Annotated in this window: 173 protein-coding genes, 1 tRNA gene and 6 pseudogenes; 109 read left to right on the top strand and 71 right to left on the bottom strand. The window is 64.0% G+C overall.

Annotated features, from left to right (window positions below; genetic code table 11):
* The 3 genes from XI05_RS17015 to XI05_RS17005 form a co-directional block, all read right to left on the bottom strand.
* The coding region (locus XI05_RS17015) for a DUF4082 domain-containing protein (protein ID WP_271503631.1) at window positions 1–395 on the bottom strand (395 nt) is incomplete at its 3' end.
* 417 nt (window positions 396–812) lie between these two features.
* Window positions 813–1,055 carry an acyl carrier protein gene (locus XI05_RS17010; protein WP_172789646.1) on the bottom strand — a complete coding sequence of 81 codons (243 nt, stop codon included), beginning with the start codon at window positions 1,053–1,055 and terminating at the stop codon, window positions 813–815.
* On the bottom strand, window positions 1,042–2,916 hold the full coding sequence (locus XI05_RS17005; protein WP_271503628.1) for an HAD-IIIC family phosphatase: 1,875 nt from the start codon (window positions 2,914–2,916) through the stop codon (window positions 1,042–1,044). The genes XI05_RS17010 and XI05_RS17005 overlap by 14 nt, the downstream gene beginning before the upstream one ends.
* Before the next feature lie 133 nt (window positions 2,917–3,049).
* On the opposite strand from XI05_RS17005, the gene XI05_RS17000 reads away from it, so the two are divergent.
* On the top strand, window positions 3,050–3,673 hold the full coding sequence (locus XI05_RS17000; RefSeq protein ID WP_271503625.1) for a GNAT family N-acetyltransferase: 624 nt from the start codon (window positions 3,050–3,052) through the stop codon (window positions 3,671–3,673).
* 75 nt (window positions 3,674–3,748) lie between these two features.
* Complete coding sequence (locus XI05_RS16995; RefSeq protein WP_271503622.1) at window positions 3,749–4,147, top strand: VOC family protein; 399 nt, start codon at window positions 3,749–3,751, stop codon at window positions 4,145–4,147.
* On the opposite strand, the gene XI05_RS16990 is transcribed toward XI05_RS16995, so the two are convergent.
* Window positions 4,144–5,226: a hypothetical protein gene (locus tag XI05_RS16990; protein WP_271503619.1), complete on the bottom strand. Its 1,083-nt coding sequence runs from the start codon at window positions 5,224–5,226 to the stop codon at window positions 4,144–4,146. The two genes, XI05_RS16995 and XI05_RS16990, sit on opposite strands and share 4 nt — an antisense overlap.
* Before the next feature lie 362 nt (window positions 5,227–5,588).
* Between XI05_RS16990 and XI05_RS16985 the strand changes: the two genes are divergently transcribed.
* Window positions 5,589–5,810, top strand: coding sequence for a hypothetical protein (locus XI05_RS16985; protein WP_271503617.1), 222 nt, complete (start codon window positions 5,589–5,591; stop codon window positions 5,808–5,810).
* Window positions 5,811–5,865: 55 nt separating this feature from the next.
* On the opposite strand, the gene XI05_RS16980 is transcribed toward XI05_RS16985, so the two are convergent.
* Entirely contained in the window at window positions 5,866–6,210 is a 345-nt protein-coding gene (locus XI05_RS16980; protein ID WP_172789651.1) for an H-NS histone family protein, read from the bottom strand.
* Between the two features lie 922 nt (window positions 6,211–7,132).
* On the opposite strand from XI05_RS16980, the gene XI05_RS16975 reads away from it, so the two are divergent.
* Together XI05_RS16975 and XI05_RS39795 are read left to right on the top strand one after the other, a co-directional pair.
* On the top strand, window positions 7,133–7,822 hold the full coding sequence (locus XI05_RS16975) for a LuxR C-terminal-related transcriptional regulator (protein WP_271503614.1): 690 nt from the start codon (window positions 7,133–7,135) through the stop codon (window positions 7,820–7,822).
* A 551-nt stretch (window positions 7,823–8,373) separates the two neighbouring features.
* Window positions 8,374–8,670 (top strand): annotated as a pseudogene (locus tag XI05_RS39795) (hypothetical protein); the annotation flags it as partial.
* Between the two features lie 869 nt (window positions 8,671–9,539).
* Here XI05_RS39795 and XI05_RS16965 read toward each other — a convergent pair.
* Window positions 9,540–10,331 (bottom strand): Crp/Fnr family transcriptional regulator, encoded by a 792-nt coding sequence (locus tag XI05_RS16965; protein ID WP_172789655.1) that lies wholly within the window; start codon window positions 10,329–10,331, stop codon window positions 9,540–9,542.
* A 571-nt stretch (window positions 10,332–10,902) separates the two neighbouring features.
* Here XI05_RS16965 and XI05_RS39790 point away from each other — a divergent pair.
* Window positions 10,903–11,595, top strand: a pseudogene (locus tag XI05_RS39790) (LuxR C-terminal-related transcriptional regulator); the annotation flags it as partial.
* Window positions 11,596–12,399: 804 nt separating this feature from the next.
* Here XI05_RS39790 and XI05_RS16960 read toward each other — a convergent pair.
* The 3 genes from XI05_RS16960 to XI05_RS16950 all read right to left on the bottom strand — a co-directional run bounded on the left by XI05_RS16960 (window position 12,400) and on the right by XI05_RS16950 (window position 14,264).
* On the bottom strand, window positions 12,400–12,867 hold the full coding sequence (locus XI05_RS16960; protein WP_271503609.1) for a hypothetical protein: 468 nt from the start codon (window positions 12,865–12,867) through the stop codon (window positions 12,400–12,402).
* A 444-nt stretch (window positions 12,868–13,311) separates the two neighbouring features.
* Complete coding sequence (locus XI05_RS16955) at window positions 13,312–13,926, bottom strand: hypothetical protein (protein WP_271503607.1); 615 nt, start codon at window positions 13,924–13,926, stop codon at window positions 13,312–13,314.
* Complete coding sequence (locus tag XI05_RS16950; RefSeq protein WP_271503605.1) at window positions 13,851–14,264, bottom strand: hypothetical protein; 414 nt, start codon at window positions 14,262–14,264, stop codon at window positions 13,851–13,853. The genes XI05_RS16955 and XI05_RS16950 overlap by 76 nt, the downstream gene beginning before the upstream one ends.
* A gap of 32 nt (window positions 14,265–14,296) precedes the next feature.
* Here XI05_RS16950 and XI05_RS16945 point away from each other — a divergent pair, with 32 nt between their 5' ends.
* Complete coding sequence (locus XI05_RS16945; RefSeq protein WP_271503602.1) at window positions 14,297–15,235, top strand: hypothetical protein; 939 nt, start codon at window positions 14,297–14,299, stop codon at window positions 15,233–15,235.
* A gap of 120 nt (window positions 15,236–15,355) precedes the next feature.
* On the opposite strand, the gene XI05_RS16940 is transcribed toward XI05_RS16945, so the two are convergent.
* Window positions 15,356–15,958: a hypothetical protein gene (locus XI05_RS16940; protein WP_271503600.1), complete on the bottom strand. Its 603-nt coding sequence runs from the start codon at window positions 15,956–15,958 to the stop codon at window positions 15,356–15,358.
* Window positions 15,955–16,881, bottom strand: coding sequence for an alpha/beta fold hydrolase (locus tag XI05_RS16935; RefSeq protein WP_271503598.1), 927 nt, complete (start codon window positions 16,879–16,881; stop codon window positions 15,955–15,957). The genes XI05_RS16940 and XI05_RS16935 overlap by 4 nt, the downstream gene beginning before the upstream one ends.
* A 133-nt stretch (window positions 16,882–17,014) precedes the next feature.
* Here XI05_RS16935 and XI05_RS16930 point away from each other — a divergent pair, with 133 nt between their 5' ends.
* The 3 genes from XI05_RS16930 to dusA all read left to right on the top strand — a co-directional run bounded on the left by XI05_RS16930 (window position 17,015) and on the right by dusA (window position 21,500).
* Complete coding sequence (locus tag XI05_RS16930; RefSeq protein WP_271503597.1) at window positions 17,015–19,522, top strand: alpha/beta hydrolase; 2,508 nt, start codon at window positions 17,015–17,017, stop codon at window positions 19,520–19,522.
* Window positions 19,523–19,531: 9 nt separating this feature from the next.
* Window positions 19,532–20,395, top strand: a complete 864-nt coding sequence (locus XI05_RS16925) for an alpha/beta fold hydrolase (protein ID WP_271503595.1) — start codon at window positions 19,532–19,534, stop codon at window positions 20,393–20,395.
* A 148-nt stretch (window positions 20,396–20,543) separates the two neighbouring features.
* A complete protein-coding gene (gene dusA / locus XI05_RS16920) occupies window positions 20,544–21,500 on the top strand; it encodes a tRNA dihydrouridine(20/20a) synthase DusA (RefSeq protein WP_442869277.1) in 957 nt (318 codons plus the stop codon).
* Window positions 21,501–21,505: 5 nt separating this feature from the next.
* Here the strand turns inward: dusA and XI05_RS16915 are convergent, their stop codons facing one another.
* The 5 genes from XI05_RS16915 to XI05_RS16895 form a co-directional block, all read right to left on the bottom strand.
* Window positions 21,506–22,060, bottom strand: a complete 555-nt coding sequence (locus tag XI05_RS16915) for a TIGR02281 family clan AA aspartic protease (protein WP_271503588.1) — start codon at window positions 22,058–22,060, stop codon at window positions 21,506–21,508.
* Between the two features lie 28 nt (window positions 22,061–22,088).
* The gene (locus XI05_RS16910) at window positions 22,089–22,292 is read right to left on the bottom strand and encodes a DUF1289 domain-containing protein (RefSeq protein ID WP_172788048.1); all 204 of its coding nucleotides are present in this window, start codon (window positions 22,290–22,292) and stop codon (window positions 22,089–22,091) included.
* Between the two features lie 44 nt (window positions 22,293–22,336).
* Window positions 22,337–23,932, bottom strand: a complete 1,596-nt coding sequence (locus tag XI05_RS16905; RefSeq protein ID WP_271503585.1) for a sensor histidine kinase — start codon at window positions 23,930–23,932, stop codon at window positions 22,337–22,339.
* Between the two features lie 138 nt (window positions 23,933–24,070).
* Entirely contained in the window at window positions 24,071–25,348 is a 1,278-nt protein-coding gene (gene nhaD / locus XI05_RS16900) for a sodium:proton antiporter NhaD (protein WP_271503582.1), read from the bottom strand.
* Between the two features lie 22 nt (window positions 25,349–25,370).
* The gene (locus tag XI05_RS16895; protein WP_172788051.1) at window positions 25,371–26,243 is read right to left on the bottom strand and encodes an NAD(P)-dependent oxidoreductase; all 873 of its coding nucleotides are present in this window, start codon (window positions 26,241–26,243) and stop codon (window positions 25,371–25,373) included.
* A 182-nt stretch (window positions 26,244–26,425) separates the two neighbouring features.
* Here XI05_RS16895 and XI05_RS16890 point away from each other — a divergent pair, with 182 nt between their 5' ends.
* From XI05_RS16890 to XI05_RS16875, 4 genes are all read left to right on the top strand, one after another.
* Window positions 26,426–26,863, top strand: coding sequence for a VOC family protein (locus XI05_RS16890; protein WP_271503578.1), 438 nt, complete (start codon window positions 26,426–26,428; stop codon window positions 26,861–26,863).
* A gap of 53 nt (window positions 26,864–26,916) precedes the next feature.
* Window positions 26,917–28,053, top strand: a complete 1,137-nt coding sequence (locus XI05_RS16885) for an Mrp/NBP35 family ATP-binding protein (protein ID WP_271503576.1) — start codon at window positions 26,917–26,919, stop codon at window positions 28,051–28,053.
* A gap of 204 nt (window positions 28,054–28,257) precedes the next feature.
* Window positions 28,258–29,346: a TRAP transporter substrate-binding protein gene (locus tag XI05_RS16880; protein ID WP_172788054.1), complete on the top strand. Its 1,089-nt coding sequence runs from the start codon at window positions 28,258–28,260 to the stop codon at window positions 29,344–29,346.
* A gap of 165 nt (window positions 29,347–29,511) precedes the next feature.
* On the top strand, window positions 29,512–30,600 hold the full coding sequence (locus XI05_RS16875; RefSeq protein ID WP_271503573.1) for a TRAP transporter substrate-binding protein: 1,089 nt from the start codon (window positions 29,512–29,514) through the stop codon (window positions 30,598–30,600).
* Between the two features lie 143 nt (window positions 30,601–30,743).
* Here XI05_RS16875 and XI05_RS16870 read toward each other — a convergent pair whose 3' ends face one another.
* Complete coding sequence (locus tag XI05_RS16870) at window positions 30,744–31,355, bottom strand: hypothetical protein (RefSeq protein ID WP_271503570.1); 612 nt, start codon at window positions 31,353–31,355, stop codon at window positions 30,744–30,746.
* Window positions 31,356–31,384: 29 nt separating this feature from the next.
* On the bottom strand, window positions 31,385–31,603 hold the full coding sequence (locus XI05_RS39785; protein ID WP_442869278.1) for an alpha/beta fold hydrolase: 219 nt from the start codon (window positions 31,601–31,603) through the stop codon (window positions 31,385–31,387).
* Between the two features lie 469 nt (window positions 31,604–32,072).
* Here XI05_RS39785 and XI05_RS16865 point away from each other — a divergent pair, with 469 nt between their 5' ends.
* Window positions 32,073–32,492, top strand: a complete 420-nt coding sequence (locus tag XI05_RS16865) for a CopG family transcriptional regulator (RefSeq protein ID WP_271503567.1) — start codon at window positions 32,073–32,075, stop codon at window positions 32,490–32,492.
* Window positions 32,493–32,497: 5 nt separating this feature from the next.
* Window positions 32,498–33,685 carry an extracellular catalytic domain type 1 short-chain-length polyhydroxyalkanoate depolymerase gene (locus XI05_RS16860; RefSeq protein WP_271503647.1) on the top strand — a complete coding sequence of 396 codons (1,188 nt, stop codon included), beginning with the start codon at window positions 32,498–32,500 and terminating at the stop codon, window positions 33,683–33,685.
* A 152-nt stretch (window positions 33,686–33,837) separates the two neighbouring features.
* Here the strand turns inward: XI05_RS16860 and XI05_RS16855 are convergent, their stop codons facing one another.
* The 3 genes and pseudogenes from XI05_RS16855 to XI05_RS16845 form a co-directional block, all read right to left on the bottom strand.
* The gene (locus XI05_RS16855; protein WP_271503652.1) at window positions 33,838–33,975 is read right to left on the bottom strand and encodes a hypothetical protein; all 138 of its coding nucleotides are present in this window, start codon (window positions 33,973–33,975) and stop codon (window positions 33,838–33,840) included.
* Window positions 33,933–34,246 (bottom strand): annotated as a pseudogene (locus tag XI05_RS39545) (TRAP transporter small permease subunit); the annotation flags it as partial. The pseudogene XI05_RS39545 and the gene XI05_RS16855, both read right to left, overlap by 43 nt.
* A gap of 313 nt (window positions 34,247–34,559) precedes the next feature.
* Complete coding sequence (locus tag XI05_RS16845) at window positions 34,560–34,796, bottom strand: hypothetical protein (protein ID WP_271503560.1); 237 nt, start codon at window positions 34,794–34,796, stop codon at window positions 34,560–34,562.
* 440 nt (window positions 34,797–35,236) lie between these two features.
* Here XI05_RS16845 and XI05_RS16840 point away from each other — a divergent pair, with 440 nt between their 5' ends.
* The 5 genes from XI05_RS16840 (at window position 35,237) to XI05_RS16820 (ending at window position 38,686) form a co-directional block, all read left to right on the top strand.
* On the top strand, window positions 35,237–35,800 hold the full coding sequence (locus XI05_RS16840) for a MarR family winged helix-turn-helix transcriptional regulator (RefSeq protein WP_271503557.1): 564 nt from the start codon (window positions 35,237–35,239) through the stop codon (window positions 35,798–35,800).
* Between the two features lie 178 nt (window positions 35,801–35,978).
* Complete coding sequence (locus XI05_RS16835) at window positions 35,979–36,653, top strand: response regulator (RefSeq protein ID WP_271503555.1); 675 nt, start codon at window positions 35,979–35,981, stop codon at window positions 36,651–36,653.
* Between the two features lies 1 nt (window position 36,654).
* The gene (locus tag XI05_RS16830; RefSeq protein WP_271503552.1) at window positions 36,655–38,076 is read left to right on the top strand and encodes an ATP-binding protein; all 1,422 of its coding nucleotides are present in this window, start codon (window positions 36,655–36,657) and stop codon (window positions 38,074–38,076) included.
* Between the two features lie 48 nt (window positions 38,077–38,124).
* Window positions 38,125–38,400: a type II toxin-antitoxin system ParD family antitoxin gene (locus XI05_RS16825; protein WP_271503549.1), complete on the top strand. Its 276-nt coding sequence runs from the start codon at window positions 38,125–38,127 to the stop codon at window positions 38,398–38,400.
* Window positions 38,390–38,686: a type II toxin-antitoxin system RelE/ParE family toxin gene (locus XI05_RS16820; protein WP_271503545.1), complete on the top strand. Its 297-nt coding sequence runs from the start codon at window positions 38,390–38,392 to the stop codon at window positions 38,684–38,686. The genes XI05_RS16825 and XI05_RS16820 overlap by 11 nt, the downstream gene beginning before the upstream one ends.
* Before the next feature lie 91 nt (window positions 38,687–38,777).
* On the opposite strand, the gene XI05_RS16815 is transcribed toward XI05_RS16820, so the two are convergent.
* The 6 genes and pseudogenes from XI05_RS16815 to XI05_RS16790 all read right to left on the bottom strand — a co-directional run bounded on the left by XI05_RS16815 (window position 38,778) and on the right by XI05_RS16790 (window position 44,774).
* Complete coding sequence (locus XI05_RS16815) at window positions 38,778–40,067, bottom strand: M20/M25/M40 family metallo-hydrolase (protein WP_271503541.1); 1,290 nt, start codon at window positions 40,065–40,067, stop codon at window positions 38,778–38,780.
* Window positions 40,068–40,186: 119 nt separating this feature from the next.
* A complete protein-coding gene (locus XI05_RS16810; protein ID WP_271503538.1) occupies window positions 40,187–41,788 on the bottom strand; it encodes a TRAP transporter large permease in 1,602 nt (533 codons plus the stop codon).
* A complete protein-coding gene (locus tag XI05_RS16805; RefSeq protein ID WP_172788062.1) occupies window positions 41,785–42,324 on the bottom strand; it encodes a TRAP transporter small permease subunit in 540 nt (179 codons plus the stop codon). The genes XI05_RS16810 and XI05_RS16805 overlap by 4 nt, the downstream gene beginning before the upstream one ends.
* Window positions 42,325–42,620: 296 nt before the next feature.
* Window positions 42,621–43,655, bottom strand: a complete 1,035-nt coding sequence (gene moaA / locus XI05_RS16800; RefSeq protein ID WP_271503536.1) for a GTP 3',8-cyclase MoaA — start codon at window positions 43,653–43,655, stop codon at window positions 42,621–42,623.
* Window positions 43,656–43,763: 108 nt separating this feature from the next.
* A pseudogene (locus XI05_RS16795) lies at window positions 43,764–44,042 on the bottom strand (hypothetical protein); the annotation flags it as partial.
* A gap of 42 nt (window positions 44,043–44,084) precedes the next feature.
* Window positions 44,085–44,774: an HAD-IA family hydrolase gene (locus XI05_RS16790; RefSeq protein ID WP_271503533.1), complete on the bottom strand. Its 690-nt coding sequence runs from the start codon at window positions 44,772–44,774 to the stop codon at window positions 44,085–44,087.
* Window positions 44,775–44,945: 171 nt separating this feature from the next.
* Here XI05_RS16790 and rpiA point away from each other — a divergent pair, with 171 nt between their 5' ends.
* From rpiA to XI05_RS16770, 4 genes are all read left to right on the top strand, one after another.
* A complete protein-coding gene (gene rpiA / locus XI05_RS16785) occupies window positions 44,946–45,665 on the top strand; it encodes a ribose-5-phosphate isomerase RpiA (protein WP_271503530.1) in 720 nt (239 codons plus the stop codon).
* Window positions 45,662–46,204 (top strand): DUF2059 domain-containing protein, encoded by a 543-nt coding sequence (locus XI05_RS16780; RefSeq protein WP_271503526.1) that lies wholly within the window; start codon window positions 45,662–45,664, stop codon window positions 46,202–46,204. Before rpiA ends, XI05_RS16780 begins: the two co-directional genes overlap by 4 nt.
* 46 nt (window positions 46,205–46,250) lie before the next feature.
* Window positions 46,251–47,639, top strand: coding sequence for a glutathione-disulfide reductase (gene gor / locus XI05_RS16775; protein WP_271503523.1), 1,389 nt, complete (start codon window positions 46,251–46,253; stop codon window positions 47,637–47,639).
* 268 nt (window positions 47,640–47,907) lie between these two features.
* Complete coding sequence (locus tag XI05_RS16770; protein WP_271503520.1) at window positions 47,908–48,417, top strand: hypothetical protein; 510 nt, start codon at window positions 47,908–47,910, stop codon at window positions 48,415–48,417.
* 252 nt (window positions 48,418–48,669) lie between these two features.
* On the opposite strand, the gene XI05_RS16765 is transcribed toward XI05_RS16770, so the two are convergent.
* Window positions 48,670–49,104: a hypothetical protein gene (locus XI05_RS16765; protein WP_271503517.1), complete on the bottom strand. Its 435-nt coding sequence runs from the start codon at window positions 49,102–49,104 to the stop codon at window positions 48,670–48,672.
* Window positions 49,105–49,252: 148 nt separating this feature from the next.
* On the opposite strand from XI05_RS16765, the gene XI05_RS16760 reads away from it, so the two are divergent.
* On the top strand, window positions 49,253–49,516 hold the full coding sequence (locus tag XI05_RS16760) for a hypothetical protein (RefSeq protein WP_157282337.1): 264 nt from the start codon (window positions 49,253–49,255) through the stop codon (window positions 49,514–49,516).
* 714 nt (window positions 49,517–50,230) lie between these two features.
* Window positions 50,231–50,452 (top strand): LuxR C-terminal-related transcriptional regulator, encoded by a 222-nt coding sequence (locus XI05_RS39780; protein WP_442869276.1) that lies wholly within the window; start codon window positions 50,231–50,233, stop codon window positions 50,450–50,452.
* 97 nt (window positions 50,453–50,549) lie between these two features.
* On the opposite strand, the gene XI05_RS16755 is transcribed toward XI05_RS39780, so the two are convergent.
* From XI05_RS16755 to XI05_RS16740, 4 genes and pseudogenes are all read right to left on the bottom strand, one after another.
* Window positions 50,550–51,689, bottom strand: a complete 1,140-nt coding sequence (locus XI05_RS16755) for a hypothetical protein (RefSeq protein WP_271503514.1) — start codon at window positions 51,687–51,689, stop codon at window positions 50,550–50,552.
* Between the two features lie 335 nt (window positions 51,690–52,024).
* Window positions 52,025–52,210, bottom strand: a complete 186-nt coding sequence (locus tag XI05_RS16750) for a hypothetical protein (protein WP_271503512.1) — start codon at window positions 52,208–52,210, stop codon at window positions 52,025–52,027.
* Between the two features lie 62 nt (window positions 52,211–52,272).
* Complete coding sequence (locus tag XI05_RS16745) at window positions 52,273–53,502, bottom strand: carboxylate-amine ligase (protein WP_271503507.1); 1,230 nt, start codon at window positions 53,500–53,502, stop codon at window positions 52,273–52,275.
* Window positions 53,503–53,521: 19 nt separating this feature from the next.
* Window positions 53,522–54,348 (bottom strand): annotated as a pseudogene (locus XI05_RS16740) (class II glutamine amidotransferase).
* Window positions 54,349–54,705: 357 nt separating this feature from the next.
* Between XI05_RS16740 and XI05_RS16735 the strand changes: the two are divergent.
* The 5 genes from XI05_RS16735 (at window position 54,706) to XI05_RS16715 (ending at window position 57,246) form a co-directional block, all read left to right on the top strand.
* Window positions 54,706–55,173 carry a TerB family tellurite resistance protein gene (locus XI05_RS16735; protein ID WP_212257349.1) on the top strand — a complete coding sequence of 156 codons (468 nt, stop codon included), beginning with the start codon at window positions 54,706–54,708 and terminating at the stop codon, window positions 55,171–55,173.
* Between the two features lie 2 nt (window positions 55,174–55,175).
* Complete coding sequence (locus XI05_RS16730; RefSeq protein ID WP_172788074.1) at window positions 55,176–55,538, top strand: hypothetical protein; 363 nt, start codon at window positions 55,176–55,178, stop codon at window positions 55,536–55,538.
* Window positions 55,535–56,173, top strand: a complete 639-nt coding sequence (locus XI05_RS16725; protein WP_260383252.1) for a TerC family protein — start codon at window positions 55,535–55,537, stop codon at window positions 56,171–56,173. The genes XI05_RS16730 and XI05_RS16725 overlap by 4 nt, the downstream gene beginning before the upstream one ends.
* A 32-nt stretch (window positions 56,174–56,205) precedes the next feature.
* Window positions 56,206–56,781, top strand: a complete 576-nt coding sequence (locus tag XI05_RS16720) for a TIGR00645 family protein (RefSeq protein WP_172788076.1) — start codon at window positions 56,206–56,208, stop codon at window positions 56,779–56,781.
* 201 nt (window positions 56,782–56,982) lie between these two features.
* Window positions 56,983–57,246 carry a hypothetical protein gene (locus XI05_RS16715; protein WP_172788077.1) on the top strand — a complete coding sequence of 88 codons (264 nt, stop codon included), beginning with the start codon at window positions 56,983–56,985 and terminating at the stop codon, window positions 57,244–57,246.
* A 7-nt stretch (window positions 57,247–57,253) separates the two neighbouring features.
* Here XI05_RS16715 and XI05_RS16710 read toward each other — a convergent pair whose 3' ends face one another.
* Window positions 57,254–58,150, bottom strand: a complete 897-nt coding sequence (locus XI05_RS16710) for an alpha/beta hydrolase family protein (RefSeq protein WP_271503505.1) — start codon at window positions 58,148–58,150, stop codon at window positions 57,254–57,256.
* 179 nt (window positions 58,151–58,329) lie between these two features.
* Here XI05_RS16710 and XI05_RS16705 point away from each other — a divergent pair, with 179 nt between their 5' ends.
* The 3 genes from XI05_RS16705 to XI05_RS16695 are packed head-to-tail and all read left to right on the top strand — an operon-like array spanning window position 58,330 to window position 61,856.
* Window positions 58,330–59,718, top strand: coding sequence for a class II 3-deoxy-7-phosphoheptulonate synthase (locus XI05_RS16705; protein WP_271503503.1), 1,389 nt, complete (start codon window positions 58,330–58,332; stop codon window positions 59,716–59,718).
* A gap of 4 nt (window positions 59,719–59,722) precedes the next feature.
* Window positions 59,723–60,076: a diacylglycerol kinase gene (locus XI05_RS16700; protein WP_271503500.1), complete on the top strand. Its 354-nt coding sequence runs from the start codon at window positions 59,723–59,725 to the stop codon at window positions 60,074–60,076.
* A gap of 22 nt (window positions 60,077–60,098) precedes the next feature.
* Window positions 60,099–61,856 (top strand): NAD+ synthase, encoded by a 1,758-nt coding sequence (locus XI05_RS16695; RefSeq protein WP_271503497.1) that lies wholly within the window; start codon window positions 60,099–60,101, stop codon window positions 61,854–61,856.
* A 24-nt stretch (window positions 61,857–61,880) separates the two neighbouring features.
* Here XI05_RS16695 and XI05_RS16690 read toward each other — a convergent pair whose 3' ends face one another.
* The 5 genes from XI05_RS16690 to XI05_RS16670 all read right to left on the bottom strand — a co-directional run bounded on the left by XI05_RS16690 (window position 61,881) and on the right by XI05_RS16670 (window position 66,404).
* Window positions 61,881–62,267 carry a cytochrome C oxidase subunit IV family protein gene (locus XI05_RS16690; RefSeq protein WP_271503494.1) on the bottom strand — a complete coding sequence of 129 codons (387 nt, stop codon included), beginning with the start codon at window positions 62,265–62,267 and terminating at the stop codon, window positions 61,881–61,883.
* A gap of 9 nt (window positions 62,268–62,276) precedes the next feature.
* Window positions 62,277–62,999 carry a heme-copper oxidase subunit III family protein gene (locus XI05_RS16685; protein ID WP_172788082.1) on the bottom strand — a complete coding sequence of 241 codons (723 nt, stop codon included), beginning with the start codon at window positions 62,997–62,999 and terminating at the stop codon, window positions 62,277–62,279.
* Between the two features lie 14 nt (window positions 63,000–63,013).
* Window positions 63,014–63,718: a cytochrome c oxidase subunit 3 gene (locus tag XI05_RS16680; RefSeq protein WP_271503491.1), complete on the bottom strand. Its 705-nt coding sequence runs from the start codon at window positions 63,716–63,718 to the stop codon at window positions 63,014–63,016.
* Window positions 63,715–65,493 (bottom strand): cbb3-type cytochrome c oxidase subunit I, encoded by a 1,779-nt coding sequence (locus XI05_RS16675; RefSeq protein WP_271503488.1) that lies wholly within the window; start codon window positions 65,491–65,493, stop codon window positions 63,715–63,717. Before XI05_RS16675 ends, XI05_RS16680 begins: the two co-directional genes overlap by 4 nt.
* Window positions 65,494–65,570: 77 nt before the next feature.
* Window positions 65,571–66,404, bottom strand: a complete 834-nt coding sequence (locus XI05_RS16670) for a cytochrome c oxidase subunit II (protein ID WP_271503486.1) — start codon at window positions 66,402–66,404, stop codon at window positions 65,571–65,573.
* Between the two features lie 527 nt (window positions 66,405–66,931).
* On the opposite strand from XI05_RS16670, the gene XI05_RS16665 reads away from it, so the two are divergent.
* Window positions 66,932–67,837 (top strand): DUF2189 domain-containing protein, encoded by a 906-nt coding sequence (locus tag XI05_RS16665; RefSeq protein ID WP_271503484.1) that lies wholly within the window; start codon window positions 66,932–66,934, stop codon window positions 67,835–67,837.
* A gap of 53 nt (window positions 67,838–67,890) precedes the next feature.
* On the opposite strand, the gene XI05_RS16660 is transcribed toward XI05_RS16665, so the two are convergent.
* Together XI05_RS16660 and XI05_RS16655 are read right to left on the bottom strand one after the other, a co-directional pair.
* Complete coding sequence (locus XI05_RS16660) at window positions 67,891–69,069, bottom strand: DUF2865 domain-containing protein (protein ID WP_271503480.1); 1,179 nt, start codon at window positions 69,067–69,069, stop codon at window positions 67,891–67,893.
* A gap of 142 nt (window positions 69,070–69,211) precedes the next feature.
* Entirely contained in the window at window positions 69,212–69,505 is a 294-nt protein-coding gene (locus XI05_RS16655; protein ID WP_271503476.1) for a hypothetical protein, read from the bottom strand.
* Between the two features lie 289 nt (window positions 69,506–69,794).
* Here XI05_RS16655 and cysS point away from each other — a divergent pair, with 289 nt between their 5' ends.
* The 4 genes from cysS to XI05_RS16635 all read left to right on the top strand — a co-directional run bounded on the left by cysS (window position 69,795) and on the right by XI05_RS16635 (window position 73,891).
* A complete protein-coding gene (gene cysS, locus XI05_RS16650) occupies window positions 69,795–71,177 on the top strand; it encodes a cysteine--tRNA ligase (protein ID WP_271503474.1) in 1,383 nt (460 codons plus the stop codon).
* Between the two features lie 115 nt (window positions 71,178–71,292).
* A complete protein-coding gene (locus XI05_RS16645) occupies window positions 71,293–71,784 on the top strand; it encodes a GNAT family N-acetyltransferase (protein ID WP_212257360.1) in 492 nt (163 codons plus the stop codon).
* Window positions 71,781–73,379, top strand: a complete 1,599-nt coding sequence (gene cimA, locus XI05_RS16640) for a citramalate synthase (RefSeq protein ID WP_172788091.1) — start codon at window positions 71,781–71,783, stop codon at window positions 73,377–73,379. The genes XI05_RS16645 and cimA overlap by 4 nt, the downstream gene beginning before the upstream one ends.
* 134 nt (window positions 73,380–73,513) lie before the next feature.
* Window positions 73,514–73,891, top strand: coding sequence for a VOC family protein (locus tag XI05_RS16635; protein ID WP_271503471.1), 378 nt, complete (start codon window positions 73,514–73,516; stop codon window positions 73,889–73,891).
* Window positions 73,892–73,894: 3 nt separating this feature from the next.
* Here XI05_RS16635 and XI05_RS16630 read toward each other — a convergent pair whose 3' ends face one another.
* Complete coding sequence (locus tag XI05_RS16630; RefSeq protein WP_271503468.1) at window positions 73,895–74,500, bottom strand: TIGR00730 family Rossman fold protein; 606 nt, start codon at window positions 74,498–74,500, stop codon at window positions 73,895–73,897.
* Window positions 74,501–74,701: 201 nt separating this feature from the next.
* Between XI05_RS16630 and XI05_RS16625 the strand changes: the two genes are divergently transcribed.
* From XI05_RS16625 to XI05_RS16610, 4 genes are all read left to right on the top strand, one after another.
* The gene (locus XI05_RS16625; RefSeq protein ID WP_271503465.1) at window positions 74,702–76,660 is read left to right on the top strand and encodes an ABCB family ABC transporter ATP-binding protein/permease; all 1,959 of its coding nucleotides are present in this window, start codon (window positions 74,702–74,704) and stop codon (window positions 76,658–76,660) included.
* A 68-nt stretch (window positions 76,661–76,728) separates the two neighbouring features.
* Window positions 76,729–77,451: a phosphatidylserine decarboxylase gene (locus XI05_RS16620; protein WP_257187591.1), complete on the top strand. Its 723-nt coding sequence runs from the start codon at window positions 76,729–76,731 to the stop codon at window positions 77,449–77,451.
* Between the two features lie 86 nt (window positions 77,452–77,537).
* Window positions 77,538–78,416 carry a CDP-alcohol phosphatidyltransferase family protein gene (locus XI05_RS16615; protein WP_271503462.1) on the top strand — a complete coding sequence of 293 codons (879 nt, stop codon included), beginning with the start codon at window positions 77,538–77,540 and terminating at the stop codon, window positions 78,414–78,416.
* Between the two features lie 213 nt (window positions 78,417–78,629).
* Complete coding sequence (locus tag XI05_RS16610) at window positions 78,630–79,349, top strand: RraA family protein (RefSeq protein ID WP_271503459.1); 720 nt, start codon at window positions 78,630–78,632, stop codon at window positions 79,347–79,349.
* Between the two features lie 16 nt (window positions 79,350–79,365).
* On the opposite strand, the gene XI05_RS16605 is transcribed toward XI05_RS16610, so the two are convergent.
* Window positions 79,366–79,659, bottom strand: coding sequence for a hypothetical protein (locus XI05_RS16605; RefSeq protein WP_271503456.1), 294 nt, complete (start codon window positions 79,657–79,659; stop codon window positions 79,366–79,368).
* Between the two features lie 292 nt (window positions 79,660–79,951).
* On the opposite strand from XI05_RS16605, the gene XI05_RS16600 reads away from it, so the two are divergent.
* The 7 genes from XI05_RS16600 to XI05_RS16570 all read left to right on the top strand — a co-directional run bounded on the left by XI05_RS16600 (window position 79,952) and on the right by XI05_RS16570 (window position 88,635).
* Window positions 79,952–80,725: a motility protein A gene (locus tag XI05_RS16600; RefSeq protein ID WP_172788099.1), complete on the top strand. Its 774-nt coding sequence runs from the start codon at window positions 79,952–79,954 to the stop codon at window positions 80,723–80,725.
* Window positions 80,726–80,747: 22 nt separating this feature from the next.
* Window positions 80,748–81,578 carry an OmpA/MotB family protein gene (locus XI05_RS16595; RefSeq protein WP_271503453.1) on the top strand — a complete coding sequence of 277 codons (831 nt, stop codon included), beginning with the start codon at window positions 80,748–80,750 and terminating at the stop codon, window positions 81,576–81,578.
* A 172-nt stretch (window positions 81,579–81,750) separates the two neighbouring features.
* Entirely contained in the window at window positions 81,751–83,649 is a 1,899-nt protein-coding gene (locus XI05_RS16590; RefSeq protein WP_271503450.1) for a potassium transporter Kup, read from the top strand.
* A 140-nt stretch (window positions 83,650–83,789) separates the two neighbouring features.
* Window positions 83,790–85,718, top strand: coding sequence for a potassium transporter Kup (locus XI05_RS16585; RefSeq protein ID WP_271503446.1), 1,929 nt, complete (start codon window positions 83,790–83,792; stop codon window positions 85,716–85,718).
* A 288-nt stretch (window positions 85,719–86,006) separates the two neighbouring features.
* On the top strand, window positions 86,007–86,333 hold the full coding sequence (locus XI05_RS16580) for a rhodanese-like domain-containing protein (protein ID WP_197946948.1): 327 nt from the start codon (window positions 86,007–86,009) through the stop codon (window positions 86,331–86,333).
* Window positions 86,334–86,340: 7 nt separating this feature from the next.
* A complete protein-coding gene (locus XI05_RS16575; RefSeq protein WP_271503443.1) occupies window positions 86,341–87,522 on the top strand; it encodes an aminotransferase in 1,182 nt (393 codons plus the stop codon).
* Window positions 87,523–87,528: 6 nt separating this feature from the next.
* A complete protein-coding gene (locus XI05_RS16570; RefSeq protein WP_271503440.1) occupies window positions 87,529–88,635 on the top strand; it encodes a polyamine ABC transporter substrate-binding protein in 1,107 nt (368 codons plus the stop codon).
* 100 nt (window positions 88,636–88,735) lie between these two features.
* On the opposite strand, the gene XI05_RS16565 is transcribed toward XI05_RS16570, so the two are convergent.
* The 6 genes from XI05_RS16565 to XI05_RS16540 all read right to left on the bottom strand — a co-directional run bounded on the left by XI05_RS16565 (window position 88,736) and on the right by XI05_RS16540 (window position 93,519).
* Complete coding sequence (locus tag XI05_RS16565; RefSeq protein WP_212257370.1) at window positions 88,736–89,668, bottom strand: lipid A biosynthesis lauroyl acyltransferase; 933 nt, start codon at window positions 89,666–89,668, stop codon at window positions 88,736–88,738.
* A gap of 8 nt (window positions 89,669–89,676) precedes the next feature.
* On the bottom strand, window positions 89,677–90,954 hold the full coding sequence (locus tag XI05_RS16560) for a beta-ketoacyl-ACP synthase (RefSeq protein WP_271503437.1): 1,278 nt from the start codon (window positions 90,952–90,954) through the stop codon (window positions 89,677–89,679).
* 21 nt (window positions 90,955–90,975) lie between these two features.
* Window positions 90,976–92,178: a beta-ketoacyl-ACP synthase gene (locus tag XI05_RS16555; protein WP_271503435.1), complete on the bottom strand. Its 1,203-nt coding sequence runs from the start codon at window positions 92,176–92,178 to the stop codon at window positions 90,976–90,978.
* Entirely contained in the window at window positions 92,175–92,645 is a 471-nt protein-coding gene (locus tag XI05_RS16550) for a 3-hydroxyacyl-ACP dehydratase FabZ family protein (protein ID WP_172788110.1), read from the bottom strand. The genes XI05_RS16555 and XI05_RS16550 overlap by 4 nt, the downstream gene beginning before the upstream one ends.
* A gap of 10 nt (window positions 92,646–92,655) precedes the next feature.
* A complete protein-coding gene (locus XI05_RS16545) occupies window positions 92,656–92,943 on the bottom strand; it encodes an acyl carrier protein (protein WP_007592476.1) in 288 nt (95 codons plus the stop codon).
* Between the two features lie 234 nt (window positions 92,944–93,177).
* Window positions 93,178–93,519: a hypothetical protein gene (locus XI05_RS16540; protein WP_271503433.1), complete on the bottom strand. Its 342-nt coding sequence runs from the start codon at window positions 93,517–93,519 to the stop codon at window positions 93,178–93,180.
* Window positions 93,520–93,847: 328 nt separating this feature from the next.
* Here XI05_RS16540 and XI05_RS16535 point away from each other — a divergent pair, with 328 nt between their 5' ends.
* On the top strand, window positions 93,848–94,477 hold the full coding sequence (locus tag XI05_RS16535) for a ParB-like protein (RefSeq protein WP_271503430.1): 630 nt from the start codon (window positions 93,848–93,850) through the stop codon (window positions 94,475–94,477).
* Between the two features lie 11 nt (window positions 94,478–94,488).
* Here XI05_RS16535 and XI05_RS16530 read toward each other — a convergent pair whose 3' ends face one another.
* The gene (locus tag XI05_RS16530; RefSeq protein WP_271503427.1) at window positions 94,489–94,644 is read right to left on the bottom strand and encodes a hypothetical protein; all 156 of its coding nucleotides are present in this window, start codon (window positions 94,642–94,644) and stop codon (window positions 94,489–94,491) included.
* A gap of 264 nt (window positions 94,645–94,908) precedes the next feature.
* Between XI05_RS16530 and XI05_RS16525 the strand changes: the two genes are divergently transcribed.
* The 6 genes from XI05_RS16525 to XI05_RS16500 all read left to right on the top strand — a co-directional run bounded on the left by XI05_RS16525 (window position 94,909) and on the right by XI05_RS16500 (window position 101,880).
* On the top strand, window positions 94,909–95,052 hold the full coding sequence (locus tag XI05_RS16525; RefSeq protein ID WP_198399654.1) for a hypothetical protein: 144 nt from the start codon (window positions 94,909–94,911) through the stop codon (window positions 95,050–95,052).
* 215 nt (window positions 95,053–95,267) lie between these two features.
* Window positions 95,268–95,435, top strand: a complete 168-nt coding sequence (locus XI05_RS16520) for a hypothetical protein (protein ID WP_271503424.1) — start codon at window positions 95,268–95,270, stop codon at window positions 95,433–95,435.
* Entirely contained in the window at window positions 95,432–97,984 is a 2,553-nt protein-coding gene (locus tag XI05_RS16515; RefSeq protein WP_271503421.1) for a cation-translocating P-type ATPase, read from the top strand. The genes XI05_RS16520 and XI05_RS16515 overlap by 4 nt, the downstream gene beginning before the upstream one ends.
* A 548-nt stretch (window positions 97,985–98,532) precedes the next feature.
* Window positions 98,533–100,500, top strand: coding sequence for a TonB-dependent siderophore receptor (locus XI05_RS16510; RefSeq protein WP_271503418.1), 1,968 nt, complete (start codon window positions 98,533–98,535; stop codon window positions 100,498–100,500).
* A gap of 8 nt (window positions 100,501–100,508) precedes the next feature.
* The gene (locus tag XI05_RS16505; protein WP_271503415.1) at window positions 100,509–101,651 is read left to right on the top strand and encodes a PepSY-associated TM helix domain-containing protein; all 1,143 of its coding nucleotides are present in this window, start codon (window positions 100,509–100,511) and stop codon (window positions 101,649–101,651) included.
* 4 nt (window positions 101,652–101,655) lie between these two features.
* Entirely contained in the window at window positions 101,656–101,880 is a 225-nt protein-coding gene (locus XI05_RS16500) for a hypothetical protein (RefSeq protein ID WP_271503413.1), read from the top strand.
* 23 nt (window positions 101,881–101,903) lie between these two features.
* Here the strand turns inward: XI05_RS16500 and XI05_RS16495 are convergent, their stop codons facing one another.
* The 3 genes from XI05_RS16495 to XI05_RS16485 form a co-directional block, all read right to left on the bottom strand.
* Window positions 101,904–102,398, bottom strand: coding sequence for an MgtC/SapB family protein (locus XI05_RS16495; RefSeq protein WP_271503409.1), 495 nt, complete (start codon window positions 102,396–102,398; stop codon window positions 101,904–101,906).
* A 10-nt stretch (window positions 102,399–102,408) separates the two neighbouring features.
* Complete coding sequence (locus XI05_RS16490) at window positions 102,409–102,990, bottom strand: peroxidase-related enzyme (protein ID WP_212257377.1); 582 nt, start codon at window positions 102,988–102,990, stop codon at window positions 102,409–102,411.
* A 210-nt stretch (window positions 102,991–103,200) separates the two neighbouring features.
* Window positions 103,201–104,940, bottom strand: a complete 1,740-nt coding sequence (locus XI05_RS16485; protein WP_172786243.1) for an ATP-binding protein — start codon at window positions 104,938–104,940, stop codon at window positions 103,201–103,203.
* Between the two features lie 444 nt (window positions 104,941–105,384).
* Between XI05_RS16485 and XI05_RS16480 the strand changes: the two genes are divergently transcribed.
* Window positions 105,385–106,350, top strand: a complete 966-nt coding sequence (locus tag XI05_RS16480) for a catechol 2,3-dioxygenase (RefSeq protein WP_271503406.1) — start codon at window positions 105,385–105,387, stop codon at window positions 106,348–106,350.
* A gap of 149 nt (window positions 106,351–106,499) precedes the next feature.
* Here the strand turns inward: XI05_RS16480 and XI05_RS16475 are convergent, their stop codons facing one another.
* Both XI05_RS16475 and XI05_RS16470 read right to left on the bottom strand, forming a co-directional pair.
* On the bottom strand, window positions 106,500–110,027 hold the full coding sequence (locus tag XI05_RS16475) for a molybdopterin cofactor-binding domain-containing protein (RefSeq protein WP_271503403.1): 3,528 nt from the start codon (window positions 110,025–110,027) through the stop codon (window positions 106,500–106,502).
* Complete coding sequence (locus XI05_RS16470) at window positions 110,027–110,509, bottom strand: (2Fe-2S)-binding protein (RefSeq protein ID WP_271503398.1); 483 nt, start codon at window positions 110,507–110,509, stop codon at window positions 110,027–110,029. The genes XI05_RS16475 and XI05_RS16470 overlap by 1 nt, the downstream gene beginning before the upstream one ends.
* A 278-nt stretch (window positions 110,510–110,787) precedes the next feature.
* On the opposite strand from XI05_RS16470, the gene XI05_RS16465 reads away from it, so the two are divergent.
* The 9 genes from XI05_RS16465 to XI05_RS16425 all read left to right on the top strand — a co-directional run bounded on the left by XI05_RS16465 (window position 110,788) and on the right by XI05_RS16425 (window position 119,565).
* Window positions 110,788–112,245, top strand: a complete 1,458-nt coding sequence (locus tag XI05_RS16465) for a 6-hydroxynicotinate reductase (RefSeq protein WP_271503644.1) — start codon at window positions 110,788–110,790, stop codon at window positions 112,243–112,245.
* The gene (locus XI05_RS16460; protein WP_271503395.1) at window positions 112,242–113,138 is read left to right on the top strand and encodes a UPF0280 family protein; all 897 of its coding nucleotides are present in this window, start codon (window positions 112,242–112,244) and stop codon (window positions 113,136–113,138) included. Before XI05_RS16465 ends, XI05_RS16460 begins: the two co-directional genes overlap by 4 nt.
* Before the next feature lie 27 nt (window positions 113,139–113,165).
* Window positions 113,166–113,750, top strand: a complete 585-nt coding sequence (locus XI05_RS16455; RefSeq protein ID WP_025035619.1) for an amino acid synthesis family protein — start codon at window positions 113,166–113,168, stop codon at window positions 113,748–113,750.
* A gap of 32 nt (window positions 113,751–113,782) precedes the next feature.
* Window positions 113,783–114,985, top strand: coding sequence for an ABC transporter substrate-binding protein (locus XI05_RS16450; RefSeq protein WP_271503390.1), 1,203 nt, complete (start codon window positions 113,783–113,785; stop codon window positions 114,983–114,985).
* 174 nt (window positions 114,986–115,159) lie between these two features.
* Window positions 115,160–117,049: an ABC transporter permease gene (locus tag XI05_RS16445; RefSeq protein ID WP_271503386.1), complete on the top strand. Its 1,890-nt coding sequence runs from the start codon at window positions 115,160–115,162 to the stop codon at window positions 117,047–117,049.
* Window positions 117,046–117,837, top strand: a complete 792-nt coding sequence (locus XI05_RS16440) for an ABC transporter ATP-binding protein (RefSeq protein ID WP_271503383.1) — start codon at window positions 117,046–117,048, stop codon at window positions 117,835–117,837. Before XI05_RS16445 ends, XI05_RS16440 begins: the two co-directional genes overlap by 4 nt.
* Window positions 117,834–118,538, top strand: a complete 705-nt coding sequence (locus tag XI05_RS16435) for an ABC transporter ATP-binding protein (RefSeq protein ID WP_172786252.1) — start codon at window positions 117,834–117,836, stop codon at window positions 118,536–118,538. Before XI05_RS16440 ends, XI05_RS16435 begins: the two co-directional genes overlap by 4 nt.
* A 19-nt stretch (window positions 118,539–118,557) precedes the next feature.
* Window positions 118,558–119,013: a MarR family winged helix-turn-helix transcriptional regulator gene (locus XI05_RS16430; RefSeq protein WP_271503380.1), complete on the top strand. Its 456-nt coding sequence runs from the start codon at window positions 118,558–118,560 to the stop codon at window positions 119,011–119,013.
* Between the two features lie 162 nt (window positions 119,014–119,175).
* Window positions 119,176–119,565, top strand: a complete 390-nt coding sequence (locus XI05_RS16425) for a hypothetical protein (RefSeq protein WP_333939926.1) — start codon at window positions 119,176–119,178, stop codon at window positions 119,563–119,565.
* Between the two features lie 4 nt (window positions 119,566–119,569).
* Here the strand turns inward: XI05_RS16425 and XI05_RS16420 are convergent, their stop codons facing one another.
* Window positions 119,570–120,268: a hypothetical protein gene (locus XI05_RS16420; RefSeq protein ID WP_271503374.1), complete on the bottom strand. Its 699-nt coding sequence runs from the start codon at window positions 120,266–120,268 to the stop codon at window positions 119,570–119,572.
* A gap of 124 nt (window positions 120,269–120,392) precedes the next feature.
* Window positions 120,393–121,589, bottom strand: a complete 1,197-nt coding sequence (locus XI05_RS16415) for an amidohydrolase family protein (RefSeq protein WP_172786255.1) — start codon at window positions 121,587–121,589, stop codon at window positions 120,393–120,395.
* 157 nt (window positions 121,590–121,746) lie between these two features.
* Between XI05_RS16415 and XI05_RS16410 the strand changes: the two genes are divergently transcribed.
* From XI05_RS16410 to XI05_RS16380, 7 genes are all read left to right on the top strand, one after another.
* Entirely contained in the window at window positions 121,747–122,520 is a 774-nt protein-coding gene (locus XI05_RS16410) for a ferredoxin--NADP reductase (protein WP_271503372.1), read from the top strand.
* Between the two features lie 99 nt (window positions 122,521–122,619).
* A complete protein-coding gene (locus XI05_RS16405) occupies window positions 122,620–122,943 on the top strand; it encodes a hypothetical protein (protein WP_172786257.1) in 324 nt (107 codons plus the stop codon).
* 97 nt (window positions 122,944–123,040) lie between these two features.
* On the top strand, window positions 123,041–124,312 hold the full coding sequence (locus XI05_RS16400; protein ID WP_271503369.1) for a cytochrome P450: 1,272 nt from the start codon (window positions 123,041–123,043) through the stop codon (window positions 124,310–124,312).
* 147 nt (window positions 124,313–124,459) lie between these two features.
* On the top strand, window positions 124,460–124,645 hold the full coding sequence (locus XI05_RS16395; RefSeq protein ID WP_172786502.1) for a hypothetical protein: 186 nt from the start codon (window positions 124,460–124,462) through the stop codon (window positions 124,643–124,645).
* Window positions 124,646–124,655: 10 nt separating this feature from the next.
* Window positions 124,656–124,856 carry a hypothetical protein gene (locus tag XI05_RS16390; protein WP_271503366.1) on the top strand — a complete coding sequence of 67 codons (201 nt, stop codon included), beginning with the start codon at window positions 124,656–124,658 and terminating at the stop codon, window positions 124,854–124,856.
* A gap of 15 nt (window positions 124,857–124,871) precedes the next feature.
* Window positions 124,872–125,135, top strand: coding sequence for a hypothetical protein (locus XI05_RS16385; RefSeq protein WP_271503363.1), 264 nt, complete (start codon window positions 124,872–124,874; stop codon window positions 125,133–125,135).
* 46 nt (window positions 125,136–125,181) lie between these two features.
* On the top strand, window positions 125,182–125,424 hold the full coding sequence (locus XI05_RS16380) for a hypothetical protein (RefSeq protein ID WP_172786261.1): 243 nt from the start codon (window positions 125,182–125,184) through the stop codon (window positions 125,422–125,424).
* Window positions 125,425–125,460: 36 nt separating this feature from the next.
* On the opposite strand, the gene XI05_RS16375 is transcribed toward XI05_RS16380, so the two are convergent.
* Window positions 125,461–126,711, bottom strand: a complete 1,251-nt coding sequence (locus XI05_RS16375; protein ID WP_271503360.1) for a DUF763 domain-containing protein — start codon at window positions 126,709–126,711, stop codon at window positions 125,461–125,463.
* Between the two features lie 126 nt (window positions 126,712–126,837).
* Here XI05_RS16375 and XI05_RS16370 point away from each other — a divergent pair, with 126 nt between their 5' ends.
* On the top strand, window positions 126,838–127,974 hold the full coding sequence (locus tag XI05_RS16370) for a mechanosensitive ion channel family protein (RefSeq protein WP_271503357.1): 1,137 nt from the start codon (window positions 126,838–126,840) through the stop codon (window positions 127,972–127,974).
* A gap of 34 nt (window positions 127,975–128,008) precedes the next feature.
* Here XI05_RS16370 and XI05_RS16365 read toward each other — a convergent pair whose 3' ends face one another.
* Window positions 128,009–128,986, bottom strand: a complete 978-nt coding sequence (locus XI05_RS16365) for a tripartite tricarboxylate transporter substrate binding protein (protein WP_271503354.1) — start codon at window positions 128,984–128,986, stop codon at window positions 128,009–128,011.
* Between the two features lie 111 nt (window positions 128,987–129,097).
* Between XI05_RS16365 and XI05_RS16360 the strand changes: the two genes are divergently transcribed.
* From XI05_RS16360 to XI05_RS16335, 6 genes are all read left to right on the top strand, one after another.
* Window positions 129,098–129,808: a TetR/AcrR family transcriptional regulator gene (locus XI05_RS16360; protein WP_271503351.1), complete on the top strand. Its 711-nt coding sequence runs from the start codon at window positions 129,098–129,100 to the stop codon at window positions 129,806–129,808.
* A 31-nt stretch (window positions 129,809–129,839) separates the two neighbouring features.
* The gene (locus XI05_RS16355) at window positions 129,840–130,724 is read left to right on the top strand and encodes an amidohydrolase family protein (RefSeq protein WP_271503349.1); all 885 of its coding nucleotides are present in this window, start codon (window positions 129,840–129,842) and stop codon (window positions 130,722–130,724) included.
* Between the two features lie 80 nt (window positions 130,725–130,804).
* Window positions 130,805–131,518, top strand: a complete 714-nt coding sequence (locus XI05_RS16350) for a PIG-L deacetylase family protein (protein WP_271503346.1) — start codon at window positions 130,805–130,807, stop codon at window positions 131,516–131,518.
* Window positions 131,515–132,198 (top strand): 4-carboxy-4-hydroxy-2-oxoadipate aldolase/oxaloacetate decarboxylase, encoded by a 684-nt coding sequence (locus tag XI05_RS16345; protein ID WP_271503345.1) that lies wholly within the window; start codon window positions 131,515–131,517, stop codon window positions 132,196–132,198. Before XI05_RS16350 ends, XI05_RS16345 begins: the two co-directional genes overlap by 4 nt.
* A 27-nt stretch (window positions 132,199–132,225) precedes the next feature.
* On the top strand, window positions 132,226–133,095 hold the full coding sequence (locus XI05_RS16340; RefSeq protein WP_271503342.1) for a hypothetical protein: 870 nt from the start codon (window positions 132,226–132,228) through the stop codon (window positions 133,093–133,095).
* Entirely contained in the window at window positions 133,095–134,018 is a 924-nt protein-coding gene (locus tag XI05_RS16335) for a DUF1932 domain-containing protein (RefSeq protein ID WP_271503339.1), read from the top strand. The genes XI05_RS16340 and XI05_RS16335 overlap by 1 nt, the downstream gene beginning before the upstream one ends.
* Here the strand turns inward: XI05_RS16335 and XI05_RS16330 are convergent, their stop codons facing one another.
* Together XI05_RS16330 and XI05_RS16325 are read right to left on the bottom strand one after the other, a co-directional pair.
* Window positions 134,019–134,342, bottom strand: a complete 324-nt coding sequence (locus tag XI05_RS16330; RefSeq protein ID WP_333939921.1) for a hypothetical protein — start codon at window positions 134,340–134,342, stop codon at window positions 134,019–134,021.
* Window positions 134,343–134,723: 381 nt separating this feature from the next.
* Window positions 134,724–135,965 (bottom strand): amidohydrolase family protein, encoded by a 1,242-nt coding sequence (locus XI05_RS16325; RefSeq protein ID WP_271503336.1) that lies wholly within the window; start codon window positions 135,963–135,965, stop codon window positions 134,724–134,726.
* A gap of 148 nt (window positions 135,966–136,113) precedes the next feature.
* Between XI05_RS16325 and XI05_RS16320 the strand changes: the two genes are divergently transcribed.
* A complete protein-coding gene (locus XI05_RS16320) occupies window positions 136,114–136,530 on the top strand; it encodes a nuclear transport factor 2 family protein (protein ID WP_271503333.1) in 417 nt (138 codons plus the stop codon).
* On the opposite strand, the gene XI05_RS16315 is transcribed toward XI05_RS16320, so the two are convergent.
* Window positions 136,527–137,285, bottom strand: a complete 759-nt coding sequence (locus XI05_RS16315; RefSeq protein ID WP_271503330.1) for a GntR family transcriptional regulator — start codon at window positions 137,283–137,285, stop codon at window positions 136,527–136,529. The two genes, XI05_RS16320 and XI05_RS16315, sit on opposite strands and share 4 nt — an antisense overlap.
* Window positions 137,286–137,483: 198 nt before the next feature.
* Here XI05_RS16315 and XI05_RS16310 point away from each other — a divergent pair, with 198 nt between their 5' ends.
* From XI05_RS16310 to XI05_RS16290, 5 genes are all read left to right on the top strand, one after another.
* On the top strand, window positions 137,484–138,341 hold the full coding sequence (locus XI05_RS16310) for an ABC transporter ATP-binding protein (RefSeq protein ID WP_271503327.1): 858 nt from the start codon (window positions 137,484–137,486) through the stop codon (window positions 138,339–138,341).
* On the top strand, window positions 138,341–139,117 hold the full coding sequence (locus tag XI05_RS16305) for an ABC transporter permease (RefSeq protein WP_225171320.1): 777 nt from the start codon (window positions 138,341–138,343) through the stop codon (window positions 139,115–139,117). Before XI05_RS16310 ends, XI05_RS16305 begins: the two co-directional genes overlap by 1 nt.
* 39 nt (window positions 139,118–139,156) lie before the next feature.
* Window positions 139,157–140,182, top strand: coding sequence for an ABC transporter substrate-binding protein (locus tag XI05_RS16300; RefSeq protein WP_271503324.1), 1,026 nt, complete (start codon window positions 139,157–139,159; stop codon window positions 140,180–140,182).
* A 16-nt stretch (window positions 140,183–140,198) separates the two neighbouring features.
* Entirely contained in the window at window positions 140,199–141,632 is a 1,434-nt protein-coding gene (locus XI05_RS16295) for an amidohydrolase family protein (protein ID WP_271503321.1), read from the top strand.
* A gap of 134 nt (window positions 141,633–141,766) precedes the next feature.
* A complete protein-coding gene (locus tag XI05_RS16290; protein WP_271503319.1) occupies window positions 141,767–142,675 on the top strand; it encodes an amino acid ABC transporter substrate-binding protein in 909 nt (302 codons plus the stop codon).
* Window positions 142,676–142,698: 23 nt separating this feature from the next.
* Here XI05_RS16290 and XI05_RS16285 read toward each other — a convergent pair whose 3' ends face one another.
* Complete coding sequence (locus XI05_RS16285) at window positions 142,699–144,324, bottom strand: long-chain fatty acid--CoA ligase (RefSeq protein ID WP_271503316.1); 1,626 nt, start codon at window positions 144,322–144,324, stop codon at window positions 142,699–142,701.
* Window positions 144,325–144,501: 177 nt separating this feature from the next.
* Here XI05_RS16285 and XI05_RS16280 point away from each other — a divergent pair, with 177 nt between their 5' ends.
* The 7 genes and pseudogenes from XI05_RS16280 (at window position 144,502) to XI05_RS16250 (ending at window position 150,294) form a co-directional block, all read left to right on the top strand.
* Window positions 144,502–146,346, top strand: a complete 1,845-nt coding sequence (locus XI05_RS16280) for a flavin-containing monooxygenase (RefSeq protein WP_271503313.1) — start codon at window positions 144,502–144,504, stop codon at window positions 146,344–146,346.
* Window positions 146,347–146,351: 5 nt separating this feature from the next.
* Window positions 146,352–147,156 (top strand): annotated as a pseudogene (locus XI05_RS16275) (shikimate dehydrogenase family protein).
* Between the two features lie 117 nt (window positions 147,157–147,273).
* Entirely contained in the window at window positions 147,274–148,089 is an 816-nt protein-coding gene (locus XI05_RS16270) for a lytic murein transglycosylase (RefSeq protein ID WP_172786282.1), read from the top strand.
* A 113-nt stretch (window positions 148,090–148,202) separates the two neighbouring features.
* Complete coding sequence (locus XI05_RS16265; RefSeq protein ID WP_007592399.1) at window positions 148,203–148,424, top strand: hypothetical protein; 222 nt, start codon at window positions 148,203–148,205, stop codon at window positions 148,422–148,424.
* Window positions 148,425–148,436: 12 nt separating this feature from the next.
* Window positions 148,437–148,859 (top strand): hypothetical protein, encoded by a 423-nt coding sequence (locus tag XI05_RS16260; RefSeq protein ID WP_172786283.1) that lies wholly within the window; start codon window positions 148,437–148,439, stop codon window positions 148,857–148,859.
* Window positions 148,860–149,248: 389 nt separating this feature from the next.
* On the top strand, window positions 149,249–149,695 hold the full coding sequence (locus XI05_RS16255) for a MaoC family dehydratase (protein ID WP_172786284.1): 447 nt from the start codon (window positions 149,249–149,251) through the stop codon (window positions 149,693–149,695).
* Window positions 149,696–149,781: 86 nt separating this feature from the next.
* Window positions 149,782–150,294, top strand: coding sequence for a hypothetical protein (locus XI05_RS16250; protein WP_172786285.1), 513 nt, complete (start codon window positions 149,782–149,784; stop codon window positions 150,292–150,294).
* A 34-nt stretch (window positions 150,295–150,328) separates the two neighbouring features.
* Here XI05_RS16250 and XI05_RS16245 read toward each other — a convergent pair whose 3' ends face one another.
* Both XI05_RS16245 and XI05_RS16240 read right to left on the bottom strand, forming a co-directional pair.
* Entirely contained in the window at window positions 150,329–153,517 is a 3,189-nt protein-coding gene (locus XI05_RS16245) for an efflux RND transporter permease subunit (protein WP_271503310.1), read from the bottom strand.
* Between the two features lie 120 nt (window positions 153,518–153,637).
* On the bottom strand, window positions 153,638–154,882 hold the full coding sequence (locus XI05_RS16240; protein WP_271503307.1) for an efflux RND transporter periplasmic adaptor subunit: 1,245 nt from the start codon (window positions 154,880–154,882) through the stop codon (window positions 153,638–153,640).
* A gap of 197 nt (window positions 154,883–155,079) precedes the next feature.
* On the opposite strand from XI05_RS16240, the gene XI05_RS16235 reads away from it, so the two are divergent.
* The 7 genes from XI05_RS16235 (at window position 155,080) to XI05_RS16205 (ending at window position 161,387) form a co-directional block, all read left to right on the top strand.
* Window positions 155,080–155,685, top strand: a complete 606-nt coding sequence (locus XI05_RS16235; protein WP_260383306.1) for a TetR/AcrR family transcriptional regulator — start codon at window positions 155,080–155,082, stop codon at window positions 155,683–155,685.
* A 382-nt stretch (window positions 155,686–156,067) separates the two neighbouring features.
* Window positions 156,068–157,285 (top strand): multidrug effflux MFS transporter, encoded by a 1,218-nt coding sequence (locus XI05_RS16230; RefSeq protein WP_271503304.1) that lies wholly within the window; start codon window positions 156,068–156,070, stop codon window positions 157,283–157,285.
* Between the two features lie 15 nt (window positions 157,286–157,300).
* Window positions 157,301–158,698, top strand: a complete 1,398-nt coding sequence (guaD, locus tag XI05_RS16225; RefSeq protein WP_271503301.1) for a guanine deaminase — start codon at window positions 157,301–157,303, stop codon at window positions 158,696–158,698.
* Window positions 158,699–158,709: 11 nt separating this feature from the next.
* Window positions 158,710–159,693, top strand: a complete 984-nt coding sequence (locus XI05_RS16220; RefSeq protein ID WP_271503298.1) for an antibiotic biosynthesis monooxygenase — start codon at window positions 158,710–158,712, stop codon at window positions 159,691–159,693.
* Between the two features lie 52 nt (window positions 159,694–159,745).
* Window positions 159,746–160,648, top strand: coding sequence for a ribonuclease Z (gene rnz / locus XI05_RS16215; RefSeq protein ID WP_271503296.1), 903 nt, complete (start codon window positions 159,746–159,748; stop codon window positions 160,646–160,648).
* A 154-nt stretch (window positions 160,649–160,802) separates the two neighbouring features.
* Window positions 160,803–160,876 (top strand) — tRNA-Gln (locus XI05_RS16210).
* Window positions 160,877–161,024: 148 nt separating this feature from the next.
* Complete coding sequence (locus tag XI05_RS16205; protein ID WP_271503294.1) at window positions 161,025–161,387, top strand: DUF1428 domain-containing protein; 363 nt, start codon at window positions 161,025–161,027, stop codon at window positions 161,385–161,387.
* A 10-nt stretch (window positions 161,388–161,397) separates the two neighbouring features.
* Here the strand turns inward: XI05_RS16205 and XI05_RS16200 are convergent, their stop codons facing one another.
* From XI05_RS16200 to XI05_RS16190, 3 genes are read right to left on the bottom strand one after another with little or no spacing between them, the layout of a single operon-like run.
* Window positions 161,398–161,964, bottom strand: a complete 567-nt coding sequence (locus XI05_RS16200; protein WP_271503291.1) for an invasion associated locus B family protein — start codon at window positions 161,962–161,964, stop codon at window positions 161,398–161,400.
* A 60-nt stretch (window positions 161,965–162,024) separates the two neighbouring features.
* Window positions 162,025–165,171, bottom strand: coding sequence for a multidrug efflux RND transporter permease subunit (locus XI05_RS16195; protein WP_271503288.1), 3,147 nt, complete (start codon window positions 165,169–165,171; stop codon window positions 162,025–162,027).
* On the bottom strand, window positions 165,168–166,349 hold the full coding sequence (locus XI05_RS16190; protein ID WP_271503286.1) for an efflux RND transporter periplasmic adaptor subunit: 1,182 nt from the start codon (window positions 166,347–166,349) through the stop codon (window positions 165,168–165,170). Before XI05_RS16190 ends, XI05_RS16195 begins: the two co-directional genes overlap by 4 nt.
* Window positions 166,350–166,723: 374 nt before the next feature.
* Between XI05_RS16190 and XI05_RS16185 the strand changes: the two genes are divergently transcribed.
* From XI05_RS16185 to XI05_RS16160, 6 genes are all read left to right on the top strand, one after another.
* Complete coding sequence (locus XI05_RS16185) at window positions 166,724–166,963, top strand: hypothetical protein (RefSeq protein WP_128916226.1); 240 nt, start codon at window positions 166,724–166,726, stop codon at window positions 166,961–166,963.
* Window positions 166,964–167,167: 204 nt separating this feature from the next.
* The gene (locus XI05_RS16180) at window positions 167,168–169,564 is read left to right on the top strand and encodes a TonB-dependent receptor (protein WP_271503637.1); all 2,397 of its coding nucleotides are present in this window, start codon (window positions 167,168–167,170) and stop codon (window positions 169,562–169,564) included.
* A gap of 2 nt (window positions 169,565–169,566) precedes the next feature.
* Entirely contained in the window at window positions 169,567–170,256 is a 690-nt protein-coding gene (locus tag XI05_RS16175; protein WP_271503284.1) for a Fe2+-dependent dioxygenase, read from the top strand.
* Window positions 170,253–171,206, top strand: coding sequence for a tonB-system energizer ExbB (gene exbB, locus XI05_RS16170; protein ID WP_271503282.1), 954 nt, complete (start codon window positions 170,253–170,255; stop codon window positions 171,204–171,206). Before XI05_RS16175 ends, exbB begins: the two co-directional genes overlap by 4 nt.
* Window positions 171,207–171,209: 3 nt before the next feature.
* Window positions 171,210–171,665: a TonB system transport protein ExbD gene (exbD, locus tag XI05_RS16165; protein ID WP_025035680.1), complete on the top strand. Its 456-nt coding sequence runs from the start codon at window positions 171,210–171,212 to the stop codon at window positions 171,663–171,665.
* 9 nt (window positions 171,666–171,674) lie between these two features.
* Window positions 171,675–172,487, top strand: a complete 813-nt coding sequence (locus XI05_RS16160) for an energy transducer TonB family protein (protein WP_172786314.1) — start codon at window positions 171,675–171,677, stop codon at window positions 172,485–172,487.
* Here XI05_RS16160 and XI05_RS16155 read toward each other — a convergent pair.
* The 3 genes from XI05_RS16155 to XI05_RS16145 all read right to left on the bottom strand — a co-directional run bounded on the left by XI05_RS16155 (window position 172,475) and on the right by XI05_RS16145 (window position 174,573).
* Window positions 172,475–172,897 carry a hypothetical protein gene (locus XI05_RS16155; RefSeq protein ID WP_271503634.1) on the bottom strand — a complete coding sequence of 141 codons (423 nt, stop codon included), beginning with the start codon at window positions 172,895–172,897 and terminating at the stop codon, window positions 172,475–172,477. The genes XI05_RS16160 and XI05_RS16155 overlap by 13 nt on opposite strands.
* A gap of 62 nt (window positions 172,898–172,959) precedes the next feature.
* Window positions 172,960–173,640 carry a site-2 protease family protein gene (locus XI05_RS16150; RefSeq protein WP_271503276.1) on the bottom strand — a complete coding sequence of 227 codons (681 nt, stop codon included), beginning with the start codon at window positions 173,638–173,640 and terminating at the stop codon, window positions 172,960–172,962.
* A gap of 66 nt (window positions 173,641–173,706) precedes the next feature.
* On the bottom strand, window positions 173,707–174,573 hold the full coding sequence (locus XI05_RS16145) for a LysR family transcriptional regulator (protein ID WP_271503273.1): 867 nt from the start codon (window positions 174,571–174,573) through the stop codon (window positions 173,707–173,709).
* Window positions 174,574–174,661: 88 nt separating this feature from the next.
* Here XI05_RS16145 and XI05_RS16140 point away from each other — a divergent pair, with 88 nt between their 5' ends.
* The gene (locus XI05_RS16140; RefSeq protein WP_271503269.1) at window positions 174,662–175,570 is read left to right on the top strand and encodes a DMT family transporter; all 909 of its coding nucleotides are present in this window, start codon (window positions 174,662–174,664) and stop codon (window positions 175,568–175,570) included.
* A gap of 34 nt (window positions 175,571–175,604) precedes the next feature.
* Here XI05_RS16140 and XI05_RS16135 read toward each other — a convergent pair whose 3' ends face one another.
* Window positions 175,605–177,632 carry a hypothetical protein gene (locus tag XI05_RS16135; protein WP_271503266.1) on the bottom strand — a complete coding sequence of 676 codons (2,028 nt, stop codon included), beginning with the start codon at window positions 177,630–177,632 and terminating at the stop codon, window positions 175,605–175,607.
* Between the last annotated feature and the right edge of the window lie 182 nt (window positions 177,633–177,814).

The following is a 177,814-nucleotide window of genomic DNA, read 5'->3' as shown; positions in this document are numbered from 1 at the left end:
TTCTTCGAGCCCGCAGCGTACACGACGTCGCGGAAGTAATTTGCATTCTGATAGACGTTGGTGGGGACGACGCCCGCGCTGTAGTCGAACACGCCGGCGCCGACGGGCGCGTTCAGGCCGCCATTGCTGATGCCCGACGCGAAGCCCTGGGTGGTGGAGACGTAGTAGCTGTTGATGTTGACCGAGACCACGTAGGTCGTGCCGGCCGCGATGGTGAGGGGCGTGGCCAGCGCCTGCTGCTGCCAGCCCGATGTGCTTTCGTTGGTGAACGTGACGGTCGCCAGCTGCTGGCCCGTGGCCGACCAGATGCGGCCGATATGGGTACCGGTCTCGTTCGCAGCCTTGTAGTACCGGATCGCCTCGATCACGCCGGAGGCATCAGCTGTGAAGCGCATCCCCAGCTCATAATCAGCCCCAGTCCCGTCGGTAGCATTGGTGTTAGCCGGCGTTTGGGTGGTGAACAAACTCGCCATTTTTGTTCTCCCGCGCAGTCGAATTCCCGAACTTGGTGATTTACAAACCAAACGGCAGACAGTGCATTTAAATCAAATTAATATTAAATTTGTCTCATTCTTTATTGCACTTGGGAAGCAGCCAGCGTGAGCACGGATGTCAATTTCTCTTGAAGGATGTGGTCGCTGTCGGCCTCTACTCAAGAAAAGCTGGTTGGCGGGCTTCCGCTCGCTCTCAGACGAGCGGTTGCCGGGGCGGCTTTGCGAAGCGGTGCGGAGTACGCCGACAGAGTGGGGTGCGAGACACCAAAAGCGTCGGTGCGCCACGTATTCCCGCGTTTTACCCTCGATGTCCACCTTTTATGGTTCCATCCGCTTCGCGATCAGGTCGGCGAGCTCACCCAGGTTCCGCGCCGCCTCGACCTCGCCAATGCGAAAGCGGACGCGAAACTTCTGCTCGACGGCGATCACGAGCGAGATCTGCATCAGCGAGTCCCACTCATCGACATCCGCCGCCGAGAGCTCGGGCGTGGCCGCGACCTTCTCGAGGAAGATGCCGTCGAATACCTCCTGCAACTTCGCCAATACTTCAGCCTGCATCATAAGCTCTCCGGGCCACATCTATCTTTGTCGAACGCAACTGATACTTCCTCACCTCCAGCTCGAACACTTTTCGGGCCGCCGAGTCTTCCGTACGCGCGAAACCAAAATCCTCGTAAATTTCCGCGACGATACCGTTCTTGGTTGTCGGAAGATAAATGCCGCGTACTGTCGTGCAATCAGCCACCTCTGCGAGCCGAAAAATCTCATTCATGATCTCGTCCTCGACCTGGCGCTTCAGCACGCGGCAGCTCATGAGCCAGGTATCGAGAACGAAGACGCCGCCCTCGATCTTTGCAATCACTACGGAGATGAGCCCGGAATCACCGAACCTATCCTCGAGCCGCATCGTGAAACACCGGTAGTCCAGCCTTCCTAGGAGTGCCTGGATCTCAGTCTCGGACCGACGGATCGTCGTCAGGTTGAACTGGTTGCTGCGCGCGATCAGCTGGGCGATGCGGGGAACGTCGAGCGAGTCGAACTCTTTGATCGTGCCTCGCATCTCAAGCGAGGCGAGGTAGGCAGGCATGTCGGTTACGCTCGCTGCGAGCTCCGTACGTCGCCGTTCTTGCCTGTACTGCGCCGTCCGTTCGAGATCCTCCTCGGTGACGGTCCGTGGCTCGAAATGACGTCCGGCCTGGATGCGAACGATGAATTCGGCGGGGTCCGGTCCGAGGAGAACGCCTTCGACTTGGGGCTGAAACTGGCGCACGATCTCGATCTCCGCCGGGTTGTCGTCGGCGAAGACGAAGCTGTCGAGGCCAAGGCGGAGTTCCTTCGCGATCCTCTGCAGGTTGTCGGACTTCGGGTCCCAATTGGCTTTGAAGGCCGCGAAGTGCTCCAGCCGGAGAACCATCTCGGGATGCTTCTCGAATACCTGGATTGCGCGTGCATGGTCGTTCTTGCTGCATACCGCAAGCAGGACGCCGCGTTGGGAAAGTCCAAGCAGGTATCTCTGGAAAGCCTTGAAAGCTTCACCGCGGGGGGACGAGTCGCCAAGTTCGATTCCCTCGATACCGTCTTCCGCGATCACGCCGCCCCATAGCGTGTGATCGAGGTCGATTGCCAGGACCTTCTTGGGGCCCTGCTTCCGGGAGGCGATCAGATGGCTTAGCTCTTGCGCAATGTCGACGAGAAAGTCAGGTGAGCCGAGCTGCTTCGATTCATACCACGCTCGCGCATCCGCCGCGGCTGAGATCCCCCGGCGCGCCGAGAGGAACTCGACGTCGCAGATCTGCACTTCAGCTGGGGCCCGAAGCCCGAGCTCGAGATTGACCGCCTTTCGGAAACTCCAGTCGGTGCCAAGCGTGCGTGAACGAAACGAGCCGAGATCGAGGTCGCCGGGCAGCGCAAGGTTGGCGAGGATCGCCGCCGCCCCGGAGCGCGCGGCGAAAGTCTGCGCGAGGCTGAGGAGGTGCTCGGCGGCGCGGACTGCGGCTTCGCGCTGACGTTCGACGGCATCGAGGAGCGAGCCGGAAAACCGGGAGTGGCTCGCGTTCGGCAGTATGAAGGCGAGATCCGGCCTGAAGGCGTACAGTGAGCTCGAGCCGTCAAGGATCTCCGAGACGAAATTATCGTACTCGCCGAGGAAACGTTCGCACTCGATCCCACGAATGGCCAGGAGATGTTCAACCAGTTCGTGCAACGGATAAAGGTTGTAGCCGCCTATCAGGGCGAGGCGGAGTCTTGGCTGGACGCTTTCGGGTGCATAAAGCTTCGCCTTTTTTCGAAGCGTCGATAGAAAGAACAGCTCGGAGAAGCTCGTCGCTTGCCGCGAGCGGGCGACAAGATGCCCCCAGAACGTGGCATCGCCCGACAACGCCCGGGACTTGAGTTCGGCATCATTGATGGGCCGGTCCGGCACGGGTACTGCAGCGAGAATGGCGAGCCTCCGTCAGGACAGCGACATCATTTGATTGTCCTCCACATTAAATGATGATAAGGTTCTGGTCAATTAAATGTATTTAAATTACAGATTATTAAGGTGCAATAAATAGATGGTGGCGCATATCAGACCGGAGCCGGTGAGCCCAAGCACGCTTTCCACCAAGGCTGAGAATCTCAAGCAGCTTCCCGGAGGAAATAACCTGCGTCTCCGAGAGGTCCGGCTGGAGGACTCCGCGCAAATCCTCGCTTGGCGGAATGATCCCGTTCTCGGCAAGTTCCTGACCCGCGAGAAGCTGACCTTGGCTCAGCAGGAAGAGTTTTTCCGGAACTATCAGGCGAGAGTGGACGATTACTATTTCATTGCCGAATTCAAGCGCTCGAAGAAGCCGGCTGGCAGCATCGCGCTTGCGAACCTGGATTTCGCGGCGGGACACGGCGAATGTGCGCGGTTGATCGTCGATCCTGGCGCGCGCCTCTTTTTGGCAGAGATGTTCGACCTTTTACTCGAATTCGCGTTCGAGCAGCTGGGGCTTTCGGCCGTCGTGGCCAACGTTCAAAGCAGGAATAAGGCCGCGAAGAACTTTCATATCCGCCTCGGCTTCCAGATTGAAAAGGTTGCGCCGAAAGCTTGGTGGAACGGCGACGACGTGATTACGTTTCGGATGTCGCGCGCAGACTATCCACGGCTAAAACAGGTCTGGTCGGCGCTGCTCCTCGATGCACGAGAAAGTTAACTGTCGGAGCAACCGGCCAGATTCCGTTCGACGCCGCCCGTCTCCTTAGGCTGGCAGGGAAGGGAGGAGCAGCGCATGGATTTGCGCTTTCATCACGTGGGAATGGCGTGTCGAGAGATCGCGGCGGAGCTGCCCGAGCTGGCAGTCGTTGGTTACAGTGCTGAAGGCCCCATGTTCGAGGACCCGATCCAGCAGGTTCGGATTCAATTTGTATCAGGCGGCGGTCCGCGCCTGGAGCTCATTGAGCCGGCCGGCGCACAATCGCCGGTGGCGGGTATCTTGAAGCGCGGCAGCAAATTCTATCATCTTGCTTACGAAGCGGCTCGCTTCGACGACGCGATCGCCAGCTTCAGGGCGCAGCAGTATCTTCCTGTATCGTCACCCGCGCCGGCGGTCGCGTTCGACATGCGCCGCATAGTGTTTCTTGCCTCCGCGACGCTCACGCTCGTTGAGCTCATCGAGGCGAGGACCTAGCGCGAATTTGCGATTGATCCGGATGCTGGGGTAACGATTTGCGCGAATCCGTCAGACGAGACAGCTCCGCTGCGCCGAACCCATTCAGCAGCGCGCAGGCCGCCGGCCTGCAGTCTCACGACCGGCTCGGGGCCAAGCTCCGACAGTAGAATGCCCATGTGCCCCAATCCCGGAGGCGTTGTTGGCCAAACGCCCAACCCGTTTGCTGACAATACGGTTCGATCCATGTCGCCCCAAAACTGCACGACAATGGCGCCAGCGGGCGCGCACGCAGCGAGGTGAGCTGCTTCCGGCGAACCGATGCGAGGCTCAGCCGTCGGTCTCAGCGCGACGATGATTGCGTCCCATTGGTCGCGATAGAGGGTCTGGACGTCCTCGAAGACGTCCACGCTCGCTCCGGAGCTCGCCAGACCGGAGCGAAGCGAGCCAATGAAGTCGTTGTCGCACAGCAGAGCAATGCGATTCTTGTAAACGGATAAACCGCTATCGTGCAGTTGCTTCACGCACAGCGGACCGAGAAACGAGAAGACATCGACTGACGGGTGACGTTCGTTCACGCCGACGATTGGAATTCCCCGCCGCAAGCATGCGTCCATGTCGAGGTCCTCGGAGCGAAATTCCCAGGCCTCGAACATCAAGGCGATGACGGCCTCCCTTGGCAGCTCATCAATAAGCGCGGCGGTAAGAGGCCGAAGGTGGCCGCTGTTGGTTATGATGTCCGTTTGACGGAGGATATCCGGGGTGATCCGCTCCAGGATGTCGATGCGATTGGCCACACCGACCGAATCTGCGAGCTTGAGGGTCTGTTCCCTGGCCTCAGCTGAGGTGCCGTGCCGCGTAGTTTTCGTAAAGGCATAGACGTGCCTGGCTCCGGCCATCGCCGCAAGAACGGCCGTCACGGCATACGCGCCGGTCGCAGCCTCGGTGAGAACCGTTAGTTCCGAAAGGTCTAAGAGAGTTTCGGTGAGGGCGCGGCCCATCAGGGCGCCCAGACGTGGCAATGAGAAGCCTGGTCGGAAGGTGGTGTCGAAGCGAGACCGCAATTGCCCGAATGCTACACCGGCCTCGGCTCCGATCATGAACTGCCCCTCGTTCTCGCCAGTTGGGAAGTGGTCGTTTGGGCGCATGTGCCGGGACTGCTCTAGCCTCGTTTTGTGCCGAAGCGGCGGCTAAAGAGGTGCCGTATCATTTAATGTATTTAAATTATAATAGCTCCAAGCGCGCTCTGTGCATATAAGGCGTTTGGTATAAGCTGCCTCCGGATCTCGCTTTTGCGCAGGAGCTCACCTCAACGCTCTGCGCGCGACGGGAGCGTCGGCACGCGATAGCTCTCAAGATGTCGTTTGCGGGCAGACAAATTAAAAGTCGTTTAACATATTTAACTTGCGACGCATCCAAATCAGCTTATTTTCCATCCTCGACCATCGCAGGGATAGCGCCGATGAACCCGCTCGATTCCAACAGTGAAGACCGTCGTGAGTTCTTGAGAAGCTGCGGAAAATTTGCCGCCGTCACTCCTCCCGTGATGACGCTGCTGCTTTCGACCTCTCTGACCTCGACCGCCATCGCTAGTTCTGGCGGAAAACTTGTGCAGGGCAACAATGGCAAGGGTAACCTTGGTAGCGACGGCACTCCTAACGGGAAAGAGGACGTTACTCGCTAAAGTGGCGCCTGCGGCCCCGGTCCCGCCACCGCCGTCCCGGTGACGGGTTGGAGGTTCAGCCGGCCCGGCGGCGCCTTTGTCCGGACGGGCGGTCGATCAAAAGGTCATTCAGCTTCTTGCCGGCTCGAAGCTGGGCTTTCAGCCATCGGGGTTGCTTACCGCGACCGGACCAAGTTTCGGACGGATTCTTGGGGTTCTGGTATTTCGGCAACACTGGAGGGTAGGGACGCCGAGGACGTTCCCCGTTCTGGGCCGAAGCGGCCGTCCCCTCAATCTTGCGAAGCCGCTCTTCGAGCTTGGCTTTTTCCGCGGTCATCCTGCGACTAAGAACAGCAGTGACCTCATCGTAGAGTCGCCACAGCTCAGCTGTGGTCATGGATGCCCAGTCATCGTTCTCCATGGAAGCCGTCCCCACTACCTCCGAACCGAAACAGGAGGGGGGATTATCAGGTCAAACCGGGGTCCGGCAAGCACGATCCACCCGTGCCGCTGCGCCAGCGTGCGACGTGGTGATCGGAGTTACCGGCTGGGCCCCTGCCTCCGAACCAGCGGTCGCTTTGCCCTCCGCCCCCGGACCCGTCGCCTCGGCGCAAGCAATCGCTGCTCGGCCTTCAACACGCGGCTACGTAAGTTCTGCAATTCAGTGAATTGAACGATGAGAGCCTGATGAGTTTGACGCAAAACTGCTGAAGAATACATGTGACCACCTTACTCATTGCCAACGATGCCCTCCATGACCGCTCGTTGAAGTTGCCGACGAATATGCAGCTCCAATTTGGGTGACCGGTTTTCATCGTTGCTACACACTGGCTGCGCAACGCAGCCATTTTCCTGCTTCATTGCCCGGCTTCGCCTTGATGAATAGTATTACTTTTCCTCCTTTCAGAAGCGCGGCTTTTGAACGGTCTCGCGTTCGTCGAAACTTCGTCGAATGTTAGATTTGAATCGTGAATAGCCCAATATATCGTTGGTAATAACGGTGCCAACGAAGTTAATTGAATGTTGACCATCATAACACCTTAGCTGATCGGTGCGCTGACGACATTCTCTGGGGGAATTTTCTGATTGAATCTATCAGGCGTTGTCGAAAGTGCGTCGCTTTCGTCGAGGAGCTTGCAGCCTTGAATTTTGAGCACCGCATTCTTACGGTGCTGCGCGCAACTGCCGGTCAAGTTACCGTGGCGCAGTCGTCGAATGTTGGGCTGTCCAGGATTTGAGGCGGTGTGACGCTTTGGCCGAGCGGACTGGTCATCTTCGCGTTTCGAAGAAATTGTTGGATTAAACGGCTGCACGGGGGGTTGTTAGCGATAGGCAGGGGAAGCATGCACCGCACCAGAATTGTCATCGCGGATCGACATCCGATCGTTTTGCAAGGGATCAGGAGCGTTCTTGCGACGCAGCGTGATTTTACGATCGTTGCGTCCTGCAGCGATGGTGCAAGCTGCAATGAGGCAATCCGATTCCTTGGGCCGGACGTCGCGCTTGTCGACGCTGCACTGCCCGATGTCAGCCGGCAGCAGATCCTCGCTCGTGCGAACGATTCAGGCCCAGGACCCGCGGTAGTTTTCTTCGCCGGTGTCGCGGCCGATTGTGAGTTGCAAAGGCTGGCCTTGGAGGGCGCCTGCATCGTCCTCTCGAAGGATTCGGATGCCGAAATGCTGGTCTCAACCCTGCGGAAAGCCGCCCAGGGCCAAGCCGCGGTCTCGCCGAGCGCCTGGCCAGCCAACGATGAGGCCCGCCCCGATGAGAAGCTCCTGACACAACTGACGGATCGGGAGCGGCAAATCATGCGGCTCGTGTCGGAGGGTCTGTCGAACAAGGAGATTGGACGTCGGTTGAACCTTGCCGACGGTACGATCAAGGTCCACCTTCATCATATCTTCCAAAAGCTGGACATCAGCAATCGCACGGTTCTCGCGGCATTGGCGATTTCGCGAAACGAGCTGCATGCCGCGTCACGTGAGATGGATCTCCCTGATCTGTTGCGTCAGGATCCGGCGAGCGTGAAATGATGAGGGTGTCTGGCTTCTTCCGGAGCGTGCGCGGGGGGTTATCGTGGCGCCAGATGCCCAGCCATGTCGCTGCAGGCCTCTTCGGCCTCGGCTAACGTTCGAAAGGGCGAGCCGCCAATCTTGATTGCGGCTTGGTTTTTGTGGAGCGGACGCCAACTCGCCAAATAGCCGGCGCGTCCATGAAAGCCGGGGCCTCTCGGGCTTCCGAAGCTGATCACGAACGAGAAGCCCTCGCTGGTCGCGCTCCAGATCTCCATGTCCCGGACGGACCGATGGAATTGCAGTGGCATCGTCATGATCCGTTGCAATCGAGCCCTGCGCTCGACTTCCGTTAAAAACAAATTAATCGCATTAAATGGCGAGCGCAACTCCGAAACGGCGCCTGACAGGCAGGAGCGAGCCAGGAAGTGCAAGAACGAGCACGGAAATTGCCGACGATCAGTCGATGGCGCACGTTAAGTAACGTCAGCGGCATAAAGAAAATTATCGGTTGAAAGTGCATTTAATATATAATACCGTAAATAAAATTTTAAACCAAGGGAGAGCGTGTTGTGACCCGGGACGGTAACGAAGATGACGACCGGCGGGCGTTTTTGAAAACCTGCGGAAGATTTGCGGCCGTGACACCCCCAGTGATGACCCTGCTTCTGTCCACTTCCCTGACATCAAGAGCCATTGCAAGGTCGGGGGGGCTGCATGGAGTGACGCGGAATGACGCGAGGCAGTCGTCGTTCTTTGACAACGACCGGTCGTCCGTATCAGGGCCGGGAAGCTCCAGCGGCGGGTCATCAGGGGGCGGCGGGGGAGCCCCTGCTGGATCATCTCGCGCCGGAGGGGCAGCCGGCGGTGGCGGATTCGGCGGTAGCGGCGGGTCTGGCGGTGGCAGAGGCAGTGCGAAAGGGCCTTTCGCAACCGGCGGCTCTGGAATTCCAAACGCAACTGGAGGGCTCGATTGCGCAGACGAAGAAAACGAGGAAAAGCGCAAGGCCGATTGCCCGGGAGCTAACACGAGGATTTCGAGTGCGACCGAGTCCGGCCGGTAGCAGTCTTCTCAGCCCATTCGTGAGCCTGCGGGCCACCGCATGGTTGGTAGGGCTGGACCCTTTCTCCCTGCCTAAATGCCCGGCCGAATGATCCCTTGTTGCGCCGCAGCAACGCGTTGGCGGATGCAGCATGCCAAATGTTTAGTGCTGTTAGTGCGATTGTGCCGCAATTGCACAGTTTTCCCGACTCGTCAGCGGGGGACTTCTCCTCAAGACGTCGATCAGGAGGCGTGTCATGAATAGCCGCGTTCGAGCGGAGGGACCTGCTGCTATGCTTCGCGAGCGTCTCGAGGCGCTGGTCGCACAGCTCGCGGAACTTGAGAGGCTCAGAGAGCGGGTAGGTCGAGAGGAAAGTCTTCAGCGCAAGCTGCGCAGGGCGGGCGGCGCCTATAACCGAGCTCGGACCGCGAATGGGCGTTCCAGCTTCGCACAGGCAAAGCTCATGCCCGTGCTGCTTAGTCGCGAGAAGTCGGGCTGTTGTGACGAGCATCCCGAGGCGAATGGATGACGGACTTCTCGTCAATCGTTCGCTTCGGCCGGGGAGCCCGGCCGCAAAGCTGCTAAAATCTTGAACTCGCTTCTACGCAGGATTGGGTGTTTGCAGCGGCCGAGCCTCACGCGGTTTTGCCGATTGGCGAGGGTGCATGCGGGTGGTTCGCGAAAACGAACCGGTTCTAAGAGCCTGTCCCGGCTATCCGGCTGCCAGGCGAACGGGAGGCGCTCCGCGCTGAAGGCCTATGAACGAGCCCGACCGTGCTCTGGGAGACTATTCGATCGATTCTGCGGCTCATGACCTTGTAGCATTCGCATGCCATGGCTTCGAGCCGCGGCCGATCGATTTCGAGCTGGCCACGTCGATTGGATCTTAGTGCTCTTGATGCCCGCATTGTGCTCACGACATGCGTGACGGTGGTGCGGCGGACGCCCAGCAATTCCGACAACGTTTCCTGGGTCAGCGGGAGCAGATCGCTGCCATTTGCCCGATCGTGAATGTGAAGCAGCCAGCGCGCCAGGCGGGATTCGACGGAATGTAATGCGTTGCAGGCCGCCACGTGCTGGAGTTGCGTCAGCAACGATCTCGTGAAGACCTGCACCATGGCTCCGACGGGGGCGCTGCAATGTTGCGCCGTGAGGAATTGCGCGGGCGATATTTGCAGCGCGGCCCCCGAGATGCGAACAACGGCCGTCACGGGCGAGTGGGATGCGCCAAGCGCTGTGGTCAGACCCACAGCCCCTTCATGGCCGACTATCGTCGTGGCGACCGTCTGCCCGTTCGGCAGCTCCATGATAGTGGCTATCGCGCCGCTCAGGGGGAAGAGAAGATGTTCGATCCGATCGCCTGATCGGACGAGCACCGAATCGCGCTCGATCACGATCTTCCGCAGATGAGGCGCAAGCAAAGCAAAATCCGCTGGCGGCAACGCTGCTAACAACCGATTACCAACCCTGGTCGCGTGGTCCATCATGGGATCGACCCCCGACGGATGCCCGGCGCGAGAACTCCTGCCGGCTCGTCGAACTGCTCTGCGCCGTGCAGCTCAACAGCAGTTAACTGGCAACCACAGATATGGTTCCCAGTTGAAGGCGGATGCCAATCGCACGGACGGCCTGCGCCCGCGACTCCAGCTTGCGTTAATGCAGACCTGTCGCGCACGCGCAATCAATGCTGTCGACTCGCCGACGGAGGCCGCGCGGCGGCTGAACAGCGTCCCAGCCAACGATCATTCTTCGAACAGCTGATAGGCCGCGAGTTGTGAAGCGCGCCATGTGCGGATCGCGAGCGCGCTCTGAAAGTCTCGTCTCAGGGTCGAACAATTTCTAAGGTGGTGTTCTGGCCCCGGGGACTAACAGTGTTGGAATGACGGCCGTGACGCGTTCGAGGTGCCCACTCGAAGCCAACCAACGGCGTGGCGTCGCTATACCGTTCGGCAAAATGAACACATTCGGCAAATGTGCACATTTCCCGCTCGAAACTAACGATTTTAGGTATGGTTAAACTAATTAAATCTCTTTCTTTATTCGATTAGTTGTATTTTAATGCCCTCACTCGGCCTCGGCTATATGCCGAAGGACATAGACGGCCGGGTCGAGGCAGGGTCCATGTTAGACACGTCTGCGAAAGAGCGGACATCCAAGCGCATCCGGCTTGTGATCGTAGACCGACAGCCGATCGTTCTGCAGGGGCTTAAGTCGGTACTCGGGGCACAGCCGGACTTCGACGTTGTCGCGTCGTGCAGCGACGGGACAAGCTGTATCCAAGCGATCCGGAATTTGACGCCCGACGTTGCACTTCTTGCCGACACCCTGCCAGATCTGACGGCATCGGAGATCCTCGCCATTGCGAAAGCTGAGCGTCTGCCCACGCGCCTGGTGTTCTTTACGGATTCCGACACGGACCACGATCTAACCTCGGCCATCGCTGCTGGCGCGTGTGATGCAATCGCGAAGTATGTCGCACCGGACGCTATGCTGCGATCACTGCGACTGATGACGAAGCGTAGCTTTTTGGAGCAGTCCGATCTCTCGCCAACCGCAGAGGAAACTGACAGCGGCAAAAACGAGAACCTGCTGGAGCTATTGACGCCGCGCGAACGTCAAATTGTACGACTTGTGTCAGAAGGAATGTCGAACAAGGAGATCGCGCACCAGCTAAACGTTTCCGATGGAACCGTTAAAGTACACCTGCACAACATATTTCAGAAGCTTGAAATAACCAACAGGACGGTGCTCGCCACCCTCGCATTGCTACAACGCCCGTCTGGGTTCGGCATGCTCTCGCTGGCTCTCCTGGCGGTCGCCATTGCGGACGAACTCAAGGCGTCGGAGGCGAACGACCTGCTTCCGCATGACGACAGCACCGGCTCCGCAGCGGAGCATGCCGAATATGAGCTCTGGAAGCGAGCTATTCTCCGTCACGTCATCGTCGCGGACTCTGACGAAAAGCCGTCGCTCACTCAGAGAGGTGTTTTTGTCGGGGCGAGCCAAATCTCGACCGCGGCATCGGCAATAGAAGCGCTTCGCACCGCCGAGCAATCCGCAGGCTCGAAATCGTGGAAGGACTACAGTTCTGTTGGATCAAGCACGCCCAGTTCGGCCACACCTTCCCTGCGAGGAATGAACGACGCGCAGATTGGCGGCGAGTCCACCGCGGAACATCTATTCTCGCGGCTTACATCCAATCCGACGTTGATTCACGGAGGGTATGGTACTTTCGCCACTCTCACCGGTGCGTTGATCTACGCACTCAGCGAGCCCCAATTGGCATTGCTGTCGCATGACCCGGCCAAAGCGCCGCTCGACAGCTTCGTGGACGTTACCGGATACAAGGCGGCCACCAAACTGGCTGCGATCAGCAATGCCGACGATAATCATGTAGACGATTCAGTCCCGGGTTTCCGTACGCACGATTCTCGCCTGTCTTCCGCGTTTGTGGCCGCTGAAAACGAAAGCGCCCCCGGAGAAGAAGGCACTCGGGGCCGCATGAGTGATGGTACCGTGGGGGAGACTCTCCAAAAACTTGCTGGCCTCGTGCACTTAGGTCACGATGCCGGGAGTGGCGGATATAGTCGCGATCAGCTGATGGGCGGCAACTTCGCTGAAAACGTCGTTCATCGCGAACCGACCGATTCCAATTTTACCTCTTCCGGCTCTGTCTTCAACTTCGCGTCTGGGCCGAGCAGGATCAATCTTGCGGCCTTCGGAGCCCTTGCCAGGCTTCATATGACAGCAGCAAGCAAGTCCATACCGCCACACACCATCGCTTGGATCTTCGACTCCGCAAGCAATGAAACGATCGTCTATGTGAATGCGACCGATCATGTTCTGAAGATCGGAGATCGCGACCTGTTGGAAATCCATCTGCAGGGGGGTGTATCCATCGCAGAATCGGATTTCGTCGGCCAGCCGACGGCCGCGGCCGCCGCTCTCACCTTGGAGCAGCTCGAAGAAGCGCTGACATCGGTGACTGCAACCGAAACTGTTCTGAGTACGGACAGTGTCCATACAGTTATCGGTACGAGGGAGAGCGCATTCGGGACCGCTGGAGTCTGGGACATTCTGGCTGATGTCGACTCGAGGACCGAATTCGCGCCGGCCCGCACAACGGAAGAGAGAGTCGATCGGGCCGACGGGTCGGATCGAACATCACCGATCGTGCTTGCTCATGCTGCGGCGGTCACGGCAGTTGATAGTCTTACATTGAAGAGTCAGCGGATCGATGCAGATACCGGTCCTAGCATAGCCGGTAGCGCGGGCGGCAGTAACTCACAGCATGTTCTGGAGCCATGGCCTGCAAAGGAAACGGGGGCGGAGCAGATAGAAGCTGGCTTCATACCTGGGAGTGATGTCGGTGATGAGAACGCGCATCAATCCCCGGCGTCGGACCCTTCTGGAAGGTCACCGAAGACGGCAGAAACGGACCGCGTGGAACATGGCAATTCGGTGCATTCAAACTCTACAAACGCACCACAAGCAGCCGAGTTTGGTGAATCGAGCCCCGCGACAGCGCATAGGGACGACCGCGAAGGGGCGCAGCACGCTCCCGAGCAAATGTCTGCAAGGGCGGGCGCCAGAGACGTGGCTGACCCCCCCCCCCCCCCCCCCCCCCCCCCCCCCCCCCCCCCCCCCCCCCCCCCCCCCCCCCCCCCCCCCCCCCCCCCCCCCCCCCCCCCCCCCCCCCCCCCCCCCCCCCCCCCCCCCCCCCCCCCCCCCCCCCCCCCCCCCCCCCCCCCCCCCCCCCCCCCCCCCCCCCCCCCCCCCCCCCCCCCCCCCCCCCCCCCCCCCCCCCCCCCCCCCCCCCCCCCCCCCCCCCCCCCCCCCCCCCCCCCCCCCCCCCCCCCCCCCCCCCCCCCCCCCCCCCCCCCCCCCCCCCCCCCCCCCCCCCCCCCCCCCCCCCCCCCCCCCCCCCCCCCCCCCCCCCCCCCCCCCCCCCCCCCCCCCCCCCCCCCCCCCCCCCCCCCCCCCCCCCCCCGGCTTCGGACGATTCGTCAGGGCCAGCGAAAACGGCCGAACCAGGCGGCCTGGGCCACAGCAACCCGCACGCGCCGGAGCGAGGGGAGGCAAAGGCAGCCACGGAGACGGCCGAAGGCCCCCCCCCCCCCCCCCCCCCCCCCCCCCCCCCCCCCCCCCCCCCCCCCCCCCCCCCCCCCCCCCCCCCCCCCCCCCCCCCCCCCCCCCCCCCCCCCCCCCCCCCCCCCCCCCCCCCCCCCCCCCCCCCCCCCCCCCCCCCCCCCCCCCCCCCCCCCCCCCCCCCCCCCCCCCCCCCCCCCCCCCCCCCCCCCCCCCCCCCCCCCCCCCCCCCCCCCCCCCCCCCCCCCCCCCCCCCCCCCCGCCAGCGAAAACGGCCGAACCAGGCGGCCTGGGCCACAGCAACTCGCACGCGCCGGAGCGAGGGGAGGCAAAGGCAGTCACGGAGACGGCGGAGGTGAAGTCCATGCCGGGCCATCGCGCCGGCAATGACAACGCGCATGATTCACCAGCTTCGGACGATTCGTCAGCGCCAGCGAAAACGGCCGAACCAGGCGGCCTGGACCTCAGCAACCCGCACGCATCGGAGCGAAGGTCGGCAACGGCGGCTACGGAAACGGCCGAAGCCATGGCCATACCGGGCAAGGGCGTTGGCAATGACAATGAGCATCATTCCTGGACTCCGGCGGATACGCCTGGGTCAGCGAAAATGGCAGAGCCCGGCGGCGTGGAGCACAGCAACGAATGGGGGCACTCGGCCTCTGCCCACGGGCCGAAAGATGACGAAAGTGCTGCAGCGGCCGGTAGCGCGGACCGAGGCAGCACGCAAAATGTCGCGGGGCCGGAGCCTGCAAAGGCGGCGGCAACCGCCGAGTTACCTGAAACTCTCTTCATATCCGAGAAGGGTGTCGGCGATGGCGACAATCATCGTGCATCGAACGCAAGCATGTCGGCAACAGCGGCCACGGCTGACCTGCAGCACAGCAATTCGGGATACAATTTACCCTCGACCACTCCAAACGCATCAGCAGCAACCGAGATTGCCGAATCGAGCGCCACAAGGGGCGATGGCGCAGGGAACGGAAATTCGCAGCACGCTACGCAACCTGCTGCAATCGCATTAGCGGCCGCACAGCCGGCTAACGCTGCGTTCGAGACCGGCGGCGCCGATCAAGAACGGGTGTTCCGATTCGATAGCGACGCAACTCCTTTCACTCTCATCGTCAGAGTTGAACCTAGAGAGGTCCACATTCCACTCGATCCACACGCCCACCCCGGTCAGGTGGCCGCCCCCGATATCCTCGTCAAAATCCTCCCCAATGCACTGGACGAACATGCGGCCAACCACGGCAATAACGGTCCGCATCACGCCAGTGTGCCTGCGCATCATGACCTGCTGATTTGAAGTGTTGCATTGTCGTCGACTGAAAACGAGCAGGACGCAGGGCGTCGGCCGAGATGGGCTGAAGGGCGGTAACGTGTGGATGTTGGCGGGGGGCCCTCGATCTGGGTCAAGGCTTCCGGATCATTCCGCTCCGGCTGCGTCGATGCCGATGCTTTCGAGTGTCTCGCGCCAGAGCTTGCGAACGCCGACATGGCGCTGCTCGAGGGCCGCGCTCACCGCATCTCGGTACGGTGCGAGGTCGGAGCCCTTCAGGAACAGGATCTGCGCTTGCAGCAGCCGGCCGCTCTCGAACTCGATGCGGCGCAACGCCATGACGAAAGGATCCTGCGGATTGGCTTCGACCGGGACCAGCGCCGCCGGCCGGATAGCGGCGTGCACGGCATGGGCGAGCGTTGCGAGGTGAACCGCCTGGGCGAGGGGAGGGTCCGTGATCTCTGCGATCGGCGCAGGAAGCCAAGCGGTCTCCCAGGTCATCAGCATGTATCCCAAAGCAATATCGGGGACCCAGGAGGTGGCGCGCATCAGCAGGGAGACGATCTCGGTCTCGCGATAGAACTGCGCGTTCAATTCGGTCTGCCAAGCCGCTTCAAGCCTCGCCGGCAACGCGAGGGCAAATTGCCGCGCGAGGGCACCATGCGCCGAGATCAGGAACGCCGCGACCCGCGTCTGCTGGCGCGGCGGAATGCGGCCGTCAGGATCGAGCGGGCCGAGGAAGTTGCTCATGGCATCGCTCTTCTGACCGGGATGGCACGCAGATGGTCGTAACCCTCGGGAAACGGTGTAAGCTCGCCGCCGGGCTCGTCCGACGCCACCCAGACGGTCTTGTTGCCTTGCCATCGCCCAGCCAGCACGTCATCGGCGAAGCGCGCCAGCAGGCCCGCAGTCAGCGCGCCCTTCTCCAGCGTGAACGCGTGATAGGCCTTGGGAATGATCACCAAAGAGCTGTTGGGAATCTCGACACGCAAGGTTTCGTGGAGACCCCGCGGCGTGAGAAAGTCGAACTCGCCGTTGAGAATCATGGTCGGAACGGCGATCGCCGACAGCCGCGGCGTGAGCGGCTGGAAGTCGAGGAAGGATTCCATCAGGTTCTGCAGCGCGTAGACGTCGTTGACCAGCCAACCTTGCCGCTTCACGCTATCGAGCTTGTCCAGCAGCGGCTTCAGCCATTGGTCCGAGAGGTTCATGGGCAACAGGAGGTCCTGGAGGTAACTTGTGCCGCCGAGGATCAGCGCGGTCCGCAGCGCATTGCCGAGTAGCAAGAGTTGTGGCGACAGCTCCGCAAAGCAGCTCATCGGCACGAGCCCGGCCAGTCGCTCGCCCTGTTCGATCGCATATCGCAGTGCAATCAGGCCGCCAAAGCTGATCCCGCTCAGAAAAACCGGACCGTCCCCCAGCTCGTCGATCAGGAGGCGCAAGGCGGCGACCTGGTCGTCCTGGCTGATGAAGAGTCGCGGCTTGTCGGAGGCGCCCTGGCCCAGCAGATCGAAAGTTGCAACGCGAAAGCCTCGCGCCGACAAGGCCTCGCGATAGGCGCCCCACAGTTCGGAATATTGCGTCAGCCCGTTCACGAGGACATAGGCCGGCGCGCCCACCGGCCCGTCGAGCTCATAGCGGATCCGATATGAGCCGTAGCTCAGGAAAGGCATCGCAGGGTACTTGCCGGTGTTTTTGATGCCCGCGATCTTCGATCCCTGCGAACGGATTCCATTGAGTTAGATCAAACCTCCTCTGGCCGCCCTGCCTAGCGTTTCAGAAAAATCTTCCAGGGAGGACTGCGTCATGGCCGGACAAGACGCGATGAAGCGCTGCTTCATGAGCGTGATCGTGCTGCTGCTCGGAACGGCGATTGCAACCGCGCAGCCTTTCACGCGCCGTTCGTCGCAGGTGCAGCATGATGGGCTGAAGAAGACCTATGAGATCGCCAACTTCCGTCTTGGCGGCAAGTACGACTTGTCCGACCCCTCCAAATGGGAGAACGGCGGCGAGGGCGGCGTCACGCTGGAATCGCTCGGGGCCGGCAAGCTGCGCACGGCCTACATCGCCGTCGGCAACGCAAGGCGCAACGCCGCCGGCGAGATCACCAATGCCATCGTGATCAACTCCTACTATTCCGGGGATTCGACCGACATGTACGAACAGTGGGTCAAGGGTGCGCCATTGTCGGGTGGTGTGCCCATCATCGGTCCGGGCCGGCCGATCGACACGGATCGCTATTATGTCATCATGGTCGATCCGCTCGGCACCTGGGGCGCGAGCAAGCCGTCCGACGGACTCGGCATCAAGTTTCCGCAATACAGCTACTACGACATGGTGCAGGCGAACTACCGCCTGCTGCGCGACGAGCTGAAGGTCGCGCGCGTCGCACTGGTGACCGGCGTCTCGATGGGCGGCACGCAGACTTACGTCTGGGGCGTGATGCATCCGGAATATGTCAGCGCCCTGATGCCGATCGGCGGCACGACGCAATCGGATGGCGACGATCCCGTCGGCAACTGGACCTTCCAGATGATGACGGCCGCGATCCAGGGCGATCCGGTCTGGCAGGCAACCAAAGGCGACTATTACAAGCTCCCGAAGGAAAAGCATCCGGTGCCTGGCGTGGCCTTCGGCTGGTCGATCCTCGGCATGACGGGTTATGACTTCGCCTTCCGTACGACCCAGAATTGGGCGGCGGTACAGCCTGAAATCTTCTATTGGGATCCGCCGAACGAGAAGGCCGGTCTCAACGTGATCAACCGTGCCAAGCTCTACGATGCCGTCGACCTCGTCTGGCGCAACAGGGTCGGCGAGACCCATAACGTCAATCCGTATCTCGGCCGCATTCAGGCCCGCACGCTGGTGATGCACATCACCAACGACCTCTGGCTGAACTTCAAACTGGCGCAGAAGGCTGTCGATCGCGTGCCCGGCGCTGATCTCATCGCGCAGGAGAGCCCGGTCGCGCATTATGGCGTGTTCCCGATCATCAACCAGCGCAAGAACGATCCGAAGTTCGTCGCTTTCATGGATGACGTGGCGGCCCTCGATCGCGCCCAGAAGTTCGTCGACAAGAACTACCGCGTGCCCGACGTCGCCCAGACCATCGATCCCAAGAAGTCGTTCTGGAAGGCCTATGTGACCTATCCCTATCCGGTCAAATTCGGCAGTGCCAAGGACAAGAGCGGCAATTCCTGGGAAATCGGCTACATGGACGAGTATGCCGGCACCGACAAGGATCCGAAGGTGCTCGTCGTCATCCACGGCAAGGGCGCGTTCGGCGGCCATTACGGCAACATCATGCAGTACGCGCTGCGCAGCGGCCTGCGCGTGATCGTGCCCGACCTGCCGCATTACGGCATGTCGGGCCCCGGCAATCTCGACAAGAACCCCGCTCGCACCATGCAGGACATGCGCGAGGTGATCTACGACCTCGTGGTCAACCAGCTCGGTGTCAAGAAGGCGTACTATCTCGGTCACTCGCTCGGCGGCCAGTTCGTCGTGGGCTACGCCCTGACCTGGCCGGATGCGGTGCAGGGCCTCGCCTTGGAAGCGCCGTCCGGCCTCGAGGAATATCCGCGCGAGATCACCATCGCCAAGGACAAGAAGGCGCCTCTCTTCGCCGACGGCCTCGGCCGCGACTTCGACAAGTGGAAGCAGGTCTGGGACCAGACCGGTATTCTCGCTGCGGAAAAAGCGCGCAGCGAACAGAACATCCGCGACTTCTTCTATTTCAAGAAGCGTGATCCCGACACCGGCGTGGTGTCGGCTGCGAAGAGCGGTTACTTCTTCAGCGACAGCGAATATGCCCGCTTCCATACCGAGCAGCGTGTCGGGCTGACCAAGGGCAACCCGAAGGAGCTCGATCAGTGGTGCAACGTCTTCATCTTCGACATCTACACGATCGGTGCCGAGCTGCAGCAGGATGACCCGAAGAACCTCTATGAGCGGGTCACCCAGATCAAAGCGCCGATCTTCCTGGCGTTCGGCGACAAGGAGCCGTTCATTCCGACGCCAGCGTTCAACGGGCTGACGGACCTCGGCCGCGACGTCATCACGCCGTTCATGACTCGTATGACCAATGCCGGCAACCGGCCGATGCTCAAGGTCTATCCGGAGACCGGACACTTCATCCACACCGACAATCCAGTGGAATACGCTGCCGATGTCGTGGATTTCGTGACCAAGGGGGCGATCGACACATCATCGCCGCTCGGTACCGATCGCATGATCAAGGGCGCCGTCGTCTCGGCCCTGCCAGTGGCGCCGACTCCGCCCGGAGCGGCGCCGACGGCGGGCCTCAACAAGTAGGGCCCGGCAATGCCGAGGGTGCAGGCGGGCGAAGTCCAGCTCGGCTGGCGGGAGTGGGGAAGAGGCGACGTCACCGTCGTCTTCATCCACGGAAATCTCGCCAGCAAGGACTGGATCGAGCTCGCCGCGCCGTTGTTCCCGACCGGTCTGCGTGTGGTTGCAATCGATTGGCGCGGCTGCGGCGATAGTGACCGACCGAAGCCGGCGGCCGACTATTCCAACTACTCCATGCTGCAGCACGCCGAGGACATGCTGGCAGCGCTCGATGCGCTCGAGATCGGCTATTGCCATCTCGCGACACATTCCACCGGCGGGATCATCGCGGCCAGGATGCTGCTCAAGCAGCCGCAGCGCTTCGGCCGTGTGTTCGCGCTCGATCCGGTGACGCCGCTCGGCATGGCCTTCAATGCCGACCAGATCGGATTATTCAGGGCCATGATGTCGAGCAAGGAGCTGACGCGGTCTGTGATGGCCACAGCCGCTTCTTCGCTGTTCGTCCCGGAGAGCATGGGGCCGAACATGATCCCGCGCTTTCGCGAGGGGCTAGGAGAGATCCAGGCGCTGTTCGACCGGATCATCGAACAGACCTTCGGCGTATCGGAGGGGATCTGGATAGGCACGCCGGTGAACCTGACGCGGGAGAAGGAGAGCCGTGAGTTGGAGCGCCGTATGCCCGAGATCCGGCACCCGCATCTCGTGCTGTGGGGCGAGTGCGATGGCTGGATTGCACCTGCTGACCTTCGCACCATGGCCGAAGCGATGCCGGTTTGCCGGCTGGTGATCGTGCCCGGCATCGGGCATTCGATGAATCTCGAACGCCCGGCGCTTTATGCCGGCTATTTCGGGGCGTGGTTCGGAGGACTTGCCGCGTAGCAGCCGCGCCGGAAAGGCAGTGGGATCGAGCGATCTTGAGGATGATGTTAGAAAGCGCTAGGAGGTGCAGGTAACATGCTCAAGTCGCACCTTCTTCGTCGCAGGTAAATCTTTGAGATTTCGATATAATCGCTTCTCCGTCGCTCCCATGATGGATTGGACTGACCGGCACTGCCGGGTGTTCCACCGTCACCTGACGCGGCGGGGATTGCTCTACACGGAGATGCTGACGACCGGCGCGATCATTCATGGCGACCGGGAACGGCTGCTTGGGTTTGACGCGGTCGAGCACCCCGTGGCGCTTCAGCTTGGCGGGTCGGATCCGCGCGAGCTCGCGCTGGCGGCACGTATCGGCGAGGACTTCGGTTATGACGAGATCAATCTCAATGTCGGCTGCCCGTCCGATCGTGTGAAGGACGGCCGTTTCGGCGCCTGCCTCATGGCTGAGCCGGAGCTGGTGGCGAGGTGCGTTGATGCCATGAAGCGCGTGGTCGCCGTTCCCGTCACGGTGAAGTGCCGCATCGGCATCGACGATCAGGATCCGGAGGTCGCGCTCGATACGCTCGCGCGTGCGGTGGTCGCCGCAGGCTGCGATGCGCTGATGGTGCACGCCCGCAAGGCCTGGCTCAACGGCCTGTCGCCGAAGGAGAACCGCGATATTCCGCCGCTCGACTATGATCGGGTCTACCGGCTCAAGCGCGCGATGCCCGATGTGCCCGTCATCATCAATGGCGGCGTCCGGAGCATCGACGAGGCAAAGGCGCATCTTGCCCATGTCGACGGCGTGATGCTCGGCCGCGCCGCCTATCAGGAGCCGTGGCGGCTGCTCGCGGTCGATGCCGAGATCTTCGGCGGGCCGGCGCCGCACGCGACCATGCAGGACGCGCTCGAGGCGATGATGCCCTACATAGAGGAGCAACTCGCGCACGGCACCCGGCTGCACGCCATCACGCGACATTTCGTCGGCGCCTTCCACGCGGTGCCCGGAGCGCGCGCCTTCCGCCGGCATCTAGCCGAGCAGGGTGTGAAGCCGGGTGCAGGTCTCGACGTGCTGCGCGAAGCGATCATGCGTGTCGGTGCCCGCGCGCCGGCTGAGGCGGCGTAAGTCAGCTAGTCGACCGCCGCACGCGCGCGACGGTGATTGCCCTGCAGCTCCGGATAGCCGGTCAGCATCAACGTGTCGGCGCGCACGCCCCAGCTTTCCAGGCGATCGAGGAAGCTCATGCCGAGCAGATTGGTCTTCATCTGGCCGCGCTGCACGACGAGGGCCGGCACCGACTTCTCGACCAGCTTGCCGACGGAGAGACGGTCGAGCGTGAGCCGGGCCGCCTTGGTGTGGCCGCCCGCGGTCTCGAGGTCGACGTCATATTCAAGCATCTCGAGCGGCAGCCCGATCGCCTTTGCGGTTTCCCATGTCAGCACCACCGACGTCGCTCCGGTATCGATCACCATCGGCGCAGTGACGCCGTTGATCTTCGCACGCAGCGTGAATTCGCCGCCCTGGCCGCGCGGGATCTGCACGGCTGGGGCCTGGGAGGCGGCTTGTGCGCGAAAAATGTGCGAGACCTTGTGGCCGGCGCGCGCGATCTGGTCGGGATCACCATAGGCGACGACGGCGCCCGCCGTGCCGGCGAGCATGATCAGGACGAGCAGGAAGCGGATCATCGCGCGCCTCCAGGGGCACGCAGGCGGATCAGATGTGTTTTGGAGATCCCGCGACCGGCACCAGTCCAGCTTCCGTCATGCGCTCCGGCAAGAGGGCCATGATCGCGAGCCGGTCTGCGCTTTCCATGGCGTGCCAGCGCGCGATCTCGGGCAAGGTGCGGCCGCAGCCGAAGCACAGCTTGGTCTTGGGATCCATCATGCAGACGGCGACGCACGGCGTTTCTTTGCTCATACGGACATAGTGAGGGATGGTCGGGCATGTCTGCAAGCATCTCGTTAAGAGCCTGTGCCAGCACTCATGATCGGCTTGTGGCGCGGCCGGCGCTTCTCGTCCGGCACAACGGAGCTCTCCGGTTGGAGCGGCGGAGAATCGTCCGAGAGCGGGGCAAGCGCACTCATCACGCGCTCCGGCGGGAACGTGACGATCACCTCGGTGCCGATGCGCAGCTTCGATTTCAGCGTGAACGTGCCGCCGTGCAGGTCGATCAGGTTCTTGGCGATCGGCAGGCCGAGGCCGGCGCCCTGTTCGGCCGACTTGATCGAATTGGAACCCTGGCCGAACGAGGCGAGCACGACCGGGATCTCGTCCTCAGGGATGCCGGAACCGGAATCCCTCACCGAGAGATATTGTCCGCCGGAGGCGGTCCAGCCGGCCTTGAGCCAGATCTCGCCGCCTTGCGGGGTGAACTTGATCGAGTTGGAGAGCAGGTTGAGCACGACCTGGCGGATCGCGCGCTCGTCGGCCCAGAGCCGCGGCATGGCCTGCTCGAACACTTCGTGGATGGTGATGCCGCGGCTCGAGGCACGCAGCTTCATCAGATGATGGCAGTCGGCCACGATGCCGACCAGGGACACCGCTTCCTCGTTGAGCTCGTAGCGGCCGGCCTCGATCCGCGACAGATCGAGGATCTCGTTGATGAGGTTGAGCAGGTGCACGCCGGAATTATGGATGTCGGCGGAATATTCCTTGTAGACCGGCACGGCATGCGCGCCGAAAATCTCGCTCTTCATCACCTCGGAGAAGCCGAGGATGGCGTTCAGCGGCGTCCGCAGCTCGTGGCTCATCTGCGCGAGGAAGCGCGACTTGGCGACGTTGGCGGCTTCGGCGCGGTGGCGCGCTTCGTCCGAGATTGCCTTGGCCTGCTCCAGCTCGCCGATCAGCGCGTCCTTCTCCGCGCGCGCTTCCAGCGTGGCGAAGGTGGAGGAGTGCAGGCGATGCGCCAGCAGGACGAAATAGCCTTCGGCGGCGAGGGCCAGCGCTGCCAGGATGTAATTGTCCAGCGAGCCGGTCGTCACGAAGCTCAGCGCCATCGCCACCGCGACCGGCGCCGTGGCGGCAAGGGCTGCGATCGGCAGATTGGCCGCGAGCATGCTCGATACTGCGATCACCAGCAGCATCAGGAACATCATCAGCGTTTCCGTGACCATGTCGAGCACGGGATGGATCAGGATCGCCATCCAGCACAGACCATAGAGCAGGTCGAGCACGACGAAGCGCGTCCGCCATGCGCGCGTCGCGGCCGGAGAGGCCGGCTCGGTCAGGAAGCGCCGGCAACTGCGGATCATGGCGCTATGGATGCAGAGCATGCCGGCGGTCCAGGCCGCGGCCGGGATCGGTTGCATCCACAGCCCGAATAGCACGCCGGTCGCCACCACCAGCAGCATCACGACATAGGAGGCAGACAGCCGCGTCTGGGCGTATTGCCGCAGCATCTCGGCGTCGAACGCCGGCCGGGTTCCACTGGTCGACGTTAACTTGTCGCGCGCCTCGCGCACCCGCTGCGCCGCAGCCCTTCGGCTGCTCGCCGATGGCGCGCTCACCGGCTCGGCCGGAAGCTCCACGACCTCAGGCTTTTCAGCGGGGTTACTCATCAAGCAACACGGATTCCTGCCCGCGCCGGACGCGGGCTTTCTGCATTGTCTATCTCTGGCAAGAAATCCTTAAGAGCTGACTTAAGGAGCTAAAGAATTACGTTAACCCGGCGTTAATTTGGATCCCGCCGGTGCCGCTCAATGCAGCGCCGTGTACTGCGCGATGTAGACCATCGCTCCCGTCAGATAGCCCACGAGTGCGGGGCCTGCGATGCGGCGGGCGTACCAGAAGAACTCGATCTTCTCGAGTCCCATGGCGGCAACGCCTGCGGCGGAGCCGATGATCAGGATCGAGCCGCCGGTGCCGGCGCAATAGGCGATGAACTCCCAGATGAAGCTGTCGGGGGGATAATGCGCGAGGTCGTACATGCCCATGGTCGCGGCGACCAGCGGCACGTTGTCGATGACGGCGCTGAGCAGGCCGAGCAAGACGACGATCACGTCCTCGCGGCCGATCGCGGTGTCCAGGCAGCGCGCAAGCATCGACAGCAGGCCGGCATGCTCGAGGCAGGCGACCGCGAGCAGGATGCCGACGAAGAACACGACCGAGCTCATATCGATCCGAGTCAGCGCGTGCACCAGCGTAAGAGGCTTGCGCACGTGTTCCTCCTTGTGGCGATGCACGATTTCGCCGACCAGCCAGAGCACGCCGAGTCCAAACAGGATGCCCATGAAGGGCGCCAGATGCGTGACCGCCTTGAACGCCGGCACCGCGATCAGTGTGCCAAGGCCGAGATAGAACATCAGGTTGCGCTCGAACCGGCCGACGGCGAGCAGTCCGTTATCTTTCGGCGGCGATGCGATGCTCTTGCCCCTGAGCGAGAAGCTGATGAAGACGAGCGGCACCAGCAGATTGAGCAGCGAGGGCAGGAACACCGCGCTCATGATCTTGACCGGCGAGATCTGCCCGCCGATCCACAACATGGTCGTGGTGACGTCGCCGATCACGGTCCAGGCGCCGCCGGCATTGGCGGCAATGACGATGAGGGAGGCGAACAGCAGACGGTCGTCGCGGCGGGCGATCAGCTTCTGAATCAGCGAGATCATGACGATCGTGGTCGTCAGATTATCCAGAATCGCGCTGAGGAAGAACGTCACGAAGCCGATCAGCCAGATCAGCGTGACCTGGCTCGTGGTGCGGATCAGAGAGGTGATGACCTCGAAGCCGTCATGGGCGTCGATCACCTCGACGATTGTCATGGCGCAGATCAAGAAGAAGACGATCTGCGCGGTGGAGCCGACGGACTCGTCGAGCTGGCGGCCGACCAGCGCGTGGTCGCCGGTTGCGACCGCGTAGATGGTCCACAGCAGCCCCGCGCCGAGCAGCGCCGTAGCGCTCTTGTTGACGCGAAGCGGGTGCTCGAGCGCGATCGCCGCATAGGCGAGGACGAAGATGGCGGCGATCGCGATCAGCAAGGTCGTTTCAGGTCGTCAGCTATCAGCGATTAAGTCGTGCGAGCAGGCTCGACGTATCCCAGCGCTTGCCGCCCATCTTCTCGACCTCGGCATAGAACTGATCGACCAGCGCCGTGACGGGCAGGCTGGCGCCATTGCGGCGGGCTTCTGCCAGCGAGATCGAAAGGTCCTTGCGCATCCATTCGACGGCGAAGCCGAAATCGTACTTGTCCTCGTTCATCGTCTTGTAGCGATTTTCCATCTGCCAGGACTGGGCAGCCCCTTTCGAGATGGTCTCGATCACGGCGGCGACGTCGAGGCCGCTCTTCTTGGCGAAATGGATGCCCTCGGAGAGACCCTGCACCAGACCGGCGATGCAGATCTGGTTGACCATCTTGGTCAGCTGACCGCTTCCGGCGGGGCCGAGCAGCTTGCACATCCGGGCATAGGCGCCCGTGATGATCGGCTCGGCGCCGGAATAGGCATCCTCCGCGCCGCCGCACATCACCGTCAGAACACCGTTCTCGGCGCCGGCCTGGCCGCCGGAGACGGGGGCGTCGACGAATTTGAAGCCGGCCTTGGTGGCAGCCGCATCCAGCTCACGTGCGACCTCGGCAGAGGCCGTGGTGTGGTCGACGAAGGTCGCACCCTTCCTCATGCCGGCGAACGCGCCGTCGGGGCCGATCGTGACCGCGCGCAGATCGTTGTCGTTGCCAACGCAGCACATCACGAAATCCTGCCCCTCGGCGGCGGCCTTCGGCGTCGGTGCGGTCTTGCCGCCGAACTTGTCCGCCCATTCCTTCGCCTTGGCCGCGGTCCGGTTATAGACGGTGACCTCATGGCCCCCTTTTTTCACGAGGTGTCCGGCCATGGGGAAGCCCATCACGCCAAGACCGAGGAAAGCGACTTTAGCCATTGTGGTACCTTGTCCGTAGTTTGGGTTTACGGTTCTTGCCAGGCGAGGGACGCCTGGGTTCCGCGGCGGGGCGGATCGGAGGCGCACCATAAACCCTTGAGGCCAGAGGGCAACGGCTTCGTTTGGCGGCCTGCTGTGCTAGGCTGGCGGCCCCAAGGACTTCAAAACAAGGGAGCGAGAGCATGGGCGGCGTGAGCGTGGGCGTCCTCGATCATTTCAACATCCGGACCCGGAATCTGGCCGAGACCGTCCGCTTCTACGAAGACGTGCTGGGCCTGGAAAAAGGCGCGCGGCCGAATTTCGCCTTCCCGGGCGCCTGGATGTACAGCGAGGGCAGGCCGGTGGTGCACCTCGTCGACATTTCTCCGACCGCCGAGCCACAAAAGCCGGATTCCGGCGTTGTCCACCATGTCGCCTTCGCCAGCCGCGGCTTTGACGGCATGAAACAGCGGCTGGCGTCAAAGGGGATGAAGTTCGAGTCCCGCCAGGTGCCCGGCGGCGATCTCTGGCAGATCTTCGTCCACGACCCCAACGGGGTCATGATCGAGTTGAACTACGAGGCCGCCCTGGAGCAGGGGGCGGCGCCTGCCGAAAAGGCTGACGACATCGGCAGGCAGTAGCCTTTTGGGCGTTTCCGCTCTAATGGGGCATCCTCAACTCCAGGAGATGCGCTTTGAGCGTGACGCAGCAACAGGTTCTCGACAGCCTCGCCAGGGTCCAGTCGCCCCGCGGGGTCGCGCTTCCCCATGCCAATGTGCTGAGCGCGATCAGCGCCTCCGACGGCAAGGTGTTCTTCTCGATCAATGTCGACGCCGCCGAGGCAAGGGCCTGGGAATCCGTCCGGGCCGAAGCGGAAGCCGCCGTGCGCAGCATTCCCGGCGTCACCACCGTCATGGTGGCACTGACCGCGGAGCGCAAGCCGGGCTCCGCGCCGCCGCCACCCCCGCAGCCGAGCCGCGGCACGCCCGGCGTGCAGCCGGCCCATGCCCACAAGCCGCCACAGGGCGGTGGGTCGCCGATGGCGCGGCAATCGGAAATTCCCGGCGTTGCCGCCGTGATCGCGGTCGCCTCCGGCAAGGGCGGGGTGGGCAAGTCGACCACCGCGCTCAATCTGGCGCTCGGCCTGCGCGACCTCGGCCTCAAGGTCGGGCTGCTCGATGCCGACATCTACGGCCCCTCGGTGCCGCGCCTGACGGGCCTGCGCGACAAGCCGGAGCTGAACGACGCGCGCAAGATGATTCCGCTTCGGCGTTTCGGTCTCGCCATCATGTCGATCGGCTTCCTGGTCGAGGAGGAAACCGCGATGATCTGGCGCGGCCCGATGGTGATGTCGGCGGTGACGCAGATGCTGCGTGACGTCGAATGGGGCAAGCTCGACGTGCTGGTCGTCGACATGCCGCCGGGCACTGGGGATGCCCAGCTCACGCTGGCGCAGAACGTGCCGCTCAAGGGGGCCGTGATCGTCTCGACCCCGCAGGACCTGTCCCTGATCGACGCGCGGCGGGGACTGGCCATGTTCAAGAAGGTCAACGTGCCCGTGCTCGGGATTGTGGAGAACATGAGCTACTTCCAATGTCCGCATTGCGGCACGCGATCGGACATTTTCGGCCATGGCGGCGCCCGACATGAGGCCGAGAAGCTCGCCGTGCCATTCCTGGGCGAGATCCCCCTGCACATGGCGATTCGTGCCACTTCGGACGCCGGCAATCCCGTCGTCGACAGCGAGCCGGACGGCCCTCATGCGGCGATCTACCGCGCCATCGCGGGCCAAGTCCGGGACCAGCTCAAGGGCGTCATTGCCGCGGCCTGACCGGTCGCCGCGGCACGCTCCGGGGGCATGCGACTTTTGTAGAGCCCCGTCATGCCATTGTCGCGTTCCGAAACCGGGCTGGCCGTGTTAAAGGCCCACGGCAGTCAAGCCCCTTCGGTTCGACGCGACCTCAACGCGTCGCCAGAATGCGCGGCGGCATAAGAGAAGCCAAGGGGAAACGCCCCAGCAAGGAGAGACCTGAAGATGAAGCGTCGTGATTTTCTCAAAGTATCGGCAGCAGGCGCGGCGGCGACCGCGGTGGCCTCGCCGGCGATCGCACAGTCCTCACCCGAGGTGAAGTGGCGCCTGACGTCGAGCTTCCCGAAGTCGCTCGACACCATCTATGGCGGCGCCGAGCAGGTGGCGAAGTACGTCGCCGAGATGACCGACAACAAATTCCAGATCCAGGTGTTCGCGGCCGGCGAAATCGTCCCCGGCCTCCAGGCGCTCGATGCGACCTCGAACGGCACGGTCGAGATGTGCCACACCGTCTCGTACTATTACGTCGGCAAGGACCCGACCTTCGCGATCTTCGCCTCGGTGCCGTTCGGCCTCAATGCGCGCCAGCAGAATTCGTGGCTCTACCAGGGCGGCGGCAACGAGCTTGCCAACGAGTTCTTCAAGAAGTCGAACGTGATCGGCTTCCCCTGCGGCAACACCGGCACCCAGATGGGCGGTTGGTTCCGCAAGGAGATCAAGACCGTTGCCGACCTCTCCGGCCTCAAGATGCGCATCGGCGGCATCGCCGGCCAGGTGCTGCAGAAGGTCGGCGTCGTGCCGCAGCAGCTCGCGGGCGGCGACATTTATCCTGCGCTGGAAAAGGGCACCATCGACGCGGCCGAGTGGGTCGGCCCGTACGATGACGAGAAGCTCGGCTTCGCCAAGGTCGCCAAGTACTATTACTATCCGGGCTTCTGGGAAGGCGGTCCGACCGTCCACGCCTTCGCCAACCTGGAAAAGTTCAATGCGCTGCCGAAGAACTACCAGGCGATCCTCACCAACGCGACGGCCAACGCCAACAGCTGGATGGCCGCGCGCTACGACATGCAGAACCCGGCGGCGCTGAAGCGCCTGGTCGCCGGCGGTACCCAGCTTCGTCCGTTCACCAACGAGGTGCTGGAAGCCTGCCTCAAGGCCACCAACGAATTGTGGGCCGAGGTCTCCGGCAAGAACGCCGACTTCAAGAAGTCGATCGACGCCATGCAGGCCTACCGCTCCGACGAATATCTGTGGTGGCAGGTTGCCGAATACACTTACGACAGCTTCATGATCCGCTCGCGCACGCGCGGCTGATCTACGGCTTAGGTCCCAAGACCGGATGGCCCGGCCTCGCTCGCGAGGCCGGGCTTTTTCTTTGCCGCAGTGCGATCGGGATGGCATTCGGTCCCGTGATGTTCCATTCTGTCGGCAAGCCTCGGAAAGAAGGCTCCACGATCAGATCCATCAGGGCAGGAAATCATGAAGAGAAGAGACTTCATCAAGGTCACAGGACTTGGTGCGGCCGGCGCCGCAACGCTCGCGGCTCCCGCGATCGCGCAGTCGATGCCGGAAATCAAATGGCGCATGCCGACGAGCTGGCCGAAATCGCTCGACACCTTGTTTGGCGGCGCCGACATGATGTGCAAGATGGTCGCGGAGGCGACCGACAACAAATTCCAGATCCAGATCTTCGCGGCCGGCGAAATCGTGCCGGGCCTCCAGGTGCTCGATGCCGTGCAGAACGGCACATGCGAGATCGGCCACACCGCCTCGTACTATTACTTCGGCAAGGACCCGACCTTCACCTTCGGCTCGGCCGTGCCGTTCGGTCCCAACATGCGCATCAACCAGGCCTGGTACATGCAGGGCGGCGGCCGCGATGTGCTCAACGAGTTCTACAAGAGCTACAACGTCATCTCGCTGCTCGCGGGCAATACCGGCTGCCAGATGGGCGGGTGGTTCAGGAAGGAGGTCAACACGCCCGAGGATCTCAAGGGCATGAAATTCCGCATCGGCGGCTTCACCGGCCGCGTGCTCCAGAAGCTCGGCGTGGTGCCGCAGCAGCTCGCCGGCGGCGACATCTATCCGGCGCTGGAGAAGGGCACGATCGATGCCGCCGAATGGGTCGGCCCCTATGACGACGAGAAGCTCGGCTTCTACAAGATCGCGCCGCACTATTATTATCCCGGCTGGTGGGAAGGCGGACCGATGCTGATGGCTTTCGTCAACCTCGACAAATGGAACGCGCTGCCGAAATATTATCAGAGCGTGCTGGAGCAGGCCGGCCACTACGCCAACAATTACATGATGGCGCGCTACGACAACGCCAATCCGCTGGCGCTGAGGAAGCTGCTGGCGGGCGGCACCAAGCTGCACGCCTTCTCGCCCGCGATCATGGATGCCTGCTACAAGGCCGCCAAGGAGCTGCACGCGGAGGTCGCTGCGACCAACCCGAACTTCAAGAAGGTGCACGACTCGCTCGCCAAGTTCACGAGCGACGGCTACGCCTGGTTCCAGGTGGCCGAGGTCGGCTACGACATCTTCATGGCGCGGCGGTCGCAGAGCTGATCGCCTCATCTGTCGGATACGAGGCCCCGGACCGAAGGCTCCGGGGCGTTCTCGTTCGGGCATTCCGGGGGGCTTCCAACAAAACATCGAAAACAACCCCATGCACAGTAGACGGGTGCAACGTTATCAATGACTTGGCAGCATCAATGACTTGGCAGCGTCACCTCCACTGCCGAATTGTCGAATCGTTGATCCGTCGGGCAAAACAGTGGTAGACCTGTATCATCGCCAAATCCGAAATAGTCCCATTGGATGCGCGGCCCGGATGCGCTTCGATCCCGATGAAGTCGACAGACCATTGTGTTCGATGCTCGGCTGGACCTTGACTCATTAGCGCCGAGCCATGGCCTGATTGACGCGAGTTGGACGAAAGCGAGGTAATTGTCTTTGAGCAGACGAAAGCCGTTCTCAGGAAAAGAACCGGACCTGGCGACTGAGCGGCCGGACCGCCGCGACGGATCTACATCAAGCGCTGCCTCGGTCCGATCATCACCTGGATGGGACCACCCGGCTTGTATGATCGGCAATCGCCGCGACGGGTATTTTGTCCAGCGAGTCCGATCGGGCACTCGCCCAAGCACATGAAGCTCGTTCCGGGCGAATTGATCTTCGCGATAGAGCAGCTGAATGACATCTCGGATCAGCAGGCCGCTGGGCGCGAACTCGTCCAGACTCCAACGAATAACGGCAAGATGGATTGCTAACGCTTCCGGATCGAGCAAGCTTGCGCAGCTATCGCCATAACGCCCGATCACGAATTCTTCCGGCGCCGCGGCAACGCTAGTTAGGTCGAGCAGGCTTCCCGGAATAGGATCGGGCGGCAGTGTTGGCGCAGACAGAGCGGGCCTAGCGCCCCGGTATGTTCCCCGATGTTCAGGGGAGCCTCAACAAGCACGAGCTTGCTGACCAGGGGCGGCTCAATAGATGCAGCGATCGCGGCGAGGGTCCCACCAAGAGAGTGCCCAACGAGGATGGATTGGCTGCGATGCCGGGTCGCAATCATTTCAGCTGCAAGCCTGAGCGAGCTTATGCTGGATTGGAGGTCCGATCTGCGCTGCTGTTCCTCCGGCCATTCGTACAGGTAGACGGCAAATTCCGCCTCGATGAGACGTCGCACGACGCTCACGCTGCGCAAGAGATCGAATATGTATGGACGCTTGATCGGGGCGGGTACGAGCAATACCGGCAAGGCGTCTGCAGTCGAAGGCGCGTAGCAGCGCAGTCGCAAGTCGGCATGCTCAAGCCGATCCCATGCCGCTTCATGCGGCCCGCAACCAGCGATCTCCAGTAGGCCGCCAACGGACCTTCTATAGGCATCGCTAATTGTGAAAGCCGGAAACATGGCGCCCCCGATGCATGTGAAAGGCGGCAAACGGGACTGACGTTCCCTGGGACTCGTCCGAAAACCCTTGACAAACCCTATTTCCATCCATAGACCATCTGTGTGGATGGTATTTGGATGGATTCAGTTCATGGCAGACAACGTTCGCGAACTCCGGCCGAAGCCTTCGGACAGCGAAAAAATCACCATCAATCTTGGCTATGTCGATCTTGGTCAGGTCGACCTGATGGTGCAGGAGGGTTTCTATTCCAACCGCACCGATTTCATCCGAACGGCAATCCGCAACCAGTTAGAGCGTCATGCCGACGTCCTGAAGAAGTCCGCCACCCGAAAAAGTTTGGATCTGGGTTTGAGGCACTTCAGCCGCGAAGATCTCGAAGCGGCGCGGCAAGCCCGCGAAATGCTCCACATCAACGTCTTGGGCCTTGCCAGCATCGCTCAAGATGTCACGCCCGAGCTTGCTCGCGCCGCGATTGCGTCGGTCTGCGTCCTGGGCGCTTTGCAGGCCAGTCCGGCGGTCAAGGCCGCCCTCGCCGATAGAACGCGGTGAACACGATGCTGAAACAGGACATGATTGGAGAAGCCACGCGCCTGACGCGCGCAGGTCGGCTCATCGAGGCTACCGCGCTGCTGCAACGCATGCTGCGCGGTGGGGGCGCGCAAGGCCCGACCTCGCGCAATGCCGAGCCTGCCCTTGAAGAGCCGACAATCATCGACGTGCAGGCCAATGATATTCAGGAGAACAACGGCGCGGACGTGACGCCGGCGGAAGCCCACATGCTCCGCGAGTTGCTTGACCGCGCAACGCAGCCCGGTCGGTTTGCATTGCGGGGTGTAACTGCGCGCAAGCCGCCTTCGCCGGCAGATATCGTGCCTGACGGCACACGATTCATCGAAGGCAGCTACAGCAATCCGGCGGGAAGCCGTGCCTACAAGCTCTTCATCCCGAGCCGCCATAACGACCAACCCCTTCCCTTGATCGTGATGCTGCACGGCTGCACCCAGTCCCCGGACGATTTCGCCGCTGGTACGAGGATGAACTTCATCGCTGAGGAAAAATCCTGCTTTGTGGTCTATCCGGCGCAGCGCAGCGAGGCAAACCGCGCGAAATGCTGGAACTGGTTTCGCGCAGCCGACCAGCAGCGGGGCAGGGGTGAACCCTCGATCATTGCGGGGATCACTCGTCAGGTCATGCGCGATTTTCCGATTGATAAAGATCGTGTCTATGTCGGTGGACTATCGGCCGGAGCTGCCGCTGCTGCTGTCATGGGTAACACCTATAAAGATCTGTACGCGGCAATTGGCGTACATTCTGGACTTGCTTGCGGCGCCGCCACTGACCTTCCTTCTGCGTTGGTCGCCATGCGACAAGGCGGGGGATCCAATCGCTGGGCTGTTGTTGGTGACGGGCCACCGGTCCCGACCATTGTTTTTCACGGCGATCACGACACAATCGTTCATCCCAACAACGGTGATCAATTTCTTGAGCAGTCTGTGCGAGCCATGCGGCTGCAAAAGAAGATTGACCGCGGCCAGGTACCTGGAGGCCATGCCTACACCTGCACGATCCTCAGCGACGCGAGCGGGCGCGGAATATTGGAGCACTGGAGTATCCACGGCGCAGGACACTCATGGTCCGGAGGCAGCCCTGCTGGCTCCTACACCGATCCGAGAGGACCGGACGCAACGAGGGAAATGGTGCGTTTTTTCCTCGAGCATTTGCTCGCGCAGCGATCAGGGTAGCGTCGGTCCGCTCGCGGCCCTTCAGCGATCTCAGGAGATGTCCGCTTTTTCGCTGCTGTTGTGGGGGGTAGAGCGGACATCGGACGGTCAGTTGCTTAATGAGTGCACGACCTAGTGCCCGTCGCCCGCCGGTGAGGCCTTCGGCTTGCCTGTCAGGAGCAGTCCGATGCCTGCCAGCAGACGATTCCAACCACGGCAAAGGTGTCGCTGAAGCCCATCACCAGCGCCTGCTGCCCGATCGTCTTGCTGAGCGCAGCAGGAAGACCAATGTCCTGATCAGGTCCAGCCACAGCTGGCCGCGTTCGGAGAGCATGAGATGAAGGATCTCGACGCGGACGTGCTCGTTGCGCTTGAAGGTGTAGGACGCGCCAACATCACGACGACGGCGAACATGTATCACTGCGATTCGAGCCAGCTGTTCGAGCTGTAGCTGAAGGCCTAGCGGATCATCGCATTCACAGCGCTGACCAGGCAGGCTGCGAGCACCAGAATATTGCAGACGTTACCGATCTTTTCGTTCAGCCAGTCGATCGCCGTACTTGTCGCCAATAATGGGCGCATTGAAGACTTTTCCCCGCTCGCTGAGTGTTGAGCCCAAACGAGCAGGACAGCGGTGCGGCATCAGCAGCCTTCCACGTCTGGGCGGGAGCTAGTTCACCCTCCTGATGCTTCCGCCCGTTCCTCTTGTCGGTTTTCACCAAGACATGTGGATGTCCCGGCCGCGCGTGAAGCAAGACACCTTTACCGTTGACATTTCTGGTCGACAGAAAAATGGACAATTTGCCGCACGGCTATGGAGAGGTCTGCGGCTGTCTGACGATTGCGACCGGGCGGCGTTCTGAGGTCGCCATGCGCGCAGTTCGTCGACGTCCATCTAACCTTCGACGTCGTACTGCTTGCTGAGGTGATCGCCGATCTGAACCAGCATGGCCACACATTCCGGATAACCCGGCCGATCCGCCGTGGCCCGATCTGCGCTGGCTCGAAACTCCCAGGAGCTGCCGTCGCGAATGATGGAAATCGTCATTGCGTCGGGACAGTCGGCGTGAACTTTTAACTCGGCCCTGGCCATTGCAATCAGCTCGCTCTCCGTTTTCAACGGTTTGCTCATGAAGCTCATCCTTTCGCCCTGAGGCTGAATTCTGCTGGTTTCGCCCAAATCACCAGAACACATCTGATCGACTTACACGAAGCTGACAAGAGGCGGGCGCGTCACAATTGCCCATGAAATTCGTCGCGGAAAGGCCTCTTCAGCCTCGGGTCTTCAGCCCCGACACGGCTACTCATGTTCTCGAACGCTGGAGACTTTGCGCCCAGTATTTCTAGGTAAGCGTGGTAGGTACTTTTTCGGTGTTCCTTTTACGGAACGATCAGGCTATCGGAATCTGGCAATCGGGCTGAAGTCGCTTGCGGTGTGTTTCGAACCTCCGGCTTCACGGTACGGTATACCGGATTCAACCAGTCCCGACGGGAATGCATCTTTCACCGAACACGGCGGCGTTCGATCGTTGATCGAGGTGCCAGGGCGGCCGTTTCCCGTGGGATCTCTCAATGAGACTGGCAATTGAAATCGTACAACTGCTGATACAATCGGCCGAGACCTGGCTTTTTGAAGAGACTTTATCGGGTCTGAGCGATCGGGAATGGATGGCGTTGCGGTTTCTCGCCCGCGCGAACAGGTTTTCGCGGACGCCAACTGCTCTTGCGAGCTTCCTTGGCACGACCCGCAGCGTCGCATCGCAGATCGCCGCCGTGCTGCAGAGCAAGGGATTGATGGTCCGCAAACCATCAGCAGAGGACAAGCGCTCGATTGCGCTGTGCATCACAGGTGAAGGGGAGAGGTTCCTGGAGCGTGACCCCATCAACGCCCTGCGGGATCAACTCGTGTCCCTCGCACTCCCCGATCGATCGCGGTTGCGCGATACGCTTCGCCGCGTTCTGGATGGGCTCGATGCTGGCAAGCGTCGTCACCGTGCCGACGTTTGCAGTCAATGCGTGTTCCTGATCGAGAGCGGAGCGGGGAAGGAGCGTAGCTTCAAGTGCCGGCTCTTTCGAAAACCCATCAGGGAGCAGGAGACGACCTTGCTGTGCACCTATTTCGAGGGGCGGAGCTAGAAAGCTCAGGTGCTCACGGTGCCTGTCAGGCAGGATGGATTGCCCCCGGGTTGATTGTCTTACACGAACCTGACAGGCGGCCAGCCTGGTCGGGCACTTTTCGCTGGCCGAGGTGGCCGGAATGGTGGAAGAGAGCGAAGATGCTGTGCGGTGACCTTGGGTATTCGTCGGGACTAGGATGCGCCTTCTGATCGTCGAGGACAATGCCGAGCTGTCGCGGCTCGTTGCCGGCGGGCTGGCGACGGCCGGCTATGAGAGCGACATCGTGGGCAGCGCGGCCGAGGCGCGCGAGGCGGTGAGCAGCGTGAGCTATGCTGCGATGATCCTCGACCTCGGCCTGCCCGACGGTGACGGCCTGTCGGTGCTGCGCGAGCTGCGCCTCAAGATGGAGCCGCTGCCGGTGCTGGTGCTGACCGCGCGCGGCGGGGTGCAGGACCGCGTCAGCGGCCTGCGCAGCGGTGCCGACGACTATCTCGTAAAACCGTTCGCGATGGAGGAGCTGGTGGCGCGGCTGGAGGCCATCCTGCGCCGACCCGGCCAGTTGCTCGGCCGTTCGCTCAGTCTCGCCAACCTCGTCTACGACACCGAGAGCCGCCAGATCTTCGTCGACGACCAGCCGCGGATCATCTCCGCGCGCGAAACCTCGGTGCTCGAGATCCTGCTGCGCCGGCAGGGGCGGGTGGTGCCGAAGAAGAACGTCGAGGATCACATCTTCGGACTCGAAGGCGAAGTCGCCTCCAACGCGGTCGAGGTCTATGTGTCGCGGCTGCGCAAGCAGCTGGCCGAGCACGGCGCCAAGGTCGTGATCCACACCATCCGTGGCGTCGGCTATCTCATGACCGAGGAGAAATAGCGTGGCCGCCGCGGGCCGTGCCGGATCGCTGACCTTCAAGTCGCTGATCTCGCGCATCGTGTTCCTGCACATCGTCGCGGTCGCGGTGGTCGCGATCTTCCTGCCGCTGGTGTTGTTCTGGCTGCTCAACTCGGAGATCGACCAGCTGCATCGCGATGCCATGCGCGCGCAAGCCGAGGTGCTGGCGGAGCGCATCGTCGCGCAGCCGGACGGCACGTTGACCTTCATTCTGCCCGACAGCCTCAAGGGACTCTATTCGGACGCTTACGGCCGCTACCAGTTCGACATTCGCGATTCCGATGGCCGGCTGCTGTTCTCCTCCCACCGGCGCACCGCCGCGGCGACGGCGCCACGTTTGTCCGAGACCATCTCGGGCGCGGGCGTCAGCCGGGATATTGCCGGCAAGACGGTGCGCATCCAGGTTGCCGAGGACCTCGCGCACCGCGACGTCATCATCGACGACATCGTCTCGAACTTCTTCCGCCGGGTCGGGTGGATCACCATTCCCATCCTCCTGGTCCTGCTTGCCACCGACATCATCATCTTCCGCCGCGCCATCGCGCCGCTGTGGAAGGCATCGCAGGAGGCCAGCAATATCGGCCCCGCGCGCACCGACATCCGGCTGCCGACGGCGCGGATTCCGCGCGAGATCGTGCCGCTCGTCACCGCCGTGAACCAGGCGCTCGACCGCCTCGAGGGCGGCTTTCGCGTGCAGCGGCAGTTCACGGCGGATGCGGCGCATCAATTGCGCACGCCGCTCGCAATCCTGCGCACGCGCATCGAGACCCTTGGCGCCGGCGCCGAACGGCAGGCCCTGCATGCCGACATCGAGGCCATGAGCCGGATCGTCGCCCAGCTGCTGGAGATCGCCGAGCTCGACACCCTGGTGCTCGATCCCGGGGAGACCGCGGATTTGCGCGCCGTCTGTGCCGAGGTGGTCGGCTCGATCGCCCCGTTCGCGATCGCGCAACGCAAGGACATCGCGCTGAAGGGCACTGATGCGCCGGTGCTGATCCACGGCAATTCGGAGATGCTGCAGCGCGCGGTCTTCAACCTCGCCGAAAACGCCATCAAGTTCACGGCGGAGGGCACCACCGTCGACGTCGAGGTGGGTGAGGACGGCTCGGTGCGCGTGCGCGATTGCGGTCCCGGGGTCGCGGAGGCTGAGCGCGATCTGATCTTCCAGCGCTTCTGGCGCGCCGATCGCCGGCGCAGCGACGGCGCGGGACTGGGCCTCTCGATCGTGCGCGCCGTGGCCGATGATCACGCCGCCACGGTCGCGGTGGAGAACCTCCCCGGCGGCGGCGCAGAGTTCACGCTGCGGTTTCGGCTGGCGGGAAAGGTCACTATGGGGGAGGAACTGGCCCGCAATGACAATGCACCTTTTCCCGTGCGGGAGCAGGGGAGGCCGGATGGCGCTTGAGGGATGTATGACACTGTCATACCTTGCAGAGTACTGAAGGGGAACCACATGCGGACCAGCAAGCCGATTACCGTCACTCTTGGCCCGCAGCTCGCGAGCCTGGAAGCCCGCCTGAAGTCAGGCGAGTATGCCTCCGCCAGCGAAGTCATGCGCTCTGCCCTCCGCGCCCTTGATCGGCAGGACGCCGCACTTGACGAATATCTAGCCGCCAAGATCCGAGCTTCGGTCCAGGATCCCCGCCCCAGCGTTCCTGCGAGCGATGTTTTCAAGCGCCTGCGGACTCGTCACGCGAGAAACGTGAAGGCGACGAAGCGTGGCGCTTAAGGTCGTATTCCGACCGGAGGCCGAGGCCGATTTGGTTAGTCTTTACGAGTACATCGCAGAACGTGCCGGTTATCGAATTGCAGGCGGCTATATCGACCGTATCGAGAAGGCATGCATGGCTCTCGCCACCTTTCCCAAACGTGGGACCGGCCGCGACGATCTTCTTCCGGGTCTGCGTACTGTCGGATTCGAGCGGCGCGTGACGATCGCGTTCCGTGTCCTGAAGTCAGAGGTCGAGATTGTCACAATCGCATATGCCGGACGTCATTTCGAAGACGATGTCTGAACGCCTTTTGTTTCTGGCGAAAGAGCTTCGCTTTGTCTCGTTTCGCCACGGAAGACCGCGTGCCTGAAAGTGGAGCGCGGCGGCCTAGCCGCTATTTCAGCTTGCCCGTGGACAGGTCCATGATCATCCGCGTCGCCAGATAGAGCCGCGGCACGATGCTGTTGACCTGCACATATTCGGCATCGTTGGAGTGCGCGCCGAAGCCCGACAGGCCCATGCCTTCCACCACGGCTCCTTTGGACTGCAGCGCGGCAAAAGCCGCGTCGGTGCCGCCGCCGGTCGCCTTCTCGTCGACCTTGAGGGATAGTCCGATCTCCCCATAGATCGTCTTGCCATGGGCCGCCACGCGGCGCGAGGCTTCGCTGGCTTCGAGCGGCGGGCGGCGCACCTCGAATTTCAGGTCGACCCTGGAATCGGGCAGCAGGCGATGCTTGATCTTGTCCTGCAGCGCCTTTTGCAGCTCGTCGAAGTCGGACACCTTGAGCGCGCGTGCGTCGGCCTGGGCGGTGGCCTCGGCAGGGATCACGTTGCGGTTGGTGCCGGACTTGGACACCGTCCAGTTCAGCTTCAGGCCCTGCTCGGGCTTGGACAAGTCTTTCATCTGCAGCACCTGGTGCGAGAGCTCGTACAGCGCATTCACGCCGCCCTCGGGCCGTGCGCCGGCATGTGACGACTTGCCCTGCACGCTGAGATAGGCCGAGCCGATGCCGCTGGTGGCGAGGCGCAGCGTGCCGTCGGTGCCGCCGCCCTCGAACGAGAACACCACGTCCTGGTCCGATGCGAGCTTGGTGATGGTGCTGCGCCAGCCGGGCGAGGAGATCTCCTCGTCGCCGTTCGTGAGCACCGTGAGCGTGCCGTAATCCCTGAAGTTCAGCTTCTGCAGCAACGCCACGGTATGGAGAATGAGCGCGACGCCCTGCTTGTCGTCGGCGATGCCGAGGCCGTAAGCCTTGTCGCCGTCGAGGCGGAACGGCTGGTCCTTCAGCATGCCCTTCAGGTACACCGTGTCCATGTGGGCAATCAGCATGATCTTCCTGGTCCCCGTGCCCTTGAACACGGCGTGGACGGCCGGTCCGATCTTCTCAGGGGTGTCGTCGAGGCGATAGATGTCGGTGGGTTGGAGGATCTCCACCGTGCCGCCGAGCTGCTTGAGCTGACCGGCAATGCGCTCGGCGATCTGGTTCAGGCCTTCGAGGTCCTTGCTGCCGGATTCGATATTGACGAGATCGCGCAGTGTGTCGAGCAGCGGCTGCTGCTCCTTTTGCGCCAGCATCTGGACGTCGGCTACCGGCTCGGCGTGCACCATCGTTGCGGCACATGCCAGCCAGAGTGAGGCGAGCAACGGAGCGAGGAGCGAGGGAACAGGGTGCGATCGGGGCATGCGCGGCCATCCATGGAGGGGGGGGGACGGCCCGGTATGCCTCCGATTCCGGTGCTTGTCACGCGCCGAGGCGTGTCATGCGCCGCTTCAGCGGAGCATGACGGCGAGCCTCGTTCCCGCTACTTCTGCGGCGGGCCGAGATCCAGCGGCGGCAGCTCGATCTGCGGCACCTCGATCTTGACCTTGTCGAGATCGACGTTGAGCGGCTTGTCGAGCAGGCCCGTCACCACGGACGGGAAGATGATCACCAGCAGCACCATGATCATCTGCAAGCCGATCCAGGGCACGGCGCCCCAGTAGATGTCGGAGCTCTTCACTTCCTTCGGCGCGACCCCGCGCAGGTAGAAAAGCGCGAAGCCGAACGGCGGATGCAGGAACGAGGTCTGCATGTTGACGCAGATCATCACGCCGAACCAGATCAGGGCGGCGTCCGGTCCCACCACCGGCGCGAGGATCTTCTGCGCGATCGGCGCGATCATCGGCAGGATGATGAAGGCGATCTCGAAGAAGTCGAGGAAGAACGCCAGGAAGAAGATGAAGAGATTGATGAAGATCAGGAAGCCCCAGACGCCGCCGGGCAGCGAGGTCAGGAGATGCTCGAGCCAGACGCCGCCGGAGACGCCGAGAAATACCACCGAGAAGCAGGTCGACCCGATCAGGATGAAGGTGACCATGCAGGTGAGGCGCATGGTGGACTGGTAGCCCTGCGTGATCAGGTCGCGCAGGTCGGGGATGCGCGCGGCCCGAATGCAGATCCACACGATCGCCAGATAGGTCAGCGCGAAGGCGATCTTGAAGATCAGATTCTCGCTGAACAGGATCGCGACGATGGTGCCGATGCCGGCCGCGATCACGCCGAGGATCAAGATCTTGTTGTCGGTCGAGGAGAAGTCCTTGTGGTGGATCGCGGCGAGCACGATAGCGCCGACGGCGCCCATCGCGCCGGCTTCCGTCGGCGTCGCCAGACCCATCATCATGGTGCCGAGCACGACGAAGATCAGCACGGCCGAGGGGATGATGCCCATCAGGCACTTTTTCCACAGCGCCCAGCCGGTCAGCGTGCGCGCCTCCAGCGGCACCGCCGGCACATGGCTTGGCTTGATCAGGCCGAGGACGAAGGTGTAGCCGGCGAACAGAACGATCTGGAACACCGAGGGGCCCCAGGCACCGAGATACATGTCGCCGACCGACTTGCCGAGCTGGTCGGCGAGCACGATCAGCACCAGCGAGGGCGGCACCAGCTGCGTGATGGTGCCGGAGGCGGCCAACACGCCGGTGATGTAGCGCATGTTATAGCCGTAGCGGATCATCACCGGCATCGAGATCAGCGCCATGGCGATCACCTGCGCCGCCACCGTGCCGGTGATGGCGCCGAGGATGAAGCCGACGATGATCACGGAATAGCCGAGGCCGCCGCGGACCGGGCCGAACAACTGGCCCATCGAATCCAGCATATCCTCGGCGAGGCCGCATCTCTCCAATATGGCGCCCATGAACGTGAAGAACGGGATCGCGAGCAGGAGCTCGTTGGAGAGCACGCTGCCGAACACGCGGCCGGGAATGGCCTGGAGGAAGTTGAGGTCGAAGAAGCCCAGATGGATGGCGAGGAAGCCGAAGGAGAGACCGACCGCAGCGAGCGTGAATGCCACGGGGAAGCCGATCAGCATCGCCAGAACCAGGCCGCCGAACATCAGCGGCGGCATCATTTCCAGCGTAATCATTGGGTCGGCCTCTCGTACTTGGCGTCGATCGTCACATAGCCCTGGAGAGCCGCGATACGCTTGATGACCTCGGAAACACCCTGGATCGCCAGCATCACGAAGCCGGCGGGGATCACGAACTTGATCGGCCAGCGGATGAGGCCGCCGGCATTGGCCGACATCTCGCCGACGCTATAGGCCTGCATGAAGAACGGCCAGGACAGATAGGCAAGCAGGAGACAGGAGGGAATGAGAAAGAACAGGGTGCCAATCATGTCGAGCCAGAGCTGGCCGCGCTCGGACAGGGTCAGATAGAAGATCTCGACCCGCACATGCTCATTGCGCTTGAAGGTGTAGGCCGAGCCGAACATCACGAGAATGGCGAACATGTACCATTGCAGCTCCAGCCAGCCGTTCGAGGAGTCGTTGAAGGCGTAGCGGATCATGGCGTTGGCCGCGCTGACCAGGCATGCCAGGAGCACGAGCAGGTTACAGACGTACCCAATTTTTTCGTTGAGGGTGTCGATGGCGTTACTCAGCGCCAGCAATGGACGCATCTTACTCTCTCTCCGTCGCGGCCTAATACTTCACGGAAGGCTTCAACATCCATCGCTCGGCTCGCATGCAGAAAAAGCACACGACCGCACGGATCATATTCCGAAGCGATTGCAGCGTCAGTCCTCCCCTCGCGCCTTGCCGTCTTGACCGCGACCGCCGACGGGCGGGCCGGCTTATGTTGCCGGGCAAGCAAAGGCGGTCGCACCAAACCAGCGGCTTGGCGTGCCGTCAATCGGAAAATGGACAAATTGACGCGCCGTCAAAAGCTTAGGTTGGCGAGGCGCGGGGCGCGCTTTCAGCCGCCCGTCACGCTCATGTGCCTGGAGACGCTGGGGCGGTCGTGGCGGCGGTCGATGATGAAATCATGACCCTTGGGCTTCAGCCCGATGGCGCGGTCGATCGCATCCGCAAGCAATAGGTCGTCGCCGGATGCACGCAGAGGTTTGCGCAAGTCCGAGGCATCCTCGTGGCCGAGGCAGGTGTGCAGCGTGCCCGTGCAGGTGATGCGCACCCGGTTGCAGGCTTCGCAGAAATTATGGGTCATCGGCGTGATGAAGCCGAGCTTGCCGCCGGTCTCGGCGACGCTGACATAGCGCGCCGGTCCGCCGGTGCTCTCGGCCAGATCCGTCAGCGTGAATTGCTGGGCGAGGCGGGCGCGTACCAGCGACAGCGGCAGGTATTGGTCGATCCGGCCCGAGCCGATCTCGCCCATGGGCATCACCTCGATCAGCGTCAGGCCCATGCCCTTGCCGTGGGCCCAGCGCATCAGTTCGGGCAGTTCGTCCTCGTTGAGGTTCTTCAGCGCGACGGCGTTGATCTTGACGGCAAGCCCTGCGGCGCGCGCGGCCTCGATGCCTTCCAGCACCTTGTCGATCTCGCCCCAGCGGGTGATTTCGCGAAACTTCCGGGGATCGAGCGTGTCGAGCGAGACGTTGATGCGGCGGACGCCGCAATCGGCGAGTTCCTGCGCGTGCTTCGCAAGCTGGGTGCCGTTGGTGGTCAGCGTCAGTTCGTTCAACGCGCCGCTCGACAGATGCCGCGACAGCGAGCGGACCAGCGTCATGACGTTGCGGCGGACCAAGGGCTCGCCGCCGGTGAGGCGCAGCTTCTTCACGCCCTTGGCGATGAAGGCCGTGCAAAGCCGATCGAGTTCCTCGAGCGTCAGGAGATCGGCCTTGGGCAGGAACGTCATGTCTTCCGACATGCAGTAAAAGCAGCGCAGGTCGCAGCGGTCGGTGACGGAGACGCGCAAGTAGGTGATGGTCCGCCCGAACGGATCGGTCATCGCGCTCGACAGCGCGGCGCGGGGGCTCGCGGGAAGTCCGTTCATAGCAAATGCCTTGTCCCTAACGGCGACGGGCGCACCTTTGCTTCAAAGGTGCGGTCGAAGCAATCTAAGCATCGGACGCGGCTAGGACAATCGGGTGGTAGAAGTAACTCAGCGCTTGCCTGCATTCGGATCGGGGAAGGGCGAGCTCGGTGCGGGGGCAGTATTGGCCGGCGCCGCGGCGGGCGCGGCCGGCTTCGGTTTCGGCTTCGGATTCTTGGGCCGGTGCGGCTTGCGGACCGGCTTCGGCGGCACGGCCGGCTGGAGTTCCGCAAGCACCGGGTTCGGATCGGTGGTGATCGAGGCAGGCGTGGTGAAATCGCCGGGATTCTTGATCACGTTCACCGGCAAGCTGGTCGGCTGGTACTTGGGAAGCGCGAAAGCGACGGTGATCCTGTGAATATATCAAATAAATCAGCGGCTTGCGGTGGGTTAAGCGCTCATCAGGCTGATTGCGGCCGCGGGCAGGTCGCGCATGTGATGGATCAGCCGGTCCGGCTTCAGCTCGGCGATCGGCACGTCGGTGTAGCCGAAGCTGACCCCGATCACGGGCACGCCGGCGCGCCGGGCGACGCCGACATCGGTTCCGGCATCGCCGACCATGATGCTGGCCTTCACCTCGCCGCCGGCGCGGGCCACGGTCTCGCGAAAAATGGTCGGATCGGGCTTCTGGACGCCAAACGTATCTGCGCCGCAGATCGCCGCGAAGCGGCGGCTGAGGTCGAGCTGATCGAGCAGGCGCTTCGACAGCCATTCCAGCTTGTTGGTGCAGACCGCGAGGCGGTGGCCTTCTGCCGAAAACTGGTCGAGCGCGGCCTCGAGCCCCTCGAAGGGGCGGGATTCCACCGCGATATGGTCGGCGTAGTAAGCGATGAAATCAGCGGTCATCCGGTCCATGTCCGCGGCCGTGACGGTGCGGCCCTCCGCTTCCAGCCCTCGCTCGATCAGCTTGCGGGCGCCGGCGCCGATCATGTTGCGGGCCGAGGCCATCGGCACCGGCGGCAGGCCTTCGCGGTCTAGCACGTAGTTCAGGGCGGTGATCAGGTCGGGCGCCGTATCCACCAGCGTGCCGTCGAGATCGAAGACGATGGTGTGCGGGGAAGTCGTCTTGAAGGAGGTCATGATTCCCAAGCGCTACCGGCCCGGTCATATCCGCGCAAGGGGCGGGCCCATAAGTTCACCTTATAGGCCTGTTCCCAGACCCTGTTCTCCGGGAAAAAACGAGGCTACATAGGCCGCCGAAAGCGGCCGGAATCGGCCGCACCTTCGAGACTTCACAAGGCAGGCGCACACGTGAACATGGACCAGTTGAAGCGGCAGGCTGCGGCGCGTGCGCTGGAGGAGGTGCGCGACGGCATGCAGCTCGGGCTCGGCACCGGCTCGACCGCCAAGCATTTCGTCGAGCTGCTCGGCGAGCGCGTCGCCGCCGGGCTCAAGGTGATCGGCGTGCCGACCTCCGAGGCGACCCGCGCGGATGCGGAACGCTGCGGCGTGAAGCTGACGACGCTGGATGAGATCGACCATCTCGACCTCACGATCGACGGCGCCGACGAGATCGATGCCGAGCTCAATCTGATCAAGGGCGGCGGCGGTGCGCTCTTGCGCGAGAAGATCGTGGCGGCGGCCTCGGATCGCATGATCGTGATTGCCGACGACAGCAAATGGGTGCCGACGCTCGGCAAGTTTCCGCTGCCGGTCGAAGTCATCCCGTTCGGGCTCGGTGCGACGCGCCGCGCGATCGAAAAGGCATTTGCCGAATGCGGCGTTTCCGGGCAAATGGCGGTCCGCAAGGCCAAGGACGGCCACGTTTTCGTCACCGATGGCGGCCACTGGATCGTCGATGCCCAGCTCGGACGTATTACGGATCCCCCCGGTCTCGCCAAGGCGTTGAGCGCCATTCCCGGCGTGGTCGAGCACGGGCTGTTCATCGGCTTGGCCAGCTCGGCCGTCCTGGCGGGCGGCGACGGAATCCGCGTGATTGAACGGCGCAAGCCGAAAGGAGACCAGGAATGAAGAACGTGTTGAAATTCTTGCCGGCTGCGGCTCTCGCTTCGGGATTGGCCGTTTCGGCCGCCCCGGCCGTGGCGCAGCAGGCAGGCCAGAAGGCTCCCGCGGCGCCGGCCCAGCCAAAGGCCTCGCCCGCGGCGATTGCGGCGGCCAAGGAGATCTTGCAGATCAAGAACGCCGCCGGAATGTATGCGGGCGCCGTGCCGGGCATGGTCGAGAAGACCAAGGGTGCGCTGATCCAGCAGAACCTGAATTACCAGAAGGACCTCAACGAGGTGGCCCCGATCGTGGCCCAGCAGCTCAACGGCCGCCAGAACGAGATCGGCGAAGGCATGGCGCAGATCTATGCCAGCGAGTTCACCGAGCAGGAGCTGAAGGACCTCGTCACTTTCTACAAGTCGCCGTTGGGCAAGAAGCTGATCGATGCCGAGCCGCGCGCGATCGGGCAGAGCATGGCGTTCATGAACAGCTGGGCCCAGAGCTTCTCGGAAACCGTGATGGGTGCCTTCCGTGCCGAGATGCGCAAGCGTGGCAAGGAGATCTGAGCGCACCTATCTGAAGGGCGCTTCTTGAAAGGGGTCGGAGTGGACAATGGCTGAATTCGACGTCGACCTCTTCGTCATCGGTGGCGGCTCGGGCGGCGTCCGTGCCGCCCGCATCGCGGCCGGCTACGGCGCCCGCGTCACGATCGCGGAAGAGTACCGCATGGGCGGCACCTGCGTGATCCGCGGCTGCGTGCCGAAGAAGCTGTTCGTGATCGGCTCGCATGTCCGTCAGGAGCTCGAGGACGCCGCCGGCTTCGGCTGGACCGTTCCGCCCGCGAGCTTCGACTGGCCGACGCTGATCGCCAACAAGGACAAGGAGATCGCGCGACTGGAGGCGGCCTACACCGCCAATGTCGAGAAATCAGGCGCGCAGATCGTCAAGAGCCGCGCGGTGATCGAGGACAGGCACACCGTCCGCCTGCTCGAAAACGACAAGAAGGTCACGGCGAAGTACATCCTGATCGCGACCGGCGGCGCGCCCAATCATGGCGCCGCGATCCCCGGCATCGAGCACGTGATTTCCTCCAACGAGGCGTTTCATCTGAAGAAGCTGCCGAAGCGGATCGTGATCCAGGGCGGCGGCTATATCGCGCTGGAATTCGCCGGCATCTTCGCCGGCTTCGGCTCCGACGTCACGGTGATCTATCGCGGCGACAACATTCTGCGCGGCTTCGACGAGGATGTCCGGACCCATGTCCGCGCCGAGATGGAGAAGCACGGCATCACCATCCTCACCGGCTGCACCGTGACCAAGGTCGACCGTCACGGCGAGGACTTCACCACGCACCTGTCGAACGGCTCGAGCCTCGCCTCCGATCAGGTGATGTTTGCGATCGGCCGCCATCCGAACCTCGCCAATCTCGGCCTGGAGAATGCCGGCGTCGCCATCAATCCGGCGAACGGCGGCATCGCGGTCGACCACTTCTCCAAGAGCTCGGTCGACAGCATCTATGCCATCGGCGACGTCACCCACCGCTTCAACCTGACGCCGGTCGCGATCCGCGAGGGCCATGCCTTCGCCGACACCGTGTTCGGCAAGCGCGAGGTGCAGGTCGATCATGCCAACATTCCGACGGCGGTGTTCTCGCAGCCGGAGGTCGGCACGGTCGGCCTGACGGAAACCGAGGCGCGCGCGCAATTCAGCCACGTCGACATCTACAAGACGACGTTCCGGCCCATCAAGGCGACGATGTCGGGCCGCGACACCCGCGTGCTGATGAAGCTCGTGGTCGACGGCGCGACCGAGCGCGTGCTCGGCTGTCACATCGTCGGCGATGCCGCCGCCGAGATCACGCAAGCCGTCGCGATCGCGGTGAAGATGAAGGCGACCAAAGCCGATTTCGACGCGACCATCGCGCTGCATCCGACCGCCGCCGAAGAGCTCGTCACCATGCGCACCCCGACCGCACGCCATGTGCGGCAGGCGGCGGAGTAGGGCGAGCGGCTCTTGCGTCGCTCCGCGAGGAGAAGCATGCCCATGCTCCGCGATGACGCGGTCCCGGCACCTTCGTCCACCTTCCTGAGCAATGCGAGCGCGGAAGTTCCTGACGGGAACATGCACGCTGATTGCGCGGCCTTGCTCAATTGACTTAAATCAAAGGCGGAAGGTGCGGGAAGAGAACTGATTGCCTCCGGTGCCGCTGGCGTAAGCAATTCAATTCTGAAGACAGCAGTCGTCGGCACCTCACGACCCGGAGGATGCTATGATTCGATACGGTCTGATCGGCTTTGCGGCCGCGATCCTCGTCGCTGCCAGCCTTGTTCCTGATGATGCATTTGCACGCCGCGGTGGAGGTGGCGGCTTTCGCGGTGGGGGAGGATTTCACGGCGGCGGCATGCGCGCTGGGGGCTTTCATGGCGGCGGCATGAGGGCAGCCCACGTTCGAGGCGGCGCCGTTCATGCAGGACGCATCCACGGTGGTCGGGGCTATCGTGTGGCCGGAGGTCCACGGCCTTCGCATCCAATAGCAGGACGTCCAGGTCGACCGGGCTATCCAGGTCGTCCAATCGCCGGCCGGCCGGGACGACCGATCGCGGGTTACCCCGGATACGGTGGCGGCTACTATCGACCGGGTTGGGGCTACGGTGCTGCCGCTGTAGGCGCCGCTGCGGCGGCGGGAGCCTACGGGTACTACAACAACTACAATAGCGGTTGCTACTACGATGCCTACGGCAGCTACGTCTGCCCGGGTCAATATCCTTATCAGTATTGAGCCAAGCGAGGGAGCGGGGGCGGCGGCGCTGCTCGCTCTCTCGGCGACCGCTGGGGAAGGTGCAAACTTCTTCGCGGCGCCATCAAGCTGCTCTTGCGAACGAATTTGCAATCTTTCAATCAGCCGTTGGCGCTGCAGTCCGATTTGATCTTTTCTGCCGCCGATCTCGGTCGCGATTTGCCCGTTAGTCGTGCCCCTGGGCCAGTAAGACGCTTCTCTCTCTCTCTCTCTCTCTCTCTCTCTCTTGCTGGCTCAGACTGGGCACGAGCGATACATGGCCTGCAGCGGGCCTCCACTAAGAAATATCGTTCGCCGCGTTAACCCACCACGTTGGGCGATCCAGCGACGCACCGGCCCCGGATACATCGAATAGATCATCCGCGTCGCGCCGGGGTTTGTCACGGGCCGCCCGCGATGCCCAATGTCCCAAGCGGCGTGAAACGCTAGTTCTGCACGTGAAGTGACGCAAATCCTGTTCGAGGGCAAGCTCGCCAAGACGATCGTGCAGGCAGATGCGCAGAAACCATCGATAATTACGTCCTGGCCTGAAGCGCGCAGCCGCTCATACCGATAGATATATTTTCCGATCCGTCCACCGGGATCGTATGCGATCCGCACGGCCGCCTCGCTTGCGCATGATCCAACCAACATGAGTATGGTGATGAGAATCCCCATCCAGCGTTTCATGCCTATCGCCCCAAACGGTCGACTGTTCCCTGAGCTCCATTTTGACAATCAGAACCGCGGGGAATTGATCTACATCAACTAGCCGCAGGACCTGAGCGGGTCAGTCGAGGGGCCAGCTAGCAGTGCTCATCATGTACGGAGCAAGGGGATGTGGGTCCTGATGTACGTCTTCTCCTACTCAGTCAGCCCGGCCGCCACCAGTGACAAGGCGGAATGGAGGCTCCTCCCAACAGTCGTGTTTCAGGAGTTCACGAGTGAAGAGCGGTGCCGGAAGGCCAAGACCACACTTGAAGGCAGCCTGAGCGAGGCAGGAGCCAAGCTTAGAAGCGGTTTGGAAGACTTGAAGAGCCTGGGGAAAGCCGATCCGACGCAGATCATCATTGCATACAACGTCGAATGCCTTCCGAAGTAAGTTTCGGCCATCGACCCGCCTGCGCAACAGCGGGAGGCGCGAAAGCATTTGGAAAAGAACCGCGTCAGTGTTCGTTGATGCAGCTGAGCGCGGCCACGTGGTCACGTTCGATGAGTGCCGCCTAGTTAGGGATGGCAGAGGCAACCTTGCGCATGCGGCGCCAGGGCATCAGCAGATGGTATCCGGAACCTGTGCGCGAATGCGAGCGGATCGAGGCTCAGCGAGCGCAAGCCACCTCTACCCCGTGAGGCCGAACGTTCACTTTTGAACTGTTGCCCGCTAAGGTTCGATATAAGATTGTCGGGCCGGTGGGAATGTAAACCATGCGAGACCGCGTTTACCTAATGCTCGCCGTGTCAGCCAGCATATTCATAATCGCGGCCGTTTCTCTCCTCGCCCTAAGCTTTTGATTTGCCAGTTAGCGCATCAAAGCCGAACCGGGCCGCCCCTTTTGGACGCGACCCCTATGCTTTCGAGAGCGATCTCGGCCTGCCAAATGGGCTTACATTGGCTCGGGAGAGTGACCCATGCGCATCGCCGAGGAGTGCCGGACCCTCGCGAGCGACCATCGAAGAATGGCCGAGGAAAATGGAGTGTCACCGAGAATGGCGAACCTCCTCAAAAACATCGCAAACAGCCTAAGCGGCCTCGCGAGTCATTCGAACTTTTTACCGCCGTCGCGGCGGAAGAGTCACGAAACATGACAAGAGGAAAATGACCGACATTTTGCTCAGTCCTCACGAGAAACGCTTTCTCAGGCGCCTGGCCGCCGGGAAAACAGACGCGGAGATCGCTCTCCGGCTTGGAGGCAGCCGCAAGCAAATCGCAGAACAGCGAGCGCGATTGTTGGCGAAGCTCGGAATCACGGCTCCAGAGGAGATCGCCGACACAGCGAAGCGACTTGCGAGCTGGAGCACCTACAGAGGCGTTACATAACGACCCGGGCATCGAGTATTTTTGTCAAACGGCCTGCAGTTGGTCTCAAGTACGATTCCTGCGTCAAAAGACCTCGGGCAGCCTAGCTGCGAACCGTCTAGCCGTACAAATACCCGACCGGCTTGCCCTCGGTGCGCAGGGGACGCACGTCCTTTTGCGTGATGATCTGACCGGCAAGGCCGTCGATCTCGTCGCGCTGCGTCGCCGTCCAGCTGCGCAGCTCGTTCATGCCCTTGAGCAGGCCGAGGCGGAGGACCTGGGTGTTTTCGCCGACGCCGATGAGGCTGATGGAATCCTTGCCCGCCGTCACCACGTCGCCGGCGGAGAGTTCAAAGCTCTCCCCGGACTTTTTCTTGAACTCGGCCGTGCCGCGAATGACGCGATAGATCACGACCTCGCCCTTCGCAAAACAGGTCGCGTCCGCCGCGGCCGACGTGCTCTTCGGCAAGAGTGCGTGGCCACGCGGGTCGGTCGCGATGATGTGGCCGGTGACGAGATGCCCGCTCGGACTCTCGATGCCGATATCGCGCACGTAGACCGGCATCGCCGATCCGACAGAACCATCGGTGAGCGGCTTGAACAGCGCGTCGAGCGCCAGGGGATCCTGAAGCCAGAAGCCGGCATCGGCCGGGCGGTCATGCAGCGGATGGCTCCAGGCCACGCGCGGCGTTTCGTCTTCGTTGATCTGATCCGGACCGACAATGGTCGGATTCGGAAAGGTGGTGGGATCGGTGATGAAGGCTTCGAGGAATTTGCCGGAATAGCCCATCGAGATCGGATCGGGCACCACCGTCTGCGGCGTCTTCAAATTCTCTTCGGTCGACAGGCCCGACCAGGTGTAGAACAGCTGGCGATGCACGATCGCGCTTTGCAGCATCACCGCGCCCGGGCCGACATTGTACCAGCGGCCGTCATAGTCGAAGGTGAACGCGCCCGAGGTGACCAGCACGAGCTGAAAGCCGCCCGGCGGCAGATGCAGATGGAAATCGGTGGGGCCGGTGTCGGGCCGATAGATCGGCAGATTGGTCGCGACTTCGTGCAGGAGGAAGGTTTCGTTGTTGGCGTGGAAGCCTTCGTTGGCGCGGTTGTAGAGGGCCTGCGGCCGGTAGGTCGCCTCGAATTTTGCATTCTTATCGCGATCGATCGCCACGAAGTCCTGATCGTTGAGGCGCAGCCGGGCGCCGTTCGGATGAGTGAGACCGGTGAATCTGATATCTCCGGCAGCATGCACGTTCATGGCATTCTCCGATCTGAGGCCATTCATCCCGGAGCCGAGCGCACGTAACTTGCCGCTCCGTCGTGGCGGGGCAGGGACTTGGCTTGATGCTGTCTTGCGAATTTCAGGCCAGTCGGAGCGCAATGCGGCGCGTGGACCCGTCGGCCGCATACGGTGCCCAAATAATCGAGATTGCACCTGAGGTTAGACGATAGGTGCCGCTAACGAGGCTTACCCGTCCGCGCGTGCCCGCAAGGCGGGTGGGGCGGCTTGCCTTGTCTAATTTATCGGCATGTCCCGCAAAAGTGCATGCAGCCGCGACGGGCAAACGCCGGCGGCTCAGCGTCTGGTGCGGTTCACTCGAATGATCGACGGAGCGTCGGCGCGGGCTTGCCAGATGGGCTGTCAGCCCATTTCGCCATGTCCAACGCGCGCGCGTCGAAGCCTTCGCACCAGAGGCAGCTCGGCTCGGCGCGGCCTTTGGCCGTCAGCATCGGGACAAGCGCATGGCCGCAGCCGGTGCAGGATATGATGCGATTCATGTGCTTCTCCACGATCGGCGAATTCAGGAATGGCAGCTTCGTCGCCGAAGCTTGCGCGGGCGCTATGACGACGCAGAAGCGCTGCGTTGAACAGGCGCGCTCGTTCCGGACAGCGTTGAGGTAGCGATCCATTGTGACACGGCTGCGATGTCGTCGCCGCTTTCGCGATAGGCGCGAAGCTGGAATTCCGCCGAGCTGCCGCGCTCCACGATGGTTCGGCAATGCTCGATCTCGGCGGAGCAGTTCAGTGCGGCTGCATCCTCCGCAATATCGTCGATCAGGCGAGTGAGCAGCTCCGAGATCGTCACCGGTCCGTCCTTGGAGGCGAAGATGCAGTCGGTGCCGTAGCGCTGGGCGCGCCATTTGTTCTCGACCGCGATCGCGCGTTCGACCGCGGTGACCTCCCGGGACAGCTGAGGGCGCAGATAGAGATGCCGCGTCAGGCAGCGGTAGAGCGAGGCGATGGCAATCGCGTCGTCGACGAAGGTGCAGGTGTCGGGCGCACGAAGCTCCAGGGTCGGATGCTTCATGGAAGGACGCATCGCCCACCAGATGTGGCTTTCGTCCGGGATCACGCCGGAGCGCTGCAACGCGCCGACATAGGCGTCGAAATCCTGCTTGCCTTCGAACAATTCGGGCAGGCCGGTGCGCGGCAGCTCGGAATAGGCCGCGAGGCGGTAGCCCTTCAATCCGGTCTTGTGCGAATTCCAGAACGGCGAGGACGCCGACAGCGCGATGAACAACGGCAGGTGCGGCAGCATCGAGCGCATCACCGCCATGCGCTTTTCGGGATCCGGCAACTGCACGTGCACATGCATGCCGCACATCATGTTGCGGTGACCGATGCTGCGCAGATCCTCGATCATCTCCTCGTAGCGCGGTTTCGGACTGGGCTGGGACATGCGCCAGACCGCGCTCGGGTGCGTGCCGGAGGCCATGATCACGAAGCCGTATTGCGCAGCGACGTTCGCGACCTCGCGTCGCAGAAAGCGCAGCTCCTCGCGCGCGTCGTTCACGTCGATATGGACGTTGGTTGCGACCTCGAGCTGCGATTGCAGCATCTCGCGCATGGCCTGGCCGCCGGTCGACCAGTTTGCCGATTCGAACAGCTCGTTGGGCGTGTGGATCGCGACCTCGAAGCTGCGGCGATCGGCGAGGAAGTATTCCTCCTCGATGCCGAAGGAATATTCCGCCGGATTGCCGCCGCCGCTGGCCGAACGGATGACGACGTGCTGCCTGTCCTCGGAGGGGGCGAGGCGCAGCAGCTTTGAAACGTCTGAAGCAAATGTCATTGGCCACCGGCGCGGTCACTTACCTGCGGGCGATAATCCGCCTGACTGTGGCCGGTTCCGCACCCGATGTACTGGAAATTGCAGGATCGAACGGAACAATTTTGACGGCTTCGGACGCTCGCGCGATCAGGGCATGATTCGGCGGGACTTCAGCCCAGTTCGTTTCCTTGTCGAACGGCTCGGAGACGACGATGACCTGCCCGCCGTCCTCGCGGAAGTAGAGCGTATTCGCGGCATCGTTGACCGAGACGCGAAATGCGTAGAGGTCGCGGCCGTTGGCGATCGCGCTTGTAAAGCGCAGCCGTTCGCGAAGCCTACCTTCGTTGACCAAGCCGACGAGGGATTGCAGCACGGATTGCGTCGCGCCGAGTGGATCATGCTCGAGACCGGCCCCCATCATCGCCAGGAACACGGCTTCCGAGTCGGTCGTGCCCAGCCGGGACGGGTAATGGGCATCGGGAATCAGCGCCTCGACCTTGCGTCGCAGCCGATTCCAGCTGCCGACGAATCCGTTGTGCATGAACATCCAGTGTCCGCAGGCAAAAGGATGACAATTCTGCCGCGTCACGGCCGTGCCGGTGGCGGCACGCACATGGGCGAAAACAGATGAGAGCGCAGATGCCGGCAGAGATAGCGCAGGTTTTCATCCGACCACGCCGGGCGCGTCTCGCGATAAAGGCCCGGCTCAGGGTGCTCGCCATACCAGCCGAGACCAAAGCCGTCGCCATTCGAGCCCGCCGTGGACTGAAGCGAGCGGATGCTCTGCGCAATCAGCGAATGCTCGGGTTCGGTGACATAAGGCTCGAACGAGGTGGTTTCGCCCCGGTATGCGATCCAGCGGCACATGCGGGTTCCTGCCAGTCGATTGACGTGTCGCGAGGTGCACCAACACTCGGTGCGGCTGCATGGTTCCCGATGCAAGGGACTGCTTAACCAAAAGCCAGCAACGCCAATCCGATGCGGCCGCTGGTCGCAGCGGGATCGCCTTGATTCCGACAGGTCCACCTTTATCTCTGAGGCGAACAAGAATCCGGGCCCCTCTGGCGAGGACGCCGACAGACGTCGGCAAACCTCGCGATGTCGGATGACCTGTCCCGCGCGAATGCGATGGATCGGCCGATTGTCGGGCCCCTGTTCCTTCTCTCCGACCATTCGTCTCCATCGCAGCTCCGTGCGGCCATTTCGCAAGCTAAGGGAGCTACGATGTCTGACACCAAAACCTCAAATCCGATCGAGATCACGGAGCCGTCCAGCCTGAACGAGCAGGCCGCGGCCGCGTTGGTGATCGTGGGCGCCCTGGTTGCGGTTGCCGACCGGCGCGTCTCGCCGGTCGAACGAGACGAGGTGATCCGTTTCATCAGGGATCGCAAGCTGGCGCCGCACATCGCCGACGAACGGCTCTGTGCGATGTTCGACGAGCTGGCCGAGCGGCTCGATGAGCCGGATTTTGCCAATGTCGTGATCGACACGCTGCGGCCGGTTTCGAACCTGCCGCTCTCGTCGCATCTGGTGGAGCTGTCGGAGCGCGTTGCCGCCGCAGACGAGGACGTGCATCCGCACGAAGTCCAGGCGATCAAATTGCTGCGCTTGCTGACGCTGGTGCTGCCGCGCGCCAAGCCTGTCTTGGAAAGTGCAGCGGGCCCCAAGCTGCAGGCCGCCGCCAAGGAGTAAGCATGAGCACGGTTTCGAACGAGCGCGCCAGGCAAACCGAGGGCACCACCGGCCAGATCGCCGGTGGGGACCCGCGCCTGGCCAAGCTCGTCGACCGCCTGCCGCCGCGCATGGCCGACACGGTGACATATCTGCTCAAGCCGTCGAGCCGCTGGGTCAGGATTCCCTCGGGCGCGCTGCTGGTCGTCGGCGGTGTGCTCGCCTTCCTGCCGGTACTCGGCGTCTGGATGCTGCCGCTCGGCCTCGCACTGCTCGCCGAGGATGTGCCTGCGCTGCGCTCCTCCCGTTCAAGGGTCTTCGACTGGATCGAGCGCCGCAAGCCGCATTGGCTCGATCCGTCGGCATCGAAGAATGATCAAACATGACAGAATTAATCACCCCCGAAGCGCTGACCGCGCTGTTCCAAGTCATCCTGATCGACCTCGTGCTCGCCGGCGACAACGCTGTCGTCATCGGTCTCGCCGCGGCGGGCCTGCCGGCCGGGCAGCGCCGCCGGGCCATCATTGTCGGTATTGCCGCCGCCACTGCGCTGCGCATCGTCTTCGCCGGCGTCGCAACCCAACTCCTGCAGGTCATCGGCCTGCTGCTCGCCGGCGGCGTGCTGCTGCTCTGGGTATGCTGGAAGATGTGGCGCGAGCTGCGCGAGCAATCCGCGCATTCGCGGCAACTCGCGTTCAGCCATGGCGGCGGCCCGGATGCTGCGCCCGTGCAGCGAAAGACCTTCGGCCAGGCGGCGGTGCAGATCGTCGCTGCCGACGTCTCGATGTCGCTCGACAACGTGCTCGCAGTCGCAGGTGCCGCGCGCGAGCATCCCTACATTCTGGTGTTCGGCCTGTTGCTGTCGGTCGCGATGATGGGCGTCGCCGCCGATCTGCTCGGCCGCGTGCTCCAGAAGCATCGCTGGGTCGGCTATGTCGGCCTTGCCATCATCATTTACGTCGCCTTCGAGATGATCTATCGGGGCTCCCTCGAGCTCGCGCCCGTTATCGCGAGTCTCTGAGACGCATGCCTGTCTGCCATCCGGAGTGATCAATGACGTCTGAACCCAAAGCACCTTCGGCGCCGCTGCCGCCGGTCGGCCTGCTTCCGAAGCTGATCTTCGGCTCGCGCTGGCTGCAATTGCCGCTCTATGTCGGCCTCATCGTGGCTCAGGCCGTCTATGTCCTGTTGTTCCTCAAGGAGCTCTGGCACCTCGTCCTGCACTCGTTCGACGCCAGCGAGCAGCAGATCATGCTGGTCGTGCTCGGGTTGATCGACGTGGTCATGATCTCGAACCTCCTGATCATGGTGATCGTGGGCGGATACGAGACTTTCGTTTCCCGGCTGAACCTGAGCGGCCATCCCGACGAGCCGGAATGGCTCGGTCACGTCAATGCCAGCGTGCTCAAGATCAAGCTCGCGATGGCGATCATCGGCATCTCCTCGATCTCGCTGCTCAGGACCTTCATCGAGGCCGGCAACCTCGGCACGACGCGGAGCAATTTCACCGAGACCGGGGTGATGTGGCAGGTGCTGATCCACATGACCTTCATCATCTCGGCGATCGGCATCGCCTGGGTCGACCGCCTCAGCGAGAGCGGCCATCGCAAGGAGGCCGAGCACGGCTGATCTGGCCGCACAAAGACCTCCCGAGCGGCCAATCCTGGAGCCCGCCTGATCATCCGCTCGGGCGGGTTCTTCTTTCGAGATCGATAAAATTGTCTGCAATCGGTTCAGCGCCGGCAAACGCTGCGGACAAGAAGCGTGGCGCCTTAAACCAGGCCTTTGGAACCGATCTGCATCCTGCCCGCAAAAGGGCAGGGCTATCGGATGACAATTCTCAGGGAGATCGTCGCAGCGGTCGCGGGAGTCTACGCGCTCCTGCTGGTCTGTGACGCATTGTTCGGCGTCGGCGAGGCGCGCTTCGACGACGCTTATTACCGCGCCAGCTTCTACGCACCGCGGCCGAAGGAGTTTCGGTTCGCGAGCGACACGCCACCGGCGGTCCGCGTCAGCGACGCCTTCGCGCAGTTCGCACCTAGCGAGGCCAAGCCGAACCGGCGCTACTCGTCGCTGACGACGATCATCCGCTGACGCAGCCTCATTCCCCCTGAATCCATTCCGCGACGCCGCGCCAGAGCGTGTCGCGGTGCTCGGGGCGGAAGAAGCCGAAATGGCCTATTCCCTTGGCGCCGACGTCGGACGGTCTGACCGTCAGCACCTCCGGCTTGATCGCAGTGAAGCCGCCCGTGAGCAGCTCGACCGCGGGGCGCGTCGCCCAGGGATCGTCGGAGAAGCACAGCGCCCGCAGCTCGCCCTTGAAATTCGCGAAATTCGCCAGCGCCGGCAGCTTTGAATCGAAGAGATAGCGGGGGCTCGAGACCCATTCGGTCCATTGCAGGAAGACGCCCTTGGGCAGGTCCTCGCCGACACCGGCCCAGCCCGGTGCGTAACCGAGTGCATGGGCCAGCGGCACGCCGACAAAATTCATGAAGGCGTAGACGCGGTATTTTTCCGGCGAGATCATCAACCGCCATGTCGCGGCCTGCGAGGCCACCAAGGCGGCGCGCGAGATCTCGGTGTTGTTCGCGATCAGCCCGAGCGCCTGGCCGCCGAAGGAATGGCCGATGTAGGCGAGCGGCAGGGCATGATAGCGCTCGCGCATCCAGCTGACCGCGGCGGTGACGTCGAGCGCGGCCCAGTCGGACATCGAGGCCTTGAAGCCGACCAGCGATTTCGGCCGGTTGTAGCCGACCATCGCCGGCAGGCGGGAATCGCCGATACCGCGATAATCGTAGGTCAGCACCGCGCAGCCGCGATGGGCGAGGTAGGAGGCAAAGCCTCGATAGATCTTTCGCGGCACGGCGGTCGCCGAATTGATCAGGACGGCATGGCGCTTGGCGCCGCGCGGCAGGAACAGGGTGCCGGCCAGGGCATAGCCGTCGGTTGCCGGGAAGCTGATCTCGTCGATGAAAACGTCGTACAGTGCCGCGTCCATGGCGGTCGGTGTCCCGTCGGATTCTTGGCCTGCCCAAGCAAATGCGAATTCGGCTTTGGCCGCAAGGGTTTGCGCTGCGAAATGGATTTACAACTGGCGGGGCGTGGCCGGCCTGTGTATAAGGCGGCCCTCGCAACCCCTAGATCAGGTTGTGGTTTTTGCTTCACGGAGAGATTGCGATGTCCGAGCGGTGGACGCCCGAGTCCTGGCGCAGCAAGCCGGTGCTACAGGTGCCCGATTATCCCGACGCCAGGGCTTTGGCCGACGTCGAGGCGCAGCTTGCGACCTTTCCGCCGCTGGTGTTCGCAGGCGAGGCGCGCAATCTGAAAAAGGCCTTGGGCCGCGTCGCGGCCGGGGAGGCCTTCCTGCTCCAGGGCGGCGACTGCGCCGAGAGCTTCGCCGAGCATGGCGCCAACAACATCCGCGACTTCTTCCGCGTGCTGCTGCAGATGGCGGTGGTGCTGACCTATGCCGGCGCCGTCCCGGTGGTGAAGGTCGGCCGCATCGCCGGCCAGTTCGCAAAGCCGCGGTCGTCGCCGACCGAGAAGGTGAATGGCGTCGAGCTGCCGAGCTATCGCGGCGACATCGTCAACGACATCGCCTTCACCAAGGAAGCGCGCATTCCCGATCCGCAGCGCCAGCTGATGGCCTATCGCCAGTCGGCGGCGACGCTGAACCTGCTGCGCGCCTTCGCCACCGGCGGCTTCGCCAATCTCGGCAGCGTGCATCAATGGATGCTCGGTTTCCTCAAGGATTCACCGCAGTCCCGCCGCTACAAGGAGCTGGCCGACCGCATTTCGGACGCGCTCAACTTCATGCGTGCCTGCGGCCTCGATCTCGAGAGCCATCCGGAGCTGCGGGCCACCGATTTCTACACCAGCCACGAGGCGCTGCTGCTCGGCTACGAGCAGGCCATGACCCGCGTCGATTCCACCACCGGCGACTGGTACGCCACCTCGGGCCACATGATCTGGATCGGCGACCGCACCCGCCAGCTCGATCACGGCCATGTCGAATATTTCCGCGGCATCAAGAACCCGATCGGGCTGAAGTGCGGCCCCTCGCTCAAGTCCGACGAGCTGTTGAAGCTGATCGACGTGCTCAATCCCGACAACGAGCCGGGCCGGCTGACGCTGATCGGCCGCTTCGGCTCCGACAAGATCGGCGAGCATCTGCCGAACATGATCCGCGCCGTGAAGCGCGAGGGCCGGGTGGTGGTCTGGTCGTGCGATCCCATGCACGGCAACACCATCAGCTCGACGTCCGGCTACAAGACGCGGCCGTTCGACCGCATCCTGTCCGAAGTGAAGTCGTTCTTCGCGATCCATGCCGCCGAGGGCACCCATGCCGGCGGCGTCCATCTGGAGATGACCGGCCAGGACGTGACCGAATGTCTCGGCGGCGCCCGCGCGATCACGGACGAGGATCTCAACGACCGTTACCACACGGTCTGCGATCCCCGCCTCAACGCCGAGCAATCCATCGATATGGCTTTCCTGGTGGCGGAGCTGCTCAAGCAGGAGCGCGCCGGCAAGACCCAGCCGATTCCGGCCGCAGCGGGGCTGTAAGACCTTGCTGCGGATCTGGAAGGCCACGATCAATTCCCGCAACGGTCTGGCCTTTGCGTTCCAGTCGGAGCAGGCCGTCCGCGAGGAGATCTTTGCGCTGCTGCTGTCGGTGCCGCTTGCATGGTTCATCGGCGCGACCGCGATGCGCGCGGTCGAATTGGTGTGCTCTGTCGCGTTCGTGCTGACGGTCGAGCTGCTCAATACCGCGATCGAGAAGCTCGCCGACCGGCTGACCATGGATCACGACAAGCAGATCGGCCGCGTCAAGGACATGGGCTCGGCCGCGGTCGGCGTTGCGCTCTTGATGACCGGTGCGTTCTGGATCATTGCCGTCATCGAGCGATTGGGGTTCCTGTAACTCGGGATCGGATGGGGCGGCCATGACCGAACGTCTCGACACATTCGCAGTCACGCTCGCCCAGCTCAATCCGACCATGGGCGACGTGGAGGGCAATGCGGCCAAGGCGCGCGCGGCACAGGCGAAGGCGAAGTCCGACGGCGCCGATCTCGTGCTGTTTCCGGAATTGTTCATCGCCGGCTATCCGCCGGAAGACCTGGTGCAGAAGCCCGCCTTCCAGGCCGCCTGCCGCGCCGCGATCGAAAGCCTCGCGCGCGAGACCGCCGATGGCGGGCCCGCAATGCTGGTCGGCACGCCCTGGGTCGAGGAGGGCAGGCTGTACAACGCCTGTGCGCTGCTCGATGGCGGACGCATCGCGAGCCTGCGCTTCAAGTGCAACCTGCCGAATTACGGCGTGTTCGACGAGAAGCGGCTGTTTTCGCGCGGCCCTGCCGCCGGCCCCGTCACCGTGCGCGGCGTGCGCATCGGCGTGCCGATCTGCGAGGACATCTGGCTGGAGGAGTCAGAGGACTACGAGAACGTGGTCGAGACGCTGGCCGAGACCGGCGCCGAGATCATCCTGGTGCCGAACGGCTCGCCTTATGCCCGCGACAAGAACGATGTGCGCCTGTCGGTCGCGGTGGCGCGCGTGACCGAGAGCGGGCTGCCGCTGGTCTATCTCAACCAGGTCGGCGGCCAGGACGAGCTGGTGTTCGACGGCGCTTCCTTCGCGCTCAATGGCGATCTCTCGCTCGCAGCCCAGCTGCCGGCCTTCGAAGACAGCATCGTCACGCTGCGCTTCAGCAGAAACGGCGACGACTGGCGCTGCACCGGGCCGATCGCCGAACTGCCCGAGGGCGACAAGGCCGACTACGCGGCCTGCGTGCTGGGCCTGCGCGATTACGTCGCCAAGAACGGCTTTCCCGGCGTGCTGCTCGGCATTTCCGGCGGCATCGATTCCGCCCTGTGTGCAGCCATGGCGGTCGACGCGCTCGGCGCCGACCAGGTGCATGGCGTGATGCTGCCTTACCGCTACACGGCCGCACACTCCATCGCGGATGCCGGCGAGCTCGCCGGCCATCTCGGCGTCCGCTACGAGGTGCTGCCGATCGCGGAGGCCGTGACCGGGTTCGAGACGATCTTGTCCGGCATCTTCAAGAACCTGCCGCCCGACATCACCGAAGAGAATCTCCAGGCCCGCACCCGCGGCACGCTCCTGATGGCGATCTCCAACAAGACCGGGCTGATGGTGGTGACGACCGGCAACAAGTCGGAGATGTCGGTCGGCTACGCCACGCTCTATGGCGACATGAACGGCGGCTTCAACCCGATCAAGGATATCTACAAGACGCAGGTGTTTCGGCTGGCGAGCTTGCGTAACAGCTGGAAGCCCGATGGCGCGCTCGGCCCCGCGGGCGAAGTGATCCCGCCCGACATCATCACGCGCCCGCCGACGGCGGAGTTGCGCGAGAATCAGACCGATCAGGACTCGCTGCCGCCCTATGACGTGCTCGATGCCATCCTGGAGCGCCTGGTCGAGCACGAAGAGCCGCTGGATCAGATCATCGCCGCCGGCTTCGACCGCGAGATCGTCACCCGCATCGACCATCTGCTCAACGTCGCCGAATACAAGCGCCGCCAGGCCGCGCCCGGCGTGAAGGTGACGCGACGGAATTTCGGCCGCGACCGCCGCTATCCCATCACCAACCGCTTTCGTGACAAAGGCGAGCCGTTGCCCGCCGCGGATGAGGCGCTGGTGTCACGTGGCAGCACGGCGTCAATCGACGCGTTCGAGGGCTGACTCCAGCTTGAGCGCCGGCGGGTGCTATGACGGGGTTGCGAAGAACAGCACCCTCAGGAAGTGCGTGTATTCGGATTCGAGCACCATGATCGCCACAAATACCAATACCGCGACCGGCGGCAGCAGGATGGCATAGGTCAAGGCCAGCCGCTCCCAGGCCATGTGCATGAAGACCGCGACGATCAGGCCGGCCTTCAACATCATGAACAGCAGGATCAGCGACCACCGCAGATAGCCGTGCAGGCCAAAGTAGTCGACGAGGTAGGAGCACGTGCTGAGGACGAACAACCAGCCCCAGACCACGAGGTAGAGCTTGATCGGGTGCTGTTGCCCCTTGGCGTGAACGGCTCCCGTTGCGCCATGCGCCGGAGCGTGGAGCTGTCCTTCCATGTGTACCGCCGCGTTTGTCATGCGCCGACCTCACCAAAGATAGAAGAATGCGAAGATGAACACCCACACGAGATCGACGAAGTGCCAGTACAGGCCCGTGATCTCGACGATCTCGTAATACCCCTTGCGGCTCGTGAAGAAGCCGCGCCTCTCGACGTCGAAGTCGCCGCGAAAGACCTTTCGCGCAATGGCGATCAGGAAGATCACACCGATCGTCACATGGGTGCCGTGGAAGCCGGTGATCATGAAGAAGCTCGCACCAAACTGCGGCGCACCCCATGGATTGCCCCAGGGTCGGACGCCCTCCATGATCAGCTTGGTCCATTCGAAGGCCTGCATCCCGACGAAGGTTGCGCCGAAGGCTGCGGTGATCAGCATCAGGATTGCGGTTCTCACGCGGTCGCGGCGGTAGCCGAAATTGACGGCCATCGCCATCGTGCCGCTGCTGCTGATCAGGACAAACGTCATGATGGCGATCAGGATCAGCGGAATGTGCTGTCCGGCGATGTTGAGAGCGAAGACCTCGCTGGGATTGGGCCAGGGTACGGTCGTCGACATCCGCGCCGTCATGTAGGAGAGCAGGAAGCAACTGAAGATGAAGGTGTCGCTGAGGAGGAAGATCCACATCATGGCCTTGCCCCAGGACACGTTCTTGAAGGCGCGCTGATCGGACGCCCAGTCGGCGGCGATGCCGCGCCAGCCTTCAAGCCGCGCAGGCGATTGCCCCGGATTTGTCAGCACGGTCTCAGCCATCTGGTCTCGCCTCCCTAGCTCAGCAATTGGCGGCAGATGTTGACGAAATCGTCGGTCCAGCCGGTGAGAAGACCGAGCAGGACAAGCCAGACCAACAGCAGGAAGTGCCAGTAGATGGCGCACAGCTCGACGCTCAAGCGCATGTCGGCGATCTCGGCGCCGCGCCACACCTTGGCTGAGGTTCGGCCCAAGGCCACCAGACCGCCCGTCAGATGCAGGCCATGCACTGCGGTCAACAGGTAGAAGAAGGAATTCGCCGGGTTGGACGCCACGAAATATCCCGCAGCCCCAAGCCGTTGCCAGGCCAGGAGCTGCCCGGCGAGGAAGATCACGGCAGATGCTCCGCCGGCGAGCAGACCGATCATGACGGTCTCAGTATCGTGGCGCCGCGCGGCCGCGTACGACCATTGCAGTGCGACACTGCTCAGGACAAGGACGCCCGTGTTGACCCACAGCAGCCGCGGTATCGGCAGCGGCCGCCAGTCCACCACGCTCATGCGCATCGAGTAGGCGCTGATGAAGAGGACGAACAATGCGCTCGCGACAGCGAGAAACACGCCAAGTCCGACCTTCGCTGCCGGCCAGGTCATGGCATCGCCGCCGGGGAAGTCGCCGGCCGCGCCTTCCTCCAGCCAGGGCTTGGCCGTCAGTCGCTGCTGCGACAGCCACCATCCGGCGATCACCGCAAGCACAGCCAGGAACAGGATGACGGCGCTCACGAAGCAGCTCCTTGAGCGAGCTGCGTCGCGCGCGGCGGCTGGTTCTGCGGAATGAAATCCTCCGCGGCGCCGGGCACACTGTAGTCATAGGCCCAGCGGTACACGACCGGGAGCTCCTTGCCCCAGTTGCCGTGCCCCGGGGGCGTCTCCGGCGTCTGCCACTCCAGCGTCGTCGCCCGCCACGGGTTGCCGCCTGAGGCCTCACCTTTGAACAAGCTCCAGACGAGGTTGAACAGGAACACCATCTGGCTGAAGCCGACGGTCAAGGCCACCACCGAGATGAAGGCGTTGAGTGAATGGGCCGAGGACGGGATGAACGTCGTATCTCCGAGCTCGAAATACCGGCGCGGGACCCCGAGCAGTCCAAGATAGTGCATGGGGAAGAAGATCAGGTAGGCGCCGAGGAAGGTGACCCAGAAGTGAAACTTGCCCATGGCCTCGTTCAGCATCCGCCCCGTGACCTTTGGGTACCAATGATAGATCGCGCCGAGCACGACCATGATCGGCGCGACGCCCATCACCATGTGGAAATGGGCGACCACGAACATGGTATCCGAGAGGGGCACGTCCACGACGACGTTGCCGAGGAAGAGGCCGGTGAGCCCGCCGTTCACGAAGGTGATGATGAAGCCGAGGGCGAACAGCATCGGCACCGTGAGATGAATGTCGCCGCGCCACAGGGTCAGCACCCAGTTGTAGACCTTGATCGCGGTGGGGATTGCGATGATGAGCGTCGTTGTGGCGAAGAAGTACCCGAATTGCGGGAACATGCCGCTCACATACATGTGGTGTGCCCATACGATGAAGCTGAGCGCGCCGATGGCTACGATCGCCCAGACCATCATGCGATAACCAAAGATGTTCTTGCGCGCATGCGTGCTGATCAGATCGGAGACGATGCCGAAGGCGGGCAGGGCGACGATATAGACTTCGGGATGGCCGAAGAACCAGAACAGGTGCTGGAAGAGCAGCGGGCTGCCGCCGCCATATTTCGAAAGCGTGCCCATCTCGATGAGGGAGGGCATGAAGAAGCTGGTTCCCAAGAGACGGTCGAGCAGCAGCATGACCGAGGCAACGAATAGTGCGGGGAATGCCAAGAGCGCCATGACGGTCGCCGTGAAAATGCCCCACACCGTCAGGGGCAGGCGCATCAAAGTCATGCCGCGCGTGCGCGCCTGCAACACCGTGACCACATAATTCAGCCCGCCCATGGTGAAGCCGATGATGAACAGGATCAGGGACGCCATCATGAGAATGATGCCCCAATCCTGCCCGGGCGTTCCGGAGAGGATTGCTTGCGGCGGGTACAGCGTCCAACCGGCGCCGGTGGGGCCGCCGGGCACGAAGAATGTCGAGGCAAGCACCAGGACCGCGAGCAGGTAGACCCAGTAGCTCAGCATGTTCACATAAGGGAAGACCATGTCCCGGGCGCCGACCATCAGCGGGATCAGGTAGTTGCCGAAGCCGCCCAGGAACAATGCGGTGAGCAGGTAAATCACCATGATCATGCCGTGCATGGTGATGAATTGCAGGTACTGATTGGCATCGATGAAGGAGAAGGTGCCGGGGAATCCCAGTTGCAGCCGCATCAGCCACGACAGCACCAGGGCCACCAGCCCGATGGCCGTGGCCGTCAGCGAATACTGAATGGCGATGACCTTGGCGTCCTGCGAGAAGACGTATCGCGTCCACCAGCTCCGCGGATGATAGAGCTCGACCTCAGGTACTTCGGCAGGCGGGATGCCGCGGATTCCTTCATATGGAATATCGACCATAGAGACCTCCTCGGTCGTTTCCATCGGGGGGTGAGGCGTCGGCCTCTTGCGCCCGATCTATCTCCGACGGCAGCTTGCTACTTGCCGCCGGATTGGTACGTCGCCTTCATGACGGCTTGCGCCGGCGATAACTCTGCGAACGTTTTTTGTTGCTCCAGCCAAGCGTGATATTCACCCTCTTCGTCGACGATGACCTTGGCCCGCATCTGATAATGAGCAGCGCCACAAAGCTCCGCACAGAGAACATCGAACGTTCCGGTGCGGATCGGCGTTATCCAGAAATAGGTCACCATGCCTGGAACCATGTCCATCTTGGCCCGGAATTCGGGCACGTAGAAATCGTGCAGGACATCAACCGAGCGGAGGAGAACCTTGACCGGCTTTCCGACTTGAAGGTGCAGGTCGCCGTTCTCGATCACGACATCGTCCTGCGCGTGCCGGTCGTCACGATTGAGGCCCATCGGATTGTCGGAAGCGATGTTGCGGACATCCGATGTGCCCAACTTCCCATCCTTGCCCGGAAGGCGGAAGCTCCACTGCCATTGCTGGCCCATGACCTCGATCTCGGTGGCATCCGCAGGCACCGTCACGAACTGGTGCCAGACCACGAGGCCAGGCGCCAGCATGGCCGCGACGCCAACGCCGGTCCCGACGCTCAGCCACCATTCGAGCCTTTTGTTTTCCGGATTGTAGTCCGCCCGTCTTCCCTCTTTGTGGTGAAAGCGGAAGACGCAGTAAGCCATGAAGGCGATCACGGCGACGAAAACAAAGCCCGTGATCCAGAACGTGATGTTGATGGTGTGGTCGATATAGGCCCAGTTCGTGGCGATCGGCGTCCACCACCACGGGCTGTAGATGTGAAACAGCACCGAGCCGATCGCGACCAGAAGCAGTATCAGTGCGACAGCCATCCTGATCCATCCTTGCCATCGAAGGCTACGGATACGAATCCAGGGCGGAGCTCATGTCTGTCGCGATGGCTGGCCTTTCTCGGCATATGCCATCGCCGGCCTCTTGCCTCGCCCATTCCACTGATCGCGAAATCAAGAGAACGCTCGCGACCATCAACTCTAAGGGCGTCTGCGTCTAAAATGATACCAGCCCAATCCGGCGTCAATAGAGCAATGTGGGTGCCCGAATTGGTGTGATTGCCGTGCTGGCAAACCAACCAAGAGCATCAAGTGCGCAGGCTTGGGTTTGGGTGATGCAACGCACAAATCCGTGCTGGTGCGCAATTCACCCAACCGTGAGTGCAGCCGTGCTCCGCGCGCGCTAAGCTTGCCAGGCAGGTCGCGACGGGTTCCGTCCGGCCAGGCTCGGTTGCTGAACCTGGGTTGCCGTACCCGACCCCTCGCGTTTCCTGCTCGTCAGGCGGACACGCGTGGCTGAAGAGCGCGTGTTGTCGAAACCGCGATTTTCAGCACGGGAGGGACCGTACATGGCCACTCTGTACTCCCACGACATCAGGCGGCACGCATTCGGCGAAGCGGCCTCCTATCCCATTCGCAAGATCAGCTTGTCCGACTTGACCGAGGCCCTGCGCCTGGGCTGGGAGGATTTCCAGGCGATGCCGAGTCACGCGATCGTCGTGTGCCTGATTTATCCCGTTCTCGGTCTCGTCCTGTTCAGGATGGTGCTGGGCTATTCGGTGCTGCCGCTCCTGTTTCCGCTGGCCGCCGGCTTTGCCTTGATCGGTCCTTTTGCCGCGATCGGTCTCTACGAACTCAGCCGTCGTCGCGAGCGCGGCGAGGAGGTCGAAGCATGGGATGCGATCAAGGTGCTGCGCGCACCGTCGTTCGGCGCCATGATAGAACTCGGCGTGCTCCTGCTGGTGCTGTTCGGGGCCTGGATCGGTGTCGCGAACGCAATCTATGTCGCGATCTTCGGCCACGCTGCGGCCGCAAGCATTCCCGACTTCGCAACGCGCGTGCTGACGACACCGGAAGGCTGGTCGCTCATCATCGTCGGTTGCGGTGTCGGCTTCCTGTTTGCGGTTGTGGCATTGTGCGTCAGCGTCGTGTCATTTCCGTTGATGCTCGACCGCCATGCGACTGCGATCGACGCGATCCGCACGTCGCTCCGAGCGGTCGCGGCGAATCCGGTTGCGATGGCCGGATGGGGTCTCATCGTGGCGGCGCTGCTCGTGATCGGCTCGCTGCCGCTCTTCGTCGGTCTCGCCGTCGTTCTGCCGGTGCTCGGTCATGCCACCTGGCACCTCTATCGGCGGGTGGTCGAGCCCAATCCGAACCCACCGGACGCACCGCTGCCGCCGCCGAAGGGCAGGCGCTACGCAGCAGACTTTCCGGCCAATCTCTTCCCGTGGAGCCGCGAGGGCGAGCCTTAACAGCGGAACGGCTGCGCTGGGACGCCTGCGCGGAGCATGACAGAAGTGACGGCCTACTTCTGCTGCTGCGGCAGGAAGGTCGGGCCGACCGAGCGGATCGGCTTGTTCTCTGAACCCGCCGCGGGCGTGCCGGCGTCCGCCGGCGGTGCCGCCGGTGCCGTGGCCGTCGTCGGAGGGGGCGCCGTGCCCTTCTTGGCATTGGCAGGCTGCGGCGCGCCCTTGTTGAGCCGCTGCTGCTGCATCTTCCTGGCACTTTCCTCGGTGACGATGATGTCGCCCTGCTGCTCGACGCTGGTCTTGTCGTCGGCGGATTTCAGCGCATCCGCCCAGGTCTGGCCTGCCGCCTTGCAGGAGCAGGACGGGTTGAACTCGCTGCGGAATTTGAATGCGGTCGGCAGCGCCGTGTAGGGCTGGCCGCCGATCGAGACCGCCGCGTTCATGTCCTCGCCGGGATTGCGATGGGTGTAGAGCACGGCTTCCGCGGCCGGACACAGCGCCTTGCAGGTCTTCTCGTCGTCGCCGAAGCGCGCCGGCACGGTGGCAAAGGAGATCGGGAAATAGGCGCCGTCGCAGGTGCGCACGCAGACGGTGCGGAAGGTGCCGGACTGCGGGCCGAGATCGGAGGGCGGCATGGCTTGCGGATTGTTCGGGTTGTTGCCGCCGAACAGATTGCTCAGGAAATTGCCGCCGCCTTGCGATTGCGCGGCGTTGGCATATTGCGGCCCGCAATTGTTCTGGGCCAGCGCCATCAGCACCGAGCGGCGCTGGCTGTCGCGCTCCGGGCTGGCGCCGCTACCGCCGCGCAGCCGCTCGAGACTGCCGGTGATCTGGTCCAGATTGGCGCGCATCTGCTGGATCTGGGTGTTGACGGGGCCGCACTGCGCCTGCTGGCCACCGAACAGCGAGAAGAAGCCGGAGGAATCGCAGCCCATGCGCTTGGCCTGCATGGTGACGCGGTCGAGCTCGGCCTGCTGCTTGGCCTGGGAATCCTGATAGCGGCGGATCTGCTCCTCGCGCGCGGCATCACCTCCGCCGCCGCGATCGAGGGCGGCGAGCTGGGCTTCCAGGCGCACGCACATCGGATTGGGTCCGAGCCCGTTCTGGCCCGGCTGGGGCAGCGGGCCGGCCTGCGCGAATGCGCCATTGGCGAGCACGACGGTGCCGAGGAGCACGGTGCAGGCAAGGAGGGAGCGGGCACGGAAGAGAGAGAGGAATTCAGGCATATCCGCCATTCTAGCGAGGTCACGGCCCAGCGTGATCGTCCAAGTGAGTTGGGGGCCGAAGCGCGCCCTCCCAATAGCCGCTTCCTGCGGCATCGTCACGTCGTTTCGGGGGCCGATGACTGGTCCTAAGGTCCGCCAGCTCCGAGCGAATTCAGCGCTGGCAGGTGATTGCGACATATTCGTCGCAATGGCCATGGGAGCAGTTTGTGCCCGTTTTGGGGACGGAGCCGGTAATTTCGTCGGGGTCGACCCGGCGATAGCTTGATGCCTTCGCAAAATCTCGTGACTGGCAATAGGTCCGCGCGGCGGAGGCGCCGCATGTGTCGTCCTTGGTGTCGCTCTTGGCCAGGCACTGGTCGGCGATGATGAAGACGCGGCTCTCGGCGCACGCCTGAGGTGCGGCAAGGAGCGAGGCGCCAAAAATGAGCGCGAGCAGGGATCGCATGAAAATACCGGGGCAAAAAATCGGGGAACCGCGGGTTCCAGAATGGGCTCAAATGGTTAGGGGATCGTGAACCCTTAAGGCCGGCCGCGCCCTTTGCGGAGACAAAAACGGCATTTTCGCGGCCCTTGACGCCGGGGCCCGTGGTGGCCCATATGTGGCCGCATGAACGGTCTCCTCGCCATTTGCGCCATTTGCCGCGAGATTACGAGCTAGCGATTCGCTGGCTGGAGCCGTCTTTTCTCAAACACATTGAGAGCCTTGGACGCCCGGCCGAGAGGGATGGGTTGTCATGGAATTGCGTCTTTACGATACGCTGAGCCGGGAAAAGCGCACCTTCGTGCCGCTCGATCCGAACAACGTCCGCATGTATGTCTGCGGACCGACGGTCTACGACTTCGCCCATATCGGCAATGCCCGGCCGGTGATCGTGTTCGACGTGCTGTTTCGCCTGCTGCGCCACCTCTATGGCGAGGCGCATGTCAAATATGTCCGCAACATCACCGACGTCGACGACAAGATCAACGACCGCGCCGCGCGCGATTTTCCCGGCCTGCCGCTGAACGAGGCGATCCGCAAGGTCACCGAGCAGACCGGCAAGCAGTTTCACGCCGACGTCGACGCGCTGGGCGCACTGCGGCCGAGCGTCGAGCCGCGCGCGACCGAGCATATCGGCGAGATGCGCGAGATCACCGAGCGGCTGGTCGCCGGCGGCTTTGCCTATGTCGCCGAGGACCACGTGCTGTTCTCGCCGCAGGCGATGAACGCGGCCAATTCCGCGCTGCCGCGCTATGGCGCGCTGTCGAAGCGCTCGCTCGACGAGATGATCGCGGGCGCGCGGGTCGATGTTGCGCCCTACAAGCGGGATGCGACCGACTTCGTGCTGTGGAAGCCGTCCAAGCCGGGCGAGCCGTCCTGGCCGTCGCCATCCGGCATCAAGGCGGAGGGGCGTCCGGGCTGGCACATCGAGTGCTCGGCGATGGCCTGGAAGCATCTCGGCGAACACTTCGACATCCATGGCGGCGGCATCGATCTGGTGTTTCCGCACCACGAGAACGAGGTTGCGCAGACCTGCTGCGCGTTCCACCGCGAGCGCATGGCGAATTATTGGATGCACAACGGCTTCCTGCAGGTCGAGAGCGAGAAGATGTCGAAGAGCCTCGGCAACTTCATCACGATCCATGAGCTGCTTGGGGATTGGCCGGGTGAGGTGCTGCGCCTCAACATGCTCAAGACGCACTACCACTCGCCGATCGACTGGACCATGAAGTCGCTGGAGGAGAGCGCCAAGACGCTCGACGACTGGTATCGCGTCGCGGCCGATGTCGCGCCCGGCGAGCCGGCTGCGCCCGTCGTCGAACCGCTGCTCGATGACCTCAACACGCCGCAGGCGATTGCGGCGCTGCACGGCCTGCGCGGCAACGATATCGCCGGTCTTGCGGGCTCGTTGCGGCTGCTCGGATTCCTGTCCGAGAGCGCAGCGCAGTGGGAAGGGCGCAAGCAGCAGGCGAGCGGGGTCGATGCCAAGGAGGTCGAGCGCCTGCTCGCGGAGCGGACAGCCGCCCGTAGCCGGAAAGATTTCAAGGAGTCCGACCGCATCCGCGATCTGCTCGCTGCGATGGGCGTTGCGATCAAGGACTCCAAGGAAGGCACGACCTGGGAGATCGCGCGATGAAGCGGCCCGACACGCCATTTCCGCGGCACTGGCTCTATTACATCGCGCTGAAGATCGCGCTGCTCGCCGGCGCGGTGGCGATCGCGCTCAAGCTCTATGGGATGTGGTGAGGACGATGGGACAGACTTTGCCAAAGCCCGCATTGAGGCCTTTCCTCCCGGCGGATGTGCCGATCCTCGCCGCGATCTTCGCCGCCAGCATCGAGGAATTGACCGGCGACGACTATAGCGAGGCACAGCAGGAAGCCTGGATGGCGGCGGCCGAGGACGAGGAGTTCGGCAAGCGGCTCGCGTCCGACCTGACGCTGATCGCGACGCTGGAAGGCTCGCCCGTCGGCTTCGCCTCACTGCGCGGCAACGATCATATCCGCATGCTCTATGTGCATCCGGCCGTTGCCGGGCAGGGCATCGCGACCATGCTGGTCGACGCGCTGGAGAAGCTCGCCGGCGGCCGCGGCGCCAAGAGTCTCTCGGTCGATGCCAGCGATACCGCGGAGGGCTTCTTCGCCAAGCGCGGCTACACTGCCCAGCAGCGCAACAGCGTCACTGTGAATGACGAGTGGCTCGCCAACACCACCATGAAAAAGACGCTCGGAGCGGGGCAATGAGCAAGGAGCGTCTCTATCTGTTCGACACCACGCTGCGCGATGGGGCGCAGACCAACGGCGTCGACTTCACGCTGGCCGACAAGCAGGTCATCGCGGCGATGCTCGACGATCTCGGCATCGATTATGTCGAGGGCGGCTATCCCGGCGCCAACCCGCTCGACAGCGAATTCTTCGCGACCAAGCCCAAGCTCAATCATGCGCGCTTCACCGCTTTCGGCATGACGCGCCGGGCAGGCCGCTCGGTCTCGAACGATCCGGGCGTCGCGGGCCTTTTGGAAGCCAAGGCGGACGCAATCTGCTTCGTGGCGAAGTCGTCGGCCTATCAGGTGCGCGTCGCGTTGGAGACCACGAAGGAAGAGAACCTCGCCTCGATCCGCGACAGCGTCGCGGCGGCGAAGGCGGCCGGCCGCGAGGTGATGCTCGATTGCGAGCATTTCTTCGACGGCTACAAGGAAGACGCGGCCTTCGCGCTTGCCTGCGCCAAGGCCGCCTATGAGGCCGGCGCGCGCTGGGTGGTGCTGTGCGACACCAATGGCGGCACCATGCCCGATGAGGTCGAGGCCATCGTCAGAGACGTGACCAGGCACATCCCCGGCGATCACGTCGGCATCCACGCCCATAACGACACCGAGCAGGCGGTGGCCAATTCGCTCGCCGCCGTGCGTGCCGGGGCGCGGCAGATCCAGGGTACGCTGAACGGCCTCGGCGAGCGCTGCGGCAACGCCAATCTCTGCTCGCTGATCCCGACGCTGAAGCTGAAAGCGGGGTTTGCCGAGGCTTTCGAGATCGGCGTCACCACGGAGAAGCTGGCAACGCTGGTCAAGGTGTCGCGCACGCTCGACGACATGCTCAACCGTGTGCCGAACCGGCATGCGGCTTATGTCGGCGAGAGCGCCTTCGTCACCAAGACCGGCATCCATGCCTCCGCCGTGCTGAAGGATCCGCAGACCTACGAGCACGTCTTGCCGGAGCTGGTCGGCAACCACCGCAAGGTGCTGGTGTCCGATCAGGCCGGGCGCTCCAATGTCATCGCCGAGCTCGACCGCGCCGGTATCTCTTATGAAAAGAGCGATCCGAAGCTGACGCGTCTCGTCGAAGAACTGAAAGAGCGCGAGGCGGCCGGCTATGCCTATGAATCCGCCAACGCCTCGTTCGAGCTCCTGGCGCGCCGCACGCTCGGCAAGGTGCCGCATTATTTCGAGGTCGAGCAGTTCGACGTCAACGTCGAGCAGCGCTACAACGCGCTCGGCGAGCGCGTCACGGTGGCGCTCGCGGTGGTCAAGGTCGACGTCGCCGGCGAGCATCTGATCTCGGCCGCCGAAGGCAACGGTCCCGTCAACGCGCTCGACGTCGCGCTGCGCAAGGACCTCGGCAAGTACCAGAAATTCATCGAGGGCCTGACGCTGATCGACTATCGCGTCCGTATCCTCAATGGCGGCACCGGCGCGGTCACGCGCGTGCTGATCGAGAGCGAGGACGAGAACGGCGATCGCTGGACCACGGTCGGCGTGTCCCCGAACATCATCGATGCCTCGTTCCAGGCGTTGATGGATTCGGTGATCTACAAGCTGGTGAAGTCGGGGGCGCCGGCTTAGGATGATGATGTAGGGGACAGCGGCGCCACAAACGCCGTCATTGCGAGAGAAGCGAAGCAATCCAGACTGCCTCGGCGGAAAGACTCTGGATTGCTTCGCTTCGCTCGCAATGACGAGGGGAGGGAGCACGGCGCATGATCGATCACATCTCCGTCGGCGTCAGCGATCTCGATCGCGCCGCGAAATTCTACGAGGCAACGCTCGCCGCCCTCGGCCTCACGCGCCTCGTCACGCGGCCGCGGACGGTCGGGTTCGGCAAGGCCTATCCGGAGTTCTGGATCAATCTGCGCGAGGGCATGCCGCCTGTCGCGCCGGAGAGCGGCGTGCATATCTGCCTGCGGGCGAAAACCACGGCCGAGGTCGATGCGTTTCACGCAGCGGCGCTGTCCGCTGGCGGGGCTTCCGATGGCACGCCGGGCATCCGCCCGCACGATCGCGTGCGCTATTACGCCGCCTTCGTCACCGATCCCGACGGCAACCGGATTGAGGCGGTGACGTTCCCGGCAGAGTAGGCGTTACAACTTACGCGCCACTTCCGGCGCGAGATCGCGCTGGCTGTCGGGAATCTGCGCAGCTGCAGAGCGCAGCCGCGGGATGATCTCCTCGACCTTGTCCGCCTTGAGGATGTCGACCGAGAGGCCGGCGCGGATGAACTCGGTCTGGCGCATGTGGTACACCAGCGAGAACAGCGGCTCCCAGAAATTATCGATGTTGGCGAGCAGCACGGGCTTGGCGTGACGGCCGAGTTGCTGCCAGGTCAGCTGCTCCACCAGCTCCTCCAGGGTGCCGAGCCCGCCGGGCAACGCCACGAAGGCGTCGGAGCGCTCGAACATCAGCCGCTTGCGCTCGTGCATGTCGGGCGTGACGACCATCTCCTGCACGCGCGTCAGGGCGTTCTCGCGCATCCGCAGGAAATCAGGGATGATGCCGGTGACCATGCCGCCGTGATCGAGCACGGAGGTTGCGACCGCCCCCATCAGGCCGAGCGAGCCGCCGCCATAGACGAGGCGGATCTTGCTTTCCGCTAGCGCTCTGCCTAGCGCCTTCGCCGCTTCGATGAAGTTGGGATTTGTTCCAGGGCCGGAGCCGCAATAGACACAGACGGTTTTGATCGTGCTCATTGGTGCCATGATGCATTGCAGCGAAGTGGCGTCAAGCCCAAACGGTGATTCGGAGCTTCCGGGAATTTACCGGTAAATCGCGACAAGCAATCCAGGATTCGCCATCTGGCGGGGTGCGCGGGCATCGGGAAGGCTCTATATGACGGGCGAAAATCGTTAATCGCAGTTGGGCCCGCATCCGGCGGGCTTTCAGGTTTCTTGATGGACCAACCTCAATCGCTCGACGGCGCCGACGTTCCTGATCCTCCCGCGGCAGGACCGCAGGCCGGGGCCACGCTGATGGGCACGCTCGCGCATCTGTGGCCCTATATCTGGCCGGGGGACCGCTTCGACCTGAAGATGCGGGTGGTCTGGTCGCTGGTGCTGCTGCTCGCCGCCAAGCTGATCACGCTCGCGGTGCCGTTCAGCTTCAAATGGGCGACGGATGCGCTGACGGGCGCCAACACCGCGCCGGTCGCGGCCGACAATTGGCATCTCTGGGTGATCGCCTCGCCTTTGCTGCTGACCGCGAGCTACGGGGTGATGCGCATCCTGATGGCGGTGCTGACGCAATGGCGCGACGGCATCTTCGCCCGCGTCGCCATGCATGCGGTGCGCAAGCTCGCGACCCTCACCTTCATCCACATGCACGAGCTGTCGCTGCGCTTCCACCTCGAGCGCAAGACCGGCGGCTTGACGCGCGTGCTCGAGCGCGGCCGCGAGGGCATCGAGGTCATCGTGCGCATGGTGATCCTGCAGCTGATCCCGACCATCGTCGAGGTCTCGCTGCTGCTGGCGGTGCTGCTCTGGCAATTCGACTGGCGTTACGTGGTCGCGACCCTGATCACGGTCACGCTCTACATGTACTACACCTATATCGCGACCGAGTGGCGGATCGGCATCCGCCGCAAGATGAACGATTCCGACACCGAGGCGAACACCAAGGCGATCGACTCGCTGCTCAACTACGAGACGGTGAAGTATTTCGGCGCCGAAGCGCGCGAGGCGCAGCGCTACGACAAATCGGTCGAGCGCTACGAGGAGGCGAGCGTCCGCACCTATACGTCTCTCGCCGTGCTCAATACCGGACAAGCCGTGATCTTCACGCTGGGCCTGACCGCAACCATGCTGATGTGCGCGATCGGGGTGCGCAACGGCACCAACACGGTCGGCGATTTCGTGCTGGTCAATGCCATGATGATCCAGCTCTACCAGCCGCTGAACTTCATGGGCATGGTCTATCGCGAGATCAAGCAGGCGATCATCGACATCGAGAAGATGTTCGGCGTGCTGGGCCGCGAGGCCGAGATCAAGGATGCGCCTGGCGCGAAGCCGCTGGTCGTCTCCGCCGGCACGGTGCGCTTCGAGGAGGTGCACTTTGCCTATGAGCCGGCGCGCCCGATCCTGAAGGGCATCAGCTTCGAGGTGCCGGCCGGCAAGACCGTTGCCATCGTCGGCCCCTCCGGCGCCGGCAAGTCGACCATCTCGCGGCTGCTGTTTCGCCTCTATGACATTTCCGGCGGCCGGATCCTGATCGACGGCCAGGACATCCGCGAGGTCACGCAGGCCAGCTTGCGCGCATCGATCGGCATGGTGCCGCAGGATACCGTGCTGTTCAACGACACCATCCGCTACAACATCCGCTATGGCCGCTGGGACGCCAGCAATGCTGAAGTCGAGGAGGCCGCACGGCTGGCGCAGATCGACCACTTCATCCGCATGGCGCCGAAGGGCTACGAGACCCAGGTCGGCGAGCGCGGCCTGAAATTGTCGGGCGGCGAGAAACAGCGCGTGGCGATCGCGCGCACGGTGCTCAAGGCGCCGCCGATCCTGGTGCTGGACGAGGCGACCTCGGCGCTCGACACCCACACCGAGCACGAGATCCAGGGGGCGCTTGACCGCGTGGCCAAGAACCGCACCTCGCTGGTGATCGCGCATCGGCTTTCCACCATCGTCGGCGCCGACGAAATCATCGTGCTGGACCAGGGCCGCATCGCCGAGCGCGGCACTCACGCGAGCCTGCTCGCGCAGGGCGGGCTCTATGCCAGCATGTGGAACAGGCAGCGCGAGGCGGAGGCGGCCCGCGAGAAACTGGCCAAGATGGCCGACACCAATGCCGCGCCCAACCGGGAGCCGCCGCCGGTCGACGACATCCTGACGACGCCCGCGGCGGCGGAGTGACCTTGTCTCCGGTCCCAAGTCTGGCCTAAACAGGCTGGCCTAAACAAGCCCGCGCAACGACCCGTGCCATCAACCCCGAACGGCAGATAGCGATGTCCATTCTCGATTCGATCCAGCGTCAGATCCCGCCGATCCACAAGGAGGGCTATCCCTTCATCGGCGGCTTTGCGGTGGCGAGCCTGATCCTGTTCTGGCTGTGGTCGCCGCTGGGCTGGATCGGCACGGTCCTGACCGTGTGGTGCGCGCTGTTCTTCCGCGATCCCGTCCGTGTGACGCCGGTGCGCGAAGGTCTCGTGGTGTCGCCGGCCGACGGGCGCGTCTCGATGATCACCATGGCACTGCCCCCGGCCGAGCTCGGGCTCGGCGACCGGCCGCTGCCGCGCGTCTCGATCTTCATGAGCGTGTTCAATTGCCATGTGAACCGGGCGCCGGTGGCGGGCAGGGTGGACCGCATCGCCTATCGGCCCGGCCTCTTCATCAACGCCGAGCTCGACAAGGCGAGCGAGGACAACGAGCGCAACTCGCTGGTGATCACGACCCCGACGTCGCGGATCGGCGTGGTCCAGATCGCCGGCCTCGTCGCCAAGCGCATCGTCTGCTTCGTCAGGGAGGGGCAGGCGATCGGCGCCGGCGAGCGCTTCGGCCTGATCCGCTTCGGCTCCCGCCTCGATGTCTACCTGCCCGTGGGCACCAAGGCGCTGGTCTCGGAAGGGCAGACCGCGATCGCCGGAGAGACGATCCTGGCCGACCTTGCCGGCGACGACCCGGGCCGCGCGTTCCGCGCCAATTAACCAATAGTCGGTGCTTGCAGGCCTTCCGCCGCAATGGCGGAGGGCGGCGCGGCTTGCTATATCTCGCCTCGAGATAAGGACGAGCCATGACGCCTTACGACTCTAGGGATCCCGACGTCCGCCGCCGGCGGTTCCGCCCCATTCCGGTGCGGATGCTGGTGCCCAACGTCATCACGCTGCTGGCGATCTGCGCCGGCCTGACCTCGATCCGCCTGTCGATCGAAGGGCGGATGTCGCTCGCCGTCTACGCCATCGTGTTCGCGGCCGCGCTCGACGGCATCGACGGCCGCATCGCGCGCATGATCAAGGGGCAGTCCAAGTTCGGCGCCGAGCTCGACAGCCTCGCCGACTTCGTCAATTTCGGCGTGGCGCCCGGCCTGATGCTGTATTTCTGGCAGCTGCACGAGCTCGGCAATGCCGGCTGGATCGCCGCCATGGTGTTCGCGATCTCCGGCGGCCTGCGGCTCGCCCGCTTCAACGCCACCATGGACGATCCGAACAAGCCGGCCTTCGCCGCCAATTTCTTCACCGGCGTGCCTGCGCCCGCCGGCGCGATCACCGTGCTGCTGCCGATCTATGTCGCGTTCCTCGATCTCGGCCGCACGCCTGCGGCGGTAACCGCGGCCTACACGCTTCTGATCGCGTTCCTGATGGTGTCGCGCCTGCCGGTGTTCTCCGGCAAGACCAAGCGCATGCGCGTGCCGCCGGAGCTGGTGCTGCCGGCCTTCGTCGCCGTGATCGTCTTCATCGCGCTCCTGATCGCCTATCCCTGGCACGTGCTGTCGACCGGCACGGTGCTGTACCTTCTCGCGCTGCCGCTCGGCTACAAATCCTATCGCGACCAGGCGCGCGCGGTGGAAGCCACCGCGCCGGCGGGAGGCGAGGTCCCGTCGCCGCCGTCGGCACCGACGCTGGCGAATTTGTCGGAGCCGCCCCAGGACGACCGGCCCGGGCGGCTGCACTAAAGCGCGATGGGATTCCTCGCGCTTTAGGTTGTTGTTTGAGCATGATCTTTTCGGAAAACCGCTACACACTTTTCCGGATCATGCTCTAACGGCCGCATGCGGATATCTGCCATGAGGCCTGCCTGAGTTGGGTCGAGGCCCGATCTCGGCTATATCGCCCCTTGTGCCGGCGGCATCGCGCAATCAACCGCCGCCAATCTGGGAGAGAACGCCGTGACCAATTCCGCGACCGGGCTGCTGCCCGCTTCCGTCCTCGAAGCGCTGGGCCGCTACGACACGCCGACGATCTGCAATGCCATGGAGATCGTGGCGCCCGAGCGGCGGCTGATCGGCTACACCACCAAGCAACTGGTCTGCCCGTTCCCCGACCTGCCGCCGATCGTCGGCTATGCCCGCACGGTGGCGATCCGCTCGGTGCTGAAATCATCGCTTCCGGCCGAGGAGCAGTCCAGGCGCCGCATCGAATATTACGAATATGTCGGCACCGGCCATGGCCCGCGCATCTCGGTGATCCAGGACATCGACGGACCCGATGTCGGCTATGGCGCGTTCTGGGGCGAGGTGCAGAGCAACGTCCACAAGGCGCTCGGCTGCCTCGGCGTGATCACCGACGGCTCGATCCGCGACATCCCGCAATGGGCGCCCGGCTTCCAGGCGCTGGCCGGCTCGATCGGCCCGTCGCACGCCTGGGTGCACGCGGAAAGCTTCGGCGGCGAGGTGCGCGTCGCCGGCATGACCGTGAAGTCGGACGATCTCATCCACGCCGACCGCCATGGCGCCATCGTGATCCCGCTCGACGTTGCCGCAAAGCTGCCGGAGGCCGCCGAGCTCTGCGGCCGCCGCGAGACGCCGATCCTGGAAATCGCCCGCAGTCCGGATTTCTCGCTCGAGAAGCTGAAGGCGGCGCTGAGGCGCTCGGCGGAGATCCACTGACGGCCGACGGGGCGATCTACGGCCGCGATTCCGGCCGTAGATCGCCTTGCTCGGTCAGAAACAAGGCGGCCTGATCAGGCTCGCCGAGCACGGCGGCGGCGCATCCGATCAGGGTGAAGCCGCCGGCAAAATCCCACAGTGTTAGGTCATCTGCGCTGTCGGGGCTGTGCATCAACCGTGCTGCGATCACGGCGAAGGCGGCCTCGACGAAGAGCAGCACGCTGAACGCCGGAAGCACGAGCTCCGGCTCGAGCAGGTGGAACGCCAGCGCCGCGGGCAGCGCCGTGAGAAGACTGAACAGCGTCAACATTGCGATGGCTCCACGATCGGCCATGTCGCAACGCCAGCAAACACCAGCTGATCCCCGGCCACGATGTGGCGGAGGGCCGCAGCCGATGTGACGTCGTGGCGCGGCTGCTTATGGTTAGCGAAGTGTTGAAATTCCTATCGCTGGACGGCAATTGCGGCGGTGGGCGGCACGCGGTCCAGACTTAACCTTTACGCGGCTTTAAGGGCGGCGCTCTAGGGTTTCCGATGCGGTTCGGGGTTGGGCCGCGCCAGCGGCCAGGACGGCCGTTGTTGCGTACGCGTCGGAGTTTCCCATGGATATCATGACGAGCGTCGGGCTCATTGCGGGCACCATCGTCATCGTGGCGATGATCTTCATGGGCGGCGATCTTCACATGTTCATCTCCGAACATGCGATGATCATCATTTTCGGCGGCTCGATCTCCGCCACCATGATCCGGTTTCCGCTTTCGGCGCTCCTGCACGGCCTTCCGCTCGGCGCCAAGTTCGCCTTCACCATGAGCCGGCTGTCGGCGCACGACCTCGTCGACGAGCTCGCCCGCATCGCCGAGATCGCCCGCAAGCAGGGCCCGGTCGGACTGGAAAAGGTCGAGACCGACGAGCCCTTCCTCGCCAAGGGCATCCGCTACGTCGCCGACGGCTACGACCTCGACTTCATCCGCGACAATCTCGAGCGCGACCGCGACAATTTCCTCATGCACCTCGACGAGGGCAGCAAGATCTACCGCGCCATCGGCGATTGCGCTCCGGCGTTCGGCATGATCGGCACCTTGATCGGCATGGTGCAGATGTTCGCCAACATGACCGATCCTTCCAAGCTCGGCCCGTTCATGGCGACCGCGCTGCTCGCCACCCTTTACGGCGCGCTGGTCGCGAACCTGTTCTGCCTGCCGATCGCCGACAAGCTGCACGGCAAGCTGCTGGACGAGGAGACCAACCGCACTCTGATCATCGACGGCATCCTGATGATCCGCGACTCCAAGAGCCCGACGCTCGTGCGCGAAATGCTGCTGGCCTATCTGCCGGAGAAGCATCGTCACGCCGATGGCGAGCCGGTGCCGGCGTAAGCCGCCCGCCGGGATTTGAGACATGGCCAAGAAGAAACGCGGCGATGCGCATGGAGGCGGTCACGGCTGGTTCGTGACCTTCGCCGATCTGATGGGCCTGATGATGAGCTTCTTCGTGATGCTCGTCGCGTTCTCGACGCAGGACGCCAACAAGCTGAAGATCGTCGCCGGCTCGATGCGCGACGCTTTCGGCGTGCAGAGCGAGGCGCGCTACGCCGGTATCGTCGAGTCCGACGGCCTGCCGACCCGTCCGCGGCTGAAGAACGTCGATCACATCCAGCCCGAGGACGCCTCCAATACGCCGACGCCGGACCAGGAAGACCGCGACAAGACGTCCGGCGCGAAGATCAAGGTTGATCGCAATTTCGCGCTCGCGGCAGCCTCGCTGCGCCAGGCGCTGCAGGACATGCCGGAGCTGACCGAGATGTCCAAGCACATCATGTTCGAGGAGACCAAGCAGGGCCTCAACCTGGAGATCGTCGACCAGGACGGCCGCTCGATGTTCGCCGACGGCTCCAAGGTGCCCTACGACCGCACCCGCCGCCTGATCGAGAAGCTCGCGGTCCCGCTCAAGGCGACGCCGCTCCGCGTCTCCATCGCCGGCCACACCGCGGCGGGGTTCGTGCCGACCCGCAGCGACTACGGCGCCTTCGATCTGTCGGCCGACCGTGCCAATGCGGTGCGTCAGATCCTCGAACGCGAGGGCTTGCCGGCCTCGCACATCTTCGCCGTCTCTGGCAAGGCCGATACCCAGCCGCTGTTTCCGGACGATCCCTCGCTCGCCGCGAACCGGCGGGTGACCATCACCCTGATGCGCGAAGATCCGCCGCTGCCGCCGAATCTGAAGCCGTAACCCCCTTGCGCTACCATCTTACCTGAGGCATGTCGTCGCGCTGGCGATGAACGTTGCAGCCGCGTCACAGCTTCTGTCCCTGCGCCTGCTAAGGTGATGGGCGATTGACAGGCGCGGCGGAAGCGTCAAAAGGCGCCGGATCAAAATCAGGGACGAAGCGTTTTCCATCCTCATGACGGCGAGCATCACATCGACTGAGACCCATGAAGGGCCGGTCAAGTCGGGCTTTTGGTCCCTTACGCTCGGGAGCATCGGCGTCGTCTTCGGCGATATCGGCACTTCGCCGCTCTACGCATTCCACGAGGCGGTCAAGGCCGCGGCCCATGGCGAGCCGGTCTCGCGCGTCATCGTACTGGGCGTCCTGTCGTTGATTCTGTGGGCGCTTCTGATCGTCGTCACCGCCAAATACGTGCTCTTGCTGCTGCGCGCCGACAATAACGGGGAGGGCGGCACGCTGTCGCTGATGGCACTCGGCCAGCGCGCGCTCGGGCGGCGAAGCTGGGTTCTGCTTGCGCTCGGCGTGATCGGCGCCTCGATGTTCATCGGCGATTCCATGATCACGCCGGCGATCTCGGTGCTCTCGGCGGTGGAAGGTCTGAAGCTCGCAACCCCCGCGCTCGAGCACTATGTCGTGCCGGTCACCGTCCTCATTCTGGTGCTGCTGTTTGCGGTCCAGAGCAAGGGGACCGCGCTGGTCGCCTCGGCCTTCGGGCCGGTGATGGTGATCTGGTTCACCGTCATCGCGGTCATGGGGGCGGTCCACATCGCCGACGACCCCTCGGTGCTGGCGGCCATCAATCCCTATTACGCGGTGCAGTTCGTGCTGTCGCACGGCACGATCGGCCTCGTGACTCTCGGTGCCGTGTTCCTGGCGGTGACGGGGGGCGAGGCGCTCTACGCCGATCTCGGCCATTTCGGCCGCAAGCCGATCCAGTCGGCCTGGATGTTCTTCGTGCTGCCCGCGCTCCTGATCAACTATTTCGGGCAGGGTGCGCTGGTGCTGTCCGATCCCAGCGCGATCCAGCATTCCTTCTATCGCATGGTGCCCGACAAGCTGGTGCTGCCGCTGGTCGGGCTCGCGACGGCCGCCACCGTGATCGCGAGCCAGGCGGTGATCACCGGCGCCTATTCGCTGGTCTATCAGGCCGTGCAGCTCGGCCTCCTGCCGCGTTTCGAGGTGCGCTACACCTCCGAATCCCATGCCGGCCAAATCTATCTGCCGCGCGTGAACCGGCTGCTGCTGATCGGCGTGATGCTGCTGGTGCTGCTGTTCCACACCCCCAGCAATCTGGCCTCGGCCTACGGCATTGCGGTTTCGACCACCATGGTGGCCGACGGCATCATGGGCTTCGTCGTGATCTGGAAGCTGTGGAACTGGCGTGCGGCGGCGGCTGCGGCGGTGATCATCCCCTTCGTCGTCGTCGATTTGAGCTTCTTCAGCGCCAATCTGCTCAAGCTGCTCGAAGGCGCCTGGGTGCCGCTGCTGTTCGGCATCGTCATGGCGGGGACGATCTGGACCTGGCGCAAGGGCTCCGCAATCCTGGTGCAGAAGACGCGACGGATCGAGGTGCCGCTGGACGATCTGATCCGCAGCCTGGAGAAGCGGCCGCCGCACATCGTCAAGGGTACCGCGGTGTTCCTGACCAGCGATCCCTCGTTCGTGCCGACCGCGCTCCTGCACAATCTCAAGCACAACAAGGTGCTGCACGAGCACAACGTGATTCTGACCATCGAGACCGCGCAGACGCCCCGGGTCGATCTGTCGGAGCGGTTCAGGATGGAGAAGATCAGCGACAAGTTCTCCAAGGTCCGCCTGCGCTTCGGCTTCATGGAGCAGCCGAACGTGCCCAAGGCGCTCGCGATCGCGCGCAAGCAGGGCTGGCAGTTCGACATCATGTCGACGTCGTTCTTCGTGTCGCGACGATCGCTGAAGGCCTCGGCGCAGTCGGGCATGCCGCTCTGGCAGGATCATCTGTTCATCGCGCTGAGTCGGTCGGCCAACGATGCCACCGACTACTTCCAGATCCCCACCGGCCGGGTGGTGGAAGTCGGAACTCAGGTCACCATCTAGAATGCAACTGGCGCAGCCATGCTTATCTGCATGGCTATGGCCCAGAATCGGGCTAGGCTATGCCGGTGGCGCAGGACTATAAGCCGCGCGCTCTTCCGCCATTGTGCAGTGAAGCATTCTAGAGGCCACTGGGCTCTCCCATGACAAGCGACATAGCAGTTCCCGCCCCGGAAACGGTGGCGGCTAATGGGCATGGCGATGCCCACACCACCGCCCGTTTCGGCGCGCTGACGCTCGGCAGCATCGGCGTTGTCTACGGCGATATCGGCACCAGCCCGCTCTACGCGTTCCGCGAGGCCGTGATGGCCGCCTCGGGCGCGGACGGGTTGCCGACGCCGGCAGCCGTGCTCGGCGTGGTGTCCCTGATCCTGTGGGCCCTCATCGTGGTGGTGACGCTCAAATACGTCGTGATCCTGCTCCGCGCCGACAATAATGGCGAGGGCGGTACTCTGGCGTTGATGGCCTTGGCTCAGCGCGCGGTCGGAACCGGCGGGACGACCATCGTGCTGCTCGGCGTCATTTCCGGAGCTTTGTTCTACGGCGATGCCGTGATCACGCCGGCGCTCTCGGTGCTGTCGGCGATCGAGGGCATGAAGGACGTCACGCTGAGGTTCGAGCCCTACATCGTTCCGCTGACGGTGGTGATCCTGGTCGGCCTGTTTGCCGTGCAGTCTCGCGGCACGGCGCGCGTTGCCGCCTTTTTCGGCCCGATCATGTGCGTCTGGTTCGCAGTCCTCGCGGCCGCAGCGATCCATCCGATCATCCAGCAGCCGCAGGTGCTGTACGCGCTGAACCCGCTCTACGCCGTGAACTTCATGCTGCACCATGGCATCATCGGCTTCGTGACGCTGGGCGCGGTGTTCCTGGCCGTGACCGGCGCCGAGGCGCTCTATGCCGATCTCGGCCATTTCGGCAAGCGGCCGATCCAGACCGCCTGGCTGTTCATCGTGCTGCCCTCGCTGGCGCTGAATTATCTGGGGCAGGGTGCGCTGGTGCTCGGCGATCCCGGCGCGATCGTGAGCCCGTTCTTCCAGCTGTTCCCGCAAGGCTTCTTCCGCGGCTGCATGGTCGTGCTGGCGACCATGGCGACCGTCATCGCGAGCCAGGCCGTCATCACCGGCGCCTATTCGCTGACGCGCCAGGCGATCCAGCTAGGGCTGCTGCCGCGGTTCGAAATTCGCCATACGTCGGAAGCCCATTCCGGCCAGATCTTCATTCCGCGCATCAACCAGCTGCTGCTGGTCGCGGTGGTGCTGCTGGTGCTGCTGTTCCGCTCGTCCAGCGCGCTGGCGTCCGCCTACGGCATCTCCGTCACCGGGACCATGGTGGTCACGGCGATGATGGGCTTCGTCGTGGTCTGGAAGGGCTGGCGCTGGTCAGGGCTCGCCGCCGGCGCGCTGATTGCGCCGTTCCTGTTTCTCGACCTGACCTTCCTGACCGCGAACCTGTTGAAGGTGTTCGAGGGCGGCTGGGTGCCGCTGGCCCTCGGTGCCGTCATGATCATCCTGATGTACACGTGGCGGCGCGGCAGCCGGCTCTTGTTCGAGAAATCGCGCAAGCTCGAGTTCCCGCTCGCAGATCTCGTGGCCATGCTGGAGAAGCGGCCGCCGCAGCGCGTGCCTGGTACCGCGGTGTTCCTGACCTCGGATCCGCTCAGCGCGCCGACCGCGCTGATGCATAGTCTGAAACACTACAAGGTGCTGCACGAGAAGAATGTCATTCTCACCATCGAGACCGCGCAGACCCCGCGGATCGATCCGGCCGAGCGGGTGAAGCTGGAGCAGATCTCACCGACATTCTCCAAGGTGACGCTGAAGTTCGGCTTCATGGAATCGCCCAACGTGCCGAAGGCCCTCGCGATCGCCCGCAAGCTGGGCTGGCAGTTCGACATCATGTCGACCTCGTTCTTCCTGTCGCGCAGGGCGCTCAAGCCCGCCGCCCATTCCGGCATGCCGCGCTGGCAGGACCGGCTGTTCATCTCGCTCAGCCGCTCCGCCAACGATGCCACCGACTATTTCCAGATCCCTTCCGGCCGCGTGGTCGAGGTCGGAACGCAGGTGACGATCTGATTCCACCGCTGTCATCGCCCGGCTTGACCGGGCGATCCAGTATTCCAGAGGCCGGCGTTGAAGAGCTCGCTCTCGCCGCATCCGCCGCGGCGTACTGGATCCCCCGCCTTCGCGGGGGATGACATCGAGTGTGAGCCCCGAAAGCCGGACTTCAAGTCGCTGCGATTTAGCTTTAACTTGCGCTGCGCGGCTCAAGCCTTTGTGGCGCTTGATTTTCGTCTCCCGAGAGGCGAGGTTGCCGCCGGCCGGGATCGCCCCGGCACGCGGCCCGCGACGTTGGAGGATGATGTGGCAAATCAAGTGCAGGATCTGACCCCGGACGAGGTCGCCAAGGGTGTCGCGGAAGGGCGCTATCTCCTGGTCGACGTCCGTGAGCCGAACGAGGTCGAGGCGGAGGCCTATCCTTACGGCGTCGTGGTTCCGCTCTCGACCTTCGATCCCAAGGCGATCCCCGATCCCCAAGGCAAGGAGGTCGTGTTCGCCTGCCGCTCAGGCAAGCGTTCGGTGACGGCCTCGCTGGCGGCACAGGCGGCGGGCCTGCCTTACGACAAGCATCTGGCCGGCGGCATGCTGGGCTGGAAGGCGGCGGGGCTTCCCAGCAAGGTCGGTGGCTAACCGCGCAATGACGACCAAGAGCTCTTCGCTGAACAAGGTCTTCGCCGACCTTCCCGTCACCATCTTCGAGGCGATGTCGCAGGCCGCGCGCGACAACAATGCCATCAATCTCGGCCAGGGATTTCCTGACGATCCCGGCCCCGAGGATATCCGCCGCGCCGCGGCCGACGCCTCGCTGAACGGCTACAACCAGTACCCGTCGATGATGGGCCTGCCGGAGCTGCGCCAGGCGATCGCGACCCATTACGGCCACTGGCATGGCCTCAAGCTCGACCCGATGAGCGAGGTGATGGTCACATCAGGCGGCACCGAGGCGCTGACCTCGGCGATCCTCGCGGTGGTCCAGCCCGGCGACGAGGTGGTCTGCTTCCAGCCGGTCTACGATTCCTATCTGCCCATCATCCGCCAGGCCGGCGGCATTCCGCGCCTGGTCCGGCTGGAGCCGCCGCACTGGCGGCTGAATGAGGACATGCTGAAAAGCGTGTTCAATTCAAAGACCAAGGCGGTGCTGTTCAACAATCCCTTGAATCCTTCGGCGGTGGTCTATCCGCGCGAGGACCTCGAGCTGCTGGCACGCTACTGCCAGGAGTTCGACGTCATCGCGATCTGCGACGAGGTCTGGGAGCACGTCACCTTCGACGAGCACAAGCACATCCCGCTGATCACCATCCCCGGCATGCGCGAGCGCACCATCAAGGTCGGCTCGGCCGGCAAGATCTTCTCGCTGACGGGCTGGAAGATCGGCTTCGTCTGCGCCGCGCCACCGCTCTTGCGCGTCGCCGCCAAGGTGCACCAGTTCCTGACCTTCACCACCGCGCCGAACCTGCAGGCCGCCGTCGCCTACGGCCTTGGCAAGTCCGACGATTACTTCCTGTCGATGCGCAAGGATTTGACGCGGAGCAGGGACCGCCTGACCAAGGGCCTGGAGAGCCTTGGCTTCCCCGTGCTGAAGTCGCAAGGTACCTATTTCCTCACCGTCGACCTGTCGCCGCTCGGGCTCAACGAAAGCGACACCGAGTTCTGCTGGCGCATCGTGAAGGACTACAAGGTCGCCGCCATTCCAGTCTCGGCGTTCTACGAGCAGGACCCGGTGACCTCGGTGGTGCGCTTCTGCTTTGCCAAGAAGGACGAGACGCTGGACACCGCGCTGGAGCGGCTGTCGGACGCGGTGCGTGGACGCAAGAGGTAGATCGAGATGACGAACGTCGGCCGCTCCGGGATTGGTTTCGCGATCGCCGCGGCACTGACGTTGCTCTCCGCTCCCGCCGGGGCCGAGGAGCGGGTCGTCAACTTCTACAACTGGTCCAACTACATGGCGCCTGACGTCCTGGAGGCCTTCACCAAGGAGACCGGCATCAAGGTGGTCTACGACACCTTCGACGCCAACGAGACGCTGGAGACGCGCCTGATGGCCGGAAAGTCCGGCTATGACGTCGTGGTGCCCACCGCCTATTTCCTGCAGCGCCAGATCAAGGCGAACATCTTCCAGAAGCTCGACAAGTCGAAGCTGCCGAACCTGGCCAATGCCTGGCCCGTGGTGACGCAGCGCCTCGCCACCTACGATCCCGGCAACGTCTACGCCGCCAACTACATGTGGGGCACGACGGGCATCGGCTACAACGTCGCCAAGGTGAAGCAGATCCTCGGGACGGACGCCAAGATCGACAGCTGGGACATCGTCTTCAAGCCGGAGAACCTCGCCAAGTTCAAGGATTGCGGCGTGCACATGCTCGACTCCGCCGACGACATCTTCCCGGCGGCGCTGAGCTATATCGGGCTCGATCCGAACTCGACCAAGCAGGCGGACCTGGAGAAGGCCGCCGAAATCGTCGCAAAGGTTCGCCCGTCGGTGCGGAAGTTTCACTCGTCCGAATATCTCAGCGCGCTCGCCACCGGCGAGATCTGCTTCGTGGTCGGCTGGTCCGGCGACATCATGCAGGCCCGCGCCCGCGCGGCGGAGGCCAAGAGCGGCGTCGAGATCGGCTACACAATTCCGAAGGAGGGCGCGCAGATGTTCTTCGACAATCTCGCGATCCCGGCGGATGCGAAGAACGTCAAAGAGGCCTACGAGCTGATCAACTATCTCTACCGCCCCGACGTCGCCGCCAAGAATTCGGACTTCCTGTCCTACGCCAACGGCAACCTTGCCAGCCAGAAGCTGGTCGATCCCAAGATCCTGGGCGACAAGAACATCTATCCGGACGAGGCGACGCTTTCAAAACTGTTCGTCATCACGGCGCGCGAGCCGGCGACCCAGCGGATCATCAACCGTCTGTGGACGAAGGTGAAGACGGGGCGGTAGTAGCGCTTGTCATTGCGAGGAGCGAAGCGACGAAGCAATCCAGACTGGCTTCCGCGGAACGACTCTGGATTGCTTCGCTGCGCTCGCAATGACGGAGTATTTACCGCCACCTTCTATGCAGCCAGAGCCACTGCTCGGGATGCTCGCGCACCCAGCTTTCCACCACGCTGGTGATCGCCTGCGTCGTGCCCTGGATGTCGATCCTGCCGTCGGCATCGCGCACCGGCTGGATCTCTTCGGTGAGCTCGCCGCGGAAGCGGCCGTCGGGCAGGCGGATGATGCGCACGCCGTGGATCGGGCATTCGACCTGGCGCAGGAGGCGCGCCAGCATCGGATTGGCGCGGGTCTTGCGGCCGAAGAACGTGACCTCGACGCCAGCGGTGAGATACTGGTCGATCAGCATGGCGACGTGCTTGCCGTCCTTCAGCGCCTGCGCGAGCCGCAGCGGCGCCTCACGGCCGGCCGGGATCAGCGTGCCCATGTTGACCTGGCGCATCTCCTGGATGATGCGATCGGCCGAGGCGATGTTCGGGCGCCGATAGAGGATTGCGGTGTCCAGTCCATGCGCGACCGCGGCGAGCGCCGGCAATTCCCAATTCGCAAGATGCGCGGCGAAGATCAGCGCCGGCTTGCCGTCGTCGCGGATCTGGTCGAACAGCTCGATGCTGCGCGGGGAAATCTCGATTCGACTCTTCTCCGGGGCATCGCGCTCGTAATTCCAGACCTGGTCGATATGGGCGAACTCGGCGCCGACGCGGCCGAGATTGTCCCAGACGCCCATCAGGATCCGTTCGATCTCCTCCGGTGACTTCTCGGGGAAGGCGGCGGCGAGGTTGGCGCGGCCGATGCGGTGCTCGCGCAGGCGCGGTCCGATCAGCTTCACGGCACGCGCGAAAAAGTCCGAGGTCTTGGCCGGATCGAAATAGCGCGTGGTGCGCAGCATCGCGACCGTCGCGGCGCCGATCAGGCTGCCGCCGAGTGACTTGGCAGCCTCCCGCGCGCGGGCCTTCGTGCTCGCAGGAAGCAGCCTCATGCGTCCGGTCAGGCCGGTTCGCGGGTCAGGATCAGCGAAGCGTTCTGGCCGCCGAAGCCGAACGAGTTCGACATCACCGCGGTGACACGGGCATCGCGCGCCTTGTTGCCGACGACGTTGAACAGGATCGTGGGATCCGGATTGTCGTAGTTGATCGTCGGCGGAATGCGCTGATGCTCGAGCGTGAGCAGCGAGAAGATCGCCTCCACCGCGCCGGCGGCCGAGATGGTGTGGCCGACCATCGACTTGTTGGAGGTGACCGGAATCTTCTGCGCGAGCTCGCCGAACACGGCCGACGTCGTGTTGAACTCCATCTTGTCGTTCTCGGGCGTCGCGGTGCCGTGCGCGTTGATGTGGTCGATCTGGTCCGGCGTCATGCCGGCGTCGGCCAGCGTCTTGTTCATGCAGCCGATGATCGGCTTGCCGTCGGGCGAGGAGCGGGTGCGATGGAACGAATCCGTGAGCTCGCCGCAACCGGCGATCACACCGAGAATCTTTGCGCCGCGCGCGGTGGCGGCTTCATAGCTTTCAAGCACGAGCGCGCCGGCGCCTTCGGCCATGACAAAACCGTCGCGGTTCTTGGAGAAGGGACGGGAGGCCGCCTGCGGCGGGTCGTTCTGGGTCGACAGCGCCGACAGCAGCGAGAAGCGCACCAGCGCTTCCGGGTTGACGGTGCCGTCGGTCGCGACGCACAGCGCCGCATCCGTCTCGCCGCGGCGGATCGCCTCGACCCCGAGCTGGATCGAGGTGGCTCCGGAGGCGCAGGCCGTCGACAGCGAGATCGGCGAGCCCTTGGTGCCGAAGGTCTCGGCGAGATGGGCGGCAACCGAGCCGAACATGAAGCGATGATGATAGGCGCTAAACTTGCCGCCGCCGGAGATGCGGAGCAGATCGTCGTAGCTGATGTCTTGCTGGCCGACGGCGCGACCGAGCTCGCGACGCTGCGGCCATTCGACCTCGACCGGTGCAACCGCGAGGAAAAGCGGACCCGGGAAATCGGCCTTGGCGCCGATGCCGGCCTGCTCCAGCGCTTCCTGCGTCACCAGCTCGGCCATCCGCTCGGACAGGGCGGTGGAGGAGAACGGATCGGCGCTGACGAAATCGACCGTGCCGGCCATCGTGGTCTTGAGGCCGTCGACCGGAAAACGCGTGATGGTGCGGATGCCGGATTCGCCGGCGACGAGCTTTGCCCAATTGTCGGATTTGCCGGCACCGAGCGAGGTCATGATGCCCATGCCGGTGACGACGACGACGGGACGCCCGAGTTTGTCGCGTGGTGCAGTCATGTCGATCCCCGCTTGAGCTGGTTAAACCGCCTCGACCAGCGCCATGCCTTCGCCGCGCCAGTGTCCGGCTCCCACCACCACGATCTGGGTGGGCGCGCCCTGCATTTCAATCTCGGTCCCCGTGGAATCATTCGGCGGGAACAGCGCGCCGCGCGAGATCGACAGTGCGGCGAGGGCAATGCCGAGCGGAAATTGCGTTTCCATGGCGTGGCCGAACACCGTGCCGGTCGAGCGCACCGGAAAGTCGGCATGGCTCTTCAGGAAGTCGCGCTCGTCCGAGGTCGCGGGCTCCGCGCCGGTCGCCCCGGTGATGATCGCGCCCTTGCCCTCGCGCCTGGGCAGCTTGGCCCACAGCTTCTCGAGCGTCGCGGTCATGTCTCCGGGCTGCTTGCGTTTGGCGAGGTCTGCAACGACGCTCGACAGCTTTGCGAACGGCTTGGCGCCGCGCGCTTCCGCATGCGCCTTCGACTCCAGCACCAGGAAGGCGCCGGCCGAGCCGAGCGCGAAGCCGGGATGGTCCTTGCGCGCCCAGACGGGCGCGAACTTGTCCTTCAGGTTGAAGTCGCCGAATTCGTAGAGGACGAGCAAGTCCTTGCGCTCGCCATTGTGCGAGCCGCCGACCAGCGCGATGTCGCTCTCGCCAGAGGCGATGCGCGCGAGCGCGATGCGGGCGGCATCGGCGCCGGCGACCTCTTCGCCCATGAAGGTGCGCGAGGTGCCTCCCAAGCCGTGCACGATGGCGATGTTGCCGGCGAGCAGGTTGGAGAGCTGGGCCAGGAACAGCGTCGGCCTGAGATCGCTCATCAGCCGCTCGTTGAGGAAGCCCGGCGCGTTGGCGCCCTTGGCCTCGGCGGTGAGAATGCCGCTGTCGACGTTGATGTCGCGCTCGCCGCCGCCGGCGGCGACGACCATGTCGATCTTCGACAGGATGTCCTTGTTGCCTTTGATGCCGGCGGAATCGAGCGCAAGACCGGCGGCATAGGTGCCGATGCGCTGCCAGGCTTCCATCTGGCGCTGGTCGCCCTTCTTCGGAATCTGGCTGTCGAAGGATACCGGCATCAAGGGATGCACGATGTAGGGCGCAAAGACCTTCTCGTCGACATTGATGCGCTTCTCAGCAAGCGCGGCCCAGTTGGCGTCGAGGCCCTCGCCGAGCGAGGTGGCGAGCCCAATGCCGGTGATCCAGACCTCGGTCTGGCCGGGCCTCGAAGCGGTGTTAGTCATTGCGATAGGACCTGTTGCGGAAACCCGACGCGCTCGGCGACCTTCGCCATGTATCCGCGCATATCCGCATTGGGGAAGGGGATCAACGTGAAGGTGAGCGCGGAATTGGCGCGCAGCTTGCCGCCGACCCTGATCTTGGCTTCGGTCATGGCATAGCCGGAGCCTTCATGGGTGAGGCTCGCCTCGATGCTCATGAGGTCGCCCGGGAAGACCGAGCCGCGGACCTTGGCCTCCTTCACGGCGGCCAGGATCGGCATGCGTTCGAACCTGAACACGCCGAGTTGAAGCCAGCCCGAGGCCTGCGCCATCGATTCGATCAGGAGCACGCCGGGCATCAGGGGATAACCGGGGAAGTGCCCCTCGAAAATGGTGCTTTCCTGCGGGACCTGCGCTTCGACGACGATCGTCTTCTCGTCGACCTTGAGGTCGACGATGCGATCGATCATGTGGAAGTATTCGAGTTGCATGACTGCGCCCTTAGGCGCTCGCGCCCTTGGCCGCAACCAGTTCGTCGATGCGGGCGCACAGGTTCTTCAGCACGAAATATTGCTCGGTGGTCGCCTTGCCGTCGTTGACCTCCTGAGTCCACTTCTCCAGCGGCAGCTTGATGCCGAACTGCTTGTCGATCGCAAAAGCGATATCGAGGAAATCGAGGCTGTCGATGCCGAGGTCATCGATGGCATGACTATCCGGCGTGATCGTGTCGCGCGGGATGTCGCAGGTTTCAGCGATGATCGTGGCGACCTGATCGAATGTGGAGGACATCACTAAGCCTTTGATATATTGCAGGTATTTGTCAGATTGTCCAGAGTGGCACGGTGGCTGGGCATCGCGCCCCTGATGACGCCCTCAAACCCCCCTCTGGCCGGGTCGAAAGCCCGTATATCGGAGCGCCGCCCTGAGTTCAATGGAGCCGGGCAGGCCCCGGGGGACAGCAACGGACGGGGCTGGGGATGCCGGCTGGGACCCTTCCGCCGCGAGGTCCGCGCCGGGCCGGTCCTAAATGTGCGGTGTCGTGATCTTGGCGCAGTCGCGGCGGCCCATCAGCACGCAATCCTGAGTCCGGCGCAGGTCGGCGATGCTGACCGCGAGCCAGATCCCGATCGCGGTCAGCGCGATGGTGAAGGCGAGCGCCGCGATATTGGCAAGCATGCGCTGGCGGAAATTATCGGGCTCGGCGCGCGGCTGCTCGTAGCGCGACAGGTCCAGCCGTTCGGGCGTGGCGCGCAGCGGCTGCACGCTGGCATCGCCGCGCTGGACCCTTGGGGAAGGCGGGGTGCGCGGCCTGAACTGGAGCACCCGGTGCTCCTCATCAGAGCTTATGGGCCGCTGGTTGTTCATGGGGCGGGGATCACTCCGAAGCAGCAATTTAGATAGCATAGGTGAGGCGCGCGTTGCAGAAAAACTTCTCAATGCCCGCGTGTATTCGTGCGTTCGTACCATTTGTGCACGGGCCGGTGCGCAGCGATCTGGAAACCGGCCGTCGCGCCCGTGATCCGCGCGTTGCGCTGCAATGCGGGCACAGCGACAGCCGTTGAGGTCGTCCTTCGTCCGATCGGTATCGACTTGTGATCTGCGCGGGCTCCGAACGGATTTTGCCGCCGTGGGGCCCATGGCATAGTCGCGGGAACCCGAACCGCTAGTTGCATCCATCCGAGGGACTTCGATCATGACCACGACCAACGCGCGCGAGCCGAGAGTGCATCCGGTTCCGATCCTGTCGCTCCGGCCGACGCAGATGACGGTCGGCATGCGCGAGGTCAAGGAGAAGCGGAAGCGCTGGCGCGAGCATGACAAGAAGAAGCAGGCGGATCTGCTCGGCAAGCACATGATCCCCGTCGTTTACGGCCCCGATGCACGTTACTACGTGATCGACCATCATCACCTCGGCCGCGCGCTGCACGATGAAGGCGTCAAGGAGGTGCTGGTGACCATCGTGGGCGACCTCAGGATGGTGGAGCGCGAGGCCTTCTGGGGCGTCATGGACAACAAGCGCTGGGTCTATCCTTACGACGCCAAGGGCGAGCGGCGGTCGTTCCGCGACCTGCCGAAATCGGTCGCCGACTTGAAGGACGATCCATTCCGCAGCCTTGCCGGCGAATTGCGCCGCATGGGCGGCTTCGCCAAGGACACCACGCCATTCTCCGAATTCCTGTGGGCCGACTTCCTGCGCCGGCAGGTCTCGCGCAAGGCGGTGGAGGCCGATTTCGACAAGGCGATCGAGAAGGCGATGGCCGCGGCCAGAAGCAAGAATGCGATCTATCTGCCCGGCTGGTGCGGCCCGGCGGACGACGATTAGGTGTATCTACGTCAGTCGCGCTGGAAGATCCTGGCGCCGGGGTAGGCGCGGCGGGCGTAAGTGACCACCAGCGCACGGTCCTGGGTGTCCTGGAACGGCGTTCGGATCTGGCTCGATCCAACGATGAGGTGCCACAGGCCATTGAGCTTCTGGATCACGATCTTCATTTGCGTAGTCCTCGATGACTCCCCATTCCAGCGAATGTTGCTTGTCGCCGCAGTGCCTGGAATCGCGGTCGCGGATACGGAATTCCCAACACGGCCGGCGCTCCAAAACACGTCGACCCTTGTTAGATGGTTACGGAATGCCCCCAGATAAGCCGGATCTCATCACAGCCGCTTGAGCGAAATCAATTTCCGCGCCCACGACACCGTCCTGAAACAGAGCCGTCCCATTTCTATGGGGTAGTCGAGCTCACACAGGAGGCGAACATGCGCCGTCTGGCTTTCGTAGTTGCCTTGCTCGCGGTCGCTTCGGCGGGAATCTCTGCATCCTTTGCCGCAGTCCACCACGCCAAGACGTTGACGTTCGCGGAGCGCTTTGCTCCGGCGCTCGAGTTGATGGCGAAGCGCTAGCGGCATAGCGCTGCGCAGCCGTGAGCGCGGCTGCGCGCTGCCAGGTGGACATCGCGTCGCACCTGTTGACCGGCGATTGCGACGGCAGCCTTGACCTGTCGCAAATCTGCGTCGGCCCGACCGGCTAAGGTCTGCCTGCATGGTTGCAGAGACAGCGTTGTGCCCCGATGCCGAGGGCCCGGGCTCCAAGTCATGCAGATTTTGGAGGCACGGCCATGAGCGTCATCTTTCGCATCCTCTTTGTCCTCGCCGGCGCGATCACGGCGCTGTTCGTCGCGCGTGACGCGCTAAATTTCACCATCATCCAGACCTTCGTCGCAGTCCTGCTCGCCACCGCAATCGTCGGTGCCGGCAGCTTCTGGAGCCTGCGGCGGAAATCGTGAGCGAGACGGAACGCCGCAGTTCGGCCGGCCTGAGCGAGACCGAGGCCCGGGCGAGGCTTGCGGCGGACGGCCCCAACGAATTGCCTCGGCCGGAACGACGCAGTCCCCTGCGCATCGTGGTTGAAGTGCTGCGCGAGCCGATGCTCCTGCTGCTGCTTTGCGGCGGGCTGATCTATCTCGTGCTCGGCGATCTCAAGGAGGCGCTGATCCTGCTGGCGTTCGGGGCGATGTCCATCGTGATCACGGTGGTGCAGGAGACCCGGACCGAGCGCGTGCTGGAAGCCTTGCGTGACCTGACCAGCCCGCGTGCGCTGGTGGTGCGCGATGGTGCACGTCGGCGCATTGCCGGCCGCGAGGTCGTGCAGGGCGACCTTCTCGTCCTCGGTGAAGGCGATCGCGTCCCCGCCGACGCCGCGCTCGTCGAGGCGCGGGACTTGCAGATCGACGAGTCCCTGCTGACCGGCGAGTCGATGCCCGTTCGCAAGAAGACGGCCGACAAGGTCACCGAGGCCGGTCACCGGCCCGGCGGCGAGGATCAGCCATTCGTGTATTCCGGTTCGCTCGTCGTGCGCGGCGAGGGGCTGGCGCTGGTCGAGGCCACCGGGGCGCGCAGCGAGATCGGGAAGATCGGGCTGTCGCTTCGCGGCCTGCAGGCCGAGCCGCCGCGGCTTCAGCAACAGACCGCAAGGCTGGTGCGGCTCTGCTTTCTCGGCGGCGCCATCATCAGCCTGGCCGCGATTGTGCTCTACGGCGTCTCGCGCGGCGATTGGCTGCAGGCACTGCTGGCAGGCGTCGCCATCGGCATGTCGATGCTTCCGGAAGAATTTGGCGTCGTGCTCACGGTGTTCATGGCCATGGGCGCGTGGCGGATTTCGCAGGCTCGTGTCCTGACGCGGCGAGCCGCCGCCATCGAGGTCCTCGGCTCGGCGACAGTCCTGTGCACCGACAAGACCGGGACGCTGACGCAGAACCAGATGTCGGTCGCCGAGCTGCGGCTGCTCGACGGCGCGCGCCTGTGTGCGGAGGCGGCCGGAAAGGATCACGTCGGGCCCGAATTCGCCGAGCTGGCGCGCTGCGGGGCGCTCGCAAGCTCTCCGGAGCCGTTCGATCCGATGGAGAAGGCGCTGCACGCGTTCGCGCGTGATGCCTTGCGAGACGGAGACGCGATGGATGGCGGGCGGACGCTGGTGCGTACCTATGGTCTGCGCCCCGAGCTGCTCGCCATGACCCAGGTTTGGCGGACATCCGCAGCGGCGGATCTCATCGCATGCGCCAAGGGCGCGCCGGAAGCGATTGCGCGGCTGTGCAGGCTGAACGAGGCCGATCGGGAGGCCGTGCAAGCTGCCGTCGGGGCCATGGCGAAGAACGGGCTTCGCGTGCTGGGGATGGCGGTTGCCGCGTGTGATGACACTTCCCTGCCGACATCCCAGGAGGCTTTCGTATTTCGCCTCGTTGGCCTGGTCGGACTCGCGGATCCGTTGCGGCCTCACGTTCCGGAGGCGGTTCGCGAATGCCGTTCGGCCGGCATCCGCGTCGTCATGATCACGGGCGACTATCCGGCGACCGCCATGGCGATTGCCGGGCAAGCCGGGCTCGACGTCAATGAGGTCGTGACCGGGGAGCAGATCATGCTCGCTGACGACACCGAGCTCGAGGCACTCGTCAGGAAGGTGAACGTCTTCGCGCGGGTTCTGCCGGAGCAGAAGCTGCGGATCGTGCAGGCGCTGAAGCGCGGCGGCGAGATCGTTGCGATGACGGGGGACGGCGTCAACGACGCGCCGTCGCTGAAGGCCGCCCATATCGGGATCGCGATGGGTGGCCGCGGCACCGACGTCGCCCGCGAGGCATCCTCGATCGTCCTGCTCGACGACGATTTCAGCTCCATCGTCGCATCCATCCGCCTCGGACGCCGGATCTACGACAATCTGCGCAAGGCCATGGCCTTCATCTTCGCCGTTCACGTGCCGATCGCGGGTCTTGCGCTGCTTCCCCTGCTGCTTGGGCTGCCGCTGGTGCTCGGCCCGGTTCACATCGCCTTTCTGGAGCTGATCATCGATCCCGTCTGCTCGCTGGTTTTCGAAGCCGAGCGCGAGGAGCGCGACGTCATGAAGCGTCCGCCGCGGCGTGCCGATGCGGAGCTGTTCTCGTGGCCCCTGATCGCCTGGAGCGTCCTGCAGGGCGCGATGGCCTTCGCCTTGATCGCGGTGATCTTCGTCGCAGCGCTTCGTTCCGGGCTTCCGCCCGATGAGGCCCGCACCCTCGCATTCATTGCGCTCGTCGTTTGCGTGCTCGCGCTGGTGCTGGTCAACCGATCCTTCAGCGCATCCTTCTTGTCTGCGTTCTTCCGTCCGAACGCGGCATTGCTCTGGATATTCCTTTTGATTGCGCTTGTTCTCGCCACAGCCTTGTTCTGGCCGCCGGCGTCCGGTCTCTTTCGCTTCGGTCCCCTGCATCTTGACGATTTGATGATCACGCTCGGCGCTGGACTATTGGTGCTCACGGCGCTCGAACTGCTGAAGCCGTTTTGGGGCCGGCGGTTGCGATTCTAGATCGTGCCGCGGCAGCCCGGCCATGCGCCGAGCGCGACGAGTCGACGTCCGGAAATCATGCAGGCCGCGGAAGACGCGTGCGAGATGCCGACGTCATTTCATTAGAACGGATCCAGTCTACATAGATTCTACGACGCGAACGTCCGAAACACTTTGATTGTGCGCTCGGAGTCTCTGCATGGTCGTTCCCGAAAGTTCGGGGACTGGGAATGCTGGAATTGGTGTTTGACGCACGCGCAACGAAGCGCGGGCGCGTGTCGATGTTGTGCGGTCTTGTCGCGCTTCCTTCCGCCATCGCCTTCGGCCAAGACGCGCAGGCTCAGAGCGCGAGCGGGGCATCGGTTCTTCCTCCCGTCGTGGTCGAGCAAAGCCGCCCGAGCAAGCGCCAGGTCACCACACCGCGCAACTCGCGATCTGCGAGCGCCCGCCAGACGCGATCGCGTGCGGCAGGACAGGCAGTCCAAGCAGCTTCCCAGCCGGCTGCCGCTGCAGCGGAACGCGGTACCGATCCGGTGAGGGGGTTTGTACCCGTCGTCAGCTCGGCTGCGATGAAGTCCGACGTACCGATTCTGGAGACACCGCAATCCGTTTCCGTCGTCAGCCGCGACCAGCTCGATGCGCGCTCGGTCACGACACTGGTCGAAGGATTGCAGTATGTCGCAGGTCTCTCCATCCAGCCCGGCGGCAAGGATCCCCGCTTCGACAACGTCTACATCCGCGGCTTCGACAACAATGGCTATGGCGCCTATCGCGATGGACTTCGCGAGGTCGGCGATCCCGCCTTCTTGTCGCTGTTCCGCAACGAGCCCTACGGCTTCGAGCGCATCGACGTCATCAAGGGTCCGAGCTCCGTCATGTACGGGCAGGGGGCGCCGGGCGGTCTTGTCGACGTCATCAGCAAGCGCCCGCCCGACAAGGCCTTCGGCGAGATCGTCGGTCAGTTCGGCAATTACGATCGGTTTCAGGGGGCATTCGACTTCGGAGGTCCTGCGACCAAGGATGGCTCGTTGCTTTACAGGCTGACCGGCGTGTTCAGGGATTCCGATGCGCAGATCGCCAATTTCTCGAATTTCGTGAAGGACAACCGGACCTATATCGCGCCCGCCGTGACCTGGAAGCCGACCAACGATACCACGCTGACCATCCTCGCCGACTACACGCACGATCTGACCGGCAACGCCTTTCCGTTGTCGATGGCGCATCTGAGCGGCGGGAAGGTCACCGGCATCACGGCGCTGCCGATTTTCCTTGGCGATCCCAGCTACAACAGGTTCGATCAGGAGCAGGAGCGTGTCGGCTACCAGTTCGAGCATCGCTTCAGCAACGATCTGATCTTCGAATCGAAGGCTCGCTACGGCCACACCGAGCTCGACTATCGCTATCTGACGTTCATCGGAACCCCGCTCGATACGGCCACGGTCTTTCCGCGTCGCGCGATGCGCATCCAGGAGCAAGTCGATACCCTCTCGACCGACAACCACCTGATCAGCAAGTTCGGCACGGGGCCGCTTCAGCATACGGTGGTCTCCGGCGTCGACTATCTGACGTTCAACATGACGGACCGGACCTATTCCGGAAATGCGCCGCCGCTCAGCAGGATCAATCCGGTCTACGACCAAGCCATCGCGGCTCCGACTGCGCTCGTCACCCCCTCGGCGAACCAGACGATCAATCAGGTCGGCGTCTATGTGCAGGACCAGATGAAGATCCAGAACTGGATCCTTACATTGGGCGGCCGCTACGATGCCTCCGAACAGAACACCTACGCCTTGGCGACCAACAAGACGACCGACACCAAGGACACGGCCTTCACCAAGCGCGGAGCGGTCTCGTACGTGTTCGATTCCGGAGTGGCGCCGTATTACAGCTATTCGGAATCGTTCCTGCCGACGCCGGGCACGGATTTTGCGGGAAGTCCGTTCAAGCCGACGACCGCGCAGCAGCACGAGCTCGGCGTGAAGTACCAGCCGTCGCGGACCCTGCTGATGACGTTGGCGCTCTATGATTTGACGCGGCAAAACTCGCTCACGAGCGATCCATCGCATCTCGGCTTCTCGGTCCAGCTCGGCGAGGTGAATTCGCGCGGCGTCGAGTTCGAGACGCTGGCGCAGATCATGCCCGGACTGAACCTCGTGGCCACCTACACCAACCAGGATGTGAAGGTGACGCAAACCACCACCGCCGCCGATCTCGGCAAGGTGCCGACGCTGGTGGCCCGCCAGATGGCATCGGCCCATCTCGACTACACGGTCCAGGGCGGGACATGGGACGGCTGGGGGCTGGGCGGCGGCGTCCGCTACAACGGGCCGACCTTCGCCGACACCACCAACACCATCGTCAACGAGGGCTACGTCGTGTTCGATGCGGGCCTGCACTATCGGCAGCCCAAGGGTGTCAACCTCGCGCTGAACGTGAAGAACATCGCCGATCGCGTCACCGTTGCGTGCACCACGAATGGCGGTTGCCAATACACCAGCCCGCGCACCATCACGGGCACGGTCAGCTATCGCTGGTAAGGATCGCCATGGTTCAGGCCCGCACAATCCGGCTATGGTCCCGCATTCACACCTGGACCTCCCTCGTGTGCATGCTGTTCCTGCTGATGCTGTGCGTGACGGGACTTCCGTTGGTCTTTCACGACGAGATCGACGATCTGCTCGAGGACGAGATCACGGCGCCCGCGATGCCGGAAGGAACGCCGCGTCTGTCGCTCGACCGGATGATCGCGGCGGCGCAAGCGCGTTTTCCCGGACAGTATGTCCTGCTGCTCAATCTCAAGCAGAACGAGCCACTCGTGACTGTGGCCGTTTCTCCGACCGCGGTCCCGGCGCCGGGCAACTTCCATCGCCTGACGTTCGATGCGCGAACGGCCGAAATGCTCGGCGAGGAAGCCTCGCATCAGGACGTCATGGATATCGTGCTGCGGATACACAAGGACATGTTCGCAGGGCTCCCCGGCGAGCTGTTTCTCGGGGCGATGGGACTGGTGTTCGCTGTGTCGATCATCTCCGGCGTCGTTGTCTATTGGCCGTTCATGCGGCGGCTGGATTTCGGGACGATCCGTCGGCGGTCGTCGCCCCGGCTCAAATGGCTCGATACCCATAATCTCCTCGGCATCGTCACGTTGACGTGGACGTTGGTGGTCGGTCTCACCGGCATGATCAACACGCTGGCGACGCCGTTGTTCGACCTGTGGCGGGCGCAGCTCATCCCCGTCTTGCTGGCGCCTCATCTGGGCAAGCCCGTGGCTCCGATCCCTTCGGTTCAAGCCGCCGTCGAGCTCGTCCGCACCAGATTTCCGGATCGCCTCGTCACCTCGGTGACGATGCCGACCGCGGCGCGTTTCGGCAGCCCGCAGCACCTCGTTGTCTGGACCAAGGGAGCGACGCCCTTCACGGCGCGCATGCTTCAGCCGATGCTGGTCGATGCCAATGACGGCAAGACGATCGTGGCGCCCGAGGTGCCGTGGTATCTGAAGACGCTTCAGGTCTCGCGTCCGCTGCATTTCGGCGATTACGGCGGGCTTCCGTTGAAGATCGTCTGGGCGGTTCTCGACATCATGACGATCATCGTTCTCGTCAGCGGAATCTATCTCTGGGCGGAAAGGCGAAAGCCGTCGGTCCGCAAGCCGCTGCGCACAGAGCGGACCGCGGCAGTCGGTGTCTGATCCCATGCGTCCTCCCGTGTCCAAGGCGGACGCTCCGAACCTGGCCCGGCACTACAGAAGCGTGTGGGACGTGTTCCGGGCGCCGCTCCTGGTCGGCTTGGTCTGCGCCGTGGGGCTCGGTCTGGCGCTCGTCGGAGATGGGATCTGGGACGGCCTGTCGTGGCTGGCTCTTTCGCTGCCGGTTGGGCTTGCGGCGTTCTACTGGCACCGCGCAGGCCGCCGGCGCTGACGGCGAATCCGCCGAACCGACGGCTATCGGTGCTGCTCTTCCGGGGCGCCTTCGACCTCATGCGCCTCGTCCTTGCCGCCAAGCATGCGATGAAGCCGGCGCTCGAGGCGGCGGCCGATCGTCAGCAGGACGAAGGCCAGCGCAAGGGCGACGACGACGATCCTCCACTGTCCGGCGCCGCAGACGATGCCGAGGCAGGCGGCAAGGAAAGTGCAGGCGGCGCTGGTGAGGCCCCGAACGCGAAACCCCGTGCTTTGGTGCACGATGACGCCAGCACCGAGAAAGCCGATGCCGGTGAGGATGCCCTGGATGACACGGCTGGCGGCGTCGACGACCCTGGCCGGTTCGGCGAGCTGCAGCGCGAGCAGAACCACGCTCGCGGTGGAGAGACCGACAATGCCGAGCGTCTTCAGCCCGATCGGCTTGCCGTGCAGGTCGCGGTTGAGGCCGATCGCGCCGCCGGCGAGCGTCGCCGTGCCGAGGCGCAGCAGGATTTCGTGCCAATCGAGCTCGGTCATGGCGCCTCGATCATGTCTTCGGCAGGCGGCCCATCAGATAGAACTCCTCGTTCGGCCGCATGCCCGTGAAATTCGCCAGCCGGTTCGACAGCGCGAAGAAGGCGGAGATCGCGGCGATGTCCCAGATGTCGTCGTCGCTGAAGCCGTGCGGCGCCAGCGCGGCGAAATCGTCCTCCGAAATCCGCTGCGCGTCAGCCGAGACCTTCATGGCAAAATCGAGCATCGCCTTCTGCCGCGGCGTGATGTCGGCCTTGCGGTAGTTGATCGCGACCTGGTCGGCGATGAGCGGGTTCTTGGCGCGGATGCGCAGGATCGCGCCATGGGCGATCACGCAGTATTGGCATTGGTTCGCCGCCGACGTCGCCACCACGATCATCTCGCGCTCGGCCTTGGTGAGGCCGCCGTCCTTCTCCATCAGCGCGTCGTGATAGGCGAAGAAGGCGCGGAACTCGTCGGGGCGGTAGGCCAGCGTCAGGAATACGTTCGGCACGAAGCCGCTCTTCTCCTGCACGGCAAGGAGGCGCGTACGGATGTCGTCGGGCAGGGTGTCCAGAGCGGGGGCGGGAAAGCGTTGCGCGGCGGTCTTTGTCATGGGCATGGATTCCGGCTTGGGGCGGGAACCATAGTCGATGCGGGTGGCGGGCTCAATCTGCCTGCCCGAAGTGGCCGCGACAAAGGTGTCAGGTGGGAAGGACGTTCCATCCTCCGACATTGCGAGCGCAGCGAAGCAATCCATCCCCCGGCGGAAAGACTCTGGATTGCTTCGCTACGCTCGCAATGACGATGTGGATGGAGCGGGGCCTTACCGCAGCGGCTTCTTCAACAGCGAGAAGCGGTCGGGGTCGAGGCCCATCGACGGCTGCAGCATCGGCGCTTCGACGCTGGACATGGTTTTCGCCGGCGGTGCCGAGAACACCGGATCGTTCGGCACGTCGCGCTGCGAGGTGGCGCCGCGCCAGCGTTCGAGCACGGCGCTGACGAAATGCATGTCGTGACCGGAGGTGACGGACGGCACGCTGGAGATGGTGGCCTCGCCGCGCGGCAATTGGTGCGGCGGCACTTCCTTGAAGCGCAGGCGGGTGGGCAGCGCCACGCCTTCGCCGAACGCCAGCACCTCGCGGGTGCCGAGCGACGGAACGAAGGAGAGCAGGTTCGCGGCGGCATCCGACACCGCGGCGCGCAGCAGCGCCTGGTCGCGGTCGTTGGCGAGGCGCATCGTGAACAGCGTGTTGCATTGGGAGATGATGGTGGCGTCGAGCTCGGCGGGGCGCTGGGTGATGAGGCCGAGATAGACGCCGTATTTGCGGCCTTCCTTGGCGATGCGCGACACCGCCTTGCGGGTCGGGCCGAAGCCGATGTTGCGGTCGGCGGAGGCATAGCGGTGCGCCTCCTCGCAGACGAACAGCAGCGGCGAGACGCCGTCGCTCCACAGGCCGAAGTCGAAGGCCATGCGGCACAGCACGGATACGACGGAATCGATCACCTCGGCCGGGAAGCCGGCCAGCTGCATCACCGTCATCGGCTTGCCGTTGGCGGGCAGGCGGAACAGATGGCTGATCACCTCGGCCATGGTGTCGCCGCCGACATTGGCGTTGTCGAACATGAAGGCGTAGCGCGGATCGTTGCGCACCGCCTCGATGCGCGAGATCAGCTTGTGATAGATGATGCGCGAGGAGCGGTTCTCGAGCTTGCCCATGCGCTCGTCGATCAGCGACAGCAGGTCGACCAGGCGATAGGGCACCGGCGTGTCGACGGTGTAGCCGATCTGCTTGGGATCGATGCGCTTGAGGCCGATGCGGTCGGCGTTCTGGTATTGGGTGTAGACGCCCTTGGCGAGCGGGATCACCTCGGCGAGGATGTCGAGTTCCTCGGGCACGCCGGCGCGGCCGCCGAACAGCACGTCGACGATTTCCTCGAAGTTGAACAGCCAGAACGGCAGCTTCAGGTTTCGCGGGTTGAGCACCAGCGCGCGGTCGCCGAAGCAGCGGCCATATTCGTTGTGCACGTCGAGCAGGAAGATGCGCAGGTTCGGCCGCGCTTTCAGGATCTCGTTGAGCAGCAGCGAGACGCCGGTCGATTTACCGACGCCGGTCGATCCGAGCACCGCAAAATGCTTGGACAGCATTTCCTCGACGTCGACATAGGCGATGACCGAGCGGTCCTGCTGGAGGAAGCCGACATTGATCTGGTCCGAGCCGGTCGGCGCGTAGATCGTGCGCAGCTCCTGGCTGGTGATCAGGTCGACGGCATCGCCGATGGTCGGATAGTTGGTGACGCCGCGCTGAAACTTGGCCTTGTCCGCGGCATTGAGGATCTCGCCGAGCAGGTCGACCGAGGCGATCGCGATGTAATTGTCTGAGCCCGACAGGTTCTCGCAGGAGACCTCCGTGATCATCGCAACGATGACCGAACTGCTGCAACGGATGCTGACGAAGCGTCCGACGGTGGCCCGCACCTCCGAGATCGGCATCCGGCTTTCCGCCAGAAGCCCGACCCGGGCGAGCGATCCGCGAACCGAAATCACGCGTCCAAAGGATGTCACGATGAATGAACCTGGCAAGAGCGAGGGATTTGCCCGGACTATGCCCGGCCGTCGCTGCACAAACGGTTAAACGGCGGGCGCGCCCGCTCCGTTAAATCCGTGGTAATTCGGTCCGGAGACTTGTCGCCGATGGCTGCTCGTGGGCGAAATTGCCGGGAAAATACTGCATTTCCGGACCTTGGGGCCGAGATGGTCCTTCAGGAAAAGTTTACCATTCGAGCAGGCCCTTTCGTCCGGCGGCGGACCGCCATTGGTCGGACAGGCGCCGTTCGCAGCAGCGACGCTGGTTGCTTTGTTGACGGGACCTAATGATTTGTACATTAGTACAAATGAGGCCCGTCACTGTCGGCACCGCGCACAAGGGCCCGCCCGCGCGTTGTGCCGTGCGCGTTTCAGTTGCGCCGCCCGGACAGGCGGATCGCAGCCATGCTCTAGGAGGAAACCATGCAGCCCGAACCGATCCTCGATCTCGCCCATCTCGGCCACATGGAGCTGCTGACGCCGAAGCCGGACGAGAGCCTGAAATTCTTCGTCGATGTGATGGGCATGACGGTCAGCGGACAGAAGGGTGAGTCGGTCTATTTGCGCGGCTGGGACGATTACGAGCGCTATTCGCTCAAGCTCACGGCATCGAAGACCTCGGGCATGGGCCACATGGCGCTGCGTGCGCGCAGCCAGCAGGCGCTGGAGCGGCGCGTCGCCGCGCTGAAGGGATCCGGCTTCGACATTGGCTGGATCGACGGCGACATGGGGCAGGGGCCGACGTTCCGCTGCCGCGATCCCGATGGCCATATCGTCGAGCTCTATTACGAGACCGAATGGTATCAGGCGCCGCCCGAACTCAAGCCTGCGCTGAAGAACCAGGCGCAGCGCTTTCCCGCCCGCGGCGTCAATGTCCGGCGGCTAGACCATCTCAACTGCCTTGCCGTCGACATCAAGGCCAACCGCGAGTTCTTCGAGACCTATCTCGGTTGCCGCCTCACCGAGCAGATCGTGCTCAACGACGGCCGCGAGGCCGCGATGTGGCTGACGATGTCGAACAAAAGCTACGACTTCGCCTATTCCCTCGATCACTCGGGCGTGCCGGGCCGCTTCCACCACGTCACCTATGCGCTCGACAGCCGCGAGGAGATCCTGCGCGCCGCCGACATCTTTCTCGAGAATGGCGTGCACATCGAGACCGGGCCGCACAAGCACGCGATCCAGCAGACCTTCTTCCTTTACGTCTACGAGCCCGGCGGCAACCGCGTCGAAGTCGCCAATGCCGGCGCACGCCTCATCCTCGCGCCCGACTGGAAGCCGATCGTGTGGACCGAGGAGGAGCGCAAGAAGGGCCAGGCCTGGGGATTGAAGACGATCGAGTCCTTTCACACCCACGGCACGCCGCCGGTGGAGGTGAAGCACGGTTAGAGTTGTCGCTCTGACGTTTCAGTCAGTGTCATTCCGGGGCGACGCGAAGCGGCGAGCCCGGAATCCATAACCCCGGCTGGTGGGTATGGATTCCGGGCTCCCTCGCTACGCTCGGGCCCCGGAATGACGGAATTGCATGAGCTATGACACTAGTGGGCTGAACTCCGCACCCTTGCGATCGTCTCGCGCACGCCGGTCCAGGCCGGCTTGTCCGGCGCGAACTGCCGGCGCAGGAAGCTGACGAGCTCCTCGATCTGGGTGTCGCTCATGCTGTTCCTGAACGCGGGCATGTAGCCGAGATCGCTCGAGACGGGCTCCGGGACGCCGTGCAGGATCACTTGCACCAGATTGTCCGACGTGGCGCTGTGCAGGTTGCTGTTGAGCGCGAGCGAAGGCCTGGTGCCGAACAGCGGCAGGCCGCCGACCTCGTGGCAGACGGCGCAGGCGCCTTGATAGAGGCGCGCGCCGGCGGAGGAGGCGACGGTCACTTGCGTTGCATTTTCGAGCTTGGCGGCCAGCGCATCCTGCGCCTGTTGGTCGACCGCAGTGTCATTGAACGAGTTGAGATAGACCGCCATCGCACGGATGTCCTGGTCGGGCAGCGCCTTGAGGTCCCGGACAACAGGCGCCATCGGGCCGGCGGCGACGCCGTGGTAACGCGAATGGCCGGTGCGCAAATAGGCGTACAGCTCATTCTCGCTCCACGGGATCGGCGCGTGCGAGAGCGAGGTCAGCGACGGCGCTTCCCAGCCCTCTGCGAAGCCGCCGGCGAGATAGGCGTTGCGTTGCTCGGCGCCGAGCGCGTTGCGCGGCGAATGGCAGGCGCTGCAATGGCCGAGGCCCTCGACCAGATAAGCACCGCGATTCCAAGCCTCGGACTTTGAGGGGTCGGGCTTGAAGTCGGGCGTTCGGTGGAACAGCGCATTCCAGCCCGCCAGCAGCGGGCGCAGATTGAACGGGAAGGCGAGCGTGTTGGCCGGCGTTGACGCGCGCACCGCAGGCTGCGCCATCAGGTAAGCGTAGAGCGCCTGCAGATCGGCATCGCCAGTCTTTGCAAAATGCGTGTAGGGGAAGGCGGGATAGAGCTGGCGTCCGTCGCGATGCAGGCCATCACGCATGGCGCGCTCGAAGGCGGGGTAGGACCAGGCGCCGATCCCGGTCTCGACGTCGGGCGTGATGTTGGTCGCGTAGATCGTGCCGAACGGTGTTTCCAAGGCGCGACCGCCGGCATTTGGTGCGCCGCCGACGACGGTGTGGCACTCGGCGCAATTGCCGAGCGCGGCGAGCTGCTCTCCGCGCGCGATCGTTGCCGCTGAATAGACCGACGGATCGGGCCGCGCGATCGGCGCGATCGCGCGCCCGGGCAGAAGCGCGGCGCCAATTCCGATCGCAGCCGTGCAGACGGCTGCAATCGTTGCGAAGATGCCGGCGCGCTTGGCGAACGGATTTTCCCAGATTCGAGACGGAGGCGAGGCTGCGGGCAGGGGCAGGGACTGCGGCGTCGCCGGTGCTTCGCCGTGCAATCCCCTGAGGATTCGCTCAGGCGTGAACGGTGGCTCGCGAAAGCGCACGCCGGTGGCATCGAAGATGGCGTTCGCGATCGCGGCTGCGCTCGGCACCGAGGCGGACTCGCCGACGCCGAGCGGCGGCTGATCCTGCCGCGGCAGCATCAGCACGTCGATCTTGGGAACGTCGGGGAAGGGGATGATCGGATACGCGCCCCATTCGCGCGCGGCCACCGTGCCGCGCTCGAACGAGACCTCTTCCATCAGCGCGCGGCTGGTGGACTGGATGACGTTGCCCTGGATCTGGTGGCGCACGCCGTCCGGGTTGATCATCAATCCGGAATCCTGCCCGGCGACGACGCGCGTCACGCTGACGTCGCCGGTCGTCTTGTTCACCGCGACGTCGGCAACCCACGCCGACCACGCCGCGCCATAGCCGGGAAACTTGCTGTGCACGTAGAGCGCATAGGCAAAGCCGCGGCCGTGCACGACCTCACCGTCCTTGTCCTCGCGGACCGGCCGCGGCATCCAGCCCGCGCGCTCGGCGACCGCATTGACCAGATCGACCGCGCGCGGGTCCTTCAGATAGCGCAGGCGATATTCGATGGGATCGACGCCGGCTTCGGTTGCGGCCTCGTCGATATAGGATTCATGCGCAAAAGTGTTCGGCAGGGCCGAGACGCCGCGAAACCAGGAGGCACGCACGATCGGCGGCATGTCGTGGGCGACGACGCGCATGTGCTCGTAATCGTAAGGCGGGATCGCGGTGCGGTCGCCCATCTGGAGCACCGTTGGATCGGGCGCGATGCGGCCAGTGAGCAGCAGCGCCAGCGTTGGCGCTGCGTTCGAGGGATAGCGCGTCGCGAGATCGTAGGCCGCGATGCCTCCGTCGGCGTCGAGCCCGCCGTTGACGTCGATAAGCTGCGCAGTCCCCTTGGGCTCCCAGGCGTGCTCCTGCTCGCGCGTCAGCTGCACGCGGACCGGACGGCCGACGGCACGCGACAGCAGCAGCGCATCGGCGGTGACATCGTCAGCGCAGTTGCGGCCGTAGCAGCCGGCGGCCTCCAGCCTGACGACCTCGATCTCGCTCTCGGGGCGCTCGATCAACAGCGCCAGATCGCTGCGCAGCACGTGCGGATTCTGCGTGCCCGACCAGACACGGATATTCCCGTCCTGGAAGTCGGCAACCGCGCAGGAGGGGCCGATCGAGGCGTGCATCTGATACGGCCAGACGTAAGTGCGCTGCATCGGCTTGGCCGCGCCCGAGATCGCAGCTTCGACGTCGCCCCTGTCGATCAGCGTGCGCGGTGTCGATGGATTGGCGCGCAGCGCGGTCTCGACATCGGCGAGGTCGGTCAGATCAGGCGTCGGCTTCCAGCTCGCCTTGAGCCGCTCTGCGGCACGGATCGCATTCTCCTCGCGCTCGGCGACCACGCCGACGAAATCGCCGATCCGCACTACGGCCAAAAGGCCAGGAATGTCGTGCACGGAGGATTCGTCCACGGCGATCAGGCTGGTGCCGACGAACGGCCCGGCATCGACGCCGGCATAGGGCGGCCGCACCACGCGTCCGTGCACCATGCCTGACACGCGGATGTCGTGCACGAAGGTCAGCTCGCCCGTGGCTTTGGCAGGTAGATCGACGCGCGGCACCGACTGGCCGACGATGGCGTAATCGCCGACCGGCTTGAGCTGCACGTCATCGGCCAGCTCGAGGCGGATCGCCTCCTCGCCGATGAGCTCGCCATAGCTGACGCTGCGGTTATCGTGGCCGCGAACGAGTCCGTCCTCGATCTTGAGCCCGGATTCGGGCAAGTCCAGGTGTTCCGCCGCGCGCGCGATCAGAAAGTGCCGGGCTTGCGCCGCGGCCTTGCGCAGCGGCACGGCCGTGATCTGGATGGTTTCGCTCGCGATCGTCGCGCCCTGGTTCGGCACCTCAGCCGTGTCGCCGAGCACGACGACGACGCGCGCAAAGGACACATCGAGCTCTTCGGCGACGATCTGGCCCAGCGCAGTGCGGATGCCGGTGCCGAGATCGACATGGCCGTTATAGGCCGTGACCGAACCGTCCGCGGTGATGCGGACGAAGGTCTCGGATGTGACCTCGTCCACGCTGCGGGCGACGATGAGCGAACCTGAGCGCTCAGCTCCGTTCCAAACATAGGAGGCCATCAATCTGCGGCCTCGGTGAGCTGGCTAGAGGCGCGCATCACCGCGCGGAGGATCTCGACATGTGTGCCGCAGCGGCAAAGATTGTAGCGCAGCGCCGCCAGCGCCTCCTGCTCGGTCGGCCGCGGATTGATCGCGAGCAACGCCTTGGTGGTCATGATCATGCCGTTGAGACAATAGCCGCATTGTGCGGCCTGCTCGTCGATGAAGGCCTGCTGCACGACGTCGGGCTTGTCGCGGGTGCCTAGGCCTTCGAGCGTCACGATGTCGCGGCCGGCGCAGCCGGTCACCGGAATCACGCAGGAGCGTGCCGCCAGTCCGTCGATCAGGACAGTACAGGTGCCGCATTCCCCCAAGCCGCAGCCGTATTTCGGGCCGTTCAGCGCGAGGTCATTGCGCAGCACATAGAGCAGCGGCGTGTCCCGCGCTGCCGTGACCTCGTGGATCCTGCCGTTCACGGTGAGGCGGATCAGTGTCTGCGTCATCCTCGTTCCCAAGCCCAAGACAAAGCCAAGAGACAAACCCAAAATCATGCGATCGCGAAAAATTCGACGCCGCGACGATACCGTTTGTACACAAACGTGCAAGCCGTGCATGCCGCACTGCAACGCGACTGCCTTGTTTGTGGACAGAGCGGATAGGCAAATGAGGTTTTATGCGGCAGCGGCATCTTTTGCGCTGCACCGCCGCTTGACAGCCCCGGGGCACCGCGCGCAACATCGTTCGTATACGAATGATAACTGCGATGTCCGCCGGCTCCGACATGGTGACAGAAACGACGAGCGCCGTCATCGACAAGATCCGCTGCGATGCTTGTCCGGTGATGTGCTACATCAAGCCCGGCGCGGCGGGGGCCTGCGATCGCTATGCCAATCACGACGGCAAGCTCGTCCGCGTCGATCCGCACGTCATCCTGGAGCGCACCGTCTCGCATGGCGGCAAGCTCGTCCCGTTCAGCCGCACCGAGGACTGGGACGGCAAGATCGTCCATGAGCCCTCGACTTTCGTGACGGCGATCGGCGCAGGCACGACCTATCCCGACTACAAGCCGGCGCCGTTTATCGTTTCGGCGGAGGTCGACGGCGTCGACATGGTGACCGTCGTCACGGAGGGCATCTTCTCCTATTGCGGCATCAAGGTGAAGATCGATACCGACCGCTATCTCGGCCCGGAGACCGCGACCGTCCGCGCGCAGGGCGAGGCGGTCGGCCATGTCACGACCAGCGAATACGGCTCGCAGATGCTGTCGCTCGGCGGCGTGCATCATCTCACCGGCGGCTCCAAGAGGGAGGGCCGCGTCACCTGCGACACGCTGATGGACCTCGCCAATTGCAAGGCGGTGGAGCTCACCATCGACGGCGGCGCCAGCGTGGTGGTGCAGGCCGGCCAGCCGCCGATCGTCAACGGCGTGAAGGAAGAACGCATGCGCGTCGGCTGCGGCTCGGCGACGATCGGCATGTTCGCCAAGCAATGGCACGGCAAGGTGGATGAGGTCGTCGTGGTCGACGACCACATCACCGGCGTGCTCTCGGAGCACCAGGCCGGCAAGCTGCTCGACATCGCCGACACCGGCATCAAGATGAAGGGCCGTCGCTCGACGCCCGGCCGCTATTTCCAGGTGGCCGATCCCGGCACGGGCTGGGGCGGCACTGACATCTCCGATCCCTTGTCGATCCTCGGCCCGTTCGATGCCAAGGAAGCAAAGCCCGGCCTGACCATGCTGATGGTCTCCACCACCGGCGAGCATTCGTCCTATTACGTGCTCGACGGGGCCTTGAAGCCGGTCGAGACCGAGATGCCGGCCGACTTGAAGTTCTCGGTCGAGCGTATCCAGGAGAATTGCGAGCCGGCGCTGTGCACGGTGCTGTTCATGGCGGGCGCGGGCGGCTCGCTGCGCGCCGGCGTCACCGACAATCCCGTGCGTTTGACCCGCTCGGTCAAGGATGCGCTGACGCGTGTCACCAGCGGCGGTGCGCCGGTCTATGTCTGGCCGGGCGGCGGCATCACCTACATGGTCGACGTGACGCAGATGCCGTCAGGCGCGTTCGGCTATGTGCCGACACCGGCCCTGGTCGCGCCGATCGAGTTCACGATGAAGCTGTCCGACTATGCCGCGCTCGGCGGACACATGGATTATGTGAAACCGCTCTCCGAGGTGCAGAACGGCGACGATGTCCGCCAGTTGCCCTGGCAGAACCCGATTCCGGGGCCCCGCACATGACCAGGCGCCCGCAAATCGCATTGCTGTCTGATGGCCGGCGGCTGCATTTGCAGGATGGACCGATCGATCTGATCGTCGAGGCGAGGGGACGTACGGATGCGGTGCGAGCGGCCTATGAGGCTGCGGCGCTGCGGTTTACCGGATTGCTCGACGAGCTTTGCGCGGAGCTGCCGGAGCTGCGTGCGGCGGCCGAGGAGAAAACCTTGCTAAAGGGCGTGGTCGCGCGTCGCATGCACGCCGCGGTAGCGCCCTATGCCGCCGATTGCTTCATCACGCCGATGGCGGCCGTTGCCGGTAGCGTCGCGGAGGAAATTCTGGCTGCGATGCTGCGTGCTGCAACGCTCGATCGGGCTTACGTCAACAATGGCGGCGACATCGCGCTGCATCTCGGCAAGGGCGAGCAGTTTTCGGTCGGGCTGATGGATCGCCCCGACCGCGACGGCGTGATGCAGACGATGCGGATCGATGCGGACGATCCGGTGCGGGGCGTTGCGACCAGCGGCCGGCACGGCCGCAGCTTTTCGCTCGGGATCGCCGATGCCGTGACCGTGCTGGCGGCGACCGCTTCGCAAGCCGATGCGGCCGCGACCGTGATCGCCAATGCCGTCGATCTTCCCGGACATCCCGCCATCATCCGAAAGCCTGCGAACGAGCTTCAGCCCGACAGCGATCTGGGCGGGCGCCTCGTGACGTGTGATGTCGGCGAGCTGTCTCACCATGAGATCGCCGCCGCGCTCGAATCTGGCGCAGAACGTGCACGGCATTTATTCGATCGTCGGCTGATCGAGGGTGCCGTGCTGCAGCTTTGTGGTGATATGCTTGTCATCGGACCGAAAGATGTTGAGCGGCTGGAATCGCGCCCGCGTCAGCTGGAGAACGCGGTTCATGCCTGAGCAGGGAAGTGTCCGGAGGAAGCAGCCATGAGCGCGATCATCCGCAAGATCGTCACTGTCGTCGAAGAGACGCAGATGGAGATGGGCCGACAGGTATCACCGCCGACCCGGCGTGCGGCGGCGATTGCCGTCATCGAGAATCCGTTTGCCGGAAAATACGTCGAGGATCTTTCGCCGTTGATCGCGATCGGCGAGGAGCTGGGCGAGCTCTTGTCGAAACGCGCGGTGGCGGCGCTCGGCATCGATGGCGCCAAGGCGCACAGCTACGGCAAGGCCGCGGCGGTCGGCGAGAACGGCGAGCTGGAGCATGCCGCCGCGATCCTCCACCCCAAGATGGGCGCGCCGGTGCGCAAGGTTCTGGGCAAGGGCGCGGCGCTGATCCCCTCGTCGAAGAAGCGCAGCGGCCCGGGCACGACGCTGGACATCCCGCTCGGGCACAAGGACGCGGCCTTCGTGCGCAGTCATTTCGACGGTATGGAAGTGCAGATCAACGACGCGCCGCGTGCCAACGAGATCATGGTCGCGGTCGCCGTCACCGACAGCGGCCGTCCGCTGCCGCGCGTCGGCGGGCTGACGGTTGCGGAGATCAAAGGCGAAGACGGTCTGAGATAGAAGTCATAAGCGAGTTCAAACTGGAGGTTGGGATGCGAGCAAGAAATTACTTCGTCGGCGCGGCCTTCGCGCTTCTGGCGAGCGGCATGGCTCATTCGGCCCTGGCGCAGGACATCAAGATCGGCGAGATCAACAGCTATTCGCTGCTGCCGGCATTCACCGAGCCCTATCGCAAGGGCTGGCAGCTTGCGGTCGAGGAAATCAACGCCGCGGGCGGCATCAACGGCAAGAAGCTCGTCGTCATCTCCAAGGACGACGGCGGCAAGCCGGCGGACGCGCAGACTGCGGCCAACGAGCTCGTCTCGAGCGAGGGCGTCGCGATGCTCGCCGGCACGTTCCTGTCGAACATCGGTCTTGCGGTCTCTGACTTCGCCAACCAGAAGAAGGTGTTCTTCCTTGCGGCCGAGCCGCTCACGGACGCCATCACCTGGTCCAAGGGCAACAAGTACACCTTCCGCCTGCGTCCCTCCAACTACATGCAGGCGGCGATGCTGGTGGAAGCCGCCAGCAAGCTGCCCGCAAAACGCTGGGCGACGATTGCGCCGAACTACGAGTACGGCCAGTCGGCGGTCGCGGTGTTCAAGAAGCTGATGTCGGAGAAGCGCCCCGACATCCAGTGGGTCGACGAGCAATGGCCGCCGCAGGGCAAGATCGACGCCGGCCCGGTGGTGCAGGCGGTTGCCGCGGCAAATCCGGAAGCGATCCTCAACGTCACGTTCGGCGCGGACCTCGTCAAGCTCGTGCGTGAAGGCAACACCCGCGGCCTGTTCAAGGGGCGCGAGGTGGTCTCCTTCCTGACCGGCGAGCCCGAATATCTCGACCCGCTCAAGGACGAGACCCCGGAGGGCTGGATCGTCACCGGCTATCCCTGGTACTCGATCAAGACGCCCGAGCATGATGCGTTCCTGAAGGCGTATCAGGCCAAGTACAACGACTACCCGCGCCTCGGCTCGATCGTCGGTTACCAGACCATCAAGTCGGCGGCCGCGATTCTGGCGAAGGCCGGCTCGACCGATCCGGAGAAGCTGATTGCCGCGGCGGAGGGGCTGACGACGCCGTCGCCGTTCGGCGAGATCACCTTCCGCAAGATCGACCACCAATCGACGCTTGGCGCCTTCGTCGGCAAGACCGCGCTGAAGGACGGCAAGGGCGTGATGGTGGAGTCGTCCTACAAGAAAGGCGCGGACTATCTGCCTGGCGATGCCGAAGTCGAGAAGCTGCGTCCGAAGGATTGATTGCCGCTGCCGTAGGGTGGGTTAGCCCTGCGACTGCGCGTAGCGCAGACCGCTTGGCGTAACCCACCACTTTCGGTGCCACACGAGAAAAGGCGGTGGGTCACGCCGAGCAGATGTGCTCTGCGCATCTGCAGGGCTAACCCACCCTACGATTTCAACGAACCCGGACCGCCGATGGCCTTTTACGTCGTACAGTTTCTGACCGGTCTCGCCAGCGCGGCGTCGCTGTTCCTGGTGGCGTCGGGCCTGTCGATCATTTTCGGCGTGACGCGGATCGTGAATTTCGCGCATGGCGCCTTCTACATGATCGGCGCCTACATCGCCTTCACGCTGACCGAGCGCCTGTCCGGCGCATTCGGCTTCTGGGGCGGCATCGTGCTGGCCGCGTTCGCGGTGGCGCTGATCGGCGTCATCGTCGAGATGGTGCTGCTCCGGCGCATCTATCATGCGCCCGAGCTGTTCCAGCTGCTCGCGACCTTCGGCCTGACCTTGATGGTCGAGGATCTGGTCGTGCTGATCTGGGGGCCGGACGACCTCGTCGGGCGCCGCGCGCCGGGGTTCAAGGGCGCGATCGATTTCTTCGGCCAGAACATTCCGAGCTACGATCTGTTTCTGATCGTGCTCGGACCCGTCGTGCTCGGCATTCTCTGGCTGCTGTTCCAGCGCACGCGGTGGGGCGTGCTGGTGCGTGCGGCGACGCAGGACCGCGACATGGTGGCCGCGCTCGGCGTCAATCAGAAATGGCTGTTCACATCAGTGTTCGCCGTCGGCGTCTTCCTCGCAGCGCTCGGCGGCGCGCTTCAGATCCCGCGCGATGCCGTGCATCACGCCATGGATTTGCGCATCATCGTCGAGGTGTTCGTCGTGGTCGTGATCGGCGGCCTCGGCAGCATCGTCGGCGCCTTCGTCGCGGCGGTGCTGGTCTCCGAGCTGAATGCCTTCGGCATCCTGATCTTCCCGAAGATCTCCATCATCCTGGTCTTCCTGGTGATGGCGGTGGTGCTGATCGTGCGTCCCTGGGGCCTGTTCGGCAAGCCGGAAGCCGCCGCGCGCAAGACGCCGGGCCTCACCGTCAATCCCTGGCGGCCGCTGACCTCGAGCGAGCGGCTGATGGCGCTTGCGGCGCTCGTGATCGCAGCGATGCTGCCGCTTTTCGCGGGCAATTATCTGCTGACCGTGGGCTCGGAGATCGCGATCTTCGTGATCTTCGCCGTCAGCCTGCACTTCCTGATGTCGGTCGGCGGGCTCGCCTCGTTCGGCCACGCCGCCTATTTCGGCCTGGGCGCCTATGGCATCGCCTTTCTCGCCAAGATGGCGGGACTGCCGATGATCGTCTGCCTGCTGCTCGGCCCGCTGCTCGGCTGCATGGGCGCGGCGGTGTTCGGCTTCTTCGCGGTGCAGCTCTCCGGCGTCTATTTCGCGATGCTGACGCTCGCCTTTGCGCAGATCGTGTGGTCGATCGCGTTCCAGTGGGTGAACGTGACCGGCGGTGACAACGGCATTCTGGGCCTCTGGCCCTCGAGCTGGGCGGCAAGTCCGTCGCGCTTCTACTGGCTCTCGCTCGGCGTCGCGGCGCTGGTGACCGTCGCGCTGCGGGCCATGGTGTTCTCGCCGTTCGGCTACGCGCTTCGTGCCACGCGCGACTCGGTTCTGCGCAGCGAAGCGATCGGCATCGATGCCAAGCGGATCCAGTGGACCGCCTTCGTGATCGCCGGCACCACCGCCGGTATCGGCGGCGCGCTGTTCGCCTATCTCAAGGGCAGCGTGTTCCCCGACAATCTCGGCATCTCGCTCTCGGTCGACGCGCTGGTCATGGTGCTGCTCGGCGGCGTCGAGACGGTGTCGGGCGCGGTGATCGGCGCCATCGTCTACAAGGCTTTGAACATCTGGCTGGTGAGCCAGACCGATCTGTCGAAGCTCGTGCTCGGCGGCTTCATCATGCTGATCGTCGTCGTCTTCCCCAAGGGCATCGTCGGCACGCTTGAGATGCTGGCGCAGCGCCGGAAGAAGTCATCGCCGCCGGGATCCACCTTGCTCGCCAAGCCGATCGAGTCTGCCGAATGAGCGTTGCACCCCCACTTCTCGCGGTCGAAGGCCTGACCAAATCCTATGGCGGCATCCATGCCGTGCGCGGCGTGTCGTTCTCGCTGCGGGCCGGCGAGATCCTGGCGCTGATCGGGCCGAACGGGGCGGGAAAAAGCACCTGCTTCGACATGCTCAACGGCCAGAACAAGCCTGATAGCGGGCACGTCCGCCTGCTCGGCGAGGAGATCACGGGCCGGAAGCCGCGTGAGGTCTGGCGGCTCGGCGTCGGCCGCACGTTCCAGATCACCGCGACCTTCGCCACCATGACCGTGCGCGAGAACGTGCAGGTCGCGCTGATCTCGCATGGGAAGCAACTGTTCAATCTGTTCGGCTCGGCGCCGAAGTTCGACCGCGCCGAGGCCGGCCGCCTGCTCGAGCTGGTCGGCATGGGCGGTTATGCGGACCGGCCCTGCGGCGAGCTTGCCTATGGCGATCTCAAGCGGCTCGAGCTTGCGGTCGCGCTCGCCAACCAGCCCAAACTGCTGCTGATGGACGAGCCGACGGCCGGCATGGCACCGCGCGAGCGCGTCGAGTTGATGCGGCTGACCGCGGGCATTGCCCGGGAAAAATCCATCGGCGTGCTCTTCACCGAGCACGACATGGACGTGGTGTTCGAGCATGCCGACCGCATCATCGTGCTCAACCGGGGGACGTTGATCGCGGAGGGCTCGCCGGCGGACGTGCGCGGCAATCCCCAGGTGCAGGCGGTCTATCTCGGCGAGGGCCTGGTCTACGATGCCCGCCACCGCGAGGGAGCATCGGCATGAAGCTCACGGTGCAAGACCTCAACAGCCATTACGGTCCGGCGCATATCCTGTTCGACATCGGCTTCGAAGTCGGCGAGGGCGAGGTGGTGGCGCTGCTGGGGCGCAACGGCGCCGGCAAGTCGACGACGTTCCGCTCGATCGTCGGCCTCGTCGCGCAGCGCTCCGGCCGCATCACGTTCGAGGGCAAGGACGTCTCGTCGAAGCCGACGCACGAGATCGTGCGGGAGGGCCTCGGCTACGTGCCGGAGGAGCGGCGCATCTTCACGGACCTGACCGTCGAGGAAAACCTCGAAGTCGGCCGCCAGCCGAAGCGTCCGAACGCGCCGCATTGGACGCGCGAAAAGCTGTTCGCGCTGTTTCCGAACCTGGGCGAGATGAAGAACCGCCCGGGCGGACGCATGAGCGGCGGCGAGCAGCAGATGCTCACCATCGCGCGTACGCTGATGGGCAATCCCTCGCTGGTGCTGCTGGACGAGCCGTCGGAGGGCCTGTCGCCGAAGATCGTGGAGCAGATGGTCGATGCCATCCTGACCATGAAGAAGGAAGGCGTCAGCATCGTCGTCTCCGAGCAGAATCTGCATTTCGCGCGGCTGATTTCGGATCGCGCCTACATCATCGAGCGCGGCCGGATCTGCTTCGGCGGCACCATGGCCGAGCTCGACGCGCGCCCGGATATCCGCGACGCGCATCTGTCGTTGTGAGGGGAAGGGCGGGGGACGGATGGCGAGAAGCGTCGCGGCAAAGAAGAGCGTCAAACCGGCGAAACCGCCCTACGTGCTCGACGAACAGGTCGGCTTCATCCTGCGCCAGGTCTGGCAGCGTCACAGCTCGATCTTCACCCGCGACATCGGCACCAATCTGACGCCGACGCAATGGGCGGCGCTGTCGAAACTGGCCGAGACCGGGCCGTGCTCGCAGAATCAGCTCGGGCGCCTGACGGCGATGGACGTCGCGACTATCAAGGGCGTGATCGATCGTCTCACCGCGCGCGGCCTGACCGAAACGAGCCAGGATCCGGAGGATGGCCGGCGCCTACTGGTGAGCCTGACCCGCGCCGGTCAGCAGCTTGCCGAAAAGCTCGCGCCGAATGCGCTGGCGATCACCCGCGAGACGCTGGCGCCGCTCGATGCGAAAGAGCGCGACACGCTGATGGCGCTGCTGAACAAGCTCAGATGAAGGTGCCGTAGGGTGAGCAAAGCGAAGCGTGCCCACCATCTTTTCTCGAATCGCAAAAATCGTGGGCACGCCGCTTCGCGCCTTTTGCCCACCCTACGGCAGTTGAACAAGGTGCCGGAACCGGCGACTAACCTCGATGAAGGATTTATCGAGGTTTTGGCCATTAGAGTTGCGAGGCGCTTTGCAGTTGTCTTGTCTCTTGCCGCCGCGCTAGCCGGCCAATGCGCTCCTGCCCTTGCCGCGCAGCCTTACGAAGGCTTCTGGGCCTCGACCAAAAAGGACTGTCGCAACGAGGATAGCCCCAACCGCATGAGCATCGAGGGCGGCAATCGCCTCTACTGGTACGAGACGCGGTGCCGCGCCAGCGAGATCACGGCCGACGGAAGGCTCGGCTGGAAAATGAAGCTGGCCTGCGAAGGCGAGGGCGAAAAGTTTCGCTCCAACACTCGCGTCTCCATCGCTGCGGACGGCAGATTGGTGATGGACAACGGTCCAGTTGGGCAGGTCAAGCGCCAGACCTATGTGCGCTGTGAGATCGCAAAGAAGCGCTGATCTCTTACGTCTTTCCCGGCCATTTGGCGCGGTAGCGGATCTCGCTGCCGTCACCAAGCCGCCGCCACGTTCCGAATTCCGGCGTATGCGGCGCCCGGGCCGTCAAATCGATCGGATAGATCCGGCTCGGCTGGCCCTGGATGTTGACGGCGAGCCGCCGGTACGAGGTTCGAAACGCCAGCTCGACTTCGCCGGCGATAACGGCCTTGTCGCCGTCGCGATAGAACGCGGCCGGCCTGACTTCGCCCGGCATGGTGTTGAGGTCAGTCTGCAATTCGATGGTGATGCCTTGGGCCGACGTTGGCACCGTGACCCCCGCCGGAAAGCGGACCTCGAACAGGAGCAGGGGATTGGCGCCGTTGCGGTTGAGCCAGGGCGTGGCGGTCGCGTAAGCGTAGGCAATGTAGGCGCCGATCCCGGCGGTGCAGAGCAGGGCGACGATGCCGAGCGACTTCAAGCTGTTCCGCGCGACGCCGATGCCTACGTCCTGCCCTGTATCTTTGCCCGAACGCGTCACGAGCCAATTGGCGAGGACCGCGCCGGCGATTGCACCCATGGGTGAGTAGACGAACAGTCCCAGCAGACCCGATGCGATCGGGTCCGCCCGGTTGCCGACACCGAGCAGGGAGAACAGCACGAAGATCGCGATATAGCCCGCCACCGCGCCAGCAACGCCGGCGGCTATCCGTGATGAGTTCTTCATGTCTCCTCGATGGTGGAACAATGCGCTGCCGCCGCCGAGGGCTGCCTGCGTTAGACGCAACAGGCTTGCGACTTGTTCAATGCCTTCGAGGGACGATGCGGAGCGGCGGGCCGCTCCGGCTGCGTCACTTCGCCACCACCTCCGGCACCTTGCCGGCCGGCGGGGTGTTGCGGCTGCGCTGGGTGCGCACGATGCCGTCGATGATGGTCATCCCGATGCCGGGGAGGTCGCCGAGCTGCACGCTCTCCAGGATGTTCTTGCCCGGCGAATGCTGCGCCTTGTCCATGATGACGAAGTCGGCGGAGCGGCCGACCTCGATCAGGCCGCAGTCGAGCTGCCGCATCCGCGCGGTGTTGCCGGTGGCAAGGCAGAACGCGATCTCGGCCGGGAGGTCGCCGAGCGAGGACAGCATCGAGACCATGCGCAGGATTCCGAGCGGCTGCACGCCGGAGCCGGCGGGCGCGTCGGTGCCGAGGATGACGCGGTGCAGGTCGCCCATCTCGCGCGCGGTGCGCAGCGTGAACAGGGCCGAGCGCTCGTTGCCGTTGTGCACGAGCTCGAGGCCGCGCTTGCAGCCCTCGCAGATGCAGCGGATCTGGTCGTCGGGCAGGGCGGTGTGGCCGCCGTTGATGTGGCCGACCACGTCGGTATCGGCCTCCAGCACCACGTCCTTGTCGATCAGGCCGGAGCCGGGGATCGACGGGCCGCCGGTGTGGATGGTGCTTTGGATGCCGTATTTGCGCGCCCAGCCGACCATCTTTCGCGCGGTCGGGCCGTCCTTGACGCCGCCGAGGCCGACCTCGCCGAGCAGCTTGACGCCGTTGGCGGCCATCTCCTTGAAGTCTTCTTCCACCATCTCGCATTCGATTACCGGCGCGCCGGCGTGAACCTTCACGCCGCCGGGACGCAAGGTCCAGAACGCGCGCTGGGCGAACACGGCCATCGCCTTGAGGCCGACGACGTCGCGGGGGCGGCCGGGCATGTGGACTTCGCCGGCGGAGATCATGGTGGTGACGCCGCCGTGCAGATAGCTGTCGATCCAGTTGATCTGGTTCTGGCGCGGCGTCCAATCGCCGGCGACAGGGTGGACATGGCTGTCGATCAGGCCCGGCGCCACCGTGGTGCCATTGGCGTCGACGATGGTGGTGGCGCCCTCTATGTCGACGTCCTTGAAGCGGCCGATCGCGGTGATCTTGCCGTTCTCGGCGACGATGGTGTCGCCGTCCAGGATCGGCTTTTCCAAAGCGCCGGACAGGATCAGGCCGATGTTGCGGATCACCAGCTTCGAGGGTCCGGTGGCCTGGGGTGCGTCATGCGCCATGGAAGGGGCTCCTTATTCGTAACTGCAACGCTTCCGATCTTGGGCAGCCTTGACCGCGGGATCAAGCCGGATTATTTATTAGTATACGAATGATCGTGTACAAACGACGCATAGCTGCCGGCCTCGGAACCGCAATTGACGCGACAGGGAAGGTGAGATGAGCAATTTCAATCAGGAAAGCGTTTTGAGCGTCCACCACTGGACCGACACGCTGTTCTCCTTCAAGACCACCCGCAGCCCGACCTTCCGTTTCCGCAACGGCGAATTCACCATGATCGGGCTCAAGGTCGGCGAGAAGCCGCTGCTGCGGGCCTACAGCGTCGCCAGCGCCAATTACGAGGACACGCTGGAGTTCTTCTCGATCAAGGTGCCTGATGGACCGCTGACGTCGCGCCTCCAGCACTTGAAGGAAGGCGACGAGATCATCGTCAGCCGCAAGGCCACCGGCACGCTGGTGATCGACAATCTGGAAGAGGGCCGCAACCTGTACCTGATCGGCACCGGCACCGGCCTTGCGCCGTTCCTGAGCGTCATCAAGGACCCCGAGACCTACGAGCGGTTCGAGAAGGTGGTGCTGCTGCACGGCTGCCGGCACGTCAAGGAGCTCGCCTATGGCGAGATGATCACCGAACATCTGCCCAAGAACGAGCTGCTCGGCGAGTACATCCAGAGCCAGCTGATCTACTATCCGACCGTGACCCGCGATCCCTTCCGCAACCGCGGCCGCATCACCGACCTCATCACCTCGGGTAAGCTGTTCGCCGATATCGGCCTGCCGGCGCTGGAAGCAGCCCACGACCGCGTCATGATCTGCGGCAGCCCGGCGCTGGTGGCGGACACCCGCGTCCTCTTGGGCGAGCGCGGCTTCGTCGAGGGCAATCACGGCGAGCCGGCCCAGTTCGTGGTCGAGAAGGCGTTCGCCGAGCGCTAAATTTCTACGCGAGAAGATCGTATTTTCGCCACCGCCGGGGCGTTGCGGCGCCGATTCGGCGCGCGATACTATGTGGGACCGAATCAGCGGAGTTCCCACATGGTTGCGGACAGCGACAGCAACATCGCCTGGCACCGGGTTCAGTTGAAGAAGAACCGCGCCGAGCTGAAGGCGCTGGAGACCGCGCGCTTCACGATGGGCGAGATCGCCACCTCGAAGCGCAATGGCCAGACGCAGAAGACGATCACGGAACTCAAGCGCAAGATCGCGCAGTCGGAGCGTGTGATCGCCGATCACGACAAGCGCACGCGCCGTCCCCTCGCAACGGATCTGCAGAGCCTCAGCAATGGCAGCTGGAGCCATTGGGACGCCTACACCCAACAGCAGCGCAAGAGCGGCCAGCGCTCCTCCGGGCGCGGATAGAGCTCTCCACGCCTGCGGCCGACGAGCAGACGCGCCCTTGCGCCGGCCGCGCCGCGCACCATCTCGGTGATACGCGACCAATCGCTCCGGTGATCCCATGACAGTGCGCCTCAATTTCACCAGCGAGGCCTTCTTTCGCGATCCGCCCAAGGCGATCGCGAACTTGCGCATGTCTAGCCCTGTGGTCGCGACGCGGTTTCCTCTCGTCGGCGATGTCTGGATCACCACGACCCATGACGCCACCGCGCAGGTGCTGAAGGACGGCGCAACCTTCACGTTGCGCAAGGACGATGGCGACGTCGCGGGCTTGCGCTGGTGGATGCCGAGGTTCGTCAGGACCATCGCCAACAGCATGCTGACGATGGACGAGCCGGATCACACGCGGCTGCGCAGCATTGTCGACGAGGCGTTTCGCCGCCGCGCGATCGTCGCGATGGAGCCGCGCATCCGGGCCATCGCCGACGGTCTGGCCGACGAGCTGTTCGCGGAGGAATGCCCGGCCGATCTGGTCCAGCGCTATGCGCGCATCCTGCCGCTCGCGGTGATCTCGGAGCTGCTCGGCCTGCCGCTGGCAGATCGTCCAAAGTTCATCGCCTGGGCCAACGCGATGTCCTCGCTGACGAACGTCGTCAGCTTCTTGTCCCTGCTGTTCGCGTTCCGCAAGATGCGCGCCTACCTCGAGCAGCAGTTGCAGCTCGCGCGCGTGCAGGGCGGCGAGGGCCTGATTGCCGAGCTGATTCAGGTCGAGCGCGAAGGCGGCCAGATCACGCCGGATGAAATGGTCTCGATGGTGTTTCTGTTGCTCGCCGCGGGATCGGAAACCACCACCCATCTCATCAGCGGTTCCGTCTACGAGCTGCTCAGGAATCCCGAGCTGCGCGACTGGCTGGAACAGGACTGGAGCCGTGTCGGGCTCGCGGTTGAGGAGTTCCTGCGCTTCGTCTCGCCGGTGCAATTCTCCAAGCCGCGCTATGTGCGGCGCGATGTCGAGGTCGAAGGCGTGCGCCTGAAGAAGGGCGATCGCGTCATGGTGATGCTTGCCGCTGCGAACATGGATCCCGCGGTTCATGATCGTCCCGAGACCCTCGATCTCGAACGCAAGCCGAACCGCCACATCTCGTTCGGCACGGGAATCCATTTCTGTCTCGGCCATCAGCTCGCGCGCATCGAGGCGGCCTGCGCGCTGCAGGCGCTGTTCGTGCGTTGGCCGAAATTAAGTCTGGCCGTCGATTCCGCCGAGGTCCGCTGGCGCAAGCGGCCGGGCTTGCGCGCGATCGCGAAGCTTCCTGTCAGGGCAGAGGGCCGCGGAACAGAGACGACTTCACGCACGGGAACGAGAGACGATCGTTCCCTCACCGCGGCGAACTGACGTCGGCAACGCCCTTTCGGAAAATCTTTGCCGGATGTGAACGATCAGGAACGGTGTGCCGATCGTGCTGTTGTTATCCCGACATGACACGGAGGAGAGTTCCTTGAGCGCATGTCGCAGATCGACGTCTTAACAGGAGACAAGATCATGGCCAGCAAGATGCCACCTGTTCCACCGGACAATCAGAGCCACAAGGGAACTGGAGATCGCAAGCAAACGCCCGCCGATCAGATCCCGCACGGTCAGCAACGTGCGCAGAATCCGGATCAGCAGGGACAGCAAGGCAACATCAAGCAGAACACGACCAATCAAGGCTATCAGCAAGATCGCTGAGGAGGCGACATTGTCCACATCCACGAAGACACCGAGCAGCATTCGTCAGGGCGGACCCGGCGCCTCGCACGAGAACGCGAAGGCACCGCTTGAGGTGAAGAAGCCGCCGGCAGACGATCCGCAGCGCAGCCACAGCCGGGTTTCCGGTGGCGGTGGAGAGCGCGATGTCCATCACACGCACGACGAGGCTGGAAAAGGCGGAGGCAGGTGACGATTGGAGATCAATATGCAGGGCAAGAAGACACACGAACAGCAGGTGCGCATCCTCGAGCGGAAGCCCGATGTTCCGGATGCGCGAGAGCTCGAGCAGGCCGCCGGCCATAACCCGCAAGACCCGCGCGTCCATCGTGCCAACCCGGAGGTGCGTCACAGCGAGTTTCCGGTGAGCCGCGGCGGTCTCAACCAGGAAAGCGATCACAACAAGCACAACGATCCCGGCCAGAGCGGCCACAAGCCGCCCAAGCCGACGACGGCACAACAGAAGCACTAATCTTCGCAAGACGACTGCAAGAAGATCACTGCAAGAGGAGAGACCGATGCCAGGTGGCCACGGCAGCAAGACGCATTTCAGATCGGGCATGCATGGCAAGGGCGACGGCACCGGCGCGTTGACCGACGTGCCGAAGGAGATGATCGGCGACAACATGGTCCTGTCCAACCGAGACAAGAAACAGCATTCGGACATCCGCGGGATGGACAGCAAGGCCATTCAGACCGAGCAGTATCAGGATCACGCGGCCAACCGGCTCGAACGGGAGCCAGACGCCGACGAGACCTGAGAGGGGCGTTCCCCCCGCCAACTAGCGGACCGGCGTTCAGCCGGTCCGCTTTTTTGTGGACGCAAGATCGCGCTCCCAGCCGAACACCGAGCGGCCATCGAGATCCGGTGAGGCCGCACGCTCACCGGCGATGAAAGCCGCGACCGACGGGCCGCGCGCGGTCCGCTCCAGCCGCCGCGCCTGGTCGTCGAGGCGCTTGATCGCCTGCATCTCCTCCTCGCGTCCGAGCTTGGCGTTCTGGATCGCGCCTTTCAGCACCCGGATGGTCTCGTCATAGACCTTGATCGGAACGGGGTAGGGATGCCGGTCCTTGCCGCCATGGGCGAGCGAGAAACGCGCGGGGTCGGTGAAACGATAGGGCGCACCGTGCACGACCTCTGCGACCATCGCCAGCGAGCGCACAGTGCGCGCGCCGACGCCCGGCGTCAGCAGCAGTTCCGGAAAATCCGCCGGGCCGCGCTCGGCCGCCGCGGCCAGCGTGCCGTGCAGGCGGCGCGCGAACACGTCCTTCGGCCGCACATCATGATGTGTCGGCATGATCAGATGCGGCAGCATGCCTTGCGCCGGTGTGGACGCGGTCCCCGCGAGCCGTTCGAATTCGGAGACGATGCGATCCGGACCGAGATCGGAGAGCAGCTCGAGCTGTGCCGTCCGAGACATATCGGCGCGATGATCGGTGAGATTGACGATCTCTCCCTGCTGCGGCCCGTCGATTGCGCTATGCGGCGTATCGACAAAGCTCTTCAGTGCCTCGGAATGCCAGTGATAGCGCCGCGCCTGCCGCTTGTCGCCGTTCATACCCTGCTGCACCACCGTCCATTTGCCCTCAGTGGTGACGAAGAAGCCGTGCAGGTAGAGGTCAAAGCCGTCCTGGACCGCGGCACTGTCGACCTTGGCCACCAGACGGCTGGCACGCGTCAGCTTGATGCCGTCGAGTCCGACGCGCTCGCCGAGTTGCAACAGCTCGTCCGGCGTCTTGCGCGAATGCTGGCCGCGGCCGCCGCAGACGTAAATCCCGAGCTCGTCCTGGAGCGGTCCGAGCCCGCGCTTCAGCGCGCCGATCACCGAGGTGGTAATGCCGGAGGAGTGCCAGTCCATCCCCATCACGGCGCCAAACGACTGGAACCAGAATGGATGCGACAGCCGCTGCAGAAACGCGTCGCGGCCGTAATGATGCACGATCGCCTGGGTGACGATCGCCCCCAGGGAGGACATGCGGCTTGCCAGCCAGGGCGGAACCCGCCCGGTGTGAAGAGGAAGATCGGCGCTGCCGGTACGTCGAGTCATGCCGACAAGCCTAGCGCAGCTCAGCGACGGTTGCACCTGCGGGATGCTGCATTGCACGGAGCGGGGGAGCGAAGCCGGCCAGGAGGCGTTGTGCGGGTTGCGTGATTGCAATGATGGGGACGATCCATGGATTGGCAGGCCCTTACGGCCGAAATCGACGCGATGTTCGGCTGGATACCGTCATGGTTCATCGGGCTCAGCCTGGTTGCCGGTGCGATCCTTCTGGCCTTGGTGGCCTACCGGATCGCCACGTGGGTTCTCAATCGCGCTTTCGGAACGCGCCTTCCGCTGCTGAGCGTGTTCATCGAGCGGACGGCTGGTCCGGCGCAAATGGCGCTCTGCCTTGCCGCGGTCGCAATGGTGCTGCCGCTGGCGCCGCTGGACGACACGATCCGCAACCCCCTGACGCGGCTGTTCGTGGTAGCCTTCATCGCATTGATCGGCTGGATCTCGATCCGGATCGTCGACATGAGCGCGGCGCGCTACTTGCAGAACTTTCGCGATGTCACCGAGAATTTCGTCGCGCGCAAGCATGTGACGCAGGTGCGCGTGTTCAAGCGCGTCACCGACACCATCATCGTCATCATCACGGTCTCCGCCGCGCTGATGACGTTCGACTCCGTGAAGCAATACGGCGTCAGCCTGTTCGCCTCCGCAGGAGCCGCCGGTATCATCGTCGGTCTTGCCGCGCGCCCGCTGCTGAGCAATCTGATCGCGGGCCTGCAGATCGCGATCACCCAGCCGATCCGCATCGAGGATGCCGTGATCATCGAGAACGAATGGGGCTGGATCGAGGACATCGCCTCGACCTATGTCGTGATCCGGTTGTGGGACTGGCGCCGCATGGTGGTGCCGCTGTCCTACTTCATCGAAAAGCCGTTCCAGAACTGGACGCGCGACACCGCATCCCTCATCGGCGTCGTCGCGCTGCATGTCGACTATCGCGCCGATGTCCCGCGCATCCGGCGCTGGCTGGAGCAGGCGGTGAAGGCGTCAAAGCTGTGGGACGGGGAGGTGGCGAATCTCCAGGTGATCGATGCCGATTCGCGCACCATCGAGCTTCGGGCACTGGTCAGCGCCAGGAACGCGCCGCAATCGTGGGACCTGCGCTGCGAGATCAGGGAAATGCTCATCGCTTTCATCCGCGACGAGATGCCGGAGGCACTGCCGCGCGACCGCGCCATCCTGATCCCGTCGGGAAACGAAGACGGCGATTTTCGCGCGCGGCCTCCGGAGAAGATGCGGGCGAACGCCACCAGTTGAACAGCGCCGATCTCTTGCCAGGGCGCGCCTTGCCTCATTGCGCGCGGATGTTGGCGGCCTTCAGCACGGGCTCCCATTTGGCCGCCTCCGCACGCATATAGGCATCAAACTCCTTGGACGAGGAACCGACCGGGGTGGCGCCGATCCTGCCGAGCGTCGACAGCACGCTCGGATCTTGCAGCGCCGCCTTGAGATCGGTCTCGAGCTTCGCAACGATCTCCGGCTGCATCTTTGCAGGACCAAGCACGCCCCACCAGACCGAGACGTCGTAGCCGGGCACGCCGGCCTCGGCGATCGTCGGCACGTTTGGCAGGGCCTTGGAGCGTTCGGCCGAGGTCACGGCGAGCGCGCGCACCGGGCCGCCTTCGAGCTGGCCGATCGCTTCCGCGAGCGGATTGATGCTGAGCGGGATCTCGCCGGCGATCACGGCCGTCAGCGCCGGTGCGCCGCCCTTGTAGGGGATCGCGACGATCTTGGTGCTGGACATGTGCTTCAATAGCTCGCCCGCGAGATGCGCCGAGGTGCCGTTGCCGGACATGCCATAGGAGAGCTTGTCCGGCTCCTTCTTGGCGGCGGCGAGGAGATCGGCGAGTGTCTTGTAAGGGCTGTCCTTCGCCACCACGATCGCCAGCGGCGAGGAGGCCACCTCGGTGATGGCGGTGAAATCCTTGAACGTGTCGTAGGGCACGCTCGGATAGATGAACTGGTTGAGCGGATGACCGCTGGCGACCAGGATCAGCGTGTAGCCGTCGGGCGCGGCTTGCGTCAGGGCCTGCGAGGCGACGATGCCGCCCGCGCCGGGACGGTTGTCGATCACGGGCTGCTGCCCCCAGGTCTTGGCCAGCGCCTGGCCCAGCGTGCGCGCGAGCACGTCGACCGCGCCGCCGGCGGCGTAGGGGACGAGAATGTGGACCGGCTTGCTCGGATAATTTTCGGCCTGCGCGGCGCTCCCGGCCAGCAGCAAGCCGGCACCCAGCATCAAGCCGCCGATCTTCTTGTTCAAACCCAACATAAGTCCCAGCACTCCTTGAGGGCATTCGCGTCCATCGATGGTCTCCACGCCGTCCTGCCATCCACGTCCTTGTTGACGAGACCTGATCTTTTGTACGATAGTACAAATCACATGGTACGCAAGCCCACCACCAAGGAAGCGGCCCGCAAGCCGAACATGCGCGAGGCGATCCTCGCCGCTGCGGAGGAGCTGTTCGCCACCAACGGCTTCAATGCCGTGTCGGTGCGCGACATCGCGCAAGCGGCCGGAGCGAATCCGGGCAGCGTGACCTATCATTTCAAGACCAAGGACGGTTTGCTGCTGGAGATCTACCGGCGCCATTGCGGGCCGATGAATCTGCGCCGTTCCGAGCTGCTCGCGGCCGCAAAGCGCGTGCGCGATCTCCAGGACCGGCTCGAGGCGATCGTTCGCGCCTATGTGGTGCCGGCCTTCACCTCGGGCAGCGATCTCGCCGGTGGCGGGGCGCGTTTCACGCGGCTGCGCGCGGTGATGTCGGCGGAAGGCAACGAGGTCGCGCGAAAGATCATCGCACAGACCTTCGACGACACCAGCCACGCCTTCATCGACGCGGTCCAGGAGAGCCTGCCGCACATTCCGCGCACGGACATTGTCTGGCGCAGCCATTTCCTGCTTGGCGCACTCTATTATTCGCTGGTGACGCCGGAGCGCGTGTCGCGCCTGTCGCGCGGCGAGGGCGACGGCAGCGATGCCGCGGCCGCCATCGAGCAATTGGTGCAGGCCACCGTCGCCGCGTTTCAGGCGCCGGCGCTGGACCAGGCCGCGCCGGTACGGCGGCGGCCGGTCGTCGGCAGCAAGACGTGAAGCAAGCGAGCTCGCTTCGGCGGTTTACGTGATGACGATGATGTATACGCCGACCATTCCACCGCCCGATCCGAACACGCGCACGCCGAAGTTCAGGCTGCCGAAGCTGTCATGTGATGCGCATTGCCACATCTTCGGACCCGGCGCGAAATATCCTTACGCGCCGGAGCGTTCCTACACGCCGCCGGATGCGCCGCTGGAGGATTTTCGCGCGCTGCACGCCAAGCTCGGCGTGGAGCGCGCCGTCATCGTCAATGCCAGCGTGCACGGCACCGACAACAGGGTGGCACTCGATGCCATCGCTGAGAGCAATGGCGCCTACCGTGCCGTCGCCAACGTCGACGATACCATCACCGAGCGCGAGCTGCGTGTGCTGCACGAGGGCGGTTTTCGCGGCTGCCGCTTCAATTTCGTCCGCCATCTCGGCGGCGTTCCCGACAAGCGCGCATTCGACCGCATCGTCGCGATGGTCACGCCGCTCGGCTGGCACGTCGATCTGCATTTCGATGCGATCGATCTGCCCGAATATGCCGACATGCTGACGAGGCTGCCGCTGACTTACACCATCGACCATATGGGCCGGGTCAAGGCGGCGGACGGGCTCGACCAGCTGCCGTTCAGGATCCTGGTCGAGCTGATGCAGCGCGACGAGAAGTGCTGGGTGAAGATCTGCGGCTCGGAGCGGGTGTCCTCGAGCGGTCCGCCCTTCACCGATGCGGTGCCGTTCGCGCGAAAGATCGTCGAGACCGCGCCGGATCGCGTCATCTGGGGCACGGACTGGCCGCATCCCAACGTCAAGGTGATGCCGAATGACGGCGATCTCGTCGATTTGATCCCGCTGTTCGCGTCGGAGCCGGAGCTCCAGACGAAGATTCTGGTCGATAATCCCGCGCGCCTGTTCGAGTTCGAGACGTGACGACGTCTGCGCGATCGACACGCTGCGCGGACATGCGTAGCGGACGCCGGCGCATGCATACGAACGAAAAGGAGTAGCCCATGAAAACAGGCCTCGTCGTCACAGCCCATCCCGGCGATTTCGTCTGGCGCGCCGGCGGCGCCATCGCGCTGCATGCGAAGAAGGGCTATCGGATGAAGATCGTGTGCCTGTCCTTCGGCGAGCGCGGCGAGAGCCAATTCGCCTGGAAGGAGCAGGGCGCGACGCTGGAATCGGTCAAGGCCAGCCGCAAGGACGAGGCGGAGCGGGCGGCCAGGCTGCTTGGCGCCGAGATCGAGTTCTTCGACTGCGGCGACTATCCGCTGAAGCTGACGGAAGCGCATTTCGATCGCATGGTCGACATCTACCGCGAGCTCAATCCGAGCTTCGTGCTGACGCATGCGCTGGAGGATCCCTATAATTTCGACCATCCGAACGCGGCGCATTTCGCGCAGGAGACGCGCGTGGTCGCGCAGGCCATGGGCCACAAGCCCGGCGCGGAGTACAAATATTCGGCCCCGCCGGTATTCCTGTTCGAGCCGCATCAACCCGAGCAGTGCAACTACAAGCCGGACACCATTCTCAAGATCGACGAGGTCTGGAAAGAGAAGTACGAGGCGTTCCAGATCCTCGCCGCGCAAAAACATCTCTGGGGCTATTACGAGCGCGTCGCGCTCAACCGCGGCATCCAGGGCAGCCGCAACACTGGCGTGCCCATGACCTATGGCGAGGCCTATCAGCGCCTGTTTCCGACCGTGGCGGAGGAGCTCGCATGAAGCCGGTCGTTGTTCGCAACATAAAGCGGGCCGATCCCGCCGGTATGGCGGAGTACGGCGTCTCCACCGTGCACGAGGCCTTTGGCCGCGTCGGCCTGATGAAGCCTTACTTGCGTCCGGTCTGGGCGGGTGCGTCGATCGCCGGTCCCGCGGTCACCGTGCTGGCGCAGCCCGGCGACAACTGGATGATCCATGTCGCCGTCGAGCAGTGCAGGAAGGGCGATATCCTCGTTGTCGGCTGCACCACTGACAATACCGACGGCATGTTCGGCGAATTGCTCGCGACCTCGCTTCAGGCGCGCGGCGTGCAGGGGCTGATCATCGATGCCGGCTGCCGCGACGTCAAAGCGCTGCACGAGATGAAATTCCCGGTGTGGTCGCGCGCGGTTTCGGCCAAGGGCACGGTCAAGGCGACGCTCGGCTCGGTCAACGTCCCCGTGGTCTGCGCCGGCGTCAATGTCGACCCCGGCGACATCGTCGTGGCCGATGATGATGGCGTTGTGGTGGTGCCGAAGCGCTATGCGGCCGAAGTCGCGGAGAAGGCGAAGAAGCGCAACGCGGATGAGGGCGGCAAGCGCAAGCGCCTCGCCTCGGGCGAGCTCGGCCTCGACATGTACAACATGCGCGAGGCCCTGGCGAAGGCCGGGCTCGTCTATGTCCACAATCCCGAGGACGTCTGAGCGGAATAAGGGAAGCGGAGCGGGCGTATGGATCGTCTCAAGCTGAAGGCCGTTCTCGGCAGTCATCCCCATGTCCAGGCGGTGAAGAGCGGCGAGCTCCGCTCCGACCTGTTCGACCTCGACTTCGTCGCGTACATGCCGACCAACACGGCATTCAAGCCGATGGTGCGCGAGCAGGCCTTCGACGTCTGCGAGATGGCGATCGTCACCTATCTGATGGCGAAAGCGCACGGCAAGCCGCTGGTGCTGTTGCCAGCGGCCATGCTCGGTCGCTTCCAGCATTCTTATGCTCTCTATAATCCGACGCATGGAACGCTCGGACCGTCCGATCTCGAAGGCAAGCGCGTCGGCATCCGCTCCTTTACGACCACGACCGGCGCCTGGATCAGGGGCATCCTCGCCAACGACTACGGCGTCAATCTCGACAGGATTCGCTGGATCACCTTCGAGGATCCGCACGTCGCCGAATATGTCGACACCACTGAGCGCGCGCCGAAGGACAAGAAGATCCTCCAGATGCTGCTCGACGGCGCGCTCGATGCCGTCCTCGGCGAGACCTCCGATGATCCCAAGCTGAAGCCGCTGTTTCCCGACCCGGCCGCAGAGGCCGCCAGATGTTATTCGCGGCGCGGCGTGGTCCCGGTCAACCATCTCGTGGTCGTGACCGAGAGCCTAGCGAAATCGCGCTCCGACGTGATCGCGGGCGTTTATGATCTGTTGAAGCGGAGCAAGGCGCAGGCAGGGCCCGCGGCAACGCCCGACCTCGTTCCGTTCGGGATCGAGGCCAACAGGAAGCCGCTCGAGCTGATCATCGACTATGCATTCCAGCAGGCGCTGATCCCGCGCCGCTATGCGGTCGAGGATCTCTTCGACGAAACGACACGAGGACTGAACTGATGGCAGGTGATCCCAGGCGATGGCAGATTGGGCTGGTCGGCTATGGCGAGGTCGGCCGGATCCTGGCCGAGGATTTGCGCCAGCAGGACATCAAGGTCTGCGCCTACGACATCAAGCTCGGTGGCGAGCACGGCGCGCCGCTGAAGGAGCATGCGGCGAAATTCGGTGTCGCTCTTGCGACCTCTCACGCCGAACTGGCCTCAAGATCCGACTTCATCATCTCCGCGGTCACCGCGAGCCAGGCCGTTGCAGTGGCAAAGGCCTGTGCCGCGGCGATCAACCAGGGCACCTGGTTTCTCGATTTCAACTCGGCTTCTCCCGGCGCCAAGCAGCGCGCCGCGGCGCTGATCGATGGTGCAGCTGGGCGTTATGTCGAGGGCGCGGTGATGACCTCGGTGCCGCCTTATCGCATCAAGGTGCCGCTCTTGCTCGGCGGGCCCGGCGCCAGAGAGCTCGAGCCGCTTCTGAACGCGATCGGCTTCGCGGCCAAGGTGGCCAGTGACAAGCTCGGCGTGTCCTCGGCCGTCAAAATGTGCCGCAGCATCATGATCAAGGGCCTCGAGGCCATGGTCATCGAGAGTTTTACGACCGCGCGCGGCTATGGCGTCGAGGATGCGGTGCTGGCTTCGCTTGCGGAAACGTTCCCCGGCATCGACTGGGAGAAGCAGGGCGCCTATGTCTTTCAGCGCGTGATCGAGCACGGCCGCCGCCGGGCCGAGGAGGTGCGCGAGGTCGCCGAGACCGTGCGCGAGGCGGGGCTGACACCGTGGTCGGCGCAAGGCACGGCCGAGCGGCAGGCCTGGATGTCCGATCTCGCCGATGAGGGGCTGTTCGGGTTGAGGGGCAGCAGCGAGTTCGCCCGCAGTGCGGATTGGCGCACCGAGGCGGACCGGATACTTACCAGGATCAATCGGACGAAATAGTCAGCTCAGGACCGGATCGCCGGCTTCGAAGCTCACGACCTGGTCGCGCGCGCGTTCGATCAGGTCGATCAGATTGCGGGATTTACGGACGAGCTGCTCGGTGGCCGGCTGGGTGCGGAACTCCGCCAGCACGGCGCGCACGCACTTGCTGGCGGCATCGAGCGTCCAGAGCGTACGGTTCACGTCGGCCTGGGTCTGGATGGCCGAGATATCGAGACCCGAGAGAACGTGGCCGATGCCGTCCAGCCGCTTCACCGCCGCATCGGTCGGCGTTCGGGCCTGGACGGAATCATCGATGCTGGTGAATGCGCTGAACAGACTCATACTTCCCCACTGAACGCAGATGGTCAGTGCACGTCCTAGTTATGGCGGGCGTGACCTGCTTCGCAATGCGTTGGGCTACGGTCCGGGATTCTACCGAACTCGGGTGGGCGCCAACCGGCGGTAAAATAGAACTGTGGGAACGCTCCAACGGCATCGCGATCACCGATTCGGAATGTTCCGCGCGCACACGTGTCCCGGACAAGGTGCGGCACGAAGTGACGCGCCGCCGAGCCGGGACCCAGCTCTTCGTGAATTGCATTTCGAAACATGGGCCCCGGCTCTGCAGCGCATCACTGAAGGAGTGCTGCGTTGCGTCCGGGGCACGCGACCTATGTCTGAAAAAGGAAAAGGCAGGGCCGGGGAGATCGAGCGGGGTCGCTCTCAGCTCTTCGGACTGAACAGGGTCGGCCGTGCCCGCGCAAATGTCTGCCGGCCGCCCTTGAAGCCCATCAGGACGTCAGGCAACTCGGCGATGGCGAATCGGCTGTCCTTGGTATCGAGCACGATCAGATCGGCGGGATTGCCGACCTTGATGCCGTAGTCGGCGAGGTTCATCAGCCGGGCCGGCAGCTCGGTCACGAGGTCTAAGCAAACATCGAAGTCGCTGACCGAGGCGTGCGCGACATTGGCGTAGAAGTTCGCCATCCGCAGCAGCGAGGCATCGCCGAACGGCGTGAAAGGGTTGAGCACGTTGTTGGTGGCGACCGAGCAGAGCACGCCATCGCCGGCAAGCTTGTGGGCGAGGGTCAGCCCGCGCGGCGCGTTGTGCGTGGCCTCGCGCCCCATCAGATAGAGATCGGTCGCGGGCAGCACCGTGACCGCAACGCCCGATCTTGCCAGTTGCGCAGTGGCCGCCTTCATCCGGTCCGGCGGCAATGCCGACAGTTTTGTCGCATGGCCGATCGCGACGCGTCCGCTGTAGTTGCGCTGCTCGGTCTGGCGGCAGACCTCGTCGAGATGCCACCAGGATGGATCGAGGTCGAAATCGAGATGGAGATCGACGTCGACGTCGAATTCCTGGGCGAGATCGAAGATGCGCGCGAGATGGGCGTTCGGGTCGGTGTCCACGTAGGGACAGCCGCCGATGACCTCGCCGCCGTCGCGCAGCGCCTTGGCCAGCAGCTCCTCGGCTCCGGGATCGTTGGTGAGGCCTTCCTGTGGGAAGACGCAGAGCTCGAGATCAATCGCCCAGGCGTAATCGCGCTTCAGCGCCTTGACCGCCTCAAAGCCGCGGAGGCCGATGCGGGGGTCGATCTCGACATGCGTGCGCATGCGCGTCGTGCCGTTGACGACGGCGCGTTCGAGCACTCTGGCGCCGCGCGCGTAGACGTCCTCGATCGTGAAATCCTTCTTCATCGCGGCGACGGCGCGGATCGCCTCCGAGACGGTGCCGTGATCGTGGCCGCAGCGGCCGAGCAGGCAGGCCTTGTCGAGATGGATGTGGGTGTCGACGAAGCCGGGCAGGGCAAGGAGGCCGCCGAGATCGACCCCGGCGGCCTCGCAGGCCAGCTTTGGTGCGATCGCGGCGAAACGGCCGTCCTTCACGCCGATATCGACGGGTGCGGCGGAAGAGCGCAACAGCACGTTGCGGAAGATCAGGTCGAAGGCGGCTTGGGTGGTCATGGCGTTGGATTCAGCTGGGACAGCCTAGCGGAAGCCGTTGGAGTGGGCAGCTCCAGATTGTGTGCAGTGCTGGGGTCAGATTGTCCAAAAAATGTGCATGCACTTTGAGGTCCTGATTGTAGAATGGCGACATCCGGAGAACCCCGCGATGTCTACTCCCGCAAAAGCCGAAAGCCCGATGACTGACGCCGAGATCGTCGAAGCCTATCTCACCGCTTCGATGATACCGGATCCCGACGCCGCTGCGGCCTATATGAAGCCGGGCACGGTGATCACGTTCACCGGCGGTCGCGTGTTCGACCATCCGCGCGGGCCGACCGGCTTCAATGCGAAGCGCTATCGCTGGGTCAAGAAGAAGATGGACCGGTTCGACGTCTGCCCGGGCGCGGACGAGACCGTCGTCTACAGCGTCGGCACGCTCTACGGCGAATGGATGGACGGCACGCCGTTCGAGGGCAACCGCTATGTCGATCGCTTCGTCGTGAGGGGCGGGCAGATCGTGAAGATGGACGTCTGGAACGACAGCGCCGAGCGCATCCTCGTCCAGCGCGGGATCGAGGCCTAACTCCGTCGAGCCACCTTCGGCAGCTTGATCACCCGATTGCTCGTCACCTCGTCCGCGTAGGGTGCGAGGATGTCGAGCAGATCGCGGCCGCGCTGCGGCGTGGGGGCGACCAGCGCACGATTGGCCACGGAATCCAGGTGATGATGCATCAATTCCATCACCTTCGCCGCGTCGCCCTTCGCCAGCGCTGCGATGATGGCGCGGTGCTCGTTGATGGCGCATTCGGTGGAATGCGGCCGGCTGTAGAGCGACAGCGTCAGGCAGCAGCGATAGGCGACCTCGCTGACATAGCGCACCAGGATCGGGCTGTTCGTCATGTGGGCGAGCAGGATGTGGAATTCGGTGGCGAGCCGGATCGACACCGCATCCGTGCCGCCGCGGGCGCGATCCTCGGCATCGACATGGGCGTTCAGCTCGGCGATCTGCGCCTTGGTCAGCTTGCCCGCGAGCTGGCGCACGACGAGGCGTTCGAGCTCGATGCGGATGTCGAAGGCATCGCGCGCCTCCTGCCAGCTCGGCGTCGCCACCACCGCGATCCGGTTGCGGCGGAGCTCGACGAGGCCTTCGGCGGCGAGTTGGCCCAGGGCATGGCGGGCAATGGTGCGGCTGACGCCGAAGCGTTCGCCGAGCGCATCCTCCGGCAGCTTGGCGCCGGGCTCCAGCGCCTGCTCGATGATCGCGCGCCGGAGCGCGCGGCAGATCACACTGACCTTGTCCGATGATTCAGAAGTCTTGCTGCTCGCGCGCGCCGGCATCGGCGAATCCTTGAGGGGAGATCGAAACCTCTCTTTAGCACAGGCCTGCGCCAATCCAGCGCTCCAATTGCATGCAGTTTGGCGTCTGGATTGCCCAAATCGTATCCGCTCAATCGGCGGGTCGTTTGGCCAAATCATTGATTTCGCGGGTATCGGCGGGCTGGCACCCAGCTTGCATGCACTTTGGCTGTGATGCGCATGCAAGCCAAGACCCAGTTTGACGGCCAGCCCGTTCCGGAAGGCGCTGCCGCGACCGCCATCGAGCTGTCCGAGGCGTCCGTGACCTTCGGACGCGGCGACCGCGCCGTGCCCGCTCTGTCGAAGACCAGCTTGCGGATCGCCGACGGCGAGTTTGTCGCACTGGTCGGTCCGTCCGGATGCGGCAAATCGACCATTTTGCGTCTGGTCAGCGGCCTGGTGCAGCCGACCAGCGGCGTCGTCATCGTCGGGGGCCGCGAGGTCGCGGCGCGGGCGATGCGGGTCGGCATGGCCTTTCAGAACCCGACCATGCTGCCGTGGATGACCATCGAGCGGAACATCATGCTGCCGCTGAAGATCGTCGAGCCGTTCCGCTCGAATTTCCGGAAGCTCCGCAAGACCGAGTTTCGCGACAAGGCCAACGCCCTGCTGGAGCAGGTCGGCCTCAAGGGCTTTGGCACTCGCTACCCCTGGCAGCTCTCCGGCGGCATGCTCCAGCGCGCCAATCTCTGCCGCGCGCTGATCCACGAGCCGCGCATGCTGCTGCTCGACGAGCCCTTCGGCGCCCTCGACCAGTTCACCCGCGAGGAGCTGTGGGCGATCCTCCAGAATCTCTGGATGACGCACAAGCCGACGGTGCTGCTGGTCACGCACGACCTGCGCGAGGCCGGCTTCCTTGCCAGCCGCATCTGCGTGATGAGCGCGCGTCCCGGCCGCATCCTCGACGACAGCCGCGTGGAGTTCGCGCGGCCGCGCACCGTGGCGATGACGTTCGAGCCGGATTTCGTCGCGCTGAACCAGAAGCTGCGCGCCTTCATCGAGGATGCACGCAGCGCCGCTGAGCAGGGGACAGGCTGATGTTCGGGATCGATGTCAGGCAGAAGGCGTGGTCGGCGGGGCTGATCGTGCTGTTCTTCGTCGCCTGGGAGCTGTTCTGCCTGATGACGGGCATGTCCGACCTGGTCCTGCCGCGGCCCTCGCAGGTGTTCGTAACGCTGGTCCAGCGCTTCCCGGTGCTGTGGCCGCATATCGTGCAGACGCTCGCCACCACCATGTTCGGCTTCGTGCTTGGCGTCGCGCTCGGCGTCGCCCTCGGTGCGATCATCGGCGTGTCGAAGACGGCCTATGACACCTGCTATCCGCTGCTGATCGGCTTCTCCTCGATCCCGAAGGTCGCGGTGGTGCCGATCTTCGTGCTGTGGTTCGGCTCCGGCACGGTGCCGGCGGTGCTGACCGCGCTGTCGATCTGCTTCTTCCCGATCGTCGTCAATATCGCGACGGGCCTTGCCACCACCGAGCCTGAGCTCGAGGACGTCTTGAAGGCGCTCGGCGCCAGCAAGCTCGACATCCTCTGGAACGTCGGCTTGCCGCGCACCATGCCGTTCTTCTTTGCTTCGCTCAAGGTCGCGATCTCCTACGCCTTCGTCGGCGCGGTGCTGTCGGAGACCGTGGCCTCCAACCGCGGCATCGGCAACGTCATGATGACCGCGTCCTCCAATTTCAACGTGCCGCTGGTGTTCGCCGGCCTGTTCGTGCTCGCCGGCCTCGGCGTCGCGCTCTACGTCGTGTTCTCGCTGATCGAAGGGCAGGTCACCGGCTGGGCCACCCGCAAGAACGACGTGATCGCCACCTGATTTCTTGAACCGTCACGCAACGAAGCTGAGGAGGTCTCGATGTTGAGGAAAGTCACCGCCGCGCTGCTGGGATTGGCGCTGTCCGCAGGGGCCGCCACGGCGCAGGAAACCACGATCAAGTTCACGCTGGGCTGGAAGACCCAGGGCAGCGACGCCGCCTTCTTCTATGCCAAGGACAACGGCTTCTTCAAAGAGGAAGGCCTCAACGTCGTCATCGACCAGGGCGAGGGCTCCGGCGCCACCGTCACGCGCGTGATGTCCGGTGCCTATGACGCCGGATTCGGTGACGTCAACGCGATCATCCAGAACGCCTCGACCAAGCCGCAGGAGGCGCCCGTCATGGTCTACATGATGTGGAATCAGCCGCCGTTCGCGATCGTCGCCAAGAAGACCAGCGGCATCAACACCATCAAGGATTTCGAGGGCCACACGCTCGGCGGCGCGCAGGGCACGCCGACAACGCGCCTGTTGCCGGTGTTCACCCGCAAGAACGGGCTCGACGGCGAAAAGATCAAGATCTCCAACATGGCGCCGAACCTGCAGGAGCCGATGCTGATCAAGGGCGACATCGATGCGGCCCTGGTCTTCAACATCACCAGCTATTTCAACCTGGTGCTCAACCGCCAGGATCCGGACAAGGACTTCAAATGGTTCTCGTTCGGTGAATATGGCCTCGATCTCTATTCCAACGGCGTGATGGTCTCCCGCAAGCTGATCGCCTCGAACCCGAAGGCCGTCGCGGGCCTGGTGCGCGCCATCAACAAGGGCGCGATCGCGGTTGCCAAGGACCAGAATGCCGGGATGAAGGCGGCGCTTAACTACGATAACCTCATCAACGCCGAAGTGGAGAAGCGCCGGCTGCAATATTCCTTCGAGAAGCTGATTGTCTCGCCGGAGATGAAGGAGATCGGCATCGGCGACATCAAGGACGACCGCATGACCCGCGCCATCGGTATCGTGGTCGAGGGCTATCAGCTCGCCCGCGCCCCGACGCCGGCGGAGGTGTTCTCGCGCGAGTTCCTGCCGCCGCGCGCGGAGCGGGAGCTGGTGTATACTGCCAACTGATTTCGGGGAGAGGATCATGGCCACGGAGATCTCGGCAACCAGCCTGTTCCGTGGCCCTGACCGTGGCGTCAGCGACAACGTCGTGCTGCGGCACGACGGCGGCGTGATCATCGATATCTCGGAAGGCGCCGGGCCGCGGCCGCGCTCCTTCGTCATCCCTGCCTTCGTCAACGCCCATGACCACGCCCGCGCCACCGCCTCGTCCTTCGGCGCGGTCGGCATGCCCCTGGAAAGCTGGATTCTGCGCACCGCGCTGGGCGCGCCCGTTGATCCCTATCTGACCGCCGTCTCTGCGCTGGCCCGCTCCGCCAAGGCAGGCTGCGCGGCGATGATGGTCCACTACACGCGCCCGAGCGGGACGATGCCGCTGGTGGACGAAGCCAAGGCCGTTGCGAAAGCCGCATCCGACGTCGGCATCCGCATCGCGTTTGCATTGGCGGTGCGCGACCAGAACCCCATTGTCTACGGTGATGCCGAGCCGGTGCTCTCAGGGCTCCCCGGGAGCGATCGCAAGACCATCGAGGATCTCTTCGTTCGCGCGCCGATGTCGCCAAAAGCCTATATCGAGCTGACCGATGCGATTGCCGCAGGCATCGCCGGGCCGATGGTCGACGTGCAGCTCGGGCCCGCCGGCGTGCAATGGTGCTCGAAGCCGCTGCTGGAGGCGGTGGCGGAGAACTCCGCGCGGACCGGCCGCCGCATTCACATGCATCTGCTGGAAACAATGTACCAGCGCGCCTGGGCCGACCAGCACTTTCCGGACATGGTGCGCTGGCTGCGCGATGTCGGCTTTCTCTCGGAGCGGCTGACGCTGGCGCATTGCATTCACGCCCGTCCCGAAGAGCTCGAGATGATCGCGGCCTCCGGCGCGCGCATCGTCACCAATTTCAGCTCGAACATGCATCTGCGCTCGGGCCTCGCTCCGATCGCCGCCGCGCACGGATGCGGCTGCGCCATCACCGTCGGCGTCGACGGCCTGGCGCTGGACGAGGATGACGATATCTTGCGCGAGATGCGGCTGGTGCAGATGGTTCATGGCGGCGTCGGCTTCAAGGCGACATGGACGCCGACCGAGATGTTTTCGCTCGCCATCCGCAACGGCCGCCGCGCAACCGGCGCGCCTGGAAGTGGCGAGCTCGCCGCTGGCAATCCGGCCGACTACGTCGCGATCGATCTCGATCGGCTCGATCGAGACCAGATCATGCCGGTCGATCCCATGGCGCTGCTGTTTGCGCGTGGCAATGCGTCGCTGGTGAAGGAGGTTGTCGTCGCCGGCAAGACGATCGTGCGGGACGGGATCTGCGCCGGCGTCGACCTGCCAGCCGTCGAGCAGGAATTGCGGGCGATGTACCGCGGCAATGTCGGCAAGCTCGACAGCTTCCGGCGGATGTGGCCGTCCCTGTCGGATCGGCTGAGCGGCTGGTTCGAGCAGCAGCTGACCTGCGAGTGACGCGCCGATGGGCCGCGACGGAATGTATATCAAACAGCGATAGCTGGTAGACGCAGCCGCGTCTGGCGCTCGACTGATCTGTAGGCTATCAGCTCCTCGATAGCTCGACGCCAATCCCCTTCGAGGAGCCCCTGATGCGCCTACCGACCGTTCTCCTGGCCCTGACATGTCTTGCGGGCGCAGCTTCCGCCGAAGACCTCACGGGCACGCTTCAGAAGGTGAAGGAGACCAAGAAGATCACGCTGGGCTATCAGGAGGCCTCGGTCCCGTTCAGCTATCTCGACGGCAACCAGAAGCCGGTCGGCTTTGCCATGGACATCTGCCTTGGGATCGTCGATGCCGTGAAGAAGCAACTCGGCATGCCCGACATTTCGGTCGAGACTGTCGCGGTGACGTCCTCGAACCGGATTCCCTTGATGGTCAACGGCACGCTCGATCTGCATTGCTCGGCGACCACCAATAATGCCGACCGCCAGAAGCAGGTCGCCTTCACCAACACGCATTTCCTCAGCGCGACGCGGTTCGCGGCCAGGAAGGCGGCGAACGTCAAGACCATCGACGATCTCAAGGGCAAGGCGGTCACGGCGGTGGCGGGATCTGTGAACCTGACGCAGCTCGCCAAGGTCAACACCGAGCGCAATCTCGGCATCAACATCATGCCGGCCAAAGACCAGGCCGAGGCCTTCCTGCTGCTGGAGACCGACCGCGCCCAGGCCTATGCGCTCGACGACGTCCAGCTCGCGGTCGCGATCGCGCGGTCGAAGGAGCCGCAGGCCTACATGATCAGCGAGGAGGCGTTCTCCAAGCCCGAGCCCTACGGCATCATGCTGCGGCGGGAGGATGCGCCGTTCAAGGCGCTCGCCGACCGCGCCACCGCCGAGCTTTATGCCAGCCCCGAGATCGAGGTGCTCTACAAGAAGTGGCTGCAATCGCCGACGCCGCCGAACGGCCTCAACTACAACGTCCCGATGTCGCCCGCCTTGCGCAACGCCTTCAAGAAGCCGAGCTCGAGCGCCGATCCTGACGTCTACGTTGTGAACTGAGGCGGGCTGGGCGCTGACGGGCGTCAGCCGACGCGGTACTCCCTGAAGCGTTCGCGCAGCGCCGATTTCAGCACCTTGCCGGTGCCGGTCATCGGAAATTCGTCCAGGAATTCGACGGCGTCCGGCAGCCACCAGCTCGCGATCTTCGGACGCATGTGCTCGAGCAGCGTCTTGCCGTCGACCGTCGCTCCCTTCTTGCGGACGACGAGGAGCAGGGGGCGCTCCTGCCATTTCTCGTGGCTGATCGCGACGACGGCCGCTTGCAGCACATCGGGGTGTGACAGGGCGATGTCCTCGAGCTGGATCGAGGAGATCCACTCGCCGCCGGACTTGATCACGTCCTTGGAACGGTCGGTCAGCGTGACGTGGCCTTGTGGGTCGATCACGGCCATGTCGCCGGTGATCAGCCAGCCGTCGCGGTCGAGGCCTTCGTCCAGCTTCATGTAGCCGGAGGCGACCCAGGGGCCGCGGGCGCGCAGATGTCCGACCGTCTTGCCGTCGCGCGGCAGCTCAACGCCGGCGTCGTCGACGATGCGCAAATGCGTGCCGAAGCAGGCGCGGCCGGAGACCTGGCGGCGGTCGAATTTCTCCGTCTCGCCGAGATGCTCCGAGCCCGGCCGCAGCCCCGGCATCGAGCAGCCCAGCGCCTCGGTCATGCCCCAGGCCTGGATGTAATCGACATTGTACTCGCGCTTGAGCTTCTCGACCATCGCGCGCGGCGGGGCCGAGCCCGATGACAACGTCGCCCGTAAGGTCGAGAATCTGTTGCCGGTCCGCCCGAGCCAATCGAGCAGGATCAGCCAGAAGCTCGGCACGCCTGCCGACAGCGTCACCTTCTCGCCTTCCAGCAATTCATAGAGCTTGTCCGGCTCGTAGTTGCGGCCGGGCAGCACCAGCTTGGAGCCGGTGTAGGGCGCGCTGAACGGCATGTTCCAGCCATTGCCGTGAAACAGCGGCGCCATCGGCATCATCACCTCGCGCACGCCTTCGACATGTCCCGACAGGAAGTCGAAATTGCAGCAGGTCATGGTCTGCAGGATCGCGGCGCGGTGCGAATAGATCACGCCCTTTGGATTGCCTGTCGTGCCCGAGGTGTAGCAGATGGTCGAGGCGGACTTCTCGTCGAACTCCGGCCAGGCGAAGCCGGAATCGTTCTCTTTTTCCAGAAGCTCTTCATAACAATGCACGTTCGTAAGCTTCGTCTCAGGCATCCGCTCGCGCGAGGACATCACGACATAGGCCTCGACCGTCTTCAGCTGCGGCGCGATCGCCTCCACGATCGGCAGCGTGGCGCGGTCGATGAAGAGCAGGCGGTCCTCGGCGTGGTTGATGATGTAGACGAGCTGCTCGGGAAACAGCCTGGGATTGACCGTGTGCAGCACGTAGCCCATGCCCGGCGCCGCATAGAACATCTCGAAATGCCGGTGCGTGTTCCAGGCCAGCGTTCCGACGCGGTCGCCTTGCCTCATGCCGAGCCGCTTCAGTGCCAGCGCCATGCGCCTGATACGCGGATGCGCGTCGGCATAGGTGTAGCGATGGATGTCGCCCTCGATCTCGCGTGCGACGATCTCGGCTTCGCCATGATAGTCGGCCGCATACTGGATCAGGCCGCTGATCAGCAGCGGCATGTCCATCATCAATCCCTGCATGGTCTCCCTCCGGATTGCCAGGTCGTTGCATGGCGTAGGCTTGTGATTTGCGCTTGAGGTTAGCGGAACGTCACGCAGCGTTCACGTAAAAAACAATCAGCGTGATTGCATGCCGCGCTTTTTCGGCGCTAACGTGCGGTGAGCTGCCGGCGAAGCAGCAAGCGCGGGAGGAATCGAATGTCAGCGGAAAGACACAAGACCGATGCAGCCGGCGCATCTACGGTTGATATTTCCGCCCTCCGTGCCCGCTATCGCGACGAGCGCGACCGCCGTCTGCGCGCCGAGGGCAAGGCACAATATGTCGAGGCGACAGGCGAGTTCGGCCGTTATCTCGACGATCCCTGGGCCGATCCCGGCTTTGCGCGAGCAGCCATCAGTGAAGCGACCGAAGTGCTCATCGTCGGCGGTGGGTTCGGCGGCCTGCTGTGTGGCGCGCGATTGCGCGAGGCCGGCATCGCGGATTTTCGTATCGTGGAAAAGGCCGCCGACTTCGGTGGCACCTGGTACTGGAATCGTTATCCCGGCGCCGCCTGCGATACCGAGAGCTATATCTATCTGCCGCTGCTGGAAGAGACCGGCTACATGCCGGTGCGCAAATATGCCCGGGCGCCGGAGATCTACGAGCATTCGCGCCGCATCGGCCGTCATTTCGGGCTGTACGAGCGCGCGCTGTTTCAGACCGTGATCTCGCAGATGACCTGGCAGGAGCAGGAAGCGCGTTGGCTGGTCGAGACCGATCGAGGCGACCAGATCCGCGCACGCTTCGTCATTCTCGCCGGCGGACCGCTCAGCCGTCCGAAGCTGCCGGGCATTCCCGGAATCGAAACGTTCAGAGGTCACAGCTTTCATACCAGCCGCTGGGATTACGGCTACACCGGCGGCAATGCGGACGGTGGCCTGACCGGTCTTGCCGACAAGCGCGTCGGCATCATCGGCACCGGCGCCACCGCCGTGCAATGCGTGCCGCATCTCGGCCGTTCGGCCAAGGAGCTCTATGTGTTCCAGCGCACGCCGTCCGCGATCGGCGTTCGCGACGATCGTCCAACGGAGCCGGACTGGGCGAGGAGCCTCAAGCCAGGCTGGCAGCGCGAACGCATGGACAATTTTACGGCCGTGATTTCAGGGGAGCCGTTCGAGCAGGATCTCGTGCAGGACGGCTGGACTGGCCTGCTCGGCGAGATCCTGCTGGCGCCGCGCCGGCAACCCCAGCCGGTGACCTCGCTGGAGGAGGCGCTGAAGGTGATCGAGCAGGCCGACTACCGCAAGATGGAGGAGATCCGCGCGCGCGTCGACACGGTGGTCAAGGATGGGGCGACCGCGGCTGCGCTCAAGCCCTGGTACAAGGCGTTCTGCAAGCGCCCCTGCTTCCACGACGAATATCTCGATACGTTCAACCGTCCCAACGTGCATCTGGTCGATACCGGGGGGAAGGGCGTCGAACGCATCACCGAGAACGCCGTCGTCGCCAATGGCAAGGCCTACGAGCTCGACTGCCTGATCTATGCCAGCGGCTTCGAGGTCGGCACCGATTACGCGCGCCGCATGGGCTTCGAGGTCTACGGCCGCGACGGCATGAGCCTGTCCGAGCGCTGGCAGGACGGCGTCAAGACGCTGCACGGCTTCTACAGCCGCGGCTTTCCGAACTGCTTCCTGATCGTCACGGTGCAGGCGGGACAGAGCGCCAATTTTCCGCACATCATCGATGAGCAGTCGCAGCACATCTCCTACGTCATCAAGCAGGCGCTAGCGCGCAAGGCACGCACCCTGGAGCCGACGCATGCCGCCGAGAACGCCTGGGTCGAGGAGGTCGTCAAGGCCGCGCTCGGCCGGCAGACCTATCTCGCCGAATGCACGCCGGGCTACTACAACAACGAAGGCGTGTTCGATCCGATCGCGGCAAGAAACAGCCAATATTGGCGCGGGCCGGTGGCATTCCTGCGGCTGCTCGAGAAATGGCGCAAGGAGGGCGATCTGGAAGGTCTGGAATTGAGCTATGGGACCGCCGCGCAGGCCCAGGCTTGAGCGGAATGATCCCGGCCCCCACAGGTGCCACGCGACTCTACGTCATCGTCGGCGATCCCATCGCGCAGGTGCGCTCGCCGGCGGGCGTATCGGCCGCCTTTGCCGCGCGCGGGCACGACGGTCTGCTCGTGCCTGTCCAGGTGACGCCAAGGGGATCTGCCTGACTTTCTCTCGGTGGCCGGGCGGCTGAAGAACCTCGACGGCATCGTCGTGACCATCCCGCACAAATTTGCCTGCCACAAGGCCTGTGCGAGCGCGACGGCACGCGCGCATTTCCTGCGGACCGTGAATCTGATGCGGCGGCGTCCCGACGGGGGTTGGCACGGCGACATGGTGGACGGCCTCGGCTTCGTCGGTGCGGCGCGGGCGAAGGGCATCGATCCGAAGGGCATGCGGGCGCTGCTTATCGGTGCGGGCGGGGCAGGCTCGGCGATCGCACTCGAACTGCTCGAGGCCGGCGTTCGCGAGCTTGCGATCCACGACAGTCTGCCCGAGCGGCGCGACGTACTGGTCGGCCAGCTCAACAGACTAGGCAAGGCACCGGTCCGGGTCGGCTCGGAGGATCCGGCCGGCTTCGACTTCGTCGCCAATGCCACGCCCGCCGGAATGAAGGATGGCGACCCGCTTCCGGTCGATGTGGCGCGGCTCGTACCGTCGACCTATTGCGGCTGCGTCATCACCAAGCCCGAAGTATCGCCCTTTATCGCAGCGGCCCGCAGGATCGGCTGCGTCACCGGGACCGGCACCGATATGTACCAGCAGCACCAGAGCATCATGGTGGATTTTCTGCTGGGCGCGGAGGGGACGTAAGGTGCCGGTGTCAAGGGCTTTGCTTGTATTGATTGTAGCATCCGGGACTTGAGCGAGTGCAACTGACGTAGGATCATGCGCTCGCGCGAGCCGGTCGCGCCATCCGGAGAGGTCGTAATGATGAAGGGCAGGACAGTCGCAACCGCGGTGATTGGCGCGACCGCGCTGCTTCTCTCGCTGCCTGTGGCCGAGGCCGCGCAATGCGGCAGCTCGCCGGCCGGCTTCGAGGCCTGGAAGCGCGAGTTCAGCGCGGAGGCGCAGGGCAAGGGCATCGGTCCCACCGCGCTGTCGGCGCTGATGCAGACGAACTATGCCAGCGCCACCATCGCGGCCGACCGCGGCCAGCGCAGCTTCTCGCTGACGCTCGACCAGTTCCTGGCCAAGCGCGGCGCCACCACGATCGTCGCCAAGGGCCGGCAGCTCAAGCAGTCGCAGGCCGCCTTGTTCGCCTCGATCCAGCAGCGCTATGGCGTGCCGCCCGGGCCGCTGATCGCGATCTGGGGCATGGAGACCGGCTTCGGCAGCCAGCGCGGCAACCAGAACATGCTGTCGTCGATCGCGACCCTCGCCTACGATTGCCGCCGTCCCGAATTCTTCACCGACCAGCTCTATGCCGCCCTGAAGCTGATCGACCGTGGTACGCTGTCGGGATCGACCCGCGGCTCCATGCATGGCGAGGTCGGCCAGACCCAGTTCATGCCCAAGAACATTCTGGCCTACGGCACGGGCAATCTCGAAGTTGCGGCCAATGCGCTGAACTCGACGGCGAATTTCCTCAAAGGCCATGGTTGGCGCGCGGGAGCCGGATACCAGCCGGGCGAGCCCAATTTCGCCGCGATCGAGGCCTGGAATGCTGCGGGCGTCTATCAGAAGGCGATCGCCCTGATGGGCCGGCAGATCGACGAGGGCGGGGGTGCTGCGGCCTCGCGCTGAGCTTTTGCTCAGCGACGTGTGATGCGACGGCGCGAGAAAGTTGTTGCTATCTGGAACCGACGGCACGAGGTTTGCTTTGATCAAGTTCAGGGCTGGGCATGAGGAGACTCAACATGGCTACCCAGATCGTGATGGACCAGACTGGCGATACGCGCCACGAGTTTGATCCTGGCAATGCCGAAGCGCTGGCGCGAGCCGAACGGCGCTTTCGGGAGCTCACCGGAGCCGGCTTCACCGCCGCGCTTCGAACCGGACCCGGCGAAGTGACCCGGATCCGATCATTCGATCCGACCGCGCAGGAAACGCTGTTCTATCCCCGCCTGGTCGGCGGTTGATCTGAGCTGCTCATGATCGCGGCAGTTTGGCTCCGCGCGCCAGCGCGTGCGCGTCTGCATGCGCTGCGTGAACTCTATCGCCGCTTCTTCGGCGAGAATACGCCGGATGCCCGCGGCCGCCGGCTTCTGGCCGAATGGCTGTCGCCGGCGCAGCGCGCGCAATTCGAGCAATACCGCTATTTCGACGTCGTCGGTTGCGACACCGGCAGGATCTACCGCATCCACTACGGCACCGCCGCCAACGTCCACGAGGTCGACAGTGACGGGCGTGCGACGATGGGGTGGTGCTTCGTCCCGTCAGGCTTCCTGGTGCCGGGCGACGTGATGTTGGCGCAGAAGATCGCGCTCGAAACGGACGAGAAGGGGGCGCTTGCGCTCGCCAACCGGTTTCCGCCGGCGACGCATTCCGAGCACTTCTACCGGCGGCCGTTCTAGCGTCGGGAAGGGGGCAACTTTCAGGAATGCGTGGTGCGGTAGGCGTCGAGCGCATGCGCCGCGAAGACGCCGACGCTGCACAGTGCGAGCAGGGCTGAGATCAGCTCGATCATCGCTCGTCCTCCCGTAGCGGCTGGGCAACGAGGTTCTGGCAGCACGAATATTCGTAGATCAGGTCGAGGATGAACTGCATGGTGGCCGTCCCTGTATTTATTTTGACAACCACTTAAGCCGCGATCTGTTTCAGGCGTGTTTCGTCGCATCGGGAAAGGGGTTTCACGAGGAACCTTGCGCTGGTTTGTGCGCTGCGGGCCCGCTATATCCCTCATGGCACAGGCGATTTTGAACCGTCTCTTCGGGAGCGGCGCATCATATTGCGAGGCAAAATCATGGCGCAGGTTGAGTGGTTCGACGATCTCACCATCGGAATGCGGTTCAAATCCCCCGAAGTCGTGGTCACCGAGGCCGACATCAAGCGCTTCGCTGCCGAGTTCGATCCGCAGCCGATGCATCTCGACCACGAGGCGGCGAAGCAGACCCTGTTCAAGGGGCTTGCCGCCTCGGGATGGCACACCGCCGCGATCGCCATGAACCTTGCGATCCAGACCCGTCCGTTCGGCCCGCATCCGCTGATCGGCGCCGGTGTGGACGGCCTGCGCTGGACCATGCCGGTGCGGCCCAACGACCGCCTGCATCTGGTCGGCGAGGTCATGAGCCTGACGCCGTCGAAATCGAAGCCGCAGGGGATCGCGCTGGTGAAATGGACCATGTTCAACCAGAACGGCGAGGAGGTTTACACCTTCACTCCGATCGCGATTGTGCCGCGGTCGGGATAGGACGGCCGCCGGCCATTCGCCTCGCCCTCTTGCGAGCTGCCGGCGGAGGTGGTCATCTCGGCGCGGGGAACGCGCTGGAGGCCGACATGAAACGATCTCTTCTCGCCGCCGGAATTCTCGCTTGCGCCTTGAGCGCAACCGTGTTGGGCCCAAGCGCTGCGCTTGCGCAACAATCCAAGGTCGGCGACTGGACCATCGAGAAGCGCACGCAGGACACCCACTGCAATGCCAGCCGCGGCTACAAGGACAAGGATGACGAGAATCGCGACTACGTCATCGTGATCACCTATTCCGAGCAGGCGATCGTGATCGTGATGATCTACGACGGTTGGGAATGGGACAAGGTCGGCGAGATCCTCCGGGCCGATGTCGGCACTGACGATGCCGACATCATGAAGAAGGCCAAGTGGGAGGTCATGGACAAGACCACGGTGCGCGGCATCTTCGCATACGACCAGTCGATCATGGATCGCCTCGCGAAGGCCAAGCGCCTCACGCTGGATTTCGAGGACGACGACGATGACAGCATCGAGATGCAGATCCCGCGGGCCGGCGAGGCGCTGGCGGCGCTGAAATTCTGCGAGGAGAACCGGAAATAATCGATCGACCTTGTTGGTCCCGGCGGGACGCTGTTCACTCGGCAGGCCCGTGGACCGGCGCCGCGCTGATGTCGCTGCCATGATGGATCAGCGGCTTCATGCCCGTGACGGTTCTGAGCAGCACGTAGAACACCGGCGTCAGGAACAGGCCGAACACGGTGACGCCGATCATCCCGGAGAACACGGCAACGCCCATCGCGCGCCGCATCTCCGAACCGGCACCGGTCGAGAGCACCAGCGGCAGCACGCCCATGATGAACGCCATCGACGTCATCAGGATCGGGCGCAGCCGCAAGCGACTGGCTTCGATCGCGGCCCGGATCGGCGTGCGCCCGGCGAATTCGAGCTCGCGCGCGAATTCGACGATCAGGATCGCGTTCTTGGCGGAGAGGCCGACCAGCACGATGAGGCCGATCTGGGTGAAGACGTTGTTGTCGCCCTTGGAGATCCAGACCCCGAACATCGCGGCGAGCAAGCCCATCGGCACGATCATGATGATCGACAGCGGCAGGGTCAGGCTCTCATAGAGCGCGGCCAGCACAAGGAACACCAGCAGGATCGCCAGCGGAAACACCCAGATGCCCGAATTGCCGGCGATGAACTCCTGATAGGTCAGGTCGGTCCATTCGAACGCAAAGCCCGGCGGCAGCACCTCCGCGGCGATCCGCGTCGCCGCCTCCTGTGCCTGTCCCGACGAGAAGCCGGGCGCGGCCGCCGCGTTGATGTCGGACGACAGGAAGCCGTTGTAGCGGATCGCGCGCTCCGGTCCCGCGCTCTGGCGGATCTTGAGCAGCGCCGACAATGGCACCATGTCGCCGGACGACGAGCGCACCTTCAATTGCCTGATATCGTCGGCGCGGGCGCGGAACGGCGCGTCGGCCTGCACGCGGACGGAGTAGGTGCGGCCGAACTTATTGAAGTCGTTAACGTAGTAGGAGCCGAGGTAGATCTGCAGCGTGTTGAACACCTCCGTCACGGGCACGCCGAGCTGAAGCGCCTTGGTGCGGTCGATGTCGGCGAACAGCTGGGGCACGTTGACCTGGAAGCTCGAGAACACGCCGGCGATCTCCGGCGCCTTCTGCATCGCAGCCATGAAGGCGTTGGTCGCCTCGTTCAGGGCGTCATAGCCGAGACCGGCGCGGTCCTCGATCTGCAGCTTGAAACCGCCGATGGTGCCGAGGCCGTTGACGGGCGGCGGCGGGAACATGGCGATGAAGGCTTCCTGGATCCCGGCATATTTCTTGTTCAGCTCGGCCGCAATCGCATTCCCGCTCAGGGCCGCATCCTTGCGTTCGTCGAACGGCTTCAGCGTCGAGAACACGATGCCGGCGTTGGAGGAGTTGGTGAAGCCGGAGATCGACAGGCCCGGGAAGGCCACCGAGCTCTCGACACCGGGCTGGGTCAGCGCGATGTCGCTCATCTTGCGGATCACCTCCTCGCTGCGGTCGAGCGTGGCGCCATCGGGCAGGCGGGCGAAGCCGACGAGGTACTGCTTGTCCTGGCCCGGCACGAATCCACCAGGCACCTGCTGGAACAGAAACGCCGTCAGCCCGACCAGCACCACATAGAGGCCCATCACCGCGGCCTTGCCCGAGATCACCTTGCCGACGGTGCCGCTGTAATTGTCCGAGGAACGCGTGAAGGCCTTGTTGAAGCCGCGGAAGAACCAGCCGAGGCTCTTCTCCATGATCAGCGTCAGCCGGTCCTTCGGTTCGTTGTGGCCCTTGAGCAGCAGCGCCGACAATGCCGGTGACAGCGTCAGCGAGTTGATGGCGGAGATCACGGTCGAGATCGCGATCGTCAGCGCGAACTGCTTGTAGAACTGCCCGGTGAGGCCGGAGATGAAGGCGAGCGGCACGAACACCGCGATCAGCACCAGCGCGATCGCGATGATCGGGCCCGAGACCTCGCGCATCGCTTGATAGGTGGCGTCCCGCGGCGACAGCCCCGCTTCGATGTTGCGCTCGACATTCTCGACCACGACGATGGCGTCGTCGACGACGATGCCGATGGCGAGCACGAGGCCGAACAGGCTGAGCGCGTTGATGGAGAAGCCGAATACGTGCATCACCGCGAACGTGCCGACGATCGACACCGGCACGGCGAGAAGGGGAATGATCGAGGCCCGCCAGGTCTGCAGGAACAGGATCACCACCAGCACCACCAGCGCGATCGCCTCCAAGAGCGTGTGGATCACGGCCTCGATCGAGGAGCGCACGAACTGGGTGGGGTCGTAGACGATCTGGTAGGACACACCCTCCGGCATGTTCTTCTTGATCTCCGCCATGGTGGCGCGGACGTTGTCGGAGATCTGCAGCGCGTTGGAGCCGGGCGCCTGGAAGATCGGGATCGCCACCGCCTGCTTGTTGTCGAGCAGCGAGCGCAGGCCGTATTCGGAAGCGCCAAGCTCGATGCGCGCGACGTCGCGCAACCGCACGACCTCGCCGCGCGTACCGGTCTTGACCACGATGTCGCCGAACTGCTCCTCGTTGGCGAGCCGGCCTTCCGCATTGACCGAGAGCTGGAGATCGATGCCTTTGACGTTCGGGGAGGAGCCGACCACGCCGGCGGCAGCCTCGACGTTCTGCGCCTGGATCGCCCGCACGATGTCGCTTGCGGTGAGCCCATGCTCGGCGGCCTTCTGCGGATCGACCCAGACCCGCATCGAATAGTCGCCGGCGCCATAGAGCTGGACGTCGCCGACGCCGTCGATCCGCGCCAGCCGGTCCTTGACGTTGAGCACGGCATAGTTGCGCAAGTACGTCATGTCGTAGCGGCCGTTCGGCGACAACAGATGCACGACCATGGTGAGGTCGGGCGACGACTTCTTGGTGATGATGCCGAGCTGGCGCACCACACTGGGCAGGCGCGGCTCGGCCTGCTGCACCCGGTTCTGCACCAGCTGCGTCGCTTTGTCGGGATCGGTGCCGAGCCGGAACGTCACCGTCAGCGTCATCGCGCCGTCGGTGGTCGCCTGGCTCGACATGTAGAGCATGTTCTCGACGCCGTTGATCTGCTCCTCGATCGGCGTCGCCACCGTCTCCGCGATCACCTTGGGGTTGGCGCCGGGATAGGTCGCGCGCACCACGACGGAGGGCGGCACCACGTCCGGATATTCCGAGATCGGCATCGCGAACAGCGAGATCAACCCGGCGAGGAAGATCAGGACCGACAGCACGCCGGCGAAAATCGGACGGTCGATGAAGAACTTTGAGAGATTCATGGCCTTGCCCCCTTCGTCATTCCGGGGCGCGCGCGAACCCGGAATCCAGAAGTGAAGTAATCGGAGTTTCGTAACTGCGAGATCCCGGGTTCGGGTTTCGCCCGCCCCGGGATGAACTAACTAGCGCTGCACCACGTCCTGGTTGCTGTGGTTTGACGCCTGCTGCGGCCCCCGCGCGCCCATCGCTGCCACCTCCGTCTTGAGGAGGGCGCCCGGACGCACGCGTTGCAAACCGTTGACGACGATGCGGTCGCCGGACTTCAGGCCCGAGGTGACGATGCGAAGTCCATCCACGGCACCGCCGAGGGTGACCGGCCGGTAGACGGCGCGGCTGTCGTCGCCGACCGCCATCACGAACTTCTTGTCCTGGTCGGTGCCGATCGCGCGCTCGTCGATCATCACCAGCGCCTGTTGCTTCGGCTGGCCCATGCGCACGCGCGCGAACTGGCCGGGGATGAGGCGCCCGTCGTCGTTGCGGAATACGGCGCGGACACGGATGGTGCCGCTCTGGCCGTTGACCTGGTTGTCGATGAGCTGGATGTGGCCCTTCGCGGACAGGCCGCCCGACGTCGTCATCTCGACCGGGATCTGGTCGAGCTTGCCGCGGCTGCCGGTGCTATCTGCGATCGAGTTCAGCGCGCGCAGCACCAGCTCCTCGTCCGCATCGAACGAGGCGTAGATCGGATTGACCGAGACCAACGAGGTCAAGACCGGGGAGGCGGTGCCGGCGGCGACGAGATTGCCGACGGTGACCTCGATCTTGCCGACGCGGCCGTCCACGGGGGCGCGCACCTCGGTATGGTCGAGATTGAGCTTTGCGGTCTGGAGCGTTGCCTCGGCCGCCTTGACGTTGGCGATCGCTTCACGATGGGCATTGTCGCGCTGGTCGTAGTCGCGGCGGGTGACGACGGCGTTGCCGACCAGCTGCGCGCCGCGCTCGAGCTCACTCTGGGTGAAGACGACGCGAGCCCTGGCGGCTTCGAGCTGGGCATTGGCCTTGTCGACCTCTGCCGCGTAAGGCGCCGGATCAATCTTGAACAGAAGGTCGCCGGCCTTCACCAGCGCGCCTTCGGTGAAATTGGTCGACAGGATCGCGCCAGCGACGCGCGGGCGCAGCTCGACGCGGTTGATGGCCTCGAGCCGGCCGGAGAAATCGTCCCACAGCACGGTCTGCCGCGGCTCGATCATCGCGACGGTGACGGAAACGGCTTGTTCGGCCGCAGCGGCCGGCGCGGTCGCTTGCGCCGGGTGAAGGTAGCGGCCGGTCACGATCGAGCCGGCGACAGCGAGGGCGCCCACGATGGCGACGCCGCCGAGAAGGCGGCGGAAACGTCCAGTGCGGGAGGTGTTTTGGGAGGGGTGCATTTGCGCGCTCCAGATATGTAGTGTTCACTACAGATGTGGAGCTGGATACCGCAGTGCAAGATACTTATGTACCATTCACTAAGAAAATTGTACGCCGATACCGCGACGATTGGAAGACACAGAAAAAGAAAGCTAGAACAAATAGATAGGATCCTGCGTTAGGCTGAGGACAAACGTCGATCCGAGGAGACAGGCACATGGGCATGGGACGCCCCCGGGAATTCGACGCCGAAATGGCGTTGGACCAGGCGATGGAAGTATTTTGGCGCCATGGTTATGAGGGCGCGACCATTGCCCAGCTCACCGAGGCCATGGGCATCAATCCGCCCAGTCTCTACGCCTGCTTCGGCAACAAGGAAGGCCTGCTGAAGGCCGCGCTCGACCGCTACACCAGGCTGCGCAACATCTGGATGGACGAGGTGGTGGCAGCTCCCACCGCCCGAGCCGTGGCCGAGCGCATGTTGATGGGCATCGCCGACAGGCAGACCGATCCCGCCAATCCGCCCGGCTGCCTGCTGGTGCAAGGCGGCATTGCCTGTGGCACAGGCTCCGAGAACGTCCCCTTCGAGCTCGCCGCGCGCCGCGCCCAGAACGAGGACCAGCTTCGCGACCGTTTCGTCCGCGCCAGGGCCGAGGGCGATCTCAAGGAGAGCGCCGATCCGGCTGCGCTCGCGCGCTATGTCTCGGCGGTGTCGGTCGGCATGGGCGTGATGGCGTCCTCGGGCGCCGATCGCGAAGCGCTGCGGCAGGTCGCGAGCGTGGCCGTGCAGGCCGTCGAGGCGCAGTCGGTCGATCGAACGTAGACCAGGGTTGGTCAGGTGCGCGCACAGCTCGCGCAGAGGCAGCCATGCCTTCCGATCGGTTAATCGCCTTCGCGTGAGCCACACGCGAGATGGCGGTCGCGCAATCGGGCCGCTGTTTTGCCCGACGCGTCAAGCGCTTCCGCTTGGCTCGACTGCGAGGTGAAATTCTTCAACGATTCCTACTGTGCATGGGGTTGTTTTCGCATTTTTGTTTTGGGTGACGGCCAGGGCATCATCGCCGAAACAGATCGACCAACGCCCCTAAGAGTTTCTACACACAGTTGTGTCAGCTTCCCACGCGTCAATATCCGCAACCTGCATCGGCGCCTCTCATTGCGCGCACGAAAAGACGGGACCCGCGGGAATCGAGGGGGCGTAAGCCATGACTGCACTCGCTTCGGACGCCGGTCGCGCCAGGAGCGGGATCGTGCCGATCCTGTTGTGTGTCGTGCCGTTCAGCCAGATTCCGCTCGATGCCTATACGCCAGGCCTGCCGCAGATGGTGGTGGATCTCGCCGCCGATCCCGCCTCGATGCAGAACACCGTTACCGCTTACATGCTCGGCATGTCTCTGGCGCTGGTGCCGGTCGGTATCGCCTCGGACACAATCGGCCGCCGCAACGTCCTGCTCGCGGGCCTGTCGGTGCTGATCGCGATGAGCATCGCCTGCGCGCTCGCCACCAGCGCCTCATTGCTGCTGGGCTTGCGCTTCCTGCAAGGCATCGGCGGCTGCACTTGTCTCGTTGTCGCCTATGCGGTCGCCGCTGATTGTTTCCGCGGCCGCGAGCTCACCGCGATCTCCGGCCTGCTTGGCGCAGCCTGGGGGCTTGCGCCGGTGCTGGCGCCGGCGGCGGGTGGCTTCATCGTCGAGCTGACCTCGTGGCGCGGCGTCTTCGTCGTCATTGCCATCGCGGCGGCGATCGTTGCCGCGATCGTCGTATTTCTTCTGCCCGAAACATTGCCGGCGGAACGGCGCGCGCCGTTCGATCCGCGCCGCACCGCCGGCATCTTGCGCGATGCGCTGGTGCGGCCGGGCTTCCTCGCTTTCGTGCTGGTCTTTGCTGCCGCAGCCAGCGCGCAGCTGGCGTTCGGCGTCGTAGCGCCGTTCTTCTACCAGACTGGTCTTGGCTATTCGGCGGCAATCTACGGCCTCGTCGCGCTCGGCCTTGGCGGGGTCAATCTCGCCGGCGAGCTCGGTTGCGCGCATTTCGCGCGCTTCATGCCGGCGCGCATGCTGGGCTTCGGCGCCTTCGCGCTGTTCCTCGCCGGCGCCGCTGCGCTGACCGCAACAGGCATGACCCTCGGTCTCGATTTCCTGTCGATCACGATCGGCGGCGCGCTGGTGCTCGGCGGCTGCGGCGTGCTGTGCCCGATGATGTACGGCATGGCGCTCGGCCTGTTCGAGCGCGACCACGGCCTGATCGGCGGCCTGATCAGCGCGCTCTGCTATCTCGCCGTCAGCGGCGCCATGGCGATCACGGCGGTGTTGCCCGAAGCGACGCAGGCGCCGATCGGATGGCTCTATCTCGGCCTCTGCGCCGTCGCCGGTACGCTGCTAGCGATCTCGCTGCCGTCGGCGCGGCAGGCCACACAGCCTTAAGGAAGGAACTCAATCATGACCACTGTCGGTATTCGCGGCACGTTCTTCGACTTCGTCGACGATCCCTGGAAGCATGTCGGCAACGAGCAGGCCTCCGCACGCTTTCACCAGGACGGCCTCATGGTCGTCGCGGACGGCGTGATCAAGGCCTTCGGCCCCTATGACAAGATCGCCGCCGCGCATCCGGGCGTCGAGATCACCCACATCAAGGACCGCATCATCGTCCCCGGCTTCATCGACGGCCACATCCATCTGCCGCAGACGCGCGTGCTAGGGGCTTATGGCGAGCAGCTCTTGCCGTGGCTGCAGAAATGGGTCTACCCGGAAGAGCTCAAATACCGGGATCGCGATTACGCGCGCGAGGGCGTAAAGCGTTTCCTCGATGCGCTGCTCGCCTCCGGCACCACCACCTGCCAGGCCTTCACGAGCTCCTCGCCAGTGTCGACTGAGGAATTGTTCGAGGAAGCAGCCCGACGCAACATGCGCGTCATCGCCGGCCTCACCGGGATCGATCGCAACGCGCCGGCCGATTTCATCGATACCCCCGAGAATTTCTATCGCGACAGCAAGCGGCTGATCGCGCAGTACCACAACAAGGGCCGCAATCTCTACGCCATCACGCCGCGCTTCGCCTTCGGCGCTTCGCCGGAGCTGCTGAAGGCGTGTCAGCGCCTCAAGCACGAGCATCCGGATTGCTGGGTCAACACCCACATCTCCGAGAATCCGGCCGAATGCAGCGGCGTGCTGGTCGAGCATCCCGACTGCCAGGACTATCTCGGCGTCTACGAGAAATTCGACCTGGTCGGTCCGAAATTCTCCGGCGGCCACGGCGTCTACCTCTCCAACAACGAGTTCCGCCGCATGTCGAAGAAGGGCGCGGCGGTGGTGTTCTGCCCGTGCTCGAACCTGTTCCTCGGCAGCGGCCTGTTCCGCCTCGGTCGCGCCACCGATCCCGAGCATCGCGTCAAGATGTCGTTCGGCACCGACGTCGGCGGCGGCAACCGCTTCTCGATGATCTCCGTGCTCGACGACGCCTACAAGGTCGGCATGTGCAACAACACCCTGCTTGACGGCAGCATCGATCCCGCACGCAAGGACCTCGCGGAAGCCGAGCGCAACAAGCTCTCGCCCTATCGCGGCTTCTGGTCGATCACGCTCGGCGGCGCCGAAGGCCTCTACATCGACGACAAGCTCGGCAATTTCGAGCCCGGCAAGGAGGCCGATTTCGTCGCGCTCGATCCGAACGGCGGGCAGGTCGCGCAAGCGTGGCATCAATCGCTGATCGCCGACGGCGCCGGCCCGCGCACGATGGATGAGGTCGCGAGCATGCTGTTCGCCGTCATGATGGTCGGCGACGATCGCTGCGTCGACGAGACCTGGGTGATGGGCAAGCGTCTCTACAAGAAAGGCTGAGGCGGCCGCCGATGAGCGCATCTCCTGAAACAGCCGGCCAGCCGGTCGCTCTCGTCATCCAGCGCCGCATCGCCGACGACGGCTTTGCCGCGTTCGCACGGTGGAACGGTGAGGTCGGCGAAGTGCTCAAGGCCTGGCCCGGCTTTCTCAGCCAGGAGGTCGTGCCGCCGCAACCCCCCGCGCATGTGGACTGGGTGACGATCCTGCGTTTCGCCAGCCCGGCTGCAGCACGTGCCTGGCTCCAGAGCGATGTACGGGCGCGCCGCATCGCAGAGGTGCAGCGCTTCTTCGTCGGTTCGGAGGACGTCCATATCCTGCCCGACACCGGCGTCCAGCGCGACAGCGCGGTCTCGGCGGTCATCTCCTTCAAGGTCCCCGATGGGCTCGAGGATGCGTTCCTGAAATGGCAGCAGCGCATCCAGGCGGCGGAGGCCGAGTTCAAGGGATTTCTGCGCCACAAGATCGAGCGGCCAATTCCGGGCCTGCACGACGAATGGATCATCATCCTGTCGTTCGACAGCGATGCCAATCTCAATGCATGGCTCGACTCGCCCTTGCGGCAGACCCTCCTTAAGGAGGGCGAGCGCTTCAATGCCGGAATGCACGTGAAGCGGGCGAGCTACGGCTTCAATTTCTGGTTCCCGGCCGGCAAGACGTCGGCCCCCGAGCAAGGGCCCGGCTTCATCTGGAAGAGCAACCTGATCGTTCTCCTGGTTCTCTATCCCGTGGTGTACCTCTGGGGCTTTTTCATCAGCAGGCCGCTGATCGATAGTCATGGCGTGCCGGTCTGGCTGTCGCTGTTCGTCGGCAATCTCGTCAGCACCCAGCTGCTCGGCTGGTGGCTGGTGCCCGCCGCCTTCAGGGCGCTCGACTGGTGGGTGACGCCGAAGGCTGCGATCAGTCGCCAGATCGGCGGCTACGTGCTGCTCGCCGTGCTCTATGCCGCCTCGATGGGCCTGTACGCGCTGCTGCTCGCGTGGCATTGGGGACGGTGAGACCGTCAACCGTCTTGTCGCGGAGAAGGACGGTCGCTGGATATCAACGACCATGTTCGCCCTGACGTTTCTCGGGACATCGGCCAGCGTTCCCTCAGCGGAGCGCAACCATCCGGCGCTGCTCGTGGAAGCCGCAGGCAAGCGCGTCCTGGTCGATTGCGGAGAGGGCACGCAGCGCCAGCTGCTGCGCAGCGGCGCCGGCTTTCGGCGGCTCGATCGCATCCTGCTCACCCACGCGCATCTCGACCACGTGCTCGGCATCCCCGGACTGTTCTCGACGCTTGGCTTGCGGCAGACGTCGGAGGCAATGACCATTCACGGCGGCGCAGGCACGCTCGATCTCGTCGTCCGCATGCTCGCCGGCCTGTGGGGCGCGGGCAGGGCGCCGATCGCCGTTGAGTTCGCGGCGCTGACCGAGGGACAAGTCATCGACGCCGGTGAATTCACCATCGGCTGTTTTCCGGTCCGCCACCGCGACACCGACAGCTTTGGCTTCGTTTTCCAAAGCCCCGCCCGCCGTCATCTTCGGCCTGATCGCCTCATCGCGCTCGGTGTCCCCGACGGTCCCTTGCGCGGCGAGTTGGCCGCGGGCCGACCGATCGTGCTTGCCAGCCGAACCATCGATCCGGAAGACGTCCTCGGTCCGCCGAGCGGCGGCAGCAAGCTCGTCGTGATCGGCGACACCGAGACCACCGAGGGGCTGTCGCAATACGTGGCCGGCGCCGACATGCTGGTGATCGAGGCCACGTTCCTCGATCGCGACGCGCCGACCGCGCGGAATTACGGCCATCTCACCGCGGCAGAAGCGGCGTCCTTTGCGGCCACGAACAAGGTCGGACAGCTCGTGCTGACGCATATGTCAGGACGCTACGAGGACGCGGAGATTCTCGCCGAGGCGACAAGAATCTTCCCGAACACCCGGATCGCCGCAGATTTCGATCACATCGTCGTCTGATCAAATGGCCCCTGACTCGATCATCATGCAGCGCTTGCCAGCCCAGATGCGAGCGGGTAGAACCCTGCCACGCCTGAGCCGTGATTTGCGCGAAGCGCTTCCGGCCAAAGTCGAGCAAATCAGACAAGTCTTTGAATTTGTTCGACTATTCCGCTGGGGAATGGTGTAACGGTAGCACAACAGACTCTGACTCTGTTTGTCTTGGTTCGAATCCAGGTTCCCCAGCCAGCTCCGGGCGGTTTTCGAGGGCATGATTCCGAAGCGCTCCGGCGTAGACATTCACGCGGCGGTTTGCCTCACCCGACATTCGCATGTCCAAGTCGGATCGCGGCATGCTCCATCGTCCTTGGGCTGAACAAACCCAAGGAGATCGCAAATGCCCTATGTCGATGGTTTCATTCTCGCCGTGCCGAAGGACAACATCGAGGCCTACAAGGCGCTGGCGACGAAAGCCTGCGCGATCTGGATGGAGCACGGCGCGCTCGACTATGTCGAATGCATCGGTGACGACGTTCCCTTTGGCGAGCTCACCTCGTTTCCGCGCGCGGTGATGGCGAAGGAGGACGAGATCGTGGTGTTCGCCTGGATCGTCTATCGCGACCGCGAGAGCCGCGATGCCGTCAACCAGAAGGTGATGGCGGATCCGCGGCTGAAAATGGAAGGCATGCCGTTCGACGGCAAGCGCATGATCTATGGCGGCTTCACGACGTTGCTCCGGGCGAGCGACATCACGACGTGAGGAGAACCCGCTACTTGATCTTGTCGTAGGCCGCCGCAAAATCTCCCAGCGGCATCGGGATCGCGATCGTCTCCTTGGCCATGTTCTGGAACGAGACCTTCAGCTGCTTGCCCGAGCGCAAGGCCGCGAGCAGGTCTGGCGCCATCGGGGTCGAGGCGTAGCAGCCGCGGTTCTCGCAGGTCTGAATCTGGAGGTCGAACATCTTGCCTTCGTCGACCTGGAGCTTGGCCCCGACGGGAAGGTTGAGGCCGAGCGGCAATTGCAACAGCGCGATCGGCGTGCGGGTGTCGGGCGCGATGCGGATGTTGATCAGGACGACGGTCTGGCCGGTCTTGGTCAGCACCGCGTTCTGCTCCATCGCGCATTCGAGCGGCGCGTCACGGCTTGCGCTGGTGCAGCGGACGATCCAGCCGGGCTGTCCGGAAGCCCCGTCAGCCTGCGCTTGCGTCGGGGCAGGCGCGGGCTGCGCGGCCGGGGCGGGCGCGGCGTTCTTCTTGGCGCCCTGCTGGGCATGTGCGGCGCCAGCTGACAACAGGACAGCAGCGGCAAGGGCGACAAGTCTGGATTGCATAGGCATGGGAAACCGCATTTGCGAGGTGGGGTCTCGCTGTAGCGTCGCGGCAGGCGCGGCGCAAGCTTACTCGGCGGCTTCCTTGACGCTGCCGTGCTCGTGCGTCTCGTGCCCTTCGCCGTCACCCGAACGGCCCCAGGTCGAGAACCAGTTGTTGAGCTCGTCGAGATAGAGATAGACGACCGGCGTGGTGAACAGCGTCAGCGCCTGGCTGACGATCAGGCCGCCGACCATGGCGTAGCCGAGCGGCTGGCGGATTTCGGCGCCGGTGCCGTGGCCGAGCATCAGGGGCACGCCGCCGAGCAGGGCCGCCATCGTCGTCATCATGATCGGGCGGAAGCGCAGCAGCGCGGCCTGGCGGATCGATTCCTCCGGCGTCTTGTGCTCGTCGCGCTCGGCGGCAATCGCGAAGTCGACCATCATGATGCCGTTCTTCTTCACGATGCCGATCAGGAGGATGATGCCGATCAGCGCGATCAGGCTGAAGTCGAAGCCGGCCGCCATCAGGATCGCGAGCGCGCCGACGCCGGCCGAAGGCAGCGTCGACAGGATCGTGATCGGATGGATGTAGCTCTCGTAGAGAATGCCGAGGATCAGATAGACCACGACGAGCGCGGCGAGGATCAAGAGCGGCACGGTGCCGAGCGACTGCTGGAACGCCTGCGCGGTGCCCTGGAAGCTCGAATTCAGCGTCGCCGGTGCGCCGAGCTCGGCCATCGCCCGCTGCACGGCCTCGGTGGCCTGGCCGAGCGCAACGCCTTGCCCGAGATTGAAGCTGATCGTGATCGACGGGAACTGGCCTTGATGGCTGATCGAGAGCGGGCGGACCGGATCAGTGGTCCAGCTCGCGAAGGTCGACAGCGGCACCTGGTCGCCGGTCAGCGGCGATCTCAGATACAATTTGTTCAGCGTCTCGAGATCGCCCTGCATTTCCGGCAGGACTTCCAGGATCACCTTGTAGGTGTTGAGCTGCGTGAAGTACTGCGTGACCTGCCGCTGTCCGAAGGCGTCATACAGCGTGTCGTCGATCAACTGGGGTTGGATGCCGTAGCGGGCCGCAGTGTCGCGGTTGATCTTGAGCTGGACCGTCGTGCCCTGCGTCTGCTGGTCGGTCGCGACGTCGCGCAGCTCCGGCAGCGTCTGCATCTTGGCGAGGATCTTCGGCGCCCATTCGTTGAGCTCGGCGAGATCTGCGTCCTGCAGGGTGAACTCGAACTGCGTGCGCGTCGGCCGGCCACCGAGCCGGACGTCCTGGGCCGCCTGCATATAGAGGCGCGCGCCCGGCACTTTCTCGAGCTTCGGACGCAGCCGCGCGATGATCTGCTGAGCGGACGCCTCCCGCTCGTTGCGCGGCTTGAGCGTGATGAACATGTTGCCGTTGTTGCCGGCACGGCCGCTGCCGCCGATGTTCATGGCGATCGTTGCGACGTCGGGGTCGTCCATCACGATCTTGCCGAGCTCGACCTGTCGGCGCTGCATCTCCTTGAACGAAATGTCCTGCGAGGCTTCAGACGTGGCCGTGATCAGGCCGACGTCCTGCTGCGGGAAGAAGCCCTTGGGGATCAGCACGAACAGGTAGACCGACAGGCCGAGCGTGACGAAGAAAATCGCGAGCGTGGTGCGCCGCCAGGCCAGGGCGTGGTCGAGCACGTATTCGTAGCCGCGCAGCATGCCGTCGAAGGCGCGCTCGCTCCACTGATAGAGCTTGCCGTGGGTGACCTCGCCATGGGCGCGCAGGAAGCGCGAGGCCATCATCGGCGTCAGCGTCAGCGACACGAACATCGAGACGAAGATCGTCATCGCCAGCACGACGGCGAATTCGCGGAACAGGCGCCCGATGATGCCGCCCATCAAGAGCAGGGGGATCAGCACCGCGACCAGCGAGATGCTGATGGAGACGATGGTGAAGCCGATTTCCTTGGAGCCTTTGAAGGCGGCCTCCATCGGCGAGTCGCCTTCCTCGATGTAGCGCGTGATGTTCTCGAGCATCACGATGGCGTCGTCGACCACGAAGCCGACCGCGATGGTGAGCGCCATCAGCGACAGATTGTCGAGCGAATAGCCGGCCACCCACATCAAGGCGCAGGCACCCAGCAGCGCCAATGGCACCGTGACAGTGGGAATGACCGTCGCCCAGAAGCTTCGCAGGAAGATGAAGATGACCATGACCACGAGGGCGATGGTCAGCAGCAGCGTGAACTGGACGTCCTCGACCGCGGCGCGGATGGTGGTGGTTCGGTCGCTGATGAGCTCGATCTTGATCGCGGGCGGGATCGCCGCCACGAGGCGGGGCAGGGTCGCCTTGATCCGGTCCACGGTCTCGATGACGTTGGCGCCCGGCTGCTTGAAGATCACCAGGAACACGCCGCGCTTGCCGTTCGCCCAGGCCGCCTGCTTGGCGTCTTCGGCGGCGCTGACCGCCTGGCCGATGTCGCGAATCCGCAACGGGGCGCCGTTGCGATAGGCGATGATGACGTCGTTCCAGTCCTTCGCGTGCGTGAGCTGGTCGTTGGCGTAGATCGTATAGGCGCGCTTCTCGCCGTCGATATTGCCCTTGGGGCTGTCGACCGTGGTGATCGCGATCTGGCTGCGGATGTCCTCCATCGACAGGCCCTTGGCGACCAGCTTTGCGGGATCGACCTGGATGCGGATGGAAGGTTTCTGCTGGCCGCCGATGAAGACCTGGGCGACCCCTGAGAGCTGGCTGATCTGCTGGGCGAGCTGGGCGTCGACCGAGTCGCTGACGGTGGTCAGCGGCAGCGTCTCCGATGTCGCCGACAGCAGCAGGATCGGCGCGTCGGCGGGGTTGACCTTGCGGTAGGTCGGGGGCGACGGCAGGTTTTTCGGCAACTGGCCGCTGGCCGCGTTGATGGCGCCCTGTACGTCGTTGGCGGCGCCGTCGATGTTGCGGTTGAGGTCGAACTGGATGGTGATCGACGCCGTGCCCAGATAGCTCGTCGAGGTCATCTGCGCGATGCCCGGGATCTGGGCGAATTGCCGCTCGAGCGGCTGTGCCACGGACGAAGCCATCGTCTCAGGGCTGCCGCCGGGCAGGTTGGCGGTGATCTGGATGGTCGGAAAGTCCACCTGCGGCAGCGGCGCGACCGGAAGCAGGGGATAGGCGACCAGGCCGACGAAGAGAATGCCGGCCATCAGCAGCGAGGTGCCGATGGGATATCGGATGAATGGTGCCGAAATCCCGCCCTCGGTCATTGCTGTCGTACCTTGTTCTGGGCCGGATCCGAGCTTGCCACCGCAGTCGACACCAGGCTTCCGGGCTGGACCTTGAACTGACCGCCGACGATCACCTGTTGGCCGGGGCTCAAGCCTTCCTCGATGACCGAACGCCCGTCGATGCCATAGCTGACCTTGACCTTGTGCAGCTCGGCCTTGTTGTCCTGATTGACCGTGTAGGCGTAGAGCCCGTTGGTGGAGTGCTGGACCGCGTCATCCGGAACTACGGTCGCATCCTTCAGCGTTCGCACCAGCAGCCGCGTCGAGACCGATTGGCCCGGCCACAGCGTGTTTTCCTTGTTGTCGAACACCGCCTTGAGCCGGATCGTGCCGCTGCTCGTGTCGACCTGGTTGTTGATCACAGCGAGCTTGCCCTCGGCCAGCGTCTTCTTGCCGTCGGTGGTGAAGGCGATCACCTTGAGCGCGCCGGCCTTCTGGCCCTCGCTGATATAGGGGAGCTGGTCTTCCGGCGCGGTGAAGATCACCGCGATCGGCTCGACCTGCGAGATGGTGACGATGGCGGTCTGCGAGGAGGCGTTGACGATGTTGCCGATGTCGACCTGACGCAGGCCGGCAACGCCGGTGATCGGTGCCTTGATCTGGGTGTAATCGAGCTGGGTCTGGGCGTTGGAGATCGCGGCATCATCGGCGGCGATCTGCGCGGTGAGCTGAGCCACGGTGGTGCGCTGGGTGTCGACGCGCTGGGCGGTGGCAAATTCGCCGAGCTTCGTGGCGCGCTGGAGCTCGAGATTGGCGTTGGCGAGACTGGCCTCGTCCTGCGCCTTCTTGGCCTTGGCCTGGTCAAGCGTGGCCTGATAGGGGCGGGGATCGATCGAGACCAGGAGATCGCCCTGCTTGACGATCTGGCCTTCCCTGAATTCGAGCTTGTCGATCTGGCCATCCACGCGGGTTCGGACCTGGACCGTGTTGAAGCCCTGAACCGTGCCGAGACCGGTCAAATAGACCGGAAAGTCGGTCTTCTGGACCGGTGCAACGCTGACGGGGACGGCGGAGGGGCGAGGCGGGCCTTTTTGAGCGGTTTGTGCGGTCTGGACTTTTCCAGCCTCGGACGAGCCGAATTTCTGCCAACCATAATAGCCCGCGGAGGCCACGGCCGCGATGATCAGAAGCCAAAGGATCGGCCGGGACTTTTTCATGTCGTCTCGTATCGGCTCGCATGCCCTCGGCTACGAATATCGGGGCAATCGTACGGTTCCATATGATGTATAATACACGCCAACTTCCAGTGTAAACAGCACTATCAGTTGAGAATCCTAAACAATTGGAAAGCTTTGCACCGTGTAGGCAGCTCGCTGGCGCGGCGGTGTGCAGGGCTGCATTTTCCCGCCGCGAGCGTTCGGCGTGCCATTCTTGCGCAGCACGCGAAGTGGTGTGCTCAGGGCCGATCGGCTTCGCGCCGGGCCGTGGTTCGGATCAACCGCAAGAACGGTTCTAAGTTGCGTCGTGGCCGTTTCGGTTGTCAGGGATTTCGGCATCGTCCATATCGGCGCCGCATCACACGGAGCGAAGCATGGACGAGCTGAACGGCAAGCTGATCGCGTGCCAGATTCTGATCACGGGATTGATCGCGCGTGTCGCCAACGAGCAGCGCGATCCCTTGCGCTTCCTCACCGACTTTCGCGACGAGATCAAAGCCGTCGTCAGCGGCGTCAACATCGCCGGCATGGACAGCACCGATCGCGTGCGCGCCGTTGCGCAGAAGACTGTCGACGAATTGTTCTCGCTGATGAAGCCGCCGAGCAGCGACTGAGAGCGATGCGCGATCGCCGCTGTTTAGAACGAGTCCAGTCTCGTCTTAGAACGATTTCAAACTACAGTTTAGAATCGTTTTGATCTGGACCAATTCAAAGGTTCTCGCGAACGGCTCGCATTGACCCGCTATTTTGCGGCCGATACCAACGGCCCATCGCTCGTTCGAAGTGAATGAGCGAACAGGAAGATGGGGCGTTTGGTAATGGGGCAGGTGGTCGCACCGAAGTCGTTGCGTTCGGTCGTAGCGTTCGATCCGATGGATGAGAGGTCCGCGGGCGTTTCCGGCAAGAAAGTTTCAGCGGTCGCGAGCTTGATCGCGGTGGCGTCGGTGTCGAGCGGCGCGCAGGCGCAGCAGTCGAACCTGCCGCCGGTGACGGTCGATGCTCCGGTCGAGCGTCCGCGTCCGACGGCCTCGAAGCCTTCGCCCGAGCAGGTCCGTGCCCGCAACGCGCTTCGCCGTGCCGCGCAGCGCCAGCCGGTGCAGCAGGCGGCGCCCGCCACGCCGTCCGGCGCTCCCAACAGCAATCCGTACGCGGATCCGGCTGCGCCGTACAAGGTCGATCACGTCCAGGCTTCGGGCAAGTTTCCCGAGAAGATGCTGAACACGCCGAAGACCATTACCGTGCTCAGCAAGGAGGTGCTCGAGGACAAGAACGCCACGACGCTGAAGGAGATCGGGCGCTCGACCGCAGGCGTGACGCTCGGCACGGGCGAGGGCGGCAACGCTTTCGGCGATCGTTTCTTCATCCGCGGCTTCGACGCGCGCAACGACGTCTTCATCGACGGCATCCGCGATCCCGCCGTTTCCATCCGCGAGAACTTCTTCACCGAACAGATCGAGATTCTGCGCGGACCTGCATCCTCCTATGCCGGCCGCGGCACCGCCGGCGGCGCCATCAACATCGTCACCAAGCAGGCCGGCGACGTCAACTTCAAGCGCATCGACAGCGAGTTTGGCACCGACATGACCAAGCGCGTCACGCTCGACGTCAACCAGGTCATCGATACCACCTTCTCGGTGCGCGCCGGCGGCCTGTTCCAGGACGCCAACGTCGCCGGGCGCAACTACGTGACCGACAATCGCTGGGGCAGCTTCATCTCGACCAAGTACACCCCGACCAACGACATCAAGATCACGACGAACTACGTCCATACCGACCTCAGCGGCTATCCCGATTTCGGCGTGCCCTATTACAAGCAGGGCAACGTGCCGGTGACGTCGGCGGGCATTCCGCGTGGCAACTGGTACGGATTCCTCAACCGCGACTTCCAGACCGCGCGGCAGGATTTCGGTACCGGTACCATCGAGTACAAGGTCAACGAGGCGATCACCCTGACCAGCAAGGTGCGCGGCGAGCACTCGCTGCTCAACTACATCGGCACGCTGCCGCAGAACCCGAATACGACCAGCCCCAACCCGCTGCTCTGGACCACGACGGCGAGCGCGCAGAGCCGTTACCAGAACGTCGACGTATGGGCCAACCAGAACGAGGCCACGTTCAAGCTCGACACCGGCGGGGTCAAGCACACGGCGGTGTTCGGCGTCGAATATTCGAACGAGAACATCTCGATCGATCGTTATGCCGGTCTCGCGTCCGAACTGGCCGGTTCGCCCTTCACCAGCACGGGCGCGGTGACGGGTGTCAATCTCTACTCCCCGCAATACACCAACATTCCCTTCGGCATTCCGTCACTCGTCGGCAATCCGACCCGCTACGGCGTCAACACCAGCAGCGTGTATGTCATGGACACCGCGAACTGGCAGGACACGATCATCGTCAACGGCGGTGTGCGCTACGACGGCTACAGCCAGAGCGCATCCAACAATGCGAGCTATGTGAAGCAGAACGCCGATCTGGTGAACTACAATGTCGGTGTGGTCTACAAGCCGATGTCGATCGGCAGCGTCTATGCAGCCTATGCGACTTCGGCCAATCCGTTCGGGTCGGAGCTGGATGCGACCGGCACCGACTACGGCGGTGTTCCTCCCAACTCGACCTTGTTGCTCGGGCCCGAGCGCAACAAGGCGATCGAGGTCGGCACCAAATGGGAGCTTGCGGATCGCCACCTGCTGGTGACCGGTGCGCTGTTCCAGACCAACAAGGACAACGCGCGCGAGACCGTCAACAACCTGCTCACATCGGGTGCAGCCTACAGGATCCAAGGCATCGACATCGAAGCGGAAGGCAAGATCACCGACCGCTGGAGCATCTTCGGCGGCCTGGTGCTGATGCAGTCCAAGGTCACGCAGAGCGGCGTTGCTTCGAATCTCGGGCTGCAACTCGCCAACATCGCGCACCAGTCGTTCAGCATGCTCACCAAGTACAAGTTCGACGGCGGTTGGGAGCTTGGCGGCCAGGCAGTGTATCGCTCCAAGGTCTATGGCGGCACGTTCGCGGCCAACACCAACGAGCTGCCGAGCTATTGGCGTTTCGACGCGTTCGTCGAGAAGAAGATCGACCAGAACTGGAGCATGAAGTTCTACGCGCAGAACCTGACGAACAAGCTCTATTACGACTCGTTCTATCGCAGCAACGTGCCGTTCGTTGCGGTCGCGCCGGGACGGGCGTTCTACGTCGTGACCACAGCGAAGTTCTGATCATGTTGACGTGCTTGCCTGGCGTTCTCAGCAAGGATGATGTGGCGGATTTCCGCCGCATCATGGACGCCAGCGAATGGGAGGACGGCCGCTCCACCGCCGGTGCGCAATCGGCGATGGTCAAGCGCAACGAACAGCTACCACCGGACGGCGAGGTCGCGCGCAAACTCGGCAACCGCATCATCTCGGCGCTGACGTCCAACACGCGCTTCATTGCGGCGGCGATTCCGCTGCAGATCTTCCCGCCGCTGTTCAACCGCTATGCGGCCGACAGCGGCCACCATTTCGGCCTGCACGTCGACAATGCGATCCGCGGCGACCGCCTGACCGGCCTTCGCATCCGCACGGACCTGTCGGTCACGCTGTTCCTCGCCGAGCCGGAGGATTACGACGGTGGCGAACTTGTGATCGAGGACACCTACGGCTCCCATGAAGTCAAGTTGCCAGCCGGGGACTGCGTGCTCTATCCCTCGACCAGCCTCCACCTCGTCACGCCGGTGACCAGGGGAACGCGGGTTGCGTCTTTCTTCTGGCTTCAGAGCATGATACGGGACGATCAAGCCCGGAGCATGATCTTTGACCTCGACACCGCGATACAGGCGCTGGTGGAACGGCTCGGGCGTGACGATCCCGAAACGGTCAAATTGACGGGTATCTATCACAACCTCATTCGCTACTGGGCCGAAGTATGAAGACCATGTCCTTCCAAGCAAGCCTTGCCGCAGCCTTGATGCTGGCGGCCGCCTGGTTCGCGTCCCCCGTTTCTGCCCAGACGCAAAGCCCGCCGGCGACGGCCCAATCGGCGGCTCAGCCGTCCACGGCCGGAACCGTTCCGCCGGCAGCCGCGCCGGCTGCGCCTGCGGCCTCGACGGCTCCCGCCGTTGCCGGCGCCGCCCCCGTGGCCGGCAATCCCGCGAGTGCGAAGCCCGAGGCGGCGGCCATCGCGCCGGCCATGAAGGAATTGTCGCCCTGGGTGATGTTCATGTCGGCGGACGTCATCGTGAAGGCGGTGATGATCGGGCTCGCCTTCGCCTCGCTGATGACCTGGACCGTCTTCATCGCCAAGTCGATAGAGCTGTCGGTCGCCTCCGGCAAGCTGCGTTCGGCGTTGAAGAAGGTCGCGGAGGCGCGCTCGCTCGCCGAGGCGCAGATGGCGCTCGGCACCAAGGAGGGTATCCTGCCGTCGTTCCTGGCGGCGGCGCTGCGCGAGGCGCGGATGTCGGCCGGCCTGTCCAGCGATGCCGGCATCAAGGAGCGCGCGGCGTCCAGCTTTGCCGAGATCGTGCGTGCGGAGCAGCGGCGCATCCGCATCGGCATGGGTGTGCTCGCCACGATCGGCTCGACCTCGCCCTTCGTCGGCCTGTTCGGCACGGTCTGGGGCATCATGAACAGCTTCATCGGCATTTCGAAGTCGCAGACCACGAACCTTGCCGTGGTCGCGCCCGGTATCGCCGAGGCGCTGCTCGCCACCGCGATCGGGCTCGTGGCCGCCATTCCCGCCGTCATCATCTACAACCACTTCTCGCGCGTGACGAAGGGCTATCTCGAGCTCGTCAGCCGCGCCTCGGGCGCGGCAGGGCGGCTGCTCTCGCGCGATCTCGACCGCAGCCACGGCAGCGTGCATTCGCGCGCGGCGGAGTAGACCATGGCCGTTTCGCTCGCAGACAACGACGACGACGACGATTTCTCGGAAACGCATGACATCAACGTCACGCCGTTCATCGACGTCATCCTGGTGCTGCTGATCATCTTCATGGTCGCCGCGCCGCTGTCCACCGTCGACCTGCCGATCGATCTGCCGACGTCGAGTGCGACGCCGCAGAAGAAGCCGGACAAGCCGACCTATCTCAGCATCAAGCCCGACCTGACGCTCGCGATCGGAGAGAACCCTGTTCACCGGGCCGAGTTGATCGGGACCCTCGACGGCCTTTCCGACATGAGCAAGGACAAGTATGTTTTCCTGCGCGCCGATCGCTCGGTGCCATATGGCGAGTTGATGGGTGTGATGGAGCTGTTGCGCTCGGGCGGCTATACGCGGGTGAAGCTGGTCGCGCTGGAAGGCGCGCCGGGGGCGCCTGCGGCAGGCGCCGCTCAGCCTTAAAGGCCAGCCATGTCGGACGAACCGAGACCATCCCGAAAGCTCTGGATCGTGGCGGCGGTCGCCGCGCTCGCGCTCCATCTCGGTGGTGCTGCGCTCGCGCTGGCGCATTTGCGCGCCGACGACGACGGCGATGGCCTTGGTGCGGCCGGGGCGGAGTTCGCGGTCGAGATGGCTTCGCCCAAGGTGCCCGATACCGATCTGCCGCCTGGGCCTGACAGCGAAGCGATGCAGGAGCAGCAGGCGCTTCCCGAGCAGAAGGCCGAGACCAAGGAGACGGAGCTTCCGAAGGACCAGTCGCAGGAGGTCGAGGATCCTGATCGCGTCGTGACCGAGAACAACACGAAGAAGCCAACGGAAGACGATCCGAAGATTCAGGCGGTCGAAACGCCCGCGGCCGAGGCATCGCCGAAGTCGGTAGCAAGTGCGCGGCAGACGCTCGACGAGGACGCGCGCGAAGCCGAGAAGGCCCTGGCACCGGTCCTGGGGCTTGGCAAGGACATCCTGAAGATCACGGCCGACTGGAACCGCAAGATCAGCGCGCATCTCGCGGCTCACAAGGTCAATCCGGAGGGCAAGCAGCCCAATAACCAGAAGGTCAAGGTGAGCTTTGCGATCAACCGGAAAGGCAACGTGCTGTCGGTCGAAGTCGCGGAATCGTCGGGAGATGCAGCCTACGATGCTGCGGCGCTGTCAATCGTCCGCAAGTCCGATCCGATCCCGCAGCCGCCTGCCGGACTGACCGACGACCGGTTCGAACGGACCGTGGACATCATTTTCACGCCGCCGGATGCGAAGAAGAAAAAGACGGCTCAGCGCCAGTAGAGCCGGATCCCGACATAGACCACGACCAGGCAGGCGAAGATCAGCGCCACGGGGAGGGGCCGTTTCTGGGCTCCGCTGACTGCGCCTGCCCCGAAGAAGCCAGCGCTCTTCGGCTTCGGCGCCGGGCGCCGGAAGGCGGTAACATTGTCCGCTGCCGGCTTGGCTTGGCGGGGACGGACGTCGGGCGGGGTTCCAGCACCGCCCATTTCGACGTAATAGGCCTTGTAGATCGCACCGATCGTGGCCTCGGTCGCTTCGCCCTCGCTCATCTGCGCCAGCAGGTTTTGATAGCTCGCCAGGAACTCCTGGGCCTCCGGAGGCAGCGCGGACGCCCCGTTGAGCTTGGCCATCATCTTCCAGGTGGCGAAATCGGCGCGGGCCCGGGTGTCGGCGCGTCGCGCGATCAGCATATCGGCAGCTTTGACCAAGTCGGCCTCTGGCCCTTCGGCATGGGTTCGGATGTCAGGTTCAACTACGCGTTGCCGGTCAGGAAGAGAACAGCCTGAATCACATAACCGGTCAACGTTCGCAGTATTGCTGAAATAACATCAAGATTTAGACCGAACTGCGAGCCCGCGAGCGGCAGCAGGATCAAGAGCCCGATCAGGATCAGCATACCGAACGGCTCGAGTCGGGCCAGCGGCAAGGCGAGCGCCCGCGGCAACAAGCCGACCGCGACGCGGCCGCCGTCCAGCGGCGGGATCGGCATCATGTTGAAGACCGCCAGGATCGCGTTGATGATGAGCGCATTCTTCAGATTGTCGGCAACCCACTTTGCCGAGCTTGCGGGCACCAGGGGCAGGGCGTGGAAGGCGACGGCCGCCGCGAGCGCCAGCAGGATGTTTGTGACGGGCCCGGCCAACGCCACCCAGACCATGTCGAGCCTGGGGTTGTTGAGCTTGCGAAAGTTCACCGGCACCGGCTTGGCATAGCCAAACAGGAACGGCGAATGCGCGAACAGCAGCATCGCCGGCAGGATCAGGGTGCCGAACGGGTCGATATGCCTCAGCGGGTTGAAGCTGACGCGGCCGAGTTGCGAGGCCGTGTTGTCCCCGAGCCGGTCCGCGACGAAGGCGTGCGCAGCCTCGTGGAAGGTGATGGCGAACACCAGGGGCAGCACCCACACCGAAAGGTCATAAAAGGAAATGTTCACGGCTCGTCTATCCAGGTTTGCTCGCGGCTTTGCAGCCGTCCAGCTAAACCGGTCGGCAGCAACGCGTCAGGGCAGGATATGGGACGCCGATTGCGAAATCCCAAGCTGTAAATGATCCGCCAGCAGGCCGCCCGCACGCGACAGATTGCGTGCGCGGTGGAGGCGGATGTCCGCTCCCGGCAGCGGCGGCAGGCCGTCCGACAGAATACGCAGGCGGGGCGGCAGGGTGCGGGCTTTTACGACCGTAATCGCAAGCCCCTGCGCCGCGATCGCTTCCACCGCCGCAAGCGTGCGGCTGACAAAGGCGAGACGCCAGGGCAGGCCGGCGGCATCGAGGGCGTCCGCGGCCCATTGTCGGAACAGGCAGCCATGCGGATAGAGCGCGACGGGTAGTGTGTCGTGCGGCCGGACCGAATATGACGTCGCGGCGGCCCAGACCGCCTGCTCGCGCCGCAACAGTTCGCCATCGCCATGTCCTTCCGGGTGCATGGCGATGACCAGATCATAGGCCTCACCGAGCCGGGCCGGCATCGTTGCCGTCAGCCCGGTCTCGATTTCGACCCGGATCTCCGGATGGCTCTTGGCGAATTGCGCCAGCAATGGCGGAATGACGATGGTACCGTAGTCGTCCATCACGCCGAGGCGGACCACCGCTTCGCGCTTACGCGCGCGGAGTGCATTGACAGCCTCTGCATTGAGGTCGAGCAGCCGCTTTGCATAGACGAGAAGTTCATTGCCCGGTGCGGTCAATGCGACGCCGGCCCGGGTGCGTTGAAACAGTCTTGTGCCGAGCCGTTCTTCCAGGCGCCTGATCTGGACGCTGACCGCCGATTGGGTCCGGTTGAGCGTCGTGGCGGCGCGCGTGAAGGAGCGATGCTCGGCGACGGCGGCAAACGCCTTCAGCAGATCAGGATCGAGCACGGGTGAGCTCATGACAAAAGCTTATCCTGGCATCACGGAAATTCCATTCCCTGTTTCGGCGCGCCTCCTATGCTGCTTGCGAAATATCAAGGGAGGGATCGTGGGCGAGATTCTTGGCGTTCTGGCCGCGGTGCTGTCGAGCGCGCTGGGCGGGACTTCGATCGGCGCCACGCGCTACCTCGTGAACAGCCTCGATCCGATGGCGATCGGCTCGTTCCGGTTCGGCATCGGCTTTCTCTTGCTGCTGCCGCTGACTCTGCTGCGCGGCGATCGATGGCCGGGACGAGGGGATTGGGCTGCAGCAATCGGACTGGGCATGCTGTTCTTCGCGCTGTTCCCGATCCTGTTCAACGCGTCGCTGATCTGCACGACCGCCGCGCGCGGCGCGCTCGCGCTGTCGACGCTGCCGCTCCTGTCGCTGGTGATCGGGGCCGCGTTCGGCGCCGAAGCCCTGACGTGGCGAAAATCGGTCGGTGTCGCGATTGCAACCTTGGGCGTTGCGGTCGCGCTGCTCTCCGACCTGACCTCGGCGCCGTCAGGCGCCTGGCGCGGCGATCTTCTGATGATGGCGGCTGCGCTGTGCATGGCGCTCTACGGCATCTGGTCGAAGCCGCTGATCCGGCGCTCCAGCCCGATCGCCTTCACCACGATGAGCATGGCTGCGGGCGCGATCTGCCTGATCCTGCTCTCGTATGTCCGCGGCAGCTTTGCGCCCGTCGCAGGCTTCGGCACGCCGCAATGGCTGGCGGCCCTCTATCTCGGTGCCTTAGGCGCGGCGCTGACTTTCTATCTCTGGGCCTTTGCGCTGGAGCGCACGACGCCCACGCGGGTTGCGATTTCGGTGACCGTGAATCCGATCACCGCGTCGTTCGTTGGCGCCTGGCTGCTGCACGAGCCGCTGCGCTGGAATCTAGCGGCCGGCATCGTCGCGGTATTTGCCGGGATCTGGATCGCGACGACGAACGGGCGCACTCAACCGGCAAGCGCGCCTGCGTCAGATCAGGCCTGACGTCACGTCGGGATCGGATGCCTCGATGCCCCGTTCACGTCTTCCTGCGGTAGAGAATGAAGCCGGCTGATTCTTCGGTGCGTTCAAACTCTGACGATAGGATTTGCTCCGTTATCGTCTTGAGCCAGTCATACTCGTATGTTGCGCCGCGCTCCAAAATGAAGTGATCGGACCCGGCAAAGCTGCGAGTGACATGTTCGGGGCTGAACGTATCCCGGAACGGAAGAAAGTAGCTCTTGGGCGCTCTGCCGGCGGTTGCAAGAACGAGCCAATCACGGTCCGACAGCAACAACAGGCGACCGTGGGGCGGCACGGCCTTGTTGATCAAGTCGAAGTCGCTGCGATCGAGGTGCAAGTTGACCTTTCCCGCTCCGCGTCCCAACTTCAGGCTGGCGATGCTCGGATACTGCAGATAGGACGGCAGCCCGATCGTCACGTTCTGTTGACGATCCCTCGCATTGAAGAGCACGGCGAACGAGAGCACGGCCGTTGCCGCCAGCGAAACGGCAGGGATGGTTTGCGACGTCTGGCGGCCGAGGACTGCGCGGAATGCCGCCCGGCACCACCACGCGCCAATGGCAAGAAAGGCGAAGGCGTTTTGCTGCCACACCGCATCAAGCGACCGATTCATCCATTTGGCCATGAAGACCAGCGCGACGATCGAGAGGACGAGAAGATAGGCCCGTTCGATCGAGCGAGATCTTGCCCAAGTTGCGGCAACGCTGATAGCCGTGCCGATAGCCATCGCCGGAAAGATCAACTGATAGAACGTCCCGAAGCCGGGCTCCCAGTTCATCGGCACGCCGACCCAGTTCGAGACGCTGTGCAGGGCGATCGGCGCAAGCAGGACGCGCAGGAAGTCCATCGTGAGAACGGCAGGACCGTAGGCCGCGCCGAACAACGCGAGCAAGATCACGGCAGACAGCCCGGTGAATGCCGCGACCTCCCAGGGCCAGCGTCTTTCGAGGATCCGCGCCGACAACACCGCGCACCCCACGAGCCAGGTATAGATCCCGGTCTCGGTGTTCCAGAATATCGAGATCGCGCAGACGGCGGATAGCGCCGCCAACGACCAACCCGAAGGCTGGACCATGAGGTGCGCGAGGATGCCCGTGGCGATGAACACGAACATGTACCTGATGGCCAGAGCGGATGGTCCGGAGAATCCTTCGGCCTCGCCGAACTGGCACAGTGCAAGAAATACCGCCGTCAGCACGAAGGGTAGCGCCCTGCTCTGGAAGAACTCGCGCAGCACCCAATAGGCCGACAGGTGATAGATTGCGATGCAGGTGGCAACGAAACCGACGTAACGCAAATATAGAACGTTCGGGTCGGGGGGCAGGAGCATTCCGAACAAATGGGACGGTCCGTATCCATAGAAGGACAGGAAGTCCCGGCCCGGCACCAGGCCATCGCTAAATTGATAGAGGGCCGGTCCGACGAGGAACGATACCGCGTGAGGATTGGTTGCAGCCTGGCCGGCCAAACGTTGTACGCTCAAGGGCAGTGTCAGGGCCAGCAGTGCCGCGATCAGCGCAGCGTCGATCCGCTCAAATTCAAAAAAGGTGATCGGCCTGAGTTCTGGCGCACCCTCGATGCTTCCGTGGGGCCGGATTTGCTTCACGAAGGGTACGAAGATCGCCAAGACCGCGACGGTCAACGCCACAATGTGAAGTTCTTGCTGGAATGCGTCGCGGAGGAATGTCTCCAGGGACAGGACCATCGCCAGCATCGAGACGTAAAACAGAACGAGCGACCGCCCTTCGAACGGTCTCCGGAGCCTGAGTGCCGCGAAGGCCAAGACAGCGCCGAACACATAGAACAGCAGATAGAAGATCTTCTCGGCACGCTTGATTGCCGCATCGCCCGTGACATGTGCCTCGATGACGGGAAAGTCCTGCGCGAGATTTACGCCCAGGCGCAACTTGGTGGCGTTCAAGATCAGATAGGCAACGATACCGGCCGCAACAGCGCCGATGCATGCCCCCCACATCGCGAAACTCTGAAACCGCCAAAGTCCAAGTTCTGATTCTGTTATCGGCTTAATGAGACGCAACAGCATTCCCCGCAGGCTATCCGGAAGGAACGTAAGGCAAACGAAATCTGCTGGCTAGCCGCGCAAGGCGGAAAACCGGTCATCCATGGATCGAGGCGTCACGCGACGACGCAACAGAGCTGTCCTAGAGCATGATGTATTTACACGGAAACATAGCCTGAGTTTTTGAAGTAGTTGGTGCACTCCGC

This window comes from Bradyrhizobium sp. CCBAU 11357 (assembly GCF_028128865.1).
Classification (GTDB): Bacteria; Pseudomonadota; Alphaproteobacteria; order Rhizobiales; family Xanthobacteraceae; genus Bradyrhizobium.
Note: the sequence above shows the minus strand (reverse complement) of the source record. Positions and strands in the feature narration are given on the sequence as shown.

What these genes read in the sequence shown, in the direction of transcription:
- XI05_RS16475 (WP_271503403.1), bottom strand. Translation starts at nt 110,027, where the DNA reads ATGGCCTCCTATGTTTGGAACGGAGCTGAGCGCTCAGGTTCGCTCATC.
- XI05_RS16875 (WP_271503573.1), top strand. Translation starts at nt 29,512, where the DNA reads ATGAAGAGAAGAGACTTCATCAAGGTCACAGGACTTGGTGCGGCCGGC.
- XI05_RS16185 (WP_128916226.1), top strand. Translation starts at nt 166,724, where the DNA reads ATGGACGAGCTGAACGGCAAGCTGATCGCGTGCCAGATTCTGATCACG.
- XI05_RS16860 (WP_271503647.1), top strand. Translation starts at nt 32,498, where the DNA reads ATGCTGAAACAGGACATGATTGGAGAAGCCACGCGCCTGACGCGCGCA.
- XI05_RS16770 (WP_271503520.1), top strand. Translation starts at nt 47,908, where the DNA reads ATGATTCGATACGGTCTGATCGGCTTTGCGGCCGCGATCCTCGTCGCT.
- XI05_RS16990 (WP_271503619.1), bottom strand. Translation starts at nt 5,226, where the DNA reads ATGATCGGAGCCGAGGCCGGTGTAGCATTCGGGCAATTGCGGTCTCGC.
- XI05_RS16455 (WP_025035619.1), top strand. Translation starts at nt 113,166, where the DNA reads ATGAGCGCGATCATCCGCAAGATCGTCACTGTCGTCGAAGAGACGCAG.
- XI05_RS16995 (WP_271503622.1), top strand. Translation starts at nt 3,749, where the DNA reads ATGGATTTGCGCTTTCATCACGTGGGAATGGCGTGTCGAGAGATCGCG.
- XI05_RS16345 (WP_271503345.1), top strand. Translation starts at nt 131,515, where the DNA reads ATGAAGCCGGTCGTTGTTCGCAACATAAAGCGGGCCGATCCCGCCGGT.
- rnz (WP_271503296.1), top strand. Translation starts at nt 159,746, where the DNA reads ATGTTCGCCCTGACGTTTCTCGGGACATCGGCCAGCGTTCCCTCAGCG.
- XI05_RS16135 (WP_271503266.1), bottom strand. Translation starts at nt 177,632, where the DNA reads ATGCTGTTGCGTCTCATTAAGCCGATAACAGAATCAGAACTTGGACTT.
- XI05_RS16905 (WP_271503585.1), bottom strand. Translation starts at nt 23,932, where the DNA reads ATGAGTAACCCCGCTGAAAAGCCTGAGGTCGTGGAGCTTCCGGCCGAG.
- XI05_RS16815 (WP_271503541.1), bottom strand. Translation starts at nt 40,067, where the DNA reads ATGCCCCGATCGCACCCTGTTCCCTCGCTCCTCGCTCCGTTGCTCGCC.
- XI05_RS16280 (WP_271503313.1), top strand. Translation starts at nt 144,502, where the DNA reads ATGTCAGCGGAAAGACACAAGACCGATGCAGCCGGCGCATCTACGGTT.
- XI05_RS16450 (WP_271503390.1), top strand. Translation starts at nt 113,783, where the DNA reads ATGCGAGCAAGAAATTACTTCGTCGGCGCGGCCTTCGCGCTTCTGGCG.
- XI05_RS16615 (WP_271503462.1), top strand. Translation starts at nt 77,538, where the DNA reads ATGACGCCTTACGACTCTAGGGATCCCGACGTCCGCCGCCGGCGGTTC.
- XI05_RS16500 (WP_271503413.1), top strand. Translation starts at nt 101,656, where the DNA reads ATGCGTCCTCCCGTGTCCAAGGCGGACGCTCCGAACCTGGCCCGGCAC.
- moaA (WP_271503536.1), bottom strand. Translation starts at nt 43,655, where the DNA reads ATGAACGGACTTCCCGCGAGCCCCCGCGCCGCGCTGTCGAGCGCGATG.
- guaD (WP_271503301.1), top strand. Translation starts at nt 157,301, where the DNA reads ATGACCACTGTCGGTATTCGCGGCACGTTCTTCGACTTCGTCGACGAT.
- XI05_RS16605 (WP_271503456.1), bottom strand. Translation starts at nt 79,659, where the DNA reads ATGTTGACGCTGTTCAGTCTTCTCACGGCGCTGCCCGCGGCGCTGGCG.
- XI05_RS16805 (WP_172788062.1), bottom strand. Translation starts at nt 42,324, where the DNA reads ATGCGTCCATTGCTGGCGCTGAGTAACGCCATCGACACCCTCAACGAA.
- XI05_RS16790 (WP_271503533.1), bottom strand. Translation starts at nt 44,774, where the DNA reads ATGACCTCCTTCAAGACGACTTCCCCGCACACCATCGTCTTCGATCTC.
- XI05_RS16935 (WP_271503598.1), bottom strand. Translation starts at nt 16,881, where the DNA reads ATGCCTTTCCTGAGCTACGGCTCATATCGGATCCGCTATGAGCTCGAC.
- XI05_RS16330 (WP_333939921.1), bottom strand. Translation starts at nt 134,342, where the DNA reads ATGAGTCTGTTCAGCGCATTCACCAGCATCGATGATTCCGTCCAGGCC.
- XI05_RS16965 (WP_172789655.1), bottom strand. Translation starts at nt 10,331, where the DNA reads ATGATGGACCACGCGACCAGGGTTGGTAATCGGTTGTTAGCAGCGTTG.
- XI05_RS16510 (WP_271503418.1), top strand. Translation starts at nt 98,533, where the DNA reads ATGAAGTCCGACGTACCGATTCTGGAGACACCGCAATCCGTTTCCGTC.
- XI05_RS16200 (WP_271503291.1), bottom strand. Translation starts at nt 161,964, where the DNA reads ATGCCTATGCAATCCAGACTTGTCGCCCTTGCCGCTGCTGTCCTGTTG.
- XI05_RS16430 (WP_271503380.1), top strand. Translation starts at nt 118,558, where the DNA reads ATGGCGAGAAGCGTCGCGGCAAAGAAGAGCGTCAAACCGGCGAAACCG.
- XI05_RS16490 (WP_212257377.1), bottom strand. Translation starts at nt 102,990, where the DNA reads ATGACAAAGACCGCCGCGCAACGCTTTCCCGCCCCCGCTCTGGACACC.
- XI05_RS16525 (WP_198399654.1), top strand. Translation starts at nt 94,909, where the DNA reads ATGCGCCGTCTGGCTTTCGTAGTTGCCTTGCTCGCGGTCGCTTCGGCG.
- XI05_RS16465 (WP_271503644.1), top strand. Translation starts at nt 110,788, where the DNA reads ATGGTGACAGAAACGACGAGCGCCGTCATCGACAAGATCCGCTGCGAT.
- XI05_RS16285 (WP_271503316.1), bottom strand. Translation starts at nt 144,324, where the DNA reads ATGCAGGGATTGATGATGGACATGCCGCTGCTGATCAGCGGCCTGATC.
- XI05_RS16470 (WP_271503398.1), bottom strand. Translation starts at nt 110,509, where the DNA reads ATGACGCAGACACTGATCCGCCTCACCGTGAACGGCAGGATCCACGAG.
- XI05_RS16630 (WP_271503468.1), bottom strand. Translation starts at nt 74,500, where the DNA reads ATGAGCACGATCAAAACCGTCTGTGTCTATTGCGGCTCCGGCCCTGGA.
- XI05_RS16220 (WP_271503298.1), top strand. Translation starts at nt 158,710, where the DNA reads ATGAGCGCATCTCCTGAAACAGCCGGCCAGCCGGTCGCTCTCGTCATC.
- XI05_RS16365 (WP_271503354.1), bottom strand. Translation starts at nt 128,986, where the DNA reads ATGTTGGGTTTGAACAAGAAGATCGGCGGCTTGATGCTGGGTGCCGGC.
- XI05_RS16400 (WP_271503369.1), top strand. Translation starts at nt 123,041, where the DNA reads ATGACAGTGCGCCTCAATTTCACCAGCGAGGCCTTCTTTCGCGATCCG.
- XI05_RS16535 (WP_271503430.1), top strand. Translation starts at nt 93,848, where the DNA reads ATGACCACGACCAACGCGCGCGAGCCGAGAGTGCATCCGGTTCCGATC.
- XI05_RS16585 (WP_271503446.1), top strand. Translation starts at nt 83,790, where the DNA reads ATGACAAGCGACATAGCAGTTCCCGCCCCGGAAACGGTGGCGGCTAAT.
- XI05_RS16530 (WP_271503427.1), bottom strand. Translation starts at nt 94,644, where the DNA reads ATGAAGATCGTGATCCAGAAGCTCAATGGCCTGTGGCACCTCATCGTT.
- XI05_RS16735 (WP_212257349.1), top strand. Translation starts at nt 54,706, where the DNA reads ATGTCTGACACCAAAACCTCAAATCCGATCGAGATCACGGAGCCGTCC.
- XI05_RS16655 (WP_271503476.1), bottom strand. Translation starts at nt 69,505, where the DNA reads ATGCGATCCCTGCTCGCGCTCATTTTTGGCGCCTCGCTCCTTGCCGCA.
- XI05_RS16435 (WP_172786252.1), top strand. Translation starts at nt 117,834, where the DNA reads ATGAAGCTCACGGTGCAAGACCTCAACAGCCATTACGGTCCGGCGCAT.
- XI05_RS16505 (WP_271503415.1), top strand. Translation starts at nt 100,509, where the DNA reads ATGGTTCAGGCCCGCACAATCCGGCTATGGTCCCGCATTCACACCTGG.
- XI05_RS16660 (WP_271503480.1), bottom strand. Translation starts at nt 69,069, where the DNA reads ATGGCGGATATGCCTGAATTCCTCTCTCTCTTCCGTGCCCGCTCCCTC.
- XI05_RS16695 (WP_271503497.1), top strand. Translation starts at nt 60,099, where the DNA reads ATGACCGAACGTCTCGACACATTCGCAGTCACGCTCGCCCAGCTCAAT.
- XI05_RS16720 (WP_172788076.1), top strand. Translation starts at nt 56,206, where the DNA reads ATGACGTCTGAACCCAAAGCACCTTCGGCGCCGCTGCCGCCGGTCGGC.
- XI05_RS16570 (WP_271503440.1), top strand. Translation starts at nt 87,529, where the DNA reads ATGACGAACGTCGGCCGCTCCGGGATTGGTTTCGCGATCGCCGCGGCA.
- XI05_RS16980 (WP_172789651.1), bottom strand. Translation starts at nt 6,210, where the DNA reads ATGGAGAACGATGACTGGGCATCCATGACCACAGCTGAGCTGTGGCGA.
- XI05_RS16710 (WP_271503505.1), bottom strand. Translation starts at nt 58,150, where the DNA reads ATGGACGCGGCACTGTACGACGTTTTCATCGACGAGATCAGCTTCCCG.
- XI05_RS16520 (WP_271503424.1), top strand. Translation starts at nt 95,268, where the DNA reads ATGAGCGTCATCTTTCGCATCCTCTTTGTCCTCGCCGGCGCGATCACG.
- dusA (WP_442869277.1), top strand. Translation starts at nt 20,544, where the DNA reads ATGATGGATTGGACTGACCGGCACTGCCGGGTGTTCCACCGTCACCTG.
- XI05_RS16300 (WP_271503324.1), top strand. Translation starts at nt 139,157, where the DNA reads ATGTTGAGGAAAGTCACCGCCGCGCTGCTGGGATTGGCGCTGTCCGCA.
- XI05_RS16155 (WP_271503634.1), bottom strand. Translation starts at nt 172,897, where the DNA reads ATGCTGATCGCGCGACGCGCCGACACCCGGGCCCGCGCCGATTTCGCC.
- XI05_RS16310 (WP_271503327.1), top strand. Translation starts at nt 137,484, where the DNA reads ATGCAAGCCAAGACCCAGTTTGACGGCCAGCCCGTTCCGGAAGGCGCT.
- XI05_RS16690 (WP_271503494.1), bottom strand. Translation starts at nt 62,267, where the DNA reads ATGACAAACGCGGCGGTACACATGGAAGGACAGCTCCACGCTCCGGCG.
- XI05_RS16635 (WP_271503471.1), top strand. Translation starts at nt 73,514, where the DNA reads ATGATCGATCACATCTCCGTCGGCGTCAGCGATCTCGATCGCGCCGCG.
- XI05_RS16665 (WP_271503484.1), top strand. Translation starts at nt 66,932, where the DNA reads ATGGCCACTCTGTACTCCCACGACATCAGGCGGCACGCATTCGGCGAA.
- XI05_RS16440 (WP_271503383.1), top strand. Translation starts at nt 117,046, where the DNA reads ATGAGCGTTGCACCCCCACTTCTCGCGGTCGAAGGCCTGACCAAATCC.
- XI05_RS16835 (WP_271503555.1), top strand. Translation starts at nt 35,979, where the DNA reads ATGCGCCTTCTGATCGTCGAGGACAATGCCGAGCTGTCGCGGCTCGTT.
- XI05_RS16410 (WP_271503372.1), top strand. Translation starts at nt 121,747, where the DNA reads ATGAGCAATTTCAATCAGGAAAGCGTTTTGAGCGTCCACCACTGGACC.
- XI05_RS16205 (WP_271503294.1), top strand. Translation starts at nt 161,025, where the DNA reads ATGCCCTATGTCGATGGTTTCATTCTCGCCGTGCCGAAGGACAACATC.
- XI05_RS16890 (WP_271503578.1), top strand. Translation starts at nt 26,426, where the DNA reads ATGGGCGGCGTGAGCGTGGGCGTCCTCGATCATTTCAACATCCGGACC.
- XI05_RS16670 (WP_271503486.1), bottom strand. Translation starts at nt 66,404, where the DNA reads ATGGCTGTCGCACTGATACTGCTTCTGGTCGCGATCGGCTCGGTGCTG.
- exbD (WP_025035680.1), top strand. Translation starts at nt 171,210, where the DNA reads ATGGCCGTTTCGCTCGCAGACAACGACGACGACGACGATTTCTCGGAA.
- XI05_RS16175 (WP_271503284.1), top strand. Translation starts at nt 169,567, where the DNA reads ATGTTGACGTGCTTGCCTGGCGTTCTCAGCAAGGATGATGTGGCGGAT.
- XI05_RS16265 (WP_007592399.1), top strand. Translation starts at nt 148,203, where the DNA reads ATGGCTACCCAGATCGTGATGGACCAGACTGGCGATACGCGCCACGAG.
- XI05_RS16380 (WP_172786261.1), top strand. Translation starts at nt 125,182, where the DNA reads ATGCCAGGTGGCCACGGCAGCAAGACGCATTTCAGATCGGGCATGCAT.
- XI05_RS16145 (WP_271503273.1), bottom strand. Translation starts at nt 174,573, where the DNA reads ATGAGCTCACCCGTGCTCGATCCTGATCTGCTGAAGGCGTTTGCCGCC.
- gor (WP_271503523.1), top strand. Translation starts at nt 46,251, where the DNA reads ATGGCTGAATTCGACGTCGACCTCTTCGTCATCGGTGGCGGCTCGGGC.
- XI05_RS16445 (WP_271503386.1), top strand. Translation starts at nt 115,160, where the DNA reads ATGGCCTTTTACGTCGTACAGTTTCTGACCGGTCTCGCCAGCGCGGCG.
- XI05_RS16385 (WP_271503363.1), top strand. Translation starts at nt 124,872, where the DNA reads ATGCAGGGCAAGAAGACACACGAACAGCAGGTGCGCATCCTCGAGCGG.
- XI05_RS16375 (WP_271503360.1), bottom strand. Translation starts at nt 126,711, where the DNA reads ATGACTCGACGTACCGGCAGCGCCGATCTTCCTCTTCACACCGGGCGG.
- XI05_RS16595 (WP_271503453.1), top strand. Translation starts at nt 80,748, where the DNA reads ATGGCCAAGAAGAAACGCGGCGATGCGCATGGAGGCGGTCACGGCTGG.
- XI05_RS16325 (WP_271503336.1), bottom strand. Translation starts at nt 135,965, where the DNA reads ATGACCACCCAAGCCGCCTTCGACCTGATCTTCCGCAACGTGCTGTTG.
- XI05_RS16240 (WP_271503307.1), bottom strand. Translation starts at nt 154,882, where the DNA reads ATGCACCCCTCCCAAAACACCTCCCGCACTGGACGTTTCCGCCGCCTT.
- XI05_RS16845 (WP_271503560.1), bottom strand. Translation starts at nt 34,796, where the DNA reads ATGAGCAAACCGTTGAAAACGGAGAGCGAGCTGATTGCAATGGCCAGG.
- XI05_RS16255 (WP_172786284.1), top strand. Translation starts at nt 149,249, where the DNA reads ATGGCGCAGGTTGAGTGGTTCGACGATCTCACCATCGGAATGCGGTTC.
- XI05_RS16295 (WP_271503321.1), top strand. Translation starts at nt 140,199, where the DNA reads ATGGCCACGGAGATCTCGGCAACCAGCCTGTTCCGTGGCCCTGACCGT.
- XI05_RS16780 (WP_271503526.1), top strand. Translation starts at nt 45,662, where the DNA reads ATGAAGAACGTGTTGAAATTCTTGCCGGCTGCGGCTCTCGCTTCGGGA.
- XI05_RS16915 (WP_271503588.1), bottom strand. Translation starts at nt 22,060, where the DNA reads ATGATCCGCTTCCTGCTCGTCCTGATCATGCTCGCCGGCACGGCGGGC.
- XI05_RS16960 (WP_271503609.1), bottom strand. Translation starts at nt 12,867, where the DNA reads ATGGACACTGTCCGTACTCAGAACAGTTTCGGTTGCAGTCACCGATGT.
- XI05_RS16550 (WP_172788110.1), bottom strand. Translation starts at nt 92,645, where the DNA reads ATGCAACTCGAATACTTCCACATGATCGATCGCATCGTCGACCTCAAG.
- XI05_RS16910 (WP_172788048.1), bottom strand. Translation starts at nt 22,292, where the DNA reads ATGAGCAAAGAAACGCCGTGCGTCGCCGTCTGCATGATGGATCCCAAG.
- XI05_RS16305 (WP_225171320.1), top strand. Translation starts at nt 138,341, where the DNA reads ATGTTCGGGATCGATGTCAGGCAGAAGGCGTGGTCGGCGGGGCTGATC.
- cysS (WP_271503474.1), top strand. Translation starts at nt 69,795, where the DNA reads ATGGAATTGCGTCTTTACGATACGCTGAGCCGGGAAAAGCGCACCTTC.
- XI05_RS16230 (WP_271503304.1), top strand. Translation starts at nt 156,068, where the DNA reads ATGACTGCACTCGCTTCGGACGCCGGTCGCGCCAGGAGCGGGATCGTG.
- XI05_RS39785 (WP_442869278.1), bottom strand. Translation starts at nt 31,603, where the DNA reads ATGATTGCGACCCGGCATCGCAGCCAATCCATCCTCGTTGGGCACTCT.
- XI05_RS16975 (WP_271503614.1), top strand. Translation starts at nt 7,133, where the DNA reads ATGCACCGCACCAGAATTGTCATCGCGGATCGACATCCGATCGTTTTG.
- XI05_RS16315 (WP_271503330.1), bottom strand. Translation starts at nt 137,285, where the DNA reads ATGCCGGCGCGCGCGAGCAGCAAGACTTCTGAATCATCGGACAAGGTC.
- XI05_RS16865 (WP_271503567.1), top strand. Translation starts at nt 32,073, where the DNA reads ATGGCAGACAACGTTCGCGAACTCCGGCCGAAGCCTTCGGACAGCGAA.
- XI05_RS16235 (WP_260383306.1), top strand. Translation starts at nt 155,080, where the DNA reads ATGGGCATGGGACGCCCCCGGGAATTCGACGCCGAAATGGCGTTGGAC.
- XI05_RS16335 (WP_271503339.1), top strand. Translation starts at nt 133,095, where the DNA reads ATGGCAGGTGATCCCAGGCGATGGCAGATTGGGCTGGTCGGCTATGGC.
- XI05_RS16160 (WP_172786314.1), top strand. Translation starts at nt 171,675, where the DNA reads ATGTCGGACGAACCGAGACCATCCCGAAAGCTCTGGATCGTGGCGGCG.
- XI05_RS16360 (WP_271503351.1), top strand. Translation starts at nt 129,098, where the DNA reads ATGGTACGCAAGCCCACCACCAAGGAAGCGGCCCGCAAGCCGAACATG.
- XI05_RS16925 (WP_271503595.1), top strand. Translation starts at nt 19,532, where the DNA reads ATGCCGAGGGTGCAGGCGGGCGAAGTCCAGCTCGGCTGGCGGGAGTGG.
- XI05_RS16290 (WP_271503319.1), top strand. Translation starts at nt 141,767, where the DNA reads ATGCGCCTACCGACCGTTCTCCTGGCCCTGACATGTCTTGCGGGCGCA.
- XI05_RS16355 (WP_271503349.1), top strand. Translation starts at nt 129,840, where the DNA reads ATGACGATGATGTATACGCCGACCATTCCACCGCCCGATCCGAACACG.
- XI05_RS16245 (WP_271503310.1), bottom strand. Translation starts at nt 153,517, where the DNA reads ATGAATCTCTCAAAGTTCTTCATCGACCGTCCGATTTTCGCCGGCGTG.
- XI05_RS16810 (WP_271503538.1), bottom strand. Translation starts at nt 41,788, where the DNA reads ATGATTACGCTGGAAATGATGCCGCCGCTGATGTTCGGCGGCCTGGTT.
- XI05_RS16195 (WP_271503288.1), bottom strand. Translation starts at nt 165,171, where the DNA reads ATGACCGAGGGCGGGATTTCGGCACCATTCATCCGATATCCCATCGGC.
- XI05_RS16540 (WP_271503433.1), bottom strand. Translation starts at nt 93,519, where the DNA reads ATGAACAACCAGCGGCCCATAAGCTCTGATGAGGAGCACCGGGTGCTC.
- XI05_RS16270 (WP_172786282.1), top strand. Translation starts at nt 147,274, where the DNA reads ATGATGAAGGGCAGGACAGTCGCAACCGCGGTGATTGGCGCGACCGCG.
- XI05_RS16940 (WP_271503600.1), bottom strand. Translation starts at nt 15,958, where the DNA reads ATGAGCAACTTCCTCGGCCCGCTCGATCCTGACGGCCGCATTCCGCCG.
- XI05_RS16645 (WP_212257360.1), top strand. Translation starts at nt 71,293, where the DNA reads ATGGGACAGACTTTGCCAAAGCCCGCATTGAGGCCTTTCCTCCCGGCG.
- exbB (WP_271503282.1), top strand. Translation starts at nt 170,253, where the DNA reads ATGAAGACCATGTCCTTCCAAGCAAGCCTTGCCGCAGCCTTGATGCTG.
- XI05_RS16545 (WP_007592476.1), bottom strand. Translation starts at nt 92,943, where the DNA reads ATGTCCTCCACATTCGATCAGGTCGCCACGATCATCGCTGAAACCTGC.
- XI05_RS16370 (WP_271503357.1), top strand. Translation starts at nt 126,838, where the DNA reads ATGGATTGGCAGGCCCTTACGGCCGAAATCGACGCGATGTTCGGCTGG.
- XI05_RS16685 (WP_172788082.1), bottom strand. Translation starts at nt 62,999, where the DNA reads ATGGCTGAGACCGTGCTGACAAATCCGGGGCAATCGCCTGCGCGGCTT.
- XI05_RS16250 (WP_172786285.1), top strand. Translation starts at nt 149,782, where the DNA reads ATGAAACGATCTCTTCTCGCCGCCGGAATTCTCGCTTGCGCCTTGAGC.
- XI05_RS16895 (WP_172788051.1), bottom strand. Translation starts at nt 26,243, where the DNA reads ATGGCTAAAGTCGCTTTCCTCGGTCTTGGCGTGATGGGCTTCCCCATG.
- XI05_RS16420 (WP_271503374.1), bottom strand. Translation starts at nt 120,268, where the DNA reads ATGAAGAACTCATCACGGATAGCCGCCGGCGTTGCTGGCGCGGTGGCG.
- XI05_RS16755 (WP_271503514.1), bottom strand. Translation starts at nt 51,689, where the DNA reads ATGAACGTGCATGCTGCCGGAGATATCAGATTCACCGGTCTCACTCAT.
- XI05_RS16590 (WP_271503450.1), top strand. Translation starts at nt 81,751, where the DNA reads ATGACGGCGAGCATCACATCGACTGAGACCCATGAAGGGCCGGTCAAG.
- XI05_RS16555 (WP_271503435.1), bottom strand. Translation starts at nt 92,178, where the DNA reads ATGACTAACACCGCTTCGAGGCCCGGCCAGACCGAGGTCTGGATCACC.
- XI05_RS16840 (WP_271503557.1), top strand. Translation starts at nt 35,237, where the DNA reads ATGAGACTGGCAATTGAAATCGTACAACTGCTGATACAATCGGCCGAG.
- XI05_RS16560 (WP_271503437.1), bottom strand. Translation starts at nt 90,954, where the DNA reads ATGACTGCACCACGCGACAAACTCGGGCGTCCCGTCGTCGTCGTCACC.
- XI05_RS16320 (WP_271503333.1), top strand. Translation starts at nt 136,114, where the DNA reads ATGTCTACTCCCGCAAAAGCCGAAAGCCCGATGACTGACGCCGAGATC.
- XI05_RS16565 (WP_212257370.1), bottom strand. Translation starts at nt 89,668, where the DNA reads ATGAGGCTGCTTCCTGCGAGCACGAAGGCCCGCGCGCGGGAGGCTGCC.
- XI05_RS16395 (WP_172786502.1), top strand. Translation starts at nt 124,460, where the DNA reads ATGGCCAGCAAGATGCCACCTGTTCCACCGGACAATCAGAGCCACAAG.
- XI05_RS16765 (WP_271503517.1), bottom strand. Translation starts at nt 49,104, where the DNA reads ATGAAACGCTGGATGGGGATTCTCATCACCATACTCATGTTGGTTGGA.
- XI05_RS16405 (WP_172786257.1), top strand. Translation starts at nt 122,620, where the DNA reads ATGGTTGCGGACAGCGACAGCAACATCGCCTGGCACCGGGTTCAGTTG.
- XI05_RS16750 (WP_271503512.1), bottom strand. Translation starts at nt 52,210, where the DNA reads ATGAATCGCATCATATCCTGCACCGGCTGCGGCCATGCGCTTGTCCCG.
- XI05_RS16460 (WP_271503395.1), top strand. Translation starts at nt 112,242, where the DNA reads ATGACCAGGCGCCCGCAAATCGCATTGCTGTCTGATGGCCGGCGGCTG.
- XI05_RS16730 (WP_172788074.1), top strand. Translation starts at nt 55,176, where the DNA reads ATGAGCACGGTTTCGAACGAGCGCGCCAGGCAAACCGAGGGCACCACC.
- XI05_RS16575 (WP_271503443.1), top strand. Translation starts at nt 86,341, where the DNA reads ATGACGACCAAGAGCTCTTCGCTGAACAAGGTCTTCGCCGACCTTCCC.
- XI05_RS16760 (WP_157282337.1), top strand. Translation starts at nt 49,253, where the DNA reads ATGTGGGTCCTGATGTACGTCTTCTCCTACTCAGTCAGCCCGGCCGCC.
- XI05_RS16415 (WP_172786255.1), bottom strand. Translation starts at nt 121,589, where the DNA reads ATGGCGCATGACGCACCCCAGGCCACCGGACCCTCGAAGCTGGTGATC.
- XI05_RS16945 (WP_271503602.1), top strand. Translation starts at nt 14,297, where the DNA reads ATGCCGGGCCATCGCGCCGGCAATGACAACGCGCATGATTCACCAGCT.
- XI05_RS16880 (WP_172788054.1), top strand. Translation starts at nt 28,258, where the DNA reads ATGAAGCGTCGTGATTTTCTCAAAGTATCGGCAGCAGGCGCGGCGGCG.
- XI05_RS16495 (WP_271503409.1), bottom strand. Translation starts at nt 102,398, where the DNA reads ATGACCGAGCTCGATTGGCACGAAATCCTGCTGCGCCTCGGCACGGCG.
- XI05_RS16600 (WP_172788099.1), top strand. Translation starts at nt 79,952, where the DNA reads ATGGATATCATGACGAGCGTCGGGCTCATTGCGGGCACCATCGTCATC.
- XI05_RS16260 (WP_172786283.1), top strand. Translation starts at nt 148,437, where the DNA reads ATGATCGCGGCAGTTTGGCTCCGCGCGCCAGCGCGTGCGCGTCTGCAT.
- XI05_RS16190 (WP_271503286.1), bottom strand. Translation starts at nt 166,349, where the DNA reads ATGAAAAAGTCCCGGCCGATCCTTTGGCTTCTGATCATCGCGGCCGTG.
- XI05_RS16825 (WP_271503549.1), top strand. Translation starts at nt 38,125, where the DNA reads ATGCGGACCAGCAAGCCGATTACCGTCACTCTTGGCCCGCAGCTCGCG.
- XI05_RS16930 (WP_271503597.1), top strand. Translation starts at nt 17,015, where the DNA reads ATGGCCGGACAAGACGCGATGAAGCGCTGCTTCATGAGCGTGATCGTG.
- XI05_RS39780 (WP_442869276.1), top strand. Translation starts at nt 50,231, where the DNA reads ATGACCGACATTTTGCTCAGTCCTCACGAGAAACGCTTTCTCAGGCGC.
- XI05_RS17000 (WP_271503625.1), top strand. Translation starts at nt 3,050, where the DNA reads ATGGTGGCGCATATCAGACCGGAGCCGGTGAGCCCAAGCACGCTTTCC.
- XI05_RS16350 (WP_271503346.1), top strand. Translation starts at nt 130,805, where the DNA reads ATGAAAACAGGCCTCGTCGTCACAGCCCATCCCGGCGATTTCGTCTGG.
- XI05_RS16745 (WP_271503507.1), bottom strand. Translation starts at nt 53,502, where the DNA reads ATGACATTTGCTTCAGACGTTTCAAAGCTGCTGCGCCTCGCCCCCTCC.
- XI05_RS16715 (WP_172788077.1), top strand. Translation starts at nt 56,983, where the DNA reads ATGACAATTCTCAGGGAGATCGTCGCAGCGGTCGCGGGAGTCTACGCG.
- XI05_RS16985 (WP_271503617.1), top strand. Translation starts at nt 5,589, where the DNA reads ATGAACCCGCTCGATTCCAACAGTGAAGACCGTCGTGAGTTCTTGAGA.
- XI05_RS16705 (WP_271503503.1), top strand. Translation starts at nt 58,330, where the DNA reads ATGTCCGAGCGGTGGACGCCCGAGTCCTGGCGCAGCAAGCCGGTGCTA.
- XI05_RS16180 (WP_271503637.1), top strand. Translation starts at nt 167,168, where the DNA reads ATGGGGCAGGTGGTCGCACCGAAGTCGTTGCGTTCGGTCGTAGCGTTC.
- XI05_RS16725 (WP_260383252.1), top strand. Translation starts at nt 55,535, where the DNA reads ATGACAGAATTAATCACCCCCGAAGCGCTGACCGCGCTGTTCCAAGTC.
- XI05_RS16340 (WP_271503342.1), top strand. Translation starts at nt 132,226, where the DNA reads ATGGATCGTCTCAAGCTGAAGGCCGTTCTCGGCAGTCATCCCCATGTC.
- XI05_RS16480 (WP_271503406.1), top strand. Translation starts at nt 105,385, where the DNA reads ATGCAGCCCGAACCGATCCTCGATCTCGCCCATCTCGGCCACATGGAG.
- XI05_RS16625 (WP_271503465.1), top strand. Translation starts at nt 74,702, where the DNA reads ATGGACCAACCTCAATCGCTCGACGGCGCCGACGTTCCTGATCCTCCC.
- XI05_RS17010 (WP_172789646.1), bottom strand. Translation starts at nt 1,055, where the DNA reads ATGATGCAGGCTGAAGTATTGGCGAAGTTGCAGGAGGTATTCGACGGC.
- cimA (WP_172788091.1), top strand. Translation starts at nt 71,781, where the DNA reads ATGAGCAAGGAGCGTCTCTATCTGTTCGACACCACGCTGCGCGATGGG.
- XI05_RS16675 (WP_271503488.1), bottom strand. Translation starts at nt 65,493, where the DNA reads ATGGTCGATATTCCATATGAAGGAATCCGCGGCATCCCGCCTGCCGAA.